Annotated in this window: 198 protein-coding genes, 5 tRNA genes, 2 pseudogenes and 1 riboswitch (2 of these 206 cut by a window edge); of the genes and pseudogenes, 134 read left to right on the top strand and 71 right to left on the bottom strand. The window is 71.1% G+C overall.

Going from position 1 to position 230,062, the window contains the following annotated elements; genetic code table 11:
• Positions 1–182 carry the 3' portion of an acetyl-CoA C-acetyltransferase gene (locus ACGFNN_RS10080; protein WP_393554507.1) on the top strand. 1,021 nt of this gene lie to the left of the window's left edge, so the window shows 182 of its 1,203 coding nt (coding positions 1,022–1,203); its start codon lies off the left edge, out of view; it ends in the stop codon at positions 180–182.
• A 30-nt stretch (positions 183–212) separates the two neighbouring features.
• Positions 213–1,175 (top strand): methylmalonyl Co-A mutase-associated GTPase MeaB, encoded by a 963-nt coding sequence (meaB, locus tag ACGFNN_RS10075; protein ID WP_393554505.1) that lies wholly within the window; start codon positions 213–215, stop codon positions 1,173–1,175.
• A 66-nt stretch (positions 1,176–1,241) separates the two neighbouring features.
• On the opposite strand, the gene ACGFNN_RS10070 is transcribed toward meaB, so the two are convergent.
• The gene (locus tag ACGFNN_RS10070; RefSeq protein ID WP_393554503.1) at positions 1,242–1,847 is read right to left on the bottom strand and encodes a PepSY domain-containing protein; all 606 of its coding nucleotides are present in this window, start codon (positions 1,845–1,847) and stop codon (positions 1,242–1,244) included.
• Between the two features lie 118 nt (positions 1,848–1,965).
• Here ACGFNN_RS10070 and ACGFNN_RS10065 point away from each other — a divergent pair, with 118 nt between their 5' ends.
• Positions 1,966–2,625, top strand: a complete 660-nt coding sequence (locus ACGFNN_RS10065) for a response regulator transcription factor (protein WP_393554501.1) — start codon at positions 1,966–1,968, stop codon at positions 2,623–2,625.
• Positions 2,622–4,070 (top strand): ATP-binding protein, encoded by a 1,449-nt coding sequence (locus ACGFNN_RS10060; protein ID WP_393554499.1) that lies wholly within the window; start codon positions 2,622–2,624, stop codon positions 4,068–4,070. Before ACGFNN_RS10065 ends, ACGFNN_RS10060 begins: the two co-directional genes overlap by 4 nt.
• Positions 4,071–4,091: 21 nt before the next feature.
• On the opposite strand, the gene ACGFNN_RS10055 is transcribed toward ACGFNN_RS10060, so the two are convergent.
• The 4 genes from ACGFNN_RS10055 to ACGFNN_RS10040 all read right to left on the bottom strand — a co-directional run bounded on the left by ACGFNN_RS10055 (position 4,092) and on the right by ACGFNN_RS10040 (position 6,719).
• The gene (locus tag ACGFNN_RS10055) at positions 4,092–4,568 is read right to left on the bottom strand and encodes a MarR family transcriptional regulator (RefSeq protein ID WP_362542193.1); all 477 of its coding nucleotides are present in this window, start codon (positions 4,566–4,568) and stop codon (positions 4,092–4,094) included.
• A gap of 95 nt (positions 4,569–4,663) precedes the next feature.
• Entirely contained in the window at positions 4,664–5,440 is a 777-nt protein-coding gene (locus ACGFNN_RS10050) for an AIM24 family protein (protein ID WP_362665372.1), read from the bottom strand.
• Positions 5,437–6,087, bottom strand: coding sequence for an AIM24 family protein (locus ACGFNN_RS10045; protein ID WP_393554497.1), 651 nt, complete (start codon positions 6,085–6,087; stop codon positions 5,437–5,439). Before ACGFNN_RS10045 ends, ACGFNN_RS10050 begins: the two co-directional genes overlap by 4 nt.
• Positions 6,087–6,719, bottom strand: coding sequence for an AIM24 family protein (locus tag ACGFNN_RS10040; RefSeq protein ID WP_365527363.1), 633 nt, complete (start codon positions 6,717–6,719; stop codon positions 6,087–6,089). The genes ACGFNN_RS10045 and ACGFNN_RS10040 overlap by 1 nt, the downstream gene beginning before the upstream one ends.
• Before the next feature lie 210 nt (positions 6,720–6,929).
• On the opposite strand from ACGFNN_RS10040, the gene ACGFNN_RS10035 reads away from it, so the two are divergent.
• The 3 genes from ACGFNN_RS10035 to ACGFNN_RS10025 all read left to right on the top strand — a co-directional run bounded on the left by ACGFNN_RS10035 (position 6,930) and on the right by ACGFNN_RS10025 (position 9,130).
• Complete coding sequence (locus ACGFNN_RS10035; RefSeq protein WP_362665368.1) at positions 6,930–7,280, top strand: DUF3817 domain-containing protein; 351 nt, start codon at positions 6,930–6,932, stop codon at positions 7,278–7,280.
• Positions 7,277–7,570 (top strand): MTH1187 family thiamine-binding protein, encoded by a 294-nt coding sequence (locus ACGFNN_RS10030; protein ID WP_014048385.1) that lies wholly within the window; start codon positions 7,277–7,279, stop codon positions 7,568–7,570. Before ACGFNN_RS10035 ends, ACGFNN_RS10030 begins: the two co-directional genes overlap by 4 nt.
• A gap of 162 nt (positions 7,571–7,732) precedes the next feature.
• A complete protein-coding gene (locus ACGFNN_RS10025; RefSeq protein WP_393554494.1) occupies positions 7,733–9,130 on the top strand; it encodes a glycosyl transferase in 1,398 nt (465 codons plus the stop codon).
• 7 nt (positions 9,131–9,137) lie between these two features.
• Here the strand turns inward: ACGFNN_RS10025 and ACGFNN_RS10020 are convergent, their stop codons facing one another.
• Positions 9,138–10,124 carry a DUF5937 family protein gene (locus ACGFNN_RS10020; protein ID WP_393554492.1) on the bottom strand — a complete coding sequence of 329 codons (987 nt, stop codon included), beginning with the start codon at positions 10,122–10,124 and terminating at the stop codon, positions 9,138–9,140.
• 68 nt (positions 10,125–10,192) lie between these two features.
• Here ACGFNN_RS10020 and ACGFNN_RS10015 point away from each other — a divergent pair, with 68 nt between their 5' ends.
• The 4 genes from ACGFNN_RS10015 (at position 10,193) to ACGFNN_RS10000 (ending at position 14,250) form a co-directional block, all read left to right on the top strand.
• Positions 10,193–11,503 carry an MFS transporter gene (locus tag ACGFNN_RS10015; protein WP_393554490.1) on the top strand — a complete coding sequence of 437 codons (1,311 nt, stop codon included), beginning with the start codon at positions 10,193–10,195 and terminating at the stop codon, positions 11,501–11,503.
• A 31-nt stretch (positions 11,504–11,534) separates the two neighbouring features.
• Positions 11,535–12,044: a MarR family winged helix-turn-helix transcriptional regulator gene (locus tag ACGFNN_RS10010; RefSeq protein WP_393554488.1), complete on the top strand. Its 510-nt coding sequence runs from the start codon at positions 11,535–11,537 to the stop codon at positions 12,042–12,044.
• 88 nt (positions 12,045–12,132) lie between these two features.
• Positions 12,133–12,465 (top strand): DUF3817 domain-containing protein, encoded by a 333-nt coding sequence (locus ACGFNN_RS10005; protein ID WP_362542172.1) that lies wholly within the window; start codon positions 12,133–12,135, stop codon positions 12,463–12,465.
• An 84-nt stretch (positions 12,466–12,549) separates the two neighbouring features.
• Positions 12,550–14,250, top strand: coding sequence for a methylmalonyl-CoA mutase (locus tag ACGFNN_RS10000; RefSeq protein ID WP_393554486.1), 1,701 nt, complete (start codon positions 12,550–12,552; stop codon positions 14,248–14,250).
• A gap of 30 nt (positions 14,251–14,280) precedes the next feature.
• On the opposite strand, the gene ACGFNN_RS09995 is transcribed toward ACGFNN_RS10000, so the two are convergent.
• Positions 14,281–14,916, bottom strand: a complete 636-nt coding sequence (locus ACGFNN_RS09995; RefSeq protein WP_362542166.1) for a TetR/AcrR family transcriptional regulator — start codon at positions 14,914–14,916, stop codon at positions 14,281–14,283.
• Positions 14,917–15,236: 320 nt separating this feature from the next.
• On the opposite strand from ACGFNN_RS09995, the gene ACGFNN_RS09990 reads away from it, so the two are divergent.
• The 4 genes from ACGFNN_RS09990 to ACGFNN_RS09975 all read left to right on the top strand — a co-directional run bounded on the left by ACGFNN_RS09990 (position 15,237) and on the right by ACGFNN_RS09975 (position 19,353).
• On the top strand, positions 15,237–16,214 hold the full coding sequence (locus ACGFNN_RS09990; RefSeq protein ID WP_393554484.1) for a tetratricopeptide repeat protein: 978 nt from the start codon (positions 15,237–15,239) through the stop codon (positions 16,212–16,214).
• Between the two features lie 600 nt (positions 16,215–16,814).
• Positions 16,815–17,456 (top strand): DUF6230 family protein, encoded by a 642-nt coding sequence (locus ACGFNN_RS09985; protein WP_014154006.1) that lies wholly within the window; start codon positions 16,815–16,817, stop codon positions 17,454–17,456.
• A 93-nt stretch (positions 17,457–17,549) separates the two neighbouring features.
• The gene (locus tag ACGFNN_RS09980) at positions 17,550–18,095 is read left to right on the top strand and encodes a DUF6114 domain-containing protein (RefSeq protein WP_393554482.1); all 546 of its coding nucleotides are present in this window, start codon (positions 17,550–17,552) and stop codon (positions 18,093–18,095) included.
• The gene (locus ACGFNN_RS09975; protein ID WP_393554480.1) at positions 18,085–19,353 is read left to right on the top strand and encodes a hypothetical protein; all 1,269 of its coding nucleotides are present in this window, start codon (positions 18,085–18,087) and stop codon (positions 19,351–19,353) included. Before ACGFNN_RS09980 ends, ACGFNN_RS09975 begins: the two co-directional genes overlap by 11 nt.
• Positions 19,354–19,446: 93 nt before the next feature.
• Here ACGFNN_RS09975 and pyk read toward each other — a convergent pair whose 3' ends face one another.
• From pyk to pta, 3 genes are all read right to left on the bottom strand, one after another.
• Positions 19,447–20,874 (bottom strand): pyruvate kinase, encoded by a 1,428-nt coding sequence (gene pyk, locus ACGFNN_RS09970; protein WP_362542153.1) that lies wholly within the window; start codon positions 20,872–20,874, stop codon positions 19,447–19,449.
• Between the two features lie 74 nt (positions 20,875–20,948).
• Positions 20,949–22,154: an acetate kinase gene (locus tag ACGFNN_RS09965; RefSeq protein ID WP_393554478.1), complete on the bottom strand. Its 1,206-nt coding sequence runs from the start codon at positions 22,152–22,154 to the stop codon at positions 20,949–20,951.
• A 41-nt stretch (positions 22,155–22,195) separates the two neighbouring features.
• Positions 22,196–24,268 carry a phosphate acetyltransferase gene (pta, locus tag ACGFNN_RS09960; protein WP_393554477.1) on the bottom strand — a complete coding sequence of 691 codons (2,073 nt, stop codon included), beginning with the start codon at positions 24,266–24,268 and terminating at the stop codon, positions 22,196–22,198.
• Positions 24,269–24,498: 230 nt separating this feature from the next.
• On the opposite strand from pta, the gene ACGFNN_RS09955 reads away from it, so the two are divergent.
• The gene (locus ACGFNN_RS09955; RefSeq protein ID WP_362674722.1) at positions 24,499–25,524 is read left to right on the top strand and encodes an ATP-dependent 6-phosphofructokinase; all 1,026 of its coding nucleotides are present in this window, start codon (positions 24,499–24,501) and stop codon (positions 25,522–25,524) included.
• Between the two features lie 139 nt (positions 25,525–25,663).
• On the opposite strand, the gene ACGFNN_RS09950 is transcribed toward ACGFNN_RS09955, so the two are convergent.
• The 3 genes from ACGFNN_RS09950 to ACGFNN_RS09940 all read right to left on the bottom strand — a co-directional run bounded on the left by ACGFNN_RS09950 (position 25,664) and on the right by ACGFNN_RS09940 (position 28,814).
• Complete coding sequence (locus tag ACGFNN_RS09950) at positions 25,664–26,287, bottom strand: helix-turn-helix domain-containing protein (RefSeq protein ID WP_393555096.1); 624 nt, start codon at positions 26,285–26,287, stop codon at positions 25,664–25,666.
• 164 nt (positions 26,288–26,451) lie between these two features.
• Positions 26,452–27,126, bottom strand: coding sequence for a response regulator (locus ACGFNN_RS09945; RefSeq protein ID WP_362542139.1), 675 nt, complete (start codon positions 27,124–27,126; stop codon positions 26,452–26,454).
• Entirely contained in the window at positions 27,123–28,814 is a 1,692-nt protein-coding gene (locus tag ACGFNN_RS09940) for an ATP-binding protein (RefSeq protein ID WP_393554474.1), read from the bottom strand. The genes ACGFNN_RS09945 and ACGFNN_RS09940 overlap by 4 nt, the downstream gene beginning before the upstream one ends.
• Positions 28,815–28,975: 161 nt before the next feature.
• Here ACGFNN_RS09940 and ACGFNN_RS09935 point away from each other — a divergent pair, with 161 nt between their 5' ends.
• Positions 28,976–30,340, top strand: coding sequence for a cation:dicarboxylate symporter family transporter (locus tag ACGFNN_RS09935; protein ID WP_362542132.1), 1,365 nt, complete (start codon positions 28,976–28,978; stop codon positions 30,338–30,340).
• 305 nt (positions 30,341–30,645) lie between these two features.
• Here ACGFNN_RS09935 and tnpA read toward each other — a convergent pair.
• Positions 30,646–31,099, bottom strand: a pseudogene (gene tnpA, locus ACGFNN_RS09930) (IS200/IS605 family transposase).
• 30 nt (positions 31,100–31,129) lie between these two features.
• On the opposite strand from tnpA, the gene ACGFNN_RS09925 reads away from it, so the two are divergent.
• Together ACGFNN_RS09925 and ACGFNN_RS09920 are read left to right on the top strand one after the other, a co-directional pair.
• Positions 31,130–32,338 (top strand): RNA-guided endonuclease InsQ/TnpB family protein, encoded by a 1,209-nt coding sequence (locus ACGFNN_RS09925; protein ID WP_393554472.1) that lies wholly within the window; start codon positions 31,130–31,132, stop codon positions 32,336–32,338.
• Positions 32,339–32,369: 31 nt separating this feature from the next.
• Positions 32,370–32,570, top strand: a complete 201-nt coding sequence (locus tag ACGFNN_RS09920) for a hypothetical protein (RefSeq protein ID WP_393554470.1) — start codon at positions 32,370–32,372, stop codon at positions 32,568–32,570.
• 67 nt (positions 32,571–32,637) lie between these two features.
• On the opposite strand, the gene ACGFNN_RS09915 is transcribed toward ACGFNN_RS09920, so the two are convergent.
• Together ACGFNN_RS09915 and ACGFNN_RS09910 are read right to left on the bottom strand one after the other, a co-directional pair.
• Positions 32,638–33,090, bottom strand: coding sequence for a PIN domain-containing protein (locus ACGFNN_RS09915; protein ID WP_393554468.1), 453 nt, complete (start codon positions 33,088–33,090; stop codon positions 32,638–32,640).
• Complete coding sequence (locus tag ACGFNN_RS09910) at positions 33,083–33,355, bottom strand: type II toxin-antitoxin system prevent-host-death family antitoxin (RefSeq protein ID WP_362542122.1); 273 nt, start codon at positions 33,353–33,355, stop codon at positions 33,083–33,085. Before ACGFNN_RS09910 ends, ACGFNN_RS09915 begins: the two co-directional genes overlap by 8 nt.
• Positions 33,356–33,459: 104 nt before the next feature.
• Between ACGFNN_RS09910 and ACGFNN_RS09905 the strand changes: the two genes are divergently transcribed.
• Positions 33,460–33,876, top strand: coding sequence for a MerR family transcriptional regulator (locus tag ACGFNN_RS09905; RefSeq protein ID WP_393554466.1), 417 nt, complete (start codon positions 33,460–33,462; stop codon positions 33,874–33,876).
• A complete protein-coding gene (gene trxA / locus ACGFNN_RS09900) occupies positions 33,873–34,217 on the top strand; it encodes a thioredoxin (RefSeq protein ID WP_393554464.1) in 345 nt (114 codons plus the stop codon). The genes ACGFNN_RS09905 and trxA overlap by 4 nt, the downstream gene beginning before the upstream one ends.
• A gap of 64 nt (positions 34,218–34,281) precedes the next feature.
• On the opposite strand, the gene ACGFNN_RS09895 is transcribed toward trxA, so the two are convergent.
• From ACGFNN_RS09895 to ACGFNN_RS09875, 5 genes are all read right to left on the bottom strand, one after another.
• Positions 34,282–35,055 (bottom strand): SDR family NAD(P)-dependent oxidoreductase, encoded by a 774-nt coding sequence (locus tag ACGFNN_RS09895; protein WP_393554463.1) that lies wholly within the window; start codon positions 35,053–35,055, stop codon positions 34,282–34,284.
• A 153-nt stretch (positions 35,056–35,208) separates the two neighbouring features.
• On the bottom strand, positions 35,209–37,626 hold the full coding sequence (gene glgB, locus ACGFNN_RS09890) for a 1,4-alpha-glucan branching enzyme (protein ID WP_393554461.1): 2,418 nt from the start codon (positions 37,624–37,626) through the stop codon (positions 35,209–35,211).
• A gap of 46 nt (positions 37,627–37,672) precedes the next feature.
• Positions 37,673–39,115, bottom strand: a complete 1,443-nt coding sequence (locus ACGFNN_RS09885) for a maltokinase (protein ID WP_393554459.1) — start codon at positions 39,113–39,115, stop codon at positions 37,673–37,675.
• A 249-nt stretch (positions 39,116–39,364) separates the two neighbouring features.
• Positions 39,365–41,071, bottom strand: a complete 1,707-nt coding sequence (gene treS, locus ACGFNN_RS09880) for a maltose alpha-D-glucosyltransferase (RefSeq protein ID WP_393554457.1) — start codon at positions 41,069–41,071, stop codon at positions 39,365–39,367.
• A complete protein-coding gene (locus tag ACGFNN_RS09875; RefSeq protein ID WP_393554455.1) occupies positions 41,068–43,167 on the bottom strand; it encodes an alpha-1,4-glucan--maltose-1-phosphate maltosyltransferase in 2,100 nt (699 codons plus the stop codon). The genes treS and ACGFNN_RS09875 overlap by 4 nt, the downstream gene beginning before the upstream one ends.
• 709 nt (positions 43,168–43,876) lie before the next feature.
• On the opposite strand from ACGFNN_RS09875, the gene glgP reads away from it, so the two are divergent.
• Together glgP and ACGFNN_RS09865 are read left to right on the top strand one after the other, a co-directional pair.
• A complete protein-coding gene (glgP, locus tag ACGFNN_RS09870) occupies positions 43,877–46,534 on the top strand; it encodes an alpha-glucan family phosphorylase (protein ID WP_393554453.1) in 2,658 nt (885 codons plus the stop codon).
• A 212-nt stretch (positions 46,535–46,746) separates the two neighbouring features.
• Entirely contained in the window at positions 46,747–48,555 is a 1,809-nt protein-coding gene (locus tag ACGFNN_RS09865; RefSeq protein ID WP_393554452.1) for a SpoIIE family protein phosphatase, read from the top strand.
• A gap of 96 nt (positions 48,556–48,651) precedes the next feature.
• Here the strand turns inward: ACGFNN_RS09865 and ACGFNN_RS09860 are convergent, their stop codons facing one another.
• On the bottom strand, positions 48,652–50,694 hold the full coding sequence (locus ACGFNN_RS09860; protein ID WP_393554450.1) for a M4 family metallopeptidase: 2,043 nt from the start codon (positions 50,692–50,694) through the stop codon (positions 48,652–48,654).
• Between the two features lie 492 nt (positions 50,695–51,186).
• On the opposite strand from ACGFNN_RS09860, the gene ACGFNN_RS09855 reads away from it, so the two are divergent.
• Positions 51,187–51,579, top strand: a complete 393-nt coding sequence (locus ACGFNN_RS09855) for a DUF1330 domain-containing protein (protein ID WP_393554448.1) — start codon at positions 51,187–51,189, stop codon at positions 51,577–51,579.
• A 54-nt stretch (positions 51,580–51,633) separates the two neighbouring features.
• Here ACGFNN_RS09855 and ACGFNN_RS09850 read toward each other — a convergent pair whose 3' ends face one another.
• Positions 51,634–53,505 (bottom strand): ABC transporter ATP-binding protein, encoded by a 1,872-nt coding sequence (locus ACGFNN_RS09850; protein WP_393554446.1) that lies wholly within the window; start codon positions 53,503–53,505, stop codon positions 51,634–51,636.
• Positions 53,502–55,301 carry an ABC transporter ATP-binding protein gene (locus ACGFNN_RS09845; RefSeq protein ID WP_393554444.1) on the bottom strand — a complete coding sequence of 600 codons (1,800 nt, stop codon included), beginning with the start codon at positions 55,299–55,301 and terminating at the stop codon, positions 53,502–53,504. The genes ACGFNN_RS09850 and ACGFNN_RS09845 overlap by 4 nt, the downstream gene beginning before the upstream one ends.
• Before the next feature lie 151 nt (positions 55,302–55,452).
• On the opposite strand from ACGFNN_RS09845, the gene ACGFNN_RS09840 reads away from it, so the two are divergent.
• Genes ACGFNN_RS09840 through ACGFNN_RS09825 form a run of 4 tightly spaced genes read left to right on the top strand, consistent with a single transcriptional unit; the run spans position 55,453 to position 59,129 of the window.
• Positions 55,453–56,361: an ABC transporter ATP-binding protein gene (locus tag ACGFNN_RS09840; protein ID WP_393554442.1), complete on the top strand. Its 909-nt coding sequence runs from the start codon at positions 55,453–55,455 to the stop codon at positions 56,359–56,361.
• A gap of 1 nt (position 56,362) precedes the next feature.
• Positions 56,363–57,145 carry an ABC transporter permease gene (locus ACGFNN_RS09835; RefSeq protein WP_393554440.1) on the top strand — a complete coding sequence of 261 codons (783 nt, stop codon included), beginning with the start codon at positions 56,363–56,365 and terminating at the stop codon, positions 57,143–57,145.
• 57 nt (positions 57,146–57,202) lie between these two features.
• Complete coding sequence (locus tag ACGFNN_RS09830; protein WP_393554438.1) at positions 57,203–58,453, top strand: sensor histidine kinase; 1,251 nt, start codon at positions 57,203–57,205, stop codon at positions 58,451–58,453.
• A gap of 22 nt (positions 58,454–58,475) precedes the next feature.
• Positions 58,476–59,129 (top strand): response regulator, encoded by a 654-nt coding sequence (locus tag ACGFNN_RS09825; RefSeq protein ID WP_393554436.1) that lies wholly within the window; start codon positions 58,476–58,478, stop codon positions 59,127–59,129.
• Positions 59,130–59,138: 9 nt separating this feature from the next.
• On the opposite strand, the gene glgX is transcribed toward ACGFNN_RS09825, so the two are convergent.
• Positions 59,139–61,373, bottom strand: coding sequence for a glycogen debranching protein GlgX (glgX, locus tag ACGFNN_RS09820; protein ID WP_393554434.1), 2,235 nt, complete (start codon positions 61,371–61,373; stop codon positions 59,139–59,141).
• A gap of 155 nt (positions 61,374–61,528) precedes the next feature.
• Here glgX and ACGFNN_RS09815 point away from each other — a divergent pair, with 155 nt between their 5' ends.
• From ACGFNN_RS09815 to ACGFNN_RS09785, 7 genes are all read left to right on the top strand, one after another.
• Entirely contained in the window at positions 61,529–62,749 is a 1,221-nt protein-coding gene (locus ACGFNN_RS09815) for an Ig-like domain-containing protein (protein WP_393554432.1), read from the top strand.
• A 205-nt stretch (positions 62,750–62,954) separates the two neighbouring features.
• Positions 62,955–64,205: an Ig-like domain-containing protein gene (locus tag ACGFNN_RS09810; RefSeq protein ID WP_393554430.1), complete on the top strand. Its 1,251-nt coding sequence runs from the start codon at positions 62,955–62,957 to the stop codon at positions 64,203–64,205.
• Positions 64,206–64,286: 81 nt separating this feature from the next.
• Entirely contained in the window at positions 64,287–65,054 is a 768-nt protein-coding gene (locus tag ACGFNN_RS09805; protein WP_393554429.1) for an enoyl-CoA hydratase/isomerase family protein, read from the top strand.
• A 251-nt stretch (positions 65,055–65,305) separates the two neighbouring features.
• Positions 65,306–65,821: an ATP-binding protein gene (locus ACGFNN_RS09800; RefSeq protein ID WP_362671214.1), complete on the top strand. Its 516-nt coding sequence runs from the start codon at positions 65,306–65,308 to the stop codon at positions 65,819–65,821.
• A gap of 386 nt (positions 65,822–66,207) precedes the next feature.
• Positions 66,208–67,005 carry a polysaccharide deacetylase family protein gene (locus tag ACGFNN_RS09795; protein ID WP_393554427.1) on the top strand — a complete coding sequence of 266 codons (798 nt, stop codon included), beginning with the start codon at positions 66,208–66,210 and terminating at the stop codon, positions 67,003–67,005.
• Positions 67,005–68,177 (top strand): beta-propeller fold lactonase family protein, encoded by a 1,173-nt coding sequence (locus ACGFNN_RS09790; RefSeq protein ID WP_393554425.1) that lies wholly within the window; start codon positions 67,005–67,007, stop codon positions 68,175–68,177. Before ACGFNN_RS09795 ends, ACGFNN_RS09790 begins: the two co-directional genes overlap by 1 nt.
• 79 nt (positions 68,178–68,256) lie before the next feature.
• Entirely contained in the window at positions 68,257–68,472 is a 216-nt protein-coding gene (locus tag ACGFNN_RS09785) for an EF-hand domain-containing protein (protein ID WP_362542048.1), read from the top strand.
• A gap of 46 nt (positions 68,473–68,518) precedes the next feature.
• On the opposite strand, the gene ACGFNN_RS09780 is transcribed toward ACGFNN_RS09785, so the two are convergent.
• From ACGFNN_RS09780 to ACGFNN_RS09770, 3 genes are all read right to left on the bottom strand, one after another.
• Positions 68,519–70,807, bottom strand: a complete 2,289-nt coding sequence (locus ACGFNN_RS09780; protein ID WP_393554422.1) for an N-acetylmuramoyl-L-alanine amidase — start codon at positions 70,805–70,807, stop codon at positions 68,519–68,521.
• A gap of 186 nt (positions 70,808–70,993) precedes the next feature.
• A complete protein-coding gene (locus ACGFNN_RS09775) occupies positions 70,994–72,040 on the bottom strand; it encodes a serine hydrolase domain-containing protein (RefSeq protein ID WP_393554420.1) in 1,047 nt (348 codons plus the stop codon).
• Positions 72,037–72,906 (bottom strand): IclR family transcriptional regulator, encoded by an 870-nt coding sequence (locus ACGFNN_RS09770; protein ID WP_393554418.1) that lies wholly within the window; start codon positions 72,904–72,906, stop codon positions 72,037–72,039. Before ACGFNN_RS09770 ends, ACGFNN_RS09775 begins: the two co-directional genes overlap by 4 nt.
• A gap of 54 nt (positions 72,907–72,960) precedes the next feature.
• Between ACGFNN_RS09770 and ACGFNN_RS09765 the strand changes: the two genes are divergently transcribed.
• Genes ACGFNN_RS09765 through ACGFNN_RS09745 form a run of 5 tightly spaced genes read left to right on the top strand, consistent with a single transcriptional unit; the run spans position 72,961 to position 78,107 of the window.
• The gene (locus ACGFNN_RS09765) at positions 72,961–74,535 is read left to right on the top strand and encodes an ABC transporter substrate-binding protein (RefSeq protein WP_393554416.1); all 1,575 of its coding nucleotides are present in this window, start codon (positions 72,961–72,963) and stop codon (positions 74,533–74,535) included.
• Positions 74,532–75,512, top strand: coding sequence for an ABC transporter permease (locus ACGFNN_RS09760; protein ID WP_393554414.1), 981 nt, complete (start codon positions 74,532–74,534; stop codon positions 75,510–75,512). Before ACGFNN_RS09765 ends, ACGFNN_RS09760 begins: the two co-directional genes overlap by 4 nt.
• Positions 75,509–76,423 (top strand): ABC transporter permease, encoded by a 915-nt coding sequence (locus ACGFNN_RS09755; protein ID WP_393554412.1) that lies wholly within the window; start codon positions 75,509–75,511, stop codon positions 76,421–76,423. Before ACGFNN_RS09760 ends, ACGFNN_RS09755 begins: the two co-directional genes overlap by 4 nt.
• On the top strand, positions 76,420–77,238 hold the full coding sequence (locus ACGFNN_RS09750) for an ABC transporter ATP-binding protein (RefSeq protein WP_362663766.1): 819 nt from the start codon (positions 76,420–76,422) through the stop codon (positions 77,236–77,238). The genes ACGFNN_RS09755 and ACGFNN_RS09750 overlap by 4 nt, the downstream gene beginning before the upstream one ends.
• Entirely contained in the window at positions 77,235–78,107 is an 873-nt protein-coding gene (locus tag ACGFNN_RS09745) for an ATP-binding cassette domain-containing protein (protein WP_393554410.1), read from the top strand. The genes ACGFNN_RS09750 and ACGFNN_RS09745 overlap by 4 nt, the downstream gene beginning before the upstream one ends.
• Before the next feature lie 8 nt (positions 78,108–78,115).
• Here ACGFNN_RS09745 and ACGFNN_RS09740 read toward each other — a convergent pair whose 3' ends face one another.
• Complete coding sequence (locus ACGFNN_RS09740) at positions 78,116–79,075, bottom strand: ROK family protein (protein ID WP_393554408.1); 960 nt, start codon at positions 79,073–79,075, stop codon at positions 78,116–78,118.
• A gap of 41 nt (positions 79,076–79,116) precedes the next feature.
• Between ACGFNN_RS09740 and ACGFNN_RS09735 the strand changes: the two genes are divergently transcribed.
• From ACGFNN_RS09735 to ACGFNN_RS09715, 5 genes are all read left to right on the top strand, one after another.
• A complete protein-coding gene (locus tag ACGFNN_RS09735) occupies positions 79,117–79,896 on the top strand; it encodes a creatininase family protein (protein WP_393554406.1) in 780 nt (259 codons plus the stop codon).
• Between the two features lie 53 nt (positions 79,897–79,949).
• Positions 79,950–81,077 carry an enolase C-terminal domain-like protein gene (locus ACGFNN_RS09730; RefSeq protein ID WP_365523657.1) on the top strand — a complete coding sequence of 376 codons (1,128 nt, stop codon included), beginning with the start codon at positions 79,950–79,952 and terminating at the stop codon, positions 81,075–81,077.
• The gene (locus tag ACGFNN_RS09725; protein ID WP_393554404.1) at positions 81,074–81,487 is read left to right on the top strand and encodes a RidA family protein; all 414 of its coding nucleotides are present in this window, start codon (positions 81,074–81,076) and stop codon (positions 81,485–81,487) included. The genes ACGFNN_RS09730 and ACGFNN_RS09725 overlap by 4 nt, the downstream gene beginning before the upstream one ends.
• Positions 81,488–81,669: 182 nt before the next feature.
• Positions 81,670–82,089, top strand: a complete 420-nt coding sequence (locus ACGFNN_RS09720; protein ID WP_393554402.1) for a hypothetical protein — start codon at positions 81,670–81,672, stop codon at positions 82,087–82,089.
• Between the two features lie 291 nt (positions 82,090–82,380).
• Entirely contained in the window at positions 82,381–83,406 is a 1,026-nt protein-coding gene (locus ACGFNN_RS09715) for an NlpC/P60 family protein (RefSeq protein WP_393554400.1), read from the top strand.
• Positions 83,407–83,570: 164 nt separating this feature from the next.
• Here ACGFNN_RS09715 and ACGFNN_RS09710 read toward each other — a convergent pair whose 3' ends face one another.
• The 4 genes from ACGFNN_RS09710 to gcvT all read right to left on the bottom strand — a co-directional run bounded on the left by ACGFNN_RS09710 (position 83,571) and on the right by gcvT (position 88,005).
• Positions 83,571–84,956 (bottom strand): L-serine ammonia-lyase, encoded by a 1,386-nt coding sequence (locus tag ACGFNN_RS09710; protein ID WP_393554399.1) that lies wholly within the window; start codon positions 84,954–84,956, stop codon positions 83,571–83,573.
• Between the two features lie 157 nt (positions 84,957–85,113).
• Complete coding sequence (gene glyA / locus ACGFNN_RS09705) at positions 85,114–86,373, bottom strand: serine hydroxymethyltransferase (protein WP_393554397.1); 1,260 nt, start codon at positions 86,371–86,373, stop codon at positions 85,114–85,116.
• Between the two features lie 18 nt (positions 86,374–86,391).
• Positions 86,392–86,769, bottom strand: a complete 378-nt coding sequence (gcvH, locus tag ACGFNN_RS09700) for a glycine cleavage system protein GcvH (protein ID WP_362541992.1) — start codon at positions 86,767–86,769, stop codon at positions 86,392–86,394.
• A 102-nt stretch (positions 86,770–86,871) separates the two neighbouring features.
• A complete protein-coding gene (gene gcvT, locus ACGFNN_RS09695; RefSeq protein ID WP_393554395.1) occupies positions 86,872–88,005 on the bottom strand; it encodes a glycine cleavage system aminomethyltransferase GcvT in 1,134 nt (377 codons plus the stop codon).
• A gap of 165 nt (positions 88,006–88,170) precedes the next feature.
• A riboswitch (glycine riboswitch) is annotated at positions 88,171–88,268 on the bottom strand.
• 186 nt (positions 88,269–88,454) lie between these two features.
• Between gcvT and ACGFNN_RS09690 the strand changes: the two genes are divergently transcribed.
• The 10 genes from ACGFNN_RS09690 (at position 88,455) to ACGFNN_RS09645 (ending at position 99,394) form a co-directional block, all read left to right on the top strand.
• A complete protein-coding gene (locus ACGFNN_RS09690; protein ID WP_393554393.1) occupies positions 88,455–89,144 on the top strand; it encodes an AAA family ATPase in 690 nt (229 codons plus the stop codon).
• A gap of 223 nt (positions 89,145–89,367) precedes the next feature.
• Entirely contained in the window at positions 89,368–90,144 is a 777-nt protein-coding gene (locus tag ACGFNN_RS09685) for an enhanced serine sensitivity protein SseB (protein WP_393554391.1), read from the top strand.
• A gap of 235 nt (positions 90,145–90,379) precedes the next feature.
• Entirely contained in the window at positions 90,380–91,132 is a 753-nt protein-coding gene (locus ACGFNN_RS09680; RefSeq protein ID WP_393554389.1) for an enhanced serine sensitivity protein SseB C-terminal domain-containing protein, read from the top strand.
• A gap of 356 nt (positions 91,133–91,488) precedes the next feature.
• Entirely contained in the window at positions 91,489–92,481 is a 993-nt protein-coding gene (locus tag ACGFNN_RS09675) for an ABC transporter permease (RefSeq protein WP_362541977.1), read from the top strand.
• 46 nt (positions 92,482–92,527) lie between these two features.
• On the top strand, positions 92,528–94,288 hold the full coding sequence (locus tag ACGFNN_RS09670; RefSeq protein WP_393554387.1) for an ABC transporter substrate-binding protein: 1,761 nt from the start codon (positions 92,528–92,530) through the stop codon (positions 94,286–94,288).
• Positions 94,289–94,378: 90 nt separating this feature from the next.
• Complete coding sequence (locus ACGFNN_RS09665; protein WP_362663728.1) at positions 94,379–95,368, top strand: ABC transporter permease; 990 nt, start codon at positions 94,379–94,381, stop codon at positions 95,366–95,368.
• Entirely contained in the window at positions 95,365–96,453 is a 1,089-nt protein-coding gene (locus ACGFNN_RS09660) for an ABC transporter ATP-binding protein (protein WP_365523632.1), read from the top strand. Before ACGFNN_RS09665 ends, ACGFNN_RS09660 begins: the two co-directional genes overlap by 4 nt.
• Positions 96,450–97,769: an ABC transporter ATP-binding protein gene (locus ACGFNN_RS09655; protein WP_393554384.1), complete on the top strand. Its 1,320-nt coding sequence runs from the start codon at positions 96,450–96,452 to the stop codon at positions 97,767–97,769. Before ACGFNN_RS09660 ends, ACGFNN_RS09655 begins: the two co-directional genes overlap by 4 nt.
• Positions 97,770–97,787: 18 nt before the next feature.
• Positions 97,788–98,459 (top strand): trimeric intracellular cation channel family protein, encoded by a 672-nt coding sequence (locus ACGFNN_RS09650; RefSeq protein WP_393554382.1) that lies wholly within the window; start codon positions 97,788–97,790, stop codon positions 98,457–98,459.
• A gap of 68 nt (positions 98,460–98,527) precedes the next feature.
• Positions 98,528–99,394 (top strand): thioesterase family protein, encoded by an 867-nt coding sequence (locus ACGFNN_RS09645; RefSeq protein WP_393554380.1) that lies wholly within the window; start codon positions 98,528–98,530, stop codon positions 99,392–99,394.
• Positions 99,395–99,430: 36 nt separating this feature from the next.
• Here the strand turns inward: ACGFNN_RS09645 and ACGFNN_RS09640 are convergent, their stop codons facing one another.
• A complete protein-coding gene (locus ACGFNN_RS09640; protein WP_393554378.1) occupies positions 99,431–100,261 on the bottom strand; it encodes an alpha/beta fold hydrolase in 831 nt (276 codons plus the stop codon).
• A 10-nt stretch (positions 100,262–100,271) separates the two neighbouring features.
• Positions 100,272–100,895 carry a TetR family transcriptional regulator gene (locus tag ACGFNN_RS09635; protein WP_393554376.1) on the bottom strand — a complete coding sequence of 208 codons (624 nt, stop codon included), beginning with the start codon at positions 100,893–100,895 and terminating at the stop codon, positions 100,272–100,274.
• A 105-nt stretch (positions 100,896–101,000) separates the two neighbouring features.
• Between ACGFNN_RS09635 and ACGFNN_RS09630 the strand changes: the two genes are divergently transcribed.
• Complete coding sequence (locus ACGFNN_RS09630) at positions 101,001–101,156, top strand: hypothetical protein (protein WP_362541951.1); 156 nt, start codon at positions 101,001–101,003, stop codon at positions 101,154–101,156.
• A gap of 16 nt (positions 101,157–101,172) precedes the next feature.
• Positions 101,173–101,496, top strand: a complete 324-nt coding sequence (locus ACGFNN_RS09625) for a DUF4190 domain-containing protein (protein ID WP_393554374.1) — start codon at positions 101,173–101,175, stop codon at positions 101,494–101,496.
• Between the two features lie 15 nt (positions 101,497–101,511).
• On the opposite strand, the gene ACGFNN_RS09620 is transcribed toward ACGFNN_RS09625, so the two are convergent.
• Positions 101,512–102,105 carry a TetR/AcrR family transcriptional regulator gene (locus tag ACGFNN_RS09620; RefSeq protein ID WP_362663711.1) on the bottom strand — a complete coding sequence of 198 codons (594 nt, stop codon included), beginning with the start codon at positions 102,103–102,105 and terminating at the stop codon, positions 101,512–101,514.
• A 137-nt stretch (positions 102,106–102,242) separates the two neighbouring features.
• Between ACGFNN_RS09620 and ACGFNN_RS09615 the strand changes: the two genes are divergently transcribed.
• Both ACGFNN_RS09615 and ACGFNN_RS09610 read left to right on the top strand, forming a co-directional pair.
• The gene (locus ACGFNN_RS09615; protein ID WP_393554372.1) at positions 102,243–104,066 is read left to right on the top strand and encodes a protein kinase; all 1,824 of its coding nucleotides are present in this window, start codon (positions 102,243–102,245) and stop codon (positions 104,064–104,066) included.
• A gap of 71 nt (positions 104,067–104,137) precedes the next feature.
• Positions 104,138–105,307 carry a cysteine desulfurase family protein gene (locus tag ACGFNN_RS09610; protein ID WP_393554370.1) on the top strand — a complete coding sequence of 390 codons (1,170 nt, stop codon included), beginning with the start codon at positions 104,138–104,140 and terminating at the stop codon, positions 105,305–105,307.
• Here the strand turns inward: ACGFNN_RS09610 and ACGFNN_RS09605 are convergent.
• Positions 105,300–105,986 carry an N-acetylmuramoyl-L-alanine amidase gene (locus tag ACGFNN_RS09605; protein ID WP_393554368.1) on the bottom strand — a complete coding sequence of 229 codons (687 nt, stop codon included), beginning with the start codon at positions 105,984–105,986 and terminating at the stop codon, positions 105,300–105,302. The two genes, ACGFNN_RS09610 and ACGFNN_RS09605, sit on opposite strands and share 8 nt — an antisense overlap.
• 61 nt (positions 105,987–106,047) lie before the next feature.
• Between ACGFNN_RS09605 and mnmA the strand changes: the two genes are divergently transcribed.
• On the top strand, positions 106,048–107,178 hold the full coding sequence (mnmA, locus tag ACGFNN_RS09600; protein ID WP_393554366.1) for a tRNA 2-thiouridine(34) synthase MnmA: 1,131 nt from the start codon (positions 106,048–106,050) through the stop codon (positions 107,176–107,178).
• A gap of 88 nt (positions 107,179–107,266) precedes the next feature.
• On the opposite strand, the gene ACGFNN_RS09595 is transcribed toward mnmA, so the two are convergent.
• Positions 107,267–108,067 carry an alpha/beta fold hydrolase gene (locus ACGFNN_RS09595; RefSeq protein WP_393554364.1) on the bottom strand — a complete coding sequence of 267 codons (801 nt, stop codon included), beginning with the start codon at positions 108,065–108,067 and terminating at the stop codon, positions 107,267–107,269.
• A gap of 62 nt (positions 108,068–108,129) precedes the next feature.
• Positions 108,130–108,465: a DUF427 domain-containing protein gene (locus ACGFNN_RS09590; protein ID WP_393554362.1), complete on the bottom strand. Its 336-nt coding sequence runs from the start codon at positions 108,463–108,465 to the stop codon at positions 108,130–108,132.
• Positions 108,466–108,543: 78 nt separating this feature from the next.
• Between ACGFNN_RS09590 and ACGFNN_RS09585 the strand changes: the two genes are divergently transcribed.
• The 14 genes from ACGFNN_RS09585 (at position 108,544) to ACGFNN_RS09520 (ending at position 126,493) form a co-directional block, all read left to right on the top strand.
• Complete coding sequence (locus ACGFNN_RS09585) at positions 108,544–109,083, top strand: TIGR00730 family Rossman fold protein (RefSeq protein WP_362541923.1); 540 nt, start codon at positions 108,544–108,546, stop codon at positions 109,081–109,083.
• Between the two features lie 71 nt (positions 109,084–109,154).
• On the top strand, positions 109,155–109,844 hold the full coding sequence (locus ACGFNN_RS09580) for an SDR family oxidoreductase (protein WP_393554360.1): 690 nt from the start codon (positions 109,155–109,157) through the stop codon (positions 109,842–109,844).
• Positions 109,845–109,879: 35 nt separating this feature from the next.
• Positions 109,880–110,902, top strand: a complete 1,023-nt coding sequence (locus ACGFNN_RS09575; protein WP_393554358.1) for a methionine synthase — start codon at positions 109,880–109,882, stop codon at positions 110,900–110,902.
• A 30-nt stretch (positions 110,903–110,932) separates the two neighbouring features.
• Entirely contained in the window at positions 110,933–113,128 is a 2,196-nt protein-coding gene (gene ligA / locus ACGFNN_RS09570; RefSeq protein ID WP_393554356.1) for an NAD-dependent DNA ligase LigA, read from the top strand.
• 299 nt (positions 113,129–113,427) lie between these two features.
• The gene (locus ACGFNN_RS09565) at positions 113,428–115,572 is read left to right on the top strand and encodes a putative bifunctional diguanylate cyclase/phosphodiesterase (protein WP_393554354.1); all 2,145 of its coding nucleotides are present in this window, start codon (positions 113,428–113,430) and stop codon (positions 115,570–115,572) included.
• 182 nt (positions 115,573–115,754) lie between these two features.
• The gene (gatC, locus tag ACGFNN_RS09560) at positions 115,755–116,051 is read left to right on the top strand and encodes an Asp-tRNA(Asn)/Glu-tRNA(Gln) amidotransferase subunit GatC (protein WP_014153935.1); all 297 of its coding nucleotides are present in this window, start codon (positions 115,755–115,757) and stop codon (positions 116,049–116,051) included.
• A gap of 5 nt (positions 116,052–116,056) precedes the next feature.
• Positions 116,057–117,559, top strand: a complete 1,503-nt coding sequence (gatA, locus tag ACGFNN_RS09555) for an Asp-tRNA(Asn)/Glu-tRNA(Gln) amidotransferase subunit GatA (protein ID WP_393554352.1) — start codon at positions 116,057–116,059, stop codon at positions 117,557–117,559.
• A complete protein-coding gene (locus tag ACGFNN_RS09550; protein ID WP_073745482.1) occupies positions 117,556–117,798 on the top strand; it encodes a hypothetical protein in 243 nt (80 codons plus the stop codon). Before gatA ends, ACGFNN_RS09550 begins: the two co-directional genes overlap by 4 nt.
• A gap of 14 nt (positions 117,799–117,812) precedes the next feature.
• Entirely contained in the window at positions 117,813–119,321 is a 1,509-nt protein-coding gene (gene gatB / locus ACGFNN_RS09545) for an Asp-tRNA(Asn)/Glu-tRNA(Gln) amidotransferase subunit GatB (protein ID WP_362663688.1), read from the top strand.
• A 191-nt stretch (positions 119,322–119,512) separates the two neighbouring features.
• Positions 119,513–121,735 (top strand): MMPL family transporter, encoded by a 2,223-nt coding sequence (locus tag ACGFNN_RS09540; protein WP_393554349.1) that lies wholly within the window; start codon positions 119,513–119,515, stop codon positions 121,733–121,735.
• A 26-nt stretch (positions 121,736–121,761) separates the two neighbouring features.
• Entirely contained in the window at positions 121,762–122,316 is a 555-nt protein-coding gene (locus tag ACGFNN_RS09535) for a GNAT family N-acetyltransferase (RefSeq protein WP_393554347.1), read from the top strand.
• A 50-nt stretch (positions 122,317–122,366) separates the two neighbouring features.
• A complete protein-coding gene (locus ACGFNN_RS09530; RefSeq protein ID WP_393554345.1) occupies positions 122,367–123,029 on the top strand; it encodes a hypothetical protein in 663 nt (220 codons plus the stop codon).
• Between the two features lie 171 nt (positions 123,030–123,200).
• Positions 123,201–123,374, top strand: a complete 174-nt coding sequence (locus ACGFNN_RS09525; protein WP_393554343.1) for a hypothetical protein — start codon at positions 123,201–123,203, stop codon at positions 123,372–123,374.
• A gap of 20 nt (positions 123,375–123,394) precedes the next feature.
• The gene (locus tag ACGFNN_RS09520; RefSeq protein WP_393555094.1) at positions 123,395–126,493 is read left to right on the top strand and encodes an AAA family ATPase; all 3,099 of its coding nucleotides are present in this window, start codon (positions 123,395–123,397) and stop codon (positions 126,491–126,493) included.
• A gap of 31 nt (positions 126,494–126,524) precedes the next feature.
• On the opposite strand, the gene ACGFNN_RS09515 is transcribed toward ACGFNN_RS09520, so the two are convergent.
• Both ACGFNN_RS09515 and ACGFNN_RS09510 read right to left on the bottom strand, forming a co-directional pair.
• Complete coding sequence (locus tag ACGFNN_RS09515) at positions 126,525–127,676, bottom strand: PQQ-dependent sugar dehydrogenase (RefSeq protein WP_393555092.1); 1,152 nt, start codon at positions 127,674–127,676, stop codon at positions 126,525–126,527.
• Positions 127,677–127,796: 120 nt separating this feature from the next.
• Positions 127,797–128,789 carry an aldo/keto reductase gene (locus ACGFNN_RS09510; protein ID WP_393554341.1) on the bottom strand — a complete coding sequence of 331 codons (993 nt, stop codon included), beginning with the start codon at positions 128,787–128,789 and terminating at the stop codon, positions 127,797–127,799.
• 94 nt (positions 128,790–128,883) lie between these two features.
• On the opposite strand from ACGFNN_RS09510, the gene ACGFNN_RS09505 reads away from it, so the two are divergent.
• The 6 genes from ACGFNN_RS09505 to serA all read left to right on the top strand — a co-directional run bounded on the left by ACGFNN_RS09505 (position 128,884) and on the right by serA (position 138,550).
• Positions 128,884–129,834 carry a 2-hydroxyacid dehydrogenase gene (locus tag ACGFNN_RS09505; protein WP_393554339.1) on the top strand — a complete coding sequence of 317 codons (951 nt, stop codon included), beginning with the start codon at positions 128,884–128,886 and terminating at the stop codon, positions 129,832–129,834.
• 264 nt (positions 129,835–130,098) lie between these two features.
• Positions 130,099–132,930, top strand: coding sequence for an EAL domain-containing protein (locus ACGFNN_RS09500; protein WP_393554337.1), 2,832 nt, complete (start codon positions 130,099–130,101; stop codon positions 132,928–132,930).
• Between the two features lie 217 nt (positions 132,931–133,147).
• The gene (locus tag ACGFNN_RS09495) at positions 133,148–135,004 is read left to right on the top strand and encodes an acetolactate synthase large subunit (protein WP_362663668.1); all 1,857 of its coding nucleotides are present in this window, start codon (positions 133,148–133,150) and stop codon (positions 135,002–135,004) included.
• Between the two features lie 22 nt (positions 135,005–135,026).
• Entirely contained in the window at positions 135,027–135,554 is a 528-nt protein-coding gene (ilvN, locus tag ACGFNN_RS09490) for an acetolactate synthase small subunit (RefSeq protein ID WP_104789338.1), read from the top strand.
• Positions 135,555–135,660: 106 nt separating this feature from the next.
• The gene (ilvC, locus tag ACGFNN_RS09485) at positions 135,661–136,662 is read left to right on the top strand and encodes a ketol-acid reductoisomerase (RefSeq protein WP_362663666.1); all 1,002 of its coding nucleotides are present in this window, start codon (positions 135,661–135,663) and stop codon (positions 136,660–136,662) included.
• 295 nt (positions 136,663–136,957) lie between these two features.
• A complete protein-coding gene (gene serA, locus ACGFNN_RS09480) occupies positions 136,958–138,550 on the top strand; it encodes a phosphoglycerate dehydrogenase (RefSeq protein WP_393554334.1) in 1,593 nt (530 codons plus the stop codon).
• 86 nt (positions 138,551–138,636) lie between these two features.
• On the opposite strand, the gene ACGFNN_RS09475 is transcribed toward serA, so the two are convergent.
• The gene (locus ACGFNN_RS09475; protein WP_393554332.1) at positions 138,637–139,773 is read right to left on the bottom strand and encodes a PucR family transcriptional regulator; all 1,137 of its coding nucleotides are present in this window, start codon (positions 139,771–139,773) and stop codon (positions 138,637–138,639) included.
• 177 nt (positions 139,774–139,950) lie between these two features.
• On the opposite strand from ACGFNN_RS09475, the gene ACGFNN_RS09470 reads away from it, so the two are divergent.
• Positions 139,951–140,925, top strand: a complete 975-nt coding sequence (locus ACGFNN_RS09470) for a proline dehydrogenase family protein (RefSeq protein WP_362541858.1) — start codon at positions 139,951–139,953, stop codon at positions 140,923–140,925.
• A 92-nt stretch (positions 140,926–141,017) separates the two neighbouring features.
• The gene (pruA, locus tag ACGFNN_RS09465) at positions 141,018–142,649 is read left to right on the top strand and encodes an L-glutamate gamma-semialdehyde dehydrogenase (protein WP_362663659.1); all 1,632 of its coding nucleotides are present in this window, start codon (positions 141,018–141,020) and stop codon (positions 142,647–142,649) included.
• Positions 142,650–142,768: 119 nt separating this feature from the next.
• Here the strand turns inward: pruA and ACGFNN_RS09460 are convergent, their stop codons facing one another.
• Positions 142,769–145,090, bottom strand: a complete 2,322-nt coding sequence (locus ACGFNN_RS09460) for a glycoside hydrolase family 3 N-terminal domain-containing protein (protein ID WP_393554330.1) — start codon at positions 145,088–145,090, stop codon at positions 142,769–142,771.
• Positions 145,091–145,174: 84 nt separating this feature from the next.
• Between ACGFNN_RS09460 and ACGFNN_RS09455 the strand changes: the two genes are divergently transcribed.
• The 9 genes from ACGFNN_RS09455 (at position 145,175) to cimA (ending at position 154,898) form a co-directional block, all read left to right on the top strand.
• Positions 145,175–145,825: a TetR/AcrR family transcriptional regulator gene (locus tag ACGFNN_RS09455; protein WP_393554328.1), complete on the top strand. Its 651-nt coding sequence runs from the start codon at positions 145,175–145,177 to the stop codon at positions 145,823–145,825.
• Between the two features lie 282 nt (positions 145,826–146,107).
• Complete coding sequence (locus ACGFNN_RS09450) at positions 146,108–146,236, top strand: hypothetical protein (RefSeq protein ID WP_362663657.1); 129 nt, start codon at positions 146,108–146,110, stop codon at positions 146,234–146,236.
• Positions 146,237–146,335: 99 nt separating this feature from the next.
• Positions 146,336–147,379, top strand: coding sequence for a 3-isopropylmalate dehydrogenase (locus ACGFNN_RS09445; RefSeq protein WP_362663655.1), 1,044 nt, complete (start codon positions 146,336–146,338; stop codon positions 147,377–147,379).
• Positions 147,380–147,670: 291 nt separating this feature from the next.
• The gene (locus ACGFNN_RS09440) at positions 147,671–148,777 is read left to right on the top strand and encodes a branched-chain amino acid aminotransferase (protein WP_393554326.1); all 1,107 of its coding nucleotides are present in this window, start codon (positions 147,671–147,673) and stop codon (positions 148,775–148,777) included.
• Between the two features lie 144 nt (positions 148,778–148,921).
• Entirely contained in the window at positions 148,922–149,611 is a 690-nt protein-coding gene (ureA, locus tag ACGFNN_RS09435; protein WP_393554324.1) for an urease subunit gamma, read from the top strand.
• The gene (locus ACGFNN_RS09430) at positions 149,611–151,293 is read left to right on the top strand and encodes an urease subunit alpha (protein WP_393554322.1); all 1,683 of its coding nucleotides are present in this window, start codon (positions 149,611–149,613) and stop codon (positions 151,291–151,293) included. The genes ureA and ACGFNN_RS09430 overlap by 1 nt, the downstream gene beginning before the upstream one ends.
• Before the next feature lie 46 nt (positions 151,294–151,339).
• Entirely contained in the window at positions 151,340–152,362 is a 1,023-nt protein-coding gene (locus ACGFNN_RS09425) for an agmatine/peptidylarginine deiminase (RefSeq protein ID WP_393554320.1), read from the top strand.
• Positions 152,363–152,367: 5 nt separating this feature from the next.
• Positions 152,368–153,012 (top strand): TetR/AcrR family transcriptional regulator, encoded by a 645-nt coding sequence (locus tag ACGFNN_RS09420; protein WP_393554318.1) that lies wholly within the window; start codon positions 152,368–152,370, stop codon positions 153,010–153,012.
• 278 nt (positions 153,013–153,290) lie between these two features.
• Positions 153,291–154,898, top strand: a complete 1,608-nt coding sequence (gene cimA / locus ACGFNN_RS09415; protein ID WP_393554316.1) for a citramalate synthase — start codon at positions 153,291–153,293, stop codon at positions 154,896–154,898.
• 103 nt (positions 154,899–155,001) lie between these two features.
• On the opposite strand, the gene ACGFNN_RS09410 is transcribed toward cimA, so the two are convergent.
• A complete protein-coding gene (locus tag ACGFNN_RS09410) occupies positions 155,002–156,291 on the bottom strand; it encodes a cytochrome P450 (protein WP_393554314.1) in 1,290 nt (429 codons plus the stop codon).
• A 20-nt stretch (positions 156,292–156,311) separates the two neighbouring features.
• A complete protein-coding gene (locus ACGFNN_RS09405) occupies positions 156,312–157,667 on the bottom strand; it encodes a glutamine synthetase family protein (RefSeq protein WP_393554312.1) in 1,356 nt (451 codons plus the stop codon).
• Positions 157,668–158,023: 356 nt separating this feature from the next.
• Between ACGFNN_RS09405 and ACGFNN_RS09400 the strand changes: the two genes are divergently transcribed.
• The 10 genes from ACGFNN_RS09400 (at position 158,024) to ACGFNN_RS09355 (ending at position 168,084) form a co-directional block, all read left to right on the top strand.
• Positions 158,024–158,212 carry a ferredoxin gene (locus tag ACGFNN_RS09400; RefSeq protein ID WP_362541824.1) on the top strand — a complete coding sequence of 63 codons (189 nt, stop codon included), beginning with the start codon at positions 158,024–158,026 and terminating at the stop codon, positions 158,210–158,212.
• 4 nt (positions 158,213–158,216) lie between these two features.
• The gene (locus ACGFNN_RS09395; RefSeq protein ID WP_393554309.1) at positions 158,217–159,422 is read left to right on the top strand and encodes an NAD(P)/FAD-dependent oxidoreductase; all 1,206 of its coding nucleotides are present in this window, start codon (positions 158,217–158,219) and stop codon (positions 159,420–159,422) included.
• Between the two features lie 59 nt (positions 159,423–159,481).
• Positions 159,482–160,288: an acetoacetate decarboxylase family protein gene (locus tag ACGFNN_RS09390; protein WP_393554307.1), complete on the top strand. Its 807-nt coding sequence runs from the start codon at positions 159,482–159,484 to the stop codon at positions 160,286–160,288.
• 35 nt (positions 160,289–160,323) lie between these two features.
• Positions 160,324–161,787: an aldehyde dehydrogenase gene (locus ACGFNN_RS09385; protein WP_393554306.1), complete on the top strand. Its 1,464-nt coding sequence runs from the start codon at positions 160,324–160,326 to the stop codon at positions 161,785–161,787.
• The gene (locus ACGFNN_RS09380) at positions 161,780–162,706 is read left to right on the top strand and encodes a 3,4-dihydroxyphenylacetate 2,3-dioxygenase (RefSeq protein ID WP_393554304.1); all 927 of its coding nucleotides are present in this window, start codon (positions 161,780–161,782) and stop codon (positions 162,704–162,706) included. The genes ACGFNN_RS09385 and ACGFNN_RS09380 overlap by 8 nt, the downstream gene beginning before the upstream one ends.
• A gap of 9 nt (positions 162,707–162,715) precedes the next feature.
• Positions 162,716–163,561, top strand: a complete 846-nt coding sequence (locus ACGFNN_RS09375; RefSeq protein WP_393554302.1) for a fumarylacetoacetate hydrolase family protein — start codon at positions 162,716–162,718, stop codon at positions 163,559–163,561.
• Positions 163,562–163,589: 28 nt separating this feature from the next.
• A complete protein-coding gene (locus ACGFNN_RS09370) occupies positions 163,590–164,216 on the top strand; it encodes a TetR/AcrR family transcriptional regulator (protein ID WP_393554300.1) in 627 nt (208 codons plus the stop codon).
• Positions 164,217–164,352: 136 nt separating this feature from the next.
• On the top strand, positions 164,353–165,825 hold the full coding sequence (locus ACGFNN_RS09365) for an APC family permease (protein ID WP_393554298.1): 1,473 nt from the start codon (positions 164,353–164,355) through the stop codon (positions 165,823–165,825).
• Between the two features lie 46 nt (positions 165,826–165,871).
• Entirely contained in the window at positions 165,872–167,362 is a 1,491-nt protein-coding gene (locus ACGFNN_RS09360; protein WP_393554296.1) for an aldehyde dehydrogenase, read from the top strand.
• On the top strand, positions 167,359–168,084 hold the full coding sequence (locus ACGFNN_RS09355) for a gamma-glutamyl-gamma-aminobutyrate hydrolase family protein (RefSeq protein WP_393554294.1): 726 nt from the start codon (positions 167,359–167,361) through the stop codon (positions 168,082–168,084). The genes ACGFNN_RS09360 and ACGFNN_RS09355 overlap by 4 nt, the downstream gene beginning before the upstream one ends.
• Positions 168,085–168,127: 43 nt before the next feature.
• On the opposite strand, the gene ACGFNN_RS09350 is transcribed toward ACGFNN_RS09355, so the two are convergent.
• Positions 168,128–168,700 carry a MarR family winged helix-turn-helix transcriptional regulator gene (locus tag ACGFNN_RS09350; RefSeq protein ID WP_362541793.1) on the bottom strand — a complete coding sequence of 191 codons (573 nt, stop codon included), beginning with the start codon at positions 168,698–168,700 and terminating at the stop codon, positions 168,128–168,130.
• Between the two features lie 239 nt (positions 168,701–168,939).
• Complete coding sequence (locus ACGFNN_RS09345) at positions 168,940–170,529, bottom strand: amidase (protein WP_393554292.1); 1,590 nt, start codon at positions 170,527–170,529, stop codon at positions 168,940–168,942.
• A gap of 529 nt (positions 170,530–171,058) precedes the next feature.
• Here ACGFNN_RS09345 and ACGFNN_RS09340 point away from each other — a divergent pair.
• From ACGFNN_RS09340 to ACGFNN_RS09295, 10 genes are all read left to right on the top strand, one after another.
• Complete coding sequence (locus ACGFNN_RS09340) at positions 171,059–172,033, top strand: LacI family DNA-binding transcriptional regulator (RefSeq protein WP_393554290.1); 975 nt, start codon at positions 171,059–171,061, stop codon at positions 172,031–172,033.
• A gap of 130 nt (positions 172,034–172,163) precedes the next feature.
• Positions 172,164–173,843, top strand: coding sequence for an ABC transporter substrate-binding protein (locus tag ACGFNN_RS09335; RefSeq protein WP_393554288.1), 1,680 nt, complete (start codon positions 172,164–172,166; stop codon positions 173,841–173,843).
• Between the two features lie 19 nt (positions 173,844–173,862).
• Entirely contained in the window at positions 173,863–174,945 is a 1,083-nt protein-coding gene (locus ACGFNN_RS09330) for an ABC transporter ATP-binding protein (protein WP_393554286.1), read from the top strand.
• A complete protein-coding gene (locus ACGFNN_RS09325; protein ID WP_362541781.1) occupies positions 174,942–175,922 on the top strand; it encodes an ABC transporter permease in 981 nt (326 codons plus the stop codon). The genes ACGFNN_RS09330 and ACGFNN_RS09325 overlap by 4 nt, the downstream gene beginning before the upstream one ends.
• Before the next feature lie 167 nt (positions 175,923–176,089).
• On the top strand, positions 176,090–177,166 hold the full coding sequence (locus tag ACGFNN_RS09320) for an ABC transporter permease (RefSeq protein WP_393554283.1): 1,077 nt from the start codon (positions 176,090–176,092) through the stop codon (positions 177,164–177,166).
• Positions 177,163–178,149 carry an ABC transporter ATP-binding protein gene (locus ACGFNN_RS09315; RefSeq protein ID WP_393554281.1) on the top strand — a complete coding sequence of 329 codons (987 nt, stop codon included), beginning with the start codon at positions 177,163–177,165 and terminating at the stop codon, positions 178,147–178,149. The genes ACGFNN_RS09320 and ACGFNN_RS09315 overlap by 4 nt, the downstream gene beginning before the upstream one ends.
• A gap of 61 nt (positions 178,150–178,210) precedes the next feature.
• Positions 178,211–179,623: a GH1 family beta-glucosidase gene (locus tag ACGFNN_RS09310; RefSeq protein ID WP_393554279.1), complete on the top strand. Its 1,413-nt coding sequence runs from the start codon at positions 178,211–178,213 to the stop codon at positions 179,621–179,623.
• A gap of 10 nt (positions 179,624–179,633) precedes the next feature.
• Entirely contained in the window at positions 179,634–181,511 is a 1,878-nt protein-coding gene (locus ACGFNN_RS09305; protein WP_393554277.1) for a discoidin domain-containing protein, read from the top strand.
• A 90-nt stretch (positions 181,512–181,601) separates the two neighbouring features.
• Complete coding sequence (locus tag ACGFNN_RS09300) at positions 181,602–184,688, top strand: glycoside hydrolase family 3 N-terminal domain-containing protein (RefSeq protein ID WP_393554275.1); 3,087 nt, start codon at positions 181,602–181,604, stop codon at positions 184,686–184,688.
• A gap of 62 nt (positions 184,689–184,750) precedes the next feature.
• A complete protein-coding gene (locus ACGFNN_RS09295) occupies positions 184,751–186,136 on the top strand; it encodes a hypothetical protein (RefSeq protein ID WP_393554273.1) in 1,386 nt (461 codons plus the stop codon).
• Between the two features lie 31 nt (positions 186,137–186,167).
• Here the strand turns inward: ACGFNN_RS09295 and ACGFNN_RS09290 are convergent, their stop codons facing one another.
• Positions 186,168–187,178, bottom strand: coding sequence for a YdcF family protein (locus tag ACGFNN_RS09290; protein WP_393554271.1), 1,011 nt, complete (start codon positions 187,176–187,178; stop codon positions 186,168–186,170).
• Positions 187,179–187,295: 117 nt separating this feature from the next.
• Between ACGFNN_RS09290 and ACGFNN_RS09285 the strand changes: the two genes are divergently transcribed.
• Positions 187,296–187,526 (top strand): hypothetical protein, encoded by a 231-nt coding sequence (locus tag ACGFNN_RS09285; protein WP_393554269.1) that lies wholly within the window; start codon positions 187,296–187,298, stop codon positions 187,524–187,526.
• A gap of 67 nt (positions 187,527–187,593) precedes the next feature.
• Here the strand turns inward: ACGFNN_RS09285 and ACGFNN_RS09280 are convergent, their stop codons facing one another.
• A complete protein-coding gene (locus ACGFNN_RS09280) occupies positions 187,594–188,175 on the bottom strand; it encodes an MSMEG_1061 family FMN-dependent PPOX-type flavoprotein (RefSeq protein ID WP_393554267.1) in 582 nt (193 codons plus the stop codon).
• A gap of 164 nt (positions 188,176–188,339) precedes the next feature.
• Here ACGFNN_RS09280 and ACGFNN_RS09275 point away from each other — a divergent pair, with 164 nt between their 5' ends.
• From ACGFNN_RS09275 to ACGFNN_RS09250, 6 genes are all read left to right on the top strand, one after another.
• Entirely contained in the window at positions 188,340–189,407 is a 1,068-nt protein-coding gene (locus ACGFNN_RS09275; protein WP_393554265.1) for a FecCD family ABC transporter permease, read from the top strand.
• Complete coding sequence (locus ACGFNN_RS09270) at positions 189,404–190,477, top strand: FecCD family ABC transporter permease (RefSeq protein WP_393554262.1); 1,074 nt, start codon at positions 189,404–189,406, stop codon at positions 190,475–190,477. Before ACGFNN_RS09275 ends, ACGFNN_RS09270 begins: the two co-directional genes overlap by 4 nt.
• Before the next feature lie 16 nt (positions 190,478–190,493).
• On the top strand, positions 190,494–191,348 hold the full coding sequence (locus tag ACGFNN_RS09265) for an ABC transporter ATP-binding protein (RefSeq protein WP_393555090.1): 855 nt from the start codon (positions 190,494–190,496) through the stop codon (positions 191,346–191,348).
• 33 nt (positions 191,349–191,381) lie between these two features.
• Complete coding sequence (locus ACGFNN_RS09260; protein ID WP_393554260.1) at positions 191,382–192,407, top strand: iron-siderophore ABC transporter substrate-binding protein; 1,026 nt, start codon at positions 191,382–191,384, stop codon at positions 192,405–192,407.
• A 78-nt stretch (positions 192,408–192,485) separates the two neighbouring features.
• Positions 192,486–193,421, top strand: coding sequence for a polyphosphate kinase 2 (ppk2, locus tag ACGFNN_RS09255; RefSeq protein WP_362541745.1), 936 nt, complete (start codon positions 192,486–192,488; stop codon positions 193,419–193,421).
• Positions 193,422–193,461: 40 nt separating this feature from the next.
• Positions 193,462–194,013, top strand: coding sequence for a DUF402 domain-containing protein (locus tag ACGFNN_RS09250; protein ID WP_393554258.1), 552 nt, complete (start codon positions 193,462–193,464; stop codon positions 194,011–194,013).
• A gap of 7 nt (positions 194,014–194,020) precedes the next feature.
• Here ACGFNN_RS09250 and ACGFNN_RS09245 read toward each other — a convergent pair whose 3' ends face one another.
• The 8 genes and pseudogenes from ACGFNN_RS09245 to ACGFNN_RS09210 form a co-directional block, all read right to left on the bottom strand.
• Positions 194,021–194,773: a DUF4097 family beta strand repeat-containing protein gene (locus ACGFNN_RS09245; RefSeq protein ID WP_393554256.1), complete on the bottom strand. Its 753-nt coding sequence runs from the start codon at positions 194,771–194,773 to the stop codon at positions 194,021–194,023.
• 128 nt (positions 194,774–194,901) lie between these two features.
• Positions 194,902–195,996, bottom strand: a complete 1,095-nt coding sequence (locus ACGFNN_RS09240; protein ID WP_393554254.1) for a chitinase — start codon at positions 195,994–195,996, stop codon at positions 194,902–194,904.
• A gap of 154 nt (positions 195,997–196,150) precedes the next feature.
• Positions 196,151–196,741, bottom strand: a complete 591-nt coding sequence (locus ACGFNN_RS09235) for a lytic polysaccharide monooxygenase (protein WP_393554252.1) — start codon at positions 196,739–196,741, stop codon at positions 196,151–196,153.
• 316 nt (positions 196,742–197,057) lie between these two features.
• Positions 197,058–197,747: pseudogene (locus tag ACGFNN_RS09230) on the bottom strand (cellulose-binding protein); the annotation flags it as partial.
• 195 nt (positions 197,748–197,942) lie between these two features.
• Positions 197,943–199,349: a cellulase family glycosylhydrolase gene (locus ACGFNN_RS09225; protein WP_393554251.1), complete on the bottom strand. Its 1,407-nt coding sequence runs from the start codon at positions 199,347–199,349 to the stop codon at positions 197,943–197,945.
• 224 nt (positions 199,350–199,573) lie between these two features.
• Positions 199,574–200,440, bottom strand: coding sequence for an SMI1/KNR4 family protein (locus ACGFNN_RS09220; protein WP_393554250.1), 867 nt, complete (start codon positions 200,438–200,440; stop codon positions 199,574–199,576).
• A 5-nt stretch (positions 200,441–200,445) separates the two neighbouring features.
• Complete coding sequence (locus ACGFNN_RS09215; protein ID WP_393554249.1) at positions 200,446–200,676, bottom strand: DUF397 domain-containing protein; 231 nt, start codon at positions 200,674–200,676, stop codon at positions 200,446–200,448.
• Positions 200,673–201,494 (bottom strand): helix-turn-helix domain-containing protein, encoded by an 822-nt coding sequence (locus tag ACGFNN_RS09210; RefSeq protein WP_393554248.1) that lies wholly within the window; start codon positions 201,492–201,494, stop codon positions 200,673–200,675. The genes ACGFNN_RS09215 and ACGFNN_RS09210 overlap by 4 nt, the downstream gene beginning before the upstream one ends.
• Before the next feature lie 112 nt (positions 201,495–201,606).
• On the opposite strand from ACGFNN_RS09210, the gene ACGFNN_RS09205 reads away from it, so the two are divergent.
• The gene (locus ACGFNN_RS09205; RefSeq protein ID WP_393554247.1) at positions 201,607–202,065 is read left to right on the top strand and encodes an ATP-binding protein; all 459 of its coding nucleotides are present in this window, start codon (positions 201,607–201,609) and stop codon (positions 202,063–202,065) included.
• An 85-nt stretch (positions 202,066–202,150) separates the two neighbouring features.
• Here the strand turns inward: ACGFNN_RS09205 and ACGFNN_RS09200 are convergent, their stop codons facing one another.
• Positions 202,151–202,765, bottom strand: a complete 615-nt coding sequence (locus ACGFNN_RS09200; RefSeq protein ID WP_393554246.1) for a YceI family protein — start codon at positions 202,763–202,765, stop codon at positions 202,151–202,153.
• Between the two features lie 230 nt (positions 202,766–202,995).
• On the opposite strand from ACGFNN_RS09200, the gene ACGFNN_RS09195 reads away from it, so the two are divergent.
• Complete coding sequence (locus tag ACGFNN_RS09195) at positions 202,996–203,520, top strand: hypothetical protein (protein ID WP_362541712.1); 525 nt, start codon at positions 202,996–202,998, stop codon at positions 203,518–203,520.
• A gap of 47 nt (positions 203,521–203,567) precedes the next feature.
• Here the strand turns inward: ACGFNN_RS09195 and ACGFNN_RS09190 are convergent, their stop codons facing one another.
• The 4 genes from ACGFNN_RS09190 to ACGFNN_RS09175 all read right to left on the bottom strand — a co-directional run bounded on the left by ACGFNN_RS09190 (position 203,568) and on the right by ACGFNN_RS09175 (position 208,800).
• On the bottom strand, positions 203,568–204,164 hold the full coding sequence (locus tag ACGFNN_RS09190; RefSeq protein ID WP_393554244.1) for a hypothetical protein: 597 nt from the start codon (positions 204,162–204,164) through the stop codon (positions 203,568–203,570).
• A gap of 101 nt (positions 204,165–204,265) precedes the next feature.
• Positions 204,266–206,011 carry an amidohydrolase gene (locus ACGFNN_RS09185; protein ID WP_393554242.1) on the bottom strand — a complete coding sequence of 582 codons (1,746 nt, stop codon included), beginning with the start codon at positions 206,009–206,011 and terminating at the stop codon, positions 204,266–204,268.
• 136 nt (positions 206,012–206,147) lie between these two features.
• Positions 206,148–207,467 (bottom strand): amidohydrolase family protein, encoded by a 1,320-nt coding sequence (locus ACGFNN_RS09180; RefSeq protein WP_393554240.1) that lies wholly within the window; start codon positions 207,465–207,467, stop codon positions 206,148–206,150.
• A gap of 121 nt (positions 207,468–207,588) precedes the next feature.
• Positions 207,589–208,800, bottom strand: a complete 1,212-nt coding sequence (locus ACGFNN_RS09175) for a glycoside hydrolase family 64 protein (RefSeq protein WP_365528763.1) — start codon at positions 208,798–208,800, stop codon at positions 207,589–207,591.
• A gap of 787 nt (positions 208,801–209,587) precedes the next feature.
• On the opposite strand from ACGFNN_RS09175, the gene ACGFNN_RS09170 reads away from it, so the two are divergent.
• Positions 209,588–211,171: an acyl-CoA carboxylase subunit beta gene (locus ACGFNN_RS09170; protein ID WP_365093381.1), complete on the top strand. Its 1,584-nt coding sequence runs from the start codon at positions 209,588–209,590 to the stop codon at positions 211,169–211,171.
• Positions 211,172–211,230: 59 nt separating this feature from the next.
• The gene (locus ACGFNN_RS09165) at positions 211,231–211,431 is read left to right on the top strand and encodes an acyl-CoA carboxylase subunit epsilon (RefSeq protein WP_362556387.1); all 201 of its coding nucleotides are present in this window, start codon (positions 211,231–211,233) and stop codon (positions 211,429–211,431) included.
• A gap of 99 nt (positions 211,432–211,530) precedes the next feature.
• Here the strand turns inward: ACGFNN_RS09165 and ACGFNN_RS09160 are convergent, their stop codons facing one another.
• The 8 genes from ACGFNN_RS09160 to ACGFNN_RS09125 all read right to left on the bottom strand — a co-directional run bounded on the left by ACGFNN_RS09160 (position 211,531) and on the right by ACGFNN_RS09125 (position 221,957).
• Positions 211,531–212,112 (bottom strand): ATP/GTP-binding protein, encoded by a 582-nt coding sequence (locus ACGFNN_RS09160; protein ID WP_014048542.1) that lies wholly within the window; start codon positions 212,110–212,112, stop codon positions 211,531–211,533.
• Positions 212,093–212,764 (bottom strand): DUF742 domain-containing protein, encoded by a 672-nt coding sequence (locus ACGFNN_RS09155; RefSeq protein WP_393554238.1) that lies wholly within the window; start codon positions 212,762–212,764, stop codon positions 212,093–212,095. The genes ACGFNN_RS09160 and ACGFNN_RS09155 overlap by 20 nt, the downstream gene beginning before the upstream one ends.
• 89 nt (positions 212,765–212,853) lie before the next feature.
• Positions 212,854–213,267, bottom strand: a complete 414-nt coding sequence (locus ACGFNN_RS09150) for a roadblock/LC7 domain-containing protein (protein WP_006127847.1) — start codon at positions 213,265–213,267, stop codon at positions 212,854–212,856.
• Between the two features lie 10 nt (positions 213,268–213,277).
• Complete coding sequence (locus tag ACGFNN_RS09145; RefSeq protein WP_393554237.1) at positions 213,278–216,493, bottom strand: nitrate- and nitrite sensing domain-containing protein; 3,216 nt, start codon at positions 216,491–216,493, stop codon at positions 213,278–213,280.
• A 349-nt stretch (positions 216,494–216,842) separates the two neighbouring features.
• On the bottom strand, positions 216,843–217,424 hold the full coding sequence (locus ACGFNN_RS09140; protein ID WP_362554681.1) for an ATP/GTP-binding protein: 582 nt from the start codon (positions 217,422–217,424) through the stop codon (positions 216,843–216,845).
• Positions 217,405–217,812 (bottom strand): DUF742 domain-containing protein, encoded by a 408-nt coding sequence (locus tag ACGFNN_RS09135; RefSeq protein ID WP_266709549.1) that lies wholly within the window; start codon positions 217,810–217,812, stop codon positions 217,405–217,407. Before ACGFNN_RS09135 ends, ACGFNN_RS09140 begins: the two co-directional genes overlap by 20 nt.
• A 134-nt stretch (positions 217,813–217,946) precedes the next feature.
• Complete coding sequence (locus ACGFNN_RS09130; RefSeq protein ID WP_006127850.1) at positions 217,947–218,360, bottom strand: roadblock/LC7 domain-containing protein; 414 nt, start codon at positions 218,358–218,360, stop codon at positions 217,947–217,949.
• Between the two features lie 9 nt (positions 218,361–218,369).
• Positions 218,370–221,957 carry a nitrate- and nitrite sensing domain-containing protein gene (locus tag ACGFNN_RS09125; RefSeq protein WP_393554236.1) on the bottom strand — a complete coding sequence of 1,196 codons (3,588 nt, stop codon included), beginning with the start codon at positions 221,955–221,957 and terminating at the stop codon, positions 218,370–218,372.
• 608 nt (positions 221,958–222,565) lie between these two features.
• Here ACGFNN_RS09125 and ACGFNN_RS09120 point away from each other — a divergent pair.
• The 9 genes from ACGFNN_RS09120 (at position 222,566) to ACGFNN_RS09080 (ending at position 226,615) form a co-directional block, all read left to right on the top strand.
• The gene (locus ACGFNN_RS09120) at positions 222,566–222,748 is read left to right on the top strand and encodes a hypothetical protein (protein ID WP_393554234.1); all 183 of its coding nucleotides are present in this window, start codon (positions 222,566–222,568) and stop codon (positions 222,746–222,748) included.
• 165 nt (positions 222,749–222,913) lie between these two features.
• Positions 222,914–223,690, top strand: a complete 777-nt coding sequence (locus ACGFNN_RS09115; RefSeq protein WP_362666121.1) for a fumarylacetoacetate hydrolase family protein — start codon at positions 222,914–222,916, stop codon at positions 223,688–223,690.
• Entirely contained in the window at positions 223,683–225,164 is a 1,482-nt protein-coding gene (gene gltX, locus ACGFNN_RS09110; protein ID WP_393554232.1) for a glutamate--tRNA ligase, read from the top strand. The genes ACGFNN_RS09115 and gltX overlap by 8 nt, the downstream gene beginning before the upstream one ends.
• A gap of 157 nt (positions 225,165–225,321) precedes the next feature.
• Positions 225,322–226,032 (top strand): HAD family hydrolase, encoded by a 711-nt coding sequence (locus tag ACGFNN_RS09105; RefSeq protein WP_393554231.1) that lies wholly within the window; start codon positions 225,322–225,324, stop codon positions 226,030–226,032.
• An 85-nt stretch (positions 226,033–226,117) separates the two neighbouring features.
• Positions 226,118–226,189, top strand: a tRNA-Gln gene (locus tag ACGFNN_RS09100).
• A 19-nt stretch (positions 226,190–226,208) separates the two neighbouring features.
• Positions 226,209–226,281: transfer RNA gene (locus ACGFNN_RS09095), tRNA-Glu, on the top strand.
• An 84-nt stretch (positions 226,282–226,365) separates the two neighbouring features.
• Positions 226,366–226,438: transfer RNA gene (locus ACGFNN_RS09090), tRNA-Glu, on the top strand.
• Between the two features lie 12 nt (positions 226,439–226,450).
• Positions 226,451–226,522, top strand: a tRNA-Gln gene (locus ACGFNN_RS09085).
• A gap of 20 nt (positions 226,523–226,542) precedes the next feature.
• A tRNA-Glu gene (locus ACGFNN_RS09080) sits at positions 226,543–226,615 on the top strand.
• 274 nt (positions 226,616–226,889) lie between these two features.
• On the opposite strand, the gene ndgR is transcribed toward ACGFNN_RS09080, so the two are convergent.
• Positions 226,890–227,606: an IclR family transcriptional regulator NdgR gene (gene ndgR / locus ACGFNN_RS09075; protein WP_003966003.1), complete on the bottom strand. Its 717-nt coding sequence runs from the start codon at positions 227,604–227,606 to the stop codon at positions 226,890–226,892.
• Between the two features lie 176 nt (positions 227,607–227,782).
• Here ndgR and leuC point away from each other — a divergent pair, with 176 nt between their 5' ends.
• The 3 genes from leuC to ACGFNN_RS09060 form a co-directional block, all read left to right on the top strand.
• A complete protein-coding gene (leuC, locus tag ACGFNN_RS09070; protein WP_365521449.1) occupies positions 227,783–229,207 on the top strand; it encodes a 3-isopropylmalate dehydratase large subunit in 1,425 nt (474 codons plus the stop codon).
• Between the two features lie 5 nt (positions 229,208–229,212).
• The gene (leuD, locus tag ACGFNN_RS09065; protein ID WP_393554229.1) at positions 229,213–229,806 is read left to right on the top strand and encodes a 3-isopropylmalate dehydratase small subunit; all 594 of its coding nucleotides are present in this window, start codon (positions 229,213–229,215) and stop codon (positions 229,804–229,806) included.
• A 104-nt stretch (positions 229,807–229,910) separates the two neighbouring features.
• Positions 229,911–230,062, top strand: the 5' portion of a protein-coding gene (locus tag ACGFNN_RS09060; RefSeq protein WP_362554698.1) for a hypothetical protein. 76 nt of this gene lie beyond the right edge of the window; the window shows 152 of its 228 coding nt (coding positions 1–152); it begins with the start codon at positions 229,911–229,913; its stop codon lies beyond the right edge, outside the window.

Raw genomic sequence — 230,062 nt, 5'->3', positions numbered from 1 at the left:
ACAAGGTGAACGTGAACGGTGGCGCGATCGCGCTCGGTCACCCCATCGGGATGTCCGGCGCCCGTGTGGTGCTGCACCTCGCGCTGGAGCTCAAGCGGCGCGGCGGCGGCACCGGAGCGGCGGCGCTCTGCGGCGGCGGCGGCCAGGGCGACGCGTTGATCATCCGCGTACCGGGCAAGTAGTACTCCCTACGAGCGAGCAGGAGGCCGAGCGTGAAGGTGGACGTCCCCACCCTGGTCGAGCAGGCGCGTGAGGGCAGGCCGCGTGCGGTGGCCCGGCTCATCTCCCTGGTGGAGGGGGCGTCGCCGCAGCTGCGCGCGGTGATGGCCGCCCTGGCTCCGCTGGCGGGCCGGGCCTACGTCGTCGGCCTGACCGGATCGCCGGGTGTCGGCAAGTCCACCTCCACCTCGGCGCTGGTCTCCGCCTACCGGAAGGCCGGAAAACGGGTCGGGGTCCTGGCCGTCGACCCGTCCTCGCCGTTCTCCGGCGGCGCGTTGCTCGGGGACCGGGTCCGGATGTCGGAACACGCCTCCGACCCGGGGGTCTACATCCGCTCGATGGCCACGCGCGGCCACCTGGGCGGGCTGGCCTGGTCCGCGCCCCAGGCGATCCGGGTGCTGGACGCGGCGGGGTGCGACGTGATCCTCGTGGAGACGGTGGGGGTGGGCCAGTCGGAGGTGGAGATCGCCTCCCAGGCCGACACCTCCGTCGTCCTCCTCGCACCGGGCATGGGGGACGGGATCCAGGCCGCGAAGGCCGGAATCCTGGAGATCGGCGACGTGTACGTCGTCAACAAGGCGGACCGGGACGGCGCGGACGCCACCGCCAGGGAGCTCAACCACATGCTGGGTCTCGGGGAGTCGCGGGGGCCCGGTGACTGGCGCCCGCCGATCGTGAAGACGGTCGCCGCCCGGGGCGAGGGCATCGACGAGGTCGTCGAGGCGCTCGAGAAGCACCGGGCGTGGATGGAGGAGCACGGTGTCCTCGCGGAGCGGCGCACCGCGCGCGCGGCCCGCGAGGTCGAGACGATCGCCGTAACGGCGCTCCGCGAACGGATCGCCGATCTGCACGGCGACCGCCGGCTGGACGCGCTCGCCGAACGGATCGTGGCCGGAGAGCTCGACCCGTACGCGGCGGCGGACGAGCTGGTGGCGGGACTCACCGGGTCGAACTGAGCTCCCGGGGCGGCGTGCGGGCCGCCCCGGTGGGCGTGTCGCGCCACCGTCATGTGGCGGCGCGGATCAGTCGTCGTCGCGGTCCACCGTGACCTCGGCGGTCGTGGCGTCGACGCGGAGCTCGTGTTCCTGGCCGCCCTTGCCGATGACGTCGACGTCCCAGTGCGGCGCGCGGCCCCTGCCGCGGTCGTCGTCATCGTCGTCGTCCAGGTCCACCGACGTCACCGTGCCGGGCTGCGTGCCGAGCGCCGCCTTCACCGCGGCGTCCAGGGACACGGCCGCCGAGCGCGGCGCGTGCCGGTCGCGGTCGTCGTTGTCGTCCTCGCGGTCGGAGAGCACCGTGCCCTTCTCCGCGTCCACCCTCACGTCGTGCCAGACCTTGTCCGAGCCGTGGACGTCGAGCTCCCAGACGGTGCGCGAGCCCTCGTCGTCATCGTCCAGCTCGGCCTCGGTGACCGTCCCGGGGACGGCCTTCAGCGCGGCGCCCACGGCGCTGTCGAGGTCTGCCCGCCCGCTCTTCGCGGTCTCGGATCCCCCCGCGGCCCGGTCCGCCGATACCGGACGGCCGTCCGTCCCGCTGCCGTCGGAGTCCGCGAAGGCGACGGTCGTGGCGATGCCTCCGCCGACGAGCACGGCCGCGGTGAGGGCGGCGACGGCGATGTTGCGCTTCATGCTGGGTTCCTCTCCGGTGAAATGTGTCTGCGACGGGAATCACGGTGCGGGAATGACCCTGAACGCAGCCTGAAGCCGCCTGAAGGTCTCTTCAGGTCCGGTGCGGGAAGCTGTCCCCATGCGCCTGTTGATCGTGGAGGACGAGAAGCGCCTCGCCACGTCCCTCGCGAAGGGGCTCACCGCCGAGGGGTTCGCCGTCGACGTCGTGCACGACGGCCTGGAGGGCCTGCACCTGGCCGGTCAGGGGCTCCACGACCTCGTGGTGCTCGACATCATGCTGCCCGGGATGAACGGCTACCGGATCTGCGCCGCGCTGCGCGCGGCCGGACACGAGACGCCGATCCTGATGCTGACGGCCAAGGACGGTGAGTACGACGAGGCGGAGGGCCTGGACACCGGCGCCGACGACTATCTGACCAAGCCGTTCTCGTACGTCGTGCTCGTCGCCCGGATCCGGGCGCTGCTGCGCCGCCGCGGAGGCTCCGCCTCGCCGGTGCTGACCGCGGGCACGCTGCGGATGGACACCGCCGCCCGGCGCGTCCACCGGGGCGACGAGGAAGTGGCGCTCACCGCGAAGGAGTTCGCCGTCCTGGAACAGCTGGTGACGAGAGCCGGCGAGGTGGTCAGCAAGGGCGACATCCTGGAGCACGTCTGGGACTTCGCGTACGACGGGGACCCGAACATCGTCGAGGTCTACATCAGCACGCTGCGTCGCAAACTGGGCCCCGCTTCGATCCGCACCGTACGGGGCGCCGGCTACCGGCTGGAGGCACTGTGAGGTCGGTACGCGCCAGGGCCGCCCTGGGGGCCACCCTGGTCGTGGCAGTCGCCCTGACCGCCGCGGGCCTGGCCGTCCTGCTGGTCCTGCGCGGCAACCTGACGGACCGGGCGGGCCTGGAGGCCGAGGTGACCGCCCGCGAGGTCGCCGGGGAGCTGGCCCTGGGCACCCCGTACGCGGAGCTGGAGCTGGACGACGCGGACAGCCACCCCGTCCAGGTGACCGACGAGGAGGGGCGCGTGGTCGCCGCGTCCGAGGACCTGGAGGAGATCTCAGGGACGGGCACTGCGGCGGACCGTCCGGCTCCCTCGGCGCAGGTCCCCGCCCCGGCCCCCGACGGCGATGACGACGACCAGGACGAGGACGGGGAAGACCCGGGCAGGGGGGAGGTGTCCACCGACACACCCGACTTCGTGAACGGCACCGCCACCGTCGACGGCGAGTCGCAGGAGTACCGGTTCGCCGCCGTCGAGGCGACCACCAGGCAGGGCGTGACCCTGACCGTCCACGCGGGTGCGCCGCTCGCGGCCGAGCAGGAGGCCGTGAACACGGTGCGCACCTCCATGCTGACCGGGCTCCCGGTCATGCTGCTCGTCGTCGCGGGGGTGACCTGGCTGGTGACCCGGCGCGCGCTGCGGCCCGTCGAGGGCATCCGGCGGGAGCTGGCCGCGATCACCGCCTCCGAGGACCTCGCGAGGCGGGTGCCCGAGCCGGAATCGCGTGACGAGATCGCGCGGCTGGCCCGTACGACCAACGAGACCCTGGCCGTCCTGGAGGAGTCGGTCGGCCGGCAGCGGCGCTTCGTGGCCGACGCCTCGCACGAGCTGCGCAGCCCGATCGCCTCGCTCCGTACGCAGTTGGAGGTGGGCGCGGCTCATCCGGAGCTGCTGGACGTGCCGGGGGCGGTCGAGGACACCGTACGTCTGCAGGCGCTCGCGGCCGATCTGCTGCTGCTCGCGCGGCTGGACGCGGGGGAGCGACCTGGGCGCACGGCGGTGGATCTGGGGGCGCTGGTCCGTGAGGAGGTCTCCCAGCGTGTGGCGGACCGCATTCCGCCGCAGGTGTCCGTGGCGGATCCGGGGCCGTTCGAAGTCGCCGGTTCGCGGCAGCAGCTGGCGCGGGTGATCGGCAACCTGCTGGACAACGCGGAGCGCCACGCGGAGCGTTCGGTGGCGTTGTCGGTCCGGGCCGAGCGGCAGGCCGTGATCGTCGAGGTCACCGACGACGGCACGGGCGTGCCCGAGGCCGAGCGGGACCGGATCTTCGAACGCTTCGTGCGACTGGACGACGCCCGCGCCCGGGACGACGGCGGCGCCGGGCTCGGCCTGGCCATCGCCCGTGACGTGGCCGTCCGGCACGGGGGTACGCTCGCGGCGGGCACGGCGGCGGGCGGCGGCGCACGGTTCACCCTGCGGCTCCCGGCCGCTCCCGGGCCCGTGCGGTGACCGGCAGGCTGCCGCCGGGGGCTACGGCTTGCCGCGGCGCCCGCGCAGGTGATCGGCGATCGGGGTCAGCGACGCGTGCAGGGCGGCGAGTTCCTCGGGCGACAGAAGGTCCACGAAGTGCCTGCGGACCGACTCGACGTGGTGGGGCGCGACCTTCCGCATCGTCTCGCCGCCGAGGTCCGTGAGCACCGCGAACAGGCCGCGCCGGTCGGACTCGCAGTGCTGGCGCCGCACCAGGCCGGCGTTCTCCATGCGGGTGATCTGGTGCGAGAGCCTGCTCTTCGACTGGAGGGTGGCGGCGGCGAGATCACTCATCCGCATCCGCTGGTCCTCCGACTCCGAGAGATTGACCAGGATCTCGTAGTCGTTCATGGTCAGGCCGAACGGCTGGAGGTCCTTCTCCAGCTGATGCGTCAGCAGCCTGCTGACGTCGAGGTGGGTGCGCCAGGCGCACTGCTCCGCGTCGGTCAGCCAGCGAGTGGCCGTCTCGGTCTCCATGTATGGATTCTACCTAAGAAGTTGAAAGCCGGACGAAGTGTGGGGTGTGACACCGCGCACGCGTTCGCCCGGCGTCACACTCCGCAGACTACCGTTCACAGCCCGAAGCGACGCTGGAGGTCCCCCAGCTGACCAGGCATGCGGGGGGTGGAGCCATGTTGACCGCCGGGTCCCGGCCCGCCGCCGGGGACGCCCGGCTGGTGCGGGACCGCGCCGGTCGCCTGCTCTGGCATCAGCACCTCGGTCGACTGCAGCAGTACCGTACCCGCGCCGACGAACTCGAACTGGTGCTCCTCGCCCGAGGTGCCGCCGATCCCGGTGAGCGAGCGGAGTCCGCCCATCACCCCGGTCATGTAGCCGTGGTCGTAGTGGTGGCAGGGCGACGGGCAGTCCGCCCACCCCACCAGGGCCTGCGGGTCCACCCGCAGCGGCGGCTCCATGAAGACCACCGGCCCGTTGGACGCGGCGACGAACTTCCCCGTCCCGATCAGGGTCAGGAACCCCGGCACGATCGACTGCTTCAGGGCCAGTGTCGGCTGGTACGCCAGCAGGTTGCCGGACCGGATCGTGAGGTTCCCGTCCTCCAGGTCGAAGGAGTTCACGTCGAAGGCCCGGTCCGCGAGGAGCATCTTCCCGCTGCCCTCGGCCACCACCCAGTCGCTCGCGTGCAGCGGGGAGTGGAAGCTCGTACGGATCAGGCCCTCGAAACGGCCGTGCCCGATGCCGCTGAAGTCGATCTGCCCGTAGTAGGCGATCATCTTGCCCTTCTGCAGGAACCACCGGCTCCCCTTGAGCTCCACGCAGAAGGTGTACGCGTTGACGTTGTCGTCCACCGGCAGCGTCATCGGGTCGAAAACCACCGGGGTGCTCACAGCTTCTCCTCCGACGCCTGGACGTACACCGCACCGTTGCCGTCGAGCTCCAACTGGAAGGCCTCGCCGGAACCCCGCCCCACCATGTCGCGCCAGCCGAGCGCGGTGGACAGCTTGTTGGTCACGTCCCCGTGGTGCGCGACGTACGCCTGCGGGTCCACGTGGACCGGCCGTCCCGGGGTGATCGGGAGCTCGATCACACCGCCGTGCGCCATGACGGCGACAGCGCCGTGCCCCTTGAGCGTCGTCGTGAACAGGCCCTGTCCGGTGACCTGGCCGCGCACCATGCCCATCACCCCGCCCTGCGAGCCCATGAACATGGTGCCCTGCTGGAGCGTCCCGTCGAAGGCGAGCAGCCGGTCGGCCTCGACGTAGAGGGTGTCGCCCGCCAGGTTGATCACCTGGATGTGGTGCCCTCCGTGGCCGAACATCACCGTGCCGCTGCCCTCGACCGTCATCAGGGGGGTGGCCTCGTTCGCCACGCGCCGGCCGATCATCGACGCGAGACCGCCCTGGCCGCCCTGGATGTTCGGGGTGAAGGAGACCTCGCCCCGGTACGCGATCATCGCTCCCCGCTGGCTGTACATCTTCAGTCCGGGGCTCACCAGGGCCTCGACCATCTTCGAGTTGATCTCACGGAACGGCATCAGACGTCACCCCCGACGGTGTTCCGCTCGCTGGGCTGGACGTACACGAGGCCGTCGCCCTCGAAGCGGATCTGGAAGGACTCCCCGGAGCCCTCGCCCATCAGCGTCCTGAAGTTCACCCCGGACTGGAAGTGCTGCTGGAGCCTGCCCTGGTGGGCGATGTAGGCACCGGGGTCGACGTTCAGGGGGTACTGGGGCGTCACCCGCAGGACGACGGCCGAACCGTCCGACATGATCGCCGCCTGTCCGGTCCCCTCGACGGTCGTGGTGAACAGCCCGTTGCCCGTCGCACCGCCGCGCAGGCCCGTGAAGGTGGTGCCGGTGCGCAGACCCGCGTCGGTGGCCAGCAGGTTGCTGGCCTCGACGTAGAGCGTCTCGCCGCGCAGCGAGACGAGGTTGATCTCGCTCGCGCGGTCGGCGAAGTAGCAGGTGCCCTGGCCGTTCACCTCCATCATCACCATCTGCTCGCCGGTCAGCCTCCGGGTCACCATGCCGCGGAGACCGTCACCGCCGCCGGACAACTTCTTGAACGCCATCCGGCCGTCGTACGCGACCATCGAGCCGTTCTTCGCTTTCACGGCATCGCCCGTCAGGTCGACGGCGAGCGTCTTGCTGCCTTGGAGTCGGAACATCGCCACGGAGCGAAGGTATCGGCACAGGGGTACGGCCGACCAGGGCCCGTCGTCCCGTTCCGTCCCTGATATGCCCCTGAAATGCACCGGTACGTTCCCCGGGGGCCGGGCCCGGACCCCCCGCCGTCGCGGGTCGCGGACGATGCCACAATGGGAAGGCTTGTGCCCGCGTTCACAAGCCGACACGCCCCTCCCACCGAAGGTGCCCTCGTGGACATCAAGACCGCTTCCGCCCTGCACCGGCTGCGCCTCATCTCGCTTCCCGAGGCGCTGTCCTTCCCGGCGCTGCTCATCTTCGGCTCGCTGCTCATGCGGGTCTCGGACATCGACTTCCTCATGCCGCCCCTGGGCGCGCTGCACGGCCTTCTCTTCACGATCTACGTGATCTTCCTCGTGGACGTCTGGGTCAAGGCCAAGTGGCCCCTCAAGCGTGTCGCCCTGTTCTTCCTCCTCGCCGTCGTGCCGTTCGGCGGTCTCTACGGCGAGAAGCTGCTGAAGAAGTACGAGGCCGACGGTGTCATCGCCGCCCGCGCCCGCGCCGAGGGCACGGTGAACGCGTGATCGTCGCCTTCTCCGTCAGTCCGCTGGGCGTCGGCGAGGACGTCGGTGAGTACGTCGCCGACGCCGTCCGGGTCGTCCGTGAGTCGGGCCTGCCCAACCGCACCGACGCGATGTTCACCTCCGTCGAGGGGGAATGGGACGAGGTCATGGACGTCGTCAAGCGCGCAGTCGCCGCGGTGGAGGCGCGCGCGGGCCGTGTCTCCCTGGTGCTGAAGGCCGACATCCGGCCGGGCGTCACCGACGGTCTCACCTCGAAGGTCGAGACCGTGGAGAGGTACCTCGCGGACTGACGCGTCGTCGCACACGCCCCACGCGCACGAAGAGCCCCCGGCCCCCGGGGGCTCTTTCCGTTCGGGTCACGAAATCCCCTCACTTGGACCTGTCGGGTCGACATGTGACGGTTCCTCCCTTTTTCTGTGGGGATACCGGCATGTCCGACCATGGGAGGCGTGATGCCGTCGGAGGGACAGGACCACGACAGCCGCTGCCGTCTCGCGGGACCGCTCGCGCGGCAGCCGGCCACGGCGGAGTACCGGGCGGAGCCCCGCGGCGGGATGCGCGTGCCGGCACACCGAATAGGAGCCGCTCTCCTCGCGGCCCTCGCCCCGCCCCTCGCCGGAGCGCTGCTGATCCACCTGCTGTGGCCCACCCGGTGGACCGGGCAGGGCGCCTGGCCGGTCGTCGCCGATTCCGCCTCGCTCCTCGTCGCCTGTCCGGCCGAACTCGTCCTGCTGGTGCACGCGGCGGCCGTCGTCCATGCCGCCCTGGTGGCGGGCGATCCGGTCCCGGCGGCCCCCCTGACCGGCACCCGGGCCGCCTTCCTCGTCACGTACGTGCCCGGCGCGGAGGCCCTCTCCGGGGTGCGGGCCACCCTGGAGGGCGCCGTACGCATGCGGCCCCCGGGGCCCCTGGACGTGTGGCTGCTCGACGAGGGGGACGACCCCGAGGCCAGGATGCTCTGCGCGGAGCTCGGCGTGCACCACTTCACCCGCCTCGGCGTGCCCGAGTGGAACACGGAGACGGGACCCCACCGCGCCTGGACCCGGCACGGGAACCTCAACGCCTGGCTCGCCAAGCACGGCGGCGACCACGACGTCCTCGTGTCCGTCGCACCCGGGTACGTGCCCCTGCCCGAGCTGCTGGAACGGATGACGGGCCACTTCCGCGACCCCTCCGTGGCCTTCGTCGTCGGACCGGAGGCGGGACGCGGCGGCGGAGCAGCGCTCACCGGCGCCGCGGGGAGCGGACGGCGTCTGCGGGCGCTCGTCCAGCGCGCGGGCAACCGCTACGGCACCCCCCTCCTCGACGGGGCCGCCACCGCCGTCCGCATCGAGGCGCTGCGCCGGGCCGGCGGCTTCCGGGACTCCGCCGCCGGTGACCTGGCCACGGGTTTCGAGATGCACCGGCTGCGCGATCCGGACACCGGCGGGTACCAGGACTCCGTCCGGATCCCGGAGGAGGTCGTCATGGCCACCGGGGACACGTCCGCCGCCCGCGCGGACATCTCCGGACGGCGGCCGGGAGAGGCTTACGGGGCACTCCTGCGGAGTTGGGCGGACGAGCTGTTCACGATGCCCCCCGGCCGGCTCCTCACCTGCACGCTCACGCTCCTGCGCCGCCCCGTCGCCGTGGTCACCTGGCTGCTCGCGGGCCTGAGCCTCGTGGTCGCGTGCACCCACACCGGGAGGGGCCTGTGGGCCGTGCTTCCCGTCCTCGCCGCACTCGTGCCGGCGGCCGTGCACACCGCGGCCGTGCTGCGCGACCGGACAGACCCTCGGCGCCGGCCCGGCACGGCCCTCCCCGCCAGGGAGAGGACCGCGCCGGCGACCACCCCGGCCGGAGGCAACTGAGCCTCGCTCAGGCCTCCTGCGCCGCCAGCGCGATACCCAGCGGGGTGCGCTCGTACAGCACCTGGTGGCCGTACCGCCGGGAGGTGAGCAGGCCGGCCGCGCGCAGCACCGACAGGTGCTCCGAGACGGAGGACACGGCCAGCGACAGGCGGTGCGCCAGGGTGCTCGTCCCGGCCGGCTCACCGAGGGCGCACAGGACGTCGGCGCGGGAGCGTCCCAGCAGCCGGGCGAGGGCGTCCGGCGTCCGGTCGCCCGGCTCGGTCCACAGTCCGCCGATGCCGCGCGCCGGGTAGATCACCGCGGGCTGCCAGGGGGCCTCGTACCCGCCGATCACATCGGGCCAGGCGAAGACGCTGGGCATCAGGACCAGGCCCTGCCCGCCGAGTACGCGGCTGTGGTTCCCCCGGGTGCCGGCCACCGTCAGCGTCGAGTCCGCCCAGCGCAGCTGGGGGCTGATGTCGCCGAGCAGCCGCTCGAATCCGACCTCGGCGAGGCGGCGGGAGTGGAAGGCGACATCCGCCTCCAGCAGAGCCCGCAGCCGGGGCCAGTGCGGCTCGACCATCACGTGCCAGGCCTGCTCGAGAAGGTCCGCCAGCTCCTGGACGGCGCGCCCGGGGTCGGCCAGCATCCGGCGCCCGGCGTCGGACCGCAGCCCGCCGGGGGTGTCGGCGAGCGCCAGCTCGATGTCAGCGCGGGCCGTGGCCGGATCGGTCGCGCGTACGCCCGCGATCTCCTCGGCGAAGGTGGCGAGCGGGCCGAGCGGCGGCGGGCAGACGAAGTCCGGGTTGTAGCCGGCGTCCGGCATCAGCAGCCACAGCGGCGTGAGGTCCAGCCCCGCCGCGTCCCGCCCGATCCGCCGGAGCCAGGGCAGGTGGTAGCCGTGCCGGGCCGGGCGGTTGAGGGTGCGCACCGCCTCCTGGGTCTCCCAGAGCGGTGAGAGCGCGAAGCGGACGCGGAGCAGATCGCTCTCGTCGAAGTGCAGATGGAACGGCATCGGTCCCTCAGGATTCGGCGTGAGCCGAAAGACTACGATCCGGCCGGACCGCCCGCCAGGCTGCCCCCATGCCTCAGGACACCACGACGGGCGCGACCCGTGAGAACCCCGCCGGCGCCCCGCCCACGCAGCCTCCCGCCCCGCCCGGACCCGGGACGGACGGCGGACCGGGCGGCTACCGCGCCGTGTTCGCCGTACGGGAGTTCCGGGCGGTCTTCGCCGCGCATCTGCTCTCCCTCCTCGGCGTCGTCGTCAGCGAACTCGCGCTCACCGTGCTCGTCTACGACCTCACCGCCTCGCCCCTGCTCTCGGCCCTCACCTTCGCGCTGGGCTTCCTCCCCTACGTCGTCGGCGGCACGCTCTTCGCGGGGGTCGCCGACCGCTACCCCGCACGCCGGGTCCTGGTCACCTGCGACCTGATCTGCGCCGCCTGTGTGGCGGTGATGGTCCTCCCGGGCACCCCGGTCGGAGCGCTCCTCGCCCTGCGCTGCGTGGTGGCCGCGGTTGCTCCCGTCTTCACCGGGACCCGTACGGCCGCTCTCGCCGACGTGCTCGGGGAGGGCGACCTCTTCGTCCTGGGCCGCTCGCTGCTGCGGCTCGTCTCGCAGAGTGCCCTGCTCGTCGGTTTCGGCGTGGGCGGCGCGCTGCTCACCGTGCTGTCCCCCCGTGCGGCGATCACCATCACGGTGCTCACCTTCCTCTGCTCCGCGGTCCTGCTCCGCCTGGGCACCTTGGACAGGCCGGCCAGGGGCGGCGCCGGCGGCACCCTGGTGAAGGAGTCCTTCGCGGGCGCCCGTGCCGTCCTCGGTGACCGGCGCACCCGCGGGCTGCTCCTGCTCTTCTGGGTGCCCGCCTTCTTCGTGGTGGCCCCGGAGGCCCTGGCGGCGCCCTACGCCGAAGCGATCGGCGCCGGCCCCGCCGGTGTCGGGCTGCTGATGGGGGCGATGGCCGTCGGCCACATCGGCGCCGAGCTGTACGTGGGCACCGCTCTCGGCCCCGCGGCCCGCTCCCGGATCGTCCTGCCGGTCGCCGCCCTCGGCCTGGTCCCCCTCGCGTTCTACGCCTTCCGCCCCGGTACGGCCCTGTCCCTGGGGGTCCTGGTACTCACGGGGGCCGGGGCGGCGTACGTCATCGGGCTGGACCAGTGGTTCGTCGACGCGGTCCCCGAAGAGCTCCGGGGGCGGGCCATGACCCTTCTCACCGCCGGCCTGATGACGGTCCAGGGGCTCGGCATGGCCCTCGCGGGACTGGCGGCCGAATTCCTTCCGGTGCACCAGGTGGTGGCGTACTCAGGGGCGATCGGCACGGCCTGCACGCTCGCGCTCGTCGTCGAGGTCCGTAGAACGCGTGTCCGGTACCGAAGTGCGAGACAGGGCTGACCGCCATGTGACCAGTGGGTAAGGTCGTGGCGTGCCGAAGCCGCTCAGCCTCCCCTTCGATCCCATCGCCCGTGCCGAGGAACTCTGGCACCGGCGATGGGGGCCGGTGCCCTCCATGGGCGCGATCACCTCGATCATGCGCGCGCAGCAGATCCTGCTCGCGGAGGTGGACGCGGTGGTCAAACCGTACGGACTGACCTTCGCCCGGTACGAGGCGCTCGTCCTGCTCACCTTCTCGCAGGCCGGCGAGCTGCCCATGTCGAAGATCGGCGAGCGCCTGATGGTCCACCCCACGTCGGTGACCAACACGGTCGACCGGCTGGTGCGCTCCGGGCTGGTGGACAAGCGCCCCAACCCCAACGACGGGCGCGGCACGCTGGCCTCGATCACGGACAAGGGCCGTGAGGTCGTCGAGGCGGCCAGCCAGGACCTGATGGCGATGGACTTCGGGCTCGGCGCCTACGACGACGACGAGTGCGCGGAGATCTTCGCCATGCTGCGGCCGCTGAGGGTGGCGGCCCAGGACTTCGAGGAGAAGTAGCGGGCGTTCCCTCCGGGCCGCCCGGGCGCGGGGAGCGAGGGCCGGGGTGCCGCAAGATCGCCCCGGGTGTCCGGTTACGCTCGATGGCATGAAACGCAGTGTGCTGACCCGATACCGGGTGATGGCCTACGTCACCGCCGTGATGCTGTTGATCCTTTGCGTGAGCATGATCTTCAAGTACGGCTTCGGCACGGGTGAGAACGTGACGCTCGTCGTCTCGCAGATCCACGGTGTCCTCTACATCATCTACCTGATCTTCGCCTTCGACCTGGGCTCCAAGGCGAAGTGGCCGGTCGGCAAGCTGCTCTGGGTGCTGATCTCCGGCACCATCCCGACCGCGGCGTTCTTCGTCGAGCGCAGGATCGTCCGCGAGGTCGAGCCGCTGATCGCCGACGGTTCGCCGCAGGCCGTCAAGGCCTGACGCGCACCACCCGAACCGCCCCGCGCGAAGCGCCGGGCGGTTTGCCGTCGACATTTACTAGGACGTCCTAGTAAATTTGTCGGCATGGACGCTCATGCGATCGAGGAAGGCCGCCGGCGCTGGCAGGCCCGTTACGACAAGGCCCGCAAGCGCGACGCGGACTTCACCACGCTCTCCGGAGATCCCGTGGAGCCGGTCTACGGCCCCCGCCCCGGTGACACCTACGAGGGGTTCGAACGGATCGGCTGGCCCGGTGAGTACCCCTTCACCAGGGGTCTGCACGCCACCGGGTACCGGGGCCGCACCTGGACCATCCGCCAGTTCGCCGGCTTCGGCAACGCCGAGCAGACCAACGAGCGGTACAAGACCATCCTGGCCAACGGCGGGGGCGGCCTGAGCGTCGCCTTCGACATGCCCACCCTGATGGGCCGGGACTCCGACGACCCCCGCTCGCTCGGCGAGGTCGGCCACTGCGGCGTCGCGATCGACTCGGCCGCCGACATGGAGGTCCTGTTCGGGGACATCCCGCTGGGCGACGTCACCACCTCCATGACGATCAGCGGTCCGGCCGTCCCGGTCTTCTGCATGTACCTGGTCGCGGCCGAACGTCAGGGCGTAGACCCGGCGGTGCTCAACGGCACGCTCCAGACGGACATCTTCAAGGAGTACATCGCGCAGAAGGAGTGGCTCTTCCAGCCCGAGCCCCATCTGCGCCTCATCGGCGACCTGATGGAGCACTGCGCCGGGGAGATCCCCGCCTACAAGCCGCTCTCCGTCTCCGGTTACCACATCCGCGAGGCCGGTGCCACGGCCGCGCAGGAGCTGGCGTACACCCTCGCCGACGGCTTCGGATACGTGGAGCTCGGCCTCTCCCGCGGGCTCGACGTCGACGTCTTCGCCCCCGGGCTCTCCTTCTTCTTCGACGCACACCTCGACTTCTTCGAGGAGATCGCCAAGTTCCGCGCCGCCCGCCGGATCTGGGCCCGCTGGATGAAGGAGACGTACGGCGCGAAGACCGACAAGGCGCAGTGGCTCCGCTTCCACACCCAGACCGCGGGTGTGTCGCTGACCGCGCAACAGCCGTACAACAACGTCGTGCGCACCGCCGTGGAGGCGCTCTCCGCCGTGCTCGGAGGCACCAACTCCCTCCACACCAACGCCCTGGACGAGACGCTCGCCCTCCCGTCCGAGCAGGCCGCCGAGATCGCCCTGCGTACCCAGCAGGTGCTGATGGAGGAGACCAACGTCGCCAACGTCGCCGACCCGCTGGGCGGTTCCTGGTACGTCGAGCAGCTCACCGACCGCATCGAGGCCGACGCGGAGAAGATCTTCGAGCAGATCAAGGAGCGGGGGACCCGCGCCCACCCGGACGGCAAGCACCCGATCGGGCCGATGACCTCGGGCATCCTGCGCGGCATCGAGGACGGCTGGTTCACCGGTGAGACGGCGGAGTCCGCCTTCAGGTACCAGCAGTCGCTGGAGAAGGGCGAGAAGCGGGTCGTCGGGGTGAACGTCCACCACGGCTCCGTCACCGGGGACCTGGAGATCCTCAGGGTCAGCCACGAGGTCGAGCGCGAGCAGGTGCGCGTGCTCGCCGGGCGTAAGGCGGACCGGCAGGAGGCGAAGGTCCGGGACGCGCTGGACGCGATGCTGGCCGCGGCGCGCGACGGATCGAACATGATCGGCCCGATGCTGGAAGCGGTACGGGCCGAGGCGACGCTCGGAGAGATCTGCGGGGTGCTGCGCGACGAGTGGGGCGTCTACACCGAGCCGCCCGGCTTCTGACGGTGCGACGCGGCCTCGCCGGGGGCGGGCTCAGCCCTGCGGGGAGGTCGCCGAGCCCAGTCCGGAGAGCAGCAGCACGGTGAAGCGCCGGGCCCAGTCGGCGTCGACGGGCTCGGCGCTCACCAGCGCCCGGTGGACGACCGCGCCGGCGATCACGTCGAAGATCAGGTCGGCTGTGCGTGCCGCCACCGCCGGGTCGGGCTCGGCGGGAAGCTCACCGCGCCCCGTCGCCCGCTCACGTCCCTCCAGCACCAGCCGTTTCTGCCGGGCCACGATCGAGTTCCGTATCCGGTCCCGCAGGGCCTCGTCACGCGTCGACTCGGCGACGACCGCCATCAGCGCGGTCTTGGTCTCGGGCCGCTCCAGCAGCGCCGCGAACTGCAGGACGACCGCCTCCACATCGGCCGCGAGGCTCCCGAGGTCCGGCAGTTCCAGTTCGTCGAAAAGTACCGCCACCGCGTCCACGACCAGCTCGTTCTTGCCGGCCCAGCGGCGGTAGAGGGTCGTCTTGGCCACCCCGGCCCGCGTCGCCACATCGCCCATCGTCAGCTTCGACCAGCCGAGGTCGACCAGCGACGCACGCGTCGCCTCCAGGATCGCGGCGTCGGCCTCGGCGCTGCGGGGACGCCCGGATCGGGAGGGTTCGGTAGGGCTGCGGCTCAGCATGCGGGTGACCATACCGGCCGGTAAGGAGAAGTGACCGGCCCGGGAACGGGTGAGACAGATCACCGCGCGCTCTTGCCCGACAGGGGGTGGGGGCAGTTACGCTACGGCTCGTAGCGTAAGAAGACGACGGTGCGCCCGTCGTCGCGCCACGACCGATCGACAGCCACAGGCACCGGGTGGGGACCCGGTGCCGAACACGGGGCGTTCAGGGCCCCGGAACCGTTCTCCGTCCGCGCGTCACGCACTCCGGTGTGGCCGAGGACGGGGGCTGTTCACGGATCGCTTTCCGGAACGGTGCGCACAGGGGGGAGGATGTACGTATGCAGCCTAGGAACATGTCCATGAGCGGCGTCGTCGACCTCGCCGCTGTGAAGGCGGCCGGCGACGCCAAGGCGAAGGCCGAGCAGGCCCGCGCTGAGTCCGCCCGCCAGGGCGGCGGCGGTGCCGTGTCCCCCGCCTCCCTGGTGATCGACGTCGACGAGGCGGGCTTCGAGTCCGACGTCCTCCAGCGGTCCACCGAAGTGCCCGTCGTCATCGACTTCTGGGCCGAGTGGTGCGAGCCGTGCAAGCAGCTCGGCCCGCTGCTGGAGCGCCTCGCCGTCGAGTACAACGGCCGCTTCGTGCTGGCCAAGGTCGATGTCGACGCCAACCAGATGCTGATGCAGCAGTTCGGCATCCAGGGCATCCCGGCGGTCTTCGCCGTGGTGGCCGGCCAGGCCCTCCCGCTCTTCCAGGGCGCCGCCCCCGAGAGCCAGATCCGTCAGACGCTGGACCAGCTGATCCAGGTCGGCGAGGAGCGCTTCGGTCTCACCGGGATCGTCGTCGACGCCGACGCGGCGGACGGTGCCGAGCAGGGCGCTCCCGCCGAGCTCCCCCCGGGGCCGTACGACGCGCAGCTGGAGACGGCCGCGCAGGCGCTGGACGCCAACGACTTCGACGGCGCGGTTCGCGCGTACAAGGGCATCCTGTCCGACGACCCGGTGAACACCGAGGCGAAGCTGGGGCTCGCGCAGGCCGAACTGCTCGGCCGGGTCGCGGTCATGGACGCGCAGCAGGTACGCAAGGAGGCCGCGGAGAACCCGGCCGCGCCGGCCGAGCAGATGGCCGCCGCCGACCTCGACCTCGTCGGCGGTCACGTGGAGGACGCCTTCGGCCGGCTCGTGGAGACGGTCCGCCGCACCTTCGGCGACGACCGGGACGCCGTACGGCTCCGGCTCCTCGAACTCTTCGAGGTGATCGGCCCCGACGACCCCCGGGTCACCGCGGCGCGGACGGCGCTCGCGAGGGTCTTGTTCTGATGTGACAACACGGCCGTGGAGCCCTCGGGGCGCCACGGCCGTTTTCGCGGGCGAACGACAAGGAACACCGCCGCTTTACCAAAACTTGATAAAAGTACGTACTGTTACTGCCAGTAAAGCGCCTCCTCGGGTCTGTCCCGTTTCGGACAGTAATGCGACCGTTCGCACGCCCCTTCGGTGCCACCCTGTGTGGCCGTTCGGTACCCCTTTGTCGTGCACGGGTTATCGGGTCGTTACCAGTGAGTAACGACCCCCCTTGTGTCACGGCCGCGAATGCACCACGATCGGCCACGCTCGGTCCAATACCCGCCGGTCCGACGGCCAGTCGGCACAGGTGGGTCCGTTGGGTCCCCACCGAGTGGTCGGCGGCAGTGGCGCCGATCGCGGACAGGGGGGTTCCTGCCCCTGGGCAGGGCCTGTCCGAACCGGTCGCGCAGACGCGCGGTCAGTGGTTGTCGCTCGGGGGTGATCGCCGGTGATTCGGACGCGGTACGCGCTTCCGGTCCGGGCGCTCTCCTTCCCGAGGACGTAGCACTTCTCCCATCCCAGGGCGGGCACGAAGCCCGTACCGGAGATGTACGTCCGAGAAGGAGGAATTACATGAGTTCTCAGGTTCGCGGTGGTACGAGATGGAAGCGTTTCGCTCTGGTCATGGTGCCGAGCGTCGTCGCGACCGCCGCGGTCGGCGTCGGCCTGGCGCAGGGCGCGCTCGCCGCGTCGTTCAGCGTCTCCGGCCAGAGCTTCAAGGTCTCCACCGACAAGCTCGTCGGTGAGGACTTCGTCCAGTACGGCAGTGTCGCGGTCGGCAAGGACCTCAAGGGCAACGACGCGGCGCACCCGGTGGCCGTGTCGGGCTTCAGCAAGGCCACGATCACGAACATGTGCCAGTCGGTGGTCACCCCCGACCTGCCCTTCGGTCTCGGCAGCGTCAGCCTTCAGCTGAAGGCCGGCACCGACCCGAAGAAGCCGGTCGAGGCGACCAACCTGTACCTCGACGTCGCACAGCTCGACGCGGACGCGTACTTCGAGCAGATCGACATCGGCGTCGCCGCCGGTTCGGTCGGCAAGCCCGGCATCCAGTCCGGTACGGAGAAGGCCGTCAACCCGAACGGCTTCGCCCAGCGCGCCAAGACGGCGACGCTGTCCAACGTGGAGCAGACGGCCTGGGCGACCACGGCCGGCACGTTCAAGCTCAGCAACCTGAGCCTGAAGCTGCACAAGGGCGTCAAGGAGTGCTTCTAGCACTCGCCCGGGTGGCCGTGAGCTCCGTGAGGGTCTCCGGCCACCCACCCCTTCTCTTCTCACAGCAGTACCGGTTCCAGGGAGCTGTTTTCCATGAGCCCCGAGTCCACAGGGCAGAACGAGCACTACCTCACCGTCTACCGGCGGGGATTCCGCACCTGGCGGGGTAACCGGCCGTTCTGGGCGGGCCTGTTCACCATCCTGGGTGGTCTACCCATCGCGTACTTCCCGTACGCCAACATGCACCTCGGCAACATGACGATCGCGATGTCCACCACCGCCGGTGCGGGGTCGCTGATCATCGGGGTCCTGCTCATCACGCTGGGTCTCACGATGTGGTTCCACCACATCGTGCGGGTGTTCGCCGGTGTGGCCGCGATCCTGCTCGCACTCATCTCCATACCCGTCGCCAACATAGGCGGCTTCATCATCGGCTTCCTCTTCTCCCTCCTGGGCGGAGCCCTCTCCATCGCCTGGGCCCCGGCCGAGGCGAAGGCCGCGGGGACCCCCGGAGCGGCGATGTCCGAGGACGGCGCCCCCCAGGCAGGCCAGGAGCCTCAGGAAGCGGCCGAGGCGCCGCGGAAGCCGGGTTTCTTCCAGGTGGCGGAGGCAGACGGCGGGAGGCACCGTGCGGGGTGACGACGGGCAGACGAACGAACTCGGGCCCGAGGACCTCTCCGAGCGAAGAGGGCCCCGCCACGCGGCTCCGAGGAAGTCACTCCTGACGAAGCTCCACATGCCGGCCGGTAAGAAGGCATTCGCGCTCGCCGCGATGCCGACGGCCGTCTTCGTCGGGATGGGGCTGACCCCCAGGCTGGCCATGGCCGACGACAACCCGGACATCCCCTTCGCCCCCGGGCCGTGCGTGACCCGGTCGGACGAGCCGTCCGAGTCGCAGGATCCCGAGGAGAAGCCGACCCCGGACGCCACCCCGTCCGACGAGGCCGGCAAGGACGGCTCCGGCAAGGACGACGCCGGTTCCGCGGACGAGGACGGTGGCTCGACCGCCACCCCGAAGCCCTCCGAGAGCGCCTCGGCGTCCGAGGAGAGCGGCGCGGAGGACAAGACCGCCACCGCGGCGACCCCCGAGCCCACGAAGTCGAAGAACCCCCTCGACCCGCTGGGTGTCGGAGACGCGCTCAAGGACCTCTTCGACGGACCCGACAAGGAGACGGCCGAGCCGGCTCCCGAGGAGACACCCCCGAGCGAGGAGCCGTCCGCCGACGCCACCACCAAGCCGGTGGAGAAGGCCGCGGAGGGCGCGAAGGACACGGTCGACAAGACCACCGACGCCATCCGTGACGCCGCCGAGAAGGCGGGCAAGGACGTCGAGGAGCTCGACGACGACGTCAAGGGCCTCGACCCGGTGAAGGACGAGGACATCCCGGACGGCGCCAAGGAGCGCTTCCCGTGCCCGACCGCCGACCCCGAGGCGCTCGCCGCGGCCGACCTGGAGCAGGGCATCCCGCTGCTCCCGGACGACCCGTGGACGCTGGAGACCTCCAAGCTCACGCTGACCGGGCTCGACTACCACGGCATCGTCGAGGTGAAGACGTACAACGGCAGCATCAAGAAGGTGCTGAAGTTCACCGCCGACACCATCGACATCAGGGACCTGCACCAGCTGACGAAGGGTCCGGCCGGAACCACCGGGCACGTCAAGGCGGAGGAGGGCTCGACCTCCACCATCCGCAACGGCACGGTGACGATGTACACGGAGAGCCTGAAGGGCAACCTCTTCGGGATCATCCCGATCACCTTCAGCCCGGAGACCCCGCCGCCGCTGAACGTTCCGTTCGCCTTCTTCACCAACGCCACGGTGAAGCAGGCCGGACAGTTCGGCGGTTCGCTCAAGGTCCCCGGTCTGCAGAACTACTTCACCGGCGGCAACAGCTGACCCGGTGATCCGGACCCGTCCGGGAGCCGCACACGACGGTGGCCCGCACCCCCCAGGGGGTGCGGGCCACCGTCGTGTCCGTCGTACGGAGCGTCAGGCGCGCTCGCCGCTCAGGTGGTGCACCCGGACCATGTTGGTGGTGCCGGGGACGCCGGGGGGCGAGCCGGCCGTGATGACCATCGTGTCGCCGTCGCTGTAGCGGTTCAGCTTCAGCAGCTCGGCGTCGACCAGGTCCACCATGGCGTCGGTGTTGTCCACGTGCGGCACGACGTAGGACTCGACGCCCCAGCTCAGCGCGAGCTGGTTGCGGGTCGACTCCTCCGTGGTGAAGGCGAGGATCGGCTGGGCCGTGCGGTAGCGGGAGAGGCGGCGGGCGGTGTCACCGGACTTGGTGAAGGCGACCAGGGCCTTGCCGTCCAGGAAGTCCGCGATCTCGCACGCCGCACGGGCGACCGAACCGCCCTGGGTGCGGGGCTTCTTGCCCGGCACCAGCGGCTGGAGGCCCTTGGACAGCAGCTCCTCCTCGGCGGCGACGACGATCTTCGACATCGTCTTGACCGTCTCGATCGGGTAGGCGCCGACCGAGGACTCCGCCGACAGCATGACCGCGTCGGCACCGTCCAGGATCGCGTTGGCGACGTCGGACGCCTCGGCGCGGGTCGGCCGCGAGTTGGTGATCATCGACTCCATCATCTGGGTCGCCACGATCACCGGCTTGGCGTTGCGGCGGCACAGCTCGATGAGGCGCTTCTGCACCATGGGGACCCGCTCCAGCGGGTACTCGACGGCGAGGTCACCACGGGCGACCATCACACCGTCGAAGGCGGCGACGACGCCCTCCATGTGCTCGACGGCCTGCGGCTTCTCGACCTTGGCGATGACGGGGACCCGGCGGCCCTCCTCGTCCATCACCTTGTGCACGTCCTTGACGTCCTCGGCGTCCCGCACGAAGGACAGGGCGACCAGGTCGCAGCCCATCCGCAGCGCGAACCTGAGGTCCTCGACGTCCTTCTCGGACAGCGCGGGGACGTTGACCGCCGCGCCGGGCAGATTGATCCCCTTGTGGTCGGAGATGACACCGCCCTCGATGACGATGGTGGTCACCCGCGGGCCCTCGACCGAGACGACCTTCAGCTCGACGTTGCCGTCGTTGATCAGGATCGGGTCACCCTTGGCGACGTCGCCGGGCAGCCCCTTGTAGGTGGTGCCGCAGATCGACTTGTCGCCGGGGACGTCCTCGGAGGTGATGACGAACTCGTCCCCGCGGACCAGCTCGACGGGACCCTCGGCGAACTTCGCGAGGCGGATCTTGGGTCCCTGGAGGTCGGCGAGCACACCGACGGCGCGGCCGGTCTCGGCGGCGGCCTTGCGGACCCGGTCGTAACGGCCTTGGTGCTCCTCGTGGGTACCGTGACTGAAGTTGAAACGGGCCACGCTCATGCCGGCCTCGATCAGAGCGACGAGCTGCTCATGGGAGTCGACGGCGGGACCGAGGGTGCAGACGATTTTGGAACGGCGCATGAGGCGGATCCTATCGGTTTGTTTCACTGCGGAATATTCCGTCTGGTGGAAGATACAAAAGGGCGCGGGTCCGCTCAGTTGTGGACCAGTGCGAAGGTCTGGCCGGCGATCTCCAGCTCCTCGTCCGTGGGTACGACGGCCACCGCCACGCGCGCGCCCTCCGGCGAGATCAGCCGCGGCTCGCCGGACCGCACGGCGTTGAGGTCCGCGTCCACGGCGAGGCCGAAACCCTCCAGTCCCGCGAGCGCAGCCTCCCGCACCGGAGCCGAGTTCTCCCCGACCCCCGCCGTGAACACCACCGCGTCCACCCGGCCGAGGACCGCCGAATAGGCGCCGATGTACTTCTTCAGCCGGTGGATGTAGATGTCGAAGGCGAGTGTGGCCCGCTCGTCGCCCTCGTCCACCCGGCGCCGGATCTCCCGCATGTCGTTGTCGCCGCAGAGTCCCACCAGCCCGCTGCGCTTGTTCAGCAGGACGTCGATCTCGTCCGCCGACATGCCCGCCACCCGCTTCAGATGGAAGGTGACGGCCGGGTCGATGTCTCCCGAACGCGTGCCCATGACCAGTCCCTCCAGCGGGGTCAGCCCCATGGAGGTGTCCACACACCGGCCGCCGCGGACGGCGGAGGCCGAGGCCCCGTTGCCCAGGTGCAGCACGATGACGTTCACCTCGTCCACGGGGCGGCCCAGCAGCTCGGCCGTCCTGCGTGAGACGTAGGCGTGGGAGGTGCCGTGGAAGCCGTAGCGGCGGATGCGATGTGCGTCGGCGGTCTCGACGTCGATCGCGTACCGCGCCGCGTGCTCCGGCATCGTGGTGTGGAAGGCCGTGTCGAAGACGGCGACCTGCGGCAGGTCCGGGCGCAGTGCCCGCGCCGTACGGATCCCGGTGATGTTCGCCGGGTTGTGCAGCGGTGCCACCGGTACGAGGCGCTCGATCTCCTCCAGCACCTCGTCGGTGATCACCGTGGGCTCGGAGAACCTCAGCCCGCCGTGCACCACCCGGTGCCCGATCGCGGCGAGCTCGGGGGAGTCCAGTCCGAGCCCGTCGGCGGTCAGCTCGGCGGCGGCGGCCTCCAGCGCCTGGGCGTGGTCCGCGATCGGGGCGGTGCGCTCACGGGGCCCGCCCCCGGTCAGCGGGATGTGCACGAGCCGGGACGACGACTCGCCGATGCGCTCGACGAGGCCGGTGGCCAGCCGCGAGCGGTCGCGCATGTCCAGCAGCTGGTACTTGACCGACGAGGAGCCGGAGTTGAGCACGAGCACACGGTGGGCGTCATTCATGGAGCGGGAACCTTCGCTGGTGAGGCCGGTGGTCATCGTGGTCAGTCCTCGGCCTGCGCCTGGATCGCCGTGATGGCCACCGTGTTGACGATGTCCTGGACCAGCGCACCGCGCGACAGGTCGTTGACCGGCTTGCGCAGCCCCTGCAGGACCGGGCCGACCGCGACCGCGCCCGCCGAGCGCTGGACCGCCTTGTAGGTGTTGTTGCCGGTGTTGAGGTCGGGGAAGATCAGCACGCTCGCCCGGCCCGCCACCTCCGACGCCGGCAGCTTGGTCGCGGCGACGGACGGCTCGACCGCCGCGTCGTACTGGATCGGTCCCTCGATCCTCAGGTCCGGCCGTGAGGCGCGTACCCGTTCCGTGGCCTCCCGCACCTTGTCGACGTCGGCGCCCGACCCCGAGGTCCCCGTCGAGTACGAGAGCATCGCGATCCGGGGTTCCACGCCGAAACGGGCGGCGGTCGCGGCGGACTGCACCGCGATGTCCGCGAGCTGCTCCGCGTCCGGGTCCGGGTTGACCGCGCAGTCGCCGTAGACCAGGACCCGGTCGGCGAGGCACATGAAGAAGACCGACGAGACGATCGCGGCGTCCGGACAGGTCTTGATGATCTCGAAGGCCGGACGGATCGTCGCCGCCGTCGAGTGCACCGAGCCGGAGACCATGCCGTCGGCCAGCCCCTCCTGGACCATCAGGGTGCCGAAGTAGTTGACGTCGGAGACGACGTCGTACGCCAGCTCGACGGTCACCCCGCGGTGCGCGCGCAGCTGGGCGTAGCGCTCGGCGAAGCCCTGGCGCAGCTCGGAGGTCTGCGGGTCGACGACCTGGGTGTCCGCGAGATCGATGCCCAGGTCGGCGGCCTTCTTGCGGATGACGTCCGGGTCCCCGAGCAGGGTCAGATCGCAGACGTCGCGCCGCAGCAGTACGTCGGCGGCGCGCAGGACGCGTTCCTCCGTTCCCTCGGGGAGGACGACCCTGCGCCGGTCGGAGCGCGCCTGCTCCAGCAGCTCGTGTTCGAACATCATCGGGGTGACCCGCCCGCTGCGGGCCACCGAGATCCGCTCCAGCAGGGCCCCGGTGTCCACATGGCGTTCGAAGAGGCCGAGGGCGGTCTCCGCCTTGCGCGGTGTCGCCGCGTTCAGCTTCCCCTCCAGCGAGAAGAGCTCGGCGGCGGTGGGGAAGGAGCCGCCGGTCACCGCGATGACCGGGGTGCCCGGCGCCAGCCGGGCGGCGAGCCTGAGGATCTCCTCGCCGGGGCGTTCGTTCAGGGTCAGCAGGAGGCCCGCGATGGGCGGGGTCCCCGCACTGTGCGCCGCGAGCGAACCGACGACCAGGTCCGCGCGGTCCCCGGGGGTGACGACCATGCAGCCGGGGGTGAGGGCCTTCAGGAGGTTCGGCAGCATCGCTCCGCCGAAGACGAAGTCCAGCGCGTCCCGTGCCAGGCCCGAGTCGTCGCCGAGCAGAACCGTTCCGCCCAGGGCGCTGGTGATCTGGGCGACCGTGGGCGCCGAGAGGGCGGGGTCGTCCGGGAGCACCGAGCAGGGGACCGGCAGCTGCTCCGCCAGGCGCTCGGCGATGCCGGCGCGGTCCTCGGACGCCACCCGGTTCACGATCACCCCGAGGACGTCGCACCCGAGACCGGCGTACGCCCTGAAGGCGTTGCGCGTCTCGGCCCGTACGGACTCCGCGTCCTGGTCCTTGCCGCCGACCACCGCGATCACCGAGGCGCCGAACTCGTTGGCCAGGCGGGCGTTCAGGGCCAGTTCGTCGGGGAGCTGGGTCGCGGCGAAGTCGCTGCCGAGGACCAGGACGACCTCGTAGTCGCGGGCCACCCGGTGGAAGCGTTCGACGAGCAGGGAGACCAGCTCGTCCGTGCCCTTCTCGGCCTGGACCGCGGAAGCCTGGTGGTAGTCGAGGCCGAAGACGGTCTCGGCGCTCTGCGAGAGCCGGTAGCGGGCCCGCAGGAGCTCGAAGAGCCGGTCGGGGCCGTCGTGCACGAGTGGCCGGAAGACACCGACCCGGTCCACCTGACGCGTCAGTAGCTCCATGACTCCCAGGTCGACGACCTGGCGGCCGTCCCCCCGGTCGATCCCCGTCACGTACACACTGCGCGCCACGCGTGCTCTCCCGTCCTGTTTGGCTGGCATTGTCCTTTTGACGATACCTACCGCCGCAGGTGGACCGCCCGCCGGGCACCGGGCACCTCCGGTGCCAGGCCGCCCCCGCCGAACGAGCCGGAAGCGGTGGTGCCCGGTCAGCCGTGGGACAATCGTCCTGGCTCACGGTACGGGGGTTTCTCGACGGGTTCCCGGAATGCTGTACACTAGCGAGCAGGAGACAGAGCAGGATGCGCATCGGAATTCTCACCGCAGGCGGCGACTGCCCAGGCCTGAACGCCGTGATCCGGTCGGTCGTGCACCGCGCCGTGGTGGGTCACGGCGATGAGGTCATCGGCTTCGAGGACGGCTTCAAGGGCCTGCTCGACGGCCACTTCCGGCCCCTCGACCTGAACGCCGTCAGCGGCATCCTGGCCCGCGGCGGCACGATCCTCGGCTCGGCCCGCCTGGAGCGCGACCGGCTGCGCGAGGCTGCCGAGAACTGCGCGGAACTGGCCCGCCGCTACGGCATCGACGCGCTCATCCCGATCGGCGGCGAGGGCACGCTGACCGCGGCCCGCATGCTGTCGGACGCCGGGATGCCCGTCGTCGGCGTCCCGAAGACCATCGACAACGACATCTCCGCGACCGACCGGACCTTCGGCTTCGACACGGCCGTGGGCGTCGCGACCGAGGCCATAGACCGTCTCAAGACCACCGCCGAGTCGCACCAGCGGGTCATGGTCGTCGAGGTCATGGGCCGTCACGCGGGCTGGATCGCGCTGGAGTCCGGCATGGCGGGCGGCGCCCACGGCATCTGCCTGCCGGAGCGGCCCTTCCAGGTCGACGACCTGGTCAAGATGGTCGAGGAACGCTTCGCGCGGGGCAAGAAGTTCGCGGTCATCTGCGTCGCCGAGGGCGCGCACCCGGCCGAGGGCTCCATGTCGTACGCCAAGGGCGAGATCGACCAGTTCGGTCACGAGCGCTTCAAGGGCATCGGCAACCGTCTCGCCGCCGAGCTGGAGCTGCGCCTCGGCAAGGAGGCCCGGCCGGTCATCCTCGGGCATGTCCAGCGCGGCGGCACGCCGACCGCGTACGACCGGGTGCTCGCGACCCGCTTCGGATGGAACGCGGTGGAGGCCGTGCACCGCGGCGACTTCGGCCGGATGACCGCGCTGCGCGGCACCGAGATCGTGATGGCCCCGCTGGCGGACGCCGTGACCCGGCTGAAGACCGTGCCGAGCGACCGGATGTACGAGGCCGAGTCGGTCTTCTGACTGAGCCCTGCCCCGAGCCGGCCGCACCGTTCGGCCGGGCGAGGTCCCTACCGTTCCGCGGCCCTGCCCGTCCGTTCCGTCCAGGCCCCGCCGGCTGGCGGAACGGACGGATCGCTGAGGGGCTTCCCGGCGGGATGCCTCAGATGCCCGCCGTGCTCCAGAACCTCTCGACGACCCGGTCCAGGAACTCCCGGCCCTCGTCGCCGGTCGCTCCCGCCCGGTCCCGGCCCGTGGTGTTCCAGCTGAGCGTCGAGACCATCAGCGACTGGTAATCGGTGTGCAGTTGCTCCAGCACGTCCTGGATGAGGATGCGGTCCAGCGGCACGAGCTTGTCCACCGGGCGCACGTAGGCCTGCCACCGGGTGGTGACCGCACGGGTCAGCAGCCCCGCGAGTTCCTCGTTGCGGCCGGTCGCGGTCAGGAACTGCGCCGCCGACATGTCGAGCGCCTCGCACAGCGCCTCGGCCTGGCGCTCGTTGCCGCGCCAGCGGCCGGAGTCCTCGATCCGCTGGTACGCGCTCACCGTCATCCCGAGTGACCGGGCCAGATCGTCCACCGAGACGTCCCGGGCCATCCGGTGCTCGCGCAACGTGCTCGCGGCAGCCAGCAGTTCACCCGGCGCGCACCACAGCACACCGGCCAGAGCCATGAGTTCGCGCTCGCCCGGCAGGGCCGTGCCGCGCTCCCAGGCCATCACGGTCTCGGCCGTGATCCGCATGCCGTACTGCGCGGCGAGGCCGTACGCAACATGTCCGGGAGCCATTCCCAGCGCCTCGCGCAGGCGGCGCGCGGCTGGGGCGTTGAAGGGCGGGGTGGGGTGCACGGCCCCACCGTAGAAGGCCGCGAACCGCCTGGCTACAGGCTGTTCCTATCAGTTCACCCTTCGTATGATCCTCCTAGGGCGCCCTCGCCGGGGCGCCCGGACCATCAGCGGATTTCGGCCACCCAGTGGTAGTGCAGTTCGGGCCGCCCCACCTGACCGTAGTTCGGCCGCCGTACCGCCCTGTCCGCCGTCACGAGGTGCTCCAGATAGCGGCGGGCGGTGATCCGGGAGATGCCCAGTTCCTCACCCGCGGCCGCCGCCGTGATGCCGTCCGCGGCGTCCCGCAGAACTCGGGTCACCGCCTCCAGTGTGGGGCCGCTCAGCCCCTTGGGGAGTGCGGCGGGGTCGGCGACCCGCAGGGCCCCCAGCGCCCGGTCCACCTCCTCCTGTCCGCTCGCCTCGCCGGCCGCCGCCCGGAAGTCGGCGTACCGCACGAGGCGGTCCCGGAGCGTGGGATAGGTGAACGGCTTCAGCACGTACTGCACGACGCCGAGGGACACACCCTCCCGCACCACCGCCAGGTCACGTGCCGAGGTCACCGCGATGACGTCGGCGGTGTGCCCCGCGGCCCGCAGCGAACGCAGCAGCTGCAGCCCGTGGCCGTCGGGCAGGTAGAGGTCGAGCAGCAGCAGATCCACCTCCGTGCGCTCCAGCGCCCGTACGGCCTCTGCCCGGGAGTGGGCGACGGCGGCCACCTCGAAACCCGGCACCCGGCCGACGTACATCTGGTGGGCGTCGGCCGCCACCGGATCGTCCTCCACGACCAGCACCCGGATCACGGGGCCACCTCCTTCCGCCCGCCCGTCGCACGGTCCCCGCCGGCGGACCGTCCGTCCGTCGCGCGGTCCTCCAGCGGCAGCCGCACGGTGAACCGGGCGCCGCCGTCCGGCGCCCGTCCCAGAACGACGGTCCCGCCGTTGCGGTGGACCGCCTGCCGGACGAGGGCCAGTCCGAGGCCGCGGCCGGTGCCGTGGGTCGACCAGCCGCGCCGGAACACCTCGTCCGCGTCATCGGGCCCGATGCCGTGGCCGCTGTCCTCGACCCGCAGCAGCAGCTCACCGGGGTCCGTCCGCGCGGTCACCGTGACCACCGCCCGCGACGAGGCCCGCTGCCCCGGCACGGCCTCGGAGCCTCCCGCCGCCGGCTCCGAGGCCGCGTCCACCGCGTTGTCGATGAGATTGCCGAGGACTGTCACCAGGTCCCGTGGGGCGATCGAGCGGGGCAGCGCCCCGTCGTCGATCAGGCTGTCCTCGGCCAGCACCAGCTCGACGCCCCGCTCGTTGGCCTGCGCCGCCTTTCCGAGCAGCAACGCGGCCAGCACCGGTTCGGCGACGGCGCCCACGACCCGGTCGGTGAGCACCTGCGCCAGTTCCAGCTCCGCCGTCGCGAACTCCACCGCCTCGTCCACCCTGCCGAGCTCGATCAGCGACACCACCGTGTGCAGCCGGTTCGCCGCCTCGTGCGCCTGGGAGCGCAGCGCCTGGGTGAAGCCACGCTCCGAGTCGAGCTCGCCGGAGAGCGCCTGCAGCTCGGTGTGGTCCCGCAGCGTCACGACCGTGCCCCGCCGCTCACCCCCGACCACCGGGCTGGTGTTGACGACGACGACCCGCTCCGCCGTCAGGTGGACCTCGTCCACCCGGGGCTCGGACGCCAGCAGCGCCCCGGTGAGCGGGGCCGGAAGGGCCAGCTCGTCGACCCGGAGGCCCACCGCCCCCGGCGCCAGCCCCAGCAGCTCACGGCCGGCGTCGTTGATCAGGGCGACCCTGCGCCGGCCGTCGAGCATCAGGAGCCCCTCGCGCACCGCGTGCAGGGTCGCCTCGTGGTACGTGTGCATCCGGCTCAGCTCGCGCGCGTTCATCCCGTGGGTGTGCCGCCGCAGCCTGGCGTTGACCACGTACGTCCCGAGCGCGCCCAGCGCCAGGGCCACGCCCGCCGCCGTCCCGAGCGCGCGGAGCTGCTCCCGCACCTGGGTCGACACCCGCTCGACGGTGATGCCGGCGCTCACCAGGCCCACGATCCGTCCCTCGTCGCGGATCGGGGTGACCACCCGTATAGAGGGGCCCAGTGTCCCGGTGTACGTCTCCTCGAACGTCTCCCCGAGCAGCGCGCGCTCGGTGTGCCCGATGAACCGCCGGCCGATCTGGGCCGGGTCCGGGTGCGTCCACCGGACCCCCCGCGGGTTCATGATCGTCACGAAGGCGATGCCGGTGTCCTCTCGGACCCGCTCCGCGTACGGCTGGAGTGCGGCGGAGGGGTCCGGGGTACGGATCGCCTCACGCACGGAGGGGGATCCGGCCATGGCGAGGGCGGCTGCCCGAACCTGGCGGGCCGCGGTCTCCTCGGCCTGGGAACGGCCGGAGGCGTACGCGAAGAAGGCGCACCCGGCCACCACGGCCGCCACGAGCAGGGCCTGCATCGCGAACAGCTGGCCGGCCAGGCTGCGGGGGAGGGCACGGTACAGGCGCATGCCGCACAGTCTGCCTGGCGGGGCGCACCGGCCCAAGATGGCCGAGAAACGTCTGTGAACGATATGAACGCAAGGGTGACGGCCATCACAGGGGAGGTGAATAGTCGCCGGGGCCCCCAGGGACGGGGGAGCAACCCCGCAAGCAGCCGAGGAGGGCCCCCGTGGTTGAGAAGACCGCACGACGGGACCGTACGCACTATCTCTACCTGGCCGTGATCGCCGCGGTGGTGCTGGGCATCACCGTGGGCCTGGTGGTTCCGGACTTCGCCGTGGAGCTGAAGCCCATCGGCACCGGGTTCGTCAACCTCATCAAGATGATGATCTCGCCGATCATCTTCTGCACCATCGTGCTGGGGGTCGGTTCCGTACGGAAGGCCGCGAAGGTCGGCGCCGTCGGCGGCCTGGCCCTCGGCTACTTCCTGGTGATGTCCACGGTGGCCCTGGCGATCGGCCTGGTCGTCGGCAACATCCTGGAGCCCGGTTCCAGCCTCCATCTGACCGAGGCGGCCCGGGCGGCCGGTGAGGCCCAGGCGGGCGACAGCGACTCCACCGTGGACTTCCTGCTCGGCATCATCCCCACGACCATGGTGTCGGCCTTCACGGAGGGCGAGGTCCTGCAGACCCTGCTCATCGCTCTTCTCGCGGGCTTCGCGCTCCAGGCCATGGGCTCGGCCGGCGAACCGGTCCTGCGGGGCATCGGGCACATCCAGCGGCTCGTCTTCCGCGTCCTCGCCATGATCATGTGGGCGGCGCCGGTCGGCGCGTTCGGCGCGATGGCGGCGGTGGTCGGCGAGACGGGCGTGGACGCCCTGAAGTCGCTCGCCATCATCATGGTCGGCTTCTACGTCACCTGCGCGCTCTTCGTCTTCCTCATCCTCGGCGCGATCCTGCGGCTGGTGGCGGGGATCAACATCTTCTCCCTGCTCAAGTACCTGGGGCGCGAGTTTTTGCTGATCCTCTCCACCTCCTCCTCGGAGTCCGCCCTGCCGCGGCTGATCGCGAAGATGGAGCACATGGGCGTGAGCAAGCCCGTCGTCGGCATCACCGTGCCGACCGGCTACTCCTTCAACCTCGACGGCACCGCCATCTATCTCACGATGGCCTCGCTCTTCATCGCCAACGCCACCGGTGACCCGCTGAGCATCGGCGAGCAGATCTCACTGCTGGTCTTCATGGTGATCGCCTCCAAGGGGGCGGCAGGCGTCACCGGCGCCGGTCTGGCGACCCTCGCGGGCGGCCTCCAGTCGCACCGCCCCGAACTGGTCGACGGCGTCGGGCTGATCGTCGGCATCGACCGCTTCATGAGCGAGGCCCGCGCCCTGACCAACTTCGCGGGCAACGCGGTGGCCACGGTGCTCGTCGGTACCTGGACCAAGGAGATCGACCGGGACCGGGCGGACCAGGTCCTGTCCGGCGCCCTGCCGTTCGACGAGCAGACGATGACGGACGACCACCGCCCCGCGGACGCCGGGGTCCCCGAGGCCAGGGACGGCGGCGAGGAGCAGCCCTCGCTGGTCAAGGCGTAGCGGCTACGGCGGTACGCGTGCGGCCGGTACGGGAGCCCGTACCGGCCATGCCCGTGCGGGCTCGCGCCCCCTGTGGCTATGCAGCCGCAGGGGGCGTCCGGCCCGTCGACTGTTCCGTCCGTCACGACTTCCGGGTGGTGGACCAGGTCGAGGTGGACCGGTCGTTCCCCGGCAAGGTCGCGGTCGGCAACGGTGACCGCTACCGGATCTATTCGCGGTGCACCGGCGGCGGTAGGCTTCGGCCCGGTGGTGAAGCGAATCTGGGAGTTGCTCTGACCTCGGCTGTGGGTACGGATCCGCGCTGTTCACCTCAGCCCGGGTCGGTGCGGCCGGTTCTGCTGCTCGATGTACTGCTTCACGGTGCTGAGCGGTGCGCCGCCGACGGACCCGGCTAAGTGCGAGCCGGACCGCAGGCGCTGGGCCCGCCAGTAGTGGCGCACGAGGTCGGGGAACTCTCCCCCGGCCTTCGGCTGGGAGGTGCCCCCAGGCGGAGCCTGCGCGAGGATACGCCTTGAGGGAGTTCACCAGCCTGGACACGGCGGTCTTCGGCGGGAAGTTCACCAGCAGGTGGACGTGGTTGTTCTTGCCGTTGAACTCGACCAGCTCGGCCTCGAAGTCCTCACACACGGCACGCATGGCCTTCCTCGCACCGCGTCGGGTGCCGGTCGGCGAGGACCGGTGCCGGTACTTCGTCACGGAAGCCAGGTGGACGTGCAACCGGAGAACGCGGTGACGGCCCGTACGAATGTTCGCGTCGATACCGGCAAGCCAAGTGCGTAGCGTGATGTTGTGCAGCTTCGGTACAGCTTCCGCGTGTACCCGAGCACTGGTCAGCGCGCAGCGTTGGCGAAGGCGTTCGGGTGTGTGCGGGTGGTCTACAACGACGCGCTCCGCGCCCGGGAGACCGCCCGCAGCGAAGGCGCGCCGTTCCCGAAGACCGGCGATCTGTCGAAGACGCTGATCACCGCAGCGAAGAACACCCCGGAACGGGCCTGGCTCGGCGAGGTCTCGGCGGTCGTCCTCCAGCAGTCCCTGCGCGACCTGGACGCCGCGTACCGCAACTTCTTCGACGGACTCAAGGGCAAACGCCCCCGCATGGGCGCACCCCGGTTCAAGTCGAAGCGGGATAACCGGCAGTCGGTCAGGTTCACGGCGAACGCCCGCTGGTCGATCACGACCGGCGGGAGGCTGCGCCTGCCGAAGATCGGCGACCTCAAGGTGAGGTGGTCGCGGACGCTGCCTTCGGTGCCGTCGACGGTGACGGTGGTCAAGGACAGTGCGGGCCGGTACTTCGCGAGCTTCGTCGTCGAGACCGGCCCGCAGGAAGTCCTGCCTGAGACCACGCCCGAGGTGGGCATCGATCTCGGTCTCGGGCACTTCGCGGTCCTTTCCGACGGGACGAAGATCGACAGCCCGCGTTTCCTGCGCCGGGCCGAGAAGCATCTGAAGAAGGCCCAGCGTGCCCTGGCTCGCAAGGAGAAGGGCTCCAGTAACCGGAACAAGGCCAGGATCAAGGTCGCCCGCGCACACGCGAAGGTGGCCGACGCACGCCGCGAATTCCACCACCTACTCTCCACGAAGCTGATCCGCGAGAACCAAGCGGTCGCCGTGGAGGACCTGGCGGTGAAGGGACTCGCCCGTACGCGCCTGGCCAAGTCGGTCCACGACGCCGGATGGTCGGCGTTCGTGACCATGCTGGAGTACAAGGCCGCCCGGTACGGGCGCACCTTCGTGAAGATCGGCCGGTTCGAGCCGACCTCCCAGGTGTGCTCGCAGTGCGGCGTGAAGGACGGCCCCAAGCCCCTGCACGTCCGCGTGTGGACATGCGCCGCGTGTGGGGCGGTCCTGGACCGGGATGTGAACGCGGCGGTCAACGTCGCCAAGGCCGCCGGACTGGCGGTGTCAGCCTGTGGAGCGCAGGTAAGACCGGAACGTGTTCCGGCACCGCGCAGCGAAGCAGGAACCCACCCGACACCGAAGCCCTTAACGGCACGGTAGGCGGGAATCTCCCCCCTTCAGGGGGGAGAGGATGTCAAGGGATGGAGGCCTGCGACACCGCGCCGAGGCCCACGCGCCGCGGGGCTGGCGCAAGGGCGGCACCTACACGGGCGCCGCGGCGGCCGTGGGGGAGTCCGAGGTGAGCGTGTCGGTCACCATGGACGGCACGGGCAAGGGAACCGTGACCCAGGTGAAGGGCTCGTACACCTGCCTTCTGACCACCACCGGCTGACCCGCCTCGCCCTGCCTTGACGCGGCCGGCGCGGGACTCCCGTACCGGCCGCGTCCGTGCGTCCGGGTCACAGATCTTCCGGCAGGAGCCGGAACGCGGAGTGGCCGGTGAGCGGACGCATGATCCGGAAGCGGCGGTCGGACGTGAAGAGGTCGGCCGTGCGGTAGGCGGCGGCCAGTACGACGTTCATCGCGTCGGTCAGGCCGACTCCACGGCCGTTGTCCGCGTCCTGGTACCCGCGCATGACGGCCATGGTGCCCCGCACGTGGGGCGCGACATCAGGGATCTCGAAGCGGCGGACCTCGACCTGACGCGCCACGAAGTCGAGCGCGTTCATCGAGGCGCTCGCACCGATCTTCGAGGTCAGCAAGTAGTCCAGCTCGGTCAGGACCATCGGGGACAGCACGAGATGACCCACCGCACCGAGGGCTTGCCTGTGTGCCTCGTGCCGGGGGTCCTTGGGGGTGAAGAGGCGGTACAGCGCGTTCGTGTCCGCGATCGCGACGGGGATCTCAGTCATCGGCCGAGCCCATGCCCCGCAGCGTGGCGTCGATCTCGTCGTCGGTCAGCTCGGGCCCGCCCAGGTCGGGCAGGTCCAGCGGCCCCATGGGATCCGTTCTGAAGGGGTACGCGGGCCCGCCCAGCGGCAGACCCCGGGGGACGATGTCCCCTATGGGGACTCCGTCCCTCGTGATGGTGACCGTCTCGCCGGCCTGCACGCGGGCCATCACGCGTGAGGTCTGCTGATTCAGCTCACGGAGCGGGACCTCGCTGCTGTCACTCATGGAGTCAGTGTACTACTCGTTCTACATCAGCGAGGGGTCCCCGACCTGTTGCAGGCTCCGTGACCTCTTGCCTTGACGCCGACGTCAAGGCATACGGTCGCGGTATGCGAATCGGGGAGCTGGCCGAACGCGCCGGGACGACGACACGGACGCTGCGGTACTACGAGTCACGGGGCCTGCTGCACGCACGCCGCGCGGAGAACGGATACCGCACGTACGACGAGGGCGACCTGAGGATGGTCCGGCAGATCCGGACCCTCCAGGACTTCGGGTTCGACCTGGAGGAGACCCGCCCCTTCGTCGACTGCCTGCGCGCCGGGCACCCGGCGGGCGACGCCTGCCCGGCCTCGCTGGCCGTCTACCGGCGCAAGCTCGGCGAGCTGGACGCCCTCATCGCCCAGCTCCGGTCGGTCCGTACGGAAGTGGGCGCCCAACTGGCCCGCGCCGAAATGGAGATGACGGCCGAGGTGCCTGGCGGCCCCGAACCACGATGCGAACTCACCTGGAAGGACGAGGGATGATCCACGCAGAAGGTGTCGCCGAGGTCACCGACACGACGTTCGAGGCGGAGGTGCTGGGGGCGGGCCTGCCCGTGCTGGTCGAGTTCACCGCCGACTGGTGCGGCCCCTGCCGCCAGCTCGCCCCGGTGCTCAGTGCCGTCGCGAGGGAGGAGGCCGGCCGCCTCAAGGTCGTACAGATCGACGTGGACCACAACCCGGGCATCGCGAGCCGGTACGCCGTGCTGTCGATGCCGACGCTGATGGTGTTCCAGGGCGGCGAACCGGTGAAGTCGATGGTCGGCGCCCGCCCGAAGCGCCGTCTCCTCCAGGAGTTGGAGGACGTACTCCCGGCGGCGGTCTGACGCGGCGCGGCTGGACCACAGGGGCCCGCACAGCTCTGTGCGGGCCCCTGTGCGTGCCGGGACGTCAGCCGGCCGTCCACCCTCCGTCCACGGCCAGCGCCGACCCCGTGGCGAAGGACGCGCGGTCGCTGCACAGCCACAGGGCCGCCTGGGCGATCTCGACGGGGTCAGCCATGCGCTTCTGCATCTGGCGGGCGACGAAGGCCGTCCCCAGCTCCGGGTACGCCTCGACCGCCTGGTCGATCATCTCCGTCCGGGTGGTGCCCACCACGAGCGTGTTGACGCGGATGCCGAGTTCCGCGTACTCCGCGGCCGCCGCCCTGGTCATGCCGAGCACCGCGTGCTTCGCGGCGACGTAGGGCACGGGGGCTCCGGTCGCCCCCATGGCCGCGGTGCTGGACGTGTTGACGATGGCCCCCTTCCCCGCTTCGAGCATCGCCGGGATCTGCGAACGCAGGCAGTTCCAGGTGCCGTTGACGTTCACGGCCATCGAGCGGTCGAAGACGGCCTGGTCGAGCTCATGCATCGGGGACAGGTCGTCGCCGGCGAATCCCGCGTTGTTGAAGGCCGCGTCCAGGGAGCCGAACTGCTCACGGGCGTTGTCCACGGCGCGCTGCACGTCCTCGGCGACCGCGACATCACCCGCACTGATCGCAGCGCGTCCGCCCGACTCGACTATTTCGAAAGCCAGTTGCTTCAGCCTGTCCTCGCGGCGAGCCATCAGGAGGACCGCCGCTCCCTCCGTGGCGAAGAGACGAGCGGCCGCTTCCCCGATGCCGCTCGACGCGCCCGTGATCATGACGGTCTTGCCGGCCAGCATTCCATTCGTGTCACTCATGCGGCGAGTAAACCCCTGCAGGGGCGAGCTGACCACACCTGAACCGGCCCTGCGGCAAACGTCGTTGGTCGGACCCCGAACAGTCCGCACGGCTGACACACACCGGGCCCGCACCGCGTGTACGCGGTGCGGGCCCGGGGGGCCGGTCAGGGCTCAGGCGGGCCGCAGCCAGACCGTCGCCAGCGGCGGGAGGGTCAGGGTGATGCTGGTGTCCCTGCCGTGGGCCGGCACCGCCTCGGGCTTCAGCGGCTCGTCGTTGCGTACGTCGCTCCCGCCGTAACGGGCCGCGTCGGTGTTCAGGACCTCCACCCACGCCTCCGGGCCGTCCGGCACACCGATGCGGTAGTCGGCGCGCACCACCGGGGAGAAGTGCGAGACCGCGATCAGCGGGGAGCCGTCGGCGTCGTAGCGGACGAACGAGAACGCGTTGTCCTCCGCGGCGCCTCCGTCGATCCAGCTGAACCCCTCCGGCGAGGTGTCCCGCTGCCACAGGGCCGGCAGGGCGTTGTAGACGGCGTTGAGGTCCGTCACCAGGGTGCGCACCCCACGGTGGTCGCCGGACGCCTCGTACGTCTCGTCGAGCAGCCACCAGTCCGGGCCGTGGCCTTCCGACCACTCGGCGCCCTGGGCGAACTCCTGCCCCATGAAGAGCAGTTGCTTGCCAGGGTGGGCCCACATGTAGCCGAGGTAGGCGCGGTGGTTGGCGCGCCGCTGCCACCAGTCGCCGGGCATCTTGGTGACCAGCGCCTGCTTGCCGTGCACCACCTCGTCGTGGGAGATCGGCAGCACGTAGTTCTCGCTGTACGCGTACACCATCGAGAAGGTCATCTCGTTGTGGTGGTACTTGCGGTGGATCGGCTCCTTGGACACGTAGACCAGGGAGTCGTGCATCCAGCCCATGTTCCACTTCAGGCCGAAGCCCAGCCCGCCGTGGTCCGTCGCGCGGGTGACACCGTCCCAGGCGGTGGACTCCTCCGCCATCGTGACGACGCCGGGGTTGCGCCGGTAGACCGTCGCGTTCATCTCCTGGAGGAAGGCGACCGCGTCGAGGTTCTCCCGGCCCCCGAACTCGTTCGGCGACCACTGGCCGTCCTCACGGGAGTAGTCGAGGTAGAGCATGGACGCCACCGCGTCGACCCGCAGCCCGTCGATGTGGAACTCCTCGCACCAGTACGTGGCGTTGGCGACCAGGAAGTTCCGCACCTCCTTGCGGCCGTAGTCGAACTCCAGGGTGCCCCAGTCCGGGTGGTCGGCCCGCCGCGGGTCGGAGTGCTCGTACAGCGGACGGCCGTCGAACTGCGCGAGGGCCCAGTCGTCGCGCGGGAAGTGCGCCGGCACCCAGTCCATGAGTACGCCGATGCCCGCGGCGTGCAGCGAGTCGACCAGGAAGCGGAAGTCGTCGGGGCCGCCCAGGCGGGAGGTCGGCGCGTAGAAGCCGGTCACCTGGTAGCCCCAGGAACCCCCGAAGGGGTGCTCGGCGACGGGCATCAGCTCGACGTGGGTGAACCCGAGCTCCTTGACGTACGACGGCAGCTGCGTGGCGAGCTGGCGGTAGGACAGGCCGGGCCGCCAGGACGGCAGGTGCACCTCGTACACGGAGAAGGGTGACTCGTGGACGGGGCGGTCGCCCCGGTGCGCCATCCAGTCCGCGTCCTGCCACTCGTGGTGCGACGTCGTGACCACCGAGGCGGTGGCCGGGGGGACCTCGGTGGAGCGGGCCATCGGGTCGGCGCGCTGGGTGTGCGACCCGTCGGGCCGGCAGATGTCGTACTTGTAGACCGCGCCCTCGCCGGTCCCGGGGAGGAAGAGCTCCCACACACCGGTGGAGCCCAGCGAACGCATGGGGAAGGCCGTGCCGTCCCAGTAGTTGAAGTCGCCCGTGACACGGACTCCTCGCGCGTTCGGGGCCCAGACCGTGAAGCGGGTGCCCGCCACGCCCTGGTGCTCCATCGGCTGGGAGCCGAGTGCCTTCCAGAGTTCCTCGTGGCGGCCTTCCCCGATGAGGTGCAGATCCAGCTCGCCGATCGCCGGCATGAAGCGGTACGGGTCGTCCACCTCGATGGTGTTGTCCTCGTAGGCGATGCGCAGGCGGTACCCGGCGGGCACCTCGGGCAGCGCCAGGACCCCGGAGAAGAAGCCGTCGCCGTCGCTCTGCAGCTCCGCCCAGGTGCGCTTGCCCGCGACCAGCACGGAGACCGAGCGGGCGTAGGGGCGCAGCACCCGGAAGAGCACGCCGCCCTGGACCGGGTGCGCGCCCAGCACTCCGTGCGGGTCGTGGTGATCGCCGGCGAGGAGCCGGCCCCGGTCCGCCTCGTCCAGGGCCGTGGCCGGAAGGACGCTCTTGCTGCCGCCTCCGCGCCGGGGGCGTGGCGGGGTGCCGGTGGCCGCCGCGGTGGTCTTCCTGGCGCGTGGGCGCTTGGCCGGAGCCGGGGCCTCGGCGGCGGGGGCAGCCGCGGGCGGTTCGGCCGGGGTGGCGGCGGCCGTGGCCGTGACCTCCGCGGTCACCGGCTTGGCCGTGGGCGGGACCTCGATGGGCTCGGACGACTTGCGGGACGGCTTGCGGGCGGTCACAGAGACGGCCTCCTCGAACGGATCGAAGGGTGGATGGGAAGCGGGGTCACGCCGGTGCGGCGGCCAGACGCTGGATGGCGGCCATCGGCACCGGCAGCCAGTCGGGGCGGTGGCGGGCCTCGTACAGCACCTCGTACACCGCCTTGTCGGTCTCATGGGCGCGCAGCCACTCGGGCTCGCGCCGCGGGTCGGTGCCCGCCACGCTCGCGTAGCCCTCGCAGTACGCGGCGCGGCAGCGGGCCGCCCACTCGGGGTTCCACGGGTGGTGCGAGCGTGCCGCGTAGTCGAAGGAGCGGAGCATGCCCGCGACATCGCGGACCGTCGGCTGCGGACTGCGGCGCTCCGGGAGCGGCTTCGCCGGCTCGCCCTCGAAGTCGATGAGCGACCAGAAGCCGTCGTCGTCCCGCAGGGTCTGGCCGAGGTGGAGATCGCCGTGGACCCGCTGGGCAGCCCAGCCGTGCCCCGTCTCACCGAGCTCCGCCACCGCGTCGAACGCGGCGCGCAGACCGGGTACGTACGGGACGAGGGCGGGCACCGCCTGCGCGGCGGCCTCCAGCCGCTCCACCATCCCCGCCACCAGTCCCCTGGTCCGGTCATGGGCCAGCGGCGGCGTCGGCAGGGCGGCGGCGAGCGCCGTGTGCACCTCGGCGGTGGCCCGGCCGAGCGCGTGCGCCTCGTCGGTGAAGTCCCGCCCCTCTGTGAGAGCGGCGAGCGCCAATTGCCATCCGTCCTGGGCACCGCGCAGGAACGGCTGCAGCACCCCGAGCGTGAGCGGCTCCGGGCCGGTCGTCGCCTCGAACCAGGCCACCGGCGCCGGCACCCGGCCGCAGCCCTCGCGGCTCAGTGCGAGCGGCAGCTCCAGGTCGGGGTTGGTGCCCGGGAACACCCTGCGGAAGATCTTCAGGATGAACGAATCGCCGTACACCAGAGAGGAGTTGGACTGCTCGGTGTCCAGGACGCGTGGGGTGAGGCCCGGCGGGATGGGTTCGGCGCGGTCGAAGCGGAGCGGTCCGAGGGAGCCGGGACTACGGAATCGTTCCAGCAGCAGATCGGCGACCCGTGGATCGTGCAGACCCTCGTAGAGGGTGCGGCCTGCCAGGGGCCCCTCCGTGACCACGCCGATGCGCGCGCCCGCCAGCCGTGGGGGCAGGGTGGTCCGCACGCCGAGCAGCAGCTGGTAGCAGTCCCCTTGCGACGGGGCGGGCCGGCCGCTCGGCTGGTGGACCCTGACGAGGAGGTGCAGCAGGCCCGGGCCCGTGCCGGCGGCGTCCAGAGGCAGTATCTCCGTGGCCGCGACGAGGGAGAACCCGGTCACCGTCTGCCCCTTGCCGGCGAACCACCGCTGGCGGGGCACCCACTCGTGGAGCAGTGGGGCGAGCGACGGCAGCAGGGCCGTGGAACCCGAGGTGCTCGTCGGGTGTCTTCTTGTCGTCTTTCTCGATGTTGTGCTCTTCGCCAGGGCGACTCGAGTGGATGCAGCCTCCGACATGGCATCGCGTCCTTTCCCCGGGCACACCACAGGATGCGAAGAGTGTCCCGGATTGCGGCAATGGCTGTCCGGCTGTGCGGGACGTGTCGGGTGAGGAAAGTCCGTACGGACCTGATCAAGGGGCCTCGGGAGCCCGAAGGAGCCCGGAAGGGCTCGATATCGGGGAGAGTGCCCCGTGCGGGGCGGTGGAAACCGCCCCGCGGGCGGCGCCTCCACGGTGAGGCGCCTTCAGCGGTCCGTGACCCCTGGTCAGCCGACCGGAGCTTCCTTCCGCATCCGGAACCAGTAGAAACCGTGCCCCGCGAGCGTCAGCAGGTAGGGCCACTGACCGACGGCCGGGAAGCGCACCCCGCCGATCAGCTCCACCGGATGACGCCCGCTGAAGGCCCTCAGATCGAGCTCGGTGGGCTGCGCGAACCGCGAGAAGTTGTGGACGCACATCACGAGGTCGTCCTTGTACTCACGGGTGAACGCGAGGACCGCCGGGTTGGACGAGGGCAGTTCGCTGTACGTGCCGAGACCGAACGCGGGATTCTGCTTGCGGATCTCGATCATCCGGCGCGTCCAGTGCAGCAGCGAGGAGGGCGACGCCATCGACGCCTCCACGTTGGTGACCTGGTACCCGTAGACCGGGTCCATGATCGTGGGGAGGTAGAGCCGCCCCGGATCGCTGGAGGAGAAACCGGCGTTGCGGTCGGGCGTCCACTGCATCGGGGTGCGTACGGCGTCCCGGTCGCCCAGCCAGATGTTGTCGCCCATGCCGATCTCGTCCCCGTAGTACAGGATCGGGGAGCCGGGGAGCGAGAGCAGCAGCGCGGTGAACAGCTCGATCTGGTTGCGGTCGTTGTCCAGCAGCGGGGCCAGGCGCCGGCGGATGCCGATGTTGGCGCGCATCCGGGGATCCTTGGCGTACTCCGCGTACATGTAGTCGCGTTCTTCGTCCGTGACCATCTCGAGCGTGAGCTCGTCGTGGTTGCGCAGGAAGATGCCCCACTGGCAGCCGGACGGGATCTCCGGGGTCTTGGCCAGGATCTCCGAGACGGGGTAGCGGCTCTCCCGCCGTACCGCCATGAAGATCCGGGGCATCACCGGGAAGTGGAACGCCATGTGGCACTCGTCGCCGCCGGCCCTGAAGTCGCCGAAGTAGTCGACGACGTCCTCCGGCCACTGGTTGGCCTCGGCCAGCAGGACGGTGTCGGGGTAGTTGGCGTCGATCTCCTTGCGGACCCGCTTGAGGAAGTCGTGGGTCTCGGGGAGGTTCTCGCAGTTGGTGCCCTCGCGCTGGTAGAGGTAGGGCACCGCGTCGACCCGGAAGCCGTCGATGCCCAGGTCCAGCCAGAAGCGCAGCGCCGAGATGATCTCCTCCTGCACCGCCGGGTTCTCGTAGTTGAGGTCCGGCTGGTGCGAGAAGAAGCGGTGCCAGTAGTACTGCTTGCGGACCGGGTCGAAGGTCCAGTTGGACGTCTCCGTGTCGACGAAGATGATCCTCGCGTCGGGGAACTGCTTGTCGTCGTCCGCCCAGACGTAGTAGTCGCCGTACGGCCCGTCCGGGTCCGTGCGGGACTGCTGGAACCAGTCGTGCTGGTCGCTCGTGTGGTTCATGACGAAGTCGATGATCACGCGCATCCCGCGCTGGTGCGCGGCGTCGACGAACTCCACGAAGTCGGCGAGGTCGCCGAACTCGGGGAGCACGGCGGTGTAGTCGGAGACGTCGTAACCGCCGTCGCGCAGCGGCGACTTGAAGAACGGCGGCAGCCAGAGGCAGTCGATGCCCAGCCACTGCAGGTAGTCCAGCTTGGCGGTGAGGCCCTTGAGGTCACCCACACCGTCCCCGTTGGAGTCCTGGAAGGACCGGACGAGTACCTCGTAGAAGACGGCGCGCTTGAACCAGTCGGGGTCGCGGTCCTTGGCGGGAGTGTCCTCGAACAGGTCGTGGACGGGCTCGTTGACGATCATTGCGTGGGTGACCCTCCGGTCGGCGGGGACGGTCGCAGAACCGCGATGTGCGCGGGCGTGACGCCCGGCTCGAGGCGCACATAGAAGGTCCTGCCCCAGTGATAGGTGTCGCCGGTGAGCTCGTCGCGCACCGGCACGCTCTCGTGCCAGTCGAGGCCGAGTCGCGGCATGTCCAACGAGACCGTGGCCTCCTGGGTGTGGTGAGGGTCGAGGTTGACGACCACCAGGACGGTGTCCGGTCCTGAGCGCTTGCTGTAGGCGATCAGGGCCTCGTTGTCGACATGGTGGAAGTGGACGTCGCGCAGTTGCTGGAGTGCCGGATGGCGACGGCGGATCCGGTTGAGGGAGGTGATCAGGGGTGCGAGCGAGCGGCCCTCACGTTCCGCTGACTCCCAGTCCCTGGGCCTGAGTTGGTACTTCTCGGAGTCCTGGTACTCCTCGCTCCCGGGACGCACCGGGGTGTTCTCGTACAGCTCGTAGCCCGCGTACACGCCCCAGGTGGGGGAGAGCGTCGCGGCCAGCACGGCCCGGGTCTCGAAGGCGGGACGCCCGCCTTCCTGGAGATAACCGGGAAGAATGTCGGGCGTGTTCACGAAGAAGTTGGGCCGCATGTACGAGGAACTCTCACCCGAGAGCTCGGTCACGTAGTCGGTGATTTCCTGCTTCGTGTTACGCCAGGTGAAGTAGGTGTAGGACTGCTGGAAGCCGACCGCGGCCAGCGCGCGCATCATCGCGGGGCGGGTGAAGGCCTCCGCCAGGAAGATCACGTCCGGGTCCGTGCGGTTGATGTCGGCGATCACCTTCTCCCAGAAGACCACCGGCTTGGTGTGCGGGTTGTCGACCCGGAAGATGCGTACGCCGTGGTCCATCCAGAACCGCAGGACGCGCACGGTCTCCGTCACGATCCCGCTCATGTCCTGGTCGAACGCGATCGGGTAGATGTCCTGGTACTTCTTCGGCGGGTTCTCGGCGTACGCGATGGACCCGTCCGCGCGGTGGTGGAACCACTCCGGGTGCTCCTTCACCCAGGGGTGGTCCGGGGAGCACTGCAGGGCGAAGTCCAGCGCGATCTCCATGCGCAGGGTGCGGGCCGTCTCCACGAAGTGGTCGAAGTCCTCGATCGTGCCGAGATCCGGGTGGACGGCGTCGTGGCCGCCCTCGGCCGAACCGATCGCCCAGGGCACGCCGGGGTCGTCGGCGCCGGGGGTGAGGCTGTTGTTCGGGCCCTTGCGGTGAGTGGTCCCGATGGGGTGGATCGGCGGCAGGTAGACCACGTCGAACCCCATCGCCGAGACGGCGGGAAGGCGCTCCGCGGCGGTCCGGAGGGTGCCGCTGACCAGCCGGGTGACCGGTGGTGCCGCGGCCTCCGCGGTGACCCCGGGGCCCTTGCCCCGGGTGGCGGCGGACGTCTTCGCGGTCTTCGCAGCCCGGGGCTTGCGGGCGGGCTTCGGCGGTGCGACCACCTCCTCGCGCGCGCCCTCGGAGCGGGGGAACAGCTCGTACCAGGAGCCGTAGAGGGCGCGCGGGCGCTCCACCGTCAGCGGCATCGGCCGGGAAGCGGTGACCAGTTCACGCAGCGGGTGACGCGCGAGCGCCTCGTCCACCTCGGGGGTGAGCGCGGCGGCCAGCCGGGCGGCCGGGGCGCGTCCGGTGTCGCGGAGGGCGTCGACGGCGGCCAGCACCGCCTCACGCCCGTCCCGCTTGGGCACGCCCTCGGCCGCGCGGGCGTAGAGCTCGGCCCCCTCGTCGAGGACCAGCGCGGTGTCGATGCCCGCCGGAATCTTGATCCGCGCGTGGGCCCGCCAGGTGGTGACCGGATCGCTCCACGCCTCGACCGTGTACGTCCAGGCCCCCTCGGACTCCGGAGTCACGTCCGCGCCCCACCGGTCCGTGCCCGGCGCGAGCTCGCGCATCGGCGTCCAGGGGCCGGGCCGTCCGCTCGGATCGCAGAGGACGACGTTGGCGGCCACGGCGTCATGCCCCTCGCGGAACACGGTGGCGCTGACCTCGAACGTCTCGCCTGCGACGGCTTTGGCCGGCCGTCTGCCGCAGTCGACGAGCGGACGGACGTCCAGGACGGGAATGCGACCGATCATGGAATCACCTGGGGGTCGGATCTCGGCATGCGCGGGGCGAGACGTGGGCGTGAGGGGCCGTCCGCGCGCGCCGCGATGGTGGGGTTGCGTCCTTTGTAGCCGCTCGGTCGTCGGCTGGCGGGGTGTGGGCATGGCCGCTCCTGTCCGCGTTCACTCGAATGGCACTCGAATGGCAGGTGCACGGGGGTTCGACCTCGGACCGGGGCACCTCGGGTCGTGCAGCGCGGGGGGTGCTACCGGGGGAGCCTTCCCACCGGTTTCGGGCGTCCAACCCGCCGGTGTGTTAACTCCTGGGTCCAACCGGTGCACGCGCTCCGGACCGCGCGCCGGTCTTCCGGCCGTCACGCGGGCACCTCCGCAGCCTTCCCTGTGGTGCGGGGTGCCACAAGTCCGCGTGAGGAGGGGAAATCAGCCATATCGCCCGAGACAGAAGGGTGCGTATCTGGCGCATCTGGCCCACGGGGCGGGTGGTACGCGAGAGGCGTGAGCCTTCACCGCGACCCAGGTGATTCCGGAGGCGAACGGGGCAGGGCGCGGACCGTGCCGGACCAGGGCGGGGGCGGGCCGACGGCGGCGCGGGGCGGTGACTGAGCCGGGCGTGCGCCGTGGCTGCGCCACGCCGGACGCCGCTACCGTCGAGGGTGACGGAGAGGGCGCCCACCGTCGTGCGTCCCCTCGGATCCGTACGTCCCCTGTAAAGGTGGGATACGTGAAGGCCATTCGTCGATTCACCGTGCGTCCCGTCCTCCCCGAACCCCTGCGACCGCTCAGCGACCTCGCCCGCAACCTGCGCTGGTCCTGGCACACCGAGACCCAGCAGCTCTTCCAGGCAGTCGACCCGGAGGGCTGGCGGCCCGCGGACGCCGACCCCGTGCGTCTGCTCGGTGCCGTTCCCGCGGCACGACTCACCGAGCTGGCCGGAGACCAGCACTTCCTGAGCCGCCTCGACGAGGCGTCCGCGGACCTCCGGGAGTACCTCGGCGGCCCGAGGTGGTACCAGAACCAGCTCTCCCAGGGCGCGGAGCTCCCCGCGGCCATCGCCTACTTCTCTCCCGAATTCGGTGTCACGGCCGCCCTGCCGCAGTATTCGGGCGGCCTCGGCATCCTGGCCGGCGACCATCTGAAGGCCGCCAGCGACCTCGGCGTACCCCTCATCGGGGTCGGCCTGCTCTACCGGCACGGCTACTTCCGCCAGAGCCTGTCCCGCGACGGCTGGCAGCAGGAGCACTACCCGGTCCTGGACCCCAACGAGCTGCCGCTGACCCTCCTGCGGGAGGCCGACGGCACCCCCAGCCGGGTGGTGCTCGCCCTGCCGGGCGGCCGCTCGCTGTACGCCTGCGTCTGGCAGGCCCAGGTCGGCCGCGTACCGCTGCTCCTCCTCGACTCCGACGTCGAGGAGAACGCGCCGGGCGAGCGCGACGTCACCGACCGGCTGTACGGCGGCGGCAGCGACCACCGGCTGCTCCAGGAGATGCTCCTCGGCATCGGCGGGGTGCGCGCGGTGCGCACGTACTGCCGGCTCACCGGGCACGCCGCCCCCGAGGTGTTCCACACCAACGAGGGCCACGCCGGATTCCTCGGCCTGGAGCGGATCAGGGAACTCACCGACACCGGGATGGACTTCGACGCGGCGCTGGAGACCGCGCGGGCCGGAGCGGTGTTCACCACGCACACCCCGGTCCCCGCCGGGATAGACCGTTTCGACCGCCAGCTGGTGGCCCGTCACTTCGGCGACGACGGTGAACTGCCGGGTGTCGCGGTGGAGAAGATCCTGCCGCTCGGCACCGAGACGTACGAGGGCGGTGAGCCCGGCATCTTCAACATGGCGGTGATGGGCCTGCGGCTCGCCCAGCGCGCCAACGGCGTGTCCACGCTGCACGGCGCCGTCAGCCGGGAGATGTTCTCCGGCCTGTGGCCGGGATTCGACCCCTCCGAGGTGCCGATCACCTCCGTCACCAACGGGGTGCACGCCCCGACCTGGGTGGCGCCCGAGGTCTTCCGCCTCGGCGCCGACACCTTCGGCGCCGAACGCGCGGAGAACGCCCTCGCCGGATCCGGGGCCGACGGCACCGCGGCGTCCCCCGGGCGCTGGGACGCGGTGGGCTCGGTCTCCGACCGGGAGATCTGGGAACTCCGCCGCGACCTGCGCGGCCAGCTCGTCACCGAGGTACGCAAGCGTCTCTACGCCTCGTGGCGCAGGCGCGGCGCCGGCACGGCCGAACTGGGCTGGATCGACGACGTCCTCGACCCGGACGTGCTGACCATCGGCTTCGCCCGCCGCGTGCCCTCGTACAAGCGGCTGACGCTGATGCTGCACGACCGCGACCGGCTGCGGGAACTGCTCCTCCACCCGACCCGCCCGATCCAGATCGTCGTCGCGGGCAAGGCCCACCCCGCCGACGACGGCGGCAAGCGGCTGGTCCAGGAACTGGTGCGGTTCGCGGACGACCCGAGGGTGCGCCACCGGATCGTCTTCCTCCCCGACTACGGCATGGGCATGGCGCAGAAGCTCTACCCGGGCTGCGACGTCTGGCTCAACAACCCGCTCCGCCCGCTGGAGGCCTGCGGCACCAGCGGGATGAAGGCGGCTCTCAACGGCTGTCTCAACCTCTCGGTGCGCGACGGCTGGTGGGACGAGTGGTTCGAGCCCGACTTCGGCTGGGCGATCCCCACCGCCGACGGCTCCGCCACCGACGAGGCGCGGCGCGACGAACTGGAGGCGAACGCCCTCTACTCGCTGATCGAGGACCGGGTCGCCCCCCGTTTCTACGACCGTGACGCCGAGGACCTGCCCGAACGCTGGATCGAGATGGTCCGCCGCACCCTGGTGACGCTCGGCCCCAAGGTGCTCGCCGGGCGCATGGTGCGCGAGTACGTGGAACGCCTCTACGCGCCGGCCGCGCTCTCCCGCAAGGCGCTGGAGCCGGCGGCCGCCCGGGATCTGGCCGCCTGGAAGGCCAGGGTCCGTGCCGCCTGGCCGCAGGTGGCGGTCGACCATGTGGAGGCCACCGCCGACACGGTCGTCGGCGGCTCCGCCGAACTCGGCTCCACCCTTGCCCTGCGCGTCCGCATCGCCCTGGGCGGTCTCGACCCGGACGACGTGGAGGTACAGGTCGTCGCCGGGCGGGTCGACTCGGGGGACGCGATCGCGGAGGCGCAGACCTTCCCGCTGAAGCCGGCCGGCGGTCACGACCTGGAGGACCGCTGGCTGTTCGAAGGTCCCCTCGCCCTCGATCGTACGGGCCCCTACGGCTACACGGTCCGGGTCCTGCCCTCGCATCCGTTGCTCGCCTCGGGCGCGGAGCTCGGTCTGGTCGCGGTCCCGGGTGACGCCGCCGGCGACGGCGGCGGGGTCCTGCTCCGCTGACACCCCGGGTTGTGGAGTCCGCGGTGGGCCCGGTGCGTAGGCGCCGGGCCCATCCCGTTGCCAGGAGGCGGCCGGGCCGATTCGGTGCGGATGAACCGGCAGAGGTGCTTTCGGCCCGATCTCGCTACCATGACAGCCCTGCCGGTGTGGCCCCGCGGTCACCGACGTCACAGCGAGGCGTCCCCCCCGGGGCGCGAGTGGAGGTCAGCACGGTGAACGGCGGCGGAGGCCGAGCGAGACGCCTGACCCGTCGGCTGGCAGCGAAGAGCGGCACCTCACGGCAGTTGCGGGTCCGTCGGAGTGAACCCGGCGCCCCGCCGCCGGGGGACCGTTTCACCACCGCAGCCCGGATGCGCTGGCTCAACGAGGCGAGCACCAGCATCGGCACCACCCTCGACCTGGAGCGCACGGCCGAGGAACTGGCCGCGTACAGCGTGCCCGGACTCGCCGACGCCGCGGCCGTCGACCTGCTGGAGTCGGTGCTGCGCGGTGAGGAGGGCGAGCGGGTCACCGGCGCCGCGGTGCCCGTCACCCGCGCCATGGCGGTCCGTTCCATCGCGGCGCTGGAGGAGCTGGAACCCTCACCGGTGGGCCAGGTGGTCGACCGGCGCGAGCGCCGCGAGACGCTCCTGACGACCGAGTGCCTGCGCAACGGCCGGCCCGTCCTGGTCAGCCGTATGACACCGCAGGACTACAAGCGCGTCGCACCCACGGACAGCGCCGAGGCCGCCATGCGGCGCCAGGGCGTCCACAGCTACCTCGCGGTGCCGCTGACGGCCCGGGGCGTGCTGCTGGGCTCCGCCGACTTCGTACGCGCCGGGGACCGCCGCCCCTTCAACCGGGCCGACCTCGAGCTCGCGAGCCAACTCGCCTCCATCGCGGCGGTGTTCATAGACAACGCGCGGCTCTACGGCCGTGAGCGCGAGCATGTCGTCTCCCTCCAGCGCTCGCTGCTCCCACGGGCCACGCCCCGTACCCCCGGACTGACCGTGCACGCCCACTACGCGCCGGCCGTCGACGCGCACGGCGTGGGGGGCGACTGGTACGACGTGGTGGCGCTGCCCAGCGGGCGCACGGCGCTCGTCGTCGGCGACGTCACCGGGCACGGCCTACCCGCCGCGGCCACGATGGGCCGGCTGAGGGCCGTCGCCCGCACGCTCATGATGCTCGACATCACCCCGGACCGGTTGCTCGCCCGGCTCGACCTGGCCACCCGGGACCTGGAGGACGACCAGGTCGCCACCTGCCTCTGCGCGGTGTACGACCCGGCGGACTCCAGCTACACGATCGCCAGCGCGGGGCATCCGCCGCCGCTTCTGGTGGACGCGGACGGGACCGCCCGCTACGTGGACGTGCCGGCCGGGGCCCCGCTGGGCGCCGGGGTGATCCCGTACGACCCGCTGCGGGTGCGGGGGCCGGCGGGCGGGCGGCTGGTGTTCTACACGGACGGCCTCGTCAAGACCCGTACCGACGACGTGGACGTACAACTGGAGGGACTGCGCGACTCCGTGGCCCGGATGGCCCCCGAGCGGCTCGACGCCGGCGGCCCGCTCACCTCGCCGAGGCGGGACGACGGCCGCTTCGACGAGGCGGTGCTGCTGGTCGCCGGCGGGCACGAGCTCCCGCCCGGAGTGCGGCTGCGGGAGTGGGACCTGCCGTCGGAGGGCAACTCCGCCTCCACCGCCCGCAGACTGGTCACCGAGCAGCTGGCCCGGTGGGAGCTGGCCGATCTCGCCGATGTGACGGAACTCGTGGTCAGCGAACTGGTGGGCAACGCCCTGCGCTACGGAGGCGGTCCGGGGCGCCTGCGGCTGCTGCTGTGCGACGACCGGCTCCAGGTGGAGCTGGCCGACACCGGGCCCGACCTGCCGCAGATCCAGCACGCGGACGTCAGCGACGAGGGTGGCCGGGGGCTCCAGCTGATCAACCTGCTCTGCCGCAGCTGGGGTTCGTGCCGCACGGCCACCGGGAAGATCGTCTGGGCCGAGCAGGACGTCCCGCGCGGGGGCGCCGCACTCTGACGCACGGGGAGGGCCCCGGGGAGTCGTTCTCCCCGGGGCCCTCCCGCTGTCGGTCGTACGGCCCCGCGGTACTCGGGCCGTGTCAGTGGCGACGGCTCAGAAGGTGAGCTTGACGCTGTTGAAGGTGCCGGTGTCGCCGGAGTAGGCGTCCTGGATCTTCAGGTTCCAGGTGCCGTTGGCCACCTCGGACGAGGCGTTGACCGTGTAGGTCGCCACCACGTTGTCCGCCGAGTCCGACGACGAGGAGTTCTTCAGCCGGTACGCCGTCCCGTCCGGGGCGACCAGGTCGAGGACCAGGTCACCGCGGTAGGTGTGGGTGATGTTCACCGCGACGGAGAGCGCGCTGGGCGCGTTGCCGGTGACCCCGCTGACGACCACCGGGATGTTGGTGGTGGAGCGGTCGGCGATGGCCTTGACGGTCGTGTTCTGGAAGACCTTGCCGCCCGGGTCGGTGCCGCCGCCGGGACGCGAGCCGACGGCGATGGCGGCCCAGGCGTTGGCCACGGCGGTGTACTCGGCGCTGGTGGCGCCGTACAGCTCACCGGCCACCGCGAGGGTGCCCGTACGCGCCGCGGCGTAGTTCGTGGTGGAGGTGAACTTCGTGGTGAGCGCCTTGAACCAGATCTGCAGCGCCTTGTCCCGGCCGATGCCGGTCACCGGGAGGCCGTCCGAGGTGGGGGAGTTGTAGGAGACCCCGTTGACGGTCTTCGCGCCGCTGCCCTCGGACAGCAGGTAGAAGAAGTGGTTGGCCGGGCCCGAGGAGTAGTGGACGTCGACCGAGCCGAGGCCGGAGTACCAGGAGTCCTTGGAGGCCCCGTCCTTGCTCGGCTTGTCCATGTAACGCAGGGGCGTGCCGTCGCCGTTGATGTCGATCTTCTCGCCGACGAGGTAGTCGCCCGGGTCCGTGGCGGTGTTGGAGTAGAACTCCACACCGGCCGCGAAGATGTCCGAGGTGGCCTCGTTGAGACCGCCGGACTCACCGCTGTAGTTGAGGCCGGCGGTGTTGGAGGTGACGCCGTGCGTCATCTCGTGGGCCGCCACGTCCAGCGAGGTCAGCGGGGCGAGGTTGCCGCTGCCGTCGCCGTACGTCATGCAGAAGCAGCTGTCGGACCAGAAGGCGTTCACGTAGTTGTTGCCGTAGTGGACGCGGGAGTACGCACCGACACCGTCACCCCGGATGCCGCTGCGTCCCATGACGTTCTTGTAGAAGTCCCAGGTCTCGGCGGCCCCGTAGTGGGCGTCCGCGGCGGCCGTCTCCGTGTTGGAGGCGCTGCCGTTGCCCCACACGTCGTCGGTCCCGGAGAAGAGGGTGCCGGTTCCGGACGTACCCCGGTTCAGGTTGTACGTCTTGTGGTTGCCGCGCGCGGTGTCCGTCAGGTTGTACGAGCTGCCCGAGCCCGAGGTGCCCAGCGTCACCTGGCCGCTGTACTGGGTGTTGCCGGTGCCGGTCTCGATCGCCTGCCACTCGAAGAGCTTGGCTCCCGATGAGGCGTCCGTGATGACGTGCAGCTCGTTGGGGGTGCCGTCGTGCTGGAGACCGCCGACCACGGTCTCGTACGCCAGCTGCGGTGTGCCGCTCGCCGCCCAGACGACCTTGCGAGGGGCCCTGCTCGCCTCGGTGCTCTTCGAACCGTCGGCGCGGGCCGCGGTCAGCGCCTGCTTCTCGGCGGTGGCCGGCGCGACGTCCGCCGCGGTGCCGACGGCCTTCAGCTGCGCGCCGGTCGCCTTCGACGCCTTGGTCACGCCCTGCGTCGTCCCGGCCTTCGACTCGGCCACGACCAGGTCGCCGCCGAGGACGGGGAGCCCGTCGAGGGTGCGCTCGTATCGGGTGTGGGTGGTGCCGTCGACGTCCTTGACGACGTCCCGGACCACGAGCCTCTCCGTGGAACCGAGGCCCAGTTCCTTGGCGGTGGCCGCCTTGGTGGCGTTGGCGTCCGCGATGAGTTCGGCGCGCTGGGCGGGGGAGAGCTTCGCGGGAAGCGCGCCGGGGTCGGCGCCCTTCACCGCGGCGGCGGGTGCCGCGGAGGCGGCGTCGGAGGCGGCCGTTGCGGCGCCGCCCTGCATTCCGACGGCGAGGAGAGCGGCTGCGGCTATCAGAGCGCCGGTCGCGGTGGTACGACGGCTGGGCGTGGGTCTCACGCGGACTCCTTCTGCGAGGGGGGTGACAGCCCGCCGGGTGAGCGGGCGGGGCCGAGCAGCGGTGCGTGGAACGGGGGAAGAGTGCCAGTCGGAAGCTGTGCGTGTCAGGACCGCGTCAACACATTGGCCGGAAGTCGTCCGTTGCCAGAAATACCGTGTTCGTTAAGCGGACGTTTCGCCGTGTGTCGCCCAGGAGGCACGCGAGGGGTTCCAAGGGTGCCGCAACCCTTGCGCCGCAGGGTGGGAAGGGGTTTCGCCCGCACTCTTCGGAGGTGGCGTGCGCGGGGCCGGCCGGACGGAGACCGAGGGCTGAGACGCGTCGGAGCTATGGCCGGTTCCGTCATCCCTCCGTGGGGCACCCTCCGCGCGCCACGATCCACTCCGTGCGGCCGCGTGACGGAGTGAGGCGTGCGTGCGGAGCCCTTGACGCGCGAGTGGCCGGGCGAGGAGGGTTGAGCAAGCGCTTAGTCACTCGATCGAAGGAGCCGGACCATGGCTGTCGACCCCAGCGGCGCCGACCTCAAGGAGTTCCTCGCCGAGGACCCGGACGAACCCGTCGTGATGCTGAACCTGCTGCGCTTCGCGGACGGGGGCCGGGAGTCGTACGCGCGGTACGCCGAGGCGCTGTCCGGGGTCATCCTCCCCCGCTACGGGGCCGAGGTGGTGTACGCCGGGGACGGGGGCGCGGCCATGGTCGCCGAGGCGGGACAGGAGTGGGACGCCGTGCTCCTGGTCCGCTACCCGAGCCGGACGGCCTTCTCGCGGATGGTCGCCGACCCCGAATACCAGCAGGTCACGGCGTTGCGTACGGCGGCACTCACCGAAGCGGTCCTCCAGCCCACCCGGCCCTGGGGCCGGGACGGTGCGCGCGGCGCCACCCCGTAGGGCGCCTGACGCCCCGCCGGGCGGGCCGGGCCCCGGGGGGCCCGGCCCGCACCGTCAGGCCAGGCTCTCCCGCCAGGCCTTGTGCAGTCCGGCGAACCGGCTGGCACCGCCGATGAGTTCGGCCGGGGTGCCGTCCTCCACGATCCGGCCGTGCTCCATCACCAGGACCCGGTCCGCGATCTCCACCGTGGAGAGGCGGTGGGCGATCACCACCGCCGTACGGCCTTGCAGCACGGTGTCCATGGCCCGTTGGACCGCCCGCTCACCGGGCACGTCCAGCGAGCTGGTGGCCTCGTCGAGGATCAGCACCGCGGGATCCGCCAGCAGGGCGCGTGCGAACCCGACGAGTTGGCGCTGGCCGGCGGAGATACGGCCGCCTCGCTTACGGACGTCGGTCTCGTACCCGTCGGGCAGGGAGCTGATGAAGTCGTGCGCGCCGATGGCCTTGGCGGCGCGCTCGATCTCGTCAGGAGTGGCTTCCGGTCGGCCGATCGCGATGTTCTCGGCGATCGTCCCGGAGAACAGGAACGCCTCCTGGGTCACCATCACCACACCCCGGCGCAGCTCGGCTGTCGCGAGGTCGCGCAGGTCGGTGCCGTCCAGCAGCACCCTGCCCTCGGTCGGGTCGTAGAAGCGGGCCAGCAGCTTGGCCAGGGTCGACTTGCCCGCGCCGGTCGAACCCACCACGGCCACGGTCTGGCCCGCCGGGATCGACAGGTCGAAGGCGGGCAGGACCTCGCCCCCCGTCCGGTAGGCGAACCGCACCCCCTCGAACGTGACCTCGCGACCCGGGTGTTCACCGGGCTGTGCCGGCAGCGTCTTCGACTCGGCGGGTTCGGGCACGGTCGGGGTCTGCGCGAGCAGGCCCGCGATCTTCTCCAGCGAGGCGGAGGCCGACTGGTAGGAGTTGAGGAACATCGCCAGCCGGTCGATCGGGTCGTACAGCCGACGCAGATACAGCACCGCCGCCGCCAGCACCCCGAGGGCAAGGGTCTCCGACGCCACCCGGTAGGCACCCCACAGGACCATCGCGGCCACCGCCGTGTTCGCCACGAGCCGGGAGCCCACGACGTAGCGCGCCATCTCCAGCAGCGCGTCGCCGTTGGCGCGTTCGTGCCGGTGGTTGGAGACCGCGAAGTCCGCGTCGTTGGCGCGCTCCCTGCGGAACGCCTGCACGGGGCGGATCCCGTTCATCGTCTCGGCGAACTTCACGATGACCGACGCCATCGCGGAGGAGCGCTCCGCGTAGGCGGCGGTCGCCCTTCTCCGGTACGTGCGCACCAGCAGGTAGAGCGGGGCGAAGGAGGCCACCGCGATGGCGCCGATACCGAGGTCGAGCCAGAGCAGCATGAGGGAGATGGACACGAAGGAGAGGACCACCCCGATCAGCTCCTGCAACCCCTCGCTCAGCAGCTCACGCAGGGACTCCACGTCCGTGGTCGACCGGGAGATCAGCCGGCCCGAGGTGTACCGCTCGTGGAAGTCGACGCTCAACGCCTGCGCGTGACGGAAGATCCGCCCGCGCAGATCGAGCAGCACGTCCTGGTTGATCCGCGCCGCCGCCCGGAGGAAGGCGTACTGGAGGGCCCCCGCGGCGGCCGCGCAGAGGGCGTAGCCGGCCCCCACGGCAGCCAGGGGCCCGTAGTCGTGGTCCCGGAACGCGGGCACACCGCTGTCGATGGCGTACGCGACCAGCAGCGGTCCCGCCTGGACCGCGGCCTGCTGGACGATCAGCAGCAGCGCGGCAACCGCCACCCTGGCGCGCATCGGCGCGAGCAGCGAGAAGAGCAGCGCCCGGGTGGCGCCGGGAGGGGTGGGCAGGGCATCGGCGGCGAACGGGTCGACGTCTCCGGGCGGCGGGCCGCCCTCCTTCCCGGCCGTGCCGTCGCCGGCGAGGGCGGGCTGGTCGGCGGTGGTACTGGTCATCGGACGCTGCCCTCCTCGGGGACAAGGACTCCGGTGCCGGCCGCGCCGGACATCAGCCACGCGTACTCGGCGTCGGTGCGCAGGAGTTCCTGGTGGGTGCCGACGGCGGTGATCCTGCCGCCGGACAGCAGTGCCACCCGGTCCGCGAGCATCACGGTGGACGGCCGGTGGGCGACGACCAGGGCCGTGGTCTCCTCCAGCACGCTCCGCAGCGCCGCCTCCACCAGCGCCTCCGTGTGGACGTCCAGGGCGGACAGCGGGTCGTCGAGCACCAGGAACCGGGGCGCCCCGACGACGGCGCGGGCGAGGGCGAGGCGCTGCCGCTGACCGCCGGACAGGCTCAGACCCTGCTCGCCCACCTGGGTGCCGACGCCCTGCGGAAGGTCGTGCACGAAGTCGGCCTGGGCCACGGACAGCGCCCGGGACAAGGCCTGTCCGCTCGCCTCTTCCGCACCCATCTGTACGTTCTCGCCGACCGTCGCCGAGAAGAGCGTCGGCTCCTCGAAGGCGACCGAGACCAGCTCGCGCAGCCGGGAGCGCTCCATCGTGGAGATGTCCTCACCGTCCAGCAGGATGCGTCCGGCGGTGACGTCGTGGAGCCGGGGCACGAGCGCCGTCAGGGTCGTCTTCCCCGACCCCGTGGCCCCCACCAGGGCCATCGTCTCGCCGGGACGGATCCGCAGGTCGATCCGGGCGAGCACGGGAGGTGAGCCGGGGGCGGCGTCCGGGTAGCGGAACTCCACCCCGTCGAAGACGATGCCCTCCCCGGTCGCCGTACCCAGGACCGGAGTGTCGGGTTCCGGTTCCTCGGCGACGTCCATCACCTCGAAGTAGCGGTCGGCCGCCGTGGCCGCCTCCTGGCTCATCGCCAGCAGGAAGCCGATCGACTCGACCGGCCAGCGCAGCGCCAGGGCCGTCGAGAGGAAGGCGACCAGGGTGCCCGCCGACAGTCCGCCGTTCGCGACCTCGACGGTGCCGAGCACCAGAGCGGCGCCGATCGCCAGCTCGGGCACGGTGGTGATGAGGCCCCAGATCCCCGCGAGCAGGCGGGCCTTGCCCAGCTCGGTGGTGCGCAGCCGCTGGGCGAGCGACCGGAAGGCGAGGGCCTGGCTGCGGTTGCGGCCGAAACCCTTCACGATGCGGATGCCCAGCACGCTCTCCTCGACGACCGTCGTCAGATCGCCGACCTGGTCCTGAGCCCTGCGCGCCACCAGGGCGTACTTCGACTCGAACAGGGAGCACATGATCATCATCGGCACGGCGGGCACCAGGAGCACCAGCCCCAGGGTCCACTCCTGGGCGAACAGGATGATGAAACCCACCAGGATCGTGGTGCCGTTGACCAGGAGGAAGGTCAGCGGGAAGGCGAGGAACATCCGCATCAGCATGAGGTCGGTGGTCCCGCGCGAGAGCAGCTGGCCCGAGGGCCAGCGGTCGTGGAAGGCCACCGGAAGACGCTGGAGATGACGGTAGAGGTCCGCCCGCATGGCGGCCTCGACGCTCGCCAGCGGGCGGGCCACCAGCCACCGCCGGAGGCCGAACAGCCCCGCCTCGACGATCCCGAGCAGCAGAAGCCAGAGCGCCCCGAGCCACACCCCGCCCGGGTCGCGCTCGGCCACCGGGCCGTCCACCATCCACTTCAGGACCAGCGGGATCACCAGGGCGAGACTCGAGGCGAGTATCGCCACGAGCGCGGCGGAGAGCCAGCGTGCGCGGACGGGTCTGACGTAGGGCCACAGACGCAGTAGGGAGCGCACGGCGGACCGTTCCGTGGGCTCTGCAGGTTTTTCGGGCATCAGGAGTGAGCCTAAGGTTCACCACTGACATCCCTCATGTGGTTTTCCGGTCACGAGCGACCGGTCGGAGGCGGCATCAACCGATCGGCTGATGCCGGTCCGAGCGGGACGGCGGATACCGGCACGGCCCGCCCGCCGGAACGCTTGAGCCATGGCAATCATCGAAGTGCAGGGGCTCGGCAAGGCCTACGGGGGCCGCCCGGTCGTCGACGGGGTGAGCTTCACCGTCGACGAGGGGGAGATCTTCGGGATCCTCGGCCCGAACGGGGCCGGCAAGACCACCACCGTGGAATGCGTCGAGGGGCTGCGTGTCCCCGACTCGGGCACCGTACGGGTCGCCGGCCTGGACCCCGCCGCCGACCGCGCCGAGGTCACCCTGCTGCTCGGCGCGCAGCTCCAGGAGAGCGAGCTCCAGCCCAAGCTGACCGTCCGCGAGGCACTGGAGCTGTACAGCTCCTTCTACCCCCGCCCCGCCGACCGGTTCGCCCTCGCGGAACGGCTCGGCCTCACCGCACATCTCGACCGGCGCTTCGCCCAGCTGTCCGGCGGACAGAAGCAGCGGCTCTTCATCGCGCTCGCCCTCGTCGGCGACCCCCGGATCGTCGTGCTGGACGAACTCACCACCGGACTCGACCCGAGGGCGCGCCGGGACACCTGGGGGCTCATCGAGGAGATCCGGGACAGCGGGGTGACCGTGCTGCTGGTCACCCACTTCATGGAGGAGGCCCAGCGGCTCTGCGACCGGGTCGCGGTCATCGACAAGGGCCGGGTCGCCGCGCTCGACACCCCGGAGGGACTGGTCGGGCGGTCGGCCGGCTCCACCGTCATCTCCTTCACCCCGTCGAAGCCACTCCCGGACGACGCCGGACTCGAACGGCTGCCGGGCGCCGTGTCCGTCTCGGCCGCCCGGGACGGACGGATCACCGTCCACGGAAACGACGACACCGCCGGAGCCGTGATCTCCCTGCTCGCCCACCTCCACATCACCGCCGACCGGCTGCGCGTCCTGGAGACCACCCTGGACGACGCCTTCCTCGACCTCACTGAGCAGGACGCCTGACATGCCGACCACAGTCATCACACCGGCCGGGCCGGCCACGGCGACCAGCACGCACACCGCGGTGCTCCGGGCCGAGTTCCGACTCTTCCTGCGCGAACCGGGAAACCTCTTCTGGATCCTGGCGTTCCCCGCGGTCCTCCTCACGATCCTCGGTCTGATCCCCTCATTCCGGGAGGACGACCCGGCGCTCGGCGGCCGGAGAGTCATCGACCTCTACGTGCCCATCACGGTGCTGCTCGGCCTGATCACGTCCGCGATCCAGGCCATGCCTCCCGTCCTCACCGGCTACCGCGAACGCGGCATCCTGCGCCGGATGTCGGCCACCCCCGTACGCCCTTCGGCCCTGCTCACGGCGCAGATCCTGCTGCACGGCGCGGCGTCGCTGGCCTCCGCCGTACTCGTCATCACCGTGGGCCGGGCCGCCTTCGGCGTACCGCTGCCGGGGCATGTGCCCGGATACCTGCTGGCACTGGTCCTGTCGGTGGTCTGTGGGCTGGCCTTCGGCGCGACCATCTGCGCGCTGGCGCCGACGGCCAAGGCGGCGACCGCCGTCGGCACCGTCGCGTACCTGCTGATGATGTTCGCCGCAGGGGTCTGGGTGCCCGTCCAGGTCATGCCCGGACTGCTGCGCCACATCGTGGAGTTCACCCCGCTCGGAGCAGCCTCCCAGGCACTCGACCAGGCGGCGACGGGCGGCTGGCCGGGCTGGGCGCACCTGGCGGTGACGGTGGTCTGGACCCTGGTGCTCGGCGTCGGTGCGACCCGGCTCTTCCGCTGGGAGTGACCAGCGCACCGCCAGGGGGAAGACTGGGCCGGAACCGGACGGGGGGGGAGTGGCACGGTGAGCGGTACGACGGTGGAGCAGCGCTGGGAGGCATTCTTCAGGTACGGGCCCTGCACCCTGCTCGGTGTCTCGGTCCTGATGACGGTGCTCTCCGCGGACGCCGTGGGGATGACGGGGACCGAGCGGTGGGCCGCGGTGGTCCTCGTCACGGTGGCCGGCGTCCTCCAGCTCTGGTGGGACCGGGCCATGGACGGGGCGCCGCCGCAGGGAACCGCCGCTCAGGTCTGCTACGCGCTGCGGAGCCTGATCGCCTTCGCCCTGTGCTGGACCAACCCGTTCTTCTCCATCTACGCGATCATGGGCTACTTCGACAGCGGGTACCTGCTTCCGGAACGCCGGGTACGGGCCGGGCTCCTCTGCACCGCCGTCACGATGGCCGGCGCGCAGTCCGGCAGCGGCCTGCCGCCCGCCTCACTGCTCAACTGGGTCGCCTTCGGGGGGCTGTTCGTCCTGCACTTCTCCCTCGCCCTCGTCTTCGGCAGCATCAGTGCACGTGAGGCGGAGCGGACCGAGCGGCAGACGGCGGCCATCTCGGAGCTGGAGCGTGCCAACACCCGGCTGGAGGAGGCGCTGGCCGAGAACGCGGCACTCCACGTCCAGCTCCTGGTCCAGGCACGGGAGGCCGGGGTGGCCGACGAGCGGCGCCGCCTCGCCGCCGAGATTCACGACACCCTCGCGCAGGGCCTGACCGGCATCATCGCCCAGCTCCAGGCCGCGGCCTCCACCGCCGACCCGGCCCAGGCGCGGGAACACCTCGACCGGGCGGCCGGCCTCGCACGCCACAGCCTCGGCGAGGCCCGCCGCTCCGTCCACGACCTGGTGCCCTCCGCACTGGTCGACGACGACCTGCCCGGCGCGCTGAAGAAGACGGTCACCGAGTGGGCTCGGCGCACCGGCGTACAGGCGGAGTTCACCGTGACGGGTACGGTCGAGCCCCTCCACGACGAGGTCGGGGCCACCCTGCTGCGCATCGCGGGCGAGGCGCTCGCCAACACCGCCAGGCACGCGGACGCGGCGCGGGCGGGTGTCACCCTCTCCTACATGGGCGACGAGATCACCCTGGACGTCCGAGACGACGGCCGGGGGTTCGACCCGGCCGTACCGCCCCCGCGCGGATCCACCGGCGGGTTCGGGCTGGTCGGGATGCGCGCCCGCGCCGAACGGATCGCCGGCACGGTGGAGGTCGAGTCCGAGCCGGGGCTCGGCACCGCCGTCTCCGCCCGGGTCCCTCTGGTCCGGCGTGGCTGACGGGACGTAACCTGGACCGGACATGACCGATGCCACCGGGACCACACGCGTCATCACCCTGCTCGTCGTCGACGACCACCCCGTCGTACGGGACGGTCTGCGCGGGATGTTCGCGGCCGACCCCGGGTTCGAGGTCCTCGGCGAGGCCGCGGACGGCGTGGCCGCCGTCGAGCTCACGACCCGGCTGGACCCCGACGTCGTGCTGATGGACCTGCGGATGCCCGGCGGGGGAGGCGTGGACGCCATCGCCGAGCTGACCCGGCTCGGTGCCCGGTCCCAGGTGCTCGTCCTCACCACGTACGACACCGACTCCGACACCCTGCCCGCCATCGAGGCGGGCGCCACCGGCTACCTCCTCAAGGACGCGCCCCGCGACGAGCTCTTCACCGCCGTACGCGCCGCGGCCGACGGCCGTACCGTGCTCTCGCCCGCCGTCGCCTCACGGCTCGTCTCACGCGTGCGCACCCCGGCCCCGGGCCACGAGTCGCTGTCCACGCGCGAGCGCGAGGTGCTGGGACTCGTCGCCCGGGGGACGTCCAACCGGGAGATCGCCGCCGAGCTGTTCATCAGTGAGGCCACCGTGAAGACCCACCTCACCCATGTCTTCGCCAAGCTGGGAGCGAAGGACCGCGCGGCCGCGGTCGCCCTGGCCTACGAGCGCGGAATCCTGGGCTGAGCAGGCGAATCAGCCCGTCACCCGCAGCAGGAGCACCGACCTTCCCTCCACGGTGAGTTCCTGGCCGCCCCGGTGCGCGGTGCCCGGCGCCTCCGACTGGTCGTCGAGGGAGGTGTCCAGCACCAGCTCGTAGGACTGGGCCCAGGGCGGACCCGGGAGCCGGAAGGCGCACGGCCGGTGGTCGGCGTGCAGGATCGCCAGGAAGCTGTCGTCGGTGACCGGACCGCCCCGGGCGTCCCGGCCGGGGATGTCACGCCCCGAGAGATAGAGGCCGAGCGTGGCGGCGGGCGCGTACCAGTCGGCCTCCGTCATCTCCTCACCCTGCGGGGTGAACCACGCGAGGTCCCGCAGACCGTCCGGTGCCTGCGGGGTCCCGGCGAAGAACGCGCGCCGCCGGAGCACCGGATGGCGATGCCTCAGGGAGAGGACCCGGGAGGTCAGCTCGGCCAGCTGCCGCCACCGGGGGTCGTCCAGGAGCGACCAGTCCAGCCAGCTGATCTCGTTGTCCTGGCAGTAGGCGTTGTTGTTGCCCCCCTGGGTGCGGCCCATCTCGTCCCCGGCGACCAGCATCGGCACCCCGGTCGAGAGCAGCAGCGTCGTCAGGAGGTTGCGCAGCTGCCGGGCGCGCAGGGCGCCCACCTCCGGGTCGTCGGTCTCGCCCTCCGCCCCGCAGTTCCACGCCCGGTTGTCGTTGGTGCCGTCGCGGTTGCCCTCCCCGTTGGCCTCGTTGTGCTTCTGCTCGTAACTGACCAGGTCGCGGAGGGTGAAACCGTCGTGGGCGGTGACGAAGTTGACCGAGGCGTACGGCCGCCTGCCGCCCCAGGCGTACAGGTCGCTCGACCCCGTCAGCCGGTAGCCGATGTCGCGCACGTCGGGCAGCGCGCCGCGCCAGAAGTCACGCACCGCGTCCCGGTAGCGGTCGTTCCACTCGGTCCACAGGGGAGGGAACGCGCCCACCTGGTAGCCGCCGTTGCCGACGTCCCACGGTTCGGCGATCAGCTTGACGCGGCGCAGCACCGGGTCCTGGGCGATCACCGCGAGGAACGGGGAGAGCATGTCCACGTCGTGCATCGAGCGGGCGAGCGCCGCCGCGAGGTCGAAGCGGAAGCCGTCCACACCCATCTCGGTGACCCAGTACCGGAGTGAGTCGGTGATCAGCCGCAGGACCTGCGGCTGCACCACGTGCAGGGTGTTGCCGCAGCCGGTGTAGTCCGCGTAGCGCCGGGCGTCCCCCTGGAGCCGGTAGTAGCCACGGTTGTCGATGCCGCGCAGCGACAGCATCGGGCCGAGCTCGGACGCCTCGGCGGTGTGGTTGTAGACGACGTCGAGGATCACCTCGATGCCGGCGTCGTGCAGGGCCCGCACCATCTGCTTGAACTCGCCGACCTGCGCGCCGCCCGTGCCGTTCGCCGCGTAGTCCGCGTGCGGGGCGAAGTAGCCGATGGAGTTGTACCCCCAGTAGTTGTGCAGGCCGCGCCGCAGCAGATGGTCCTCGTGGGCGAACTGGTGGACCGGGAGCAGTTCCACCGCCGTGACCCCGAGCCGCCGCAGGTGATCGATCGCCGCGGGGTGGGCGAGTCCGGCGTAGGTGCCGCGCAGCTCCGGGGGGATGTCCGGGTGCAGCTTGGTGAAGCCCCGCACGTGCAGCTCGTAGATGACCGAGTCCGCCCACGGGGTCTTCGGCCGGCGGTCCTCCGCCCAGTCGTCGTCGTCGTGCACCACGACGGCCTTGGGCACATGGGGCGCCGAGTCCCGGTCGTCGCGCACGGTGTCCGCGACGTGCTGCTCCGGCCAGTCCCTGACATGGCCGTACACCTCGGGCGGCAGGGTGAAGGAGCCGTCCACCGCACGGGCGTACGGGTCGAGGAGCAGCTTCGCCGCGTTCCAGCGGGCCCCCGTCCAGGGGTCCCAGCGGCCGTGCACCCGGTAGCCGTAGCGCTGTCCCGGCTGTACGCCGGGGACGAAGCCGTGCCAGATCTCGTGGGTGAGTTCGGTCAGGGGGAGCCGCGTCTCGGTGCCCCGCTCGTCGAAGAGGCAGAGCTCGACCGCCTCCGCCCCGCCCGCCCAGAGGGCGAAATTGGTGCCCGCCACGCCGTCCGGTCCCACCCGGAAGCGGGCCCCCAGCGGCATGGGGGCACCCGGCCATACGGGTGGTCCGTCCGGTCCGGTCCTGAGGGCCGGTGCGGCGGGTGCCGTCCGCCCCGTCGTACGGGGGGTTTCCTCCTGCTCGGCTGTGCTCGACACCTCTCAGCCTCCTGCGGCTCGTGGGAGCGGCCACCCGTAGTAGGAGTACGCGGCGTCCCAGCCGCGGCCTTCCTGGCGGTGTCCTCCCCTCTGTTCTGCCCACCGGTGGCCCCGCACTCACGTTTCCCCGGCGCGGCCGCGTCGTTGGGGGAGGCGTGAACCACGAAGCGAAGAGAGCACGGGCGGCTTCGATCGCCGTGCTGACATGGGCAGGACTGTTCACCGTCCCGGTCGTGCTGACCGGCTGCAGCGGGGGGATGCCGTTCTTCGGGGACAACCGCGCGCCCGGTGACGCCATCCGGATCGCGCCGGAGGACGGCGCCACGAACGTCGGGGCGGACAGCGAGCTGAAGGTGACCGTCCCCGACGGCCGGATCGAACGGGTGAAGGTGACGCGGACCGAGGACGCCGAACGCCGGGAGGTACCCGGCCGGATCGCGCAGGACGGCCGCTCCTGGGCGCCACGGGACAGCGGCTACCGGCTCGGGCTGGCCGGGAAGTACACGGTGGACGTGGTCGCCGTCGACGGGGACGGCCACCGCTCGGCCCGCAGCACCACCTTCACCACGCTGGTCCCCAAGGACCGCTTCATCGGCTACTTCAAGCCGGAGAACCGGTCCACCGTGGGCACCGGCATGATCGTCTCCTTCGACTTCAACCGGCCCGTCACCCGCCGCGCGGAGGTGGAGAAGGCCATCAGGATCACCACCGAACCGGAGGTGGAGGTCGCCGGCCACTGGTTCGGCCGGAACCGGCTCGACTTCCGCCCCGAGACCTACTGGGAACCGGGCACCGAGGTCACCGTCGACGTGGCCCTGCGCGACGTGGAGGGAGCTCCCGGCGTCTACGGCAGCCAGCGGAAGAAGATCACCTTCACCGTGGGCCGCGCCCAGACCTCCGTGGTGGACGCGGCGGCGCACACCATGGAGGTCCGCCGCGACGGAGAGGTGGTCAGCACGGTGCCGGTCACCGCAGGTGCCGAGAAGACGACCACGTACAACGGGAAGATGGTGGTGTCGGAACTGCACGACGTGACCCGGATGGACGGCAGCACGGTCGGCTTCGGCGGCGAGTACGACATCAAGGACGTGCCCCACGCCATCCGGCTGACGAAGTCGGGCACCTTCCTGCACGGCAACTACTGGGAGTCCCCGGACATCTTCGGGTCCGAGAACACCAGCCATGGCTGCATCGGGCTCCGTGACGTGAAGGGGGGCGGTTCGGACACCCCGGCCGGCTGGTTCTTCGAGCGCACGCTCGTGGGGGACGTCGTCGAGGTGATCAACTCCACCGACACCACCGTCGCGCCGGACAACGGACTCGGCGGCTGGAACCTCGGCTGGCCGCAGTGGAAGGCGGGCTCGGCCCTGCGCTGAATCCCCGCCCCCACCTGCGAGGTCCCGGAGACGCCGCCTCCGGGACCACCTGGGCTCCTGGCGTGGGGACTTGGGACGGAACGGTGACATACCGGAGGGAGTTCTCCCCACCCGCGGTGTGATTGTCTTGCTGTGAGCGTGCGTGTACGGCGCGCGGGGGTGCGGGCCATGGCGGGGCCAGGCCGTGCGAGGGGAGACGACCACAGTGAACGGGCAGCCGATATCGGGGGCATGGGCCGGTACGGGCGCGGAGCGGCGAGGGCGAGGAGCCCGCGGACTCCTCGTACCGGTACTCGGCGCGATGATGCTGCTGGTGACCGCCTGCGGGGGCAGCGGCGCAGCGGTGGAGAAGGACGGCAAGGGGGCGGGCGCGAAGACCGAGGACAACAGCGCCTCCGTGGCGGTGGTGACCATCGCGCCCAAGGACGGCGCGGACGACGTGGCGACCAGCGGGGCGCTGAAGGTCACGGCCGCGCAGGGCAAGCTCACCACGGTCAAGGTGGTGGACCCCGAGGGCGGCGAGGTCAAGGGCGCGATAGCGAAGGACGGGGTGAGCTGGGTACCCGACCGGCACCTGGCGGCCTCGACCAAGTACACGGTGCACGCGGTGGCCAAGGACGCGAAGGGCCGTCAGTCGGCGAAGGACACCACCTTCACCACGCTGGTTCCGCAGAACACCTTCATCGGTCAGTACACCCCGGAGAACGGGTCGACCGTCGGCGTGGGCATGCCGGTCTCGATCCACTTCACCCGTGGCATCACCGACCCCGGGGCCGTGGAGAAGGCCATCAGCGTGACGGCGGAGCCCGCCGTGCGGATCGAGCCCCACTGGTTCGGCAACGACCGCCTCGACTTCCGCCCCGAGGAGTACTGGGCCGCGGGCACCAAGGTCACCCTCCGCCTGGACCTCGACGGGGTCGAAGGGCGGCCCGGGGTCTACGGCAAGCAGGCCAAGACGGTGAAGTTCACCATCGGCCGCAGCCAGGTCTCGACGGTCGACGCGAGCACCCACCGGATGAAGGTGGTCCGCGACGGCAAGCAGATCAAGGACATCCCGATCTCCGCGGGCGCCCCGGCCACGACCACCTACAACGGCCAGATGGTCATCAGCGAGAAGCTCAAGGTGACCCGCATGAACGGTGACACCGTCGGCTTCGGGGGCGAGTACGACATCAAGGACGTGCCGCACGCGATGCGCCTGTCGACCTCGGGCACCTTCATCCACGGCAACTACTGGGGCGGCTCCGGCATCTTCGGTACGACGAACACCAGCCACGGCTGCGTCGGCCTGCGGGACGTGCGCGGCGCCTGGGACAGCAAGACCCCGGCCGCGTGGCTCTTCGACAACTCGCTGATCGGTGACGTGGTCGTCGTGAAGAACTCCAAGGACAAGGTGATCCAGCCGGACAACGGCCTCAACGGCTGGAACATGGACTGGTCGGAGTGGATCGCGTAGAGCGCGTCCGCCGCTCGGTGCCCGGTGCTGTGACCAACGGCACCGGGCACCGTCGCGTTAGCGGCGGTTAACCTGCCTCCCATGACCGTAACCCTCGAAGTGAGTGACAACGTCGGGACGATCCGCCTGGACCGCCCTCCCATGAACGCCCTGGACGTCGCGGTCCAGGACCGGTTGCGCGAGCTCGCCGAGGAGGCGGGCCGGCGCGACGACGTGCGGGCCGTGATCCTCTACGGCGGTGAGAAGGTGTTCGCGGCGGGCGCGGACATCAAGGAGATGCAGGCGATGGACCACGCCGCGATGGTCGTGCGGTCCCGCGCTCTGCAGGAGTCCTTCACCGCGGTGGCGCGCATCCCCAAGCCCGTGGTGGCGGCGGTCACCGGCTACGCCCTCGGAGGCGGCTGCGAGCTGGCGCTCTGTGCCGACTACAGGATCGCCGCGGACAACGCCAAGCTGGGCCAGCCGGAGATCCTCCTCGGGCTGATCCCGGGAGCCGGCGGCACCCAGCGCCTCGCCCGTCTGGTTGGCCCGTCCCGCGCCAAGGACCTGATCTTCACGGGCCGTCAGGTGAAGTCGGAGGAGGCGCTGGCGATCGGGCTGGTGGACCGTGTGGTGCCCGCGGCCGAGGTCTACGAGCAGGCGCACGCCTGGGCCGCCCGGCTGGCGAGTGGTCCGGCCCTGGCGCTGCGGGCGGCCAAGGAGGCCGTGGACGCCGGTCTGGAGACCGACATCGACACCGGCCTGACGGTCGAACGGAACTGGTTCGCGGGCCTGTTCGCCACGGAGGACCGGGAGCGGGGCATGCGCAGCTTCGTGGAGGAGGGTCCGGGCAAGGCGAAGTTCCTCTGACCGAGGGTGAGTTGCGCACACAGGAACGCGCTTTCATCCCTGTGGGCGGATTAGCTGGACCTTAAGAGAACCTTAAGGTCCAGCGCTCGTCCCGGCCGTGCAATTACCCGGCCTCCCGCCGTCGCCGCAGGTGAGGCTGGGTGCATGGACCCCCATTCTGCCTCTGGCATATGCCGGAGAACCAGCCCGGAATGACTGGTTCCGGGTAAGAGATTCTGCCGGAACGGTCACGGAGAGCGTTCTGTGCGGCCATGATGGTGGGCATGGCGGGCCTGGAGGGTGTGGAGCAGCCGCGACCGCGTAACGGCGCGACGGCGGCACGTGTGTCGTCTGCCGTCGATGACGAACAGGCGTTCAAAGCACTGGAGTTGTTCGGGAATCCGACGGAGGGTGAAGTCCGGCTGCCCTCCCGGCCCGAGTCCGCGGCGACCGCCAGGCGGATCACCGCGTGCGTGATGCTGCGTCAGTGGCAGCTGCCACCGCAGACCGCCGAGTACGGAGTGCTACTGGTCTCCGAGCTCGTGGGCAACGCGGTACGGCACACCGGAGCGCGCGTCTTCGGCCTGCGGATGCTCCGCCGGCGCGGCTGGATCCGCGTCGAGGTCCGGGACCCTTCGCGGGGGCTCCCCTGTCTGATGCCCGTCCGTGAGCTGGACGTCAGCGGACGGGGCCTCTTCCTGGTCGACAAGCTCTCCGACCGGTGGGGCGTGGACCTCTTACCCCGGGGGAAGACCACCTGGTTCGAGATGCGGGCCACCGACCGCTGATACGCAGGAACCCCCGGTCTGCCGGGGTGCGGCGTGGCGGGGGTTCCTGAGGGGGCCGTGGAATGGGGGGTGTGTCCACGGCCGCGCGGGGGACCTGGCTCGGGTCGGAGGAGGTCGTGTACCGACTATGGCAGACGGGCTACTCCGGATCCAAAGCGGAAAAACGGTCTATATGCATCTAAATTGCTCATATGGATTATGAATCGCAGGTGTGATGGGTCACGTGCCTGGTATTTCGTGAACGCATGAGAGCTTCACGGGGTGATTCCTTCGTCACCGGATGAGCGTGGATCTTCATAGGTTCCACTCATCCCATCCCTTTCGTCCTACTGTGTCTCGCGTCCCGGGTGCACCCGCACCCGAAACCGACCGCGAGGTGGACGGTCATGCAAGGTCGCAGATCACCGTGGCCCCGCCGCGACGCCCTGCGTGCGACGGCGGGCGCGCTCCTGGCGGGCGCCGCCGCCTCGGGCTGTGCTCCGGACGCCTCCCCGTCGCCCGCCCGCGAGACCGGAAACACCCCCGCCCCGCAGAAGGCCCACAGCGCCGTACGCCCGGCCGCCGGCCCTCACCGCTTCCCGGGGCAGCCCGTCCAGATCGCGCACGGCCCCCGCGACCGCCCCCGCGTCGCACTCACCTTCCACGGTCAGGGAGACCCCGTCCTCGCCGGCACCGTCCTCGCGGAGGCCGAGCGGGCGGGTGCGCGCGTGACGGTCCTGGCCGTCGGCAGCTGGCTCGCGGAGCACCCGGGCATGGCGCGCCGGATCCTCGACGGCGGCCACGACCTCGGCAACCACACCGAGAGACACCTCGACATCAACGCCATGGACGAGAAACGGGCGTACGAGGAGATCACCGCCTGCGCGCGTCGCCTGCGCCGGCTCACCGGGTCGATCGGCACCTGGTTCAGGCCCTCGCGCGCCCAGTACGCCACACCCCTGGTCCAGGACCTCGCGCGCCGGGCCGGATACCCCCACGTCCTCTCCTACGACGTGGACTCCCTCGACTTCACGTCCCCCGGTGTCCCGGCCGTCACCCGCAAGGTCGCCGGGGAACTCCGCAACGGATCAGTGGTGAGCCTCCACTTCGGCTACCGGGACACCCTCGCCGCACTGCCCCTCCTCCTCACCGAAATCGACCGGCGCCACCTGCGCGCGGTGACCACCACGGAGCTGTTGACCTGATGCCTCCCTCCCCGCGCGCACTCACCGCCGCCGCCCTGCTCGTCGCCGCGCTCGCGGCCTGCGCCTCCCCCGCCGGCCACTCGCGGCCGGAGCCCTCCCGCACCGAGGCCGCCGCTCCGTCCCAGCGGCCCGCGGCACCGCCCGGACTGCCCGGGATGCCGCCCGTGCTCGACGCGGGAGACGTCTACGCCGCGGACCGGCCCGGAAAGCTCTCCCCGGCCGTGAAGGGCTTCCCGTCCCGTGTCTACGTCCCCAACACCAACTCCAACACGGTCTCGGTGATCGACCCGGCGACGTACAAGGTCGTCGAGACCATCCCCGTCGGCAACCAGCCGCAGCACGTGGTGCCGTCCTGGGACCTGAAGACCCTCTGGGTCAACAACGACCTCGGCGACAGCCTCACCGCGATCGATCCGGCCACCGGGAAGGCCGGCCGGACGCTCGACGTCTCCGACCCGTACAACCTCTACTTCACGCCGAACGGCAGGTACGCCGTCGTCATGGCCTCGATGGACCGCGAGCTGGTCTTCCGCGACCCGCGGACCATGAAGGTCGCGCGTACCGTGCCGGTGGACTGCGCGGGCGTCAACCACGCCGACTTCTCCGCCGACGGCCGGTACTTCATCGTCTCCTGCGAGTTCTCCGGCGAACTGCTCAAGGTCGACACCGCGAAGATGAAGATCGTCGCGCAGCAGAAGCTGCCGCTGCAGGGCGCGATGCCGCAGGACGTGAAGCTCTCCCCCGACGGCTCCACCTTCTACATCGCCGACATGATGGCCCACGGCATGTGGGTGCTGGACGGCAAGGCCTTCACCACCCCGAAGCTGCTCCCTACGGGGAAGGGGGCCCACGGGCTCTACGTCAGCAGGGACTCCCGTGAGATGTACGTCTCCAACCGGGGCGAGGGATCGGTGTCGGTCTTCGACTTCGCGAGCGGGAAGCTGACGAAGAAGTGGCACCTGCCGGGCGGCGGCAGCCCCGACATGGGCGGCGTCTCCGCCGACGGCAAGGTGCTCTGGCTCTCCGGCCGCTACGACGCGGAGGTGTACGCCATCGACACCACCAGCGGAAAGGAGCTCGCCCGGATCCCGGTCGGCAGCGGGCCGCACGGTCTCGCCGTCTACCCGCAGCCGGGCCGCTACTCCCTCGGGCACACCGGTGTCTTCCGCTGAAAGGTGGGGCCCGGCAGGTCCCTGCCGCCCGCCGGATAATCTGACCTCCGTCATCAACGCTTAACGAAGGGGCGGAACAGTGGCGGACATCGAGTCGGCACGCACGGCATTCGACCGGTTCGACCAGAACGGCGACGGCCGCATCACGGCCGCCGAGTACAAGAGCGCCATGGCGCAGCTCGGCGACCCCTACGTCACCGAGACGGTCGCCCAGGCCGTCATCAACGCCCACGACGGCAACGGCGACGGCGAGCTCACGTTCGACGAGTTCTGGGCCTCGCAGAACAAGGGCTGACCCGCACCGGGCCGGCGGATGCCGGCCCGGCGCCGCGGCGGCGGGGCTACTTCAGACAGACCAGGCCGTCGGTGGTGAGGGTGGGCCTGCCCTTGGTGCCGACCACCACCACCTTGACCGTGTGCCTGGCGGAGGCCGCCCAGGACTTGGTCCAGATCGCCTGCCGGTAGGCGGTGGCGGAGGACCTGAGATCCACCGTCGCGGCCTTGACACCGTCCACGTAGACGTACGCCTGACCGGAGGTCGAGGCGCGTGACACCACCCAGGCGACCGAGCGGCCGGTGAACGTCCAGGTCAGGGAGGCGTTCTTGGTCCCGCTGGTGTACGACCTCCCGCCGAGGTAACTGGACGAGGACTTCGCGCTCCAGGTGCCGGTCCGCTTCGCGGAGGACTCCTGGAGGATCACCGGAGTGCCGGTGACCGAGGCCGCCCCACCGTTCCCCGCGGGGTCGTAGGCCGTCATCTTCCAGCTCGTTGCCACGCCGGACTTCGCCGTGTGCGACGCGCTCGTGGTCGTCGGCCCGTAGGTCCTGGACACCGGCGCGGTCAGGCGGACGTCCCGCAGCTGAACCGCGTCGGCCGCCTTCCACCTGAGGGTGAGCGGAACGGCCGTGGTGTTCACCGTGCCGGTGCGCAGCGACAGTTCGGGCTTGGTCGAGAAGGCGGGGGCGGTCCGGTCCGCGACCACCGTCGCCGCCGCCGACACCGAGGTCCTCCCGGACCGGTGTGTAGCCCGCACCTGCACCGTGTGGGTGCCGGCGGTCAGGGTGGTCCTGGCCGACGAGGCGCTACCGGTCGTGGAGGCGACGGACTTCCCGTCCACCAGCAGTTCGTACTTCGCGACGAACACGGCGGGTGTGGTCGCGGACCAGCCGACGGTGATGTCCGCCTTGGTGTGGTACTTCGTGCCCGAGAGCACGGCGCCGGTCACCGACTTGACGGCCAGTCCCGCTACCGGGCCGGCCGCGTAGCCGCGAATCGTGGGCAGCTGTCCGTACAACGAGGTTCCCGGGCACTGGGTGTTGAAGCCGTCCCGGTGTCCGGAGACCGTGCTGAACGGGTAGGCGGTACCGGCGGTGAACTTCCGGCCCGCGTAGTTGCCGCCGTCCGCCCCGGCGGTGAGCGTGGTCGTCGCGGAGGGGCTCACACCGTACTGGCCGAGCTTCCACGCGGCGATCCTGGCCACCGCTGTCGTCGCCGGGGTCGCGGCTGCCGTGTCGGTGTACATACCGATGACGGCGATGCCAGCCGTCTCACGGTTGAAGCCGTAGGTGTGGGCGCCCGTCACGGCGCGGTCCGCGCCGCCCTTGCGGCCCTCGAATATCGTGCCGCACTTGTCGACGACGAAGTTGTAGCCGAGGTCCTTCCAGCCGTTCGACTGCACGTGGTAGGCGTGCAGCCCCCGCACGATCGCCGCCGAGTCCGCGCAGGAGTACGCGTTCGTCTGGGCGGTGTGGTGCACGAACACGGCCTTCACCGTGTCCATGTACTCGGGCGCCTCGTCGTTGAGCGACTCGTCGGCGTTCCAGTCGGCCCGGGTCACGATCGGCGGCTTCGGTGCGGTGGAGGGCAGCGGCGGCGGCAGGGTCGCGGTCGGTTCGGCGGTGGGGGAGGGGGACTCGGAAGGGGGTGTGGTCGGTGTGGAGGTACCCGGGTCGGTGGCGGGGTCCGTACTCGGGGACGGGTCGTCCGTGGGATCGGTGCCGGACTCCGTGGCGGGCGGCGTGGTCGCCCCGTCCGGCTCCGGTGTGGTGGGCTCGTCGGACGGGGGTCCCGCCGGCTCGGACGGGGTCTCCGACGGCTCGTCGACGGAGTAGGCGATGGGTGCGGCCCCGGCAGGCTTGCCGGGGTCCACCATGTCGAGCCGCAGACCCTCAGGGAGCCCGGTGGACGTGCCCTTCCCGGCGGAGACACGGACCTCCACGCCGTCGGAGAGCCCGACCCAGCGGGGTTCGGTGGTGCCACGTGCGCCGGTTCTGCCGGCCTCCGTACGCCCGTCGACCTCCGTGTCGACGGGCAGCCAGGCCGACCAGTCGCCGTCGGGGAGCGACCGCGTACGCACCTCGACCGTGCCGCCCACCCTGGCGGCGGGATCGGTCCAGGTGATGCCCAGCATGCTGAACGGCTCGGTCCGTTCACGGCGCAGGGAGGCGGTCGCGCCGTCGCCGGACACCTTCAGCGGATCGTGGTGTACCTCGGTCCGGGCCGGACCGGGCGCGGCGTCGGCGGTGCCGGGTACACCCCCGGTGCCGGTCACCCCCTCGAACACCAGCACACCCGTCACGGCTGCCGCCACGACGGCAGCCGTGACCCATATTCTGCGCTTCACTCGCACGTGGTCCCCGAGGATGATGACTGCCCTGAGCTGCCGGCAGTGCTGGGTATGTGGCCGTCCGTGTACCGGCCCTCCGCGCGATCATCGCGGATTCTTCACATCCTGTCCCGGCTTTCACAGCTCGACCTGGTCACGATCTGCCGGGGGTGTACACGTGTCGGCGGTCGGCCGCGTCCTGCCGCGCCCTCAGTCCGTCACCGAGTGGAACTCCTGGCGCAGACCGGTGATCCCGTCGCCCTCCCGCGTCGGATGGACCCGGTTGGTCAGGAGCACGGCATAACGGCCGGTCGCGGGGTCGATCCAGAGGCTCGTGCCCGTGAAGCCGGTGTGACCGTAGGAATCAGGGCCGAAGGACGGCCCGACCGGGGAGCCGGCCGGGTCCTGGCCCTGCCAGGCCAGGGCGCGACGGAGGTTCAGGCCGTCGGTGTGCGGGGCGGTCATCAGTGCGTACGTCTCCGGGCGCAGCAACTCACGGGCTCCGCCCGCCAGGCAGACGGCGAGCCGCTCCGTGTCGGCGAGCGTCGAGAAGAGCCCCGCGTGTCCGGCGATCCCGCCGAGGACGACGGCGTTCTCGTCGTGCACCTCTCCGGCGACGGTCCTGCCACGCCAGGGGCACGTCTCGGTCGCCACCGCACGGTGCCGGTCCGCCGGTGCGGTCCCGAAGCGCAGGTCCTTCAGGTCGAGCGGCGCGCACACCAGCTCGGACAGCAGGGCGTCCAGCCCCTGGCCGCCCGCCTGTTCGGCGATCAGGCCGAGCAGGACGAAGCCCTGGGAGGAGTACTCGACCCGCGTGCCCGGCGCGGAGCGCAACGGAAGCGAACCCAGCGCGGTGAGCAGGGAGTCGCGGGTGGCGTGGGTGCGGTACATCGGGACCCGTCCGGGCATGCCCGACGTGTGTGACAGCAGTGCGGTGACGGTGAGCCCGGCCTTGTCGGTGTGCCGGTAGCGGGGGAGGAGCACTCCGACCGTGCCGTCCAGGGACAGCGCGCCGCGCTCGGCCAGCGCCATGACGACCAGTCCCACGATCGGCTTGGTGACGGACGCCAGGTCCCACAGGTCCGTGCCGTCCAGTTCGGCCCCGCCCCAGCTCCTCGTCCCGAGCCGGCCCCGGTCGGCGGGCCCCCGCGCGGATCCCACCGACCACGCGGCGCCGGAGTAGAGGCGCCGCGCCCTGCCTTCCGCGAGGACCGCGGCGCGTCCGTCAGCGCCGGCCCGCTTGTGCGTACCGCTCACACCTCCGCCCTCCCTTCTCCGGCCGGCAGGCCGTCCCGGGCGACCATGAGCCGGGTCCGGCCGGCGGAGCCGAGCCCGGCGGAGACCGAGCGGGCGGCGGCCCGCACCATCGGGCCGTACAGTTCGACACCGGCGCTGTCCAGGGTGAACACCAGACCGGTCAGGACGACCGCCCCGGCGATCCGCCCTTCCTCGTCCCGCACCGCGGCGGCCAGCGCCCTGCGGTCCTCCTGCTCGTACTCGTCGTCCAGCGCGTAGCCGCGCTCCGCGGCCGAGGCGATCGCGTCCCGCAACTCGGCGGCCGGCACCGGCAGCGGGTGCCCCCCGGCCTCCGCGGCGGCGAAGGCCCCCTCGGTCTCCGCGGGCGGCAGGGCGGCGAGCATCGCCAGCCCGGGGGCGGAGAGCAGCAGCGGGGTGCGCGAGCCGGGGCGCATCTCCAGCGCGTACTCGCGGGCCGGTTCGGAGACCTCCAGGCAGATGGCGTCGTCCCCGTCGCGCACGGCGTAGTGCGCCGGCAGGCCCGTGCGGGAGCGCAGTTCGGCCAGTACCGGCCGGATCGTGCGCAGCCCCGGCCCGCTGTCCAGCGCGGCCGCCGACAGGCCCAGCAGGCGCGGACCGGCCTGGTAGCTCCCCCCGGCGGACGCCTCGACGTAACCGGAGGCGGCCAGGCTCCGCAGCAGGCGGTGCACGGTCGGTTTGGTGAGCCCCGTACGGCGGGCCAGGTCGGCCAGGCGGTGCGGCGCGCCCGTCTCGACCAGTGCGGACAGCACCTCCATGGCCTTGTCCACCGGGCCCATGACGGACTGTTCGGCAGCCCGGCCCGCAGGCGGCTGCTCCTCGGAACGGCTATTGACCGGTTTCCCCATGTCGCTTAGCTTACCCCCACTGCATTCCATCTGCCGGAACGGATGTGTTGTTCAATGGAACGAATACGTGGAGGGTGGTTCGGGGACCGCAGTCACCCCTCCCGCCGCACGGTCCTGCGGTACGGCGGCGCGTTGCTCCCGGCGATCGCGGCACCGGCACTGCTCACCGGCTGCGGAACCGACCCCGCGGCCGGTGCCGGCAACGTCCTGCGGGTCTCCCAGACGGGCGACCCCAAGACGATGGACCCGCAGAAGCAGGGCGACATGATCTCGATGAACGCCCTGATCAACATGTTCGACACCCTCACCGCGCGAGGGCGTGACAACAGCCTGGTCCCCCGGCTCGCCCTGTCCTGGAAGGCCGTCTCCCCCAAGGTCTGGCGCTTTCGGCTACGACCCGGCGTCACCTTCCACAACGGCGAACCCTGTGACGCCGCCGCCGTGCGCTTCAGCATCGAACGGCTCCTCGACCCGGCGACCAAGTCGCCCATCGTGGAGCTGCGTTACGTCGAGGGCGTGACCGTCGTCGACCGGCTGACCGTGGACCTCCACACCACCGTCCACGACCCGATCCTGCCCGACAAGGTGTCCCTCTTCGGAGGCGTGGTCGTCCCGCCGCGCCACATCGGCGAGGTCGGCGACCAGGGCTTCGCCGCCCACCCGGTGGGGACCGGGCCCTTCGCCTTCGGCAGCTGGAAGCGCGACCACGAACTGCGGCTGCGGGCCAACGCGCACCACTGGGAGGGCCGGCCCGCCGTCGACGAACTCGTCTTCACCCCCGCCCCGAACCCCTCCTCCGCCCTCGCCGCGCTCCAGAGCGGCGGAGTGGACCTCGTCGCCGGACTCACCCCCGACGCCGCCCAGCAGCTCGACGGGTACACCGGGGTCAGCCTCGACCACCACACCGGGATCCGCACCGCGTACCTCTCCCTCGACACCCTGACGGAGGGTCCGCTCCAGGACCGGCGGGTACGCCAGGCGATCAACCACGCCGTCGACGTGCCGATGCTCATCAAGGCGGTCCTCGGAGGCAAGGCCACCGAGGTCCCCGCGATGATCCCGCGCGGCGCCTTCGGGTTCGACGAGACCGTCACCCCCTTCACCCGCTCCGTCGCCAAGGCCCGCGCCCTGCTCGCCGAGGCCGGGCACCCCGACGGGATACGGACCACCCTCACCGCGTCCAACGTCGACGCCAACGTCGCCGAGGCGATCGCCGGGCTCCTCGACCGGGCCGGGGTGCACGCCAAGGTCGACCTCCTCGACCCCGGCACCTACGCCCAGCGCCTCACCTCCGACAACCACGGAGCGCTCGGCCCCATGTACCTGGCCGCGTCCACCGTCTGGACCCTGGACGGCGAGAGCATGCTCCAGTCCAACGTGCGCAGCGACCGGCGCCAGAGCCGCTGGCACAACGCCGAGGCCGACCGCCTCGTCGACCTGGAGGAGCTCTCCGTCGAGCCCGCGACCCGGCAGAAGGCCTTCTCCGACCTGCAGCGGCTCATCAAGACGGAGGCCCCCTTCGTCCCCCTCTACCAGATCGACAACATCTACGCCCGCAACACCAGGCCCCGTTGGACCCCCGGCTTCGCCGGCGTCCTGGACATGGCGAGCGCGGAGGTCACCCGATGAGCACCCTTCCCGCCCCCGCGGGCGCCGCCGCCGTGCCCCGGCGGGTGCCCCCGCACATCCTCCGCACGGTGGCCTCCCGCCTCGGCACCGCACTGCTCGTCCTGCTGTGCACCGCCACCGTGGCGTTCTTCCTCGTACGGCTCTCCGGGGACCCCGTCAAGGTCCTGCTCCCGCCGGACGCCACGGCCGGGCAGGAGAGCGCGCTGCGCCACAGCCTCGGCCTCGACCGCCCGCTGCTCACCCAGTACCTCGACTACCTCTGGGGCATCCCGCGGTTCGACTTCGGCGACTCCCTCTTCTACAACCAGCCGGTACGCGCCGTCCTCGCCGACCGCATCCCCGCGACGCTCCTGCTGGCCGCCGGGGCGCTCGTCGTCACCCTCGTCGTCGCGCTGCCCGCCGGGACCCTCGCGGCGATGCGCCGGGGCCGGGCCACCGACCGCACCGTCATGACCGGGGTGCTGCTCGGCCAGTCCACCCCGCCGTTCTGGATCGGCATCCTCTTCATCCTCGTCTTCGCGGTCGGACTGCACGCCCTGCCCGCCTCGGGCTACGGGACCTTCGCCAACCTCGTCCTGCCGGCCGTGACCCTCGCCGTGTACTCCGTCGCCGTCGTCGCCCGGCTGCTGCGCTCCTCCCTCATCGACGTACTGGGCTCCGACCACATCCGCACCGCGCGGGCCAAGGGGTTCGGGCCCTTCAAGGTCGTCCTCAGGCACGGACTGCGCAACGCCTCCCTGCCCGTCGTGACCGTCGTCGGCCTGGAGGTCGGAAGCCTCCTCGGCGGCGCCATCCTCACCGAACAGGTCTTCTCCTGGCCGGGGGTCGGGCAGCTCACCATCGAGGCCATCTCCAACCGCGACTTCCCCCTCGTCCAGGCCACCGTGCTGCTGTTCGCCGCCACCTTCGTCGTGGTGAACCTGCTCGTCGACCTCTCCTACAGCTTCCTCGACCCGAGGGTGAGGACCTCCCGATGACCACAGCCACCCAGGCACCCGCGACCCGGCCCGCCCCGGCCGCCCCGGCACCCGCGCACCGGACCGCCGCACTGCGCACGCTGCTGCGGAACCGGCTCGCCGTGGCCGCCCTCGCCTTCCTCGCCCTCGTCGTGCTCTGCGCGCTCCTCGCCCCGCTGATCTCGCCCGCCGACCCCAACGCCCAGAACCTGCTGGAACGGCTCCAGCCCCCGGCCTGGCAGCACGGCGGCAGCACCGCCCACCTCCTGGGCACCGACCAGCTCGGCCGCGACCTGCTCTCCCGGGTCATCCACGGCACCCGGGTCTCGCTGCTCGTCGGCGCCGGGGCGGCCCTGCTCGCCGGGGTCATCGGCACCGTCGTCGGTCTCGCCTCCGGCTACTTCGGAGGTGTCGTCGACCGCGTCCTCATGCGGATCGCCGACGTCCAGCTCGCCTTCCCCGCCATCCTGCTCGCCCTGGCGATCGTGGGCTTCCTCGGCTCCGGCCTCTGGTACGTCATCCTCGTACTCGGCGTGACCGGCTGGGTGTCGTACGCCCGGGTCGTACGCTCCGAGGTGCTGTCCCTGCGCACCCGGGACTTCATCACCGAGGCCCGGGCCATCGGCGTCGGCGACGCCGTGATCATGCGCCGCCACCTGCTCCCCAACGTCATGGCGCCGCTCGCCACCATCGGCACCCTGCACGTCGCAGCCGCGATCGTCGCCGAGGCCTCGCTCAGCTACCTCGGCCTCGGCGTCCCCAAGGAGACCGTCACCTGGGGCTCGATGCTCGCCGACGGGCAGCTCTACCTCGGCACCGCCTGGTGGGTCGCCGTCTTCCCCGGCGTCGCACTCATGCTCACCTCCCTCGCCGTCAACATCACCGGCGACGCCCTGCGCGACGTCGCGGACCCGAAGGCCTACCGCCGATGACCTCGACCACCACCGCAGCGCCGGTCCTCGAGATCCAGGACCTGCGCGTCGACTTCCGCCTCGCCACCACGACCGTCCACGCGGTCCGCGGCGTCAGCTTCTCCGTCGCCCCCGGGGAGACCCTCGCCGTCGTCGGCGAATCGGGCAGCGGCAAGTCGGCGACCGCGCTGTCCGCACTCCGCCTCAACCCCGAGCCGCCCTGCGTCTACGCCGGCGGCCGGATCCTCCTCGACGGCAAGGACCTCCTCACCCGGAGCGAACGCGAACTCGGAAGGATCAGGGGCGCCGAACTGTCCATGATCTTCCAGGACCCGATGACCAGCCTCGACCCGCTGCAGCGCATCGGCGCCCAGGTCGCCGAGGTACTCCGGCACCACGGGGGCCACAGCCGCGCCGAAGCCAGGGCGGCAGCCCTCGCCGCGCTCGACGAGGTGGGCATCCCGGACCCCGAACTCCGCTACCGCCAGTACCCCCACGAGCTCTCCGGCGGCCTGCGGCAGCGCGTCATGATCGCCGCCGCGCTCGTCGCCCGGCCCCGTGTGCTCATCGCCGACGAACCCACCACCGCACTGGACGTCACCGTGCAGCGCCAGATCCTCGATCTGCTCGTCGCCCTCCAGCAGCGGCACGGCATGGCGGTCGTCCTCATCACCCACGACCTCGGCGTCGTCGCCGAGACCGCGGACCGTGTGGTCGTGATGCACCGCGGCGAGGCCGTCGAGAGCGGCGACGTCCATGACGTCTTCGCCCGCCCCCAGGACCCGTACACCCGACAGCTGCTCGACGCGACACCCCGACTGGAGACCGCCGGATGACCTCCACCACCGCGCCTCTGCTCGAACTCGCAGCGCTACGCAAGGAGTTCGACGGCAAGGTCGCCGTCGACGACGTCAGCCTCACCGTCCGTGAGGGAGAGACCCTCGCGCTGGTGGGGGAGTCGGGCTGCGGCAAGACGACGCTGACCCGGCTGCTGCTGCGCCTGCTGGAACCCACCTCGGGCACCGTGCGCTTCGACGGCACCGACCTCACCGGCCTCGGCCCGGCGCGGATGCGCGCGGTCCGGCGTCAGATGCAGGTCGTCCTCCAGGACCCCTACTCGAGCATGAACCCACGGCTCAGGATCGCCGACATCGTCGCCGAGCCCCTCGTCACCCACGACCCGCGGGCGCGGGGGCGGCGCGGACGCGCCTATGCCCGGCAGCGCGCCGGTGAACTCCTCGTCGCCGTCGGCCTCGACGACACCATCCTCGACCGCTATCCGCACGAGTTCTCCGGCGGCCAGCGCCAGCGCATCTCCATCGCCCGAGCCATCGGCCTCGAACCCAGGCTGGTCGTCCTCGACGAACCCACCAGCGCCCTCGACGTGTCCGTCCAGGCCCGCGTCCTCGACCTGCTCGCCGACCTCCAGCAACGCCTGGGCCTCACCTATGTGTTCGTCAGCCACAACCTCGCCGTCGTCCAGCAGGTCGCCGACCGGGTCGCCGTCATGCGCGGCGGCCGGATCGTCGAGACGGGCACCGCCCACCAGGTGTTCACCGCCCCCGCGCACCCCTACACCCGGCAGCTCCTGGACGCCGTGCCCGTACCCGATCCCACGAAGGCCCGCAGGCCCCGGCGCTCCCTTCCCGGCGAACCGGCCGGAGCCGCGGCCGCCCCGGCCCCCGCCCACAAAGGCACCGCATGACGCCCCGCCTACCTGCCCGAGAGCACGAGCCCCGCGCCCCCGAGGAGGGCGACGTCGTCCACGGCTGCCTCGCTCACCACCACCCGGGGAAGCTCCCCGCCGCCCAGCGCGCCCGCACGCAGCCCCGACTCGACCAGGGCGCGGAACGGCTCCCCGCCCTCACGGGCCTCGCCGTGCAGGACGAACAGGCCGCACGCGAAGAGCTGCTGCACCGTGGCGAGACCCAGCACGAGATTCTCCGCGTACTCCGCGACCAGGCGCCGCGCCGCCCCGTCCCGGGACGCCACCAGAGCGCCGAGCGAGGTGTCCCCGGCGCCGAGACCCAGCGCTCCTGCCCGTCCGCGCAGCCAGCGTGTGGTGGCCACCGCCTTCCAGCAGCCCCGGCGCCCGCAGGTGCAGGGCTCGCCGCTGGCCGAGACCGTCATGTGCGCCCCGCTGCGCCCGCCCTCGGGGGCCAGCACCTCACCGTCGTACAGGATGCCCACCCCGAGGACCTCACCGGTCGACACCGATGCGAAGGACCGCCGCCCGCGGCCCGGCCCGAACCAGCGGTCCCCGAGCACCTGCACCCGGGCGCGGTGCTCCACACGCACCGGCGCCCCGGTCAGCTCCTCCAGCCGGGCGGTCACCCCGTACCCGCGCAGCGCCGGCGCCTCGTCGACCTCGACCACCCGGCCCGCGGCCGGATCGACCACCCCTGCCGCGGCGACGCCGATCCCGGACGGCCGGTGCCCTTCGAACACCGCCGCCACGCGGGCCAGCGCCTCGTCGACCCCGCCGGTCGAGGGGGACGCCGGGTCGAAGAGCGCCTCGGCCCGGTCGAGCACGGTCCCCGAGCGGTCGAGCAGCGCCGCGCGGACCCGGCCGGGCAGCAGCTCCACGGCCCCCAGCGTGCGGGGAACGGCCCGCACCTCCGGACCCGGGACGGGGTCCGGCACCAACCGCAAGGGAGAACGTTCATGAGCCATACGCCGACTCTGCCACGTCCGTGTTCCGGGGAGACAGCCGCATGAGCGACCGGAACCTGACCGAAACCACCTGGCGGGACGTCAGGGAATCGGCGCCGGAATCCATCGCGCTGCTCCCGATCGGCTCCCAGGAACAGCACGCCGAACACCTGCCGATGGGCACCGACACCTTCCTGGCCGACGCGGTGGTGGACCGGGCACTCGCCCTGCTGGACGAGGAGGCCCCGGACGGGGCGCCGTCCATGACCCGGCTGCCGACGCTGCCGTACGGACACAGCCCCCACCACCTGTTCGCGGCGGCCCTGACCCTGTCGGCCGACACCCTGGGCGCCGTCCTCGGCGAGATCCTCGACTCCCTCGCCGCCTGCGGGTACCGGCGGATCCTCGTCGTCAACGGACACGGAGGCAACGACGAGATCATGAAGCTCGCAGTCAAGCGCTTCGCCCTGCGCGCCGACGTCACCGCTGCCGCCTGCTCGTACTGGACGGTGACCGGCGGGGAGGAGGACGGCGGCCGCCCGGAGGTGGCCCCCGGACACGCGGGCTGGTTCGAGACCTCCCTGATGCTCGCCGCGCAGCCCGCCCTGGTGCGCACCCCCGTACCGGCGAGGGGCCCCGTGGACCCGCCGCCGCTCTTCGACCGCCCGCCCTACCCGGGCCTCACCGTCGAGCGGCACGGCGAGTGGGAACGCGTCGGCGGCTCCACCGACGACGCCTCCACCGCCGACGCCGCACACGGGCGCCGGCTCCTCGACGACCGCGCCCGTGGCCTCGCGCGCGCCGTCGTCGCCTTCGACGCCGCCACGCGCCCCCAGCCCTGACCCAGGTCCCGCCCGGCACCCACCGCACCATCCGCACCGAACGAGGAACCCGTATGAAGATCACCGGCGTAGACGTCCACGTCGTGAACCTGCCCCTGGTCAACCCCTTCACCAGCTCCTTCGAGACGAAGACCGGGGAGACCCGCACCGTCGTCCGCATCCGGACCGACACCGGTGTCGAGGGCTGGGGCGAGACCATGTGGGGCCGGCCCGTCGCCGCCATCGTCGAGAACCTCGCCGAGGACCTCATCGGGATGAGCCCCTTCGCCCTGGAGGCCTTCCACCGCAAGCAGCACATGGTCCCCTTCTTCTACGGCTACCTCGGCTACGCCGCCATCGCGGCCCTCGACGTCGCCTGCTGGGACGCCATGGGCAAGGCGACCGGCCAGTCCGTCACCGACCTCCTCGGCGGCCCCGTCCGCGACGAGGTCCCGCTCACCGCCCTCATCACCCGGGCCGACGCCCCCGGCGCCCGGCCCGCGGACCTGCCCGCCGCGCTCGCCGAACACACGCTGAAGGTCGTCACCGAGGGCGGCTTCCAGGCCGTCAAGCTCAAGGGCACCAAGGACGTCCAGGGCGACGTCGCGATCCTGCGCGCGCTGCGCTCCGCCCTGCCCGAGGTCAGCCTGCGCGTCGACCCCAACGCCGCCTGGTCCGTCCCCGACTCCGTCCGGGCCGGAATCGCACTGGAGGAGCTGGACCTCGAATACCTGGAGGACCCCTGCGTCGGCATCGAGGGCATGAGCCAGGTCCGCGCCAAGGTCCGCATCCCGCTCTGCACCAACATGTGCGTCGTACGCTTCGAGGACTTCGCGCCCGCCGTGCGCCTGGGCGCCGTGGACGTCATCCACGGTGACGTCTACAAGTGGGGCGGGATCGCGCCCACCAAGGCCCTCGCCGCGCACTGCGAGACCTTCGGGCTCGGCATGAACCTGCACAGCGGCGGCGAACTCGGCATCGCTACGGCCGCGCACCTCGCGGTCGTGAGCAGCACGCCGGTGCTGTCCCGCGCCATCGACTCCATGTACTACCTGCACGCCGACGACATCATCGAGCCGCTCACCTTCGAGAACGGCAGCCTGCGCGTTCCGACCGGTCCGGGGCTCGGCGTCACCGTCGACGAGGACAAGCTCCGCCACTACGCGGAGGTCAACGCCCGCGAAGGAGACCTCACCCGATGAGCAGCGCAGCCCCCGACGCCCGCCGCGCGGTCCGCACCGACCGTGCACCCGCGCCCGCGGGCGCCTACAGCCAGGGCGTCGCCGCCGGCCCGTACCTCTTCACCGCGGGCTTCGGCCCCCAGGACCCGGCCACCGGCGCGGTCGCGGACACCGTCGGCGAACAGACCACCCAGGTCCTGCGGAACGTCGGCGCCGTGCTGGAGGCCGAAGGCCTCGGCTTCGGTGACGTCGTCAAGGTCACGGCTCATCTCCAGCACCTGCGCCGGGACTTCGCCGCCTACGACGCCGCGTACAGCGCCTTCTTCACGGCGCCGTACCCGGTCCGCACCACCGTCGGGTCCGACCTCATGGACATCCTGGTGGAGATCGACGTGGTCGCCGTACGCCGGGAGGTGCCGGCAGGCGCGTAGTACCACCGGGTGCCCCCGGTCCTCGGGACCGGGGGCACCCGTGCGCAGGGGGAGCGGGCGGATGAGTCGACCGACCGCTGCGAAGCTGTCCGGGTCACGTCACAGCTCCGTCATCACCGGGGCCCGGGCCCCCCGACTGCCGCACCCTGGTCCCACTTGTGTCGTACCAGGGGGGAACCATCATGCGTATCCGCATCATCACGGCGGCCGCCGTCGCCGTAGTCGCCGTCACCGCCGTCGGCTGCAGCAGCGACAAGGACGGGGACGTCACGTCCAAGCCCGCGAAGAGCGCCGCGCCCGAGGCGTCGGCCACCGCGGGCGGTGGTGGCGAGGCCGAGGGCACCGGCATACCGCCCGAGCCCACCGGCGCCGAGCGGGACGCGGTCCTCGCGGCCGTCCACGACGTCAACGGCAAGCTCACCCATGACGAGGAGAAGGCCATCGACGCGGCCCGCAATCAGTGCGCGTCCCTCGACGGCGGCGCGAAGGACCCGGACCACGACGCCGCGCAGCGGTTCTCCTACGACGGTGTCACGCTGACCGACGAGGACGGAGGCCACATCAACTTCGGGCTGCGCAAGACGCTCTGCCCCGAGTCCTGATCCGCCGCGTGCCGCCCCGACGGCGCACTCGTCCAGGACGGTCCGTCAGGTCGCGGCTACACGGCGTGCGATACGAGTAAAGATCATCCCGCCGTGTCGACAATCTTCACCGAAACATTGAACTGGTCACAGGATGGTCACTAAGGTCGAGCTCCGAACCTTCGTGCGGTTGATCGCCCATTCGGGGCGGCGGCGAAGGAACCGCCGAGTCCGTGACGTGCACGGAGCCGGGGATGCGACTCTGTCCCCCACAGCCCGGTAGGCGGCTCGAGGAAGAAGGAGCTCGCCTTCGTGGCGTCCCACCGTCGTCCCAAGCAGCCGAGCCGCACCCGCGTGACCGTGCTCACCGCGACCGCCGCCGCTGCCGTGGCCCTGACCTCCCAGGCCGCACACGCCGACCCGAAGCCGACCAAGAACGAGGTCAAGGCGAAGGTCGACAAGCTCTACCACGAGGCCGAGGAGGCGACGGAGAAGTACAACGGCGCCAAGGAGCAGCAGGACGAGCTCAAGAAGCAGGCCGACGCCCTCCAGGACAAGGTCGCCCGCGGCCAGGAGGAGCTCAACACCCTGCGCGGCGAGCTCGGTTCGCTGGCCGCCGCGCAGTACCGCTCCGGAGGCCTCGACCCGTCGATCCAGCTGCTGCTCTCCTCGGACCCCGACGGCTTCCTCGACAAGGCCTCCGCGCTGGACCAGCTGACGGCCAAGCAGGCCGAGTCGCTGCGGAAGATCCAGGCGAAGCAGCGGACCCTCGCGCAGCAGCGCAAGGAGGCGCAGGGCAAGCTCGCGGATCTGGCGGAGGTCCGTACGACGCTCGGCGAGAACAAGAAGAAGTTCCAGGGCAAGCTGGCGGCGGCCCAGAAGCTGCTCAACACCCTCACCGCCGCCGAGCGGGCCAAGATGGCCGAGGACGAGCAGCGCGCCAGCCGCTCCGCGGGGGACCGGGTCGAGCTCGGCAACGAGGTGCCGGCCTCCGCACTCGGCGCGGCGGCGCTCGCGGCCGCTGACACCCGGGTGGGCAAGCCCTACGTCCGGGCGGCCACGGGCCCCGACTCCTTCGACTGCTCGGGCCTGACCATGTGGGCGTACGCCCAGGCCGGAGCGGACATCACCCGCACCACGTACACCCAGATCAACGAGGGCACCCGCATCGGGCGCAGCCAGCTGAAGCCCGGAGACCTGGTCTTCTTCAGCAACACCTCGCACGTGGGCCTGTACGCCGGCAACAACACCGTGCTGCACGCGCCGTACCCGGGCGCCTACGTCCGCTACGAGTCGATGGACACCGTCGGCAGCTACCAGGCGGCCGTACGCATCTGAGCCTTCCGTCCAGCATCACCGGGACACCCCGGGGCCCGCGGAGGTACGCGGGTCCGCGGGGCCCGGCCGCTCACCGGGGCCGCCCGGGGACGGCCATGGCCTGGTACGCGGGCACCCGGCGGCGGGTCCACCCGCCGCCGGACCGGTCCTGTCGGCCTGCCGCCTCAGCACTCGATGATGTTCACCGCGAGCCCGCCCCGGGCCGTCTCCTTGTACTTCACACTCATGTCCGCGCCGGTGTCCTTCATGGTCTTGATGACCTTGTCCAGGGACACCTTGTGGCTGCCGTCCCCGCGCAGCGCCATCTTCGCCGCCGTGACCGCCTTGACCGCCGCCATGCCGTTGCGCTCGATGCAGGGGATCTGGACGAGCCCGCCGACCGGGTCGCAGGTCAGCCCCAGATTGTGCTCCATGCCGATCTCGGCGGCGTTCTCGACCTGCTCGGGGGAGCCGCCCAGGACCTCGGCGAGGGCGCCCGCGGCCATGGAACAGGCCGAGCCGACCTCGCCCTGGCAGCCGACCTCGGCGCCGGAGATGGAGGCGTTCTCCTTGAAGAGCATGCCGATGGCGCCCGCGGCCAGCAGGAAGCGGACCACGCCGTCCTCCTTCTCCGCCTCGGTGCAGCCGCCGGCGGCGAAGTTCATCCAGTAGTGCAGGACGGCCGGGATGATCCCTGCCGCGCCGTTGGTCGGGGCGGTGACCACGCGGCCCCCGGCGGCGTTCTCCTCGTTGACCGCCATCGCGTAGAGGGTGATCCACTCCATCGCGTGCGTCTGGGGATCTCCCTCGGCGCGCAGCTGGCGGGCCGAGTTCGCGGCGCGGCGGCGGACCTTCAGGCCGCCCGGCAGGATGCCCTCGCGGGACATGCCACGGGCGATGCAGGCCTGCATGACCCGCCAGATCTCCAGCAGCCCGGCCCTGATCTCGTCCTCGCTGCGCCAGGCCCGCTCGTTCTCCAGCATGAGCGAGGAGATGGAGAGGCCGGTCTCCCGGGCGAGACGCAGCAGCTCGTCGCCGGTGCGGAAGGGGTGCTTGAGCACGGTGTCGTCCGGGACGATCGGATTCTCGCCGTCCACGGCGTCCTCGTCGACGACGAATCCGCCGCCCACCGAGTAGTACGTCTTCTCCAGCAGAGGGGCGCCCTCGGCGTCGTACGCGAAGACCGTCATCCCGTTGGCGTGGTACGGGAGGGCCTTGCGCCGGTGCAGGACCAGGTGCTCGTCGGCGTCGAAGGGGATCTCGTGCGTGCCCAGCAGGCTGATCCGGCCCGAGGCGCGGATCTCCTCGACGCGGGTGTCGGCGCCCTCGACGTCGACCGTGCGGGGCGACTCGCCCTCCAGCCCCAGCAGGACCGCCTTCGGGGTGCCGTGACCGTGGCCGGTGGCGCCGAGCGAGCCGTAGAGCTCGGCCCGTATCGACGCGGTGTGGACCAGCAGACCCTCGTTCTTGAGCCGGCGGGCGAACATACGGGCCGCGCGCATCGGGCCGACCGTGTGGGAGCTGGACGGGCCGATACCGACGGAGAAGAGGTCGAAGACCGAGAGGGCCACGGGGAGTACTCCTAAGGCGTTGGTGGACGTCGTTGTCCGCCGGGTGGTGCGGGGGAAGGGCCGGTGGGCCCGGGAGTGCGGGGCAAAGGGGTGGGGGCACCGCGCACGCCGTTCCAGTGTGCGTGGTGCCCCCACCCTGTGTGCAAACCGCGGGCGTCTACTTGACGCCGGGGTACAGCGGGAACTTCTCGGCCAGCGCGACGACGCGGGCCTTGAGGGCGTCGGCGTCGTACGCCGGCTTCAGCGCTGCCGCGATGATCTCGGCGACCTCGGCGAAGTCCGCCGCGCCGAAGCCACGGGTGGCCAGGGCGGGCGTACCGATCCGCAGACCCGAGGTGACCATCGGGGGACGCGGGTCGTTGGGGATGGCGTTGCGGTTGACCGTGATGCCCAGCTCGTGGAGCCGGTCCTCGGCCTGCTGGCCGTCCAGCTCGGAGTTGCGCAGGTCGACCAGGACCAGGTGCACGTCCGTGCCGCCGGAGAGGACGGACACGCCCACCTCGGTGACGTCGGGCTGAACCAGGCGCTCGGCGAGGATGCGGGCGCCTTCCAGGGTGCGCTGCTGGCGCTCCTTGAACTCCTCGGTCGCCGCGACCTTGAAGGAGACGGCCTTGGCCGCGATCACGTGCTCCAGCGGGCCGCCCTGCTGACCGGGGAAGACCGCCGAGTTGATCTTCTTGGCGAGCTCCTGGGTCGACAGGATGACACCACCGCGCGGACCGCCGAGGGTCTTGTGGGTGGTGGTGGTGACGACGTGGGCGTGCGGCACCGGGTTGGGGTGCAGGCCCGCGGCGACCAGACCGGCGAAGTGCGCCATGTCGACCATCAGGTAGGCGCCGACCTCGTCCGCGATCCGGCGGAAGGCGGCGAAGTCCAGCTGGCGCGGGTAGGCGGACCAGCCGGCCACGATGAGCTTCGGCTTCGACTCCTTGGCCAGGCGCTCCACCTCGGCCATGTCCACGACACCGGTGTCGTCGACGTGGTACGGGACCACGTTGTAGAGCTTGCCGGAGAAGTTGATCTTCATGCCGTGGGTCAGGTGACCGCCGTGGGCCAGGTTCAGACCCATGATCGTGTCGCCCGGCTTGAGCAGCGCGAACATCGCGGCGGCGTTGGCCTGCGCACCCGAGTGCGGCTGGACGTTCGCGGCCTCGGCGCCGAAGAGCGCCTTGATGCGGTCGATCGCGATCTGCTCGACCACGTCGACGTGCTCGCACCCGCCGTAGTAGCGGCGGCCGGGGTAGCCCTCGGCGTACTTGTTGGTCAGGACGGAGCCCTGCGCCTCCATGACCGCGACCGGAGCGAAGTTCTCCGAGGCGATCATCTCGAGGGTGGACTGCTGACGGTGGAGCTCGGCGTCGACGGCGGCGGCGACGTCCGGGTCCAGCTCGTGGAGGGAGGAGTTGAGAAGCGACATCAGGGGGTCCCTAGGGTCTCAGTTGCCGGAGAACGCGGTGTACTCGTCGGCGGACAGGAGATCGTCCGGCTCCTGTGCGACGCGCACCTTGAACAGCCAGCCGCCCTCGAAGGGGGCGGAGTTCACCAGCGACGGGTCGTCGACGACGTCCTGGTTCGCCGCGGTCACCTCGCCGGTCACCGGCGAGTACAGGTCGCTGACCGACTTGGTCGACTCCAGCTCACCGCAGGTCTCGCCCGCGGTCACCGTGTCACCGACCTCCGGGAGCTGGGCGTAGACGACGTCACCGAGCGCGTTGGCCGCGAACTCGGTGATGCCGACCGTGGCCACGCCGTCCTCGAGGGCCGACAGCCACTCGTGCTCCTTGCTGTACCGCAGCTGCTGGGGGTTGCTCATGACCTGAATTCTCCTGTACGCGGGGGAGTGCTGATGAACGGTGGTCTTGCGGTGTGAGACACGAATGCGTCACGTGGCCGTGGCCGGCGCGACGCCCGCGGCTCACTTACGGCGCTTGTAGAAAGGCAGTGCCACGACCTCGTACGGCTCGTGCGTGCCCCGGATGTCGACGCCGACACCCTCCGTACCGGGCTCGGCGTGCGCCGCGTCCACGTAGGCCATGGCGATCGGCTTGCCCAGGGTGGGCGACGGGGCTCCGGAGGTGACCTCGCCCACGACCTTCCCGTCCACGACGACGGAGAAGCCGGCACGCGGGACCCGGCGGCCCTCGGCGATCAGGCCGACGAGCTTGCGGGGCGGCGCGCTCTCCGCGCGCTCCGCGGCGGCGGCGAGCGCCTCGCGGCCGACGAAGTCGCCTTCCTTCTCGAACTTCACGACCCTGCCCAGGCCGGCGTCGAAGGGGGTCAGCGCGGTCGTCAGCTCGTGCCCGTACAGCGGCATGCCCGCCTCCAGGCGGAGCGTGTCGCGGCAGGAGAGCCCGCAGGGGATCAGGTCGTACGGGGCCCCGGCCTCGGTCAGCGCCTTCCACAGCTCCTCCGCGTGCTCGGGCGCGACGAAGAGCTCGAACCCGTCCTCGCCCGTGTAGCCCGTACGGGCGATGAGCGCGGGGACGCCGGCGACGGTGCCGGGGAGACCGGCGTAGTACTTCAGTCCGTCCAGGTCGGCGTCGGTGACCGACTTCAGTACGGCGGGCGAGTCCGGGCCCTGGACGGCGAGGAGCGCGTAGGCCTCGCGGTCGTCGCGTACCTCCGCGTCGAAGTCCCCGGCGCGGGCGGTCAGGGTGTCCAGGACGAGCTGGGCGTTGCCCGCGTTGGCGACCACCATGTACTCGGGGGCCCCGGTGTCGTGGAGGCGGTAGACGATCAGGTCGTCCAGGATTCCGCCGTCCTCCGCCACGATCATCGTGTAGCGGGCCCGGCCCACGCCGACGGTGGCGATGTTCCCGACCAGCGCGTAGCTCAGGAAGGCGGCCGCCTGCGGCCCGGTGACGGTGATCTCGCCCATGTGCGACAGGTCGAACAGTCCGGCCCGGGTGCGCACGGCGTTGTGCTCGTCGCGCTCGCTGGCGTACCGCAGCGGCATGTCCCAGCCCGCGAAGTCGGTCATGGTGGCGCCCAGCGACCGGTGCAGGGCGTCGAGGGCGGTGTGACGGGGGGCGCTCGGGGCAGTGCTCATGGACATGGCTCCAGGGCATGACGACAGGGGGCGGTTCCCTCCCCATCTGTCATCGGAACCTGAGAGGTTCGCCGAGAGCCCCTGAACGGGTCCGGACGGGTCACCCCGTCAGGCTCGGCTTGCACCTTGGGTGGGGCCGCAGGGCGGCCCGCTTTTCAGATCTGCCTCATCCACGCGGTACGGGGCCTGAGAGATTCAAGGGAGGAACTTGCTCCTTCGGCGCCCGGCGCACACGGTGACCGGGACTCTCCCGCGCGGATTCAAACGGCCGGTATGCAGTTTGGCGGGGTCATCATCGCACGGCTTGCGGGAGAGTGGGACGGCCAGGTCCGTAGTGGGGTGGGGCGCGACACGTCGGCGAGGGAGCGGTTGTCCCGCATTACCTTTTCTTTACACTTCTTGGGCAGGTCCATGTGCAGGTCGGCGGGTGACTCGGCAGGGGGATGACGATGACATCGCAGCACTACGCGAGCATCGCGGGGGCGGCAAGCGGCGCGATGCCCCGGCAGCCGGGCGCGCCCGAGCGCGAGGCGGGCGGCGGGCGGCCGGAGGTGGTGTGTGACCTCAGGGGCGCCGCCGGCCGGGGGGTCCGCGTCCTGGACTTCGCGGCGGGTGACGTCGTGGTGGTCTCCGGACTGCCCGGCAGCGGCAAGTCGACGCTGATCCGGCGGACCGTCCGGGACCACGCGATCGACTCCCAGGACACCCGGGACCGCTGGGAGGCCGTCCTGCCCGCCTTACTCCCGTACGCCCTCTACCGGCCCCTGGCGCGCGTCGCCCACTACGCAGGGCTCCGGCGAGCCCTGCGCTCCGGCGGGTCGGTCGTCGTGCACGACTGCGGTACGCAGACCTGGGTGCGGCGCTGGCTGGCCCGGGAGGCGCTGCGGCGGGGAGGTGCTCTGCACCTCGTCCTGCTCGACGTCCCTCCGGACGTGGCCCGGCAGGGTCAGCGGGAGCGGGGGAGAGGGGTCTCGGGGTACGCCTTCGCCCGTCACAGGCGGGCGGTCGGGCGACTGCTGCGCGGCATCGAACGCGGCCTGCTGCCGCCGGGGTGCGCCTCGGCGGTCCTGCTCGACCGCGAGACGGCCACGGCGATCGGCCGGATCTCCTTCCCCGCACCACGGCCCGGGGTGGAATGAAGCGGTCCGGGACGGGTGCGCCCGCGGTGTGCCGTGTTCCGGACGGCGGCCCGGACGCGTCACCGTTCGCATACGCACAGTTCGCGGCCCTCGGTCCGGGTGTCCGGATGGTGGATGGCGCGGTGGACGGGGTGGTGCCGTCCGGCAGGCGGCACTGCCCTCCCGGGGTGAGCCGGTCTAAGGTTTCAGCCGCACCGCATGGCGAGAAAGGGACACAGACACCGTGGACATTCCGGCTCAGGCCCAGGGCCCGTTGCATCCGTCGTCCGGATGGCCGGCCAACGAGCTCGAGGAGGTGCTGAGCGCCGCGCTCGGCGTCCCCGAGTCCGGAGGCCGGCTGGTCGAGGTCCTGGGACGCAGCCAGGTCTGGGTGCCGCTGCCCAACGGTGGCGGGCCGGACAGCGCCGACCTCGACCTCCCGACGGTCGACATCGGCGGCGGGGCCTATGTCCCCGTGTTCAGCTCGGAGGCGCAGTTCCTCCAGTGCGTCGGCTCCCACCTCTCCTTCACCGTCGCCCCCGCGCGCGACTTCGCCCGCGGGCTCCCTCCGCAGCTCGGGATAGCGGTCAACCCGGGCGGTGCCGTCGGAGTGCCGCTGCCCCCGGCGGCGGTCGCGGAGCTCTGCAGGTCCGGGCGCACACCGCTGGACGGCCCCGCGAGCGGCGGCCGGGTCAGGCTCTACGAGCCCGACTGGAAGGAGGACCCCGTCGACTTCCTCGCCGAGGTGTCCGCCGAGTTCCGGGCGACCGGTGTGACAGGCACCGCGCGCAGGGCCCTCGCCAGCATCGAGGGCGACAGCCCCGTCCTCTTCGTCGCGGTCGAGGGCCTCGCCCCGAACGCCGTCGCGCAGAGCGTTCCGCTGGACGCCCTGGGGCGCGCGCTCGGCCGGGTGCAGGCGCCCTGGCCGGTCAGTCTCCTCATGCTCGACGTGACCCAGGACCCGGTCGGCGACTGGATGCGGGACAAGGTGCGCCCGTTCTACCGGTACGACGGCCACTGAGTCCGTATGTGCGTACGACCACGTGGCGTCAAGACGGTGTCAGGGGCGGCGCATAAGCTGGTTGGATGAGAGCGGCCGCCCCGTGTGCCCGGGAGCGGCGCACGGCGCCGAGAAGCGTGCGGGAACAGCGGATCTACGAGGGGTGGGACCCAGGGTGAGTGCGTCTGGCGCGGGGGCGGCCGGTGGGGTCTTTCCCGCTCGGGCGGAGCCGGGAGCTCGGGGAGATGTCGAGCGCATGCTGCGCCAGGTGGCCCCCGGGCGCCTCGACACGTACGAGGAACTGCTGCGCTCCCTGGCGGACGGCCAGGTGTGGATGCTCCTGTGGCACGGAACGGCCGGTTCCCCGGACGCCCAGTACGGCAACATGGAGGTCGACGGCCTGGGTTACGCCCCGTGCGTGACCTCCGCCCAGGAGCTCTCGGCGAGCGGCTGGACCAGGGCCCACGAGGTCACCACCGGCCGTGACATCGCCCGTTCCCTCTTCCCCGACCGCTGGGGCATCTGGCTCAACCCGCACGCCCCGGGCGGCGGGGTGGGCATCCCCTGGCTCGACCTCCGGCGCATCGCCACCGGTCTTGACCGGATGCCCGCCGGGCCGCTGCGGCTGACCGAACCGGCCGTCGAGATCCCGCAGTTCTACGCCCTGCTGTCGCAGAACGCCCACCGCACCCCCGCCGTCCGCGCGTTGCGACGCGCCTGGGTGCAGCCGGCCCTCGGTGTCCCGTACCTCGCGATCGGCCTCGACCTCTACGACACCGGCCGCCCCTCCGTGGACTCCGTGCGCGAGATGATGCGGCAGTCGATCGGCGTGGTCCCCGAGGGGCTTCCGGTCTCCACGGTCTCGCTGTCCGACGAGTACGACCCGGTCGCGATGTGGCTGAACGCCAACGCCCGGCCGTTCTACGACCGCGAGGCGCACGCTCCGGCCACCGGCGCTCCGGGCTACGGCTACCCTCCGGCCACCGGGCATTCGCCGCGCCCCTACTGATCCGGCGTCAGTCCCCGCGCGTCGGCGGTGGAGTGGTTGGTCACCTGTTCAATGCTGTTGCGGCCTCTGTCCGTTATGGCGGATTAGCGACCGAGAGGTCCGCTCAGCAAGCACGGTTGTCCGGATAACGGAAGCCCTCTGTGCTCATCACGTTTGAGCAAACATTCCCCGTCAGGTCTGGCGGGTGATCGCAAAGTGGTTGAAGACTCCCATCAGCAGTGCTCCATGCCCGGCGGACCTCCATTCGAAACAGGGTCCGCCCAGCCGTGCGCCGCCACTTGAAAAACGTTTGATACGAGCCGCTACAGCGGCGGTCACAGGCCGGCCACCGTCGGCCGAGAGGGGTCCCCAGCGCCATGACGGCACCGATCGAGACCACCCGGGCGGACGCGCGGCCCGAGACGGTGCTGGAAGGCGCCGGGCGCAAGGAGATCGAGGGCCGTTCGCTCGGCCGCATCGCCTGGACGCGCTTCAAGCGGGACAAGGCCGCGGTCGCCGGTGGCGTCGTCGTCATCCTGCTGGTGCTGACCGCTCTGCTGTCGAAGCCGCTCCAGTCGCTCCTCGGGCTCGACCCCAACGCCTTCAACCAGAGCCTGGTCGACCCCGTACTGCTGGCGCCGAAGGGCGACTTCGGTGGTATCAGCTGGGACCATCCGCTCGGTGTGGAACCGCAGACCGGGCGCGACATCCTGGCGCGCATCCTCGAAGGCTCCTGGGTCTCCCTCGTGGTGGCCGTCGGCTCCACGATCCTGTCCGTCGTCATCGGCGTCGTCATGGGTGTCGTGGCCGGCTTCTACGGCGGCTGGGTGGACAGCTTCATCAGCCGCCTGATGGACACCTTCCTCGCCTTCCCGCTGCTGCTCTTCGCGATCTCCATCTCCGCCTCCCTCCAGGGCGAAGCGTTCGGGATGGAAGGACTCACCCTGCGGATCGCGGTCCTGATCTTCGTGATCGGGTTCTTCAGCTGGCCCTACATCGGCCGTATCGTCCGCGCGCAGACCCTGTCGCTGCGCGAGCGCGAGTTCGTCGAGGCCGCCAAGTCCCTCGGCGCCCGGGGCCCGTTCATCCTCTTCCGGGAACTGCTGCCGAACCTGATCGCGCCGATCCTGGTCTACGCGACGCTGCTGATCCCCACGAACATCCTCTTCGAGGCCTCCCTGTCGTTCCTCGGCGTCGGTATCGCTCCGCCGCAGGCGTCCTGGGGCGGCATGCTCACGCAGGCGGTCGACCTCTACGAGGTGGACCCGATGTTCATGGTCATCCCCGGCATGGCGATCTTCCTCACCGTGCTGGCCTTCAATCTGCTGGGGGACGGGCTGCGTGACGCACTCGACCCTCGTGGCAAGTAATAACGCGGCAGTGCCGCACCGGACTAGCGAGGGGGCTTTCCTCAGCATGCGAAACAGAAAGACAGCTTCGGCGATAGCCGTCGCCGTGGCGGTGGCGCTCGGCGCTTCCGCCTGCAGCGGCAGCGACTCGGACAGCGACGGCGCGGGCGGGGGCAGCGGCGCCAAGACCGACGCCGCTCTGTCGACGATCGTCAACAAGACCGACAAGAAGGGGGGGACGGTCACGTACGAGCACTCCAGTGGCCCCGACTCCCTCGACCCGGGCAACACCTACTACGGCTGGGTGCAGAACTTCTCCCGCCTGTACGCCCGTTCCCTGGTCACCTTCAAGCCGGCCGCCGGCAAGGAGAGCCTGAAGATCGTCCCCGACCTGGCCACCAGCCTCGGCAAGGCCAGCGCGGACGCCAAGACCTGGACCTACACGCTCCGCAAGGGCGTGAAGTTCGAGGACGGCACCGAGATCACCTCGAAGGACGTCAAGTACGCCGTCGAGCGCTCCAACTTCGCGCCGGAGGCACTCTCCAACGGCCCGACGTACTTCAAGGCCTACCTCGACGGCGGCGACAAGTACAAGGGCCCGTACAAGGACAAGTCGGCCGAGGGCCTCAAGTCCATCGAGACCCCGGACGACTACACGATCGTCTTCAAGCTGAACAAGCCCTTCGCGGACATGGACTACCTGGCCGCCTTCTCGCAGACCGCCCCGGTCCCGCAGAAGGCCGACAAGGGTGCCTCCTACGTCCAGAAGATGGTCTCGTCCGGCCCGTACAAGTTCGAGTCGTACGACGAGAGCAAGGGCGCGACCCTCGTCCGCAACCCGGAGTGGGACCCGAAGACGGACCCGATCCGCAAGGCCCTGCCGGACAAGATCGACCTCAAGTTCAACGTCAACCCCACCACGGTCGACGAGCACCTCCTCGACGACGTGAGCACCGCCGACATCGCCGGCACGGGTCTGCAGTCCAAGACGCAGCCCAAGGTCCTGGTGAAGGCCGCGGAGAAGGCGAAGACGGACAACCCGTACGCCGGTGTGCTGCAGTACATGGCGCTCAACGTCAACGTGAAGCCGTTCGACAACGCCGAGTGCCGCAAGGCCGTCCAGTACGCGGTCGACAAGAAGAGCCTGATCGACTCCATCGGCGGCTCCGTCAAGGGTGACCCGGCCACCACGGTCATCCCGCCGACCGTCGCCGGGTACAAGAAGTTCGACCTGTACCCGACCGAGGGCAGCAAGGGCGACGTCGCCAAGGCCAAGGAGCACCTGGCCAAGTGCGGGCAGCCGAACGGCTTCAAGACCACGCTGACCGCGCGTTCGGACCGTCCTGACGAGATCACCGCGGCCACGCAGATCCAGGGCAGCCTGAAGGCGATCGGGATCACCGCAGACATCAAGCAGTTCCCGTCGGACAAGTACTTCACCGACTTCGCGGGTGTTCCGGCCTGGGTCCACAAGAACAACGCGGGCATGATGATGATGCAGTGGGGCGCCGACTGGCCGACCGGCTTCGGATTCCTGGACCAGATCGTGAACGGCACGGCGATCAAGCCGTCCGGCGGCACGAACCTGATGGAGCTCGACGACAAGGGCGTCAACGAGGCCCTGGTCAAGGGCATCGGCACCGTCGACACCACCGAGCGCAACGCCGCCTGGGGCGAGGTCGACCAGAAGGTCATGGAGACCGCCGCGGTCGTTCCGCTGATCTACCGCAAGAACTTGCTCTACCGCCCGGACTCCGCGGCGAACGTCACGGTCACCGACGCGTACCTCGGCATGTACGACTACGTGCTGATGACCTCGACCAAGTAACACCTGTTCATCAACAGCATCCCCTGAAAGGCAGGTGAAGGCGCCGGGCCGGCGGGCGTACCCCGTCCGCCCGCCCGGCGCCGCACGGCTGTGGCTGCGTACATCATCCGACGCGTGTTCGCCGCGGTGCTGCTGCTGCTGGTGGTCAGCGCAGTCACGTTCGCGATCTTCTTCCTCGTCCCCCGCCTCGGCGGGCAGACCCTCGACTCGATGGCGGCCCAGTACGTCGGGAAGAGCCCCGACCCCGACGTCATCGCCGCGGTCAAGAAGAACCTGGGGCTCGACCAGCCCCTCTACCTCCAGTACTGGCACTTCATCAAGGGCATCGTCGTCGGCGCCGAGTACCAGTTCGGCCCTGACCCCGTCACCTGCCATGCCCCGTGCTTCGGCTACTCCTTCAAGACCCACACCGAGATCTGGCCGCAGATCACCGACCGCATCCCGGTCACGCTCTCGCTGGCCGTCGGTGCCGCCGTCATCTGGGTGGTCTCCGGTGTGGCCATCGGTGTCCTCTCCGCACTGCGGCGGGGCTCCTTCTTCGACCGTCTCTCCATGGGTGTCGCCCTCGCCGGTGTCTCCCTGCCGATGTTCTTCACCGGCCTCGTGGTGCTGGCGATCTTCGGCAACGGCGAGTACGTGCCGTTCACCCAGAACCCCGTGGAATGGGCCTCCGCCCTGGTGCTGCCCTGGTGCACCCTCGCCCTGCTGTACTCCGCGCTCTACGCCCGGCTCACCCGGGCCGGAATGCTGGAGACGATGGGCGAGGACTACATCAGAACCGCCCGGGCCAAGGGCCTCAGGGAGCGCAAGGTGGTGGTCAGGCACGGCCTGCGTGCCGCCCTCACCCCCCTCATCACCATTTTCGGCATGGACTTCGCGCTGCTGCTCGGCGGCGCGGTCATCACCGAACGGGTCTTCTCCTTCCAGGGCATGGGAGCGATGGCCATCGAAGGTGTGACCAAGGCCGACCTGCCCAAGGTGATGGGCGTGACCCTGGTCGCCGCCTTCTTCATCGTCATCTGCAACCTGCTGGTGGACCTCGTGTACGCCGCGATCGACCCCCGGGTGAGGCTCTCATGAGCGACGCAATCAAGAAGGACTCCCCGGCGGCGGACACCGTCCCGGCGCCCCGGTCCGGCGACGGCAAGGAATTCCTCTCCGTACGCAACCTCAGCGTCCACTTCGACACCGACGACGGCCTGGTCAAGTCCGTCGACGGCGTCAGCTTCGACCTGAAGGCCGGTCAGACCCTCGGCATCGTCGGTGAGTCCGGCTCGGGCAAGTCCGTGACCTCCCTGGGGATCATGGGCCTGCACACCTCGGAGCGCGCCCGCATCGGCGGCGAGATCTGGCTGGACGGCGAGGAGCTCATCGGCGCCGGACCCGAGCGCGTACGGAAGCTGCGCGGCCAGAAGATGGCCATGATCTTCCAGGACCCGCTGTCGGCCCTGCACCCGTACTACAGCGTCGGCGCGCAGATCGTCGAGGCGCACCGGGTCCACAACAAGGTGGACAAGAAGGCCGCCAAGAAGCGCGCGATCGAGATGCTCGACCGGGTCGGGATCCCCGAGCCGCACCGCCGTTACGACGACTACCCGCACCAGTTCTCCGGCGGCATGCGCCAGCGCGCGATGATCGCGATGGCCCTGGTCAACAACCCGCAGCTGCTCATCGCCGACGAGCCGACGACCGCCCTCGACGTCACCGTCCAGGCGCAGATCCTCGACCTCATCCGCGACCTGCAGAAGGAGTTCGGCTCCGCGGTCGTCATGATCACCCACGACCTCGGTGTCGTCGCCGAGATCGCGGACAACCTGCTCGTGATGTACGCGGGACGCTGCATCGAGCGCGGCAGCGCCGAGAAGGTCTTCTACGAACCGCAGCACCCCTACACCTGGGGCCTGCTCGGCTCGATGCCCCGCATCGACCGTGAGCAGACCGAGCGGCTGATCCCGGTCAAGGGCTCCCCGCCCAGCCTCATCAACGTCCCGTCCGGCTGCGCCTTCCACCCGCGGTGCCCGTACGCCGACGTCCCGAAGGACAACATCACCCGCACCGAGCGTCCGGAGCTGCAGCTGGTCAGCGACGGGCACTACTCCGCGTGCCACATGTCGCGCGAGCAGCGCGACCGGATCTGGACCGAAGAGATTGCGCCGAAGCTGTGACTGATCTGAACGAGAAGACTGCCGCGAGCGCCGCGGCCGGGTCGGACGGGTCCGGGTCCGAGCCGCTCCTCAAGGTCGAGGGGCTGGTCAAGCACTTCCCGATCACCAAGGGCGTGCTCAAGCGCAAGGTCGGCGCGGTCCAGGCCGTGGACGGACTCACCTTCGACGTGCGCCCCGGGGAGACCCTGGGCGTCGTCGGCGAGTCCGGCTGCGGGAAGTCGACCATGGGACGGCTGGTGACGCGTCTGCTGGAGCCGACCGGCGGCAAGGTCGAGTTCCAGGGGCGCGACATCACGCACCTGTCCACGGGGAAGATGCGGCCGATGCGCCGTGACATCCAGATGATCTTCCAGGACCCGTACGGTTCGCTGAACCCGAGGCACACGGTCGGGGGGATCATCGGCACGCCCTTCCGGCTCCAGGGCGTCACCCCCGAGGGCGGTGTGAAGGCGGAGGTCCAGCGGCTGCTGGAGCTGGTGGGTCTCAACCCCGAGCACTACAACCGGTATCCGCACGAGTTCTCCGGCGGTCAGCGCCAGCGCATCGGCATCGCCCGCGCCCTCGCGCTGAAGCCGAAGCTGGTCGTCGCCGACGAGCCGGTCTCGGCGCTCGACGTGTCGATCCAGGCCCAGGTCGTGAACCTGCTCGACGACCTCCAGGACGAGCTCGGCCTCACGTACATGATCATCGCGCACGACCTGTCGGTCATCCGTCACGTCTCGGACCGGATCGCGGTGATGTACCTGGGCAAGATCGTCGAGCTCGCGGACCGCTCCTCGCTGTACGAGGCGCCCATGCACCCGTACACCAAGGCGCTCATGTCCGCGGTGCCGGTGCCGGACCCGCGCCGGCGGGGTGCCAAGAGCGAGCGCATCCTGCTCAAGGGTGACGTGCCGTCGCCGATCTCGCCGCCGAGCGGCTGCCGCTTCCACACCCGGTGCTGGAAGGCCACGCAGGTCTGCGCGACGACCGAGCCGCCGCTGCTCCAGCTGAAGACCGGCCACCAGGTGGCGTGCCACCACCCGGAGAACGGCGAGGACCAGGCGCCGGGCGACGCCCCGCTCGTGGCGGACGTCATCACGGTGAAGAGCACCCCCGCCGCGGAGCCGGCCGCCGCCGAGGCCGCCGAGTCACCGGAGGAGGCGGTCACGGGGACCGGGGCCGCGCCCGGAGGGGCAGCCGTCGAGCCCTCCGCCGCGGATCCGGAACCGGTCGCCGCGAAGACGCCGGAAGAGCCCGCCGCAACCTCCTCCGCCCAGGAGGACGAGGCGCCCGCCGCACCGGCCGCGGACGCGGAGGACGGGCCGAAGGGGTAGTACCGGCACAATTGCCGGGTGCTCAACGAACTCTTCACCCCCTCCGTCCAGCACGCGCTCGACATCGCGGGGATCTTCGTCTTCGCGATCTCGGGCGCGCTGCTCGCCGTACGCAAGAACTTCGATGTCTTCGGCATCGCGGTCCTGGCCGAGGTGACCGCGCTGGGCGGGGGGATCTTCCGTGACGTGATGATCGGTGCGATCCCGCCCGCGGCCTTCACCGATCTCGGGTACTTCCTGCCCCCGCTGCTCGCCGCGGTCGTCGTCTTCTTCCTCCATCCCCATGTCGAACGCATCCAGGTCGGCGTCAACGTGTTCGACGCGGCCGGGCTGGGGCTGTTCTGCGTGACCGGCACCGTCAAGGCGTACGAGTACGGACTCGGCCTCACGTCGTCGGCCGCGCTCGGACTGGCCACGGCGGTCGGCGGCGGTGTGCTGCGCGACGTCCTGGCCAACGAGGTCCCCTCGCTGCTCCGCTGGGACCGCGACCTGTACGCCGTACCCGCGATCGTGGGCGCGACCATGGTGGTCATCTGCATCCGCTTCGACGTTCTCAACGGCTACACCAGCGGCGCGGCCGTGATCACCGCCTTCGTCCTGCGCCTGCTGGCCATGCGCTTCCACTGGAGGGCGCCGCGCGCCTACAACAGGCGCTCGGCGACCGCGGAGGAGACCCCGGCCGTGATCTGACTCCGGCCGTCATCCGACCGAAACAGAAAGCTACCGCTCAGTAATACAATCGGTGTACCGTGCATGCCATGGCACAGGCAGCAGCTCAGGAGTCGCCCCTCAGGCGGGCGACCATCGGTGACAGCGAGTTCGACCGCGACACGGCGGTCGCGCTCCGGGAGGAAGGCGTCTACGACGCCGAGCTCTCCGCGGGCTGGACGATCATCCACGCGGTCAACGGCGGCTATCTGCTCGCCATGCTGGGCCGCGCGCTCGGCGAGGCGCTGCCGCACTCCGACCCCTTCTCCGTCTCGGCCCACTACCTCACGGCGTCGGTCCCCGGCCCCGCCGTGATCCGCACCCAGGTCGTTCGGACCGGCCGTACGCTCTCCACCGGTCAGGCCTCGCTCTTCCAGTACGCGGAGGACGGCAGCGAGGTCGAGCGCATCCGTGTGCTCGCGACCTACGGCGACCTGGACGGCCTGACGGACGAGGTCCGTACGGCCGCCGTGCCGCCGGCCATGCCGCCCCTGGAGGGGTGCCTCGGGACGAGCGACGGCACGGCCGCGATCCCCGGGAGCTCGGCCATCACCGAGCGGCTCGACATCAAGCTCGACCCGGCGACGGTCGGATGGGCGATCGGAGCGCCCTCGGGCAAGGGTGAGATGCGGGGCTGGTTCGGGCTCGCGGACGGCCGCGACCCGGACCCGCTCTCCCTGCTGCTCACCGTCGACGCGCTGCCGCCCACCTCCTTCGAGCTCGGGCTCAAGGGCTGGACCCCCACCATCGAGCTGACCGCACACATCCGGTGCCGACCGGCCCCCGGGCCGCTGCGCGTCTCCATCACCACCCGCAACCTCGCCGGGGGCTTCCTGGAGGAGGACGCGGACGTCTGGGACAGCGCCGACCGTCTCGTCGCCCAGTCCCGTCAGCTCGCCCGAGCCCCCAGGGGCTGACCCCCTCGCACGACGAGGCCCGCCGTCCGGCGGGCCTCATCCCCTGCGCAGGAAGCGGGTGAGCGCCGCGGTGAGCTCGGCCGGCGCGTCCTCCTGCACAAGATGGCCGGCGCCCTCGATCAGCCGCAGTTCGGCCCCCGGGATCATCCCGGCCAGCTCGTGGCCCCGGGTGACCGGGATCCAGGTGTCCTCCGTGCCCCAGCAGACCAGGACGGGGAGGTCCAACTCGCCGTAGCGGTGCTGGATCTCGTCGGTGAACCGCTGGTCGTTCTGGGCGATCTGGCGGTAGAAGGCGGGCTGCCCGGTACCCGTGCACCAGGGGGCGACGAGCCTGTCCAGCACCGCCGGGTGCAGCCCCCGATGGCTCGCCGAGCCGACGTACTCCCTCACCAGGGCCTGGTGCAGCTCGGGCGGGAGCTCGCCGAACGTCTCGGCCTGGCCGCCGAGCAGCCGGTAGGCGGGTGAACCCCACGGAGCCAGGGCCACGGGGTCGACCAGGGCGAGGCGGCGGTAGCGGGCGCCGTGGAGGAGATGGGCGCGCAGTGCGACGCACCCTCCGAAGTCATGGGCGGCCACGGTCGGTTCCACCAGCCCCCAGTGGTCGAGGAGCTCGCGCAGCACCCCGGCCTGGGCGCCCAGTGACACGTCCTGTCCGGCGTACTGCGCCGAGGCGCCGTAGCCCGGCAGGTCCCACACGTACACCCGGTGGTCCTGCGCCAGCCCCCGGGCGATACCGCGCCAGACGTACGAGGAGAAGGGTGTCCCGTGCACGAGGACCACGGGCGGCGCCTCCTCGGGGCCGAGGGAGGCCCAGCGGACCTCTCCCGAGGAAGTGGTGAAGGCCCGGTCCAGAGTCCAGTCGTTCATGAGGCCGACCCTACGGTTCGTCCAGCCAGTGGGCCCTGCCCAAGGTGACCAGGCGGAGCCGGCGTCGCGCCACGCGGACGACCTCCCGCTCCCCCTCCGGGCCGGCGTCCAGCAGCGCCGAGGCGGTGAGCACCATGTGGTCCACATACAGCCCGCCCAGCATCAGCAGGTCCTCCCGTTCCCAGCCCTCGGAGTCGGGCTCCGCGCCCAGGACCTCGGCGACCTCCTCCGCGAACGCGCGCAGCTGGGCGGCGATCGCCTCCCGTACCCGGCTCACCCCGCCGTGCTGCTCCCGGGCGATGAAGCGGAAGTGGCCCGGTTGCGCCGTCACGTGACGCGCTATCAGGCCGACGCTGCGGTCCAGGCGCTCCTCGCTGTCCCCGGTGTCGGCGAGGATCGCCCCGATCATCCCGTGCAGGCTCCCCAGGGTCTCCTCCACCAGGGCGACACCCAGATCGGCGGTGCCGTCGAAGTGCCGGTAGAAGGCGGTCGGGGTCACTCCCACGGCCCGCGTCACCTCGCGCAGGCCGAGGCTGCTCAGGCTCTGGTGCTCAAGCAGTTCCAGTGCCGCGTCGAGCAGTGCCTGGCGGGTCTTCAGCTTCTGGGCCTGGCGGACCCCGGTGGTGTGACTCATGCCATTCAGTAAACAACCGTTCTCCGAGTCGGGGAAGGCGGATCGGGTTTAGACTCAGAAGTCAGTGAACAGTCGTACTCTCAATCCTTGCGGAAAGGACCGGACATGTTCGTGCTCGTCGCCGCACTGCTCCTGCTGGGGGTCGTGCTCGGAGCGGTCGCACACCTTCCGCTCCCCGTCGCCCTGACCGCCGCCGCGGTGATAGGTCTCTGGCTGGCGGTCTTCGGCGCCCGTGAACGACTCGCCCGCCGCACCCGCTGAGGAAGGGGCCCATACCGTGGCACTCACCACCGCGCGCAACAGCCGTCCCGTCGAAACCCGGTCCGTCTCCGGCCCGGCGCGTCCCGCCCGCCCCCGGGCGGGTGGCAGGGAGGCCGACGGGCTCGCCGTCGCCTCGTTCGTCCTCGGGCTGATCGGCCTCCTGGTCATGAACATCCTGCTCGGGCCGGTCGCGATCGTCATGGCGCTGATCGCTCTGACCCGCTCCACCGCCCGCCGTGGCCGTGCGCTCCTCGGGCTGGCCCTGGGGGTCGCGGACCTCGTCGTCCTCGCCGCGCTCGTCACGGCGAACGGCACCGTCTCCTGGAGCCTCACGGGCTGAGGCGACCCGGCCCGCCTACCTCCGGACCGACCGCCAGATCTGCTCCGGCAGCAACCGTGCCGCTTCGTCGAGGTCGACGTCGTCGAAACCGGAGAGCGACCGGCGGGCGACGGCCACGACCGGACCGAGTACCAGGGACTCGATCAGCGGTGTCGGCAGCGGGGCCAGCTCCCCGGACTCCACATGGGGAAGGATCCAGCCCTCCATCTCCGAGACCCTGGCCTCCTGGGTGTCACGGACCTCCTTGCCCTGTGCCATCCCCTTGCGGTCGGCGAGCGGCGAGTGGAGCAGCAGGGCGGGGCCCGGATGTTCCTGGACGAAGGCCAGATACGCCCGCACGAGAGCCGTGATGCCCGCCTGCGCGGAGCCGGATGTGCTCAGCGCTGTGGCCAGATCCCCCAACAGGCGCCCCAGCCAGCGATGGCACACGGCGCCGACGAGGCCGTCGAGGCTGCCGAAGTGGTGGTAGAGGCTGCCCAGGCTGACACCGCTGGCCCTGACGACGGCGTTGACCGTGAGGCCCTGCTCGCCCGACTCGGTGAACACCCGCAGCGTGGCGTCCAGGAGCAGATCGGACGTGACCTCGCCGCGGTGCTGCTTGGGGCTCATCGCAAGGCCGTCCTGTGGTCCGTGAGGCGGGTCATCCGTCGTGAATTTCTGGAGTGACTTTCTAGAAGCCGCTTCCACATCCAGTATCCACTGGTCACACTTCCCGGGATACGTGCAGGCGGTAACGGGGAGACGTAGTGGGCGAGTTGGACCTGACAGGCAGTGGAGCCAAGCCGCTGCGGGCGGACGATCCACGGCAGATCGGCGGGATCCCGCTCGCCGGCCGGCTCGGCTCCGGCGGGATGGGGCGCGTGTACCTGGGTGTACACGAGGGCCGTTACGTCGCCGTCAAGCAGGTGCTTCCCGCGATCGCGGGGGAGGACCAGGACTTCGTCCGGCGCTTCGGGCACGAGCTGGACAACCTCTCCCGGCTCCCCGCGGAAGCCACCGCCCCGCTGATCGCCAGCGACCGGGACGCGAGCCCGCCATGGCTCGCCACCGCGTACGTCCCCGGCCTGACCCTGAACGAGGCGATCGGGCTGCACGAGGGACCGCTCCCCCCCGATGCCGTGTGGCTGCTGCTGCGTGAAGCCGCGAGGGGCCTGGTCCCGGTGCACGAACTCGGGATGGTGCACCGGGACCTCAAGCCCTCCAACATCATGCTGACGGTGGAGGGTGCCACCGTCATCGACTTCGGTGTGGCCCGGGCCGCCGAGCAGAGCCTGCTCACCATGAGCGGCATGGTCGTCGGCACCCCCGCGTACATGGCTCCGGAGCAGGCAACGACCAGGCGCGATCTGACCGGGGCCGCCGATGTCTTCGCCCTCGCCTCGGTCATCGCGTACGCGGCCGGCGGCAGGCCGCCGTTCGGTGAGGAGTCAGGTCCGGCCGTGCTCTACCGGATCGTCCACGAGGAGCCCGACCTCCGGGCGGTGCGAGAACTCGACCCCGAGCTCGCCGATCTCGTCGCCGCCTGTCTCGCCAAGGACGTGGAGGCCCGCCCGACGGCCTCCGAGCTGGTGCTGCGGGCCGCCGAACACGGTCCGTTCACGCCTCCCTTGTGGCCGGATTCCGTCACCGGCAGCCTCATGGAGAAGGCCGCCTTCGCCGCCCACGTCCAGAAGATCGAGCTGCCGCCGCCCGCGTCCATGGAGACGATGCGGCTGGGGCAGAAGGCCCGCCCGAAGCGTGAGCGACGGCGGCGCGCCTTCTTCGCCGTGGTGCCGGTCGTCATCGCGGTCGGCGGAGCCACCCTCGCCTTCCAGATTCTGCCGTACGCCTTCGAGGCCGACGACGGCCACGCGGCCGCCGGACCCTCGGTCTCGGCGAGCGCGGCGGTGGATCCCACCGCCTCTGGCTCGGGGTCTCCGAGTCCCTCCGGTTCGGCGAAGCCGGGGAAGTCCCCGACGGGTGCGGAGAAGAGCAAGGGCGCGGAGAAGGCAGGCGGCCGGACGGGCGAGTCGACCGCGCCGGTGCCGGGGGCGGGTGACACCGGGGGCGGATCCGGTGACGTGGGCGGATCCGACGGGGCCGGCGGTAGCGGAACGGAGGGATCTGCTTCGGGTGGCTCCAGTGGGTCCGGCGCCTCGGGGGGTTCCAGCGGGTCCAGCTCCTCGGGAGGTTCCAGCGGGTCCGGTACGGGGGGATCGACCACTCCCTCCGGGACCCGGACCTTCCGCAACGCCGGCAACGGTGAGTGTCTCGTCGGGGCCCAGTTCGTGTCCGCCTCCACCGGTGGGTGCGGTGGTGCGGGCGCCACGTGGACCGTGCGTCCGCTGTCGGACGGCTCCGGGGGATTCCAACTCGTCGAGAGGTCCGGGAAGAGCTGTCTGACGGCCAACATCATGAACGGGGGAACCCTGCAGCTCTCCTGCAACGAGAGTTCGTCGCGACGCTGGCGCGCCGGTTCCGGCGGCACGCTCGTGAGTGAGGACACCGGTGGTTGTCTCGACGCCGGCGGCTCCGCGGTGACGACCGCCCGCTGCTCGGGGGCGGCCTCCCAGCGGTGGACGACCGGCTGACCGGCCGGTGACCGTCCATGGGGACGGCCCCGGCGCGGCCGTCCCCACGGGCTCGTAGAATCGTCACCACCATGGCTTACCTCGACCACGCCGCGACCACGCCGATGCTCCCGGAGGCGATCGCGGCGATGACCGCGCAGCTCGCCGTCACCGGTAACGCGTCCTCCCTGCACGCTGCCGGGCGCCGGGCCCGCCGGACCGTCGAGGAGTCCAGAGAGACCCTCGCCGAGGCCCTCGGGGCGCGCCCCAGCGAGGTGGTCTTCACCTCCGGCGGCACCGAGGCCGACAACCTCGCGGTGAAGGGGCTCTACTGGGCCCGCCGCGACGCCGACCCCCGGCGCACCCGGGTCCTCGCCGGCCCCGTAGAGCACCACGCCGTGCTCGACGCCGTCGACTGGCTCGCCGAACACGAGGGCGCCACCGTCGAGTACCTCCCCGTCGACTCCTACGGGCGGGTGCATCCCGGGACACTGCGCGAGGCGATCGCCCGCGACCCGGACGACGTGGCCCTGGTCACCGTCATGTGGGCCAACAACGAGATCGGCACCATCATGCCGATATGCGAACTCGTCGAAGTGGCAAGCGAGTTCGGCATCCCCACGCACTCCGACGCCGTGCAGGCGTTCGGGCAGATCGAGGTCGACTTCGCCCGCTCCGGACTGGCGGCGATGACCGTCAGCGCGCACAAGATCGGCGGACCGGTCGGCATCGGCGCCCTGCTCCTCGGACGCGACCAGACCCCCGTACCCGTCCTCCACGGCGGCGGTCAGGAACGGCACGTGCGGTCCGGCACCCTCGACGTGCCGGCGGTGGCCGCGTTCGCCGTGGCCGCGCGGCACGCCGTCGACACCCGTGAGGAGTTCGCCGACCGCGTCGGCGCCCTCCGGGACGACCTGGTGGCCGCCGTGCTGAAGGCCGTCCCGGACGCCATCCTCGGCGGCGACCCGGCGCCCGGCGGGCGGCTGCCGGCCAACGCCCACTTCACCTTCCCCGGCTGCGAGGGCGACTCCCTCCTCCTGCTCCTCGACGCCCAGGGCATCGAGTGCTCCACCGGGTCCGCGTGCACCGCGGGCATCGCGCAGCCCAGCCATGTCCTGCTGGCGACCGGAACCGATCCCGCCCTGGCCCGTGGCACGCTGCGCTTCTCCCTCGGCCACACCTCGACCGCGCGCGACGTCGAGGAACTCGCCCGCGCGATCGGCCCCGCCGTCGAGCGGGCCAGGACCGCGGGGCTCAGCTAGCCCGCGCCCCTCCCGTGGACGCCGCGCGGACCAGCTTCATGTAGCGGGGCCAGTCCCAGTGCGGGCCCGGATCGGTGTGGTCGGTGCCGGGCACCTCGACGTGCCCGATGATGTGCTCGCGGTCCACGGGGATGCCGTACCGCCTGCATATCGAGGCCGTCAGCCTCGCGGACGACTCGTACATCTCGGTCGTGAGGTCCTGCGGCCGGTCGACGAAGCCCTCGTGCTCGATACCGACGCTGCGCTCGTTGAAGGCGCGGTTTCCCGCGTGGTACGCGACGTCGAGCTCGCGGATCATCTGGGTGACCCGGCCGTCCTGCCGCACGATGTAGTGCGTCGCGGCGCGGTGCGCCGGGTCCTGGAAGACCTTGACCGCGCTGGCGTAGCTGCCCTGGGTGACGTGGACGATCACCCGGTCCACGCCGTAGTCGTCGGGGCGGTCGGCACGGCGCCAGTTCCCCTCGGAGGCCGCGATCCAGCGCGCGGGGGTGTAGTCGAGCTCGCCGGTCTTCCTCGGCTTCTCCACACCGGGCACCCGCCACCAGGCACGCCGTATCTCGTCCGCGGCGAAGACCGCGGTGCCCGCCGCCGCCACTCCGCCACCGATGAGGAGCGAGCGCCGGCTGATGCCATGACCGGGGCTTTTGCCCGGCCCGCCGGCACTCCCGTTGTTTCCCATGTGCTCCTCAACGCTTATCGGCGAGCATTCCGTTCCCGGCGCCCCGTACTCTGGAGAAGCTATGACTGAGACCTCCCAGCGCCCCCTCCGCGTGCTCGCCGCCATGTCCGGCGGAGTCGACTCCGCCGTCGCGGCCGCCCGAGCCGCCGAGGCGGGGCACGACGTGACCGGTGTGCACCTCGCCCTCTCCGCGAACCCGCAGTCCTTCCGCACGGGCGCGCGTGGCTGTTGCACGATCGAGGACTCCCGGGACGCCCGCCGCGCGGCGGACGTCATCGGCATCCCCTTCTACGTCTGGGACCTCGCGGAACGCTTCCGTGAGGACGTCGTGGACGACTTCGTCGCGGAGTACGAGGCCGGGCGCACGCCCAACCCCTGTCTGCGGTGCAACGAGAAGATCAAGTTCGCCGCGCTGCTCGACAAGGCGCTGGCCCTCGGCTTCGACGCCGTCTGCACCGGTCACTACGCCACCGTCGTGCTGAACGAGGACGGCACCCGGGAGCTGCACCGGGCCTCCGACATGGCCAAGGACCAGAGCTATGTCCTGGGCGTCCTGGACGAGAAGCAGCTCGCCCACGCGATGTTCCCGCTCGGTGACACCCTCACCACCAAGGACGAGATCCGCGCCGAGGCCGAGCGCCGGGGCCTGGCGGTCGCCAAGAAGCCCGACAGCCACGACATCTGCTTCATCGCGGACGGCGACACCCAGGGCTTCCTGGCCTCCCGGCTCGGCGGCCCCGCGGAGGGTGACATCCTCGACGAGGCCGGGACCAAGGTCGGTACCCACGAGGGCGCCTTCGGCTTCACCATCGGCCAGCGCAAGGGCCTGCGCATCGGCCACCCCGCCCCCGACGGCAAGCCGCGCTACGTCCTGGACATCTCGCCGGTGAACAACACGGTCACGGTCGGTCCGGCCGAGGCCCTCGACGTCACCGCGCTCACCGCGATCAAGCCCCGCTGGTGCGGAACCGCCCCGTCCGGTCCGGGCACCTACACCGCGCAGCTGCGCGCCCACGGCGGAGAGACCGAGGTGACGGCGGAGCTCGCGGACGGAACTCTGACGGTCACCTTCACCGAGCCGGTACGGGGCGTCGCCCCGGGCCAGGCCGTAGTGCTGTACGACGGCAGCCGGGTGGTCGGCTCGGCCACGATCGCGGCGACGGTGCGCCGGGAGAAGGCCACCGCAAGCTGACGGGAGCCCGTCGGGCCGGGCCGCCCCCCTGCGGCGGCCCGGCCCGGTCTCGTGCCCCGTGGGGCCGCCGGGCCCTTCACGGGGCCGGTCAGGACGCGTTGCGCAGGATCCGGTCCCGGGAGAAGAAGTCCGCCAGTACCGGCGCCATCGCGTGCGGGGCGAGCTCGCTCGTCTGACCGGTCAGGGTGCGGTGCCGGGCCCGGGGGACACCCGCCGCGACATCGAGGGTGGCTTCCTGGACCTCGGGGGCGCTGAAGCCGCCGGTGACCACCAGCGTGCGGGACCGCACCGCCGAGAGCCTGCCGGCCGGGACCGAACCGTCGCCCAGCAGCGCGTCGTCGTACGCCAGGGTGTGCGCGAGTGCCTCCAGACCGTCCCAGAGCGGCGCCCGCCGCATCCGGGCGATTGTCGCCTCCGGGACCCCGGACCGCGACAGATGCAGTCCGACCGCTCCGCCCCGGTCGCCGTCCGCCAGCAGCCGGTGCAGCAGCGCCGTGCCGCGCGCCTTGTGCAGGAGCCCGGTGGGGCCCGGGGTGTACGGCGGTTCGTAGACCGCGAGAAGGTCGGCGGGCAGACCCGCGGCGCAGGCCTCCAGCGCCAGGGCGCCGCCCGAGCGCATGCCGAACACCGAGACGTGTTCCCCCGCCGCCGCCACGACCGCCGCCAGGTCCTCGATCTCCCGGCGGGGCGTGTACGGCCCGCTGTCCCCGCTGGCACCTCGGCCCCGGCGGTCGTAGGTGACGACCGTGAAGCGCGGGGCGAGCAGGGCGGCCAGCGGGGCCTCGTCCGCCGCGGTGCTCAGAGCCCCGCCGACCAGCACGACCGGCGGCCCGTCACCGCGGCGGCGGTACGCGATCGACGTGCCGTCGCGGGAGAGAGTCTTGTCCATGTGAGGGTGGACCGGCGCGTCCGCGAAAACTCATCGCCCGTCCCGGAGAATATTTCTGACGCTCAGTCCGGGACCACCTCCGTGGCATAGAAACAGAAGTGGTCCTTGATCGCGGCGACTTGCTCCTTGGGCTCCTGATAAGCCCATACGAGGTCCTCGGCTCCGGGCACCGACCAGTACGAGGCGTCCCCCTTGAACGGGCAGTGCGTGCTCGTGTCCGAGGTGGTCAGCAGATCGGTCCTCACGTCCTCGGGCGGCAGGTAGTAGCGATCGGGGCAGCCCGTCTCGCGCAGCACCAGCGGGCGCCGGCTCTCGGCGAGCACCTGCCCCTCGTACGCGGCACGTACATGCACTTCCTCAGGTCCGACGGTGATGGTGTGTCCTGTGGTCGAGGTCATACGGGGTTCAGCGGCCCCGGAGCCCGGTTTCTTCCCCGGGAGCCGGAAGGGCCTCGCGCGGCCCGTACGGTGGACGGCATGAACATCTGCGTCTTCCTCTCCGCCGCCGACCTCGACGACCGCTACACCGGACCCGCCCGCGAATTCGCCGAACTGCTGGGCAGGGGCGGACACACCCTGGTCTGGGGAGGGTCGGAAAGCGGCCTGATGAAGGTCGTCGCCGACGGGGTGCAGGAGTCCGGCGGCCGGCTCGTCGGGGTCTCGGTGGACTTCCTGGCAGCAAAGGCGAGGACGAACGCGGACGAGATGGTGATCGCCAAGGACCTGGCCGAGCGGAAGGCCCTGCTCCTGGAGAAGTCCGACGCGATCGTGATCATGGTGGGTGGCACCGGCACGCTCGACGAGGCCACGGAGATCCTGGAGCTCAAGAAGCACGGCAAGCACACCAAGCCCGTCGTCCTGCTCAACACCGCCGGCTTCTACGACGGACTGCGCCAGCAGTTCCAGCGCATGGAGGACGAGGGCTTCCTGCCCGTCCCGCTCACGGAACTGGTCTTCTTCGCCAAGGACGGCGTCGGCGCGCTCGCCTACCTGGAGGAGTCGGCCGGCCTGCGGTGACGGCGGCGACGCGGGGCGACGGCGCGGACCTGCGGTGATCACGGCGCTCCCGGTGATGCGAGCATGAGGGCATGCCTACTCATCTCATCACCGGTGCCGGATCCGGGATCGGCGCAGCCGTCGCCCGCCGCCTCCACGAGCGCGGCGACGATCTCGTCCTGCTCGCCAGGGACGCCGGACGCGCCAAGGAACTGGCCGCGCTCCACCCCGGCGCCCGCACCCTCGTCGGCGACCTCGGCAACCCCGACCGGCTCTCCTGGGCGTTCGGCCAGCAGACCATGCCGGACCGTCTCGACTCGCTGCTGCACATCGCCGGCGTCGTCGAACTCGGCGCCGTCGGCGACCTCACCCCCAAGGCCTGGCACTACCAGCTCAACGCCAACCTGGTCTCCCCGGCAGAGCTGACCCGCCTGCTCCTGCCGCAGCTCCGCGTCACCCACGGCCACGTCGTCTTCGTCAACTCCGGCGCAGGGCTCGCCGCCCACGCCGAATGGGGCGCGTACGCCGCGAGCAAGCACGGGCTGAAGGCGCTCGCCGACTCGCTGCGCCACGAGGAGCACGGAAACGGCGTCAGGGTCACCTCCGTCTACCCGGGCCGCACCGCCAGCCCGATGCAGGCCAAGGTCCACCAGCAGGAGGGCAAGGAGTACGACGCCTCGCGCTGGATCGACCCGGAATCGGTGGCCACCACCATCCTGCTCGCCCTCGACCTGCCCAGGGACGCCGAGATCAACGACCTGACGGTCCGCCCCGGCCGCTGATCTCCCGTGCGGCGGGGTGCCCGTAGGCTTTCCGCGTGAGCGAGAAGAGCGGGTTCAGCGCGAGTGCGACCGGGATCGGATCCATGCCCGGGGGTGACGCCAGGGAAGCGGCGAAAACCGTCACCGGGTCCTTCGCCGACGGCCAGGGCATGCCCTACCTGGCGGAGCTGCCCGCGCGCGGTCCCGGCGCGGACATGATCGGGCGCACCGTCGGCCTGCTGGTCGAGATGTACGGCCATGTCGAGCCCAGCGGCTGGCGGATCAGCGACCGGCCCGGACGTGACACCCGCCGGGCCCGCTCCTGGCTCGGTGAGGACCTCGACGCGCTGGAGGAGTTCACCCAGGGGTACGAAGGACTGCTCAAGGTGCAGGCCGTCGGCCCCTGGACGCTGGCGACCGCCCTGGAGCTGCGCGGTGGCGAGGCCATGCTCAGCGACCCCGGAGCCTGCCGTGACCTGGCGGGCTCGCTGGCCGACGGGCTGCGGACGCACCTCGCCGAGGTGCGCCGCAGGGTCCCCGGCGCCGAGATCGTCCTCCAGCTCGACGAGCCCTCACTGACCGCCGTCCTGCGAGGGCGGGTCAGGTCGGCCAGCGGCTACCGCACCTACCGCGCGGTGGACCGCCAGATCGTCGAAGCAACGCTGCGCGACGTCCTCGCGGTGCACGGCACGGCACCGACGGCCGTCCACTCGTGCGCCCCCGAGGTGCCGTTCGCGCTGCTGCGACGCGCCGGTGCCGGTGCGGTCTCCTTCGACTTCTCCCTGCTCACCGAGCGTGAGGAGGAGGCGATCGGGGAAGCCGTCGAAGCCGGCACCCGGCTTTTCCTCGGCGTGGTCCCCGGCCTCGACGCCGCCTCGACCGCATTGTCGGACCCGGGCGGTAGCGTCAAGGGGGTCAGGACGTTGTGGAGCAGGCTGGGGCTGAATCCGGGGACTCTCAGCGAGTCCGTCGTGATCACTCCTTCCTGCGGGCTGGCGGGAGCGTCACCCGCGTACGCGCGCGCCGCGCTCGCCCACTGCGCCAGGGCGGCGAAGTCGCTCGCAGACAACCCTGAGTAACGGGCAGTGGGTCAACGGGAGGAACGGACGATGGCCGGCGAACAGCAGGCGCAGCAGCTCACCGGAGTACCGGCGGAGGTGCGTGAACGGCACGCGCTCCTCGCCGAGCAGATCGAGGAGCACCGCTTCCGGTACTACGTGAAGGACCAGCCGGTCATCGACGACGCCGAGTTCGACCGGCAGATGCGCGCGCTGGAGTCCATCGAGGCCGAGCACCCGGAGCTGCGTACGCCGGATTCGCCGACGCAGAAGGTCGCGGGCCCCTACACCACGGAATTCACCTCCGTGGAGCACCGCGAGCGCCTGCTCTCCCTGGACAACGCCTTCGACGACCTGGAGCTCGCCGCCTGGGCCGAGCGGGTGGCCAGGGAGGTGGGCGGAGGCGGATACCACTTCCTGTGCGAGCTCAAGGTGGACGGCCTCGCCGTCAACCTCACGTACGAGAACGGCAGGCTCACCCGCGCGGCGACCCGGGGCGACGGCCGGGTCGGCGAGGACATCACCCCCAACGTCCGCACGATCGCCGAGATCCCGCACCGGCTCAAGGGTGACCGGGTGCCCGCGCTGGTCGAGATCCGCGGCGAGGTCTTCTTCCCGATGGAGGCCTTCGAAGGGCTCAACGCCCGCCTGGTGGAGGCCGGCGACAAGCCGTTCGCCAACCCGCGCAACGCGGCGGCCGGATCGCTGCGCCAGAAGGACCCGAAGGTGACGGCCACCCGGCCCCTCCACATGGTGGTGCACGGCATCGGAGCCCGTGAGGGCTTCGACATCGACCGCCTCTCCCAGGCATACGACCTGCTCAGGGAGTGGGGCCTGCCGACCGCCCGGCACAACAGGGTGGTCCGGACCCTTGAGGAAGTGCGGGAGTTCATCGCCCACTTCGGGGAGAACCGTCAGTCCGTCGAGCACGAGATCGACGGCGTGGTCGTCAAGCTCGACGAGATCCCCCTCCAGGGCAGACTCGGCTCCACCTCCCGGGCGCCCCGCTGGGCGATCGCCTGGAAGTACGCCCCCCAGGAGGTCAACACCAAGCTGGTCAACATCCGGGTAGGCGTCGGGCGCACCGGCAGGGTCACCCCCTACGCCCAGGTCGAGCCCGTCGAAGTGGCGGGATCCGAGGTCGAGTTCGCCACCCTGCACAACCAGAACGTCGTGAAGGCCAAGGGGGTCCTCATCGGCGACACCGTGGTGCTGCGCAAGGCGGGAGACGTCATCCCGGAGATCCTCGGCCCGGTCGTGGACCTGCGCGACGGCGGCGAGCGGGAGTTCGTCATGCCGTCCGAGTGCCCCGAGTGCGGGACCGCTCTGCGCCCCATGAAGGAGGGCGACATCGACCTCCGCTGCCCCAACGCCCGCTCCTGTCCCGCACAGTTGCGGGAGCGGCTGGCGTACCTCGCCGGCCGCAAGTGCCTGGACATCGACCACTTCGGATACGTGGCGGCCGCCGCCCTGACCAAGCCGCTGGAGCCCGCCGAGCCGCCGCTGGTGGACGAGGGGGATCTCTTCGGGCTGACGGTGGAGCAGCTCCTGCCCATCCGGGCCTATGTCCTGGACACGGACAGCGGGCTGCCCAAGCGCGACCCGAAGACCGGCGAGGAGAAGATCGCGACCGTCTTCGCGAACCAGCAGGGCGAACCCAGGAAGAACGCCGTCGCCATGCTGGAGGGCATCGCCGCCGCCCGGCAGGCCCCGCTGGCCCGGATCCTCGCCGGGCTGTCGATCCGTCACGTGGGGCCGGTGGCCGCCGTGGAGCTCGCCCGCCAGTTCAGGTCGATCGACCGGATCGACGAGGCGACGGAGGAGGAGCTGGCGGCGGCCGACGGGGTCGGCCCCATCATCGCCGCCTCGGTCAAGCAGTGGTTCGCCGAGGACTGGCACCGCGAGATCCTGCGCAAGTGGCGTGAGGCCGGGGTCCGGATGGAGGACGAGGGCGCGGGTGAGGAGGAGGGCCCGCGGCCGCTGGAGGGGCTCACCGTGGTGGTGACCGGCACCCTGGCCACGCACACCAGGGACGGTGCCAAGGAGGCACTCCAGAGCCGCGGCGCCAAGGTGACGGGATCCGTCTCGAAGAAGACCTCCTTCGTGGTGGTGGGCGACAACCCGGGCTCCAAGTACGACAAGGCCATGCAGCTGAAGGTGCCGGTCCTGGACGAGGACGGCTTCGCGGTGCTCCTGGCGCAGGGGCCGGAAGCGGCCAGGGAGGCCGCTGTTCCCGCCGAAGCCTGATCGAGGCGCGATCGAGACACCTGACGGAGCGTGGGACCGCGCGTGGGCGGGGAGACAAGCGGACGGGAGCGTCCGCTCCGGAGCGGCAGCCATCACCCGTTCGGCTCATATCAGGCCGGGAGGGGCGTCGGGTCCGCAATCGGGCAAGACCTGCGGAGCGCCGCCCGCGACGGCCCTCGGCGGCCTACTGTTGAACGAGCACCTGCCGTGCCCGGCCGCGTCGTGGGATTCGGGCCGTGGTGGCATGGGAGCGGGGGCCACAGTGGACCATCGGCACCGCCGGCTGTGAGAGGGACGGAATGGAACCGACCGAGAGAGCCGCACCGGTGTCGCGGCTGCAAGGTTTCGCGGGCCACACGTCGTCACTGGGCGCCGTCGTCGTGGCGGTCGCCGTCGTCGTGCTCGCGACCGGATTCCAGCGGACGGTCGCGGGCGGACACGCGCTCTTCCCCGCCGGCACGGCCGGCTGGTCGCTCGCCCTGCTCACCGGAGTCATCGTGGGCCACCTGGTGGCCCTCGGCCGTGACCGCTGGTGGGGCGGCACCGGATCCGGCGCCGCACTCACCCTCGCCGTCCTGCTGCTCTACGGCTGGGTGCCCGCCGGACTGGTCAGCCTCGTCGTCGTGGTCCTCGTGGGCACCGCCCGGCGCCACCGGTGGTGGCAAGGGCTCCTGCACGGCGCGGTGGACATACTCGGTATCGGGGCCGCCGCCCTCGTCCTGGCGGCCTTCGGTGACGTACCGACCGTCGAGACACCCTGGCGGCCCCTGGGGTGGGAGGTCGACGCCGTACCCGAGGTGCTGCTCGCCGCAGGCGCCTACCTCCTGGTCACCCGATTCCTGCTCTGGTCCACCAAGGTCTCCCAGACCGGCGGCTCGCTCCCCACGATGGAGCGCACCGCGCTGCTCCGCCAAGGCCTCGTCGCCGTCGCGCTGCTCGGCATCGCGCCGCTGATCTGCGTCGTGGCGTCCGCGATGCCCGTGCTCCTGCCGCTCTTCGCCATCCCGCTGATCGCGCTGGACTCCGCACTCTGGATCGCCCGCGCGCGAGCCGAGGAACAACTGCGCGATCCGCTGACCGGCCTGCCCAACCGTCAGTGGCTCCTGGAGCGGACCTGGACGGAGCTCGAGGAGGCCGACGCCACCGGCGCGCGGACCGGGCTCGTCCTCATCGACCTCGACCGCTTCCGCGCCGTCAACGACACCCTCGGACACCTCGCCGGTGACCGCCTCCTGCTCCAGATCGCGGAGCGGCTGCGGCTGGCGTTGCCGCGCGGGGCGGAGGCCGCGCGGCTCGGCGGCGACGAGTTCGCCGTACTGCTGCCGGCCGCCGACTCCATCACCAGTGTCCAGCGCATCGCCCGCCACCTGGTCGCCGCGCTCTCCTCACCCCTCGATCTCGACGGACTCACGCTCGTGCTGGAGGCGAGCGCGGGCGTCGCCGTCCACCCCGACCACGCCCAGGACGCCGAAGGACTGCTCAGACGGGCCGACGTGGCGATGTACCAGGCCAAGCGGGACCGCACGGGTGTGGAGGTGTACGAGTCGAAGCGGGACAGCAACACCCCCGACCGGCTCGGTCTGCTCGGCGATCTGCGCCGCGCCCTGGACGCCCAGGAGGTCGAACTCCACTACCAGCCCAAGGTCCGCTTCGACGGACAGGTCGCAGGACTCGAGGCGCTCGTACGCTGGGTCCACCCGGAGCGCGGCCGGGTCCCCCCGGACGAGTTCATCGCCATCGCCGAGTCCTCCGGTCTGATGCCCCATCTCACCGAGTACGTCCTGGAGACGGCTCTGGCGCAGGTCGCCCGGTGGCGGGCACAGGGGCTGTTCGTCCCGGTGGCGGTCAACGTCTCGCCGCGCGACGTCCACACTCCGGGGTTCGCCGGAAGCGTCGCCGCCCGGCTGGCCCGGCACGGTGTCCCCGCCGGGGCGCTGCAGCTGGAGATAACCGAGCACGTCCTGCTGGAGGATCCGCAGCGCGCGGCCGACACCCTGGCCGGACTGACGGGACACGGGGTGAAGATGTCCCTCGACGACTTCGGTACCGGCTACTCCTCCCTCGTCCATCTGCGGAAGCTCCCGGTCAGCGAGCTCAAGATCGACCGGTCGTTCGTCGCGCGGCTGGCCGTGGACAACGAGGACGCGGAGATCGTCCGCTGCACCATCGACCTGGCCCACTCGCTCGGACTCGTCGTCGTCGCCGAGGGGGTCGAGGACGACGAGACCTGGGAGCGGCTGCGGGACCTGCGCTGCGACGCCGTGCAGGGGTGGCTCGTCGCCGCGGCGATGCCGCCCCAGGAGACGACCGCCTGGCTGCGGGCCCGGGACGAGCACGGCTGGCGGCGGCCCGCGGACCGGGAGCCCGCCGCCGGTCCGCAGGCGGCGGCCGAGCCGGCGCCGAGGTCCGCCGGCGCCCTGAACCCCGGACCGGCCACGGCCTGAGGGCTCGGCGGGGCCTGCGACGGCTCCGCAACGGCCCGCCCCGGCCCGTTTTGTGCTCAATCGCGGGCCGGGCTCGGTCCGCGCGCCGCGGGCGTGCCCGCAGACCCCATAGGATTGGGGGCTGGCGGCCCGTTTCCACCGGCCCCAGCCAAAACCACACACCAACCCCTGAGGATCGCTGCATGCCTGGCATCACGCGCGAGGAGGTCGCCCACCTCGCCCGGCTGGCGCGTCTGGAGCTGAAGGGCGAAGAGCTCGAGCACTTCGCCGGTCAGCTCGACGACATCATCGGCGCGGTCGCCCGCGTCTCCGAGGTCGCCGACCAAGACGTACCGCCGACCTCCCACCCGCTGCCGCTGACCAACGTCATGCGCGCGGACGAGGTCCGTCCGTCGCTCACCCCCGAGCAGGCGCTCTCCGGCGCCCCGGCCCAGGAGCAGCAGCGTTTCAAGGTGCCGCAGATCCTGGGGGAGGACTAACAGCCATGACGGACATCAGCACCATCATCAAGCTCACCGCGGCCGAGATCGCCGCGAAGATCGCCTCCGGCGAGCTGACGGCCGTCGAGGTCACCGAGGCCCACCTGGCCCGGATCGAGGCCGTCGACGAGAAGGTCCACGCCTTCCTGCACGTCGACCGCGAGGGCGCGCTGGCGCAGGCCCGCGCCGTCGACGCCAAGCGCGCGGCGGGCGAGAAGCTGGGCCCGCTGGCCGGCGTCCCGCTCGCGCTCAAGGACATCTTCACCACGCAGGACATGCCGACCACCGTCGGCTCGAAGATCCTCGAGGGCTGGGTCCCGCCGTACGACGCGACCCTCACGAAGAAGCTGCGGGCGGCCGACGTGGTCATCCTCGGGAAGACCAACATGGACGAGTTCGCCATGGGGTCCTCCACCGAGAACAGCGCGTACGGCCCGACCGGCAACCCCTGGGACCTCACCCGTATCCCGGGCGGCTCCGGCGGGGGCTCCGCGGCCGCGCTGGCGTCCTTCGAGGCCCCGCTCGCCATCGGCACGGACACCGGCGGATCCATCCGGCAGCCGGCCGCCGTCACCGGCACCGTCGGCGTCAAGCCGACCTACGGCGGTGTCTCCCGCTTCGGCATGGTCGCGTTCTCGTCCTCCCTCGACCAGGGCGGCCCCTGTGCCCGTACGGTCCTGGACGCGGCGCTGCTCCACGAGGCGATCGGCGGGCACGACCCGATGGACTCGACCTCGATCGACGCGCCGGTCCCGCCGGTCGTCGAGGCGGCGCGCAACGGCTCCGTGCAGGGCATGCGCGTCGGTGTCGTCAAGCAGTTCGCGGGCGAGGGCTACCAGGCGGGTGTCGTCCAGCGCTTCAACGAGTCGGTCGAGCTGCTGAAGTCCCTCGGCGCCACGGTCGTCGAGCTGGACTGCCCGTCCTTCGACCTCGCTCTTTCGGCCTACTACCTGATCGCGCCGTCCGAGTGCTCCTCGAACCTCGCGCGCTTCGACGCCATGCGCTACGGCCTGCGGGTCGGGGACGACGGCACGCGCTCCGCCGAGGACGTCACCGCCCTCACCCGCGAGGCCGGCTTCGGCGACGAGGTCAAGCGCCGCATCATCCTCGGTACGTACGCGCTCAGCTCCGGCTACTACGACGCGTACTACGGCTCGGCCCAGAAGGTCCGTACGCTGATCACCCAGGACTTCGAGAAGGCGTTCGAGCAGGTGGACGTCATCGTCTCGCCGACGACACCCACCACCGCCTTCCCGATCGGCGAGCGCGCCGACGACCCGATGGCGATGTACCTCGCGGACCTGTGCACCATTCCGACCAACCTGGCCGGAAACTCCGCCATGTCGCTGCCGTGCGGTCTGGCGCCCGAGGACGGCCTGCCGGTCGGGCTGCAGATCATCGCCCCCGCGATGAAGGACGACCGGCTGTACAAGGTCGGAGCCGCCGTCGAGGCCGCCTTCGTGGAAAAGTGGGGGCATTCGCTGCTTGAGGAGGCTCCGTCGCTATGAGTGCAATGGCTAAGAAGGCCAAGAACTTCAAGAAGTCCAAGACCGGCGCGTACGTGTCGATGGGTACCACCGCCTTCGGTGCGCTCAGCGTCTACAAGCAGGTGAAGATGGCCCGCTCGGACAACGACACACTGCGGCTGATCGACGCCGCCGTATCCGCCGCCGCGATCGTGACCGGACTCGCGATCCTCTACCGCGAGCTCAAGCGTCTCGGCGACGACGACGTCCTGCTGGGCTGAGAGGGAAAGTTTCAGTGACTGTCATCGACCTGGAGTCGTACGAGGACGCCCTCGCGACGTACGACCCCGTCATGGGCCTCGAGGTCCATGTGGAGCTCGGCACCAAGACCAAGATGTTCTGCGGCTGCTCGACCGAGCTCAAGCAGGACGCGAACTCGCAGACCTGCCCGGTCTGCCTCGGGCTGCCGGGCGCGCTTCCGGTCGTCAACGAGATCGGTGTCGAGTCCGCCATCAAGATCGGGCTCGCGCTGAACTGCGAGATCGCCGAGTGGTGCCGCTTCGCCCGGAAGAACTACTTCTATCCGGACATGCCGAAGAACTTCCAGACCTCGCAGTACGACGAGCCGATCGCCTACAACGGCTATCTGGACGTCCAGCTGGAGGACGGCGAGGTCTTCCGCGTGCAGATCGAGCGCGCGCACATGGAGGAGGACACCGGCAAGTCGACGCACGTCGGCGGGGCCACCGGCCGTATCCACGGCGCCTCCCACTCGCTGCTCGACTACAACCGCGCGGGCATCCCGCTCATCGAGATCGTCACCAAGCCGATCGAGGGTGCCGGAGCACGGGCCCCCGAGGTCGCCAAGGCGTACGTCGCCGAGCTCCGCGAGCTCATCAAGGCGCTCGGTGTCTCGGAGGCCCGGATGGAGATGGGCCAGATGCGCTGCGACGTCAACCTGTCGCTGCGCCCCAACGGCACCGAGACCTTCGGTACGCGCTCGGAGACGAAGAACGTCAACTCGCTGCGTTCCGTCGAGCGCGCGGCCCGCTTCGAGATCCAGCGCCACGCCGCGGTGCTGAACTCCGGCGGGACGATCGTGCAGGAGACCCGGCACTTCCACGAGGAGGACGGCTCCACCACGGCCGGCCGCATCAAGGACAACGCCGAGGACTACCGCTACTTCCCCGAGCCGGACCTGGTGCCGGTCGCCCCTTCCCGCGACTGGGTCGAGGAGCTCCGCAAGGGGCTTCCCGAGATGCCCCGGCTGCGCCGGCAGAGGCTGAAGGAGGAGTGGGGCGTCGGTGAGCACGACATGCAGTCCATCCTCAACGCGGGCGCGGTCGACCTGATCGTCGCCACGACGGACGCCGGTGCCCCCTCCGACCAGGCCCGTAAGTGGTGGATGGGCGAGCTCGCCCGGAACGCCAACGAGACCGGCCGCAGCCTGGACGAGCTCCCCGTCACCCCGGCGCAGGTCGCCCGGGTGGCCGAGCTCGTCGCCTCGGGCGACCTCAACGACAAGCTGGCCCGCCAGGTCCTCGAGGGTGTCCTCGCGGGCGAGGGCGACCCGGACACCGTCGTCGAGAAGCGTGGGCTGAAGGTCGTCTCGGACGAGGGCGCGCTGTCCACGGCCGTCGACGAGGCCATCGCGGCCAACGCGGCGATCGCCGACAAGATCCGTGGCGGCAAGGTCGCCGCGGCCGGTGCGCTGGTCGGGGCGGTCATGAAGGCCACCCGCGGCCAGGCGGACGCCGCGCGCGTGCGCGAGCTGATCCTGGAGAAGCTCGGCGTCGAGGGCTGAGCCCTCTCGCCCCAGGGGCGGCGTACCCGTTGCCGGGTGCGCCGCCCTCTCACGTGTGTGACCCTGCACACGAATCGGACCCAGGAGAGCCCACGGCTGTCAGAGTGGCTGTTCCCCGTTCATGTGAGCTTTTACCCGAGTTGTCATGTCAACTCAGGACAAGTCTCCACGAACCATCAGGAGCACGTCCGTTGGCCGCCCTCGCACGCTGGTGTCTCCGGCACCGCCTCGCCACCCTGCTCATCTGGCTCTGCGCCCTCGGGGGCGTGGCCGCCGCCGCGGGGGTCACGGGTTCCGCGTACTCCGACGACTACGAGGTGCCCGGCACCGAGTCAGGACGCGCGGGCGAACTGCTCGAAGCCGGGTTCGAGGACCTCGGCGGCGACGCGGCCACGGTCGTCTGGCACACACCGGGCTCCACGGTCCGGGACCCCGGTGTCGAGCGGACGATGACCCGGACGCTCCACGAGATCGCCGCACTGCCCGGAGTCGGTGACGTCTCCGGCCCGTACGGGGAAGGGGCCCGGGCCCAGGAGCGGATCAGCGCGGACGGGCGTACCGCCTACGCCACGGTCACCTTTCACGATCGTGCGGCGGACATCCCGCCCGGGCAGGTGCGGGCCCTGGCCGACACCGCGCGGGACGCCGCGGGCGACGGGCTGCGGGTCGAGCTCGGCGGCACCGCGGTCGCGCCGGCCGAAGCGCCCTCGGGTCATCTGAGCGAGGTGGCCGGTGTGGCCGTCGCAGCGGTCGTCCTCTTCCTGGCCTTCGGCTCGCTCGCCGCCTCCCTGCTGCCCGTCGCCACCGCGCTCGTCTCCGTCGGTACCGCCTACGCGGCGATCGTGCTGCTCGGGCACGTCATGAACGTCGCCGACTTCGCGCCGATGCTGGGCACGCTCGTCGGGCTGGGGGTCGGCATCGACTACGCCCTCTTCATCGTCACCCGGCACCGCGGCGGGCTGCGGCGAGGGCTGTCCGTGGACGAGGCGGCGCGCGAGGCCGTCGCGACGACCGGGCGCGCCGTGGTCTTCGCCGGAGCCACCGTCTGCGTCGCCCTGCTCGGCATGCTCGTCCTCCGTCTCGGCTTCCTCGACGGTGTCGCCGTCGCCGCCTCCCTCACGGTCGTGCTGACCGTCGCCGCCTCCGTGACCCTGCTGCCCGCCCTGCTCTCCTTCATCGGCATGCGCGCCCTCGGCCGGCGCGAACGCGTCCGGCCGGCCGTGCACGGCCCGCGCGGGGAGCACACCCCTGGTCTCGCCGCCCGCTGGTCCGCCTTCGTCGAGCGCCGCCCCCGACTGCTGGGTCTCGCTGCCGCCGCCCTTATGGCGGTGCTGGCGGTCCCCACCCTCTCGCTGCACCTGGGCACCTCCGACCAGGGCAACGATCCCGCCTCCGCGACCACCCGGCAGGCCTACGACCTGCTGGCCGACGGGTTCGGCCCCGGCGTGAACGGCCCGCTGACCGTCGCGGCGCACCTGGACGGGGCCGACGACCAGCTCGCCATGGGAGGGCTCCCGGCGGTGCTGCGGAACACCGAGGGCGTCGCCTCGGTCAGCCCGGTGACGTACAACGGCAGCGGTGACACGGCGTTCGTGACCGTCGTCCCCACGTCCTCCCCACAGTCCCGCGAAACCAGCGAACTCGTCGACCGGCTGCGCGAGGACGTGCTGCCGCAGGTGGGGGACACCACCTCGCTCCGGCTCCACGTGGGCGGGGTGACGGCGGGCTACGACGACTTCGCGGAGGTCATCGTCGGCAAGCTGCCGCTGTTCGTCGCCGTGGTCGTCGGACTCGGATGCCTGCTCCTGCTGCTGGCGTTCCGCTCGCTCGCCGTCCCGCTGAAGGCCGCCGTGATGAACGTGGCGGCGGTGGCGGCGTCCTTCGGCGTCGTCGTCGCGGTCTTCCAGTGGGGCTGGGGGAGCGAACCGCTGGGGCTCGGCAGCGCCGGCCCCGTCGAGCCCTTCCTGCCGGTGATCATGGTGTCGGTGCTCTTCGGTCTGTCCATGGACTACCAGGTCTTCCTCGTCGGCAGGATGTACGAGGAGTGGCTCCGGACGGGGGACAACCGCCGGTCGGTGCGGGTCGGTCTGGCCGAGACCGGACGGGTGATCAACTCGGCCGCGGTGATCATGATCTCCGTCTTCCTCGCGTTCGTCCTGAGCGGCGACCGCGTCATCGCGATGTTCGGCATCGGGCTGGCCGCCGCGGTCGCACTCGACGCCTTCGTGCTGCGCACCCTGCTGGTCCCCGCCCTGATGCACCTGCTCGGAGGAGCGAACTGGTGGCTGCCCGCCCGGCTGGACCGGCTGCTTCCCCGCCTCAGCATCGAGCCACCTGACTCCGCCGTGGGGCGTGCGAAGATTCCCGTCGAGGGCGCGGACGAACCGGGCCGGCAGGCCGCGGGCGTGCGCTGAGACGTTCTGTACAGGGGAGGACCGCTGTGTTCACGGTGTCACTGGGAGACGACGGCGCGGAGCTGTGTCCGCTGGAGCCGTGGCAGGCGGAGGAGTTCCTGGCCCACATGGACCGGGCGCGCGACCTGGTCGACCCCTGGATCCCGTTCGCGGGCCGTGCCACGGACATCCCCTCGGCGACCGCGCTGCTCCAGAGTTACGCGGACAAGCAGGCCGCGGACACCGGCCGGATCTACGGCATCCGGCTGGACGGCACGCTGGTCGGCGGCGTCCTCTTCCGGATCTTCGACGCGGAGACGGGCAACTGCGAGATCGGCTGCTGGCTGGAGGCCGCGGCCGAGGGACGGGGCCTGGTGACCCGGGCGGCGACGAAGCTCATCGACTGGGCCGTCGACGTGCGCGGAGTGCACCGGGTGGAGTGGATGGCGTCCTCCGCCAACACGCGCAGCGTGGCGGTGGCTGAGCGCCTGGGAATGACCAGGGAGGGAGTCCTGCGCCAGGCCTATCCGTACCGTGGCGTACGCCACGACGAGGAGATCTGGGCCGTCCTGGCCCCCGAATGGCGCAGCCGGCGGGGCTGAGGAGCCCGGTGTTAAGGAGGCTCTCATACGGGCCCCCTAGCGTGCGGCGCATGAACACCACCCCCTCCACCCCGACCACCGACGACACCGATGAGAAGAAGGCGACGGATTCCACGGTCGCCGCACCGGACGTGACGAAGAAGGCCGGCGCGGCGGAGGACGCCATCCCGGACGGCGTCGCTCCGGGAGTGACCGCCACGGACGTGACCGAGATGGACGTGGCCGCGACCGACGCGGCCGCCGAGGACGGCGTGCACGCGGGTACGGAGCCCGACCTCCTCGCCGAGGCCGAGGAGACCGCCACCGCGGGGACCGGAGCCGGAACGGGAGCCGCCGCCGTCGTGTCCGCCGGACTCGGCATCGTCTCGCTCTCCGGCGCGTGGACCGGCCGCGTGGCCGCGGAACGCGAGACCCTCCTGGGACAGATCAAGACCTCCCAGGGCGGCAGCGCGGCCCAGCAGATCTCCGAGATCTACGGCGACGCCTGGCACACCACCGCCTTCGTCAACGGGCTCTTCGCCCTGCTGGCACTGCTCGTAGGAGTCTTCGTCCTGGTCCGGCCCGCGTTCGGCACCCCCTCGCTCCTCCCGCAGGCAGGCTGGATCCGCTCGGTCGCCTGGGCGGGCATCGCTCTCGGCGTGCTCGGCCTGCTGATCTCCGTAGGCATGTACCTGGACCTCTTCGTCGCCCTGCCCTCCGCCGCCGGAGGCTGAGGCGGGGCTGAGGCCCTGACCCGGATGTCCTAAGGCATCCGGCGGGCCGTCTAAGGCACCCCCACCCGCACAAGATGCGGCACTCGCCCGATGTGGCGGGACCCCCTGGGAAACGAGAGTGGGGGCACGGCAGAAAGCCGTGCCCCCACCATCCGTTTCAGGGAGAACACCGTGTACGAGTACGAACTCCACCAGATCGCCGTCGCCGAGCTGATCCGCAGGGCGGACGAACAGCGTGCCGTCCGCCGGGCCGTGCTCGCCGCCCGCGCAGCCCGCCGGTCAGGGCAGGACGACACCGAGGGGCGGGTGGGACGGAACAGAAGCTGGTTCGCACGGGCCGCGTGAGTTCGCACGTGTCGCGTGAGATGCGAACCCGGCCAAAAACGGTCGACGCGGTGTCACAGGCCTGTGCGATGCTCGGCGACGTGGAGACCAACACCGTCAGCCCCGTCTTCGTCGGCCGTACCGGGGAACTCGCAGTACTCACCGACACCCTCGCACGGGCCGCCGCCGGGGAGCCGCAAGCCGTGCTCCTCGGCGGCGAGGCAGGTGTCGGCAAGACCAGGCTGGTCGAGGAGTTCACCGCGACGGCCACCCTCCGTGACGCCGTCGTCGCCGTCGGAGGGTGCGTGGAGATCGGGGCCGAGGGCCTGCCCTACGCACCCTTCGCCTCCGCGCTGCGCGCCCTGCGCCGGTCACTGCCCGAGGAGTTGGGCGAAGCGCTGGCCGGGCAGGAGGGCGAACTCGCCCGGCTCCTGCCCGAACTCGGCGAGGCCGACACGGCCCCCGACGACGAGCACGGCACAGCGCGGCTCTTCGAGCTCGCCGCCCGGCTGCTGGAACGCATATCCGCGGACCGGAGCGTCGTCCTCGTACTGGAGGACCTGCACTGGGCCGACGCCTCCACACGGCATCTGCTCGCCTACCTCTTCCGCACCCTGCACAGCGGCCGGCTGGTCGTGATCGCCACCTACCGCGCCGACGACGTCCACCGCCGGCACCCGCTGCGGCCGCTCCTCGCCGAGCTGGACCGGCTCCGCACCGTCCGCCGCATCGAGCTCGACCGCTTCAGCCACGCCGAGGTCGCCCGGCAGCTCACCGGGATCCTCGCGGCGGTCCCCGATGCCGCGCTTGTCGACGACATCTTCGAACGCTCCGACGGCAACGCCTTCTTCGTCGAGGAACTCGCCCGCAGCGTGGAGTGCTGCGGCGGCGACAGCTCCGTGCTTTCCGACTCGCTCCGCGACCTCCTCCTCGTGCGTGTCGAAGCGCTGCCCGAGGACGCGCAGCGCGCCGCCCGGATCATCGCCGAGGGCGGCTCCACGGTTGAACACCGCCTCCTGGCCGCCGTCTCGGGCCTCTCCGACGACGATCTCGACGAAGCGCTGCGGGCCGCCGTCGGCGCCAACCTCCTCCTGCCGTCTCCCGACACCGACGGCTACCGCTTCAGGCACTCCCTGGTCCGTGAGGCCGTCAGCGACGACCTGCTGCCCGGTGAACGCACCCGCCTGAACCGGCGCTACGCCGAAGCCCTGGAGTCCGACCCCTCGCTCGTCCGGACCGACGAGCGGGCGGCACGTCTCGCCAGCTACTGGTACGCCGCGCACGACGCGGCGAAGGCGCTGCCCGCTGTCCTCCAGGCCGCGGTGGAGGCCAGAAGACGCTATGCCTACAGCGAGCAACTCCGCCTGCTGGAAAGAGCCATGGAGCTCTGGGACGACGTCCCCGACGCCGTGCGCGCCACCCTGCGACCCCTCGACCACGCCGAGGCCTATCCGGGCTGTGGCTGCGAACCCGAGGCCGACCCGCTGCGCTACCTCGACCTCATGGCCGAGGCGACCGTGGCCGCCCGCTTCGGCACCGACCGCGAGCGTGCGCTCAAGCTCACCAAGAAGGCGCTGCGCATCCTGGACGGAGATGGCGACCCCCTGCGCGCCGCCTGGTTCTGGGTGCAGCGCTCGCTGCTGATGCAGAGCCTGTCCCGCGGTGACGGCAGACAGGAGCTGGCCACCGCCGAGGAACTGGTGCGCGGCCTCGCGCCGTCCGCGGTCCACGCCGACGTCCTGGCGACCGTCGCGAGCTGGGGCGCCTTGCACCGGCCGGGACCCGAGACACTGGTCGCGGCCGACCGGGCGGTGGAGTACGCACGGCTCGTCGGGCAGGAGTCCATCGAACTGCACGCCCGGCTCACGCGCGGCTGGCTCACCATCGACGCCGGGGGTGTCGAGGAGGGCATCGCGGAGATGTACGCCGTCCGGGACCGGGCAGAGGAACTCCACCTGGTGGGAGTGATGAGCCGTGCGGCCATCAACCTGCCCTCGTCCCTCGAATCCGCCGGCCGTTCCGAGGAGGCCGTGACCGCCGCCGCCCACGGCATCGCGATCTGCAACGGCCACGGGCTCCCCGAGTCCGAGGCATGGGTACGGGCCAACCAGGCGCAGTCGTACTTCTCACTGGGGCGCTGGGAGGAGAGCGGTGCCGCCGCGGACGCGGCCGCTCCGCTCGCCAGATCCCGCAAGGCCCACGGACTCGTCGCCACCCGTCGCGGTGATCTGGCCTTGGTCCGCGGCGACTTCGCCGAGGCCGAGGAGCAACTGGCCCTCAACCGGAGGCATCTGGGTCTCCACGACCCCCAGCCGCAGCACCTGATCTGTCCGGTGCGGCACGCCGTGACCTTGGCTGCTCACAAGGGGCAGATCCTGGAGGCCCGGGCGATGTTCGAGACCCAGTGCGATGCCGGACTGCCGCCGGGAACCCAGCGCTACTCCCTCCCGCTGCTTTCCGCCGTGGCCGCGATGGAGGCCGACGCCCGCGGGCTGCCCGCCACGGAGGCGGGGCGCCCGGCGATCCTTCGCCGGATACGCGACCATCTCAAGCGGCTGCCCCTGCTGGCCCCGGTCTGGGTCGCCTACGGCCTGCTGATCGAGGCCGAACTCGCCCGTGCCGAAGGGGCTGCCACTCCGGACCACTGGTGCCGGGCCGCAGACGCCTTCGCCCCGCTCCAGCGCCCCTACGAACTGGCCCGTATCAGGCACCGCTGGGCGGAGACGCTCCTCTCCACCGCGGGCGACCGTACGGAGGCGGCGGGACTGCTGCGTGAGGCGCACTCCGTGGCACTGGGGCTCGGCGCGCGTCCGCTCGTGGAGAGCGTCGAACTGCTGGCCGGCCGCGCCCGTATCCCGCTCGGCGGGCTGGACGGCGCGGTGGGTGAAGCCCGACCCGGCCCGGCCGAACCGGCTCCGGCCGTCGAACCGGCCGAGTCGCTCGGACTGACCGTGAGGGAGCAGGAGGTGCACCGGCTGGTCGCGGCCGGATACACCAACCGGCGGATCGCGGAGGAGCTGTACATCTCGCCCAAGACCGCGAGCGTGCACGTCTCCAACATCCTGGCCAAGCTGAGCGTGTCCAGCAGGGGCGAGGCCGCCGCCCTCGCCCACCGCCTCCGGCTGTACACGGGGGTGTGACCCGTCGGTCCCGCTCCCGCCCCTGACCGGACTACCGCACCTGGAGAAGCAGGATCCTGTCGTCCCCGTCCTTCGGGGAGCCACGGCCGTCCGTGTTGCTCGTGACCAGCCACAGCCTGTCGCCACCTGCGGGGACCACCGTGCGAAGCCGCCCGTACGTCCCGTCGAGGAACGCCTGGGGATCCGCCGAGGGCTTCTCGTCCGTGCCTCCGGAGAGGGGGATGCGCCAGAGCCGCTCACCGCGCAGCCCCGCCATCCAGACCGACCCCGCGGCGTACGCGATCCCGCTGGGGGACGCCTCCGAGGTCTTCCACTGGGCCACCGGATCGACGAATCCTGATTCGCCCCGCTCGCCCTCCACCTCGGGCCAGCCGTAGTTCTTCCCCGGCTCGATCCGGTTCAGCTCGTCCCAGGTGTTCTGCCCGAACTCGGACGCCCAGAGCTGCTTCTGCCCGTCCCAGGCGAGACCCTGCACATTGCGGTGGCCCCAGGAGTACACCGTGGAGTCGCCCTCCGGGTTTCCGTGGACGGGCTCACCGTCGGGCGTCATTCGCAGGATCTTGCCCGCCAGGGACGAGGTGTCCTGCGCCAGACCCGTGTCACCCGTCTCACCCGTGCCGGCGTACAGCATGCGGTCGGGACCGAAGGCGATTCGCCCGCCGTTGTGGATGGAGCCCTTGGGGATGCCGCGCAGGATGGTGTCCGGCGCCCCGAGCTGCTGCCCGGGCGGCTTCTTCTCGTCGTACTGCAGGCGGGCGATGCGGTTGTCCGACTCGGTGGTGAAGTAGGCGTAGACCAGATGGTCCGCGCCGAAGGTCGGAGCCACCGCCAGACCGAGCAGCCCGCCCTCGTTGCCCGGGGCCACACCCGGCACCGAGCCCAGGAGGGTCTTCTTCCCGCTGTCGGCGTCGATCCGGGTGATCGTCGCCTCGTCACGCGACCCGACCAGCAGGTCGCCCCCGGGAAGGGCCGCGACACCCCACGGGGACGCCAGGCCGTCCGAGAGCGTCCGCACCACCTTCACCGAGCCCTTGGCCGGCGGAGGATCGACCGACGGGCTCGCGGAGGCAGCGGGGGACGACGCGGCGCCCGGAGAGGAGGACGGTCCCTCCCCGGCCGCGGGGCCGCTGTCGGCCGAGCAGGCCGACAACAGGAGTGAGGCCGAGGCGAGCAGGGCCACCATCGCCTTGCGCAGCACGGGACTTTGCACAGCACCGATCCTTTCGACGGTCGCACTGTCGTCTTTCCTACACCGCTGCCCCGTCAAGGGTTCCCGATCCGCGCCCATTCTCCCGCCGCCGGCTCAGTCCCACGACCCGCGGGCCGGAGGCAGCCCGGCGATCTCTTCCAGATCCAGGTCCGTGAGCGCGAGACGCGCCGCACCCGCGTTCTCCACGGCCCAGTGCTCCCGTTTGGCTCCGGGTACCGGCACCACATGACGGCCCTGGCTCAGCACCCAGGCCAGCGCGACCTGCGCGGGGGTGGCCCCGTGCCGCCGCGCCACCCTCCGCAGCCCCGCCACCACCGGCTGGTTGGCCGCCATCATCTCCGAGGTGAAGCGTGGATGCCGGGCCCGCGGGTCGTCCGGTTCGAAGCCCTGGCCCGGCTTGAGCGTGCCCGTGAGATAGCCGCTCCCCAGCGGCATCGCGGCGAGCACCCCCACCCCGCGGGCCGCGCACCACGGCAGCAGCTCCTCCAGCGCATCGGGCGACCAGACCGACAGCTCCGCCTGGACGGCGCTCACGGGGAAGACCTGCTGGATCCGTTCCAGCTGGGTGATGGTCGCGTCGTGCGTCCGCGCGCCCCTGCGCCGGCCCGCCCGCGCCCCCACCGCGCACAGCCCGAGCGCCCGCACCTTGCCCGCGGTGACCAGGTCCGCCATGGCGCCCCAGGTCTCCTCCACCGGCACCTCGGGATCCGCCCGGTGCAGCTGGTAGAGATCGATCACATCGGTCTGCAGACGCCGCAGCGAGGCGTCGCAGGCGCGGCGCACGTATCCCGGACGGCCGTTGGCGACGATGTGCTGATCTCCGACCAGCAGACCGCACTTGGTGGAGAGGAAGGCCTCGGAGCGCCGTCCCCTGAGCGCCCGTCCGACCAGCAGCTCGTTGGTGAAGGGGCCGTACATGTCCGCCGTGTCGAGCAGTTGGACCCCCGCGTCCAGCGCGGCGTGCACGGTCCGCACCGAGCGGTCACCCCGCTGCTGCGACGTGCTGTAGGCCCAGCTCATCGGCATGCAGCCCAGCCCGACCGCTCCCACGGACAGCGCCGTCGCACCGATTGTCCTGCGCTCCAACTCCCCGAACCCTCCCTCGGTCCCGTGATCACGGGACCAGCCGCACCCCAAAGTAACCTCTGCGCTTCCGCGACCTTCGCATAGCCTCCTGACCATGACTTCTATATCCGCCACCGACGTATGGCTCCCGTTCGCCGCCGACGAGATCGAAGGGCTCCCCGGGGGACTCGACTACCGCTTCTGGGACGGGGGCGAGGAGTACCCCGCGGATCCCGCCCGCTGCGCCTTCTACGTGGTCCCCTACATGAAGGGTTCGGAGATCGCCGTCCGTCCGCTCGAGGCGATGGGGTCGGTCCAGGTCGTGCAGACCCTCTCCGCCGGCATCGACCACGTCGAGCCCGGGCTCGGTCTGCTGCCGGCCGGGGTGCGACTCTGCAACGCCAGGAGCGTGCACGAGGCCTCGACCGCCGAGCTCGCGATCGCCCTCGTCCTGGCCTCCCTCCGTGGGTTCCCCGGATTCGCGGAGGGCCAGGCGAATGAGGAGTGGCGGTCCGGCTTCTACCCCGCCCTCGCCGACAAGACCGTGCTGGTGGTGGGCTACGGATCGATCGGCGCCGCCATCGAGGACCGGCTCGAACCCTTCGAGTGCGCGCGGGTGGTGCGCGTCGCGCGCTCCGCACGGGCAACCGCGCGCGGCCCCGTACACGCGATCGACGAGCTTCCGGCACTGCTGCCCGAGGCCGATGTCGTCATCCTGTCCACCCCGTTGAACCCGTCCACACAAGGGCTGGTCGGCCCCGCCTTCCTCGCCGCCATGCGGGACGGCGCACTGCTCGTGAACGTGGCGCGCGGCGGGGTCGTCGACACCGGCGCCCTGCTGTCCGAACTCGAGTCCGGGCGACTGCGTGCCGCTCTCGACGTGACCGACCCGGAACCCCTGCCCGCCGGTCACCCTCTCTGGCATGCTCCCCACACGCTGATCACCCCACATGTGGGCGGGAGCACCTCCGCGTTCCTGCCCCGGGCCAAGCGCCTGCTGGCCCGGCAGCTCACCAGCTTCGCCGCGGGGGAGCCGGTCGACAACGTCGTACTCACCACCGGCTGACCGCTCTCCGGACCCGCCCGGGAGCGCCGCGATCCGGCAACACCCCAGGTGGTCACGGAGAGTAGAGAAGTTATGTCCCTGAGTGACGGCTCTGGTGTATCGTCCACAGGAGGGCCGCGCCGTGGAAGGGACGGCGCCGGGGCAGAAGCGCAACGCGAGGGGGCGATGGGCGATGTTCGGCCGGTGGAGAGACGACCCGACGCTGCGCGGAGCACGGCGGAGGCCGGCGACGGGCATTCCCGGGTCCGCCCGCGGAGTTCACCGGTGAGCGCCCTCGGAGCACTGCTCTCCCGGCGGGCCGTTCCCGGAAGGACGGCGGGGCTGCGATCGCAGCTCGCGCTCGCCGCGCTCTGCGCCGGATACGCCGTGGGGGCCGCCGTCGGCTGGGGGTCGCCCGAAGTCGCCCTTTTCATGGGTGACTTCGGCCTCAGCGTCGCGGCCCTGATCGCGGCCGTGTCCTGTTTCCTCTACGCCAGGACCGGTGGCAGCCGGCTCCGGCCCGCCTGGCTCCTCTTCGCACTCTCCTCCTTCATGGCGGCCGGGGGCAACGCGGTCTGGGGGTGGTACGAAGTGGTGCTCGGGCGTCCCGTGCCCACCCCCTCCCTCGCCGACCTCTTCTTCCTCTGCTTCGCCCCGCCGGCCATCGTCGGCCTGCTCGTCCTCGCCAAGCGGCCCGTCACCAGGGCCGGCTGGGTCTGCCTGGTCCTGGACGCCTGGCTGATCGGTGGCTCCCTGCTGACGCTCTCCTGGAGCCTCGCACTCGCGCACACGGCCCATGCCGTGCACACCGCGGGGGAGAACGTCGCGAGAGCGGCCCTCTCACTGGCCTACCCGCTGCTCGACATCGTGCTGGTCTCCATGGTCCTCGCGCTGCACTTCCGGCGGGTCAGCGTCAACCGTTCCGCCGTGAACACCGCCATCGCGGGACTCGCCCTGACCGTCGTGTGCGACGCCCTGTTCACCGCCCCGATGCTGCGCTCCTCGTACCACTCGGGCCAACTGCTGGACGCCGGCTGGTTCGCAGGCTCCCTGGTACTCGCCTACGCCCCCTGGGGGGCCCGCCGCGGCCAGGACAACGCTGTCGAGCCGGCCGCCCCCGAACAGGCCGTCGGCAGCCGCCCGATCGCAGGGTCCCTCGCCGCTCTCACGCCCTACCTGGCCGCCGCGGTCTGCACCCTGGGCATCCTGTACAACGTGGTGGAGGGGCGCAGGGTCGACCGGGTCGTGGTCCTCACCGGCTGCACCGTGGTGCTCGCCCTGGTGCTGCGCCAGGCCATCATGCTCCTGGACAACATCGCGCTCACCCAGGAACTCGCCCAGAAGGAGAACCACTTCCGCTCCCTGGTCCAGGGGTCGAGCGACGTCATCATGATCGCCGAGCCCAGCGGGGTGCTGCGCTACGTGAGCCCCGCTGCCGCCGGGGTGTACCGACGGGACGCCGAGGACCTCGTCGGCGCCGAGCTGTCCTCGATCATCCACCCCGACGACCTCGGGGGCGTGGTCCACGAGCTGCGGCGCTTCCTGGCCTCCTCGCCCCGCGAGGAACCCACGACCAGGATCGAGTGCCGCTTCGGCTCCGGCACGGGCGACTGGCTCCACGTCGAGTCCACCGTCAACCGCCACGAGGGCGGCCTGCTGCTCAACAGCCGTGACGTCACCGAGCGGGTCAGGCTGCAGGCCCAGCTCCAGCACAACGCCGAGCACGATCCGCTCACCGACCTGCCCAACCGCGCTCTCTTCACCACCAGGGTCGGGCAGGCGCTCGGCGGTCGCAGGGCCGGCGATCCGGGCACGGCGGTGCTCTTCATCGACCTGGACGGTTTCAAGGCGGTCAACGACTCCATCGGCCACCAGGCCGGCGACGAACTGCTCGTCCAGGCTGCCCGCCGACTCCAGGAGTCCGTCCGCACCTCCGACACCGCCGCACGCCTCGGCGGCGACGAGTTCGCCGCGCTCATCGTCGGCGACGGCACGCGCGACCAGGCCGCCCGGGAGTGCCAGGTGCACGAGATCGCCGACCGGCTGCGCCTGCGGCTGTCGCAGCCGTACCGGATCGGCACCGGTGACGTCAGGGTGGCCGCCTCCATCGGGGTCGCCTTCGCCGAACCGTCGATCACGCCCAAGGACCTCATGCGCAACGCCGACCTCGCCATGTACCGGGCGAAGGCCGGCGGCAAGGACAGGGTCGAGCTGTACGCACCCCAGATGCAGGCCGACGTGGTGCGCCGCTCCGAGCTCGCCGTACGGCTGCGCACCGCCCTGCAGGACGGCGAGTTCGCCCTTCTCCACCAGCCGGTCGTCCACCTGGCGACCGGTACGGTGGCGGCGGTCTCCGCCCAGGCGCGGTGGCGTTCCGCCCAGGGCATCCTCTTCACCCCGGCCGAGTTCCTCCGGGTCTCCGAGGACAGCGACCGCGCCGCCGAGCTCAGCACATGGCTGCTGGAGGAGGCGGTGGAGCAGGCCGCCGACCGGGCCGGGGCGGGGCACCAGGTCGCCGTCTCCGTGCGGGTCTCGGCCGCCCGGCTGCTCGACCGGACCCTGCCCCCGGGCTCCGTCGAGCAACTCCTGACCCGGCACGGGCTCCCCTCGGGCGCCCTGATGATCGAAGTGGCCGACAGCGACCCGCGCATCTCCTTCGACGAGCTCGAACAGCGGCTGGTCGCGCTGCGCAGGCTCGGTGTCCGGATCGCGCTCGACGGCTTCGGCAGCGGGTACGCGGCGGTCAACGCCCTGCGGCGGCTCCCCATCGACGTACTGAAGCTCGACCGGTGCCTGGTGGAAGGTGTGGTGGAGTCGGCACGGCTGCACAAGATCACCAGCGGGCTGCTGCGCATCGCGGGCGACCTGGGCATGCAGTCCGTAGCCGACGGGGTCGACGTGCCGGAGCAGGTGCGCGCGCTGCGCGCCATGGGATGCACGCACGGACAGGGCATGGCCTTCGCCGGGCCGCTCGACGAGTACAGACTCAGGCGGACCCTCATCAGGGGGAAGTACCCGGTGCCAGGCCTCGGACCAGGGCCGCAGCCGGTGCTGGCGGGTGGCGCCATCCCCCTTCAGAGCCGCTCACATGATGAGACGCCCGTCCCACCCACTTGACATCCCGGGCGCCCCGGAGAGAGGGTCAATGCCATGCGCACCCGAATTCTCGTACTTGGAAAGCGCGTCGGCTGAAGCAGGGTCACTCATGGACACCTTGCAGACCGCACCGGCGCGCTCCCCTCGCTTGCCTCACGGCACGAGGGGTTTTTTGTTGCACCGGGACCTTTCAAAACCCCGTAAAAACACCGCATAAACCCTCAGCTTCGAGAAGAGAATGCCGATGACCGAGCAGGCCACCGGGGCCCAGCACCCGCAGCCGCGGGCCCGTACCGGCGGACCGTCCTCCGCCTCCGTTGAGCACGTCACGGGCGCGCAGTCCCTCATCCGTTCTCTCGAGGAAGTCGGGGCCGACACCGTATTCGGCCTCCCCGGTGGCTGCATCCTGCCGGCGTACGACCCGCTGATGGACTCCACCCGGGTGCGCCACGTCCTGGTCCGCCACGAGCAGGGTGCCGGTCACGCTGCCACCGGCTACGCCCAGGCCACCGGCAAGGTCGGCGTCTGCATGGTCACCTCGGGTCCCGGCGCCACCAACCTGGTCACCCCGATCGCGGACGCCGCCATGGACTCCGTGCCCATGGTCGCGATCACCGGCCAGGTGGCCTCCGCCGCCATCGGCACTGACGCCTTCCAGGAAGCCGACATCTGCGGCATCACCATGCCGATCACGAAGCACAACTTCCTGGTCACCCGCGCCGAGGACATCGCCCACACGATCGCGGAGGCCTTCCACATCGCCTCCACCGGCCGCCCGGGACCGGTCCTCGTCGACATCGCCAAGGACGCGCTGCAGGCGAAGACCACCTTCAGCTGGCCGCCGTCCCTGGACCTGCCCGGCTACCGCCCGGTCACCAAGCCGCACGCCAAGCAGATCCGTGAGGCCGCCAAGCTCATCACCCAGGCCAAGCGCCCGGTGCTGTACGTCGGCGGCGGCGTCATGAAGGCCGGCGCGACCGCCGAGCTGAAGGTCCTGGCAGAGCTCACCGGAGCGCCCGTCACCACCACCCTGATGGCGCTCGGCTCCTTCCCCGACAGCCACCCGCTGCACGTGGGAATGCCCGGCATGCACGGTTCGGTCACCGCCGTCACCGCGCTGCAGAAGGCCGACCTGATCGTCGCCCTCGGCGCCAGGTTCGACGACCGCGTCACCGGCAAGCTGGACAGCTTCGCCCCGTACGCCAAGATCGTCCACGCCGACATCGACCCGGCCGAGATCGGCAAGAACCGCGCCGCCGACGTCCCGATCGTCGGTGACGCCCGCGAGGTCATCGCCGACCTCGTCCAGGCGGTCCAGGCCGAGCACACCGAGGGCAGCACCGGCGACTACAGCGCCTGGTGGAAGGACCTCAACCGCTGGCGCGAGACCTACCCCCTCGGCTACGACCTGCCGGAGGACGGCAGCCTCTCGCCGCAGCAGGTCATCCAGCGCATCGGCGAACTCGCCCCCGAGGGAACGATCTTCGCGGCGGGCGTCGGCCAGCACCAGATGTGGGCCTCGCACTTCATCCAGTACGAGCAGCCCTCGACCTGGCTCAACTCCGGTGGCGCCGGAACCATGGGCTACGCCGTCCCGGCCGCCATGGGCGCCAAGGCCGGCATGCCCGAGCGTGCCGTCTGGGCGATCGACGGCGACGGCTGCTTCCAGATGACCAACCAGGAACTCACCACCTGCGCGCTCAACAACATCCCGATCAAGGTCGCCGTCATCAACAACGGCGCCCTCGGAATGGTCCGCCAGTGGCAGACCCTGTTCTACAACCAGCGCTACTCCAACACCGTGCTGCACTCCGGCCCGGACTCCGACGGCAACGCCGCCAGGGGTACCCGGGTGCCGGACTTCGTCAAGCTGTCCGAGGCCATGGGCTGCTACGCGATCCGCTGCGAGGACCCGGCCGACCTGGACAAGGTCATCGCCGAGGCCAACGCCATCAACGACCGCCCGGTCGTCATCGACTTCATCGTCCACGAGGACGCCATGGTCTGGCCGATGGTGGCCGCCGGCACCTCCAACGACGAGGTCATGGCAGCACGCGGCGTCCGCCCCGACTTCGGCGACAACGAAGACGACTGAGAGACAGAGAGAGACAGACTCCATGTCCACCAAGCACACGCTCTCCGTCCTGGTCGAGAACAAGCCCGGTGTCCTCGCCCGGATCACCGCACTGTTCTCCCGGCGCGGCTTCAACATCGACTCGCTCGCGGTCGGTACCACCGAACATCCCGACATCTCACGCATCACCATTGTCGTGAACGTCGAGGGCCTGCCCCTGGAGCAGGTGACCAAGCAGCTCAACAAGCTGGTCAACGTCCTGAAGATCGTCGAACTCGAGCCCTCCGCCGCGATCCAGCGGGAGCTCGTCCTGGTGAAGGTCCGCGCGGACAACGAGACCCGCTCCCAGATCGTCGAGATCGTCCAGCTGTTCCGGGCCAAGACCGTGGACGTCTCTCCCGAGGCCGTCACGATCGAGGCGACCGGGGGCGCCGACAAGCTGGAGGCCATGCTCAAGATGCTGGAGCAGTTCGGCATCAAGGAGCTCGTCCAGTCCGGCACCATCGCCATAGGGCGCGGCGCGCGCTCGATCACCGACCGCTCCCTGCGCGCCCTCGACCGCACGGCGTAAACCCTCACCCGCCGCCTCGCCGCTCGCATGGCGAGACCCGGCGGCGTATCCGACGCACCCCGCCGTACGGTGGGACGCAACACCTGCACACATAGGAGAAGACCCAGTGGCCGAGCTGTTCTACGACGACGATGCCGACCTGTCCATCATCCAGGGCCGCAAGGTCGCGGTTCTCGGCTACGGCAGCCAGGGCCACGCCCACGCGCTGTCGCTGCGTGACTCGGGTGTCGACGTCCGTGTCGGTCTGCACGAGGGCTCGAAGTCCAAGGCCAAGGCCGAGGAGCAGGGCCTGCGCGTGGTGACCCCGTCCGAGGCCGCCGCCGAGGCCGACGTCATCATGATCCTCGTCCCGGACCCGATCCAGGCCAAGGTCTACGAGGAGTCCGTCAAGGACAACCTCAAGGACGGCGACGCGCTGTTCTTCGGCCACGGCCTGAACATCCGCTTCGACTTCATCAAGCCGCCGGCCAACGTCGACGTCTGCATGGTCGCCCCCAAGGGCCCGGGCCACCTGGTCCGCCGTCAGTACGAGGAGGGCCGCGGCGTCCCGTGCATCGTGGCCGTCGAGCAGGACGCCTCGGGCAAGGGCCTGGAGCTGGCGCTCAGCTACGCCAAGGGCATCGGCGGCACGCGTGCCGGCGTCATCAAGACGACCTTCACCGAGGAGACCGAGACCGACCTGTTCGGTGAGCAGGCCGTCCTCTGCGGTGGTACCGCCGCCCTGGTCAAGGCCGGTTTCGAGACGCTGACCGAGGCCGGCTACCAGCCGGAGATCGCGTACTTCGAGTGCCTCCACGAGCTGAAGCTCATCGTCGACCTCATGTACGAGGGCGGCCTGGAGAAGATGCGCTGGTCCATCTCCGAGACCGCCGAGTGGGGCGACTACGTCACCGGCCCGCGCATCATCACGGACGCCACCAAGGCCGAGATGAAGAAGGTCCTCGCCGAGATCCAGGACGGCACCTTCGCCAAGAACTGGATGGCCGAGTACCACAACGGCCTGCCCAAGTACAACGAGTACAAGAAGGCCGACAGCGACCACCTGCTGGAGACCACCGGCAAGGAGCTCCGCAAGCTCATGAGCTGGGTCAACGACGAGGACGCCTGAGTTCTCGCCGGGGGCGGGCCCGAACGGGCCCGCCCCCGGCGCATGGCCGGTTCCGCACCGTGTCACTGCGGGGCGGGCCGGTGGCAGGAGACGGCACCGTACGTCTGTACACACCGTCCACCCCGTGCGGGTGATCCTTCCACCGGGGCGGAGTCATCGCCCCGGCCGCATGACTACACTGCTCAACACATACACGCGTCAGGGCCCACAGTGTCGTGCGTCTTCCACGCGGCTAGCCCCTCCACCGCCTGCGGCCGTCGGGACGGCCGTCCGCACTGGACTTGTGAGGACTCACGTGAGCTCGAAACCTGTCGTACTCATCGCCGAAGAGCTGTCGCCCGCCACGGTGGACGCCCTGGGTCCGGACTTCGAGATCCGGCACTGCAACGGCGCCGACCGCGCCGAACTCCTCCCCGCGATCGCCGACGTCGACGCCATCCTGGTGCGCTCCGCCACCAAGGTCGACGCCGAGGCCCTCGCCGCGGCGAAGCAGCTCAAGGTCGTCGCCCGCGCAGGTGTCGGTCTCGACAACGTCGACGTCTCCGCGGCGACCAAGGCCGGCGTGATGGTCGTCAACGCGCCGACGTCCAACATCGTCACCGCCGCCGAGCTCGCCTGCGGCCTCCTGGTCGCCACCGCGCGCAACATCCCCCAGGCCAACACCGCCCTGAAGAACGGCGAGTGGAAGCGCTCCAAGTACACCGGTGTCGAGCTCAGCGAGAAGACCCTCGGTGTCGTCGGCCTCGGCCGCATCGGCGTGCTGGTCGCCCAGCGCATGTCGGCCTTCGGCATGAAGATCGTCGCGTACGACCCCTACGTACAGCCCGCGCGTGCCGCGCAGATGGGCGTCAAGCTCCTCACGCTGGACGAGCTGCTCGAGGTCTCCGACTTCATCACGGTGCACCTCCCCAAGACCCCTGAGACGCTGGGCCTGATCGGCGACGAGGCGCTGCACAAGGTCAAGCCCTCGGTGCGCATCGTCAACGCCGCGCGTGGTGGCATCGTCGACGAGGAGGCGCTCGCCTCCGCCCTCAAGGAGGGCCGGGTCGCCGGCGCCGGTCTGGACGTGTACACCAAGGAGCCCTGCACGGACTCCCCGCTCTTCCAGTTCGACCAGGTCGTCTGCACCCCGCACCTCGGCGCCTCCACGGACGAGGCGCAGGAGAAGGCGGGCATCGCCGTCGCCAAGTCCGTCCGCCTGGCGCTCGCCGGTGAGCTCGTGCCCGACGCGGTCAACGTCCAGGGCGGTGTCATCGCCGAGGACGTGCGTCCCGGTCTGCCGCTCGCCGAGAAGCTCGGCCGGATCTTCACCGCCCTCTCGGGCGAGGTCGCGGCCCGTCTCGACGTGGAGGTCTACGGCGAGATCACCCAGCACGACGTGAAGGTGCTCGAACTCTCCGCGCTCAAGGGCGTCTTCGAGGACGTCGTCGACGAGACCGTCAGCTACGTCAACGCCCCGCTCTTCGCGCAGGAGCGCGGTGTCGAGGTCCGCCTCACCACCAGCTCCGAGTCGCCAGACCACCGCAATGTGGTGACCGTCCGCGGCACCCTCGCGAACGGCGAGGAGGTCGCGGTCTCCGGCACGCTGGCCGGCCCCAAGCACCTCCAGAAGATCGTCGCCATCGGCGCGCACGACGTGGACCTGGCGCTCGCCGACCACATGGTCGTCCTGCGTTACGAGGACCGTCCGGGCGTCGTCGGCACCGTCGGCAAGATCCTCGGCGAGGCCGGGCTGAACATCGCCGGCATGCAGGTCTCGCGTCAGGACGCGGGCGGCGAGGCCCTCGTGGTCCTCACCGTCGACGACACGATCCCGCAGTCGGTCCTCACCGAGATCGCCGACGAGATCGGCGCCGCCTCGGCGCGGTCGGTGAACCTCACCGACTGATCACCCGCGTACGGCAGCCGCGCCCGGCGGACGGAGATCGCTCCGTCCGCCGGGCGCGGTCGTGCGAGGAGGGTGCCCGCGCCCCCTCAGAGCCGTGCCTGCTTCAGCGCCATGTGGAGCAGCAGCCGGTCCTCGCCGTCGTTCAGGTCGAGGCCGGTGAGCTGCTGGACGCGGCTGAGGCGGTAGTAGAGCGTCTGGCGGTGGATGCCCAGGTCCGACGCGGTCCGGCTCGCCTGGCCGGCTCGGTCGAGGAACACCTCGGCGGTACGGGCCAGTTCGGCGTGGGCCGGGGAGAACAGGGTGCGGACCGAGGGGTCGGGGCCGTCCGGCGCGGGAGGAAGAGCCGCGAGGAGCCGGTAGGGGCCGATGGCCCGCCATTCGGCGACCTTGCCGAACCGGGATTCCGCCGACGCCGCACGGGCGGCCGACAGCGCCTCGTGCCAGGAGCCCGCCAGCTCGGCCAGACCCGTGCGGGGGGTGGCGAGGCCGCCGGTCGCGGAGGCTCCCGCGGTGGTGCGCAGCCGCTCCGCCGCCGTGGCCGCCGGGTCGAGCGCCTCGGGGGAGCGGAGCCGGACCAGGGCGGCCAGTGCCTGGGCGCCTCCCGTGGGGACCGTGGTGAGGGCCGCCGCCGACGGCACCGTACGCACCGACGGGGTCCCGCCCGGCCACGGGGTCACGCACACCACCGTGTGCAGCCGGTCCGCGTCGTCGCCCAGCGCCTCGTGCAGGGCGGCCACGGCCATGTCGCGCTGCCAGCCGCTTCCGGCGAGGAGCACCGCGGCGAATTCCCGGGACAGGTCGGCACCCGCCCGCTCCTCGTCGGAGAGCAGGGCGCCGATGCGGGCCGCCACCTCCATCGCGGCGGACAGCTGCCCCTCAGTCGGCACGGGGTCGGCGTCCAGCAGCCACACATAGCCGAGGACGACACCCCGATGGCGTACCGGGAGGCAGATCCGGTCCCGGAACACCCCGGCCTCGGGGGCGGCCGGGATGTGGACCGGGCCCGTCGCGCGGGTGATGCCGAAGCCCTCGAACCACTCACGGACCGCGGGGGTGGAGCGCCGGGTCAGGATGGATCGGGTGCGGACCGGGTCCATCGCCGTGTCGTCGTCGCTGTCGTGGGCCCCGAAGGCGACCAGGCCGAAGTCGCGGTTCTCCAGGGTGGCGGGGGCGCCGAGCAGCGCCGAGATCTCGTCGACGAGCTCCTGGTAATCGGCCTTCACTCCGCCATTCTCGCACCCCTTCAGACATATGTCTGAGGTCCGGAGCGCGGATGCGTGACAGCTGTCGATGGCACGCGGGCGCCGTGGTCCCTAGATTTCACAGTGGTTCTCCGTGCCGTCCCGGTCTGTTCATGTGTGTACCGGTCCGGCCTCGTTCGTACTCCGTGGAGGTGCCCCGTGCTGGGTCCCGTGATTCTCGCCGCGTCCCGCAGCGACAAGATGCGTCGTTTCATCTCGGCAGCGCCGGGCACGAAGCAGGTCGTCGACCGCTTCATCGCGGGGGAGACCGTCGACCAGGTCGTCCCGATCATCGAGGACGCCGCGTCCAAGGGCCTCGAGGTCACCCTGGACGTCGTGGGTGAGGACATCACCACCCCCGAGCAGGCCGCCGCCGCGCGCGACGCCTACCTGGAGCTCATCGGACGGCTGAAGGAGCTCGGCCTCGGCCCCCGCGCCGAGATGTCCGTCAAGCTGTCCATGTTCGGCCAGTCCCTGCCCGCCTCCGTGGTCGGCACCGAGGCACCGGAGTCCGCCGAGGGATTCCCGGGCGGCCACGAGCTGGCCCTCGCGAACGTCCGCCCCGTCGTCGAGGCCGCCGCCGCGATCGGCACCACGGTCACCCTGGACGCCGAGGACCACACCACCCTGGACTCGATGTTCGCCATCCACGAGGAGCTGCGGAAGGACTTCCCGCAGACCGGATGCGTCATCCAGTCCTACCTGTTCCGCACCGAGGCCGACGCCCGCCGCCTCGCGGCCGCCGGCAGCAGGGTCCGCCTGGTGAAGGGCGCGTACAAGGAGCCCGCCTCCGTCGCGTACCAGAACAAGCCGGAGATCGACAAGGCGTACGTCCGCATCCTGAAGACGCTGATGGAGGGCGAGGGCTACCCGATGATCGGCTCTCACGATCCCCGTCTCATCGCCATCGGGCAGGAGCTCGCACGCCAGGCAGGGCGCAAACTGGACGAGTACGAGTTCCAGATGCTGTACGGCATCCGCAGCGACGAGCACGTCCGGCTCGCGGCCGAGGGCCACCGGATGCGCGTGTACACGGCGTACGGCACCGACTGGTACGGATACTTCATGCGCCGCCTCGCGGAGAAGCCGGCGAACCTCCTGTTCTTCGGTCGCTCCATCCTCACCAAGGGCTGATCCGAGGGCTCGCCCCACCGGCCGCGCCCCGGCTGCACCAGGGCTCACCCGCCCGGCCGACCACCCACCCCAACCAAGGAGACAAGGCCCCCATGGACGCCGTCACCCAGGTCCCCGCGCCGGTCAACGAGCCGGTCCACTCCTACGCCCCCGGCAGCCCCGAGCGCGCCCGTCTGGAGGCGAAGCTCAAGGAGCTCGCCGAGAACCCCATCGACCTGCCGATGACCATCGGCGGCGAGAAGCGCATGGGCGGCGGCGAGCGTGTCGACGTCGTGCAGCCGCACAACCACAAGGCCGTCATCGGTACCTTCGCCGGTGCCACCGAGCAGGACGCCCAGGACGCCGTCGACGCGGCCCTGGCCGCCGCTCCGGCCTGGCGCGCGATGTCCTTCGACGACCGCGCGGCCATCATCCTGCGCGCCGCCGAGCTGCTCTCCGGCCCCTGGCGCGAGACGCTGGCCGCCTCCACGATGCTCGGCCAGGGCAAGACCGCCCAGCAGGCTGAGATCGACTGCCCCTGCGAGCTCGTCGACTTCTGGCGCTTCAACGTGCACTACGCGCGCCAGATCCTCGCCGAGCAGCCCCCGGCGAACTCCCCCGGCGTGTGGAACCGCATGGACCACCGCCCGCTCGAGGGCTTCGTCTACGCGATCACGCCGTTCAACTTCTCGGCCATCGCGGCCAACCTGCCCACCGCGCCCGCCCTCATGGGCAACGTCGTGGTGTGGAAGCCGTCCCCGACCCAGACCCATGCCGCCGTGCTCCTGATGGAGCTCCTGGAGGAGGCCGGGCTGCCGAAGGGCGTCATCAACCTCGTCACCGGTGACGGCATCGCCGTCTCCGAGGTCGCGCTGAACCACCGCGACCTGGCCGGTGTCCACTTCACCGGCTCGACCCCCACCTTCCAGCACCTGTGGAAGACGGTCGGCAACAACATCGCCAACTACCGCACCTACCCGCGGCTCGTCGGCGAGACCGGCGGCAAGGACTTCGTCGTCGCGCACCCCAGCGCCGACCGCGCCGTGCTGAAGACCGCGCTGACCCGTGGTTCCTTCGAGTACCAGGGCCAGAAGTGCTCCGCGTCCTCCCGCGCCTACATCCCGGCCTCCATCTGGAACTCCGGCTTCAAGGAGGAGTTCGCGGCCGAGGTGGACGGCATCACCATGGGTGACGTCACCGACCTGTCGCACTTCATGGGCGCCGTCATCGACGCGCGCTCCTTCGCGAAGAACAAGGCCGCGATCGACCGCGCCGCGTCGGACCCGTCCTGCACGATCGTCGCGGGCGGCACCTACGACGACTCGGTGGGCTACTTCGTCCGTCCGACCGTCGTCGTCTGCGACGACCCGGCCAACGAGATCTTCACGACCGAGTACTTCGGCCCGATCCTCGCCGTGCACGTCTACGAGGACGAGAAGTACGACGCCATGCTGGAGCAGATGGAGTCGGTCTCCGACTACGCGCTCACCGGTTCCGTCATCGCCGGCGACCGTGCGGCCGCCGCGTACACGATGGACAAGCTCCGCTACGCCGCGGGCAACTTCTACATCAACGACAAGTCGACCGGCGCCGTCGTCGGCCAGCAGCCCTTCGGCGGCGGCCGCGGCTCCGGCACCAACGACAAGGCCGGCGCCCCGCAGAACCTGCAGCGCTGGACGCTGACCCGCGCCATCAAGGAGACGCTGGTCCCGCCGACCGAGTACACCTACCCCCACCAGGGCTGACGCCCAGGGGCGCCCGCAAGGGCGCCCCGTCCCGAACTCCGCCTCCCGACCGGCTCCCCCCGCCGGCCGGGAGGCGGTTTCCATGTGCGGGCGCTTCCGGGCGGCGCCGCTCCCACGGGTCAGGCCTTGACGGTGAAGCCCGCCCGAAGCAGGTCGTCGTCGCGCGAGGACGGCCCGACGAGCAACTCGAAGGCACCGGGCTCGACGACCCGCCGCCCCGCCGCGTCCACGAGCGTGCACTCCGCGACCGGCAGCTCCAGCGTCACCTCGCGCTCCTCGCCGGGAGCGAGGTCCACCTGCCGGTAGGCCTTGAGCTCCTTCTCGGCCCAGGTCACCGACGTCACCGTGTCGCTGATGTACACCTGCACGGTCTCCAGGGCCGGCCGCGCTCCGGTGTTGCGGACGGTCACGCGTGCCCGCAGCGTGTCGCCCTCCCCGACGCTCGCGGTGAGTACCTCGAGGCCGGAGTACTCCACGGAGGTGTAGCTGAGGCCCTCTCCGAACACGAAGGCAGGACGCTGGGTCAGATCGGCGTAGCGGGAGCCGTGCTGGCCCCGGATCTGGTTGTAGTACGTCGGCTGCTGGCCCGCGTGCCGGGCGAAGGAGAGGGGCAGCCGGCCCGACGGCTCGACGAGACCCAGCAGGACCTCGGCGACCGCCCGGCCGCCCTGCATGCCGGGGTTGAAGGCGTGCAGCACCGCGGCGGCGCCGAGGGCGGAGGGAGGCAGCACCAGCGGCTTGGAGCTGATGACCACGACGACCAGGGGCTTGCCGGTCGCGGCCAGGGCGTCCAGCAGCGCCACCTGGTCCCCGACGAGTTCCAGGGTCGCGGTCGAACGCCCCTCGCCTACCAGCTCGATGCGGTCGCCGACCACGGCGACGACGTAGTCGGCGCCCTCGGCGGCGGCGACCGCCTCGGCGATCAGCGCGGGGTCGGGCTCGGCGGGGACGACCACCTCCGGCCGGGGCTGGCCGTCGGGGAAGAACTGCCCCTCCGGGTCGGGGCCCACGCCGAGGATCATGGCGCCACGTGCGTACGAGACCGTCCAGTCCGCGGGCACGTGCTCACGGAAGCCGTCGAGGACGGTACGGATCATGGCGCGCGGCTGGCCGTCAGGGAGCCAGTCCACCTGGCCCGAGGAGCCCGCCCAGTCACCCAGTTGCGTCTGCGCGTCGTCCGCGTTCGGACCGATCACCGCGACCGTACGGGGACCGGGGGACACGGCGGCCCGCCCGTCGTCCCCGGCGGTGAACCCGCCGGCCAGCGGCAGCGTGCCGTCGTTGGTCAGCAGCACCAGCGAGCGCCGGGCCGCCTCGAGGTTCAGCTCCGTGTGCGCTGCGCCGCCGATGACCCCGGCCTGGCGGGCGGTGTCGGGGCGGCGCGGGTTCTCGAACAGGCCGAGCTCGAACTTGAGCGTCAGGATGCGGCGTACGGCGGCGTCGATCTCGGCCTCGCCCAGTGTGCCGTTCCCGACCGCCTCCAGGGCTCCCTCGAAGAAGCCCTCGGTCGCCATCACCATGTCGTTGCCGGCGCGGACCGCCGCCGCGGCGGCCTGCGCGTAGTCGGCGTACACCTTCTGCTCCCACACCATGCGGCCGACGTTGTCCCAGTCGGTCACCAGCGTCCCGGTGTAGCCCCACTCCTCGCGCAGCACGTCGTTGAGCAGCCAGTCGTTCACCGTGATGGGGACACCGTCCATGGACTGGTAGCCGAGCATGAACGTCCGGCAGCCCTCCCTGGCGACCCGCTCGAACGGCGGGAGGAACCAGGACCGCAGCTTGCGCCGAGAGATGTCCGCCTCGCTCGCGTCCCGGCCGCCCTGCGTCTCGGAGTAGCCGGCGAAGTGCTTGGCCGAGGCCAGGACCGCGGTCGGGTCGGTCAGACCGTCGCCCTGGTACCCGCGCACCATCGCCGACGCCAGTTCACCGATCAGGTGCGGGTCCTCGCCGAAGGTCTCGCTGACCCGGCCCCAGCGCAGATCGCGGGTGATGCAGAGCACCGGGGAGAAGGTCCAGTGCACGCCGGTCGCCGCGACCTCCACCGCCGTGGCCCGCGCGATCCGCTCCACCAGCTCCGCGTCCCAGGTGGCGGCCATGCCGAGCTGGGTGGGGTAGATCGTGGCGCCCTCCCAGAAGGAGTGCCCGTGGATGCAGTCCTCTGCGACCAGCAGCGGGATGCGCAGCCGTGACCGGTCGGTCAGTTCGGCCGCCTCCAGGACCCGCTCGGGCGAGGCGTGCAGGATCGACCCCACGTGCAGGTCCTCGACGAAGTGCCGCACGCCTTCCTTCGCGTTCAGCTGGAGCATCTGGCCGACCTTCTCGGGCAGCGTCATGCGGTCCAGGAGATCGGCGACCCGCTCCGCCACGGGGAGCGCGGGGTCGAGGTAGGGCAGGGAGGGGGACACGGGGGGTCCTTTCGCGACACGGTTCGCCTTCACCATAGAGTCAATACCGACCACCTGGTAAGTATCTCCGGGAATCGAATCGCCGAAGGCGGAATCCTCCGGCGGACGTACGAGAATCCGATGCACCGCACAGCCGGGCGGACCGACGCCGGCGGACCGGGAGAGTGGCGAGTGACGGCCGAGGCGACGCGCGGATACGCGAAGGGCCGTGCGAAGCGGCGCGAGATCCTCGAACAGGCCATGTCCCTGTTCGGCGAGGCGGGTTACCGGGGCGCGTCCCTGAGGGTGATCGCGACCAGGTGCGGCATCTCGCACACCGGACTGCTCCACCACTTCCCGACCAAGGAGGCGCTGCTGCTCGCCGCCCTGGAGCACCGTGACTACGTGGACGACGAGTGGCTCTCGGTCGGCGGCACCACGGGGGTGCGCCGGCTGGGCAGGTTCGCGGAGCTGGCGGCGCTGAACTCCACGCGGAGGGGGATCGTCGAGCTGTTCTCGGTCGTCTCCACCGAGGCCACGGCCGCCGACCACCCCGCACACGGCTACTTCGTACGGCGCTACGAGAACTCGGTCGCGGGCGCGCGGCTCGCCTACGAACAGGCCCGGCGGGAAGGCGCGCTGCGCCCCGGCGTCGACCCCGCCGCGGCCGGGCCCCAGCTGATCGCCCTGATGGACGGGCTCCAGGTGCAGTGGCTGCTCAGCGACTGTGCGACGGACATGGCCGGCATCCTGCGCGCGCACATCGAGGCCCAGCTCACCGTCCGCCTCTGACCCGTCCCGCCGAACGGCTGTGCACATTCCACTCGTGCCGCCGTCTCAGATAGTAGGAAGTCCGAGTAACTGTGGAGACAGATCGCCTGGACTGTCCTAACTTTGTAGGAGCCGAACGAATCGCTGATCCAGCGACCGGCGTGCGTGAGCGTGCCCGAAGCAGGTAACCCCTGAGGCATATCGCTCCCCGCTCCTTCCGGCGTCTCGAAATCCCGGTCCCGGCGTCCGCCGTGCGACGTCCTGATCTCGAACAGCCACGTGATCCCAAGGAGTTGATCCCTCATGGTCCAGACCACCACCCGCCGTGTCCGCCGCAGCCCCCGCCCCGCCGAGTCGGAGCGCAAGAACGCCGCCGCCGCGCTGCAGCGTGCCCTCGACCGCCGGGACAACGGCGGCTCCACGGGTCACTGAGGCCGCTCTCCCGCCCCGCGGCGCCCGCCCCACAGCGTCCGACGTCCACATCATGGACGCCGAGTGTCATGGGGTGGGACGGAGGGCTAGGGTGCCGTTATGTCTCGCAGCATCGATCTCGCAGTGATCCCCGGCGACGGTATCGGCCAGGAGGTCGTCACCCAGGGCCTCAAGGTTCTCAACGCTGTTCTCCCGCAGGATGTGAAGCTGGAGACCAAGGAGTACGACCTCGGCGCCCAGCGGTGGCACCGCACCGGTGAGACCCTCCCCGACGCGGAACTGGAGGCCCTCAAGGGCCACGACGCCATCCTGCTCGGCGCCATCGGCGACCCGTCGGTGCCGTCGGGTGTGCTGGAGCGGGGGCTGCTGCTGAAGCTCCGTTTCGCCTTCGACCACTTCATCAACCTGCGGCCGTCGAAGCTCTTCCCGAACACGGCGACCCCGCTCGCCGGCCGCCCCGAGATCGACTTCGTCGTCGTCCGGGAGGGCACCGAGGGCCCGTACACGGGCAACGGTGGTTCGCTGCGTACGGGCACCGAGCACGAGGTCGCCACCGAGGTGAGCGTCAACACCGCCTACGGTGTCGAGCGTGTCGTGCGTGACGCCTTCGCGCGTGCCGCCGCCCGCCCGCGCAAGAAGCTGACGCTGGTCCACAAGAACAACGTCCTGGTGCACGCCGGCCACCTGTGGAAGAACACCTTCGACAAGGTCGCCGAGGAGTTCCCCGAGGTCACCACCGACTACCTGCACGTCGACGCCGCGACGATCTTCTTCGTCACCCAGCCGGAGCGCTTCGACGTCATCGTCACCGACAACCTCTTCGGTGACATCCTCACCGACCTCGCCGCGGCCGTGACCGGCGGCATCGGCCTGGCCGCCTCCGGCAACATCAACCCCACGGGCGCCTTCCCGTCCATGTTCGAGCCGGTGCACGGCACCGCGCCCGACATCGCGGGCCAGGGCAAGGCCGACCCGACCGCCACCATCCTCTCCGTCGCCCTCCTGCTGCGGCACCTCGGTTACGAGGCCGAGGCCGTGCGCATCGAGGAGGCCGTCTCCGCCGACCTCGCGGAGCGTGACGGACAGCACGCGCGCACCACCGACGAGATCGGCGACGCGCTCGCGGTACGCGTAGCGAGCTGACCCGACGTCTCACTTCGAAGCCGCCGGGTCGCAACCGCACCCGGCGGCTTCTCCTCGCGGTCTCCGGGTGCCACCATCGACCCCCTGGACCGTGTCTCCGTGCCGCCCGTGCGGCATCGCGAGCGCTACCGCAATCACCTTATTTCGTGCACAGCCGCCCCCGGGAGATAATCGAACGCGGGACCGCGGCTCGCGGTAGAGCTCGGACGTCCTACTACCTGGCCGGCAGCCGCCGGACGGGCGGGCGGAGCGCGGTCCATCACACACAAGACCGGTGAAGGACACGCACTCATGACGACGCCCACGATCGAGCTCAAGCCCTCCTCGAACCCGCTGTCCGACGCGGAGCGCGAGGCGATCCTGGCCAGCCCCGGCTTCGGCCGCTACTTCACCGATCACATGGTGACCATCCGCTGGACCGAGGGGCGCGGCTGGCACGACGCGCAGCTCGTGCCCTACGGACCGCTGTCGCTCGACCCCGCGAACATGACCCTGCACTACGCACAGGAGATCTTCGAGGGCCTCAAGGCCTACCGGCAGCCCGACGGCAGCGTCGCCACCTTCCGGCCCGAGGCCAACGCCGCCCGCTTCCAGCGCTCCGCCGCCCGGCTCGCGATGCCGGAGCTCCCGATCGAGACCTTCATCGAGGCGTGCGACGTCCTTGTCCAGCAGGACCAGGCCTGGGTCCCGCCGCACGGCGGTGAGGAGTCGCTCTACCTGCGGCCCTTCATGATCGCCACCGAGGTCGGCCTCGGCGTCCGCCCGTCCAACGAGTACCTCTTCCTCGTGATCGCCTCCCCGGCCGGCGCCTACTTCCCCGGCGGTGTGAAGCCCGTCTCCATCTGGCTCTCCGAGGACCGGGTCCGCGCTGTCCCCGGCGGCATGGGCGACGCCAAGACCGGCGGCAACTACGCCGCGTCCCTCCTCGCCCAGGCCGAGGCGGCGGCACAGGGCTGCGACCAGGTCGCCTACCTGGACGCCGTCGAGCACAAGTGGGTCGAGGAGCTCGGAGGGATGAACCTCTACTTCGTTTACACGGACGAGGACGGCGGCAAGCGGATCGTCACGCCCACCCTCACCGGCTCGCTCCTCGCGGGTGTCACCCGTGACTCCCTCCTCTCCGTCGCCCGTGACCTCGGGTACGCCTCCGAGGAGGGCCGCGTCTCCATCGACCAGTGGCGCGAGGACACCGCGAAGGGCACCCTCACCGAGGTCTTCGCCTGCGGCACCGCGGCGGTGATCACGCCCGTCGGCACCGTGAAGTCCCGGAGCGGCGAGTGGGCCCAGGGCGACGGCACCCCCGGCGAGGTGACCCTCAAGCTGCGTGAGCGCCTGCTGGACATCCAGCGGGGCATCGCCGAGGACACCCACGGCTGGATGCACGGTCTCGGCCGCTGATCCGACCGGCCGTCAACGCACGCGAAGGCCGCGCCCCTCACCGGGGGCGCGGCCTTCGGCCTTTCCGGGGAGGCGGGCGCACGGAGTTTTGAGCGCTGCTCAAAACTTGGTTAGAGTGCTGCTCGAACCAGGAGGTGGGTGTACGTGCGACTGACCCCGACCGAACGTGACCGGCTGCTGCTCTTCGGCGCCGCCGAGCTCGCCCGCGCCCGGCGCGCCCGCGGGCTGCGGCTCAACGTGCCCGAGGCCACGGCCCTGATCGCGGACACCGTCTGCGAGGCGGCCAGGGACGGCCGCAGACTCGCCGAGGCGATCGAGGCCGCGCGGACGGTGCTCGGCCCCGACGACGTGCTGCCCGGCGTCGCCGACGTGGTCACCGAGGTGCATGTGGAGGCCGTGTTCGACGACGGCTCCCGGCTCGCGGTGGTCAGCCGTCCCCTGGAGGGCGGCACCCTCGGGGACGAGGCGCCCGGCGCGCTGATTCCCGGGCCGGGGGCGCCTCAGCCGGAACCCGCCGTACGGCTCTCCGTCCGCAACACCGCGAGCGTCCCCGTCAGCGTCACCTCGCACTTCCACTTCTTCGAGGCCAACCCGCGGCTCGACTTCGACCGCGCGGCGGCGTACGGGATGCGGCTGGCCGTGCCCGCCGGCTCGTCCGTCCGCTTCGGTCCGGGGGAGAGCGCCGAGGCCCCGCTCGTCCCCATCGGCGGCGCCCGGGTCGCGATCGGGTTCGCCGGACTGGTCGACGGCCCCCTGGACGCGCCGGGCGCGAAGGAGGAGGCGCTGCGCAGGGCGGCTGCCTGCGGCTACCTCGGAGCGGAGGAGGACAAGTGATGGCCCCCTACGAGTACGCCTCCGTGCACGGACCGAGGACCGGGGACCGGGTAAGGCTCGGTGACTCCGGGCTGACCGTCCGGGTGGAGTCCGACTCGCAGAAGCCCGGGGACGAGTTCCTCGCGGGCTTCGGCAAGACGGCCCGTGACGGACTGCACCTCAAGGCCGCGGCCGTCCGGGACACCTGCGACGTCGTCATCAGCAACGTGCTGGTCATCGACGCCGTGCTGGGCATCCGGAAGGTCTCCATCGGCATCCGGGAGGGCCGCATCGCCGCGGTCGGCCGGGCCGGCAACCCGGACACCCTCGACGGGGTCGACGTGGTCGTCGGCACGGGCACGACCATCGTGTCCGGAGAGGGCATGATCGCCACCGCCGGCGCCGTGGACCCCCATGTGCACCTGCTCTCCCCGCGCATCATGGAGGCCTCCCTGGCCTCCGGGGTGACCACGATCATCGGCCAGGAGTTCGGCCCGGTCTGGGGCGTCGGCGTCAATTCCCCGTGGGCCCTGCGCCACGCCTTCAACGCCTTCGACGCCTGGCCCGTCAACATCGGCTTCCTCGGCCGCGGTTCGTCGTCCCACGAGGCCCCGCTGGTGGAGGCCCTCGCCGAGGGAGGCGCCTGCGGCTTCAAGGTCCACGAGGACATGGGCGCCCACACCCGCGCCCTGGACACCGCCCTGCGGGTCGCCGAGGAGTACGACGTCCAGGTCGCCCTGCACAGCGACGGCCTGAACGAGTGCCTGTCCGTCGAGGACACCCTGCGGGTGCTCGAAGGCCGCACGATCCACGCCTTCCACATCGAGGGCTGCGGCGGCGGCCATGTGCCCAACGTGCTGAAGATGGCCGGGGTCCCCAACGTCATCGGCTCCTCCACCAACCCGACGCTGCCCTTCGGCCGGGACGCGGTCGCCGAGCACTACGGCATGATCGTCTCCGTCCACGACCTGAAGACCGACCTCCCGGGCGACGCCGCCATGGCCCGTGACCGGATCAGGGCCGGGACCATGGGCGCCGAGGACGTGCTGCACGACCTGGGCGCCATCGGCATCACCTCCTCCGACGCGCAGGGCATGGGCCGGGCGGGGGAGACCGTACGCCGCACCCTGGCGATGGCCGCGAAGATGAAAGCGGAGTTCGGCCCGCTGGAGGGCGACGGACCCGGCGACGACAACGCCCGGGTGCTCCGCTACATCGCCAAGCTGACCATCAACCCCGCCATCGCCCACGGGATCTCCCACGAGATCGGCTCCATCGAGCCCGGGAAGCTCGCCGACATCGTCCTGTGGCGCCCGGAGTACTTCGGTGCGAAGCCGCAACTGGTCCTGAAGTCCGGCTTCCCCGCGTACGGAGTCACCGGTGATCCGAACGCCGCCACGGACACCTGCGAACCCCTGGTACTCGGACCGCAGTTCGGGTCGTACGGGGCGACCGCCGCCGACATCTCCGTCGCCTTCGTCGCGGAGGCCGCCACCCAGCTGGGCTCCGACCTGATGCCCACCCGCCGCCGCCGGGTGGCCGTCCGGGGCACCCGCGGCATCGGCCCCGCCGACCTGCTGCTCAACTCCCGCACCGGAAGCGTGGGCGTCGACGGCGACACCGGCCTCGTCACCCTCGACGGGGAGCCGCTGCGTTCACCGGCCGCCGAGTCCGTGGCGCTCAACCGCCTCTACTTCCTCTGAGCCCCGTCCGCCGGGCTCTTCCGTACCACACGACCGAGGGACCGTCATGACCTTCCGCATGCCCCCCGAATGGGCCCCGCACGAGCGCACCTGGATGGCCTGGCCCGGCCCCAACCCCACCTTCGCCACCGCCGCCGAGCTGGACGAGGCGCGCACCGCCTGGGCGGCCGTCGCCCGTGCCGTACGCCGCTTCGAGCCGGTCACCATGATCGTCGGGCCGGGGCAGGAGGAGGACGCCCGCGCGCTCCTCGGCCCGGACGTCGACACCGCCGTACGCCCCCTCGACGACGCCTGGATGCGGGACATCGGGCCGACCTTCGTCGTCGACGACGAGAGCGGGCGGCTCGCCGCGGTGGACTGGACGTTCAACGGCTGGGGCGCCCAGGGGTGGGCCCGCTGGGAGCACGACCGGCACATCGCACGCGGCGTCGCCGAACTCACCGGAGTGCCCGTGCACAGCTCGCCCCTGGTCAACGAGGGGGGCGCCATCCACGTCGACGGCGAGGGCACCGTGCTGCTCACCGAGACCGTCCAGCTCGGTCCCGAACGCAACCCCGGCTGGAGCCGGCAGGCCGTCGAGGACGAGATCCACGCCCGCCTCGGCACCGAGAAGGCGATCTGGCTGCCCCGCGGCCTCACCGGCGACTACGGCACCTACGGCACGCTCGGCCATGTGGACATCGTTGCCGCCTTCGCCCGCCCCGGCACCGTCGTCGCCCATGTCCAGCCCGACCCCTCCCACCCGGACCACGAGGTCACCCGGGAGACGGTCCGGATCCTGCGCGCGGCCACCGACGCCCGCGGACGCCCGCTGGAGGTGGTGGAGATACCCGCGCCCAAGGCCTCCCGGGACGCCGACGGCGAATGGAACGACCACTCCTACATCAACCACTACCTCTGCAACGGCGGCGTGGTCCTCTGCGCCTTCGACGACCCCCGGGACGACGAGGCGGCAGCCGTCTTCCGCGACCTCTTCCCGGACCGTACGGTGGTCCAGGTGGATGCCCGTACGATCTTCGCCGGCGGTGGAGGCATCCACTGCATCACCCAGCAGCAACCCAGGACCTGATAGCCGTGACCCCTGCCCCGCGCCGACGCAACATCGCCCCGCCCCGCCAGGACGTGCTCGCCGTCGTCATGGCCACCGTCGCCGAGCGCGGGCTCGACGGGCTCACCATGGCGGCGCTCGGCCGCGAGGTGGGGATGAGCAGCGGGCACCTCATCTACTACTTCCGCACCAAGGACGAACTGCTCCTGCAGACGCTGGAGTGGAGCGAGGCCCGGCTGGGCACCGAGCGCCGGGCCCTGCTCGACGCCCCGGGCACCGCCAGGGAGAGGCTGGACGCCTACATCGCGCTGTACCTGCCCGACGGTCACCGCGATCCGCACTGGACGCTCTGGCTGGAGGTCTGGAACCGCTCGGTGAACGCCGGCGCCGACGACCGGGCACGCCAGGCGGCCATCGAGGACGCCTGGCACCGGGACCTGTCCCGGCTGCTGGCCGACGGGGCCGCGTCCGGCGAGTTCCGCCCGCTGGACCCCGACCGGACGGCGATCAGGCTGCGTGCGCTGATGGACGGCTTCAGCGTCCATGTCACCGTCGGCATCCCCGGGACCGGCCGGGAACAGGTGCTCGGGCAGCTGCGCGGCTACGTGGACGAGACGGTCGCCCCGCCCGGAGCCGGAGCTCCCGCGACCGACGTCACGCCCGCATCCTGAGACACCCGGCGACGAGGACGCGACGCTGTGCCAGACTGCGTGCGTGTCCTCGTTCGCCATGATTATCGGCAGCAGGCGCGCCGGTCCGCAGTGACCGTCCCGTACCACCACGTGCGGAACGGCCATCGTGCCCCAGACCCGCGCGCAGACCTCTCGCACCCGCGAGGGGTTTTTTCGTTTTCCGGCCCCCACCACGGCCGGGGCGAGGCACGCGAGATGATGGGGGCAAGTGGAGCCGATTCTTCCGGATCCGCTCACCCGACAGGAGTCAGATCAGCATGACCACCGAGGCCAAGGTCCCCGACGACACCTTCCATGTCTTCGACACCACGCTGCGCGACGGTGCCCAGCGTGAAGGCATCAACCTGACGGTCGCCGACAAGCTGACCATCGCCCGGCATCTGGACGACTTCGGAGTGGGCTTCATCGAGGGCGGCTGGCCCGGCGCCAACCCCCGCGACACCGAGTTCTTCGCCCGCGCCCGGCAGGAGATCGAATTCCGCCACGCCAAGCTCGTCGCCTTCGGTGCCACCCGCAGGGCGGGCGGGAAGGCCGCCGAGGACCCGCAGGTCCAGGCGCTGCTGGACTCCGGCGCCCCGGTGATCACCCTGGTCGCCAAGTCCCACGACCGTCATGTGGAACTGGCCCTGCGCACCACCCTCGACGAGAACCTGGAGATGGTCCGCGACACCGTCGCCCACCTCCGCGAGCAGGGCCGCCGGGTCTTCGTCGACTGCGAGCACTTCTTCGACGGCTACCGCGCGAACGCCGAGTACGCCAAGTCGGTGGTGCGCGCCGCCCACGAGGCCGGCGCCGACGTGGTGATCCTCTGCGACACCAACGGCGGGATGCTCCCGGCACAGGTGCAGGCCGTCGTCTCCACCGTCATCGCCGACACCGGTGCCCGGATCGGCATCCACGCCCAGGACGACACGGGCTGCGCCGTCGCCAACACCCTGGCCGCCGTGGACGCCGGTGCCACCCACGTCCAGTGCACCGCCAACGGGTACGGCGAGCGGGTCGGCAACTCCAACCTGTTCCCCGTCGTCGCCGCCCTGGAGCTCAAGTACGGCAGGACCGTGCTGCCCGAGGGCGCGCTCGCCGAGATGACCCGCATCTCCCACGCCATTGCCGAGGTCGTCAACCTGACGCCCTCCACCCATCAGCCCTACGTGGGGGTCTCCGCCTTCGCCCACAAGGCCGGGCTGCACGCTTCCGCGATCAAGGTCGACCCGGACCTCTACCAGCACATCGACCCCGAGCGCGTCGGCAACACCATGCGGATGCTGGTCTCCGACATGGCGGGCCGTGCCTCCATCGAGCTCAAGGGCAAGGAGCTCGGCATCGACCTGGGAGGCGACCGCGCGCTCGTCGGGCGGGTCGTCGAGCGGGTCAAGGAGCGCGAGCTCAAGGGCTACACGTACGAGGCGGCCGACGCCTCCTTCGAGCTGCTGCTGCGCGCCGAGATCGAGGGCCGCCCCCGCCGCTACTTCCGCGTGGAGTCCTGGCGGGCCATCGTCGAGGACCGCCCCGACGGCACCCACGCCAACGAGGCGACCGTGAAGCTCTGGGCCAAGGGGGAGCGGATCGTCGCCACCGCCGAGGGCAACGGCCCGGTCAACGCGCTGGACCGCGCCCTGCGCGTCGGCCTGGAGCGGATCTACCCCCAGCTCGCCAAGCTGGAGCTGATCGACTACAAGGTCCGCATCCTGGAGGGCCGCACCGGCACCGAGTCCACCACCCGGGTACTGATCACCACGGGTGACGGATCGGGCGACTGGGCGACGGTCGGTGTGGCGGAGAACGTCATCGCCGCGTCCTGGCAGGCCCTGGAGGACGCGTACACCTACGGCCTGCTGCGGGCGGGCGTCGAGCCCACCGACTGAGGATCCGCTTCCGGCGGGCCGGACGCCACGGCGTCCGGTGACACCGTCGCCCCCGGAGCCTGGACGGCGTTCCGGGGGCGGGGCGTGCTGTCGTCCGGGGGGTTCAGGCCTGGACGACCTCGACCGGGAGCTTCTTGATCCCGTTGACGAAGTTGGAGCGCACGCGCGGCACGTCCCCGGTCAGACGGATGGAGCTCAGCCGGGGGATCAGCTCCTCGAACATGATGCGGATCTCCGTGCGGGCCAGGAGATTGCCCAGGCAGAGGTGCGGGCTCCCCTTGCCGAAGGTGACGTGGTCGTTGTCGGCACGCGCGACGTCGAAGTCGTACGGATTACCGAAGACGGCCTCGTCGCGGTTGCCGGAGGCGTACCACATGACGACCTTGTCGCCCTCCTTGACCTGCTTGCCGCCCAGTTCGACGTCGCGGGTCGCGGTCCGGCGGAAGTGGTACACGGGGGAGGCCCAGCGCAGGAACTCCTCGACCGCCGTGGGGATGAGGGAGGGGTCCTCCTGCAGGCGGGCGAGCTGCTCGGGGTGCTGGAGGAGCGCGAGCATCGAGTGGGTGATGGTGTGCCGGGTCGTCTCGTTGCCGGCGACCACCAGGAGCAGGAAGTAGTTGTCGAAGTCCTGCGCGGTGAGCGGGACACCGTCACGGGGCATCTCGTTGACGAGCCGCGAGATGAGGTCGGTGCCGTCGCCGCCCTTGCGCTTCCTGGCCAGCTCCCGCCCGTAGTCGAAGACCTCCAGTGACGCGGGGGAGCGGAAGGGCAGGTCCCGGTACTTCTCGCTCTCCTCGCTCTCCAGCAGGACGTCCGCGTAGTCGGGGTCGGTGTTGCCGATGATGCGGTTGCCCCAGTCGATGAGCTGCTGGTTGTCCTCCGGCGGGACGTCGAGGAGGCGGGCCAGCACGTTGATGGGGAAGTCGGCGGAGATCTCCTGCACGAAGTCGAAGCGGCCCTTGGCGAGTGCCGTGTCGAGCGTCCTGGCGGTCAGGCCGCGCAGGAAGTCGGCGTAGCTGTTGATGACCTTCGCCCCGAACTGCCTCTGCAGCAGGCTGCGCAGGGCGCGGTGGCGCACACCGTCGAGTTCCAGGATCGATGCGCGCTTCTTGATCTGGTCGTCGTCCACCTCTTCGAGGTTGACGAACCGGGTGGAGGTGAAGGTCTCCGCGTCGCGGTCGACCCGGGCGATGTCGGCGTGCCGGGTGACGGACCAGAAACCGGAGTTGGGGGCTTCCTCCTCCTGCCAGTGGACCGGGTCCTCATGGCGCAGGGTGTGGAACATGCGCCACGGGGTGATGCCGTCGGTGAAGTTGTCCAGGTCGGCGAGGTCGACGTCGGCGAGCGGCATCGGCTCGATCGCGCTGCCGGCGGAAAGGGGGGCGATGGACATGGTGCTGGTCCTCCGTGCGGTCACAGGTGGTAGGCGTACTCGGTGAACTCCCAGTCGGTGACGTGCCGGTGGAAGCGCGCGACCTCGTCGCGCTTGTACGAGAGGTAGGAAGTGGTGAAGTCCTTGCCGAGGATCTCGGTGAGGGCGGTGTCGGCCTCCAGGGCGTCCAGCGCGGCCGGCAGGGCCGACGGGAGCAGCGCGGATTTCGTGGTGTCGTAGCCGTAGCCCTCCAGGGGCGCCGGCGGTTCCTCTCCGGCCAGGACCCCCAGCAGGGCCGCCGCGAGGGTGCCGGCGATCAGCAGGTAGGGGTTGGCGCTCGCGTCGCCCAGGCGGAGTTCGAGCCGGGAGCCGGCGCCGCGCTCCGGAGGTACCCGCACCATCGCGCTGCGGTTGTCCATGCCCCAGTCGATCAGCCACGGCGCGAGCGTGTCGGGGCCGAACCGCTTGTAGGAGTTGACCGTCGGGTTGGCGAGGGCGGTGAGCGCCGGGGCGTGCGCGAGGATGCCGGCCGCCGCGTGCCGCGCGGTCGCGGAGAGCCCGTGCGGGGCCGAGGGGTCGTCGAAGACGTTGCGGCCTTCGGCGTCGACGCAGGACATGTGGAGGTGGAAGCCGGAACCGCCGACGCCGTTGAAGGGCTTGGCCATGAAGGTGGCGAGCCGTCCCTCCCTGCGGGCGAGTTCCTTGACGGCGGCCTTGAAGCGGAACGAGCGGTCCGCCGCGTCCATGGCGTCCGAGTGGGTCAGGTTGATCTCGAACTGCGAGCCGTCGAACTCGTGGTTGCCGTTGCTGACGCCGATGTCCAGATCGCGCAGCAGGCGCAGCGTACGCAGCAGGTGGTTGTCGCCGTCCGCCCGCAGGCCGGCGGTGTAGACGACGCCCTCGGCGTCGCTGTAGCGGCGCCAGCCGGGCGGTGTCCCCGGATCGGCGTCGCACAGGAAGTACTCCAGTTCGGGGCCCACCACCGGGCGCAGCCCGTGCTCCGCGCACCTGTCCACCACGGCGCGCAGCAGGTCGCGCGGTGACTCCGGGGCGGGCAGTCCGGTGGCGGGGTCGGTCACGTCGCCGAGGCAGCTGGCGACCCCGGGCTCCCAGGGGAGTGCGGTCAGGGTGGAGAGGTCCGGGCGTACGCAGATGTCGGGCAGGCCGGCGTCCAGACCGCCGGAGACGTCCACCACGTCGCCCTGCGGGGTGGTGTGGTAGACGGCGCGGCAGAAGGCGAGGCCGTGGTCGCAGGCGGCGGGCAGGTGGTCGAGGAGGACGTCCCTGGCCCGGTCGGTGCCGATGAGGTCGGGATAGGTCACCCGGACCACGTCGATGCCCTCGCTTGCGAGCCGCTTCATGTGGTGGCGGACGGGCGAGGTCTCGGATGCGCTCACCGTTGTCTCCTCTACGGGAAGGGGCGCCTCCCGGCGCGGCGCGCCGGGAGGAACGGGGGAGGTGGGGGGAGTGGGGGGCTCGATCCGCACGGAGGCCGGGAACGGGTCGGCACACGGGTCCGTGTTGTTTGAGGTCAAACGGTATGGACCTCGTTCGCCCGGACGCAAGAGGCGCGTGGCGAAAATTTATCCACACGGATAGCTCTTGACCAGAGGCTGGCCGATTCCTATGTTGTTTGAAGCCAAACGAGTTGAGCCGGGTGCGGCCCGCGCCGCCGGGAGCCGGGCTTCCGGCGGTACGGCAGCCCCACACCCCGCCATTCCTCGACGCCCCGTCAGCACCAGGAGGACCGGCCATGAAGGTCGTCGTCGACATGAACAAGTGCCAGGACCACGGCCAGTGCGTCTTCGCCGCCCCGGACGTCTTCAGCTTCGACGAGACCGGGCGCCTGGCCTACGTCCCCGACCCCGACGACGCGCTGCGCGACGACGTGGAGGAGGCCGCCGACGTGTGCCCGCTCCAGGCCATCCGGATCGAGGGCTGAACCGGTGAGCGCATCCGTCGTAGTGGCCGGCGCCTCCATGGCCGGCCTCCGGGCCGCCGAACAGCTGCGCGCCGCCGGCTGGGAGGGGCCCGTCACCCTCGTCGGGGACGAGCCCCACATGCCGTACAACCGGCCGCCCCTGTCGAAGGAGGTGCTCGCCGGCCGAGCCTCGTACGAATCGCTCGCCTTCCGCCCCCGCGCCGGGGTCGCCGACGTCGAGTGGCGCCTCGGCCGCAAGGTCACGGGCGCGGACCTCTCCCGGCGCTCCGTCCAACTCGACGACGGCAGCGTGCTCCCGTACGCCGGGCTCGTCGTCGCGACCGGGATGCGCCCCCGGCGCCTGCGCTGCCCCGGCCCGCTCGCTGGACGGCACACCGTACGGACACTGGACGACGCACGCGGCCTGCGGGACGCCCTGACCCGGCCGGGGGCCCGGGTGGTCGTCGTCGGCGCCGGGTTCATCGGCTGCGAGGTCGCCGCCACCGCCGTCGGCCTCGGCGCCGCCGAGGTCACCGTCGTCGACCCGCTGCCCCTCCCGATGGCCGGACCCCTCGGGGACCTGCTCGCGACGGCGCTGCTGCGCCGCCACGAGCAGCGGGGTGTCCGGTTCGCCCTCGGCACGGGGGTGAGCGGCTTCGAAGGGGACGACCGGGTCACCGGCGTGGTCCTGGACGACGGCCGGGTCATCGGCGCCGACGTGGTGGTGGAGTCGGTCGGCTCGGTCGCGAACACCGAATGGCTCGGGGGCAACGGCCTCGACCTGAGCGACGGGGTGCCGACCGACGAGCACCTGCGCGTCGGGGGCCGCCCCGAGGTGATCGCCGTCGGCGACGTCGCCCGCTTCCCCAACGCCCGCTACGACGGCGTACCCCGCCGCGTCGAGCACTGGTCCATCCCCACCGACACCGCCAAGCACGCGGCCAAGGTGCTCGCCGCCCACCTCGCCGGTGAGGAACACGGCCTCGCGCCCTTCGCGCCCCTGCCCACCTTCTGGAGCGACCAGCACGACTTCCGCCTCCAGTCGTTCGGCTCACCCGCGCTCGGCAAGGACGACGTACGCGTCCTGGAAGGCGACCCGGAGGGCGACCTCCTCGCCGGATACCACCGCGACGGCCTCCTGGTGGGCGTCGTCGCCCTCGGCGGCAAGGCCGCGGCGGCGGGCGCGGCACGCTACCGCGCCGAACTGATGGCACGGGCCGTTCCCGCCTGAGAGCCCCTCCGCCCGGAGCCGCAACCCCGAAGCCCGCTCGACGAAACAGAGGAACTCACGTGACCGGTGTCCGTGGATACTTCCACCCCAAGACGGCGACCGGCGCCTCGTCGCTGATCCCCGCACCGCCCTGGCGCTACTCCGGAGACCTGCTCACCGTGGAGTACCGCACCGATCCCGCCCGCGTGCGGGAGCTGCTGCCCGAACCGCTGGAACTCGCCGACGAGGACCCCGGCGCGGTGGCGCTGATCTGGGCCGACTGGCAGTCCTGCTCCGCCTCCGGCGACGAACTGCTGGACCCGGTGCTCGCCCAGTACAAGGAGGCGTTCGCGGTGGTCCGCTGCTCCTACAAGGGGCGGACGTACACGCGCTGCGTCTTCATCTGGGTCGACAAGGACTTCGCGATCGCCCGCGGGCTGCACCAGGGCTACCCGAAGAAGCTCGGCTCCATCCACCAGACCCGCCCGCACCCCTACGGCCCCGCCCCGCGGATCGAGTCCGGCGCCCGCTTCGGCGCGACCCTCGCCGCCGCCGACCGGCGCCTGGCCCAGGCGGTGGTGACCCTGCGGGAGCCGTCGGAGACCAACGGTTTCGTCAACGCGCACCCCATGGCCCACCACCGCTGGCTGCCCTCCGTGGAGAAGGGGAAGGGCCTGGCCCTCGACGAGCTGATCGAGACCGGGGCCGCCTCCTTCGAAGGCGGACAGCCCTGGGTGGGCGACGCCGACCTGGAACTGTTCGAGGCACCCACCGAGGAGCTGGCCCGGCTGGAGATCCGCGAGCCGATCGCCGCGTACTACCGGCAGGTCGGTGTCGTCTGGGACGGCGGACGGCTGCTGGAGTCCCACACCTCGGGCGCCGAGTGAGCCCGCACCGAACCCACCGTCAGGAGACACCCCGCATGAGCGAGCACATCATCACCGTCGCCGGTGTCGCCGTCGACACCCGGCACTGGATCGGCGGCGAACGCGTCGCCGCCGGCGAGACCTTCACCGACGTCTCGCCCATCGACGGTGCCACCCTCGGCGAGATCGCCCGCGGCACGGCGGCCGACGCCGCCGCTGCCGTAGCCGCGGCCAAGGCCGCCTTTCCCGCCTGGGCGGCCACCTCGTACGAGGAACGCGCCCGCGTGCTGCACGCCGTCGCCGACGGGGTCGAGAAGCGGCTCGAGGAACTGGCCGTCGTCGAGACCGCCGACAACGGCGCGCTGCTGCGCTCGCACCGCCGAGGCGTGATGCCGCGCGTCGCCCACAACTTCCGCTTCTTCGCCGACCGGCTGCTGGAACTGGGCCACGAGGACTTCGACACGCGCGGACACACCAACCACGTCAGCTGGGACCCGGCCGGCCCATGCGTGCTGATCACGCCGTGGAACGCGCCGCTGATGCTCGCCACCTGGAAGGTCGCCCCGGCGCTGGCCGCGGGCAACACCGTCGTCCTCAAGCCCGCCGAGTGGTCCCCGCTGACCGCGTCGCTGCTCGCCGACATCGCCGCCGAGGCCGGACTCCCGGCCGGCGTCCTGAACGTCGTACAGGGCTACGGCTCCGAGATCGGCGACGCCCTCACCTCGAACCCCGGCGTACGCCGCGTCAGCTTCACCGGCTCGGTGCCGACCGCCCGGCGCATCGCAGCCTCGGCCGCGCCCAACCTCACCCCCCTGAGCCTCGAACTCGGCGGCAAGTCACCGTTGCTGGTCTTCGACGACGCCGACCTCGACCTGGCGGTCGAGCTCGCGGTGGAGCAGTACGACAACGCGGGCCAGGTCTGTCTCGCGGCGACCCGCCTCCTCGTCGAGGAGGGCGTGGCCGAGGAGTTCACCCGCCGCTTCACCGACCGGGCCTCCCGGCTGGTCCAGGGCGACCCGCGCGACGAGGCCACCGACATCGGCCCCAACATCCACCCCGCCCAGCTGGAGAAGATCGACGGCTTCGTGCGGCGGGCGCTCGACGCCGGCGCCCGCGCGGTCGTCGGCGGACACCGGGGGGAGGGCCAGTACTACGCCCCGACGCTCCTCACCGACGTCGCCCAGGACTCGGAGATCGTGCAGGAAGAGGTCTTCGGGCCCGTCCTGACCCTGCAGACCTTCAGCGGTGAGGACGAGGCCGTGCGCCTGGCCGACGACACCCGCTTCGGCCTGGCCGCCACCGTCGTCACCGGGGACCCCGAGCGGGCCGCACGCGTCTCCTCGCGGCTCGTGGCGGGCACCGTCTGGGTCAACTGCTTCTTCGTCAGGGACCTGAGGGCGCCCTTCGGCGGCTCCCGGCACTCGGGCGTCGGCCGCGAGGGCGGCGACTGGAGCTTCGACTTCTTCTGCGACGTCAAGAACACCGTCACCGCTCCGAAGGGGTGGAAGGACCATGGGTGAGATCGTCGGCGCGGGGCTGCTCGCCCACGTCCCCACCATCGTGCTCCCCGAGGAGACACGCCTCGAACTGAACGAGGGCAAGGAGATCACCCTCGTCACCGGCCTCCGGCAACTGCGCGAGGAGGTGTTCGAACGCGAGGACTACGACACCGTGGTCGTCCTGGACTCCCACTGGGCGACGACCGTCGAGTTCGTCGTCACGGCGCAGCCGCGCCGCGCCGGCCTGTTCACCTCCGAGGAACTCCCGCGCGGCATGTGCAGGATGCCGTACGACTATCCCGGCGACCCGGAACTCGCCCAGAACATCGCCCGGTTCGCCGACCGGCACGGCACCTGGATCACCCCGATCGACGACGACTACCTGCCGGTCTACTACGCCACGATCAACCTGTGGAAGTTCCTCGGGGAGGGGCTGCCGGACAAGCGGTGGGTCACCATCGGCGTCTGTCAGACCGGCGACATGGAGGACCATCTGCGGCTCGGCCGGGCCCTGGCCGACGGGATCGCCGCCACACCCGGCCGCCGCGTCCTGGTCATCGCCTCCGGCGCCCTCTCCCACACCTTCTGGCCGCTGCGCGAGCTCCGCTCGCACGAGAGCAGCGACCCGGCGCACATCTTCAGCGCCGAGGCCAGGGAGGCCGACCACGAGCGCATCGGATGGTTCAAGGAGGGCCGCCACGACAAGGTCCTCGACACCATGGACGAGTTCTGGAAGGTCAAGCCCGAGGCGCGGTTCTTCCACTACCTGATGATGGCCGGCGCCCTCGGCGAGCAGGCGTGCACCGCACCCGCCCGCCAGTACGGGGAGTACGAGAACTCGATCGGCACCGGCCAGGTCCACCTCTGGTTCGACCGCCCGGCCGACGGCTGGACCGGCACCGGCCTCCCCGCCCCACGCGACCCGCACAGCCGTATCTAGGAGCCCCTCATGCCCGAATTCCGCCGTATCCTCCTGGACGGCGCCGCCGTCCAGGTCACCGTCGACGGTGACGAGCTCGTCGCCGGCGACGGCCGCCGCGTCAAGACCGAGGAGGCCCACCACCTCCCGCCGGTCGTGCCGTCCAAGGTGATCGCGGTCCACCTCAACCACCGCAGCCGGGTGGAGGAGTTCCAGATCGGGCTGCCGGACACCCCGACGTACTTCCACAAGCCGACCTCGGCCCTGAACAGCCACCGCGGAGCCGTGGTGCGCCCCGACGGCTGCAAGTGGCTCAACTACGAGGGCGAGGTGGCGATCGTCATCGGGAGGACGGCCCGCAACATCGCGCCCGCGGACGCCGCGGAGTACATCGCCGGCTACACCGTCGCCAACGACTACGGTCTGCACGACTTCCGCGACACCGACGCCGGTTCGATGCTCCGGGTCAAGGGATCCGACACGCTCTGCCCGCTCGGCCCGGGCCTGGTCACCGACTGGGACTTCCGGGGGAAGCGGCTGCGGACGTACGTCAACGGGGAGGTCGTCCAGGAGGGTTCCACCGACGAGATGACCTGGGACATGCACTACCTCGTCGCCGACATCGCCCGCACCATCACCCTGTACCCCGGTGACGTCCTGCTGTCGGGCACCCCCGCCGGCTCGCGGCCCGTAAGGCCCGGCGACGTCGTCGAGGTCGAGGCGGAAGGACTCGGCCGCCTCACCAACCACATCGTCACCGGACCCACAGCCGTGCGGACGGACGTCGGCGCCCAGCCGACCGAGTCCGAGGAGGTGCTGTCCACGGCGCTCGGCGGCGACTGGGAGTTCCGTGGCATCCGGCCGCCGAAGCGCTGAACGGGAAGCCGCCGGTAGGGTCGGCGTCATGACGACCGACCCCGCCGAGCCCGCCGGCGAGCGCCGGGCCCGCAAGCCCGTCACCAACTACGGGACCGGGCGCACCGCCCTGCTGGACGCGGCGGTGCGTGTGGTGGCCCGGGGCGGCCTGCGGGGTCTCACCTACCGGGCCGTCGCCCAGGAGGCCGGGGTCACCCACGGGCTGGTCGTGCACCACTTCGGTTCGCGCGACGCGCTGATCGGGGAGGCGGTCACCCACGCCATCCACTCCTCGCTGAACAGCAGCACCCTCGACGCGGGGACGGGCGAACCGGCGGACTTCGCCGCCGGTCTCACCGGCATGGTGAGATCAGGCCCCGATCTGCAGGCCTTCCAGTACGAACTGCTGCTGGAGGCCCGCCGGACCCCCGAGCTCCGCCCGCGTCTGCGCAGCCTCTACGAGGAGTACTTCGAGGCGACCCGGCGGGAGCTGGAACAGATGCTCCCGGGCACGGTCGACCGCGGTACGTCGCGGCTCGTCTTCGCCGCGCTGGAAGGGCTGGTCCTGCACCAGCTCGTGTTCGGGGAGGAGGACGTCACCGAGGAGGCGCTGTCGCGGCTCAGGTGCGTCCTCGCGGGCCTCGCGGGGGACGCGGGCACGGCCGACCGGAGCTGAACCCGCCCGCGTCCCGCCGATCCGGCCCGTCCGACCCCTTGCCAAACAGCCGTCGGCACCTCACGATCCTCATGTCGTTTGAGTTCAAACGAATGAATCCTTCTTCGGCATCCCTCTTCCCCGGCAGGTGCTCCGAATGGACACGCAGACGGTCTCCGCCGCACGGACGGAAACCCCCACCACAACCGCGCTCAAGCCCAACGCCCTCGGCGTCATGGGCATCCTCTTCTTCGTACTGTCCGGCCAGGCCCCGCTGACCGGCATCGCCGGCGCCGCCCCGATCTCGGTGGCCATGGGCAACGGGGCGGGCACACCGGCCGCCTATCTGCTGGCCGGGATCGTGATCCTCCTCTTCTCGGTCGGCTTCGTCGCCATGGGCAGGCACGTCGTCGACGCCGGCGCCTTCTACACCTACATCGGCGCGGGACTCGGCAGGACCGTGGGAGCGGGCAGCGCGAGCGTCGCCCTGGCCGCGTACTGCGCCATCCAGGCCGCGATGTACGGCCTGTACGGCGCCACCGTCAGCGCCCTCGTCGCCGACCACACGTCGCTGGACCTCCCGTGGTGGGTCTGCGCGCTCGTCACCATGGCCGTCGTGCAGGGGCTGGGGGCGGCCGGCATCGAGATGGGGGCCAGGGTGCTCGCCGTGTTCGTGCTCGCCGAGTTCGGCGTCCTGCTCGCCTTCGGCCTGGTCACGCTGTTCACGGGCGGCGGGCCGGAGGGGCTGGGAGCGGCGGAGAGCTTCTCCCCGTCGGCGGCTCTCCAGGGCGCTCCCGGGGTCGCCGTGATGTTCGCCGTGGCGTCGATGTTCGGCTTCGAGGCGACCGCCATCTACGGCGAGGAGGCCAGGGACGCCAGGAGGACGGTGCCACGGGCGACCTATCTCTCGGTGGTCGTGGTCACCGGCTTCTTCGCCTTCATCTCCTGGATGCTGATCTCGGCCCACGGCGCTTCGAAGGCTCCGGGGGAGGCGCGTGAGGCGCTGTCGGCCGGCGACTCCTCGGGCTTCGTCTTCGGGCCCGTCGCCGACCAGTTCGGCGGCTGGGTGGACGGCGTCCTGCCGGTCCTCCTGGCGACATCGCTGTTCGCCGGAATCCTCACCTTCCACAACTCCGCCAACCGCTACCTCTTCTCGCTCGGCCGCGACGGACAACTCCCTGCTGCCCTGTGCCGTCTCAACTCCCGTCGCTCACCCTGGATCGCGGGCTGCGTGCAGAGCGCCGTGGCACTCGTCCTGGTCATGCCGTTCGCGCTGGCCGGCCAGGACCCGGTGCTCACGCTCTTCTCCTGGCTCAGCGGTCTCGCGGTGCTGGCGATGATGCTGCTCTACCTGCTGACGTCCGTCTCCGTCGTGGTGTACTTCCGCCGCCGGCGCGAGGACACCCGCACCTGGAACACCCTGGTGGCCCCGGTGCTCGGCAGCCTGGGACTCGCCGGCGCGATCTGGCTGATCCTCGCCAACTTCACCACCCTGATCGGCGGCGAGGCCGGCACCGCGGCATGGCTCGTACTGTCCGTGCCCCTCGTCATGGCCGTCGGCGCCGCCAACGAACGTGTACGGCGCCGGCGCCCGAACCCCCCGCCCCCACCGGTGGACCGGGCCGCCTGACCCGTAAGCAGACCGAACCGCACCCCGACGTGGTCTGGAGGACCGCATGACCGCTGCCACCCACGACACGTGGATCCGACGGGCCGAGAAGCTCGAACCGCACGGTGCCCATCTGATCGACGGCGCCGGTGAATCCGGCGGCGGCGCCACCTTCCGCGCCGTCTCGCCCCGCGACGGCCGGGTCCTGGCCGAGGTCGCCGACGGCGGCGAAGCCGAGGTGGACGCCGCCGTCGCCGCCGCGCGACGCGCCTTCGACCACGGCCCCTGGCCGCGACTCGCGCCCGCCGAACGCGGCCGGATCCTCACCCGCGTCGCCGACCTCCTCGACGAGAACCGCGAGGAGCTCGCCCTCACCGTCAGCCTGGAGACGGGCAAGCCGATCAGCGACGCCCACGACATCGAACTCCGGGCCGTCGTCAACACGTTCCGCTGGTACGGGCAGCTCGCGGACAAGCTCACCGACGAGTCACCGCACACCCCGCACGACGCCCTCGCGCTCGTGACCAGGGAACCCGCCGGAGTCGTCGGCGCCGTCGTCCCCTGGAACTTCCCCCTCACCCTGGCCGGCTGGAAGATCGCCCCTGCACTCGCCGCCGGATGCACGGTCGTGCTCAAGCCGTCGGAGCGCTCCCCGCTCTCCGCCCTGCTGCTGGGCCGCATCGCCCTGGAGGCGGGGCTCCCCGCCGGGGTGCTCAACGTCGTGAACGGCGACGGCCCCGTGGCGGGCCGGGCCCTTGGCCTCCACCCCGGGGTCGACGTCCTCGCCTTCACCGGATCCACCGCCGTCGGACGGCAGTTCCTGCGCTACTCGGCCGACTCCAACCTCAAGCGGGTCTGGCTGGAACTGGGCGGCAAGTCACCCAACATCATCCTCCCCGACGCCCCCGACCTCGCCAGGGCGGCCGCCACCGCGGCCTGGGGCATCTTCTTCAACCAGGGCGAGATGTGCACCGCCCCGTCCCGGCTCCTCGTCCACTCCTCCGTCGCCGAAGAGGTCACCGAGGCCGTCGTGGCCCACGCCCGGGCCCTGCGCGTGGGCGACCCGCTCGACCCCGCCACGCAGATGGGGGCCCTGGCAGGGGAGGAACATCTCGCCCGGGTGCTCGGCCATGTCGATGCCGCGTCCGCCGACGGCGCCCGGCTGCGCACGGGCGGCTCACGCACCCTGGCCGAGACCGGCGGCACCTACCTGGAGCCCACCGTCTTCGACCGGGTCGCCCCGGACAGCCGCCTCGCCCGCGAGGAGGTCTTCGGCCCCGTCCTGTCCGTGCTCACCTTCGACGACCTCGACGAGGCGGTCTCCCTCGCCAACGACACCGAGTACGGTCTCGCCGCCGGACTGTGGACCTCGGACCTGTCCACCGCCCACCAGCTCTCCCGCGCGCTCAGGGCGGGCACCGTCTGGGTCAACTGCTACGAGGAGGGCGACCTCACCGTCCCCTTCGGCGGGATGAAGCAGTCCGGCAACGGCCGGGACAAGTCCGCCCACGCCCTGGAGAAGTACATGGAACTGAAGACCACCTGGATCCAGCTGTGACCCGCCGCCCGCTGATCGCCGTACCCACCCGCTTCTCCGCGAGCACCTCGGCACTGCGCTACGCGGCGGAGGTCAACGCGCGCGCACTGGTCGAGGCGGTCTGGCGGGCGGGCGGCGAGCCCGTCGGCATCCACCCGCACGCCCCCGGAGGCACCGCCGACCCGGCCGAGGTCGCCTCGCGTCTCGCCTCCTTCGACGGGCTGCTGCTCCCCGGAGGCGGAGACCTCTCCCCGCACCGCTACGGCGCCTCGCACACCCACGAAGAGGTCTACGACGTCGACGACGAACAGGACGCCTTCGACCTGGAGCTCGCCCGCCAGGCCCTCGCGAGCGGACTCCCGCTCCTGGCCGTCTGCCGCGGACTTCAGGTGGTCAACACCGTGCTGGGCGGGACGCTGCACCAGGACATGGGCGGCCCCGGACGCGATCACCGGCATGTCGTCCACCCCGTCTCCGTGTCCGCAGGTTCGGACCTGGCCCGGACCCTGGGCGTCGACAAGACGGAGGCGTCCTGCTACCACCACCAGCACGTGAACCGGCCGGGTCAGGGGCTGACCGTCACGGCCCGCGCGGCCGACGGGACCGTCGAGGCCCTCGAACTCACCGGGAGCGAGGGCTGGTTCCTGGCCGTGCAGTGGCACCCGGAGGACACCGCGTCCACGGACCCGGTGCAGCACCGCCTGTTCACGGCCCTGGTCGGGGCCGCGCGGGGAGACCGCTGAGGCTGGGCGTCCGGCCGCTCCCACTCCGTACGGGAGCGGCGGGTCAGCCCTTCGCGCGCCGGCCGCTGCGGCGGGGGGAGGGCTTCTCGCCGTTCAGCAGGGCCGCGCGCCGGTCCTCGCCCTCCTCCTCGACCTGGAGGACCACCCGCCGCAGCCCGTCGGCGAGTTCACGGCACTCCTGGTCGCTCAGCCGGCCGGTGACGAAGGCCTCCTCCTCGTTGAACTCGGGGAAGACGCGTCGCATGAAGTCCTCGCCCTGAGGCGTCAGCGCCAGGAGCACGAGACGGCCGTCCGTCGGGTGCCCGGTGCGCCGCAGCAGCCCACGCGACTCCAGCGTCCGGGCGACCCCGGTCAGCGTCCCCTTGGAGACCCCTGACTCCTCCGCCACGTGGCGGGTCTCGGACTCGCCCCACACCCACACCACCCACAGCACCACGAAGGCGGTCCAGGTCAGGTCGGCGCCCCGCAGCACCGAGTTCTCCAGGTGCTGGCGCACGGCCGACGCGGCCCGGTAGATGTTGGCCACCGCGGCCATCTGCTCGCGGCGGACTGGGATGCCGCCGAGCTTCTCCCCGGCGAGCTTCTCCGCCTCGCTGATGGAACGCTGGCCTGGCACGGTGGCTCCTCGCGTCGACGCCGGACCGCGGTCCCGCAGGCCCCGCGGTCGTCCGGCCACACATTCTACGGGCGTCACCGCCGTACTCGTCCGGTTCGCCCGGGGCCGGGAGGCCGCCTTCGTCCACGCCCGGAGGCTCACCCGCCTGACGACGGGGAAGCCCCCGGGCGTGGAGGCTCCTCCGCCGGACGGCAGGGAAGCCCCGGGGCCGGGGGCTCCCGCCCGCGGCCCCGGTAGGTTCACCCCTGGCCCCGCCCCAGCAGCGGCGGAGTCGTGCTCGCCCACGCGGCCGCCCCCTCGTAGGCGTGGGCCAGCTGCAGGACGGCCAGGTCGGCCCGGTCCTTGCCGATCAGCTGCACGCCGGTGGGCAACCCGGCGGCGTCGAGACCGGCCGGAACGGCGGCGACCGGCAGACCGCTCAACGACCAGGGCGCGACCGTCTCCATCCACCGGTGGTAGGTGTCCATCCGGCGGCCTCCCACGGAGGCGGGCCAGTGGACCTCCTTGTCGTAGGGGAAGACCTGCGTCGTGGGAGCGAGGACGTAGTCGTAGGTGTCGAAGAGCCTGCGCAGGGACTGGTGGAACCGGTCGCGCGCGGCTACGGCACGCGAGATGTCCAGGGCGCTCAGGCCGACCCCGTGCTCCACCTCCCAGACCGCCTCCGGCTTCATCCGGGAGCGGGTCCCGGGATCCGCGTACAGGTCGTGAAGGCCCAGGTTGTTCCACCACCGCCAGGCGAGGAACGTGCTCCAGACCTCCTCGGGCGGCATGTCGGGGACGGCCTCGTCGACCGTGCAGCCGAGGGACTCGAAGGCGGCGAAGGACCTGCGGCACACGTCCAGCACGCCCGGCTCGAAGGCCAGGTGACCGTTCCAGTCCCCGACCCAGGCGATCCGGGTGCCACGGAAGTCGCGCTTCAGTGAGGCGGCGAACACCTCGGGATCCTCGTCGATCCCGAGCGGTGCGCTCGGGTCGGGACCGGCCATCACGGACAGCAGGGCGGCCACGTCGGCGACCGTACGGCCCATCGGTCCCGCGGTCCCGAGCTGGGCGACGTACCCCGGGTTGGGGACCCGTCCCGCGCTCGGCCGGAAACCGACCACACCGTTGAAGGCGGCCGGGTTGCGCAGCGACCCCATGTAGTCGCTGCCGTCGGCGACCGGCAGCATCCGCAGCGCCACCGCCGAGGCGGCGCCCCCGCTGCTGCCTCCCGCCGTCAGCGACGGGTCGTAGGCGTTGCCCGTGGTGCCCCAGACGGAGTTGTACGTCTGGGACCCCAGACCGAACTCAGGGGTGTTGGTCTTGCCGATGACGACGGCCCCGGACCGCTTGATCCGTTGCACGAAGAGCGCGTCGGTGGAGGCGATCCGGTGCCGGTGCACGGGGGAACCCTCCGTCCAGGGAAGGCCCTTCGCGGGGGAGAGGTCCTTGACCGCGTGCGGCAGCCCGTGCATCCAGCCCAGGTAGCGGCCCCGGCGCAGATCGCGGTCCCGTTCCCTGGCCTCGTCCAGGCAGGCTTCCGGATCGCGCATGCCGACGACGGCGTTCACCTTCGGGTTGAACTCCTCGATGTGGCGCAGGTAAGCCTCCATGACCTCCTCGCACGACACCTGACGGAGCTTCACGGCCGAGGCCAGGTGACGGGCCTCCAGGGTGACGATCTCGTCGGGGCGCACCGGACGGCGGCCGGTTCCGGCCACCGCGCTCGCCGGAGCGGCTCCGCCGAGCGCCGCGCCCGCCCCCAGGGCCCCTGACGCCGACAGGAAGCGCCGTCTGCCGAGAGAGGTCGTGGGGGAGTCGGCGGAGGTCCGGCGGGGTGCACTGGGCATGAGGCCTTCCAGAGGGATCGGGCCGGACGCCGCTCGGTGTGTCCGGGCGGCGGACACGCGGCGTGCGGGCGAAGGAGGAGCCGGCGGCGCGGGGCGGGCGGATCGGCGCCACGGTCCGGGCCGGCCGGCGGAGCCCGCTCCCAGATCGCGGTGGGGCCCTCAGGTGCCGGCGAGTCACCCGCCCGCCGATGGGCAGCGCGGGACTCCCCTGCTTGTTTGATCCCAAACGATAAGAGGGCGGTGAAGTGAACGCAAGGGTCGACGCCCGTACGGCGACAAGGGTGCGATCGCGAGTGAACTGTCCTGCGGCCGCCACGTCAAGAGGCGTGCATGTTCAAGAAGTGAACGAGGTGGTCGCCGAAGGGTCGCCGCGCATGGGTACGGACCAATCTCGACGTGAAGTATTGACGCCTCTGTTCCAGCGCGGTTAACTCCAGCCGCAACCCCGGTACCGGTTCCGGTACCGGTTGCGGAACCGGTACCACCGCTGCTTCAACTCCCCTGCCCCGCCTTGTCCCTGGAGGCCCCGATGCGTGTCACCATCGCCGATGTCGCCCGCGAGGCCGGCGTCAGCAAGACGACCGTGTCGCGGGTCATCAATCTCAAGGGGGAAGTGGACGGTTCGACGGCGGCCCGTGTTCGTGAAGTGATCGCACACCTGGGCTACGTACCCAGCTCGGGGGCCGTCGGACTGGCCCGTGGGAGCAGCCGCACCGTCGGGATGCTGGTGCCCTCGCTCACCTGGCCGTGGATGGGGGAGGTGCTCCAGGGTGTGGTCGACACGGTCGAGGCCGCCGACTACGGGCTGCTGCTCTTCACCTGCAACCGGGGTGCCGAGTCCGTCGAGCGCTTCACCACCCAGGTGTCGGCGCGCGCCTTCGACGGTCTCGTCGTCGTCGAGCCGGAGAACACGCTCGACCAGCTCACCGCCCTGCACCACTCCGGCCTGCCGATCGTGCTGATCGACGACCGGGGGCACCACCCCGAATTCCCCTCCGTCGTGACCACCAATCACGAAGGGGGAGCGTCCGCGGCCCGCCATCTCCGGGCCGCCGGCCGCACCAGACCCCTGGTCGTCACCGGTCCGAGCCACTTCGGCTGCGTACGCGACCGGCTCGAAGGGTTCCGTTCGGTCCTGCCCACCGATCTGGTGGTGCACGGGGACTTCACCGAGCGCGGGGGCCGTCTCGCCGTCGAGGAACTCCTCGCCGCCGGGACGGAGTTCGACGCGGTGTTCGCCCACAACGACATCACCGCGGCGGGCGTCCTGCGCGCACTGAGGGCCGCCGGCCGCCGCGTACCCGACGACATCGCGGTGGTCGGCTTCGACGACATCCCGATGGCCGAGCACACCGAACCGCCGCTGACCACCGTGCACCAGCCCACGCGCCAGATGGGCGAGGCCGCGGCCCGGCTGCTGCTCGCACACCTCGGCGGCACCGCAGTACCGGACGGCCCCGTCGTCCTGCCCACCGAACTGGTCGTGCGCCACTCGGCGCCGTAACGGACCCGGCCCCGCCGGGCACCCGCCCGTATCCCCGCACCCGCCGCAACGGCACCCGCACCACCCGCCCCGGCGCGTCGAGCGCTGTCCATACCGGATCTCCCAGACCCGCAGTCCTCCTGGAGTCGCCATGTCCGTACGCCGCCGTCACACTCTGAGAGCGCTCTCAGTCGCCACTGCCGTGGTGGCTCTCGCCGCCGGCTGCTCGTCCGCCAACTCGGGTGCCAACAAGGGAGGTGGCGCCGGTGCCACCGGCGTGCTGACCCTCGGCAAGCCGGACGGCCCGCAGGCCGACAACAGCAACCCGTTCCTGGCCACCTCCGCGGCGGCCACGCTCGGTTACCGCTTCATGGTCTACGAGCCGCTGGCGATGCCCAACCAGATCCGCCCCACCGAGAAGGCCGATCCCTGGCTGGCGACCGCGTGGGACTGGGAGTCCAACTTCACCAAGCTCACCTTCACGCTCGACAAGCGCGCCAAGTGGGCCGACGGCAAGCCACTGACCGCCGCGGACGTGGCCTTCACCTTCGAACTCCTGAAGAAGCACCCGGCGCTCAACAGCAACGGCATCCCCTTCGACGGGATCGCGGTCGAGGGCGAGAAGGTCGTCCTGACCTTCAAGGACTCGCAGTTCGTCAACCAGAACAAGATCACCTCCACCTTCGTGGTGCCCAAGCACATCTGGGAGAAGGTCGAGAACCCGGAGACCTGGCCCAACCGCACCCCGGTCGGCTCCGGGCCGTACAAGCTGAAGACGTTCACCCCGCAGACGACGACCCTGGTCGCCACGTCCAAGTACTGGAAGGGCGAGACCAAGGTCAAGGAGCTGCGCTACACCGGCTACAACGACAACAGCGCCGCCACCACGGCGCTGGCCAGCGGCAAGCTGGAGTGGTCGTTCGTCTTCATGCCGAACTACAAGCAGCTGTACATCGCCAAGGACCAGAAGAACCACAAGCTGTGGTTCCCCTCCGGCCTCGGCATCCACGGCCTGTGGTTCAACACGGCCCGCAAGCCGTTCGACAACCCGGCCGTGCGCAAGGCCATGGCCATGGTCATCGACCGCAAGGCGATCCACATCCAGGCGCAGGCGACCCTGTACCCGGAGATCACCAACCCGACCGGCATCCCGCTGCCCGCCGGTGAGCCCTTCCTCGCGCCCGAGTACAAGAGCGCCACCACGGCCCCCGACGTCGCCGGGGCCAAGAAGGTCCTCGCGGACGCGGGCTTCAAGCTCAGCGGCGGTGTCCTGAAGGACCCGAGCGGCAAGCCGGTGACGCTGACCTTCACCGACCCGGCCGGCTGGAACGACTACATCACCGGGCTCTCGATCATCAAGGACAACATCAAGCAGCTGGGCATCGAGGCGAAGGTCAAGACCCAGACCGCCGAGGCGTGGGGCACCGACGTCGCCACCGGCAACTTCGACGCCACCCTGCACTGGACCAACAGCGGTGCCACGCCGTACGACATGTACCAGAACATCATGGACGAGGCGATCCTCCAGCCCATCGGCAAGTCCTCCCAGGTGGGCAACTTCGGCCGCTTCAAGAGCCCGGAGGCGACCGCCGCGCTGCGGGAGTACGCCAACGCCACCGAGGACGCCACGCGTACCAAGGCCATGAACACGCTGCAGAAGATCATGGTCGAGCAGGCGCCGGTCATCCCGACCGCCGCGGCCCCGATCGGCGCCGAGTACTCCACGAAGAACTGGGTGGGGTGGCCGACCGAGCAGGACCCGTACGCAGCCCCGCAGCACACCCAGCCCGACGCGCTGGAAGTCGTGCTGAACCTCAAGCCCGCCAAGTAAGTACGGGGAAGAACCGGCCATGACCACCGAACAGTCCGCAGACGTGCGCACCGCGAACGAAGTGGTGCTCGAAGCACGCGGAGTCACCAAGCACTTCCCCGTACGGCGTACCGCCGGCGACATCGTCGCCCGCAGACACCGCACCGTCCACGCCGTCGACGACGTCTCGCTGAAGCTCCGGCGAGGCACCGTCACGGCGCTGGTGGGGGAGTCGGGCTCGGGCAAGTCCACCGTCGCACGACTGCTCGCCCAGCTGTACCCGCTCACCGCGGGGGAGATCGAGCTGGGCGGCACGGCGGTGAAGGCCGGGCGTGGCCGGTCCTTCCGCACGTACGTCAAGCAGGTCCAGCTGATCTTCCAGGACCCCTTCGCCTCGCTCAACCCGGTGCACACCGTGCGCTACCACCTGACCCGCGCCCTGAAGATCCACGGCAGGGCGGGCAGCGGGGAGGCGGAACTGGAGAAGAACCTGACGGCCCTGCTGGAACGCGTCCAGCTGACTCCTCCTCATCAGTACCTGGACAAGTTCCCGCACGAGCTGTCGGGAGGGCAGCGCCAGCGCGTCGCGATCGCGCGCGCGCTCGGCGCCGACCCCCAGGTGCTGCTCGCCGACGAACCGGTCTCGATGCTCGACGTGTCGATCCGGCTCGGGGTGCTCAACCTGCTCCGCGACCTCAAGGAGCGGCTCCGCCTCGCGATCCTCTACATCACCCACGACATCGCGTCCGCGCGCTACTTTGCCGACACCACCCTGGTGATGTACGCGGGCCGGATCGTCGAGGGCGGTGACAGCGAGACCGTCACCCAGCACCCCGCACACCCCTACACCCAGCTGCTGATCGCCTCCGCCCCCGACCCGGACCGGGTCGCCGACGAGGCCGACCAGGAGGAGGCCGGGAGCGGCGAACCCCCGTCCCTGATCACCCCTCCGGCCGGATGCCGCTTCCACCCGCGCTGCCCCAAGGCGATGGAGCGCTGCCGCACCGAACTGCCGCCGCGCTTCGACCTGGCCGACGGCCAGTGGGCGGCCTGCTGGCTGTACGACCCCGCGACCGCGGGCGGACACGCCGGCGACGTGACCACGAAGGAGTCGGCGAAGTGAAGTACGTCCTCCAGCGCCTCGCCTTCTACGCCGTCACCGCGTGGGCCGCGATCACCATCAACTTCCTGATCCCCCGGCTCATGCCTGGGGACCCCGTCGAAGCCCTGCTCAGCAAGTACCAGGGCCAGCTCGACACCAGCGCCATCGCCTCGCTGAAGGCACTGTTCGGGCTGGACGAGAACCAGTCCATCTGGTCGCAGTACACCGACTACTGGTCGAGCCTGGCCCACGGCGACCTCGGGCTCTCCTTCACCTACTTCCCCACCCCGGTCGGCGAGGTGCTCTCCGACTCGATGCCCTGGACGCTCGCCCTGGTCGGCATCACCACCCTCATCAGCTTCCTGCTCGGCACCGGGATCGGCGTCTACAGCGGCTGGCGGCGCGGATCCTGGCTCGACAGCCTGCTTCCCGTCACCACCTTCATCTCCTCGGTGCCCTACTTCTGGCTGGGGCTCATCGCCATCGCGGTCTTCGCGGTCAAGTGGCCGATATTCCCCTTCGAGGGCGGCTACGACAGCTCCCTCGTCCCGGCCTTCGACTGGCCGTTCATCTCCAGCGCGCTCTACCACGGCGTGCTCCCGGGGGTGACGATCGTGCTCAGCGCGGTCGCCGGCTGGATCCTCGGCATGCGCAACATGATGGTGACGGTCTCCTCCGAGGACTACGTCATGGTGGCGCAGGCCAAGGGGCTCTCCGAGCGCCGTGTGATGTTCTCCTACGCCGCCCGCAACGCGGTGCTGCCCAACATCTCCGGCTTCGCGCTCTCCCTCGGCTTCATCGTGAGCGGCACCCTCCTGGTGGAGATGGTCTTCAACTACCCCGGCATCGGCTTCCGGCTCCTCCAGGCGGTCGGGGCGAAGGACTACCCCCTGATGCAGGGCGTGTTCCTGGTCATCACGCTCTCCGTACTCGCCGCGAACCTGCTGGCCGACATGGCCTACGCCCTCCTCGACCCGCGCACCCGTAAGGAGGCGTAGTGGGCCTCTCTTCCGGGACTGGCCGGGCTCGCGTGGCCTGGCACGCGCATCCGCGGCGTTGTCGTCACTCGACGACGCTCCGCGTCGCCTCCCTCCTCCGCCTTGCGGCTGCACGCACCAGACCACGCTCCCTGATCCGGCCCGCCCCGGAAGAGAGGCCCTGAGCCATGTCCGTCACCGCCACCGACGTAGCCGTACTGGACGACGTCCCCGCCCCCGCCCCGCCGACCAGGGCCAGGCTGCGCTTCCTGCGCGGGGGCAAGACCCGCACCGGGCTGCTGATCCTCGCGTTCTTCGTGCTCCTCGCCGTCATCGGCCCCTGGATCGCGCCCTACGACCCCGACGCGATGAGCGACCAGCTGCTCCAGCCCCCGTCCTCCGCGCACTGGTTCGGGACGACGCACACCGGGCAGGACGTGCTCTCGCAGATCCTCGTCGGCACCCGGGGCGTGCTCGTCGTCGGATTCCTCGCCGGTCTCCTCGCCACCGTGCTGTCCGTGATCATCGGGGTCAGCGCGGGATTCCTCGGGGGAGCCGCCGACGAGGTCCTGTCGATGCTCTCCAACATCTTCCTGGTCATCCCCGGACTGCCGCTGATCATCATCATCGCGAGCTTCGTGGAGAACACCACGGACCTGCTGATCGCCGCGGTCATCGCCCTGACCTCCTGGGCCTGGGGATCGCGCGTCCTGCGGGCCCAGACCCTCTCCCTGCGGCGCCGCGACTACGTCGAGGCGGCCCGGGCCACCGGCGAGTCGACCTGGCGGATCATCCTCTTCGAGGTCATGCCGAACCTGACGGCGGTCATCGCGTCCGGATTCGTCGGGACCGTCATCTTCGCGATCCTCTCGGAGATCACCCTCGCCTTCATCGGCGTGGCCGACATCTCCCACTGGAACTGGGGCACCGTGCTCTTCTGGGCCCAGTCCAACCAGGCCCTGGCACAGGGAGCCTGGTGGTGGTTCGTCCCCGCCGGCCTCTGCATCGCCCTGCTGGGCACCGCCCTGTCACTGATCAACTTCGGCATCGACGAGTTCGTCAACCCGCGCCTGCGCACCGCCTCCGGCGCCTCCCGCAAGGTCCGGATGCGGGTCGGCTTCACCCCCGTGGCCCGGACCACAGCCCCCGCGGAGCCGGCCGCGCCCGCCTTCACCCCGGTGGTCCGCTCCGGCACCTCCGGGGAGCCGGTGCCCGCCGGTGCCCCCGAATCGCCCGGCACGCCCAGCAAGGAGCACAGCGAATGACCGCCGAGCCGATCCTCACCATCAGCGGCCTGAACGTCGACTACGGCACCGGGGCCGGCGGTGTGCACGCCCTGCGCGACATCGATCTCACCCTGCACCGCGGCGAAGTGCTCGGACTGGCCGGCGAGTCGGGCTCGGGCAAGTCGACGCTGGCGTACGCCGTCACCCGGCTGCTCTCCCCGCCCGGAGTGATCACCGGCGGTGACGTCCACTACCACCGCAAGGGCGCCGAGCCCGTCGACATCCTCTCCCTCACCCCGGACCAGCTGCGTGCCTTCCGCTGGCAGGAACTGTCGATCGTGTTCCAGGGAGCGATGAACTCGCTCAACCCGGTGCACACCGTGCACAGCCAGCTCACCGACGTACTGAAGGCCCACCGGCCCGAGATGCGGGCGGAGGAGAGGACCGCCCGCGCCGAGGAACTCCTCGGCCTCGTCGGGATCTCCGCCGACCGGCTCGCCGCCTATCCGCACCAGCTCTCCGGCGGCATGCGCCAGCGCGTGATGATCGCGATGGCGCTCGCGCTGGAACCCGAGATCGTCATCATGGACGAACCGACCACCGCACTCGACGTAGTGATGCAGCGTCAGATTCTGCGCAAGCTGGTCGAGCTCAGGGAACGGCTCTCCTTCTCCGTCGTGTTCATCACCCACGACATCTCGCTCCTCATCGAGTTCTCCGACCGGATCGCCATCATGTACGGCGGACGGATCGTCGAGCAGGCGGGAGCCGCGGACATCTACCGCGACCCGCGCCACCCGTACAGCGACGGCCTGCTGCACTCCTTCCCCGCGCTGCACGGCCCCCGGCGCGAGCTCAACGGCATCCCCGGATCCCCGCCCCACCTCTCGGCGATGCCCACCGGCTGCGCCTTCCACCCACGCTGCGCCAAGGCCTTCGAGCCCTGCTCCCAGCGGGTCCCCGTCCTTGCCGCGCCGGACGCCGGCCAGGACCGCGAGGTCGCCTGCTGGCTGCACGACTGACCGTGCGCCCGGCCGTCCGGCCGTTCCTCACCCCACAGAACAAACGGATCTACGGAGACCCATGAATCTCGTCACCCCCCGCAGCAGCCTGCAGCCCGCCGCCGTCCAGGGACTCCCTGCCGACTTCCGCTGGGGCGTGGCCACCTCCTCGTACCAGATCGAAGGAGCGGTGGCTGAGGACGGCCGCACCCCGTCGATCTGGGACACCTTCTGCCGGGTCCCGGGCGCCGTGCACCGCGCCGACCACGGTGACGTGGCCTGCGACCACTACCACCGGATGCCCCAGGACGTGGAGCTGATCGCCGGGCTCGGCGTCGACACCTACCGGTTCTCGCTCGCCTGGCCGCGTATCCAGCCGGGCGGCCGGGGGCCCGCCAACGCCAAGGGCCTCGACTTCTACAAGCGGCTGATCGACGAGCTCCAGGGGCGGGACATCACCCCCTGGATCACCCTCTACCACTGGGACCTGCCGCAGGAGCTGGAGGACGCCGGCGGCTGGCCGGCCCGCGACACGGCGCTGCGCTTCGCGGAGTACGCCATGCTCGCCTACGAGGCGCTCGGCGACCGGGTCGAGCACTGGACGACCCTCAACGAGCCCTGGTGCTCGGCGATGCTCGGCTACGCCTACGGGGCGCACGCCCCCGGCCGCACCGACATGGGCGACGCCATGGACGCCGTCCACCACCTGCTTCTGGGCCACGGCCTCGCCGCCCGGCAGATGCGCGAGGCCGCGGGGAGCAACCCCCTCGAGCTCGGCATCACCCTGAACCTCGGCACGGCCACCCCGGAGACCGACAGCGACGCCGACCGCGACGCCTGCCGCCGGGCCGACGGCATGGGCACCCGCCTCTACCTCGACCCCCTCGTCCACGGCCACTACCCGCGGGACGTGGTGGAGGACCTCGCCGCTCAGGGCATCGCGCTGCCCGTCCAGGACGGCGACCTCGACGCCATCGCCACCCCGATGGACGTGCTCGGCGTCAACTTCTACCGGGGCGCGGTGTTCTCCGGCGTCACCGAGGACGGGTCGACGACCGACGCCGACGGCCTGCCCGTCGTGCGCGGGATCGAGCGCGACCTGCCCCGTACGGCCATGGACTGGGAGATCACCCCGACCGAGCTGACCGACCTCCTGGTGCGGCTCCAGCGCGACTACGCGCTGCCGACCGTCATCACCGAGAACGGAGCCGCCTTCGAGGACACCGTCGCCGCCGACGGCTCCGTCCCCGACACCGGCCGCACCGCCTACCTCGCCGACCACATCGCCGCCGTGTCCGAGGCGCGCGCCCAAGGCGCCGACGTACGCGGCTACTTCGCCTGGTCGCTCATGGACAACTTCGAGTGGGCCTACGGCTACGACAAGCGGTTCGGCATCGTCCGCGTCGACTACGACACCCAGGAGCGGACGCTCAAGGACAGCGCCAAGTGGTACCGCGACACCATCCGGCTCACCCGCAACAGCCGATCCGAATAGGAGCATCCCGATGCCCTCTCGCGCGACCTTACTGGCCACCACCGCGGCAGCCCTGATCTCCCTCGCCACCCCCATGGCCCTCGCCGCCCCCGCCCCGGACCCCGCGGTGAAGGCCGCCGCCGCGGCCTGGGACACCGACAGGGCGGCGTCCGCCTACGCCGCGAACCCCGGCGCGGTCACCGCGTCCGGGAGCGAGAACGGCGGCACCCTTCCCGGCGCGGCCGCCGACGGCAACGCCGCCACCCGCTGGTCCAGCGACTTCGCCGACAACGCATGGATACGGATCGACCTCGGCGCCACCATCCGCATCAACCAGGTGAAGCTGGAGTGGGAGGCCGCGTACGGCAAGCGGTACGTCCTGGAGGTGTCGAGGAACGGCACCGACTGGACCCCCTTCTACACCGAGACCGAAGGCACCGGCGGCACCGTCACCGCACACACCTACCCGCAGGAGGTCACCGGCCGCTACGTCCGGATGCGCGGCGTCGAACGCGCCACCCCCTACGGCTATTCCCTCTTCTCCTTCCAGGTGTACGGCGGCGAGCCGGCCCCCGCCTCGACGACCCGCACCAACCTCGCCCTCAACCACCCCGCTTACGGCGACCTCTACCAGCACGCCGGGAACTCACCCGCCTACGTCACCGACGGCGGATGGCCCGCCGACCTCAAGGCCGACACCTCCCGCTGGTCCTCAGACTGGAACGCCTCGCGCTGGGTGGGCGTCGACCTCGGTGCCACCTCCGCCATCAGCAGCGTCGACCTGTACTGGGAGGCGGCCTACGCCGTCGACTACGAGATCCAGGTCTCCGACGACAACCGGACCTGGCGCACCGTCCACCGCCCCTCCGCCGCCGAGGTCGAGGCGCGGCGCGCCGACGTGAAGTCCCCGGGCGACGCGGTCGGCCGGCACGACACGATCACCCTGCCCACGCCCGCCACCGGCCGCTACGTACGGATGCTCGGCAAGGAGCGCCGCTCCTTCTACAACCCGGCCCCGTCCACCGCCCAGTTCGGCTACTCCCTGTACGAGTTCCAGGTCTGGGGCACCGGCGGCAGCGCGAACGCCGCCTACCCCGCGCTCCCCAAGAACCCCGGCGGCACGTACACCACGAAGTTCTTCGACGACTTCACCGGCTCCGGCCTGGACCGCTCCAAGTGGCGTGTGGTGCGCACCGGTACGGAGATGGGCCCGGTCAACGGCGAGTCGCAGGCGTACGTCGACTCACCCGCCAACATCCGTACGGAGAACGGCTCGCTGGTCCTGGAGTCGAAGTACTGCAAGGGCTGCACCTCCACGCCCAACGGCACCTTCGACTTCACCTCCGGCCGGATCGACACCAACACCAAGTTCGACTTCACCTACGGCAAGGTCAGCGCCCGCATGAAGCTGCCCGTCGGCGACGGCTTCTGGCCCGCCTTCTGGATGCTGGGCAGCGACGTCGACGACCCGGCGGTCTCCTGGCCCGGTTCCGGCGAGACCGACATCATGGAGAACATCGGCTACGGGGACTGGACCAGCTCCGCCCTGCACGGCCCCGGGTACTCCGCCGACGGCAACATCGGCAAGCAGCAGACCTACCCGGGCGGCGGCCGCGCCGACCAGTGGCACACCTACGGCGTCGAGTGGACGCCCGAGGGCATGACCTTCACCGTCGACGACCGCGTCGTCCAGCAGACCTCCCGCCAGAAGCTGGAGTCCACCCGCGGCAAGTGGGTCTTCGACCACAACCAGTACGTGATCCTCAACCTGGCCCTCGGCGGGGCCTACCCCGCCGGGTGGAACAAGGTCACCCAGCCCTACTGGGGCCTCCCGCAGTCCAGCGTCGACCGGGTCGCCCAGGGCGGCGTCAAGGCCGAGATCGACTGGGTGCGCGTCGAACAGAAGTGACCGGCCCCGCCCCGGCCGCCCCACAGCCCCCACCGCCCCACAGCCCCACCGCACGGAGACATCACCGGAGCAGGAAGAAAGAGCCGCATCATGTCCAGAACACCGCCCGCCCGCGCACGCCACCGCGCGAGACCGGCCACGGCCGCGCTCGCCGCGGCCACCGTCCTCGCCTCCCTCCTCGCCGGGGCCGTCCCCAGCGTGGCGGCCGACGCAGACGAACCCGCGCCCGTCCTGGTCGACCGTTACGAGGGCGAGGTGCCGCTCGGCAACCCGCCCGCCGACTCCCTCTTCACCTGGGGCGGCGACGCCGACGACCACCCGGCCATGAAGTTCGAGGAGCGCGCCGACGCCCCCGAGGGCGCCAAGGTCCTCTCCGGCACGTACGACATCAGCGCCTACGGGGGGTTCAGCCACGAGTTCGCCGTGGACCAGCCCCCGAAGGACTGGACCGCCCACAAGGGGGTCCGCTTCTGGTGGTACGGCCAGAACACCGCGCCATTGCCGCCCGGTTCGGGCAAGCGGATCAACTTCGAGATCAAGGACGGCGGAGCCAACGGCGGCGCCTCCGAGCTCTGGACGACCTCCTTCACCGACGACTGGGAGGGCTGGCACCAGGTCGAGATCCCCTTCGCGGACTTCGTCTACCGGGCCGACTACCAGCCCGTCGGAGGCATCGACCAGGTCCTCGGCCTGAACGAGATGTGGGGCTACGCCGTCACGTTCCCGACCGGCGCCCCCGGCTCCTTCGCCATGGACGCCGTGGAGCTCTACGGCAAGGCCGACCCGGCCCTGAAGTCGAGCGTCGTCGTCGACTCCGCCGTGCACACGGTCAAGGAGGGCGGCACCGCCGACATCGGGATCTCCGTCGCCACCACCGGCTCGGCCCCCACCGAGGAACCCGTCACCGTCGCGTACACCACCAAGGGCGGCAGCGCGGAGGCCGGGAAGGACTACACCCCGGTCTCCGGCACCCACACCTTCCCCGCGGGAACCGCCTCCGGCACCACCCACACGGTGACCGTGTCCACCACGAGGGACAAGGGCGCCGAGTCGGCCGAGACCATCCCGCTGGAGCTCACGGTCACCGGCGCCAAGGCGCCCAAGGAGAACCCGCAGGTCGTCATCGACGCCCACGGGCTGCCGTACCAGAACGCGAAGCTCCCGGTGGAGAAGCGCGTCAAGGACCTGCTGTCGCGGATGTCCCCGGCCGAGAAGGCCGGGCAGATGACGCAGGCCGAGCGCAACGCCCTCAGGTCGCAGGGCGACATCGCGACGTACGACCTCGGCTCGCTGCTCTCCGGCGGCGGTTCGGTGCCCACCCCGAACACGCCCGAGGCGTGGGCGAAGATGGTGGACGCCTACCAGCTGCGCGCGCAGGCCACCCGCTTCCAGATCCCGCTGATCTACGGCGTGGACGCGGTGCACGGCCACAACAACGTGATCGGCTCGACGATCATGCCGCACAACATCGGCATCGGCGCCGGCCGTGACCCGAAGCTCGCCGAGAAGACGGGCGCCGTCACCGCGAGCGAGGTCCGCGCCACCGGCATCCCCTGGGACTTCGCGCCCTGCGTCTGCGTCACCCGTGACGAGCGCTGGGGCCGTTCCTACGAGGCGTACGGCGAGGACCCCGCCCTGGTGAAGGCCATGGAGACGGTCATCACCGGCATGCAGGGCAAGGCCGACGGCAGCGACCTCGACCGCAACGACAAGGTGCTGGCGAGCGCCAAGCACTTCGTCGGCGACGGCGGCACGGAGTTCGGCTCCTCCACCACCGGCTCGTACACCATCGACCAGGGCGTCACCAAGGTCACCCGGCAGGAACTCGAAGCCGTGCACCTGGCGCCCTTCGAGGAGTCGGTGAAGCGGGGCGTCGGCACGGTCATGCCGTCCTACTCCTCGCTCGACATCATCGGCGACGACGCCGGCCCGGTGAAGATGCACGCCAACGCCGAGATGATCAACGGCGTCCTCAAGGACCGGATGGGCTTCGAGGGCTTCGTCATCAGCGACTGGCAGGCCATCGACCAGATCCCCGGTGACTACGCGAGCGACGTCCGCACCTCCGTCAACGCCGGCCTGGACATGATCATGGTCCCGACCGCCTACCAGGACTTCACGAAGACCCTCCAGGACGAGGTCACCGCCGGCCGGATCAGCCAGGCCCGGATCGACGACGCGGTGTCCCGGATCCTGACCCAGAAGTTCCGCCTCGGGCTCTTCGAGAAGCCGTACGCCGACACCACCCACCTCGACGAGGTCGGCTCCGCCGCCCACCGCGCGGTCGCCCGCGAGGCCGCCGCCAAGTCCCAGGTGCTGCTGAAGAACGACGGCCCGGTGCTCCCGCTCAAGGCCGCCCAGAAGGTGTACGTCGCCGGCTCCAACGCCGACGACCTCGGCAACCAGGCCGGCGGCTGGACCGTCAGCTGGCAGGGCGCCTCCGGTGCCACCACCACCGGCACCACCATCCTGGACGGGATCGAGAAGAACACCTCGTCGGCGACCTTCTCCCAGGACGCCTCCGCCCCGACCGACGGTTACGACGTGGGTGTCGTGGTCGTCGGCGAGAAGCCGTACGCCGAGGGCATCGGTGACGTCGGCAACGGCCACGACCTGGAGCTGTCCGACGCCGACAAGAAGGCCGTCGACACGGTCTGCGCCGCCATGAAGTGCGCGGTGCTCGTCGTCTCGGGCCGCCCCCAGCTCGTCGGGGACCGGCTCGGCGACATCGACGCCCTGGTCGCCTCCTGGCTGCCGGGCACCGAGGGCGACGGCGTCGCCGACGTCCTCTACGGCAAGCGGCCCTTCACCGGGCAGCTCCCGGTGACCTGGCCGAAGTCGGAGTCGCAGCTGCCGGTCAACGTCGGTGATGCGGACTACGACCCGCAGTTCCCGTACGGCTGGGGCCTCACCACCCTGAAGCCGGTGCCGGCCGGCGGCGAGGTCACCCTCACCGCCCTCGCGGTCGCCGCACAGGTCGCCGAGAAGGCCGGCCTCGGGAGGACGGCCGTGGGCAAGGAGATCGTCGACCGGGCCAGGCTCCTGGTCCAGCGGAAGACGGGCGGAAAGCTGACGGCGGCGGTGTCCAAGCCGTTCGCCGACGCCGACCACCTGCTGCTCACCGGTGACCTCACCGGCGCGGTGGCGAAGCTGCGTACGGCCTACCGGGCCGTGTAACAGCATGAGAGATGACCCGGGCGGGTGACGCATTTATCACCCGTTCGGGTTACTTTCGGAGTATGCGGAAGAGGCTGTTCGCTCCTTTGTGGGCCTGCCTGCTGCTGATTCTCACGGCGGCACTGCTGGCCATGTCCTCCACTGCCCACGCCGCCCCCGCCACGATCGACGACGCGGCGCAGGCGCTGCGCCAGGACCCCGTCTACGTGGACCCGGCGGCGGCCGCGCAGCTCCCGGCCTCCCAGGAGGCCGCCCTCGAGAAGAAGATCATCGACGCCGACAAGCCGGTCTTCGTTGCCGTGCTGCCCGCGACGTCCCAGTACCCGCCCGAGAACCTCCTGCAGAACCTGCGCAGCGACACCGGGATCACCGGTGTCTACGCGGTCCGTCTCGGCGACGGCTTCGACGCCGGCGCCGACCCGCAGGTGATGCCCACCCGGGCCGTGGACAACCTCACCACCGCGGTGAAGGCGCCCGGCTCCGACACGGACACCGCGACCCAGCTGAACGCCTTCGTGGACCGGGCCGTCGAGCAGGCCAGGGGCAGCGCCCCGCCCTCCTGGTCCGGCGGCGGCACCGCGGACGACGGCGCGGCGAACGGCGCCCCGGTCGCCGGACTGGTTGTGCTGGCGGGCGTGGTCCTGGTCGGCGGCGCGACGGCGTTCACCGTCGTGCGCCGCGGCAGGAAGCGCAGGGAGGAAGAGGAGCGGGCCGCCCTGGAGAAGCTCAGGGTCGTCGTCGACGAGGACATCACCGCGTACGGCGAGACCTTGGACCGGCTGGACTTCCACCCCGGTGAGAAGGGCGCCGACGACGCCATGCGCTCCGACTACGAGAGCGCGCTCGACTCCTACGAGAACGCCAAGTCCCGCATGGGCGAGGCCCGCCATCCGTCCGACGTACGCGGGGTCACCCAGGCCCTGGAGGACGGCCGCTTCTCGCTCGCCGTCCTGGAGGCCCGCCGCAAGGGCCGCGCCCTTCCGGCCCGGCGGCCACCCTGCTTCTTCGACCCCCGGCACGGCCCCTCGGTCGCCGACGTCCGGTGGACGCCCTCCGGCGGTGCGGCCCGCGAGGTCCCGGTCTGCGGTGCCGACCAGGTCCGGCTGCGTGAGGGCGAGGACCCGATGAGCCGTACGGTCGACGTCGGCGACGGCCGCCGGCGCCCCTACTGGGAGGCGGGCCCGGCCTACGGCCCCTGGGCCGGCGGTTACTTCGGCGGCGGCCTGCTCCCCGGCCTGCTGGTCGGCACCATGCTCGGCTCGATGCTCTCCACCCCCGCCTACGCGGCCGAGTACGGCGGCGGCGACTTCGGCGGAGGCGGGGGAGGCGACTGGAGCGGCGGTGACTTCTCCGGCTCCGACTTCGACTCCTCGGGCTTCGGCGGCGGAGGCTTCGGCGACGGCGGAGGGTTCGGCGGAGGTGGCGGCTTCGACGGCGGCGGGTTCTGATCCGCCTCGCCGGAGCACACGGAACCGGGGATCACCTCAGCCGGGTCCACCAGAGGGCCACCCCGCCGAGGACGATCAGCAGGCACATCACCGCGTTGCTCCGCCGGTAGTCCCGCAGGATCGCCGTGTACTCGCGGATCGTCGCGTTGGGCCAGAAGTACGCGGCCGTGGGCGCGCCCACCACCTGGCCCCGGATCCCGACCCGCCGGGCGGTGAGGGCGGCGCGGAAGGCGTGGTAGTTGTTCGTGACGATCACGCACCGGTATCCGGGAATCGCCTTCTCCATGAGCGCCGCGCTGAACCTCAGGTTCTCCTCCGTGGTGGTCGACCGGTCCTCCCGCTCGACGAGACCGGCGGGAAAGCCCTCGGCCACCAGGTGGTCCGCCATGGCGTGGGACTCGGGCAGGTCCTCGTCGGGCCCTTGCCCGCCCGAGGTGATGAGTACGGGGGAGCCGCCGCGCCGGGAGAGCCGTGCGTGGACCTCCCGCGCCCGCTTCAGCCGGCTCGCGAGCAGCGGCGGCACCGTCGACCCGCCGACGAGCCCCGAACCCAGCACCACCACGAAGTCGGCCCTGCGGCGCACCCACAGCCTTCCGTACAGGAACGCGTAGCAGACGAAGCAGAGGAAGAGGAACGAGAAGTAGAGCGCCAGCCCACCGGCCGTGGCCGCCACCGCGATCAGCACCGGGGTCCGCACCACGGCGGCGACGGCGAGCAGGGCGAGCACGGCGAGGATCGCCAGGGCGCACAGCAACGACAGCAGGTTGGACGGGCTCCGGCCCTCCTTGCGCAGCATCCGTACGCCGTTGACGAACAGGAAGTACGTCAGCACGAGGACGGCCAACGCACCCGGAACCAGCAGCGACACCGCCACGACCCGCGCCGAAGCGGCACCGGACGAGACGAGCCGGTACAGCAGACCCGCCAGGGCGCAGAGGGCCGCGAGCCCCAGGATCACCGCGTTGCTGAACCTGCGGCGCTCACGCGAGACACCCACGAAGAACGCGAGGAGAAGGAGCGCCGCCGGGGCGTAGACCACCATGCGCACAGCGTAGGCAGGGCGCGGATCCGGCGGACGGGGAGGTGGGCCGATTCCGGATCCGGCGAGGGCCGCCGGGATCCGGCGTGTCCTCCGGGGGCCCTGCGCCGTTGATCCGGCATGAAGAAGCGAAGCGCACTCGCCGTCCTCACGTTCGCCACCGGCGCGGTCATCGCCGCGCTCAGTCCGCACCCGGGAGACGGGGACGCGGCCCACGCGGCCGGGCAGCCCGTCTCGCTCGGAGCCCTCGACGCCGGCGGCCTGGGCGAACTGGTCGACGGCGCGGCCGGAGCCACGGCCTCCACCGCCTCCACGGTCATCGACACGGTGGCGGAAGCCCGCAACAGCTGAGGCGGGGACCGGTGCCGGTCCCCGCGGCGCACCGCGTGCCGGGGACCGGTCCGGCGTACCTCCGGCGTCAGGCGGTCGCCGCCCCCTCCCACGTCTCGGGCGCCCACACACCCGAGCGCTTGAGCGACGCCGGGCAGTGCAGATAGATCTCGTCGATGTCCACCACCAGCGCCAGATCCGGGCGCCTCCCCTTGACCGCCATGTCATCGAAGAACGGGGCGTCCGTGAGGATGCGCGCCCGCCCGTTGATCCGCAGCACCGTCATCGCGCCCGGTATCAGGTAGAGCAGGCCCACGTGCGGGTTGGCGAGGACGTTGTGGAAGCTGTCCCCGCGCCGGTTGCCCGGCAGGTCGGGCAGTACGAGGGTGCGGGAGTCCAGCACTCGGGTGAAACCCCGCTCGCCGCCGCGCGGGGAGGTGTCGCAGTTCCCCTCGGCGTCCGACGTGGACAACGCGCAGAACGGCGCGCGGGCCAGCAGGTCCAGATCGGCCTCGGTCAGCTCGTCGTGGACCTTGTCGATCACGATCGGCCACGGCTCGCCGAGGATCTCCCGCAGCTGTTCCGCCGACTCCAGGGGGACCGCCCCGGCCAGCGGGTCGCCACTCGGGGAGGGCAGGACGGCGGGGGCCGGGGACGCGGCGTTCGACAAGGGGCTCTCCGTACCTCGTTGACGCGGCCGCGAAGGCCGGCCGGCCAGAAAACACTGTTAGGCTAACCTTACTTATGCTCGCGGGCGCATCCCGTCCCGGGGGCCACGAGCAAAGGGTGAGGAACAGTGCGCAACCGCATGTCGCCGCCCCGGGCGTACCGGCTGTGAGCGGCACGGTCCTCCACGGAGCGCAGGAGCAGAAGACCGGGATACCCGAGCGGCGCCGCACGCGCAGCCGTCCCGCCCTGGCCCTCGGCCTCCTCGCCGCCCTGGCCGTCCTCCTGCTGACGGTGCTGGCGAGCCTCGCCGTCGGCTCGGGGGACGTCGCCTTCTCCGACGTGCTGCACGGGGTCCTCGACCCGGACCTCACGGTCAAGGGACAGCTCATCGTCCAGGAGGTCCGTATCCCGCGGACCGTCGCCGGTCTCATGGCCGGCGCCGCGCTGGGCCTCGCCGGCACGGTGATGCAGGGTGTCGCCCGCAATCCGCTCGCCGATCCTCAGCTCCTCGGCGTCAACGCGGGCGCGTCGGTCGCCGTGGTGTGCTCGATCAGCTTCTTCGGACTCACCCTCGCCACCCAGTACATCTGGTTCGGTTTCCTCGGCGCCCTGCTGGCCGCCCTCCTCGTCTACGGTGTCGGCTCGCTGGGCCGTGAGGGCGCCACCCCGGTCAAGCTCGCCCTGGCGGGTGCGGCGACCAGCGCGGTGCTGACCTCGGTGACCAGTGCGGTCCTGCTCCAGGACCGCGAGAGCTACGACCGCTTCCGCTTCTGGCAGCTCGGCGCGCTCACCGCCCGGGACGCCGAGGTGCTGTGGCAGGTGGCCCCCTTCATCGCCGTCGGCGCCGTCCTCGCACTGCTGCTCGGCCCGCAGCTCAACGCCCTCTCGCTCGGCGACGACCTGGCCCGCGGCCTCGGCCAGCGGGTCGGACTCGCCCGGCTGACGTCCGCGCTCGCCGTGGTGCTGCTGTGCGGCGCGGCGACCGTCGTGGCAGGCCCCATCGGTTTCGTCGGACTCGCCGTCCCGCACGCCGCCCGGCTGATCACCGGACCCGACTACCGCTGGGTGCTCCCGTACAGCATGGTGCTCGCCCCGGTCATGCTGCTCCTCGCCGACATCGTCGGCCGGGTCGTCGCCCCGCCGGGCGAGGTGCAGGTCGGCGTGGTCACCGCGGCCATCGGCTGTATCCCCTTCATCTGGCTCGTCCGGCGCAGGAAGCAGGTGGAGCTGTGACCGCGACCGTGCTCGAAGAACCGCACGCCGCCCGCGTCGAGGACGCCGTACGCGCGGTGAGGCGCACACGCGCCCGGGGCCGTAGGCGCTCCGTGCTGGTGGCCGCCGGTCTGCTGGCCGCCGTGGTGGCGATGTTCGCCCTCTCACTCTGCGTCGGCGACATGGTCATCCCGCTCCCGAAGGTCCTCGCGACCCTGACCGGGGGCGGCGACGGCGGATCGCAGTTCGTCCTGCTGGAACTCCGGCTGCCCCGCGCCCTGCTCGCGGTCCTCGTCGGCATGGGCTTCGGACTCTCCGGAGCCGTCTTCCAGTCCGTCCTGCGCAACCCGCTGGCCAGCCCCGACGTCATCGGCATCAGCTCCGGCGCGAGCGCCTTCGCCATCACCGCGTCGCTGCTCTTCCAGGTCAGCGGCCTCGCCCTGTCCGCGAGCGCGCTGGTCGGATCGGTGGCCGCGGGGGCGGCCATCTACCTCCTCGCGTGGCGCCAGGGCGTCGCGGGACAGCGGCTCGTACTGATCGGTGTGGGCTTCGGCACGGGACTGACCAGCGTGGTCTGGTACGTCATGGCGCGCTCCGACACCGTCGACGCCCAGGAGGCCTACCTGTGGCTGACGGGCACCCTCAACGGCCGCTCGTGGGGCCAGGTGTGGCCGCTGCTGGGCGTCCTCGCCGCCCTCGTGCCGCTCACCGCCCTGGCCGCCCGTTCGCTGGGGCCGCTGCAGCTGGGTGACGACGCGGCGGCCGGCCTCGGTGCCCGTGTCGAGCCGGGCCGACTGGCGCTGCTCGGCTGCGCGACCGCCCTCGCGGGCGTCGCCACCGCGGCGGCCGGCCCGGTCAACTTCGTGGCGTTCGTGGCCGGCCCGATCGCCCGCCGCCTGGTCCCCGGACGGGGAGCCGCCCTGCCGCACGCGGCGCTGACCGGAGCCCTGATCGTGCTGGTCGCGGACTTCGCCGGCCAGCACCTGCTGCCGTCGGTACAGCTTCCGGTCGGCATCGTGACCAGCATCATCGGAGCCCCGTACCTGCTCCTGCTCCTGGCCCGCGCCAACCGAGGCGGCACCGGTGGCTGACGCGCGTACGCCCGGCATGTCGAACGACCACAAGGAAAGGCGAGGCCGAGCCGTGGCTGAGCACACACTCCGAGCCGAGGGCGTCCGCCTCGGCTACGGCGACCGGGAGATCGTCTCCGGCCTGGACGTGACCGTCCCGCCGGGGCGGATCACCGTCATCGTGGGTCCCAACGCCTGCGGCAAGTCGACCCTGCTGCGGGCCATGGCGCGGCTGCTGACGCCTTCCGAGGGCGCCGTGCTGCTGGACGGCCGGAGCATCCAGGACATGCCGACCAAGGACGTCGCGGCCGTCCTCGGCATCCTCCCGCAGAGCCCGTCCGCTCCGGAGGGGATCACCGTCTCGGACCTGGTCGGCCGCGGCCGCTACCCGCACCAGGGGTGGTTCCGGCGCTGGACCTCCGAGGACGACGCGGCCGTCGCCCAGGCGCTGCTCTCCACCGGGACCCTGGAGCTCGCCGACCGTCCCGTGGACGAGCTGTCGGGCGGTCAGCGCCAGCGGGTGTGGATAGCCATGGCACTCTCGCAGCGCACGGACATCCTGCTGCTGGACGAGCCCACCACCTTCCTGGACGCCAGCCACCAGCTGGACGTGCTGGACCTGCTCACCGATCTGAACCACGAGCACGGCGTCACCATGGTCGCGGTCCTGCACGATCTGAACCTGGCCTGCCGCTACGCCGACCACATGGTCGCCATGAAGGACGGGCGGATCGTGGCGGAGGGCCGGCCGTCCGACATCGTCACCGAATCCCTGGTGGGCGAAGTCTTCGGGATGCGCTGCTCGGTGATGGAGGACCCGGCGTCGGCCACACCGATGGTGGTTCCGCTCGGCCGTCATCACGTCAGGGACACAATCAGCCGTCCCGCGTGAAGATGCTTGGTTAGGTGAGGCTATCCTCATGGCATGAACGATTCCGCTTCCCGTCCCCGTCGCCTCCGCCGTACGCCCGCCCTCATGGCGGGCGTCGTCGCGGCCCTGCTCGTCGGCCTGTCCGCCTGTGGCTCCTCCGACGACTCCACCGGCACCGACTCCGCCTCCTCCGACGGCGCGGCGAAGGGCGCCTTCCCCGCGAAGGTCGCGACCAAGTTCGGTGAGGTCACCGTCGACCAGGCTCCGAAGCGGATCGTCGCGCTCGGCTGGGGCGACGCCGAGACGGTCCTCGCGCTGGGCGGGCAGCCCGTCGGGGCGAGCGACTGGCTGGCGTTCGGCGGCGAGGGCGTCGGACCGTGGGCCAAGGGCATGTACGACAAGAGCCCCGAGATGATCGGCACGATGGAGCCGGAGTTCGAGAAGATCGCGGCCCTGCAGCCGGACCTCATCCTCGACACCAAGTCCAGCGGTGACCGGACGCGGTACGACACCCTGAGCAAGATCGCCCCCACGGTCGGCGTGCCCAAGGGCGGCGACCAGTACAAGATCTCCTGGGAGAAGCAGACCGAGATGGTCGCCGCCGCCATGGGCGTCCCGGAGAAGGGCGAGAAGCTGATCGCGGACAACGAGGCGAAGTTCGCCGACGCCGTGAAGGCCCACCCCGAGTTCAAGGGCAGCACGATCACCCTCGGCTCCCGCACCTCCGAGGGCTACGGCGCCTACGTCTCCGGCACCGGCCGCGTCGACTTCGTCGAGCGCCTCGGCTTCGAGAACAACCCGGCCGTGGAGGCAAAGGCCGGTGAGGGCTTCTCGATCTCCGTCTCCAAGGAGAACCTGGACCTCCTGGACGCCGACCTGACGGTCATGGCCCCGATCGGCATCCCGGCCACCGACATCAGCGGCGACCCGCTGTACAAGGCGGTCCCGTCGGTGAAGGCCGGACACTCCCTCGTCTTCGACGACCAGGGCATCAGCCAGGCCTTCGCCACCGACTCGGTCCTGTCGACCGTCTACGCCCTGGACAAGGTCGTCCCGCTCTTCGCCGAGAAGATGAAGTAGACACTCCCGTGACGCCCCACGCCCCTGGTGGCGTGGGGCACCGGCGAGTGACACCCTGAGCCGGTGGACCGTGACCGGATGGAGAAGCAACTGCTGGACGGCCTGACGGTCGACCACAGCAGGCCGGAGCAGCCGATCCTGCTGGACGACGAGGGCCGGCCGATCAAGACCTGGCGGGAGAACTACCCGTACGACCGCAAGGTCCGGCGCAAGGAGTACGAGCGCACCAAGCGGATCCTGCAGATCGAACTCCTCAAACTCCAGCGGTGGACCCGGGAGACCGGCGCCCGGGTCGTGGTGGTCTGCGAGGGCCGGGACGCGGCCGGCAAGGGCGGCACCATCCAGCGCTTCACCGAACGCCTCAACCCCCGCGGCGCGCGCATCGTGGCCCTGGACAAGCCGACCGACCGCGAGCGCGGCCAGTGGTACTTCCAGCGGTACGTCGCCCACCTGCCGGCCCCGGGCGAGATCGTCTTCTTCGACCGCTCCTGGTACAACCGGGCCGGCGTCGAACGCGTCATGGGCTTCTGCACCCAGCCCGAGTACGAACTCTTCCTCCGGCAGTGCCCCGCGTTCGAGCGGATGCTCGTCGATGACGGAGTCGTCGTCGTGAAGTTCTGGTTCTCCGTCTCCCGGGCCGAGCAGCGCACGCGTTTCGCCATCCGGCAGGTCGACCCCGTACGCCAGTGGAAGCTCTCACCCACGGACATCGACTCCCTCGACCGCTGGGACGACTACACCACGGCGAAGATCGACATGTTCCGCGCCACCGACACCGCGCACGCGCCCTGGACCGTGGTGAAGAGCAACGACAAGCGCCGGGCACGCCTCGAAGCGATGCGCAGCCTGCTCGCCCGCGTCGACTACACGGCGAAGGATCACGAGGCCGTCGGCCGCCCGGACCCGCTGATCGTGGGCGCCGCCCACACCCTCCTGGAGCCCGGCGAGGAGGACACCGCGCTCTCACCCACCCGCCTCGCCCCGAACACCGAGGGGCCGGGCGCCCATCCGTGAGCGTCTGCCGCCCCGGTTTCCCGGGCAGGCTGGGGAGATGATGTCCGAGAAGACCCCGGTGCTGGTCGACGTCAGGAAGTACGACGGCAGGGTGAGCGGGCGGTGGACCGCCGTGCGTCTGGGCGAGGACGAGCACGGCGTGTGGCTCGGCACGGCGCGGGGCGTGCCCGTCGAAGCGGCCAAGGGCGGCTGGACCAACCGCTTCGACCATGTGCTGCTCGTTCCGCGGGGCGAGTGGTGGATCGCCACGTTCTGCGCCGCACCCGGCCCCGAGCTGTACTGCGACGTGTGCACGGTGCCGGAGTGGAGCGGGGACGGGGCCACCACCGTGCTGCGGACGGTCGACCTCGATCTCGACGTCGTACGGCCCCAGGGCGGCGAGGCGTACACCAAGGACGAGGACGAGTTCGCCGAACACCGGGTGCGCTACGGCTATCCCGAAGGCGTCGCGGAGGCGGCCCTGCGGGCCTGCGCCCGGCTGGGTGAGGCGGCCCGGCGGGAGAGCGGAGTCGAACCCTTCGCCTCGGCGTACAAGGGCTGGCTGGAACTCGTCACCGGGTCTTCCGCGAACCGGGGGAGCGCGGAACGCTGACGTCGGCTCAGCCGCGCGCGGCGGTGACGTCGCCGTTGACGGTGGAGAGCGACATCTCGTGCCCTGACCCCTTCGCCGCCTCCGGGACGGTCACCGAACTGCGGCCGTTCCGGGCGGTCGCGGTGGTGAGGTAGCCGGGGGCGTCGTGGGGGAGCGTCACCCGGACCGAGCCGTTTGTGGTCGCCGCGGTCAGAGCGGCGGGCGAGGTCGCGCTCGCCACGGTGACGTCCCCGTTCACCGTCTCGGCGTGGAGCCGCCCCGAGTGCAGCGCCTCGGTGCGGACGGAACCGTTGCGGGTGACGAGCCGGACGGGAGCGTCGTCGCGGCCCGAACGGGTCACGGTCACATCGCCGTTGACGGTGGTCAGGTCCATCTCCGCCCCGATGCCGACGGCGTCGACTCCCGCGTTTCGCGCCGTCACCGTGACCGAGGCGCCGGAGGGCACGGCGATCACCGGCATCCGGGGACACGCGGGATCCTCGTGCCCGTCACGGTCCGTGCAGGACAGGTCGAGCGCCCAGTTCCGGTCGGACCGGGACCAGTGGGTCGTGACGTGCGGCGCGACGGCTGCCCGGTCGCTGTCCGCCGGGCGCAGCCGTACGCCGTTGTCGGTGGTGATCACCAGGTGCGAGCCCTGGGGCATCCGGGGTGCGGCCGCTCCGAGCCGCCCGTCCGGGACCCCGCCGTGACCGCCGCATGCCGCGACGAGGGGTGCGAGGGCCGCCAGCAGTGCGGCCGCTCGCCATCCGTGGGTGCGCATCCTGGTCTCCATGGCCGGTCGTCTTCCCGCGGACGGCAGATCCATGGCAGGAGCGAGGTGCCTCCGGTGGACGCCGTCCCGCACCAGGCTCCTCGGCCGGTGCGGGACGGCAGCGGTGCTCCGGGGGCTCAACGCCCCTGGAGGGACTTGACGTTGTCACCGAAGGTCCAGTTCTTCGAACCGTCCCAGTTGAGCGACCAGGTCATCAGGCCCTTGAGGCCGCTGGTGCCGTTCCACGCCTGGGCGACGAGCGAGGGCGCCATGTAGCCGCCGCCCGCCCCCGGCTGCGCGGGAAGCCCGGGCACCTGCTTGTCGTACGGCACCCGGATCGTGGTCCCCTGCACGACGAGTCCCTGGTCCAGGCAGTCGGTCTGGGCGGTGAAGCCCTGGACGGTGCCCGCCTCGTAGGAATCGCCCGAGCACCCGTACATGCTGCCGTTGTAGTACTGCATGTTCAGCCACCACAGCCGGCCGTTGTCGGCATACTTCTTGATGACCGGCAGGTAGGCGCCCCAGATCGAGCCGTAGGTCACGCTGCCGCCGGTGACGTAGGCGGTCTCGGGGGCCATGGTCAGGCCGAATCCGGCGGGCATCGCGGCGAGCACCCCGTCGATGATCCGGATCAGGTTGGCCTGCGAGGGGGAGAGGGTGTTGATGTCGCCGCTGCCGCTGAGCCCGGTCTCGATGTCGATGTCGATGCCGTCGAAGTTGTACGTCTTGAGGATGGGCACCACGGTCTCCACGAAGCGGTCGGCCACCGCCGAGGAGCTGAGGTCGATCCCCGCGGTCGCACCGCCGATGGAGAGCAGAGTGGTGAGCCCGCCCTCCTTCGCCCGGCACATCTCCTCGGGCGTCGGCACCTTGACGGTGGCGTCCATGCCGTCCTCCCACAGCACCGTGCCGTCCGAACGGATCACCGGGAAGGCCGCGTTGACCACGTTGTATCCGTGCTGCGGGATCTGCGGGTCGTCGATCGAGGTCCAGCCGAACGGCGGGTGGACGCCGTTGGCGGCGCCGTCCCAGTTCTCCCAGTACCCCTGGAGCACCTTGCCCTGCGGCTTGGTCTTCAGGGCGCAGGTGGCGGCGGCCGGGGACGCGTCGGCGGCGGAGGCCGCCGGCACCGTGCCGATGAGGGCCTGCGCGGCTCCTGCGGCGGCGAGCGCGACGGCCATGAGCCGGGCGGAGCGGGTGATTCCGGCCTTACGCCGCGTCGGTCGATCCATGGTGGGGGGGGCCTTTCTGTGGGCTGTGCCGGGGCACAGTGGGGGGACGCCGTGCCGTGCGGTACGCGTCCCCTCCCGTCCGGACCACGTACGGACCGGACGGGAGAGGGTGCGTACCACCGGCCGAGGCGGGGAGGCGCGCCGAGTCGGAGGGTCAGAAGGTGACGTCGGAGCAGGCGTAGAAGGCGTTGCCGGTGTCGGCGATGTTCCAGACACCGAGGATCAGATGGCGGCCGGACTTCTGCGGCAGCACCCCGTCGTGGCTCACGGTCGAGCCGGGCTGCTTGCCGCCGAAGGGCACGGTGAGGAAGGGCTGCGGGTCGAGATCGGCCCTGGTCAACGGCTTGGTGGGGTCGTAGCCGTCCTTGGTCACGTAGTAGCGGAAGTCGGTGGTGGCGTGCCGGGCGGTGATGCGCCAGACGAAGGTGTGGTTCTGCCCGGCGGTGAGCGCGGTGGCCGGCCAGCCTCCGTTCCGCGGGTCGTCCAGCTGGGAGAAGCGGCCGTTGCCGCCGGCGCAGATCTTCCCGTCGGCGGGGCCCTTGGCGGGGAACCCCTTCGGGCCTTCCACGCTCGGCGGTTCCCACTGGATCTGCCCGCACTTGCGCACGGTCCCGTTGCCGCACAACTGCTGGCGGCTCACGGGGGAGTCGGTGTAACCGTGGCCCTGTGCCGTGCCGGCCGTGGCGACGAACGTGCCGCCGACCAGCCCCAGGCCGAGAAGTAACGAGAGGATTCGTCTGCGCATCATCACGTGCTCCCGTGGTCGTGGTTTCCGTACTCGGTACGGACACCTGGCCTCCGGCGCGACTGCCTGGTGGAGCAGCGAACCTGTGCGGGTCGGCAGGGCGGGGAAGCGGAAGCCAGGCATCCGCTGCGGTCTAGACCAAAGCAGAGGCTAGCCCTGTCGATTCGACATGTCCATACCAATGTTTCGCCCCGGTGGACGGCCGCCCGGCCGGTCCCGGGCGTACGGGCCTGTCGCTCGAAGGGCGGGCGGGGCACGGCATGCGGACGCCCCCGGCCGGAGGCCGGAGGCGTCCCTGCGCGCGGTGTACGGTCCTTCAGCAGTCCACGGGCGTGGTGCCGACCGTCACGTCGTCGAACCACAGGGTGTCGTCGCCCGTCCCGTAGCTCTCCCAGCCCAGGCGCAGCGTGGTGGGCCGTGGCGGTGCGGTCCGGGAGAGCCACTGCTGGTCGATGTCCTGGGTGGGGGTGGTGTCCGCGTGCAGTCCCGGGATCAGCTCGTCGTCCAGCCAGGTGTCGAGGCCCGGCGCCGTGGTGTCGATCGAGAAGCGCAGACACTGCCAGCTGTCCGTGGGCAGCGGCCTGCTCAGGGACACGCCGACGGGGCTCTGAGCGGGGAGCGTGGCGTCGTCCACCTCCCGGTTCCACTGGAGGGCGCCGTTCTGTCCGCCCACGCGCAGGCTGCGCCCGCTCTGGGAGGCGTCCGGCAGCGAGACGAACGTGACATGGGCGGTGGGGAGCGCCGTCGTGTGCCGCACCCACATGCGTACGTGGATCACGGGGCCGGCCGAGGACAGGTCCGCCGTCGAGGCGACGAAGGCGTGGTTGCAGTAACCGGTCCCGCCGTCGACCCGCAGCGACCTGCTGCCGCTGTGCGCGACCTCGGTGTCCACGGCGGCCGTACCGGTGCCCTGGCAATCGGGCGCGGTGAACTGCCAGTCACCGGACGGGGTGGGGCCCGTCTGGTCCTCGAAATCCGAACAGACGAGGGCGTCGCCGCAGTCGGCGCCATGCGCGGACGCGGCGGTGAAGCCGGACGCGAGCAGCAGAAGGGCGGTCGCGAGGGCCGACACCCAGGGCCGGCGCGGTAATCGGACGAGTGGGGTGTGCACGTATACCTCCGAGGTGGGGGATGAGGGGTGCGGAGAGGTGATGTGGGCGGGGCCCGGGCGGCTGAAACGCCCGAGCCCCGCCCCGGGTCGTCAGCTGGTGGGGAAGTTGTCGGGAGTGCTGATCCGGTTCTTGAGCAGCGCTCCCGACTCGTTGAGCACGCCGCTGCTGCTGTAGTCGCCGCCATCGCAGGTGCCGGGCTTGAAGGCCGCGCTGCTCTCGGGTGCGTCGGAGTAGGTCCAGTTCGCGTAGCTGATCTTCAGCTGGTCCAGCAGGTCCAGCCAGGCGTTGGTGCTGCCGGTGTCCATCGCTCCGCCGCCCGTGGCGCTCACCGTGCCGAACTCGGTGACGAAGAGGGGCAGTCGGGCGGCCGCGCGGCTCAGGGTGGAGCGGTAGTTGTCCTTGTGGCTCGCGGCGTAGAAGTGGAACGCGTACATGATGTTGGTGGCGTTGACCGGGTTGTTGACGACCTCGCTCTCGCTGGATCCGTCGGAGACGCCCAGCGAGGACCAGCCACGGGTGCCGACGATCACGACGGCGTCCGGGTCGGCTGCCCTGACCACGGGGATGACCTGCTCGGCGTAGTTCTTGATGCCCGACCAGCTGACACCGTTGGGCTCGTTGGTGATCTCGTAGATGACGTTCGTCTTGTCGGCGTTGCGGGCGGCGACCGACGCGAAGAACGTTTTCGCGCGGGCCAGGTTGAAGTTCGGGTCACCCGGGGTCAGCGTGTGGAAGTCGATCAGCGCGTACATGCCGCGCGCCTCCGCCATGTCGACGAGGCTGTTCACCCGGCTGGTGAAGCCCGCCGGGTCGGTCTCGTAACCGTCCTCCTGGACGTACATGGAGATCCGCAGCAGGTCGGACTTCCAGTCGTTCGCCAGCGCGTCCAGGGAAGCGGCGTTGTAGCACTGGTCGAACCACTGGATGCCGTGGGTGCTCATGCCCCGCAGTTGTACGGGGCGGTCGTACTTGTTGCACAGGTTCACGCCGCAGACGTGCAGCTTGCCGTTGACGTCCACGGGAGTGCCGCCCTCGGTGGGGTCCGTCGGCGTGGGGTCGGGCGTCGGTGTGGGGTCGGGGTCGGGAGTCCCGACGGTGCCGGTGCAGGCGACCCCGTTGAGAGTGAACGCCGTGGGCTTCGGGTTGGCGCCGGTGAAGGTGCCCTGGAAACCCAGGTCGGCGGTCTGGCCCGTGGCCAGGGTGCGGTTCCAGTCGAGACCGGAGGCGGTGACCGCGGAACCGCTCTGGGACCAGGTCGCGTTCCAGCCCTGGCTCACCTTCTGGCCGGCGTCGGGCATGGTGAAGCGGAGCGTCCATCCGGCGACGGAGTCTCCCAGGTTGGTGATCTTCACACCTCCCTGGAAGCCGCCGCTCCACTGGCTCGCGACGGTGTACTCGACCTTGCAGCCGGATGCGGCGGAGGCCTGGGGGCCGAATGCCACCGCCACGCCCAGGGCGGTCACGAAGGCCGCCAGCAGGGCGAACAGGCGTTTCATGGTGTTCCTCCTCGTGCGGGAAGGGGGAGCTGTTCGACGGGAGAGCGTGGGAGCGCTCCCAGGGGTCCGTCGGCCCGGACCGTACACCGGTGGGACAAGGTGCGTACAGAGATTCGACAGGCATTCGACGAAAGAGGTGAGCGGGGGGTGGAACCACTCGTACCGGCGGTGTCCGTGCGGGTTTCGGCCGCCGGGGCGATGGTTCGAGGTGAGGAAAGGTCTGGTCAGCGCGGTTCGGCCGGCCCTTCGGCGGCCCAGGACGAGGTCCCGTGGACGGTGCGCGCCGAGACGACCCGGCACCCCATGCGTTCCACCGCCGCCAGCACGGCACGGCGGGCCTCCGCGCTCTCGCCGGGCGGGAACGCGGCCCGGAGCTGGTGGCCGTACGCCGTCTCGTAGGTCAGCAGCCAGCCCCTGCCGTCGACGGCGAAGTGGTCCTGCCGCGCGCCTTCGTGCTCGTAGCCGCCCCGGTCAGACGTGGGGGCGAGGGCGTCACGCAGGATACGAAGCCGCTCGGGGTACGGTCGCGGACCCTCGGTCAGCTGGACATAGACGTGGTCGAGCTCGACCGCGGGGTCGAACCACGGGGCGAGTCCGGGGTCGTGGTGCAGCAGTTCGGAGTTGACGCTCCGGCTCGTCAGCCCGTCGAGGAACGCCCCGGCCCCGCAGTCGAACCGCTCGTAGTCGTCGTCCCGGGACCAGATCACCACCGGCCACTCCTCCGGCGGCCCCTTGGTCAGCCAGCACACATGCGCGGAGCTCTCCGTGACGGCCCAGGCCAGCAGGCCGCCCGGCTCCGGGAAGAGCGGGTAGGGGTAGTCCTCGGGGAAGTCGTCGCGCAACGGGCCGTAGTCGTCCAGCAGATCAGCGGCCAGCCGGACGGGGTTGTCCTCGCCGAAAGGCGTACGCAGGCAGAGGGCGCCCCAGAAGTCGCCGCGTCCGTAGGTCTCGACCAGCCGCTTGTAGTCCTCGGGAAGACGGGTGCCCAACGCCTTCTCGCTCGCGCTCCAGTCGCCCAGCCCGTCCACAGGCGCGGCGGGCGGGCGCACCCGGCCTGTGATCCGGGCCAGGGCGTCGTCGGAGCACGGCACGCGGGTCAGCCCGTGGCGGCGGATGCGACGAACGCGGCCCAGGCGGCGGGGGGAACGGTCAGCACCGGACCGTCGGCGGACTTGGAGTCGCGGATGTGTACGGCGGAGGGGTGCGCGGAGGCCTCCGCGCGCTCGGCCCCGGGTTGGTAGGCGACCTCAAGGCAGTCGCCACCCTGGTCGCTGCTGTACGTCGACTTGAACCATGTGAGGGATGTGCCGCGAGCAGCGGGAGTCATGACTCTCCAAGCAGGTCGTCCAGTAGGCGCGCGCTGTTCTCGACGGAAAGCGCCTGCGATCGCAGCATCCCATATTTCTGCTGGAGCACACTCACGTCGTCCGGGTCGTCGTGCAGGACGCTGGTCAGCTGGCCCTCCACGTAGGCGAGATGATCGTGTTCCGGTGTCTCCAGCAGCACCATGGGGCCCGCCAGGCCGGCGTGCTTGGGGAGCCTCATGGGCATGATCTGGAGCCCCAGGAAGGGGAGTTCCATGCACCGTCTGAGGTGCTGAAGCTGCTCCCTGCGCACCTCGGCATCACCGACGACGCCGCGAAGGATGCTCTCCTCCAGCACGAAGTGCAGCATGGGGCGCGGTCGCCGCTCCAGCAGCCGTTGCCGTCCCAGCCGGGCCGCGACCCATTCCTCCCGCTGCTCCTCCTCCAGGGGCGGGTAGAGGCAGGAGAAGAGGAAGCGCGCGTAAGCCTCCGTTTGAAGAAGCCCCGGCACCACCTGGCTCTGGTACGACAGAAGCGTCACCGCCTCCTGCTCGTACTCCACGAAGTCCTGCGCAAAGGCCGGGAACCGCTCCCGCTGCGGCACTTTCGCCACCGCGACGGACAACACCCCCTTGGTGCCCAGGAGGTCATCCAACTGCTGTGCCAGATCCGCCTGGAGAGGCCGGCGGCCTTGCTCGATCGAGGCGATGGTGTCCTCGCCCACGCAGAAGCGGTCGGCCAGCGACGTCTGGGTGTGCCCGGCCGCCTTGCGGAACGCCGCGAGCTGGGCACCGATGACGTGCCAGGAGGTGACCCGCTTGTTCCTCTTCGTCGAGTGCATGCCGTGCCCCTCCCCGTACGCGGGTCCCGGCGGACCCGTCGGCGCTCGTACAAACACGGTGTACGAGCCCATGCGGTGACCCAGAGTAGTGGCGCCCTGTGAGAGTCGTCCTGTGAATGAACCGACACAACCCTCCTGTTTCCGCGAGGCGTTCTACCGGCGTGAGCGCGCATCCGTACCCCTCGCGCGGCAGTTCGTCCACCAGGCCCTGATCGACTGGGAGTACGAGGCGGACCACGGCGACGTCCTGCTCTGCGTCAGTGAACTCGCCACCAATGCGCTGATCCACGGCGTCCCTCCCGGCAGAGGCTTCAAGGTGCTGCTGGCCTGCGACGAGGTGCTTCGGATCGAGGTGCACGACAGTGGTGGCGGGCATGTCGCGGAGGACCCGGCCCCGGCGGTCCCCTGTGCCGAGTATGGACGCGGGCTGCTGCTCGTCGGCGCGCTCGCCGCGGCGTGGGGAGTGAGGGCGCGGGACCCGGGCAAGGCCGTCTGGTGCGAGTTCGCCGGTACGGCAGGGAGGCATGACGAAGAGGGGAGCGGGTCGCCCCTCCTCCGTGACAGGAGGTGACCGCCGTACGCGCGACGCACTGCAACGCGCCGGCCGCCCCTCCCCGGTGGGGTGAGGGGCGGCCGGCGCGCTCGGTCTTCCCGGGTCAGGCCGCGGGGGCGGCCTTGATGGCGGAGATGTCGAAGTTCAGCTTCACCTTGTCACCGACCAGCACGCCACCGGTCTCCAGTGCGGCGTTGTAGGTCAGGCCCCAGTCGGAGCGGAGGATCTCGGCGCTTCCCTCGAAGCCCACGCGCTGGTTGCCGTAGGGGTCGGTGGCCGACCCGTTGAACTCCAGGTCGATGGAGAGCGGCCGGGTGACGTCCTTGATCGTGAGGTCGCCGGTGATGCGGTACGCGTCCCCGCCGAGCTGCTCGGCGCCGGTGGACCGGAAGGTCATCAGGGGGAACTTCTCGGCGTCGAAGAAGTCGCCGCTGACGAGGTGACCGTCACGGTCCGAGATCCCGGTGTCGACGCTGGAGATCTTCACGTCGATGGTCGCGGTGGAGGCGGCCGGGTTCGAGCCGTCCAGTTCGAGCGTGCCCTCGTGCTCACCGAAGGAGCCGCGCACGTTGGTGACCATGGCGTGGCGCACGGTGAAACCGATGCTGCTGTGCGCCGGGTCGATCGTGTACGTGCCGGTCAGGGCCGCCAGCGCCGGGTCCACGGCGAGGGCGGCGGTGGTGGACGGGGCGGTGTTCTTGCGGTTGAACAGAGCCATGGCTCCTCCTCGGGACGGGTTCCGACGCGTTCCGCCGGGGCGGGCCGCCGAACGTTTGGTTTAACCTTCAACGAGATTCACTGTAGACCTCTTTTGTTCAAAGTTCAACATCAAGGGTCCAGGCCGGTCCGAAAGTCGCGGGGTGCGGCGCTCCGCACCCTGGCGGACGCGCGTAGAGCTGGGGCACTATCTCCCTGCCCCTAATTGTCATGAGCAGGAGGACTCCCCCCATGCTGACCCGTCCCCGATTCCGCTCGGTCCTGACCGCGCTCGCCCTCGTCCTCGGCGCCCTGTTCGCGCCCGGCGTGGGCGTCCTCGGCGGCGGTGCGACCGAGGCGCACGCCGTCACCAAGCTCACCCACTCCCAGGCGACCTCCCGCTTCTCCTCGTCCGGGATCACCTGGTCCTCGTCGGGTGGCTGTTCCAACCGGAACGTCTCCACCTGTACGTCCTTCGACCAGCTCAACCTCACCAGCGCCCAGGGCGCCCAGACCCTGAAGAGCGCCTCGGGCTGCGCGCTCAACATCACCGGAGGCACCGAGACCGGACACGCCAGCGGCACGTACTCGCACTGGAACGGCTACAAGCTCGACTTCGGCAAGACCACCTGCCTCACGAACTACGTGAAGGGCGTCTTCAGCTACATCGGCCTGCGGGGCGACGGCGCCCCCCAGTACAAGTCCGGCTCGGGCAACGTCTACGCCGACGAGGGCAACCACTGGGACGTGACCTACTACAACTGCGGCGGCTGCTGACCGCACGCACGCAGGCTCTCGTCCCGTTCCTACGGGGCGAGAGCCGGTCAGTCGAACCAGACGACCAGGCGGACGGACGCCGCGCCGTGGCGCTCGGCCAGGATCCGCATGACGGTGAGGACGGGGGACCACGTCGCGGTGTGCACGGTCTGGCGGCGGGTCAGGGGCTCGACCCTCAGCAGGACGTCGCCGTCCTGCCACTCCGTCCCCGACGGCCACCCTTCCCGGGGCGGCGTCAGCCCGGAGAACTCCGCGAGGCGGTCCACGGGGAAGGCCCGCTCCTCGAAGACCCACGCGTCGCCGGGGGAGCGCCGCCGGTAGCGGTGGAGGTACGTGTCCGGCCCGGGGGTCGCCTCGTCCCAGTCGGCCTCCGCCAGCTCCGCCCAGCTGATCCAGGTCGTGCTGTGGCCGAGGTGCGCACGGGCGACCGCCTCCGAGACGTCCCCGGGCAGTCCTCTCCCAGCGGCCAGCGGCTCGAGAGCCCCCTGGGGGTTCCGGACGCCGAACAGGCTGCCGAACGTGGCGTAGTCACGGGCGTCGTAGAGGTGGTCCAGCTCGATGGCGGGCTGCCAGAAGGGGGCGGGGCCGCCGTCGGCGGAGTACCCGTGGCGGCACTCGATGAACCCGTAGATGTCCGTACCCATGGCCGACATGGTGCGCCGGCCGTGGGGCGGACGGCGACCGGATTACCCGGGGTGTCCCGTCGACGCGGGCCGTGCGCCGACGGGACACCCTCCAAGTGTGCTCAGACCTGCGGCTCCAGCGCCGGCCCGAGCGAGGAGAACTTCTCCTTGCTCACGATCCTGCGCGGCGGCCAGGTGATGTTCTCCGGCGGCCAGCTCTGCCGGGTCTTCTTCAGGAACCAGGCGGGCGGCTCGTACATCGGGGGCTCGTAACCCTCGGGCAGTGCCGTCTTCCAGGTCAGGCCCTCGGTCCGCTTCTCGAACTCCTCCTTGATGCCCCGCAGCAGCTCGGGCTTCACCAGCAGGTCGACCGCTGTCGCCGCCAGATAGGACGCCGCGGCCGGTATCGCCGCGTGGGCAGGGGAGGATCCCGCGCAGGACGCCGTCGACCAGGTGTGCATCTTCGACCCGATCGGGGCCACCGCCGCACCCATGGAGACGGTCGGCACCTGCCAGCTGATGTCGGCCACGTCGGTGGAACCGCCGCCGAGGAAGACCGGGTTGGGCGGATTCAGCTCACCGATCTTGTCGTGCAGTCCGCTCTCCGGCAGACCCAGCGACTTCTGCAGCTCCTTGGCCAGGCGCTGGGCCTCATCGGAGTGGACCGGCGGGCCGATCTGCCGCATGTTGTCGTGCAGCAGCTCCGTGAACGACTTCGACGGAAGCTGGTTCCAGCAGGCAGAGGTGATCCGGTGCTGCACCGAGGTCCGGCTGGCGGTCGCGGCCGCCTCCGACACGGCGATGACCTTGTCCAGCAGAGCGGAGACCCGGTCGACACTGCCCTCGCGGACGTAGTACGAGATCTCCGCGATCTCCGGGGTCACATTGGGGATGTCCCCGCCGTTGTTGATCACCCAGTGCAGCCGGGCCGACGGCGCCATGCTCTCCTCGCGGAGGAACTCCGACATCGTCGCCATCATCACGGCCGCGTCCAGCGCGCTCTTGTTCCCCAGCGGGGTGCCGCCGTGGCCCGCGACACCGAGGAAGGTGAAGGTGACAGCCGTCATCGCGTTGGTGGTGCCCCATCCGGTGGCGTTGCCGGTGGAGGGGTGCCAGTCGAGGAAGGCGTCGAGCCCGTCGTAGACGCCCTTGCTGACGGCGTAGGTCTTGCCTATCAGCTGCTCCTCGGCGGTGGAGCCGAAGAACTTCACGGTCACATCGAGCTTGTGGCGCCGCGAGGCCTCCGCCACGGCCGCGGCGGCCGCCGCGGCCGCCGTACCCAGCGCGCAGTGCCCGCAGCCGTGACCGGGCCCGTAGCTCGGGGCGAAGGGGTCGTGGACGTACTCCTTCGGGTCGTGCTCGCCGACCCCCTTCTTCTGCGAGAGGCCCGGGAGGGCGTCGTACTCCCCGCTGAAGCCGAGGACCGGACCGCCCTTGCCCCGGGTGTACGTCGCGGTGAAGGCGGTGGGGAAGCCCGCGGTCCCGAACTCGACCTCGAAGCCCGCCTTGCGGAGGAACTCCGCCTCGGCGATCGAGGAGTTCCACTCCCGCAGGCTCAGTTCCGCGTGCTCCCAGATCTCGTCGTTCAGGGCGTTGATCCGGGCGGTGTTCCTCTCGATCCAGCCGAGCGCCGTCCGCTTGGCCTCCGAGTCACCGGCCAGCCCCTCGGGTGCGGCGTAGGAGGCGGCGTCGACCGCCGCGCCGGCCGCCTCGTCGGAGGCGGCCGCCATCGCCGGATCCGCCGTCGCACCCATCGCCGTGGTGGCGATTCCCGCGGCCCCGAGCATCTGCATGATCCTGCGGCGGCTCAGCCCGTCGCCCGTCCGTACCGCATGGTCATGATCGCTGGGATCGTGCAAGTCGCACACGGGCGCCTCCGGTCCAATGGCATGTACAAGTACAGTGCAGTGCCCGGCACTCTCCATTCCGGATGTTGCGAAGTCAATAGGTGTGCATGTCACCGGAGTTAATCGCTCCAGTTCAGCGGCGGGCCCGGTGAACGGGTCAGGGGCAGAGCGGAGGCAGCGCGTTCCCGCCGAGGACGCCGGCCCGGTCGACGGCGATCCGGCCCTCCTTCACCACCGCGAGGATGTGGGCCGGGTCGCCCAGCGAGGCGATGTCGGCCAGCGGATCGATGTCCGTCACCACCAGGTCGGCGGCCTTGCCCGCCTCAAGGGTCCCCGTCGTCTCGTGGACACCGCACAACCGTGCCGCGTCGCGCGTCGCGGCCACGATCGCCGCCATGGGCGTCAGTCCGGCGAACTTCACGAGCAGCGCGAGCTCCTGGAGATTCCGCCCGTGCCCGACGGCCAGCCCGCTGTCCGTCCCCATCGCGATCCTCACCCCCGCGGCGGCCGAGAGCCCCACCGATTCCTGGGCGATCCGGTGCCAGCGCATCCCCTTCTCGTATGCCGACGGGGAGGTGCGCGCCGGATCCAGGTCCTGGGTCGTCTCCAGCAGGGTGGGCACCAGGTACTGTCCCCGCTCCACCATCTCGGCCCTCAGCTCGTCGTCCAGGGCGTAGCCGTGCTCGATACTGGTGACCCCGGCCCGGACGGCGGCCTCGATGCCGGGCCGTCCGATCGCGTGGGCGGCGACCGGCAGGCCTCCGTAGGCCTGTGCCTCCTCGACCGCGGCGCGGATCATCTCCGGGCGCAGCCCCAGCCACTCGGGCCGGTCGTGAGGGGACGTGACCCCTCCGCTGGTGGCGAGTTTGACGCAGTCGGCCCCCGACGCGACCAGATCGCGGACCCGGGCGCGCATGTCGTCCACGGACCCCACGAGGCCGGGAGGGCTTCCGGGGAAGGCGACGGCGAGTGCCAGCCCGTCGATCCCCCCGGCCAGGGTGAAGTCGGCGTGCCCGGCGCGCTGGCTGAGCATCGAGACCGAGACGAGCAGCCGGGGCCCGGCGATCCTGCCCTCCTCGACCGCCTGCCGGAACCCCGCGTCCAGCCCCATCAGGTCGCGGGCCGTGGTCACCCCGTTCTCCAAGGTCACGCGGAGCCGGTCCAGTACCTTCAGGACGCGGTAGCTCGGCAGCTCGCCGAGGCCCTGCAGCGGGTTTGCCGCGGGGCCCGGCAGGGCGAAGTGCACGTGGGTGTCGATGAAGCCTGGACAGACCGTGCGCCCGCCGAGGGCGATCCGCACCACCTTTCCGAGGTCCTCGGGAAGCCCGCGGGAAGGGCCGGCCCACCGGATCACCTCTCCCTCGATCAGCAGCGCGGCGTCGGCGACCGGGGCGCTGCCGGTTCCGTCGATCAGGCGCAGTCCGTGAAGGAGCACCCGGGGAGCGGGGGCGCCCGATGACGCGGCGGAAGAGGACATCTCACTACGATCCGCCCGGCCGCGTGCCGGTGCAGCGCGGAATCGGCCTTACGGGGGAGACCGCACGCGACAGGGCCGCCCACCGCGTTCGCGCGGCGGGCGGCCCTGTGCCGCGGGAGTGTCAGGAACCGACACTCACCGTGAACCTGCGCGGGTTCCCGTCGTGCGCCGCACCCGACACGTCCGGCTCGCCGTCCGGTCGCACGTCGTCGTACGGGAACGCGTAGCCGATCGGGGAGTTGGCGTGGACGACACGCGACCAGTGGTTGGTCACCGCCCCCTTGTAGTAGTCCGCCACCGAGGTCCCGTTGGGCTGCTGCGGGTGGCTGAGCATGATCGAGCGGTTGAACCCCGCGGCGATCCTGGCCAGCAGGGCCTTCTTGTCGTCGGAGTCACCCGGGTTGTTCGTGAAGGGGCCGTGGTTGCAGGTGAAGATGTCCTTCGATGTCGGCTTCACGAAGGTGTGCCCGCCCTCGAAGGTGAGGGTGTCCCCGCTGACCCGGCCGGCCAGAGTGCCCCGTCCGCCCTGCAGGTCGATCCGCAGGTCGGTGGACCGGTACTTCTCCCAGACCTCGTCGATCTGCGCGGTGAAGAGGTCCCGGAAGGGCATCTGGTCCGGGCGGTCGAAGTACGGTGCCATCAGGTTCTGCGGCGAGACGACCCGCAGTACCTGCCCGTCCTGTCCACGGGTGATCAGCTTGTCCCAGGGCTGCCCGTCGGACGCCGCCTGGGCCGTGAGGTCGTCGGCTATGCGCTGGACCGCGCCGTCGGGCAGCGGGGCGACAGTGTGCGTGGCGTCGCCCTCCAGGGTGAGGCCGATGGGCAGCGCCGTCACCAGGTCGACGTAGCTGATGTTCGCGTACAGCTGCTGCGGGTTGAAGGTGAACTCGCAGAAGGACCAGGTCCGGCCGTAGTTCGGGTCGGTGGGGGTCGCGAAGGCGGGCTCGACGAGGGAGGGGCCGGGGTTCAGGTAGAAGTCCAGCTTGTCGTCCCGGACGAAGTAGACGCGCGCGCCGTACATCTGGGGCAGAGTCAGCACGACAGGACCCGCGCCTGCCGCCTTCAGCGGGATGGCGCAGTCCACCGGCAGCGGGGTCTGCGGAGCGCCGGGGGAGTCGGGACGGTAGACGCTCCCGTCGGGGCGCAGGAGCACCCAGCGGTCCGTGCCCTGCTCGTGCCCGGTGACGTAGGCGTGGACCGTGCCGGGCAGTGAGCGGTTCTCCAGGGCCAGTTCGCAGGTGGCGGCGGCCGCCGAGGCGCGAGGGCTCAGGTTGCCGCCCCAGAGGGGGTAGGTGAGCGCGGTCGCGGAGGCGGCGGCGCCGGTCAGGAACATTCTGCGCGAAATCACGAGGGAACTCCCGAGGGGTGGGGGGCGCAGACGGGAGGTCGGAGCGGTGCGAGAAGGCGGAACCGTGGGGGCCGTCTGCGGTGCGCACCACTCTTGCGACGCCCCGGGGCGGCGTCAAGAGTTATGACTGAGAGCGCTCTCAAGAAGAGGTCGTTCTTCACAACTCGACGTCTCCGGAGGGGTTTTGGCGACGCAAGGTCGAGGTTCGGACGCGCGGAGTGAACAGGATCTGAAGGTGTGGGCAAGGGAGGGTGCGGTCCGCTGCCGGGTATCGTTCCCGGAGCCTTGCCGTCCGCCCCGATGGGGCTGAGGGTCCGTTCGCGCGGAGTGGTCCCGGTCCCTTCCGTGAGGCGGGCGCCTTCCCGCCCTGCCGGTCGATCCGGCGGTCGCCGCCACCGCGTACGCGAGCCGGTCCGGCGGGCCCCGTTCGCCGGGCGGCCGGGGCTCGGCTCTCCGGGCTCCTTCCGGCCGCCCTGCCCGGTCCGCGCGGACCGGGCGCGCGGCTCCGCGACCCGTCGAGGGCGCCGGATCCGCCCCGCCATTTCGGTGGCTCCGGTCGTCCGCTCCGGTGGATCCGCGGCGTGGCGCGGCTCGCGGTGTGGTGGGTGCCACACCGGCTCGCTTTGTCGGAGCCCGACAAGTGGAAGGCCCTGTGGCCTGGTGGATGGGCTGCATGGTGCCCGGCTTCTGTCGGGTGCCACCAGGAAACCGGTCAGGAGACTGTCCGGAGTGAACGGCAGGGTTTACGCGGTCGGGTTCGTAGGGTCGACGTATGACCGTTGTGGACGAAATCCCGGGTGAGTCGAGCGACACGCGTGGCCGGGTGGCCGAACTGCTGGCGCTGCGCGAGCAGGCCCGTCGTGGACCGAGCGACCGGGCGACCGAGGCGCAGCACGCCAAGGGCAAGCTGACCGCCCGGGAGCGCATCGAGCTGCTGCTGGACGAGGGATCGTTCAAGGAGGTCGAGCAGCTGCGCCGGCACCGGGCGACCGGTTTCGGTCTGGAGACCAAGAAGCCGTACACCGACGGCGTCATCACCGGCTGGGGCACGGTCGAGGGCCGGACGGTCTTCGTCTACGCGCACGACTTCCGGATCTTCGGCGGGGCGCTGGGCGAGGCCCACGCCACGAAGATCCACAAGATCATGGACATGGCCATCTCGGCCGGTGCCCCGCTGGTCTCCCTGAACGACGGCGCCGGCGCCCGTATCCAGGAGGGCGTCTCGGCGCTCGCCGGATACGGCGGGATCTTCCAGCGCAACACCCGGGCCTCCGGTGTCATCCCGCAGATCTCGGTGATGCTCGGCCCGTGCGCGGGCGGCGCGGCCTACAGCCCCGCCCTGACCGACTTCGTCTTCATGGTCCGCGAGACCTCGCAGATGTTCATCACCGGCCCGGACGTCGTGAAGGCGGTCACCGGTGAGGAGATCACCCAGAACGGCCTCGGCGGCGCCGACGTGCACGCCGAGACCTCGGGCGTCGCGCACTTCGCGTACGACGACGAGGAGACCTGCATCGCCGAGGTCCGCTACCTGATCGGGATGCTGCCCTCCAACAACCGGGAGAACCCGCCGGTCGTCCACAGCGACGACCCGGCCGACCGGCGCGGCGACGTCCTGCTGGACCTGGTCCCGGCCGACGGCAACCGCCCGTACGACATGCACAAGGTCATCGAGGAGCTCGTCGACGACGGCGACTTCCTCGAGGTCCACGAGCGCTGGGCCCGCAACATCGTCTGCGCCCTGGCCCGGCTCGACGGCCAGGTCGTCGGCATCGTGGCCAACCAGCCGCAGGCGCTGGCCGGTGTGCTGGACATCGAGGCGTCCGAGAAGGCCGCTCGTTTCGTCCAGATGTGTGACGCGTTCAACATCCCCATCATCACTCTCCTGGACGTACCCGGCTTCCTGCCCGGCGTCGACCAGGAGCACGGTGGGATCATCCGGCACGGTGCGAAGCTCCTGTACGCGTACTGCAACGCGACCGTGCCGAGGATCTCGCTGATCCTGCGCAAGGCGTACGGAGGCGCCTACATCGTCATGGACAGCCAGTCCATCGGCGCCGACCTGACCTACGCGTGGCCGACCAACGAGATCGCGGTGATGGGCGCCGAAGGTGCCGCCAACGTCATCTTCCGCCGGCAGATCGCCGACGCCGAGGACCCCGAAGCCATGCGGGCCCGCATGGTCAAGGAGTACAAGGCCGAGCTGATGCACCCCTACTACGCGGCCGAGCGCGGCCTGGTCGACGACGTCATCGACCCCGCCGAGACGCGCGAGGTACTGATCGCCTCGCTCGCGATGCTCCGCAACAAGCACGCCGACCTGCCGTCCCGCAAGCACGGCAACCCCCCGCAGTAGCCGCCGGAGCGGAGACCCCGCACACGTCCGCGACCCACTGCCCAGAAGACGGAGACACCATGACCACTCCCGCCGATTCGGTTCTGCGCGTCGAGAAGGGCCAGGCCGGCCCCGAGGAACTCGCCGCCATCACCGCCGTCCTGCTCGCCCGCGCGGCCGCCCAGCCCGAGGCGCCCGCCCGCCGGGGCCGCAGCACGGCCGGGTGGCGCCGTCTGGAGCGCACCCCGGGCTTCCGGGCCCCGCACAGCTGGCAGGGCTGAGAACGGCCCGCCCAGGCCCTCCTGGGCGGCACGCGTACGACGCGAAGGGCCCCGCACTCCTCGAGGAGTGCGGGGCCCTTCGCGTCGGCGGTGGCCCGCTCAGCGCAGGCGTGCCATCAGCGCGTGCTCGACCAGGGTGATCAGCGCGCTCTTGGCGTCGGCGCGGTGCCGTGCGTCCGTGGTCAGGATCGGGGTGTCCGGGCCGATCTGGAGTGCTTCGCGTACTTCGTCGGGGGTGTAGGGCTGGTGTCCGTCGAAGCCGTTGAGGGCGATGACGAAGGGGAGGCCGCTGTTCTCGAAGTAGTCGACGGCGGGGAAGCAGTCGGCGAGGCGGCGGGTGTCGACGAGGACGACGGCGCCGATGGCGCCGCGGACCAGGTCGTCCCACATGAACCAGAAGCGGTCCTGTCCGGGGGTGCCGAACAGGTAGAGGATCAGGTCCTGGTCCAGGGTGATGCGTCCGAAGTCCATGGCCACCGTGGTGGTGGTCTTGTCCCCGGTGTGGGTCAGGTCGTCGATGCCCGCGGAGGCGGACGTCATCACGGCTTCGGTACGCAGCGGATTGATCTCCGAGACGGCACCGACAAACGTGGTCTTACCCACGCCGAAGCCCCCTGCCACCACGATCTTCGCCGAGGTAGTGGAGCGGGCCGCTCCGCCGCTAGAGCTTGCGAAGTCCACTGAGCACCCTTTCGAGCAGTGTCACGTCTGGTTGGCCGCCGGCGGCCTCGTCGCCGCCGGGCTGATGGATAGCGACGAGTCCGGCCTCGGCCAGGTCGGCGACGAGGATCCGGGCAACGCCGAGCGGGATCGAGAGCAGGGCCGACACCTCGGCCACCGACTTGATCTCGATGCACAGCCGGCAGATCCGCTGGTGCTCGGGCAACTGCCCTTGCAGCCGGGCAGGATCGGCCGTGGTGCTCACCAGTGCCTCGATGGCGAGCTGGTACCGGGGCCGTGTCCGGCCACCGGTCATTGCGTACGGACGGACCAGCGGGTTGTGCCCCGAGGGCTTCGCGGGCGCGGGGGCCTGCCGCTGCACGGGCTGTATGCGCGACGGCGGTGTCTCGTACCGCTGCGGCTGCTGCTGCTCGTGCTGCGGCTGCTGGTAGGGCTGCTGCTGGGACCAGCCGGAACCCGGCTGCTGCCAGTCACCGCCCTGAGGGCCCTGCTGCGCCTGCTGGTAGGGCTGCTGGTAGTGCTGATACGGCTGGTAGGACTCCTGCGGGCCCATTCTGCCGGGCATGGAGGGGGCGTCGAAACGGTTGTCACCCTGCTCACCCGGGACCCGCCCATCGCCTTCGTACGGGTGTCCGCCTGTGGGTGCTGCCACGTTTCCTCCTCCGAATGCCGGTCGCCATCCCAGTGGTGCCGCGCCACCGCACCTTATGGCGCGGTGACGAGAAACGCACTGTCTGTCTATTAGTTAAGAAGACTTCCCTGGAGTTCGGCACGGAGATCCGGGGTCAGAACACTTCCCGCACGGTCCACGAGAAGTGCCATTTCGTACCCAACCAGGCCGATATCGGCGTCCGGGTGGGCGAGAACGGCCAGTGAGGATCCGTCAGAGATGGACATGATGAAGAGGAATCCTCGCTCCATCTCCACAACGGTCTGATTCACGGCGCCGCCCTCGAAGATCCGCGAGGCACCCGCGGTCAGCGACGTCAGACCGGAGGCCACGGCCGCCAACTGGTCGGCGCGGTCCCGTGGGAAACCTTCGGACATCGCCAGCAGGAGTCCGTCGGCGGAGACCACCACCGTGTGCGACACCCCTGGGGTGTTGTCCACGAAGTTGGTGATCAACCAGTTCAGATTCTGCGCCGCCTGGCTCATCGGGCTCACACTAACGCTCCTGGTTGTAGGTATTACTTGCGTCCGACCCCGCGGTACGTCCCTTCAGGACCCCGCGTCGCAGGTTGCTCAACCTGCCCCGCACGTCCTCGGGGGCGCGGGAGACCTGTGGGCCGCCCTGCTGGGTCTGCTCCGCCGTGCCCTCGACCAGATTGGCCTTGGGCACGCGCCGGGGGAGACCGGAAGGCGTGATCCCGCCCGCCTTCGGATCCCGGAGCTTCTCGGCCCGCTCCCAGCGCTCGTCGTTCGCCGAGCGCCAGTCGCCGTGTCCTTCCCCGTCCGACTGGGCGGGCTGCGTCTGCGGCTCGTCCTGCCGCGGCCGCTGCCGCTGCTCCGGAGGGGCGGGCTGATCGTTTCCGCGGCCGGTGGGCTGCCAGTGCTGCTGGCCGGCGCCACGCCGCGGGAGCCCCGCCTCGGTCAGGTCGTGACCAGGGTTCGGGCTCGGCCCCGGGCGGTCGAAGCCTACGCGCTCCGGCGAGTCGGCGGATGCGCCGGGACCGGATTCCGCTTCGGGCTGCGCCGAGGGCTCGAAGGCTCCCTGGTACGAACCCTGACCGGACCAGTCGTCCTGGTGGGCGGCGGCGTTCGGCGCCGCGAACGGATCGGCGTACTGCTCCTGCCGGCCGTCCTGAGCCGAGTACGCGGCCTCCGCATACGAGTTCTGCTGCGGGTCCTGGTAGCCGTCGCCGGCGTACGCGTCGTAGCCGCCCTCGTAACCGGGCTGCGAGTACTCCTGCCGCTCCGGCGCGTACTGCTCGGGTGCGTACTGCTGCTCCTGGCCGTACTGCTCCTGGGGGTACTGCTGCTGGGACCAGTCCTGCGGCTGTGCCGCGTTCCCGTCCTGGAACGGGGGCCGCTCGCCGGTGGACTGCGCCTCCAGGGCCGCCCTGCGCTCCTCGCGCATCAGCGAACGGTTGACCGGGTCCAGCTGCGGGGAGTCCGCGGCCTCGGTCTCGTAGCGCGAGTCGTCGAAGCCGAGTTCGGCCGCCGTACGCATCGGGGAGACCGCGTGGCCGCCGTCGAAGGCCTGCGCCTGCCGCTGCTCGGGGATGATCGAGGAGACGGTGAAGTCGCCTTCCTGGACCGAGTCGCCGCCGCCACCGTGCGTGATGGCGTCGGGGAGCATGACCAGCGACGTGGTGCCCGCCTGCTCGCCCGAGGGGCGCAGCTGGACACGGATGCCGTGGCGGTCGGCCAGACGCCCGACCACGAACAGGCCCATGCGCTGGGAGACCGCGGCGTCCACGGTCGGCGGGTTGGCCAGCTTGTGGTTGATGTCGGCGAAGTCCTCGGCGGTGAGGCCGATGCCCTTGTCGTGGATCTCGACCATGACACGGCCGTCGGGCAGCCGGGTCGCGGTCACACGGACCTTGGTCTGCGGGGAGGAGAACGTGGTGGCGTTCTCCAGCAGCTCGGCCAGCAGGTGCACGAGGTCGGTCACGGCCTGGCCGTGGATCTCGCTCTCCGGGACACCGGTGAGTTCGATGCGCTCGTAGGACTCCACCTCGGAGGAGGCGGCCCGCAGGACGTCGACCAGCGGAACCGGCTGGTTCCAGCGGCGGCCCGGCTCCTCGCCGGCGAGGACCAGGAGGTTCTCGCCGTTGCGGCGCATACGCGTGGCCAGGTGGTCCAGCTTGAAGAGGCTCTCCAGCTGGTCCGGGTCGGCCTCGTTGTTCTCCAGGTCGGTGATGAGGGTCAGCTGGCCCTCGATGAGCGACTGGTTGCGGCGCGACAGGTTGGTGAAGATCGCGTTGACGTTGCCACGGAGCATGGCCTGCTCGGCGGCGAGCCGGACGGCCTCACGGTGCACCTGGTCGAAGGCGCGGGCGACCTCGCCGATCTCGTCCTGGGTGTTGATCGGGATCGGCTGGACCCGGGTGTCCACCCGGCCCGGCTCGGTCCGCGACAGCTGGTCGACCAGCATCGGAAGGCGCTGCTCGGCGATGTTGAAGGCGGCCGTACGCAGCTGGCGCATCGAGCGGCTCATCTGGCGGGCCATGAGCCCGGCGATGATGAACGCGGCGAGCAGCGCGACGATCACGATCGCCGCGTTGACGATGGCGTCGTTGCGGGCGTCGGCGGAGATCTCGGCGGCCTCGGTCACCGCCTTGTCGACGAGCTCGTTCTCGACGGTGGTGTAGCCGTCGAACTTCGCGGTGGCCGCGGCCATCCAGGTCTCGGGGGTGATCCCCTTGGCCTTCAGCTCGTCCGGCTGCTTGCCCTGACCGATCTGCTGGGCCATGCCGTCGAAGACCGAGCCGTCGATGCTCGGGGGCGCCACGAAGGGCTTGCCGGCGGCCTTGGCCTGCTGCTGGGCGGCCTTGAGCTGCTTGGCACCCTCAGCGGCCTTGCCGGCCATGACCTCCTTGAGACGGGCGGCGTCGGCCTCCGTACCACCGGAGACGAACTCGCCGAGTGCGATCTGCTCCAGGTAGTTGTACGAGCTGAACGCGGTGACCTGGCCGTTGAAGTTGCGGGGCTCCTGGCTCGGGCGCACCAGCAGGTGCATGCCGATCGAGCGCTGAAGCGATTCTGCGGCCTTGGCCAGCTCGATCGCGTACACCGTCCGGCCGTAACTGGTGATGTTGCCGGTACCGAGGCCGAGCTCGTTGGAGAACTCCATCAGCGAGTGCTGGACCTTGGTGTAGCCCTCCTCCGTCTTCACCGGGTCCATCGCCTCGGCGTAGGCGGCCTTGCGGAGTTCGGGAAGGAGCGGCTCCTCCACCTTGAAGAGCTTCAGGCGGCGGTGCAGGCCTTCCTTGTCCGGCATGTTCTGCACGGCGGCGTCGAACTTCGAGGCCGCGCTGTCCGTGGTGGCACGCGCCCGCTCCACCTCGGTCGCGGTCCGCTTGTTGGACAGCAGGGGCTGGGCGGTGAGGTCACGCTCGTTGAGCAGCGCCTGTCCGTACTCCGCGGCGGCGCGGACGACCAGAGCCGTCTTCTCGGCGTCCTGCGCCTCGTTCCAGGTGTCGACCGAGCCCTTCACCTGGAAGCCGCCCATGACCAGGCCGACCAGCGCCGGGATCAGGAGGATGGCGTTCAGCCTGGTGGGCACCCGCCAGTTGCGCGGTGACAGGCGGCTGCTGCTGCCGCCGGCCGGTTCCGCCTCGGACGTCGTGTCCGCAGGCGGGGACACCGCAGCACGCGGCGGCGGGGTGAAGTTGCCCCGTTCCGGCTGCGCCGCGGAGCCCTCGTTGCTTCGCCTCACTCGACCAACAACCTCTCGGCGTCGGCACCTACGTTGTGCCGGATTACGTTCAGGGGGCCGTACTACTGGGTAGTTCGAGGCATTGCAGCACGCGGACGGGTCGCGTTCCAAACAGTCGGAACAGGTGGTTCCGTGTGCGCCTGCCCGCAGATAAATCGGGCATAAAGAGCGAGCCCCGTCAAAAGGCGGGGCTCGTATGAGCGCAGCGGTACCGCCCGTGCGCGTCGGGTATCGACGAGGCTCGAATTCTCTGTCGAAATGTTATGAACGCGGGGGCGGAGCGTGTCAAAAGACACAGGCCGCCCCCGCGGGACTACGGCAACTTCCGTAGATCGATGCCGACTTGCGACTACTTCAGGCGTGCCATCAGCGCGTGCTCGACCAGGGTGATCAGGCCGCTCTTGGCGTCGGCGCGGTGCCGTGCGTCCGTGGTGATGATCGGGGCGTCGGGGCCGATCTGGAGTGCTTCGCGTACTTCGTCGGGGGTGTAGGGCTGGTGTCCGTCGAAGCCGTTGAGGGCGATGACGAAGGGGAGGCCGCTGTTCTCGAAGTAGTCGACGGCGGGGAAGCAGTCGGCGAGGCGGCGGGTGTCGACGAGGACGACGGCGCCGATGGCGCCGCGGACCAGGTCGTCCCACATGAACCAGAAGCGGTCCTGTCCGGGGGTGCCGAACAGGTAGAGGATCAGGTCCTGGTCCAGGGTGATGCGTCCGAAGTCCATGGCCACCGTGGTGGTGGTCTTGTCCCCGGTGTGGGTCAGGTCGTCGATGCCCGCGGAGGCGGACGTCATCACGGCTTCGGTACGCAGCGGATTGATCTCCGAGACGGCACCGACAAACGTGGTCTTACCCACGCCGAAGCCCCCTGCCACCACGATCTTCGCCGAGGTGGTGGCCCGGGCGGTCTCGCCGCTAGAGCTTGCGAAGTCCACTGAGCACCCTTTCGAGCAGTGTCACATCCGGCGTGCCGCCGGCCTCTCCGTTGCCCGGCTGGTGGATGGCCACCATGCCGGCTTCCGCCAGGTCCGCCACGAGGATCCGTGCCACGCCCAGGGGCATGGACAGCAGGGCCGAGACCTCGGCCACCGACTTGACCTCACGGCACAGGTGGCAGATCCGCTGGTGCTCGGGGAGCAGTGTCCCGAGGTGCGCGGGGTCCGCGGTCGTGCTGACCAGAGCCTCTATCGCGAGCTGGTACCGGGGCCGGGTCCGGCCGCCGGTCATGGCGTACGGACGCACCAGCGGCTGGTCGCCTTCACCGTCGTACGACGCGTGATGCAGTGCGCCGTACGGATCAGGTGAGGCGGGTGGCGGGGTCATAAGTCCTCCGGGCGTGACAGCAGTAAGTCGGCTTGCCGTCTGAAGGTGGCCGGTGAGGGGCTGTGTCGGCCGGACGGGTGAGGGTTTTCTGTAGTACCTGGGGGGATCGTGTCAGGTGCCTGCCGCATGGCCGCCTAGTGGAGCAGACTGCCTTGTAGTTCGGCACGGAGGTCAGGGGTGAGGACGGTCCCCGCACGGTCCACGAGGAGCGCCATCTCGTACCCGACCAGACCGATGTCCGCGTCCGGGTGGGCGAGCACGGCCAGCGACGAGCCGTCGGAGATGGACATGAGGAAGAGGAAACCCCTCTCCATCTCCACAACCGTCTGACTCACGGCGCCGCCCTCGAAGATCCGCGAGGCACCCGCCGTCAGCGACGTCAGACCGGAGGCCACGGCCGCCAGCTGGTCGGCGCGGTCGCGCGGGAAACCCTCGGACATCGCCAGCAACAGGCCATCGGCCGAGACCACCACCGTGTGTGACACCCCTGGGGTGTTGTCCACGAAGTTGGTGATCAGCCAGTTCAGATTCTGCGCGGCCTGACTCATGGGGCTCAACTAACGCTCCTGCTGGTGAGTGGGGCCGAGTTGGAAACTGCCGGTAGACGAGCCGTTGTTGGCCTGTCGTCCCTGCTGGATGCCCCGGCGGAGATTGGTCAGACGGCCGCGCACGTCGTCCGGCGCACGCGAAACCTGGGGTCCGGACTGATGATTCTGCTGCTGAGCGGTGCCCGGCACCAAATTGGCACGTGGGACACGGCGTGGCAGTCCGGACGTGGTGATCCCGCCGGCGGCGGGCTTCTTGACGCGCTCCGCCTGCCGCACGAGTTCGTCGTTGGGCGAGGCACGCCATGAACTGGTGGCACCGGTGTCGGCCGCGCCGCGCCTTGGCATGGCGGGAGGCGGGGTGCCGGCGGGCTGGGGAGAGACCGGGGCCTGCGGCTCGGCGGGCGGCTGCTGGCCACCCTGCTGCGGGCCGTGGAACCAGTTCGTCTCCAGCGTGTCGTAGAGCGGCGTACGCCCGTCACCAGGACCGGCCGGAGGCAGCACCTCGGGCTGCTGCGGCAGGGCCGGACGGCGCGGCGGCTCGGCGGCGAACGGCGCCGGAGGCCGCGGGGCGCCGAAGTCGGGGTTGCCGTCCTGGCGGGGAGCGGGAGCCTGCGGGGCGGGGAAGCCCGTCGGCGCGGGCGCGTTGAAGTCCGGGCGGGCGAACTGCGCGGTGCTCGCCGGGTCGGGTGCCTGCGGAGCCGGAGGACGCGGCGCCGAGAAGTCCGGACGGGCGAACTCCGCAGTGCTGCCCGGACCCTGACGGTCACTCATCGGCGGACGCTGGTTCGGCGGGGTGAACGGCTGGTTCGGCGCGGAGGTGCCGGGCCGGGCGAACCGTCCGGCGTCGTGCTCCTCGTGACCGCGCGGCGCGTCCGGCTGCGTACGCCGGGGAGCACCCTGCTCCTGGGCGCCCCAGCTGGTGCCCTGCGGACGCCCGGGCTGCTGCGGGGCGCCGCCGGGCAGCTCGGCGCGGGGTCCGCCGGACGGGGGCAGCTGGCGGCCGGGACCGCCGGGCTGCCGCGGGCCGCCCTGGCCGGACCGGTCCTGCTGGGACGGCTGCGGGGCCTGGCGTGCGGGCGGGCCGCTCTGTCCGCCGGAGTGGCCGAACAGGTTCGGTCCGGTGCCCGCGGAGGAGTCGGGCGTGGGACGCGCCCCGCCCCGGGCGCCGCTGAAGGCTCCGGCGAGACCGCCACCACCCTGGCGCGGGCCCTGGCCACCGGGTCCCTGCTGGGGCCTGCCGGTGCCGCCGTCCCGTGCGGGCAGCGCGGCGCGCGGTGCGGCGCCCGCGCCGACCTCGCCGCGCGGTGCCGACGAGCCCAGCCCGTTCGCCGGAGCGTCGGGACGCGGGCCGCCACCGGACGGAGCTCCACCGGCGAGGAGGCCGCCGGGCGCCCCCTTCTGCTGGCCCTTGCCCTGCTGGCCGGGCTTCGGCGGCTGCTTGCCGCCGTGCGCGACCTCCATGGGCAGCATGACGAGCGCGGTCGTACCGCCGGAGTCCGAGGGACGCAGCTGGATACGGATGCCGTGACGCAGCGACAGGCGGCCGACCACGAACAGACCCATCCGGCGGGACACCGAGACGTCCACGGTGGGCGGCGACGCGAGGCGCTCGTTGATCGCGGCCAGGTCCTCGGGGGAGAGGCCGATACCGGTGTCGTGGATCTCGACGAGCACACGGCCGTCGGGCAGCGCGTGACCGGTGACGCGGACCTTCGTCTGGGGTGAGGAGAACGACGTGGCGTTCTCCAGCAGCTCGGCGAGGAGGTGCACGAGGTCGTTGACGACGCGGCCGGCGACCTCGGTGGCGGGCACGGCGGCCAGTTCGATGCGCTCGTACTGCTCCACCTCGGACGCGGCGGCGCGGAGCACGTCGACCAGCGGCACGGGGCGGGTCCACCTGCGGCCCGGCTCCTCACCCGCGAGGACGAGGAGGTTCTCACCGTTACGGCGCATACGCGTGGCGAGGTGGTCGAGCTTGAAGAGCGAGGAGAGCTGGTCCGGGTCGGCCTCGCGCGACTCGAGTTCGGAGATGAGCGAGAGCTGGCGCTGGATGAGGCCCTGGCTGCGGCGCGAGAGGTTGGTGAACATCGCGTTGACGTTGCCTCGCAGCAGCGCCTGCTCGGCGGCCAGACGGACCGCCTCGCGGTGCACGTCGTCGAAGGCCGCGGCCACCTGGCCGATCTCGTCCCGGGAGTGCACACCGACCGACTCGACGGAGGTGTCGACGTCCTGCGGGTCGGTCTCCGAGAGCTGCTTGACGAGCTCGGGCAGACGGTCCTGGGCGACCCGCGTCGCGGTGTCCTGCAGACGCCGCAGCGAGCGGATCATGGACCGGGCCACGACGAAGGCGCCGACCAGCGACACACCGAGGACGATGAGGATGATCGCACCGTTGAGGATCGCGTCCCGCTGCGACTCCTCGCGGAGTTCGCGCGCCTTGCTCTCCATCTCACCGAGCAGCGTCTGCTCGATGGTCTTCATCGCCTGGATCTTGTTGGAGCTCTGGTCGTACCAGTCCATGTACGTACGGGTCTTGCGGTTGCTGCCCTCGATGCCCAGCGGGCTGTCGAGCACCTTCCTGGCGTACATGTCGGCGGCGGTGATCTCGGGATTCCCGTTGTCCAGGGGCTCCAGCAGCTCGGCGGAGCTCTTGCCGGTGGACTCGTAGGTGGTCTCGAAGGTCTTGAGGGTCGTGCCCGCCTTGTTCAGCGCGTTGCGGCCGAACGCCTGGTCGTTGTCGTTCAGATGCGTCTTGGTGCTGTCACCACCGGGCAGCGCCGCGGCGATGATCGCGCGCTCGACGGAGGCGTACTCCTTCGAGGAGGAGAAGGCCGCCAGCGCGCGGGTGCGCTTGATCATCTCCGGGTTGCTGGTCGCCTGCGCCATGTCCTGCGAGAGGCTCAGCAGCGAGGTGATCAGCTGGCTGTACTGGTCGATCGTGTTGAGACTCGGGCTGTCACCGGCGTAGGCGTCCTTGCGGATGCTGGTGATGCTGCCGAGCTGCATGCCGATCTGACTGACGCTCGCGTGGATGCTGTCCAGCGCCGCGTCACCGGGGGTGTTGCCTATCTCGTCGGTGGCCTCGAAGAAGGCGGCCTTGGCGCGGTCCGTGCGGTCACGGGGCTGGGTGACCTTGTAGTCGGTGGCCTTCACGCCGTTCGACAGCGGGCCGGCCGAGCTGTCGCGCTCCTCCTGGAGCGCGTTGGCGAGCGCGGTCGCCTGCTTGGTCATCTTGGTCAGCAGCTGCATGTGCTCCAGCTGGTCCATGTCGTTCATGGACTGGTTGATCCGCAGACCACCCAGGGTGGTCGCGGCGACCACGGGCAGGGCGAGCAGGGAGACCAGGCGGGTGCTGATGCGCCAGTTGCGCAGGGCGATGCGCGAGCCCGCGGAGGTCGGGCCGACCGGCTTGAGGGGGGCCGAGGCCTCCGCGCCGCCGGCGCTCGGAGCGGCGGAGCGCTGCGGGCGGTCGCCGCCGTCACCGGCGGGACCGGGGCTCTGGGCGTGCTGGGGCGAGGAACCACGGTCGTTCCCGCCGCGCGGCTCCTGATCGGCCGAGTTGTCCCCTCGGCCCTGGCGGGGCTGGGGCGACCCCATGCCATCCCTCTTGAAACGTCCCTGCACTAGCGTCGCAACCTCTTGACCAGGCGTCCTTCCGTGCGTGGCACGGCGGGACGGTGTCGGCGTCGTGGGGCACTGGGCGCGCCCCGATGGTGGTCGTGAGTGACCGGCGTACTTCCCCCTCCCGCCGCCACTCGGCGCTGCGTTGCGCCCCTGCGCGTCGGGCCTGAAACCCGCGGCGGTGCGTGGAATTCCAGCACAGTGAAGGATCTCCAACAAGGCCCGCGACCGTGCTGTGACGTGTATGACACGGGGTGACCGCAGTGTCACGAGGTGTGGAGTCGGTTCGCGGTCAAACCGGTCGATTACGGGTGATCGCCCAGAGGGTGGCCGGTGTCCCAGACGCCATGATCGGGAGCGGAATGACGGATTCGGGCACGTATTGTCTGGTTTGCAGCGCATGATCAACTGCCTGCAATGAGCGGTTTGTCGGCAAGTTCGTGAGCAAACTCACATGATGATCGCCGTCTCATCCCGGCCAACCCGGGGAATCGCGTGTTTAGCCTGGCGCTTTACAGGGATGGCGAATCCGACAACCGGCGCACCTCCGGGCAGCGCCCCAGCGACAAGGGTCCGAACGGCAGATGAAGACGACGATGGTCTCCCGCAATATTGCAAACCCCCGGCGCACGACACTGGCGCACCTCGAGGGCGCCGACGCCCTGCAGGGGCCGGAGCAGCGGGAGCACGCCGTCGACCTGCCCAGCCAGACGGCCAACCCGCGGCGCACCATCCTCATGGAGGCCCCTGCCGCGATCGCGCGCTAGTTCTCTTGGGCGTGTGGTTCCGTCGTCCCCGCCGGGGAGGCAACCACACGCCCACGACATGGGCCCGGCGTCCCACGGGGCGAGGCGCACGGCGGGCCCCCTCACGCGCGCTAGCCTGGAGCGTCAGTCTTCAGCCAGCCAGCAAGTGAGGGGCGACAGCATCCCGTGCGCATCGCCAGGTTCTCCATCGACGGCAATGTCGCCTTCGGCGCGGTCGAGGGCGACAGCCCCGACAGCCTCGTGCTCGACATCATCAAGGGCATCCCGTACACCGACTTCGAGCTCTCGGGGACCAAGGTCCCGCTGAAGAAGGTCCGGCTGCTGCCGCCCGTGCTTCCCAACAAGGTCGTGGCCATCGGCCGCAACTACGCGGAACACGCCGCCGAACTGGGCAACGAGGTCCCGGATGTGCCCGTCGCCTTCTTCAAGCCCACCACCTCGGTGATCGGCTCCGGCGACTCCATCGAGTACCCCTCCTTCTCCGAGGAGCTGCACCACGAGGCCGAGCTGGCCGTGGTGATCGGCCGTATGTGCCGCGAGGTCCCGCGTGAGCGTGTGAAGGACGTCGTCTTCGGTTACACCTGCGCCAACGACGTCACCGCCCGCGACGTCCAGCGCAGGGAGAGCCAGTGGGCCCGGGCGAAGGGCTTCGACACCTCCTGCCCGATCGGTCCCTGGGTGGAGACCGACGTCGACCCCGGCGATCTGGCCATCCAGGCGACGGTCAACGGCCAACAGCGCCAGCTCGGCCGGACGAGCGACATGATCCGCTCCGTGGAGGACCTGGTCGTCCACATCACGGAGGCGATGACGCTGCTCCCGGGCGACGTGATCCTCACCGGGACCCCCGCAGGGGTGGGACCCCTGCACGTCGGCGACGAGGTCGCCGTCACCATCGAAGGCATCGGCACTCTCACCAACAAGGTGATCAAGCGTGGTTAACGCACCAGACGCACCCGTACGCGTACGTTTCTGCCCCTCCCCGACCGGCAACCCCCACGTGGGCCTGGTCCGCACCGCCCTGTTCAACTGGGCGTTCGCGCGCCACCACAAGGGCACCCTGGTCTTCCGCATCGAGGACACCGACGCGGCGCGGGACTCCGAGGAGTCCTACACCCAGCTGCTCGACTCGATGCGCTGGCTCGGCCTGGACTGGGACGAGGGCCCCGAGGTCGGCGGCCCGCACGCCCCGTACCGCCAGTCGCAGCGGATGGACCTCTACAAGGACGTCGCGGCCAAGCTCCTGGAGGCCGGGCGCGCCTACCCCTGCTACTGCACGACCGAGGAGCTCGACACCCGCCGCGACGCCGCCCGCGCCGCCGGCAAGCCGTCGGGCTACGACGGCCACTGCCGCGACCTGAGCGACGAGCGCAAGGCGGCGTACGAGGCCGAGGGCCGCACCTCGATCGTCCGCTTCCGGATGCCCGACGAGGCGATCACCTTCACCGACCTGGTCCGCGGCGAGATCACGGTCCAGCCGGAGAACGTCCCGGACTACGGCATCGTCCGCGCCAACGGCGCGCCGCTGTACACGCTCGTCAACCCGGTCGACGACGCCCTGATGGAGATCACCCACGTCCTGCGCGGTGAGGACCTCCTCTCCTCCACCCCCCGCCAGATCGCCCTGTACCGGGCGCTCATCGAGCTGGGGATCGCCAAGGACATCCCGGCCTTCGGCCATCTCCCGTACGTCATGGGGGAGGGCAACAAGAAGCTCTCCAAGCGTGACCCGCAGGCCTCGCTCAACCTCTACCGCGAGCGCGGCTTCCTGCCCGAGGGGCTGCTCAACTACCTCTCGCTGCTCGGCTGGTCGATCGCGGAGGACCGCGACATCTTCGGCCGGGACGAGATGGTCGCCGCCTTCGACATCGCGGACGTCAACGCCAACCCGGCGCGCTTCGACCTGAAGAAGGCCGAGCACGTCAACGCCGAGCACCTGCGCATGATCGACGTGAAGACCTTCACCGAGGCGTGCGGCCCCTGGCTGCGGGCGCCGTTCGCGCCCTGGGCGCCCGAGGCCTTCGACGCGGAGCAGTTCGCCGAGATCGCCCCGCACGCCCAGACGCGCGTGACGGTCCTCTCGGACATCACGGCCAACGTCGACTTCCTCTTCCTGGACGAGCCCGTCCACGACGAGGCCTCCTGGGCGAAGGCGATGAAGGAGGGCTCCGACGCCCTGCTCGTCACGGCCCGCGCCGAACTCACGGCCGCCGAGTGGAACGCGGAGGCCCTCAAGGCCGCCGTGCTCGCCGCCGGTGAGAAGCACGGTCTCAAGCTCGGCAAGGCGCAGGCCCCGGTCCGGGTCGCCGTCACCGGCCGCACGGTCGGGCTTCCGCTCTTCGAGTCCCTGGAGATCCTGGGCCGAGAGAAGACGATCGCCCGGATCGACGCGGCACTGGCCAAGCTGGCCGCGTAACGCCGTACACGTACCGGAGGCCGGGCTCCCCCCACGGGGAGCCCGGCCTCCGGTCGTTCGGGCCGCCTGCGCGCCCCCGGAAGCCGGCGGCGGGACGTGGTCGCCGTCGCCCGCGTAACCGGCTTCTCCGCGCTCCGGGGCGGGTAGGTTCTCGTACATGGTGATTCGCGCGGTCCTCTGGGACGTGGACGACACGATCTTCGACTACGCGGGCTCGGACCGGACGGGCCTGCTGCGGCACCTCCGGGCGGAGGGGCTGCCCGAGAGTGACGAGGACCACCACGACCGGTGGATGTCCATCGCCTCCGCCCACTGGAAGCGCGTCGCCGCCGGGGAGTCCGACTGGCCCGCGCACTGCCGGGACCGGGTGCGGGAGTTCCTGGAGGCCGAGCTGAGCGACGAGGACGCCGACGCCTGGTTCCACCGGTATGTCGGGCACTACGAGAGCTCCTGGGAGCTCTTCCCGGACGCCGTACCCGTCCTCGACGCGCTGGCCGCCACGCACCGGCACGCGATCCTGTCGAACTCCGCCGTCGACCATCAGGAGCGGAAGCTGCGGGCCCTCGGCGTGCGGGACCGCTTCGAGGTCCTGCTGTGCGCCCAGGAGCTCGGGATCTGGAAGCCGGACGCCAGGGCCTTCCGCGCGGCCTGCGAGGCGATGGAGCTCGATCCTCACGAGGTCGTCTACGTCGGGGACCAGCCGGACATCGACGCGGCCGGCGCCGTTGCCGCGGGTCTCGCCGGTGTGTGGCTGGACCGGCGCGGACGGGGCGGACGCCCCGAGCTCACGCGGATCACGGGGCTCGCCGAGCTCCCCGCCCTGCTGGCGGGCGATACCCGTTTTGGAGCGTCGGACACCTTCGGGTAATGTTCTTTCTGCGCCGCCCGAGCGGGCCGAAAGATCCGGCCGGGAAGCGCAGACAGAAACAACACCCTCAGGGGTTGCGTTTCAGTGGGCTATGGTGTAATTGGCAACACTACGGTTTCTGGTACCGTCATTCTAGGTTCGAGTCCTGGTAGCCCAGCGCAAGACCGAAGTAACAAGCCCCCGTTGTGTAGCGGCCTAGCACGCTGCCCTCTCACGGCAGTAGCGCCGGTTCGAATCCGGTCGGGGGTACAGATCCATCCCGCAGGAACACAGGGTCGCACCCACGTTCCAGCGGTGACACCATCCGGCTCCGGCCGGATGAGGATCGCCAGGGCCCCCGTTGTGTAGCGGCCTAGCACGCTGCCCTCTCACGGCAGTAGCGCCGGTTCGAATCCGGTCGGGGGTACTTGTCACACCATGGGCTATGGTGTAATTGGCAACACTACGGTTTCTGGTACCGTCATTCTAGGTTCGAGTCCTGGTAGCCCAGCGCAAGTCAGCAGTAACCACGCCCCCGTTGTGTAGCGGCCTAGCACGCTGCCCTCTCACGGCAGTAGCGCCGGTTCGAATCCGGTCGGGGGTACAACAGAGCAGTACGGAAAGGCCCTTCACTCCGGTGGAGGGCCTTTTTCCTTGTCCTCGCGAAGAGGCTGTTCCGGATTCCCTTCGGTCCAGGGGGAGTCGGGGAACAGCGGGGCCACTTCCCTTGGAGGGCAGGCCTGTTGCGAGAGGTCCGGGAGGGGGGCCGCCACGACGCTGGGGCGGCCTCGAAGGTGAATCGGCGGGCAGGGGCGGTCGCGTGGCCCCCGGTCAGGCCGGCGGCGGAGGGCGTGGCCCAGGTGGTTCCGGTACGCGCTTCAGCCCGTGCGGCGCAGCGCCTCGCTCAGCCGCGCGGCCGAGTCGATGACCGCCTGGGCGTGCATCCTGCCGGGGTGGCGGGTGAGGCGCTCGATCGGGCCCGAGACCGACACCGCGGCGACCACCCGGTTCGAAGGTCCGCGCACCGGTGCCGAGACGGACGCCACCCCCGGCTCCCGCTCGCCGATCGACTGGGCCCAGCCCCGCCGGCGCACCCCGGAGAGGGCGGTGGCGGTGAAGCGGGCGCCCTGCAGGCCCCGGTGCAGCCGCTCCGGCTCCTCCCAGGCCATCAGGATCTGCGCGGAGGAGCCCGCCTTCATGGTGAGCGTGGAGCCGACCGGCACGGTGTCCCGCAGTCCGGACAGGCGCTCCGCCGCGGCCACGCAGATTCGCATGTCGCCCTGCCGGCGGTAGAGCTGCGCGCTCTCGCCGGTGATGTCGCGCAGATGTGTGAGTACGGGTCCGGCCGTCGCCAGGAGCCGGTCCTCGCCGGCCGCGGCCGCGAGTTCCGAGAGGCGGGGGCCGAGAATGAAACGGCCCTGCATGTCCCTCGCCACCATGCGGTGGTGTTCGAGTGCCACGGCGAGTCTGTGAGCCGTGGGTCGTGCGAGCCCGGTCGCCGCGACCAGCCCGGCGAGGGTGGCCGGACCGGACTCCAGGGCGCTCAATACCAGAGCTGCCTTGTCGAGAACGCCGACGCCGCTAGAGTTGTCCATACGACGATACTCGCGTCTCACTCTGTGAAACGCAAGTTCAATTTTTCCCGGAACTTGCGAACCTGTATCCGAGGCCGTACGTCGGCCCCACGGCCGCCGCCCCGCCAGGGGGGTGCGAGCGGCGGCACTCGAAATCTCTAGTTGGGCCGGTGATGACGCCGGCCGGAGGGAAAGCGATGGGTAGGACACTCGCGGAGAAGGTCTGGGACGACCATGTCGTCCGGCGCGCCGATGGCGAGCCCGACCTCCTCTTCATCGATCTGCACCTGCTGCACGAGGTGACCAGCCCGCAGGCGTTCGACGGCCTGCGTCAGGCCGGCCGCCCGGTGCGGCGCCTCGACCTCACCATCGCCACCGAGGACCACAACACCCCGACCCTCGACATCGACAAGCCGATCGCCGACCCGGTCTCCCGCGCCCAGCTGGAGACCCTGCGCAAGAACTGCGCGGAGTTCGGCGTGCGGCTGCACCCGCTGGGGGACGTCGAGCAGGGCGTCGTGCACGTGGTCGGTCCGCAGCTCGGCCTGACACAGCCCGGCACCACGGTCGTCTGCGGTGACTCGCACACCTCCACCCACGGCGCCTTCGGCGCGCTGGCCTTCGGCATCGGGACCAGCCAGGTCGAGCACGTCCTGGCCACCCAGACGCTGCCGATGGCCCGCCCCCGGACCATGGCGATCACCGTCGAGGGTGAACTCCCCGACGGCGTCACCGCCAAGGACCTCATCCTGGCCATCATCGCCCGGATCGGTACCGGCGGTGGCCAGGGCTACATCCTGGAATACCGGGGCTCCGCCATCGAGAAGCTCTCGATGGAGGCCCGGATGACCATCTGCAACATGTCGATCGAGGCCGGTGCCCGCGCGGGCATGATCGCCCCGGACGAGACCACCTTCGCCTATCTCGAGGGCCGCGACCACGCGCCCCGCGGCGAGGACTGGGACGCGGCGGTGGAGTACTGGAAGACGCTGCGCACCGACGACGACGCCGTCTTCGACGCCGAGGTCGTCATCGACGGTGCCGCACTCGCGCCGTTCGTCACCTGGGGCACCAACCCCGGCCAGGGCGCGCCGCTGTCGGCCAGCGTCCCCGACCCGGCCTCGTACGAGGACGCTTCGGAGCGCCATGCCGCCGAAAAGGCCCTGGAGTACATGGGGTTGACCGCCGGCCAGCCGCTGCGTGACATCAACGTCGACACCGTCTTCGTAGGGTCCTGCACCAACGGCCGTATCGAGGACCTGCGCAACGCCGCCTCGATCCTCGACGGCCGCAAGGTCGCCGACGGGGTGCGCATGCTGGTCGTCCCGGGATCCGTCCGGGTCGCCCTCCAGGCGGTCGAGGAGGGCCTGGACAAGGTCTTCACCGCGGCAGGAGCCGAATGGCGGCACGCGGGCTGCTCGATGTGCCTCGGGATGAACCCCGACCAGCTGGCCCCCGGTGAGCGTTCCGCCTCCACCTCGAACCGCAACTTCGAGGGCAGGCAGGGCAAGGGCGGCCGCACCCACCTGGTCTCCCCGCAGGTCGCCGCCGCCACCGCCGTGCTGGGCCATCTGGCCTCGCCCGCCGACCTGTCCGACGTCCGTACGCCCGCCGGAGTCTGAGAGTCATGGAAGCATTCACCGCACACACCGGCCGGGCCGTCCCGCTGCGCCGCAGCAACGTCGACACCGACCAGATCATCCCCGCGCACTGGCTGAAGAAGGTCACGCGTGACGGCTTCGAGGACGGGCTCTTCGAAGCCTGGCGCAAGGACGAGAACTTCGTCCTCAACCTCCCTGAGCGCAAGGGCGCCTCGGTGCTGGTCGCCGGACCCGACTTCGGTACCGGTTCCTCGCGTGAGCACGCCGTCTGGGCGCTGCAGAACTACGGCTTCAAGACGGTCATCTCCTCCCGGTTCGCCGACATCTTCCGGGGCAACTCCCTGAAGAACGGTCTGTTGACCGTCGTCCTGGACCAGAAGGTCGTCGACAGCCTCTGGGAGCTGACGGAGGCCGACCCCACGGCCGAGATCACGGTCGACCTCGAGAAGCGCCAGGTGCTGGCCGAGGGCATCACGGCCGATTTCGAGCTCGACGAGAACGCCCGCTGGCGTCTGCTGAACGGGCTGGACGACATCAGCCTCACCCTTCAGAACGAAGCGGACATCGCGGCTTACGAGGCGGCCAGGCCGTCCTACAAGCCGCGCACAATTGACGCCTGAGCAGCGCTTTTCCCGAACTGCGCCCCCTGCCGACCGGCAGGGGGCGCAGTCGCTTGTTGAGACCCCCTCGGGCGACAACTCGCCCCAGATGGCACAATCGGTGCATGGAACGCGACAGCCAACTCGAGCTCTACGGCCGCGTCGCCGACCAACTGAAGGAAGCGCACCTAAAAGTGCGCGCACTGCAAGTCCCGGAGGGCGTACGGATGGCGCTGTCCCGGAAGCTGTTGGCCGTGACGGCCGCGGCTAAGCACGA

The organism is Streptomyces sp. NPDC048590, from assembly GCF_043199535.1.
Classification (GTDB): domain Bacteria; phylum Actinomycetota; class Actinomycetes; order Streptomycetales; family Streptomycetaceae; genus Streptomyces.
The sequence above is the reverse complement of the archived record's forward strand: the minus strand, read 5'-3'. Positions and strand labels throughout refer to the sequence as shown.

Excerpts from the sequence above, each read along its gene's own strand:
- ACGFNN_RS10025 (WP_393554494.1), top strand. The coding sequence starts at position 7,733 with ATGCCGTCGGAGGGACAGGACCACGACAGCCGCTGCCGTCTCGCGGGA.
- ACGFNN_RS09130 (WP_006127850.1), bottom strand. The coding sequence starts at position 218,360 with ATGAGTCAGGCCGCGCAGAATCTGAACTGGCTGATCACCAACTTCGTG.
- ACGFNN_RS09305 (WP_393554277.1), top strand. The coding sequence starts at position 179,634 with ATGCCCTCTCGCGCGACCTTACTGGCCACCACCGCGGCAGCCCTGATC.
- ACGFNN_RS09910 (WP_362542122.1), bottom strand. The coding sequence starts at position 33,355 with ATGAGTGACAGCAGCGAGGTCCCGCTCCGTGAGCTGAATCAGCAGACC.
- ACGFNN_RS09320 (WP_393554283.1), top strand. The coding sequence starts at position 176,090 with ATGTCCGTCACCGCCACCGACGTAGCCGTACTGGACGACGTCCCCGCC.
- ACGFNN_RS09195 (WP_362541712.1), top strand. The coding sequence starts at position 202,996 with ATGCTGACCCGTCCCCGATTCCGCTCGGTCCTGACCGCGCTCGCCCTC.
- ACGFNN_RS09295 (WP_393554273.1), top strand. The coding sequence starts at position 184,751 with ATGCGGAAGAGGCTGTTCGCTCCTTTGTGGGCCTGCCTGCTGCTGATT.
- trxA (WP_393554464.1), top strand. The coding sequence starts at position 33,873 with ATGATCCACGCAGAAGGTGTCGCCGAGGTCACCGACACGACGTTCGAG.
- ACGFNN_RS09105 (WP_393554231.1), top strand. The coding sequence starts at position 225,322 with ATGGTGATTCGCGCGGTCCTCTGGGACGTGGACGACACGATCTTCGAC.
- ACGFNN_RS09965 (WP_393554478.1), bottom strand. The coding sequence starts at position 22,154 with ATGAATGACGCCCACCGTGTGCTCGTGCTCAACTCCGGCTCCTCGTCG.
- ACGFNN_RS09660 (WP_365523632.1), top strand. The coding sequence starts at position 95,365 with ATGAGCGACGCAATCAAGAAGGACTCCCCGGCGGCGGACACCGTCCCG.
- ACGFNN_RS09850 (WP_393554446.1), bottom strand. The coding sequence starts at position 53,505 with ATGACCAGTACCACCGCCGACCAGCCCGCCCTCGCCGGCGACGGCACG.
- ACGFNN_RS09445 (WP_362663655.1), top strand. The coding sequence starts at position 146,336 with ATGTCTCGCAGCATCGATCTCGCAGTGATCCCCGGCGACGGTATCGGC.
- ACGFNN_RS09755 (WP_393554412.1), top strand. The coding sequence starts at position 75,509 with ATGACCACAGCCACCCAGGCACCCGCGACCCGGCCCGCCCCGGCCGCC.
- mnmA (WP_393554366.1), top strand. The coding sequence starts at position 106,048 with ATGACTGAGACCTCCCAGCGCCCCCTCCGCGTGCTCGCCGCCATGTCC.
- ACGFNN_RS09885 (WP_393554459.1), bottom strand. The coding sequence starts at position 39,115 with ATGTCGGAGGCTGCATCCACTCGAGTCGCCCTGGCGAAGAGCACAACA.
- leuC (WP_365521449.1), top strand. The coding sequence starts at position 227,783 with ATGGGTAGGACACTCGCGGAGAAGGTCTGGGACGACCATGTCGTCCGG.
- ndgR (WP_003966003.1), bottom strand. The coding sequence starts at position 227,606 with ATGGACAACTCTAGCGGCGTCGGCGTTCTCGACAAGGCAGCTCTGGTA.
- ACGFNN_RS09370 (WP_393554300.1), top strand. The coding sequence starts at position 163,590 with ATGACGACCGACCCCGCCGAGCCCGCCGGCGAGCGCCGGGCCCGCAAG.
- ACGFNN_RS09595 (WP_393554364.1), bottom strand. The coding sequence starts at position 108,067 with ATGGACAAGACTCTCTCCCGCGACGGCACGTCGATCGCGTACCGCCGC.
- ACGFNN_RS09980 (WP_393554482.1), top strand. The coding sequence starts at position 17,550 with ATGAGCCCCGAGTCCACAGGGCAGAACGAGCACTACCTCACCGTCTAC.
- ACGFNN_RS09805 (WP_393554429.1), top strand. The coding sequence starts at position 64,287 with ATGACCGTAACCCTCGAAGTGAGTGACAACGTCGGGACGATCCGCCTG.
- ppk2 (WP_362541745.1), top strand. The coding sequence starts at position 192,486 with ATGGAGAAGCAACTGCTGGACGGCCTGACGGTCGACCACAGCAGGCCG.
- ACGFNN_RS09915 (WP_393554468.1), bottom strand. The coding sequence starts at position 33,090 with ATGACTGAGATCCCCGTCGCGATCGCGGACACGAACGCGCTGTACCGC.
- ilvN (WP_104789338.1), top strand. The coding sequence starts at position 135,027 with ATGTCCACCAAGCACACGCTCTCCGTCCTGGTCGAGAACAAGCCCGGT.
- ACGFNN_RS09200 (WP_393554246.1), bottom strand. The coding sequence starts at position 202,765 with ATGGCTCTGTTCAACCGCAAGAACACCGCCCCGTCCACCACCGCCGCC.
- ACGFNN_RS09565 (WP_393554354.1), top strand. The coding sequence starts at position 113,428 with ATGGAACCGACCGAGAGAGCCGCACCGGTGTCGCGGCTGCAAGGTTTC.
- ACGFNN_RS09210 (WP_393554248.1), bottom strand. The coding sequence starts at position 201,494 with ATGCACTCGACGAAGAGGAACAAGCGGGTCACCTCCTGGCACGTCATC.
- ACGFNN_RS09835 (WP_393554440.1), top strand. The coding sequence starts at position 56,363 with ATGCCGACCACAGTCATCACACCGGCCGGGCCGGCCACGGCGACCAGC.
- ACGFNN_RS09440 (WP_393554326.1), top strand. The coding sequence starts at position 147,671 with ATGACGACGCCCACGATCGAGCTCAAGCCCTCCTCGAACCCGCTGTCC.
- ACGFNN_RS09750 (WP_362663766.1), top strand. The coding sequence starts at position 76,420 with ATGACCTCGACCACCACCGCAGCGCCGGTCCTCGAGATCCAGGACCTG.
- ACGFNN_RS09315 (WP_393554281.1), top strand. The coding sequence starts at position 177,163 with ATGACCGCCGAGCCGATCCTCACCATCAGCGGCCTGAACGTCGACTAC.
- ACGFNN_RS09330 (WP_393554286.1), top strand. The coding sequence starts at position 173,863 with ATGACCACCGAACAGTCCGCAGACGTGCGCACCGCGAACGAAGTGGTG.
- ACGFNN_RS09765 (WP_393554416.1), top strand. The coding sequence starts at position 72,961 with ATGGAACGAATACGTGGAGGGTGGTTCGGGGACCGCAGTCACCCCTCC.
- ACGFNN_RS10005 (WP_362542172.1), top strand. The coding sequence starts at position 12,133 with ATGAAACGCAGTGTGCTGACCCGATACCGGGTGATGGCCTACGTCACC.
- ACGFNN_RS09680 (WP_393554389.1), top strand. The coding sequence starts at position 90,380 with ATGCTGCGCCAGGTGGCCCCCGGGCGCCTCGACACGTACGAGGAACTG.
- ACGFNN_RS09380 (WP_393554304.1), top strand. The coding sequence starts at position 161,780 with ATGGGTGAGATCGTCGGCGCGGGGCTGCTCGCCCACGTCCCCACCATC.
- ACGFNN_RS09120 (WP_393554234.1), top strand. The coding sequence starts at position 222,566 with ATGAAGACGACGATGGTCTCCCGCAATATTGCAAACCCCCGGCGCACG.
- ACGFNN_RS09310 (WP_393554279.1), top strand. The coding sequence starts at position 178,211 with ATGAATCTCGTCACCCCCCGCAGCAGCCTGCAGCCCGCCGCCGTCCAG.
- ACGFNN_RS09640 (WP_393554378.1), bottom strand. The coding sequence starts at position 100,261 with ATGAACGACTGGACTCTGGACCGGGCCTTCACCACTTCCTCGGGAGAG.
- ACGFNN_RS09875 (WP_393554455.1), bottom strand. The coding sequence starts at position 43,167 with ATGATCGGTCGCATTCCCGTCCTGGACGTCCGTCCGCTCGTCGACTGC.
- ACGFNN_RS09730 (WP_365523657.1), top strand. The coding sequence starts at position 79,950 with ATGAAGATCACCGGCGTAGACGTCCACGTCGTGAACCTGCCCCTGGTC.
- ACGFNN_RS09340 (WP_393554290.1), top strand. The coding sequence starts at position 171,059 with ATGCGTGTCACCATCGCCGATGTCGCCCGCGAGGCCGGCGTCAGCAAG.
- ACGFNN_RS09495 (WP_362663668.1), top strand. The coding sequence starts at position 133,148 with ATGCCGATGACCGAGCAGGCCACCGGGGCCCAGCACCCGCAGCCGCGG.
- ACGFNN_RS10065 (WP_393554501.1), top strand. The coding sequence starts at position 1,966 with ATGCGCCTGTTGATCGTGGAGGACGAGAAGCGCCTCGCCACGTCCCTC.
- ACGFNN_RS09550 (WP_073745482.1), top strand. The coding sequence starts at position 117,556 with ATGAGTGCAATGGCTAAGAAGGCCAAGAACTTCAAGAAGTCCAAGACC.
- ACGFNN_RS09400 (WP_362541824.1), top strand. The coding sequence starts at position 158,024 with ATGAAGGTCGTCGTCGACATGAACAAGTGCCAGGACCACGGCCAGTGC.
- ACGFNN_RS09360 (WP_393554296.1), top strand. The coding sequence starts at position 165,872 with ATGACCGCTGCCACCCACGACACGTGGATCCGACGGGCCGAGAAGCTC.
- ACGFNN_RS10020 (WP_393554492.1), bottom strand. The coding sequence starts at position 10,124 with ATGCCGTTCCATCTGCACTTCGACGAGAGCGATCTGCTCCGCGTCCGC.
- ACGFNN_RS09265 (WP_393555090.1), top strand. The coding sequence starts at position 190,494 with ATGTCGAACGACCACAAGGAAAGGCGAGGCCGAGCCGTGGCTGAGCAC.
- ACGFNN_RS09940 (WP_393554474.1), bottom strand. The coding sequence starts at position 28,814 with ATGCGCCTGTACCGTGCCCTCCCCCGCAGCCTGGCCGGCCAGCTGTTC.
- ACGFNN_RS09620 (WP_362663711.1), bottom strand. The coding sequence starts at position 102,105 with ATGAGCCCCAAGCAGCACCGCGGCGAGGTCACGTCCGATCTGCTCCTG.
- ACGFNN_RS09800 (WP_362671214.1), top strand. The coding sequence starts at position 65,306 with ATGATGGTGGGCATGGCGGGCCTGGAGGGTGTGGAGCAGCCGCGACCG.
- ACGFNN_RS09590 (WP_393554362.1), bottom strand. The coding sequence starts at position 108,465 with ATGACCTCGACCACAGGACACACCATCACCGTCGGACCTGAGGAAGTG.
- ACGFNN_RS09520 (WP_393555094.1), top strand. The coding sequence starts at position 123,395 with ATGCGAACCCGGCCAAAAACGGTCGACGCGGTGTCACAGGCCTGTGCG.
- ACGFNN_RS09375 (WP_393554302.1), top strand. The coding sequence starts at position 162,716 with ATGCCCGAATTCCGCCGTATCCTCCTGGACGGCGCCGCCGTCCAGGTC.
- ACGFNN_RS09905 (WP_393554466.1), top strand. The coding sequence starts at position 33,460 with ATGCGAATCGGGGAGCTGGCCGAACGCGCCGGGACGACGACACGGACG.
- ACGFNN_RS09670 (WP_393554387.1), top strand. The coding sequence starts at position 92,528 with ATGCGAAACAGAAAGACAGCTTCGGCGATAGCCGTCGCCGTGGCGGTG.
- treS (WP_393554457.1), bottom strand. The coding sequence starts at position 41,071 with ATGATCGTCAACGAGCCCGTCCACGACCTGTTCGAGGACACTCCCGCC.
- ACGFNN_RS09985 (WP_014154006.1), top strand. The coding sequence starts at position 16,815 with ATGAGTTCTCAGGTTCGCGGTGGTACGAGATGGAAGCGTTTCGCTCTG.
- cimA (WP_393554316.1), top strand. The coding sequence starts at position 153,291 with ATGACCACCGAGGCCAAGGTCCCCGACGACACCTTCCATGTCTTCGAC.
- ACGFNN_RS10070 (WP_393554503.1), bottom strand. The coding sequence starts at position 1,847 with ATGAAGCGCAACATCGCCGTCGCCGCCCTCACCGCGGCCGTGCTCGTC.
- ACGFNN_RS09215 (WP_393554249.1), bottom strand. The coding sequence starts at position 200,676 with ATGACTCCCGCTGCTCGCGGCACATCCCTCACATGGTTCAAGTCGACG.
- ACGFNN_RS09225 (WP_393554251.1), bottom strand. The coding sequence starts at position 199,349 with ATGAAACGCCTGTTCGCCCTGCTGGCGGCCTTCGTGACCGCCCTGGGC.
- ACGFNN_RS09675 (WP_362541977.1), top strand. The coding sequence starts at position 91,489 with ATGACGGCACCGATCGAGACCACCCGGGCGGACGCGCGGCCCGAGACG.
- ACGFNN_RS09950 (WP_393555096.1), bottom strand. The coding sequence starts at position 26,287 with ATGGCTCCCGGACATGTTGCGTACGGCCTCGCCGCGCAGTACGGCATG.
- ACGFNN_RS09285 (WP_393554269.1), top strand. The coding sequence starts at position 187,296 with ATGAAGAAGCGAAGCGCACTCGCCGTCCTCACGTTCGCCACCGGCGCG.
- ACGFNN_RS09235 (WP_393554252.1), bottom strand. The coding sequence starts at position 196,741 with ATGCGCAGACGAATCCTCTCGTTACTTCTCGGCCTGGGGCTGGTCGGC.
- ACGFNN_RS09425 (WP_393554320.1), top strand. The coding sequence starts at position 151,340 with ATGACCTTCCGCATGCCCCCCGAATGGGCCCCGCACGAGCGCACCTGG.
- ACGFNN_RS09840 (WP_393554442.1), top strand. The coding sequence starts at position 55,453 with ATGGCAATCATCGAAGTGCAGGGGCTCGGCAAGGCCTACGGGGGCCGC.
- ACGFNN_RS09170 (WP_365093381.1), top strand. The coding sequence starts at position 209,588 with ATGACCGTTGTGGACGAAATCCCGGGTGAGTCGAGCGACACGCGTGGC.
- ACGFNN_RS09250 (WP_393554258.1), top strand. The coding sequence starts at position 193,462 with ATGTCCGAGAAGACCCCGGTGCTGGTCGACGTCAGGAAGTACGACGGC.
- ACGFNN_RS09505 (WP_393554339.1), top strand. The coding sequence starts at position 128,884 with ATGACTTCTATATCCGCCACCGACGTATGGCTCCCGTTCGCCGCCGAC.
- ACGFNN_RS09455 (WP_393554328.1), top strand. The coding sequence starts at position 145,175 with ATGCACCGCACAGCCGGGCGGACCGACGCCGGCGGACCGGGAGAGTGG.
- ACGFNN_RS09690 (WP_393554393.1), top strand. The coding sequence starts at position 88,455 with ATGACATCGCAGCACTACGCGAGCATCGCGGGGGCGGCAAGCGGCGCG.
- ACGFNN_RS10000 (WP_393554486.1), top strand. The coding sequence starts at position 12,550 with ATGGACGCTCATGCGATCGAGGAAGGCCGCCGGCGCTGGCAGGCCCGT.
- ACGFNN_RS09580 (WP_393554360.1), top strand. The coding sequence starts at position 109,155 with ATGCCTACTCATCTCATCACCGGTGCCGGATCCGGGATCGGCGCAGCC.
- glyA (WP_393554397.1), bottom strand. The coding sequence starts at position 86,373 with ATGTCGCTTCTCAACTCCTCCCTCCACGAGCTGGACCCGGACGTCGCC.
- ACGFNN_RS09450 (WP_362663657.1), top strand. The coding sequence starts at position 146,108 with ATGGTCCAGACCACCACCCGCCGTGTCCGCCGCAGCCCCCGCCCCGCC.
- ACGFNN_RS09175 (WP_365528763.1), bottom strand. The coding sequence starts at position 208,800 with ATGTTCCTGACCGGCGCCGCCGCCTCCGCGACCGCGCTCACCTACCCC.
- ACGFNN_RS09335 (WP_393554288.1), top strand. The coding sequence starts at position 172,164 with ATGTCCGTACGCCGCCGTCACACTCTGAGAGCGCTCTCAGTCGCCACT.
- ACGFNN_RS09855 (WP_393554448.1), top strand. The coding sequence starts at position 51,187 with ATGGCTGTCGACCCCAGCGGCGCCGACCTCAAGGAGTTCCTCGCCGAG.
- ligA (WP_393554356.1), top strand. The coding sequence starts at position 110,933 with ATGGCCGGCGAACAGCAGGCGCAGCAGCTCACCGGAGTACCGGCGGAG.
- ACGFNN_RS09990 (WP_393554484.1), top strand. The coding sequence starts at position 15,237 with ATGCAGCCTAGGAACATGTCCATGAGCGGCGTCGTCGACCTCGCCGCT.
- ACGFNN_RS10015 (WP_393554490.1), top strand. The coding sequence starts at position 10,193 with ATGCCTCAGGACACCACGACGGGCGCGACCCGTGAGAACCCCGCCGGC.
- leuD (WP_393554229.1), top strand. The coding sequence starts at position 229,213 with ATGGAAGCATTCACCGCACACACCGGCCGGGCCGTCCCGCTGCGCCGC.
- ACGFNN_RS09300 (WP_393554275.1), top strand. The coding sequence starts at position 181,602 with ATGTCCAGAACACCGCCCGCCCGCGCACGCCACCGCGCGAGACCGGCC.
- ACGFNN_RS10045 (WP_393554497.1), bottom strand. The coding sequence starts at position 6,087 with ATGCCGTTCCGTGAGATCAACTCGAAGATGGTCGAGGCCCTGGTGAGC.
- ACGFNN_RS09825 (WP_393554436.1), top strand. The coding sequence starts at position 58,476 with ATGACCGATGCCACCGGGACCACACGCGTCATCACCCTGCTCGTCGTC.
- gcvT (WP_393554395.1), bottom strand. The coding sequence starts at position 88,005 with ATGAGCACTGCCCCGAGCGCCCCCCGTCACACCGCCCTCGACGCCCTG.
- ACGFNN_RS09135 (WP_266709549.1), bottom strand. The coding sequence starts at position 217,812 with ATGACCCCGCCACCCGCCTCACCTGATCCGTACGGCGCACTGCATCAC.
- ACGFNN_RS09180 (WP_393554240.1), bottom strand. The coding sequence starts at position 207,467 with ATGTCCTCTTCCGCCGCGTCATCGGGCGCCCCCGCTCCCCGGGTGCTC.
- ACGFNN_RS09240 (WP_393554254.1), bottom strand. The coding sequence starts at position 195,996 with ATGGATCGACCGACGCGGCGTAAGGCCGGAATCACCCGCTCCGCCCGG.
- ACGFNN_RS10055 (WP_362542193.1), bottom strand. The coding sequence starts at position 4,568 with ATGGAGACCGAGACGGCCACTCGCTGGCTGACCGACGCGGAGCAGTGC.
- ACGFNN_RS10040 (WP_365527363.1), bottom strand. The coding sequence starts at position 6,719 with ATGTTCCGACTCCAAGGCAGCAAGACGCTCGCCGTCGACCTGACGGGC.
- ACGFNN_RS09585 (WP_362541923.1), top strand. The coding sequence starts at position 108,544 with ATGAACATCTGCGTCTTCCTCTCCGCCGCCGACCTCGACGACCGCTAC.
- ACGFNN_RS09995 (WP_362542166.1), bottom strand. The coding sequence starts at position 14,916 with ATGCTGAGCCGCAGCCCTACCGAACCCTCCCGATCCGGGCGTCCCCGC.
- ACGFNN_RS09610 (WP_393554370.1), top strand. The coding sequence starts at position 104,138 with ATGGCTTACCTCGACCACGCCGCGACCACGCCGATGCTCCCGGAGGCG.
- ACGFNN_RS09725 (WP_393554404.1), top strand. The coding sequence starts at position 81,074 with ATGAGCAGCGCAGCCCCCGACGCCCGCCGCGCGGTCCGCACCGACCGT.
- ACGFNN_RS09245 (WP_393554256.1), bottom strand. The coding sequence starts at position 194,773 with ATGCGCACCCACGGATGGCGAGCGGCCGCACTGCTGGCGGCCCTCGCA.
- ACGFNN_RS09530 (WP_393554345.1), top strand. The coding sequence starts at position 122,367 with ATGAACACCACCCCCTCCACCCCGACCACCGACGACACCGATGAGAAG.
- ACGFNN_RS09635 (WP_393554376.1), bottom strand. The coding sequence starts at position 100,895 with ATGAGTCACACCACCGGGGTCCGCCAGGCCCAGAAGCTGAAGACCCGC.
- gatA (WP_393554352.1), top strand. The coding sequence starts at position 116,057 with ATGACGGACATCAGCACCATCATCAAGCTCACCGCGGCCGAGATCGCC.
- pyk (WP_362542153.1), bottom strand. The coding sequence starts at position 20,874 with ATGCGCCGTTCCAAAATCGTCTGCACCCTCGGTCCCGCCGTCGACTCC.
- ACGFNN_RS09920 (WP_393554470.1), top strand. The coding sequence starts at position 32,370 with ATGTCAAGGGATGGAGGCCTGCGACACCGCGCCGAGGCCCACGCGCCG.
- gatC (WP_014153935.1), top strand. The coding sequence starts at position 115,755 with ATGCCTGGCATCACGCGCGAGGAGGTCGCCCACCTCGCCCGGCTGGCG.
- ACGFNN_RS09515 (WP_393555092.1), bottom strand. The coding sequence starts at position 127,676 with ATGGTGGCCCTGCTCGCCTCGGCCTCACTCCTGTTGTCGGCCTGCTCG.
- ACGFNN_RS09845 (WP_393554444.1), bottom strand. The coding sequence starts at position 55,301 with ATGCCCGAAAAACCTGCAGAGCCCACGGAACGGTCCGCCGTGCGCTCC.
- ACGFNN_RS09770 (WP_393554418.1), bottom strand. The coding sequence starts at position 72,906 with ATGGGGAAACCGGTCAATAGCCGTTCCGAGGAGCAGCCGCCTGCGGGC.
- ACGFNN_RS09795 (WP_393554427.1), top strand. The coding sequence starts at position 66,208 with ATGCAAGGTCGCAGATCACCGTGGCCCCGCCGCGACGCCCTGCGTGCG.
- ACGFNN_RS09745 (WP_393554410.1), top strand. The coding sequence starts at position 77,235 with ATGACCTCCACCACCGCGCCTCTGCTCGAACTCGCAGCGCTACGCAAG.
- ACGFNN_RS09720 (WP_393554402.1), top strand. The coding sequence starts at position 81,670 with ATGCGTATCCGCATCATCACGGCGGCCGCCGTCGCCGTAGTCGCCGTC.
- ACGFNN_RS09460 (WP_393554330.1), bottom strand. The coding sequence starts at position 145,090 with ATGGTGAAGGCGAACCGTGTCGCGAAAGGACCCCCCGTGTCCCCCTCC.
- ACGFNN_RS09605 (WP_393554368.1), bottom strand. The coding sequence starts at position 105,986 with ATGGGAAACAACGGGAGTGCCGGCGGGCCGGGCAAAAGCCCCGGTCAT.
- ACGFNN_RS09345 (WP_393554292.1), bottom strand. The coding sequence starts at position 170,529 with ATGCCCAGTGCACCCCGCCGGACCTCCGCCGACTCCCCCACGACCTCT.
- ACGFNN_RS09790 (WP_393554425.1), top strand. The coding sequence starts at position 67,005 with ATGCCTCCCTCCCCGCGCGCACTCACCGCCGCCGCCCTGCTCGTCGCC.
- ACGFNN_RS09430 (WP_393554322.1), top strand. The coding sequence starts at position 149,611 with ATGGCCCCCTACGAGTACGCCTCCGTGCACGGACCGAGGACCGGGGAC.
- ACGFNN_RS09290 (WP_393554271.1), bottom strand. The coding sequence starts at position 187,178 with ATGGTGGTCTACGCCCCGGCGGCGCTCCTTCTCCTCGCGTTCTTCGTG.
- ACGFNN_RS09190 (WP_393554244.1), bottom strand. The coding sequence starts at position 204,164 with ATGGGTACGGACATCTACGGGTTCATCGAGTGCCGCCACGGGTACTCC.
- ACGFNN_RS09125 (WP_393554236.1), bottom strand. The coding sequence starts at position 221,957 with ATGGGGTCGCCCCAGCCCCGCCAGGGCCGAGGGGACAACTCGGCCGAT.
- ACGFNN_RS09260 (WP_393554260.1), top strand. The coding sequence starts at position 191,382 with ATGAACGATTCCGCTTCCCGTCCCCGTCGCCTCCGCCGTACGCCCGCC.
- ACGFNN_RS09895 (WP_393554463.1), bottom strand. The coding sequence starts at position 35,055 with ATGAGTGACACGAATGGAATGCTGGCCGGCAAGACCGTCATGATCACG.
- ACGFNN_RS09955 (WP_362674722.1), top strand. The coding sequence starts at position 24,499 with ATGCGCATCGGAATTCTCACCGCAGGCGGCGACTGCCCAGGCCTGAAC.
- pruA (WP_362663659.1), top strand. The coding sequence starts at position 141,018 with ATGGACGCCGTCACCCAGGTCCCCGCGCCGGTCAACGAGCCGGTCCAC.
- ACGFNN_RS09630 (WP_362541951.1), top strand. The coding sequence starts at position 101,001 with ATGTTCGTGCTCGTCGCCGCACTGCTCCTGCTGGGGGTCGTGCTCGGA.
- ACGFNN_RS09740 (WP_393554408.1), bottom strand. The coding sequence starts at position 79,075 with ATGGCTCATGAACGTTCTCCCTTGCGGTTGGTGCCGGACCCCGTCCCG.
- ACGFNN_RS09150 (WP_006127847.1), bottom strand. The coding sequence starts at position 213,267 with ATGAGCCAGGCGGCGCAGAATCTGAACTGGTTGATCACCAACTTCGTG.
- ACGFNN_RS09410 (WP_393554314.1), bottom strand. The coding sequence starts at position 156,291 with ATGTCCATCGCCCCCCTTTCCGCCGGCAGCGCGATCGAGCCGATGCCG.
- ACGFNN_RS09165 (WP_362556387.1), top strand. The coding sequence starts at position 211,231 with ATGACCACTCCCGCCGATTCGGTTCTGCGCGTCGAGAAGGGCCAGGCC.
- ACGFNN_RS09385 (WP_393554306.1), top strand. The coding sequence starts at position 160,324 with ATGAGCGAGCACATCATCACCGTCGCCGGTGTCGCCGTCGACACCCGG.
- ACGFNN_RS09645 (WP_393554380.1), top strand. The coding sequence starts at position 98,528 with ATGGCACAGGCAGCAGCTCAGGAGTCGCCCCTCAGGCGGGCGACCATC.
- ACGFNN_RS09760 (WP_393554414.1), top strand. The coding sequence starts at position 74,532 with ATGAGCACCCTTCCCGCCCCCGCGGGCGCCGCCGCCGTGCCCCGGCGG.
- gcvH (WP_362541992.1), bottom strand. The coding sequence starts at position 86,769 with ATGAGCAACCCCCAGCAGCTGCGGTACAGCAAGGAGCACGAGTGGCTG.
- ACGFNN_RS09365 (WP_393554298.1), top strand. The coding sequence starts at position 164,353 with ATGGACACGCAGACGGTCTCCGCCGCACGGACGGAAACCCCCACCACA.
- ACGFNN_RS09735 (WP_393554406.1), top strand. The coding sequence starts at position 79,117 with ATGAGCGACCGGAACCTGACCGAAACCACCTGGCGGGACGTCAGGGAA.